We start from the raw sequence: 230,686 nt of genomic DNA on the forward strand, positions 1-230,686 counted from the left end.
TCCTTATACACAAGGAATTTCTTCATCAAAATTAAACGAGAAGGTTAAGTCTATTGGAACTACTCCGGAAATTAGAATGAAGCGTCTTCGTCGACTAATTCAAGCAAAACCGATTGTTCGTATTCTTGAATCGCATAGTGGTTTGACTGGATTAATTGCAGAAAATGCAAAGGTGAGTGTAAATGGTTTAAATCAGGAATTTGATGGAATGTGGTCAAGTAGTTTGACTGATTCTACTTCAAAGGGAAAACCAGATATTGAAGCGGTTGATATTACAACACGTATGCATGGTTTAAATGATACTTTAGAGTGTACAACGAAGCCTATTATTTACGATGGCGATACAGGAGGGAAATTAGAACATTTTGTATTTACGGTTAGAACTTTGGAACGTCATGGTGTTTCTGCAGTTATCATCGAAGATAAAACAGGATTAAAAAAGAACTCTTTATTTGGAACATCTGTTGCTCAAACTCAGGATACAATAGAAGATTTTTCGGCAAAAATTAAAGCTGGAAAATTAGCTCAGGTTACAGAGGATTTCATGATTATTGCTCGTGTTGAGTCTTTAATTCTTGGGAAATCAGTGGATGAAGCATTAGAGAGAGCACATGCCTATGTTCTTGCAGGTGCCGATGGTGTGATGATTCATAGCAAAGAGAAAACAGGAGATGATATTAAAGAATTCTGTGAGCGATTCAGAGCTGATAATATGAATACACCAATTGTTGTTGTACCATCAACCTTCAATCACATTACAGAAGAAGAGTTTAGTAAGATGGGTGTAAATGTTGTGATTTATGCAAATCACATGTTACGTGCTTCTTATCCTGCCATGATGGATGTTGCAAAATCAATTTTAGCTAATGGACGCTCGTCTGATGCGAATGATAAATGCATGCCTATAAAGGAAATCCTAGAACTAATCCCTGGTACTAAATAAGATTAGAATGATAGAATTAAAATCATTTTTTAAAAATTTGGAGAGTAACAAAGTGAACTTCTATACTGGAGTTCCTGATTCTCTTTTGGCTTCTCTTTCAGCCTACATGTTTGATAATTATCCTGCAAATAAGCACATCATCGCTTCAAACGAAGGAGCTTCTGTAGGCCTGGCAAGCGGTTATCATTTGGCAACAGGATTAGTTCCTGTTGTGTACATGCAAAATTCAGGAATTGGTAATGCTGTAAATCCTCTACTGTCATTGGCAGATGAGGATGTTTACAAAATCCCAATGATTCTTTTTGTAGGATGGCGCGGCGAACCTGGCGTGAAAGATGAACCACAACACGTGAAGCAAGGAAAAGTATCTAAAGATCTTTTCGATGCCATGCAGATACCTAGTGAGGTGTTGAGTGCAGATACCATAGAAGCAAATGAGCAAGTGAAAAAAGCGCTTGTAGCTTGTAAAGAAAATTCAAGTCCTTATGTGTTTTTAGTTAAAAAGGGAACTTTTGAAACTTATAAACTAGTAGCTAAGGATGCTGAAAATACTTATCCTGAAAGGGAAGAAGCCATTGAAAAAGTGGTTGAGATGATAGAACAAGATTCTGTTGTTGTTTCTACTACAGGTAAGATTTCCAGAGAACTTTTTGAGATTAGAGAGAAGCACAATACCGGACACGAGAAAGATTTTCTTACTGTTGGTTCAATGGGACATGCTTCGCAAATTGCAATGGGTGTTGCCATGCATTCTTCAAAGAATGTGTATTGTTTTGATGGCGATGGAGCGATCATTATGCATACAGGTTCTTTTGGAATAATTGCTGCTGCTGATTGTAAGAATCTAAAACACATTGTATTCAATAATGGATCTCACGATTCAGTAGGAGGACAGCCAACTGTTGGATTTGATATTGACTTTGGTCAAATCGCTAAAGGTTTTGGCTACAAGGAATCTTTCTTTGCCGATTCAATTGAATCTTTAGAGTCTGTTCTACCAAGCTTATTGGCTAGCGATGGACCTTCAATTTTGGAGATTCGAGTGAAAAAAGGAGCTAGAAATGATTTGGGACGACCAACGACTACACCTGTTGAGAATAAGGAAAATTTGATGGATTTTTTAAAATAATGATTGAGAACATTTACATAGGTAAGGACAGTATCTCTAATTTATCAGAGATATTAAAATTACACTCGGGCAAAAAGGTATTTCTGGTAACAGGTAAATCCTCTTATGAGAAATCCGGAGCTCAGGAAATTATGGAGTCGCTGTTACAAGGGACTCCATATTTTAGGTTTTCAGATTTTGAAGAAAATCCTAAGTTGGAAGATGTTGAGAAGGGTATTGCGCTTTTTAATAAGGAAAGGTGTGAATTAACCATTGCTATAGGTGGCGGAAGTGCTATTGATATTGCCAAGTTAATTAACAGTTTATCTAAGGGGCAGGGGAATCTGGAAGAAACCATTAGAGCAAACCGATTAGATGAAAAACCATTTCCATTTGTCGCTATTCCAACTACTGCAGGAACAGGAAGTGAGGCGACTCATTTTGCTGTGATGTATATTAATGGAGAAAAATACTCTTTTGCGCATAAGTACATTCTTCCTGGATATGTGATCGTAGATTCTCAGTTTACTTATTCCACTCCTGCTTATCTTACAGCTTGTACGGGTGCCGATGCCTTTTGTCAGGCCGTAGAATCGATGTGGGCAACAGGAGGAAATAAGGAATCTAAAGAATATGCAGAGAAAGCAATTCGATTGGTTTGGAATAATTTAGAGGAAGCAGTTGTAAATAATGATCACACTTCAAAAGATGCTGTTATTGAGGGAGCTTATTGGGCTGGAAAAGCAATTAACATATCCAAGACAACGGCAAGCCATGCGTTATCGTACAAAATGACATCTTTGTTTAATGTGCCTCACGGACATGCCGTTGCACTTACCTTGGTTCATGTGATGAAGGCAAATTATGAATATGCCAAAGAAGATATTCAGAGGATTTTAAGATTGATTAGTGCAGATGATTTATCTGATGGAGTGGCAAAAATTGAAATGCTTTGGTCTCAAATAGGTTTATGCATGAAATTGAGTCAGTTGGGAATTGAAGAAAATCAGATTTCAAAATTATCGAATTGTAATTTGGAAAGATTGAAGAATAATCCTGCATTGCTTACCAAAGAATACATTAAGAATCTTTTTAGGAGTATTAAATAATTTCGGGTTAGAATTAAAGTGTTTTCATTGTAATTATAATAATTAATGGGAAAAATATTAAAATATTTTATTTATACGCTGTTTATTCCATTTTGGTGGTTACAGTTACTTTTGCCAAGAAATAAGAATTTATGGGTTTTTGGAGCGTGGTTTGGTGAGAAATACTCTGATAATGCAAAAGTGCTTTTTGAGTATGTGAAAACTAACAGACCAGAGATTAAGGTTCTTTGGCTAACAAGGGATAAAAAGACACAAGAAAAAATAGAGAATTGTATTTCTATTAATAGCCTTGCTGGAATCTATTATTCTTTAAGAGCGGGTAAAGTAATTTATAGTTCTGGAAAGTCTGATATAAATCGGTTTTTTATAAAGGGAGCAAAGGTTATTCAGACATGGCATGGAGCTCCAATGAAAAAAATAGGATTAGACGATAAGCTTGTCTATAACTCAAAAAGAAATTTCATATTTAAGATTTTCTATCCTTTTATTTATGGATATAATCAGGATGCTGTTGTTTCTACAGCCGAAATATTTAATGATAAGCTATGTTCTGCATTTGATGTTAAACCAAGCCAAATACTCCTAACCGGATATCCCAGAAATGATGTTTTTTTCAACGGAAATAAGCACCAGTTAATTAAGCTATGGGATAAGCAATTTGGAAATCCCCGAAAGATAATTTATTTACCAACATTTAGAGGTCATAAAAAAGAATTTAGTCCATTTGAAGAATTTAATTTTATAGAAGAAGATTGGGAAAGATATCTTGAGTGTACAAATAGTATATTAATTTCAAAAGGACATTTTGTAGGGAAAAGTGTATGCAATACTAAAATGAATAGCGAGCGTGTAATTCACCTGTCAGACAGCATGATAGATGATTTAAATCCTTTATTAAAAGATCTAGATTTACTTATTACCGATTATTCAGGAGCTTATTTTGATTTTCTATTGACAGGAAAGCCTATTATTCTGGCACCATTTGATTTTGAAGAATATTTATCTGAATCAAGGGAATTATATTTTGATTATTACCGTGAGATAGTTGGTGCAAAGTGTGATGATTGGAGTGAGATTTTATCCACCTTGAAAAATGGTAACCTACATATGAGTGATAATCAAAGCGTACGACAATTTAATAGTTTTATCGATGGTGATAGTTCTAAACGATTAGTAGAGGAAATTTTAAAACTTTAAATGTTTATGCTTAAAAAAAAGGGCAAAGTTTTTAATGATGTTATCATTATGAACTTAGGATCAATAATAACAAGAATATTCCAGTTTGTATTTATTATTGCAATAAGCCGATATTTTGGAGCTGAACTTTTCGGTTATTACGGTACTGCTAATACAACGTCTATTCTTTTTATGACTTTTTTTGGCTTTGGTTCAGGCTTTTATTTGACTAGAGAAGTCGCATTTAATAAAAATCTATCAGGAGAATTGTTTAATGGAATATTAAAAATCCGGATTCTCTTATTGATTGTTGGAGGATTGATTTTTTTACCTGTTGTTAGATTTTTACCATATACTTATGAACTGAAATTATTGTTAGTAATGTTCTTTTTTATTGGCGCATTTAAAGGGGTAATACAACAATTTAGTCAATTGTATCAGGCTTATAGATATTTTAAGATACAGGTGTTATTTGAATTTGGAATTTATTTTGGATTATTTTGTATTGGGTTGATGTGTTACATATTACAATTGGGTATAGTAATACTAGGTCTTGTCCTTCTCGTTTATTATTTGCTGTGGTTTTTAATAGAGATGTTGTTTGTCCAACGTAAAATGCTTAAGATAGATTTGTTGATCTGGAACAAAGAACAATTATTAAGCATATTTAAAAGTGCACTACCTTTTTTAATGGCAAGTCTAATTGGTGTTATATATCATCGTATCGATATATTTATGTTGGGTTTTTTTCGAGATCAATCTGAGGTAGGACTTTATGTTGCTCCTTATAACATGTATGAAGCATTTTTATTTATCCCAGCAGCTTTTGGAAATGTGATCTTCCCCCGCATAGTTCCATTGTTGAAGCTTAATCATTTTTCCTACGTTAAAAAGCATCTTGGCGGATTTATGTATATTTTAATGTTGGTTATGTTGCCAATAATGATTTTGCTAATGGTTTTTGCTACACCTTTAATAGAGTTAACATTTGGATCCGCATTTTTAAACGGATCAATTGTATTGGTTATTATTTCTGGTGGTCTTGTATTTCATTCGTTTAATAATATTTTAGGACGAATCCTTTATGCTGTTAATCAGGAAAAATATCAGCTAAAGATATCTGTTGTTGCCATGCTTGCAAATGTTCTATTGAATTTAATTTTAATACCTAAGTATTCCATAATTGGAGCATCAATAAGTACAATAATTAGTTTTGCTATAAGCTTTTTGTTTCATTATTTAAAAGTACGAAAGGAAATTGGACTAAGGATGATATTAAATTCCTCTCAACGATTAAAAATAGTGTTGATTTCTGTAGGATTGGCTTCATTGGCATATTTGATTCTAATCAATTTTAATTGTAGCGTTATTTTCAAAATTGTATTAAGTTTTAGCGGATACCTTATCTTCTTAGTTCTTATTGAATATAAGAATGTAATGCTATTACTTAATAAGAGAAGATTTCTTAATGTCAATTAATTCAGGTTATGAGTAATCATACAATGTGACAGCTTGTGAATTCTAAAATTAATCTTCAAATAAATATTTACTTTACTTTTTAATTTCATAAATGACTAAAATTGCATATATCGTCTTAAATTATTGCTCTTTTGAGGATACTCTTCAATTAGTTAGATCTATTAGAACCTTTGATTCTAGTAGCCCAATTATTGTGGTTGATAATTGTTCTCCAGATAATTCGAGAGATATTTTTAAAAAAAATAAAGAGAAGTTAGATTACGACTTTATCGTTTCAGAAACAAATTCAGGTTATGCACAAGGGAATAATTTAGGTCTGGAATATTTGAATAATAAATTTAAAATAGATTTCGTATTTGTTTGTAATCCAGATATAACAGTTAAAGAAGAACAGATATCTCAACTATTATTTCTTTTGGAAAATGATGATAATGCTTGTTTAGCTGGTCTTCAGATGTTTGACGAACACGAAAAAACTCATGTTTCAGCATGGAAATTACCATCTGTATGGGATGATATTGTTATAAGTTCAACTTTATTACGACGGATATTTGGTAATCCACTGACATATAAAGAAATAAAAACAGTACAATATGTTGACGTGATACAAGGTGCTTTTTTTATTGCTCGATTTAAAGATTTCAAGAAGATTGGTTTTTTTGATCCGTCAACTTTTCTTTATGGAGAGGAGCGGATTATAGCATCTAAATTTAAATCATTGGGAAGAAAAATAATTTTTGATCCTAATCATTCTTTTATTCATACTGTTGGTGCGTCAATAAGTCTAATGTATCCAACAAAAAGGAAAAATTTTAAATTGCTTTTGTCAAGTAGGAAGATTTACCATAGAAAATATAATAAGGGGTATGGTAATTGGTTGTTGTATAGTGTTGTGGCTTATGTGTTATTAGTTGAAAAGTGGTTGATTGATTTATTTATTAAGCTTAGAAAAGTATGAAACATTTATCTTTTATCTTATTGTATCTTGTTTCAGTACCATTGCGTTTATTGATTAAAATTGATAATAATTTACTGCTTTTTAGTGCTCGAGGTGGAATTGGCTATGAGGGTAATGCTAAATATCTTTTTTTGTATGCTAATCGAAATACAGATTTTGATTGCGTATGGGTTAGTAAATCCAGAAAAATTGTATCTGACCTTACAAATGAAGGGTATATTGTGTATTACTATTTTTCATGGAAAGCCATTAAGTTAGCACTCAGCGCTAAAGCTGTGTTCATAACGCATTCATTGTCCGATGTTATGCCGGTCTTTTATAATAAAAAAACCTTAGTAATTGATTTATGGCATGGAGTCCCAATTAAGAGAATTTCGTTTTTAGATAAAAATTTGAGATTCAGGTCTCGATTAATGGATACCTTAAAATCAAGACGTGTTGATTTTATGATATCTAACTCTGTAGAATTTGCAAAAATTTACAGTAAAAGTTTTAAAATTTCAGAAGAAAAGATTAAGAGTTTCGGACAACCAAAAATTGAATTTCTACAAAACTCAAAACTGTTTATTTCTAATCTCGAGAACTATTTTCCAGAAGGGAAAGAAATAATATTGTATGCACCAACTTTTAGAGATTATGAGTTTTCAAACCCTCTTTTTAGCGATGAGTATCTTACGTGGCTAAATAAGGAAATGGAAAAATTGAATAGTTTATTTTACATTAAAGTTCATCCCTCTGAAAAATCACCAGATATAAAGTGTTTTGATAATGTTAAAATAGTAGATTCACAATCTGATATATATAATTTATATCCCTTTATTTCTCATGTAATAAGTGACTATTCTTCTACATTCTTAGATTTCTTTTCTGGACTTCCGGATAGAAAAGTGTCCTTGTTTGTTCCTGATTTTAAGGAGTATAAGTTGAATCGAAATTTTAATTTTGATTTTACAGAGAAGTTTGGTGGTTTAATTTGCTCTGATCCGAAACTGTTTTTTAAATCACCTCATAAGGCAGATGATAATTTAATTAATTTCATCAATCCTAAAAGTAATTCATGCGAAAAAATTTTAAGAATAGTAGGACATTTTAATATAGTTTAAGTTAATTAAAGTTTATGTTCAGAATATCACAAATTAAGATTTATTCATATTTATTCTTTTTGTTAGGTTTTTTTTCAATCCTAGAGGCGTTCAAGTATTCAATAGGTGGAATAAAAGTATATCCTATGGATATATTTTTCTATTTAACTATCGCTTGTCTTTCATTATCTCTAATATCAGGAGGGGGAAATGGAAAAATACGTTTAAGTGTAAAAGGAAAAAGTTCTTTTATTATTATCTGTTTAACGTTTCTATTGGCATTAAATTTCTTTGTCCCTTTGATTGATAACGCAGAGAGTGCTTATCTGTTGAGGAGTATAAGATATTCTGTGAAATTTGTACTGTTATTTCTATTTTTTTTACTCATAAATGCACAATCATTAATTGTACAACGCAAATATGTTGAATTTTTATTAAAAGGATTCTTAACAGCTATTGTTATACATGCTGTTTATTCGTGGTTTATTATGTATGGTTGGTATGTAATGGGTTTTGATTATCATACTGTTTTTCTAAATTCTTTTGGTGTTACGGAAGAGAGCGTGGGACATGTTTTGTTAAATTTTATTTTCCGACCTATTATAAGACCTTCTGGTTTGCATTGGGATCCTGCTTATTTTGGACTTTGGGGTGTTGCTTTTCTTCTTTGTGTATATTTGGGTAAATTTTCTTTTAAAAAGAAAATGATATATTTTTTTATCATTGGTATCCCGTGGATATTGGCGTTATCTCGAACAGCGATATTTTCTGGTGGAATGTCTTTGATAACTATTGTGTTATTAATATATCCAAGTAGAATAGTTCTAAGAAAAATAATTTTAGGATTCACTATAATAGTAATGTTAGGCTTAGCTTTTTTATGGGTGAAAAGTTATGATGCAAAAGAGATAGATTTAAATAAAATTGTTGAAAGTCGTACTGACGTAAAGTCAAATGGCACTAAGCGACATATTTATTATCCTTTTTATGTTATGGAGACTCTGTGCCACGATCCGTTTCACTTTACCTTTGGTTATGGAAATCGAAATAGTGGTAGAGCATTTAGATATGCTGATGTTGACTTGCCCGGTTGGGATGTAAAAACTAAACCACCATTTGATATTGAAAGTGATTGGTTTAAGACCATGGCAAATCAAGGAATTTTAGGATTAATACTATATGTTCTATTGTATTATTACCTTATTAAAGGCCTCAAGATTAAAGTAAGTAATTTTACTGAATTAGATAATTACACCTTGTTTTTACTACTTATACTGTTAAATCTATTTTGGGGTGGATTTTTCTATATTTTTAATGATTCAAAATGGGTTTGGTTTGTAATATTTGCAACTTTTATAAAATTAAATGATACCGAGAAAAATGGTTTATATTAATGGTAAGTTTTTAAGACAGGAAATGACTGGTGTTCAGAGATTTGCTCTCGAGATTTCAAAATCATTAATCCGGAATTTTGATAACTATAAGATTATAGTACCTGAAGGAACAAAAGTTAACCCAATGGATTATCCTCAGGACAAAATTGTATATCATGGCAAGGGGAATTTAAATCTTTGGGAACAGTTTCATTTATTAGGTTTTCTTAAAGGCATGAACAACCCATTGCTGTTAACTTTCACAGGTTTAGGTCCCTTGTTTTATAAAAATAAGATTACCACGGTTCATGATTTGTCATTTTTGGAGCATCCTGAATGGTTCAGTAGAAAATATGCACTTGCATATAAATTATTAACACCAATAAGTTTAAGGAATAGCTTGAAAACAATTACAGTAAGTGAATATTCAAAGAGTATTATAATTAAAAATCTAAAAAAACAAGAAGCTGAGATAGAAGTTATTCCAAATGCTGTAAATACTTGCACTTGTGAGCAAAATATAAATAAACAAAAAATAATCTTAGCAGTTGGCTCATTAGATCCAAGGAAAAATTTGGAACGTTTAATTTCCGCATTTAGCAGATGGGATAATGACGAATATCAGCTAGTTATTGTAGGTGGTCAACAAAAATCATTTTCTAAAATGAATTTCGCAACCAATAATAGGGTGAAATTTATGGGCTATGTATCAGAGCAAGATTTGCATAATTATTACAGTAAGTCAGAAATATTTATTTACCCATCATTATATGAGGGCTTTGGTATACCTCCATTAGAAGCGATGGCTCATGGTACGCCTGTTATAGTCTCAAGGTGTACCAGTCTGCCTGACGTTTGTAGGGATGCAGCCTTCTATATAGATCCTTATTCTGAAGAAAGTATATTGGAAGGTTTGGAATCCTTAGTAAATTCTCAGTCGCTGAGGGATGATTTGATAAAGAAAGGGTACAAAAATATTAAACGTTTTTCGTGGCGTTTGTCTGCGCAAAAACTTAACGAAATTGTTTCAAAAATTTAATGATGAAAGTATTACATATTGGTAAGTTTTATCCTCCTTACTTTGGTGGGATTGAGAAGGTTAATTTCGATTTGGTTGAGGGACTTAACAGTTCTAACTTTAGTGTGGATGTACTTTGCTCTAATCATGATACTAACGGGAATCATTTTACTGAGGAAATGTATTCTATATATAGGGTGAAGACAATCGGTGTCGTAGCTTCCACTCCTATTAGTGTTGGTTTTTCGTCATTATTAAAGAAAATTCAAAATGAATATGATTTGATCCATATACATTTACCAAACCCATTAGCTAATTTAGCTGTGTTTTTGACAAGACCTAAGTGTAAAATAATAATTCATTGGCACAGTGATATAGTCAAGCAAAAGATATTATTAAAGTTATATTCACCACTTCAGAATTGGCTTTTAAATCGCGCCGATAAAATTGTGGCAACCTCACCAAATTATATCGATGGGTCTAAATATTTACAAAAATTTAAAAATAAAACGAACTACATACCATTGGGTATAGATATTCTTGAGTTGGAGGTTGATTATGCTGCCGTTACTCGGATTAGGAATGAATATAGAAATAAAAAAATCGTTTTTGGTTTAGGAAGATTAATCTATTATAAGGGGTTCGAGTATTTAATTGATGCAGCCAAAGACTTTGATGAAAATATTGTTGTATTAATAGGAGGTGTAGGAAAACTAGAAAGAGAATTGAAGCAAAGAATAAATGATAATAATCTACAAGATAAGGTTGTAATGCTTGGTAAAATTCCATTTAATGAATTAGGAGCTTATTATAAAGCCTGTGATTTATTCTGTATGCCATCTATTGAAAAATCTGAAGCTTTTGGGGTTGTACAAATTGAAGCAATGGCTTTTGGTAAGCCTATTGTTTCAACTAATATTCATGGATCAGGAGTCCCTTGGGTTAATAAAGATAATGTTTCTGGAAAAGTTGTAAGTCCAAAAGATTCAAAGAAGCTTGGTAATGCAATTAAATCAATTTTGTCTGATGATAAAATTTATGAAGAATACTCAAAAAACTGTTTTGTTAGATATCAAGAGCTTTTCACAAAAGAGAAAATGTTAGTAAACTTTACAAGTTTATATAAGGAAATATTGAAATAATATTTATAGTCTTAAAATCTTAATAAAAATATGAAAGGAATAATCTTAGCAGGAGGCAGCGGAACTCGTTTGTATCCAATTACCAAAGGCGTTTCGAAGCAGTTGTTACCTGTTTACGATAAACCTATGATATATTATCCATTGTCAGTCTTGATGTTGGCAGGGATACAAGAGATCTTAATTATCTCAACACCTGAAGACCTACCTAATTTTGAGAAATTATTAGGATCAGGTGAAGATTTAGGTTTAAAATTATCTTATAAAGAGCAGCCTAGTCCTGACGGTTTAGCACAAGCTTTTATCATTGGGGATGAATTTATTGGTGATGATGATGTTTGTCTGGTATTAGGAGATAATATTTTCTACGGTCATGGCTTAACAGAAATGCTGGCTAATGCACGTAAAAATGTTGAAGAAGAAGGTAAAGCAACTGTATTTGGTTATTATGTGAAAGATCCGGAACGTTACGGCGTTGCAGGTTTTGATGCTGATGGTACAGTTACTTCTATTGAAGAAAAACCAGAAAATCCAAAATCTAACTATGCAGTAGTTGGTTTGTATTTCTATTCCAATGATGTGATTCAGGTGGCAAAAAATGTAAAACCTTCACATCGTGGTGAACTTGAAATTACTACAGTTAACCAGGAATATCTACAACAGGAGCGCTTGAAAGTGGAATTGATGGGTAGAGGTTATGCCTGGTTGGATACCGGAACTCACGAATCTTTATTGGATGCTAGTCGTTTTATCGAAACTATTGAAACAAGACAAGGACTTAAGGTGGCTTGCTTGGAAGAGATAGCTTATAACATGGGCTATATAAATGCTGAACAGGTTCAGAAATTAGCAGAGCCTTTGAAGAAAAATGCTTACGGTCAATACTTACTACAGTTAATCCAAGAATAATGGAGTTTATCAAGACAGAAATTCCAGAGGTAGTCATCATCGAACCAAAAGTGTTTGGAGATGATAGGGGCTATTTCTTTGAGTCTTTCAATCATAGAGAATTTGAAGAAAATATAGGTCAAGTTGATTTTATTCAAGACAATGAATCGAAATCTTCTAGAGGCGTTTTACGTGGCTTACATTTTCAGAAGCCACCTTTTAACCAAGCGAAATTAGTTCGTTGTATCGAAGGTGAAGTTTTGGATGTAGCTGTAGATTTAAGAAAAGATTCCCCTACTTATAAAAAGTATGTTGCAGTGAAACTTAACGGGGAAAATAAGAGACAAATGTTTGTGCCGCGTGGTTTTGCTCATGGTTTTGTAGTCTTAAGTGAGAAAGCTACATTTGCTTATAAGGTGGACAATTGGTACGCGCCAGAACACGATTCGGGTATCGCCTGGAATGATGAAGAGATTGCTGTTGATTGGCAAATTGCTGCTGAAGAAGTACAATTGTCTGGGAAAGATCAAGAATTATTTCCATTGAGTGAAATTGATAATCCGTTTAGCTTAAAAAGGGAATTATGCGAATATTAGTATGTGGTTCAAACGGACAATTGGGTTCAGAAATAAATGGACTAGCTAGTTTATACTCAAATTTGGAATTTGTCTTTTCTGATTTGCCGGAATTGGATATTTGTAATAAAGAGAAACTGTCTCAGTTTATAAGCGAAAATCAAATTGATGGAATCATCAATTGTGCTGCTTATACTGCTGTGGATAAAGCGGAAGATGATTCTAAAACTGCAGAATTAGTGAACGCTACTGCTGTTGGCAATTTGGTGTCCGTAGCTGAAGAGCAGAATTTAAAATTGATTCACATCTCTACCGATTACGTTTTTGATGGAACTGCCCATTTCCCTTATACCGAGGATTTTGAAGTATCACCAATTGGGGTGTACGGAAAAACAAAACGCGAAGGAGAGGAGTATGTAATTAATTCTTCTTCGGAATCAATCGTAATTCGTACTTCTTGGTTGTATTCTTCTTTTGGGAACAATTTTGTTAAAACGATGTTGCGTTTGGGTTCTGAAAGAGAAAGCTTGGGTGTGATTTTCGATCAGGTTGGGACGCCAACCTTTGCAAGAGATTTGGCTCAAACTTGTTTGGAGATTCTTTCTAAATCGGAGCGTTTGGATGTCAAAGGAAAGGTTTATCACTTTTCTAATGAAGGAGTCGCTTCCTGGTACGATTTTGCCAAGGCCATTATGGATATGGGAGAGGTAAACTGCGAGGTTAATCCAATTGAATCTAAAGATTATCCTACTCCAGCAGCACGTCCTCACTATTCTGTATTGAACAAGTCAAAGATAAAAATGGACTTTGGAGTTAAGATTCCTTATTGGCGTGATTCGCTTAAAGAATGTATTCAAACATTAAAGGCTGAAAAAACTATACTGGTAACCGAAAACTAACAACAGTTTAAACATTAGCGTAATTGATTAAAAATTGCTCCGCTAGCTTTCAGATCTGAAAACTTGACTAAGTCAATTCGCATCATAAATTTTAAGTATGAAAAATATATTAGTAACTGGAGGTGCAGGATTTATTGGTTCTCATCTCGTTCGTTTATTGGTCAACAAATACCCTGAATACCGTATTATTAATATGGACGTTTTGACCTATGCAGGGAATCTTGCTAATTTGACTGATATTGAAGAAAAATCTAATTATGAATTTGTAAAATGTGATATCTGCGATTTCGAAAAAGTACAAAAGATTTTTGTTGATTATCAAATTGAAGGTGTGATTCATTTGGCTGCAGAATCTCATGTTGACCGCTCAATTAAAGATCCTTTCTCATTTGCACAGACCAATGTGATGGGAACCTTAAGTCTTTTGCAAGCTGCTAAGTTTGCCTGGGATGGCAAATTTGAGGATAAGCTATTCTATCATGTTTCTACTGATGAAGTATACGGTTCTCTGGGAGAGGAAGGCTTCTTTTTAGAAACCACAGCTTATGACCCTCATTCTCCTTATTCGGCTTCTAAAGCTTCTTCGGATCATTTCGTACGTGCTTTTCAAGATACTTTTGGTTTGCCAACTGTCATCTCCAATTGTTCGAATAACTACGGATCTTATCAGTTTCCTGAAAAATTGATTCCATTGTTCATCAACAATATTTGCAACAACAAGCCATTACCTGTTTACGGTAAGGGTGAGAATGTTCGTGATTGGTTGTATGTCGAGGATCATGCTCGTGCGATTGATGTTATTTTCCATAAGGGTAAACATGGGGATACCTACAATATTGGAGGATTCAACGAGTGGAAAAATATCGACTTGATTAAGGTGATGATCAAAACCGTTGATAAATTATTGGGTAGAGAAGAAGGCACTTCTGAAAAACTTATTACTTATGTGACCGATCGTGCTGGTCACGATGCACGTTATGCCATTGATTCTACGAAACTGAAGGAAGAGTTAGGATGGGAACCATCACTTCAGTTTGAGGAAGGTATTGAAAAAACCGTGAAATGGTATCTTGAAAATAAAGAATGGATGGAGAACATCACTAGTGGCGAATATGAAAAGTACTACGAAGAGATGTACAAATAAGAAAAAATAAAAACAATGAAGAAGTCAAATAAGTGAAAGTCTAACTTTTTTGACTTTTCTCATTCGCCCCTTGATCTATCGCATTGCACAAAACTACAAAATGAATAATAATAACTACATAGTCATCATGGCAGGTGGAGTCGGTTCTCGATTCTGGCCTATGAGTACCGAAGAAAAGCCCAAGCAATTTTTAGATGTCTTGGGAATTGGTAAAACGCTTTTACAGCAAACTGTAGCCCGTTTTAAAACGGTAGCTCCTCCTGAGAACATTCTGATAGTCACTTCTGCCAAATATAAAACACTAGTAGCAGAACAATGTCCTGAATTGTTGGGAAGCAATATCTTGTTAGAGCCTTGCATGCGTAATACAGCACCTTGTATCGCCTATGCGGCTTACAAAATACAAGGTTTAAACCCCAATGCCAATATTGTAGTGGCTCCATCGGATCATTTGATTACGAATGAAGCTGAATTTATTCGCATTATCGAGAATGGTTTGGATTTTACAGCGAATAATGAGACCCTTTTAACTTTGGGTATTCAACCTCACCGTCCTGAGACAGGTTATGGTTATATTCAAGCGGAGCTTGATAGTCAGCAGCCAACAGTCATTAGTAAAGTGGCAGCTTTTAAGGAAAAACCAGATTTGGATACAGCCAAGAAATATTTGGAATCTGGAGATTTTTTCTGGAATTCAGGTATTTTCTTGTGGTCGCTTAAGAGCATTATAAGTGCGTTTGAAAACGACTTGCCTGAAGTGGCAGCTTTGTTTACTAAGGGAGAATCTTTTTATAATACCGATAAGGAGCAAGCCTTTATCGATGAGATGTTTCCAACTTGTATGAATATCTCTATTGACTACGGCGTAATGGAGAAGGCGGATAATATCTACGTGCAACCAGCTGATTTCGGTTGGTCTGATTTGGGTACCTGGGGATCACTTTGGGAAAAACGAGAGCGCTGTGATCAAGGTAATACAGTAGTGGGAGATAAGGTTCATGTTTTTGAATCCAGCAACTGCATCGTCAATATGCCTAAGGATAAAAAAGTGGTCATTCAGGGCTTAGATGATTATATCGTTGTGGAAGATAATGAGACCCTTTTGATCTGCAAAAAAGAAGAGGAACAGCGCATTAAAGAATTCCGTGCTGCCGTTCTCAATTAATTCTTTAAAAGCAGAATAAAAAAAATATTTAACCACAGATTACGCAGATTTACACAAATTAAATCTGATAAATCTGTGGTTTCTTTGTTTCTCTCCTGTCCTGCTGGTCCGAGGATCGGAACTAATTAGTGATCATTAGTGTAAATTAGTGGTTTCCTTTTTTACCTTTAATCCGCCTGAGGCGTTCCGATAGCTATTGGAATCGTTTCACACTTCGACGAGCTCAGGGAACACTCAGCCTTAACAACTTTTTATCCTTTAACCTTTCTTTCCTTTAACCTTATTAAACTATATTTGTTGATACATAACAAATTATTAGATAACTTGTATCGATCAGTGAAGATTTGAACGAACAGTTATCATCTAATACTCTAAACATGAAGGGAATCATACTAGCAGGTGGATCTGGGACACGTTTATACCCCATTACTAAAGGGGTCTCGAAGCAACTTCTACCCATTTACGATAAACCGATGATCTATTACCCACTCTCGGTTTTGATGCTTGCAGGCATTCAGGAGATATTAATCATATCAACGCCTGAAGATTTGCCTAATTTTATCAAACTATTGGGTACTGGTGAAGATTTGGGCTTGAAACTTTCCTATAAGGAGCAACCCAGCCCAGATGGTTTGGCACAGGCTTTTATTTTAGGTGATGAATTTATTGGTAATGATGATGTTTGTTTAGTATTAGGAGATAATATTTTCTATGGTCATGGTTTGACAGAGATGCTAGCTAATGCGCGTAGAAATGTTGAAGAAGAAGATAAAGCAACTGTTTTTGGTTACTATGTGAGTGACCCAGAACGTTATGGTGTTGCTGGATTTGATGCTGATGGAACAGTTACATCAATTGAGGAAAAACCAGAAAATCCTGCTTCTAATTATGCTGTAGTCGGTTTGTATTTCTATTCAAATGATGTGATTCAGGTAGCTAAAAATGTAAAACCTTCTCATAGAGGAGAGTTGGGAATTACGACTGTTAATCAGGAATACTTAAATCAGGGGCGCTTAAAAGTTGAATTGATGGGCCGCGGTTATGCTTGGTTGGATACGGGTACTCACGAATCTTTATTGGATGCCAGTCGTTTTATCGAGACTATTGAAACTAGACAAGGACTAAAAGTAGCTTGTTTGGAAGAAATAGCTTACAATATGGGCTACATATCTGCGGAGGAAGTTCAGAAATTAGCAGAGCCATTAAAGAAGAATGGCTACGGACAGTATCTATTAAAGCTAAATAAAGAATAATGGAGTTTATCAAGACAGAAATACCCGAAGTAGTCATCATCGAACCTAATATTTTTGGAGATGACAGAGGCTACTTTTTTGAATCTTTCAATCAGAAAGAGTTCGAAGAAAACATTGGAAAAGTTGATTTTGTGCAGGATAACGAATCGAAGTCATCAAGAGGAGTACTAAGAGGTTTACATTTCCAGGAACCACCTTTTAATCAGGCGAAACTAGTTCGTTGCATCGAAGGTGAAGTTTTGGATATAGCTGTTGATCTTCGTAAAGATTCACCCAATTATAAAAAATACGTTGCAGTCAAACTAAACGGAGAAAACAAAAGACAAATGTTTGTGCCTCGTGGATTTGCACACGGTTTTGTGGTTTTAAGTGAAAAAGCAATTTTTGCTTATAAGGTTGACAATGGGTACGCACCTAATCATGATTCTGGTATTGCATGGAATGATGAAGAAATTGCTGTTGATTGGCAAATTTCCTTTGAGGAAGTGCAACTTTCAGGTAAGGATCAATTATTGAAACCATTGGCTGAAACTGAAAATCCTTTTTAATATGAACCACACATTTCACAGATTAACATAAATTATAAGCGAATGAAATTATTGATCGTAAGAGCAAATGGTCAACTGGGATCTGAGATTAAAGCATTGAGCGTATCCTTTCCTAACTTGGAGTGTGTTTTTTCAGATTTACCTTAACTTGATATATGTAATATTGAACTATTATCGAAGTTTATAGTAGATCATCAAGTTGAAGCAATTATCAATTGTGCAGCCTATACTGCGGTTGACAAGGCTGAGGAAGATACTCACCTTGCTAAATTAGTGAATGCTACGGCCGTTAGTAATTTGGTTATTATGGCTGAAGAGAAAAACTTAAAGCTGATTCATATTTCCACCGATTATGTCTTTGATGGTACTTCTCATATTCCATACACTGAAGATATGGCTGTATCTCCTTTGGGCGTTTATGGTAGAACGAAACGAGAAGGTGAAGAGTTTGTTATCAATTCAACTTCCGATTCTATTCTTATTCGTACCTCTTGGTTATATTCGACCTTTGGGAATAATTTTGTGAAAACCATGCTGCGTTTAGGTAATGAAAGAGAAGGTTTGGGTGTGATTTTCGATCAGGTTGGAACCCCAACTTACGCTAGAGACTTGGCTCAGACTTGTCTGGAGATTCTTTCTAAGTCTGAGCGATTGGATAGTAAAGGAAAGGTATATCATTTTTCCAATGAAGGAGTTACTTCCTGGTATGATTTTGCTAAAGCTATTATGAAAATGGGAAAGGTAGATTGTCAGGTTAATCCTATTGAAAGCAAAGATTACCCTACTCCAGCTGCACGTCCTCACTATTCTGTATTGAACAAGTCTAAAATTAAAGCAGACTTCGGCGTACAAATCCCTTATTGGCGCGATTCACTTAAAGAATGTATTCAAACATTAAAGGCAGATAAATCTATAATTGATAACAGAAAACTGACAACAGCTCACACTAATTAGTGTAACCGAGCTTGCGAGCTCAACGAAGTTAATTAGTCATCATTCGCGTCATCTATTAAAAATATTTAAACATGAAAAATATATTAGTAACCGGAGGTGCAGGATTTATTGGTTCTCACCTCGTTCGTTTATTGGTCAATAAATACCCTGAGTACCGTATTATCAATATGGATGTGTTGACCTATGCAGGAAATCTTGCTAATTTGACAGATATTGAAGGCAAAGAAAATTATGAATTCGTTAAGTGTGATATCTGCGATTTCGAAAAGGTTCAGAAGATCTTTGTTAACTATCAAATTGAAGGTGTGATTCATTTGGCTGCTGAGTCTCATGTTGACCGTTCAATCAAGGACCCTTTTTCCTTTGCACAAACTAATGTGATGGGAACATTGAGTCTTTTACAAGCTGCGAAGTTCGCCTGGGAAGGTCAATTTGAAGATAAACTGTTTTACCATGTTTCTACTGATGAAGTTTATGGTTCTTTAGGAGAAGAAGGTTTCTTTTTGGAAACAACGGCTTATGATCCACACTCACCCTATTCTGCCTCTAAAGCTTCTTCAGATCACTTCGTACGTGCTTTTCAGGATACTTTTGGTTTGCCAACAGTAATTTCTAACTGTTCGAACAACTACGGATCCTATCAGTTTCCAGAGAAGTTGATTCCATTGTTCATCAACAATATTTGCAACAACAAGCCATTACCTGTTTATGGGAAGGGTGAGAATGTTCGTGATTGGTTGTATGTCGAGGATCATGCCCGTGCGATTGATGTGATTTTTCATGAAGGAAAACATGGGGATACCTACAATATTGGAGGATTCAACGAGTGGAAAAATATCGATCTGATTAAGGTGATGATTAAAACGGTTGATGAATTATTGGGCAGAGAAGAAGGAACTTCTGAAAAACTAATCACCTATGTGACCGATCGTGCTGGTCACGATTTGCGTTATGCAATAGATTCGACTAAGCTTAAAAATGAATTAGGCTGGGAACCATCATTACAATTCGAGGAAGGCATTGAAAAAACCGTGAAATGGTACCTTGAAAATACAGAGTGGTTAGATAATGTGACTTCTGGAGAATATCAGAAGTATTATGAGGCAATGTATAAGTAGTTTCATAAATATATTAATTTACTTTCTGATATTGTAAATCTTTATTCCACACAGAAGAATTCAGAAATCATAGTTTAAGGGGTTCAGATCTGCATGACCTGAATCCCTTTTTGTTAATTATTATTTAAGATATAGTAATATTTAGAATAAATATTTTATGAATAAAAACAACTACATCGTCATTATGGCAGGAGGAGTCGGTTCTCGATTCTGGCCAATGAGTACCGAAGAAAAGCCAAAGCAATTTTTAGATGTTTTGGGTATTGGTAAAACGCTTTTGCAGCAAACTGTAGCACGTTTTAAAACTGTAGCCCCTTCAGAGAACATTCTGATTGTCACTTCGGCCAAATACAAAACGTTGGTAGCAGAGCAATGTCCTGAATTGTTGGAAAGCAATATTTTATTGGAGCCTTGTATGCGTAATACAGCACCTTGTATCGCTTATGCTGCTTATAAAATTAAGGGTTTAAATCCTGAAGCGAATATCGTAGTGGCTCCTTCAGATCATTTGATCACGAATGAGGCAGAATTTATTCGCATTATTGAGAATGGTTTAGATTTCACTGTTAATAATGACACTTTATTAACTTTGGGGATTCAACCTCACCGTCCGGAAACTGGATATGGCTATATTCAGGCTTCGCCTTCAATGACGAATAATGAATTAGGAATTACGAATAAAGAAAGTGTTTGTAAAGTAGCAGCCTTTAAAGAGAAACCAAACCTGGAAACGGCTAAGGCATATTTGGCATCGGGTGACTTCTTTTGGAACTCTGGCATCTTCTTATGGTCGCTTAAGAGCATACTGAAGGCTTTTGAAAATGATTTGCATGAAGTGGCTGCTTTGTTTGCCAAGGGAGAGACTTTCTATAATACAGATAAAGAACAAGCATTCATTGATGAGATGTTTCCAACTTGTATGAATATCTCTATTGATTACGGTGTAATGGAAAAGGCGGATAATATCTACGTGCAACCAGCAGATTTTGGTTGGTCTGATTTAGGTACCTGGGGATCACTTTGGGAAAAACGGGAACGTTGTGAGCAAGGTAATACCGTAGTAGGTGATAAGGTTCATGTCTTTGAATCGAGCAATTGTATTGTGAATATGCCTATAGATAAAAAAGTTGTGATTCAGGGTTTAGACGACTATATCGTCGTGGAAGATAATGAGACCCTTTTGATCTGCAAAAAAGAAGAAGAACAGCGTATTAAAGAATTTAGAGCAGCTGCACTTTCATAAATAATATTGAACCACAGATTATCACAGATTTTTAGATGTTTTCTAATTTGTGTAAATCAGTGTAATTTGTGGTTTCCTTTTTTAAGAATATCGGGCTTACGAGTTTGACAAAATCCATTAGTCCATCAGGACAAGAAGAGAGAGGTTTCTCACTTCAGTCTTGAAAAAATAATACTCTGTACTCTCCTTCGAAATCACTTTAGTTGCATTTGTTTCTTGAATCGAAGTGATTTTTAATAGTAATAATCTTGAAATTGCGCCTCATTTAGCCGGTATTGGAATCGATGAAGCCTATCTTACAGTAGGCAAAAACCTATATCAAGAGGTTGTTGATGCGAGTACACTTCAAAAGAAAGAAGATCAGGAGTAAGCTTTAGCATACGATGTTTATTTTGAAAACAAAGAAAATTGCGAGAAAGCTCATAAATGTAATTTAAATATTGTTAGGTTTGTCGTGCGTAGCGATAAAAATTGCAAAACAGATTGTTACTAAGCTATAGCTTGATCCATTGTCGTGTTACCGATTGGATTATTAGTACCATCGAGTTTTATGATCGTTTGGCAGTGGAAGCAGACTTCGTGGATAAATTTAAGGTGACAAAAATTACGCATGAAAAAATAGCTGCTGATCAACAAGCAATTCATAATTTGAATGAGCTAAGAAACGAAGCCATTGCAGAAAAAGGGGGGGCTCAGGAAACTACTCGTCAACGTAATAAAAAAATAGAAGCATTAGAAGATTTTTGTTACGAATTAAAGACGCTGGCTAAAATTGCCCTCGAAGATCAATCTCAATATTTCAATACCTTGAGATTCTTGGTATACTTGTTCGTTCCTAAAGGGAATAGAGTAGAAATAAAAGTGGGTGTCCAAAAAGATGTAAATCAGACATTGAACGTCATCCTGTAACATTGTCCGACGAAGCCCATTTATTTCAGGATTTCATAATCAATGTGTAAAGATTCTGTGTCGAGTTTACGAATTCACTGAATGTAAACAGATTCAGAATGATAAATGCATTTATTTCTGGACATCCTTTTTAATTTTTTAATAAAGAAAAGCCTAAAAGTTTCCACACAACTCTCAAGCTTTCTTATTGCCAATATAATTTTCTCAGCTCTTTTAAGCCTCCAATACTAGATCTGAAATTTTTGATGCATTTTCACTATCCCCTTGGTTGAGGATGCGTTCAGAAAGTTGAACAATTTGAGAAATTGCTGGATTATTTTCGATTTCCTGTGCAATTTATTGAGGTAGGTTTCCTAGTTCCATTTTATCTTTTCTTTATAATTTTTGTTTCTCTTTCGGCAATGATTGTGTCAAAGCTATTTATGGAAAGCTAATTTAGTTATTGATTGTTTAATAAATGCAAATGTAAAATAAAGAGGGGAGAGTTTGGCTTGTCAAATCTGTCAAGTTGCTTATAAAGTCTAAAAATCTAAAATGTCGATTCCAAAAGTGTTCGGGAGACTCAAATGTCGTTATAAACTATTGACCCATATCTATTTCGTTAAAATCAGTGTTCATTAGTATCAATTTATGACCTATGGTGAGGGCTTCGCAGTGCGCAAGTTCATTAAGATATTAGTGGTTTCATTATACTAAAACGAAATTTCATTTTTTTTTTTTGGGATTTTGGGATAACTTGTGTTATCAGTTGTAATAATTCGTACACATTAGGCCTTCAATAGATGAAAATATTAGTAAGGGGTTCCAAGGGCCAATTAGGCTCAGAAATAAAGGTATTAAGTTCCGAGTATCCAGCCTTGGATTTTGTATGTCCCAGTTCTTCAGAACTGGATATATGCAATCTTAATTCACAAAATGATTTTGTGAAAGAGAAGGGCTTTGAAGCCATTATCAATTGTGTCGGCTATACGGCTGTCGATAATGCAGAGAAAGATTCCGGAGTCGCCGAATTTGGTTAATGCAAAGTCTGTCTCAAATTTGTTATTTTTCGCCAAAAAAATGAACCTAAAGCTGCGTCACTTTTCAACAGATTACGTTATTGATGGGATGGGTAAGCGACCTTATACCGAAAAAATGCATGTAGCTCCTTTAGGGGTATATGGTTAAACTAAACGAGCGGTAGAATTGGAGATTGTTCATTCGACAACTAATTAAATTGTCATAAAAACTTCGTGGATGTATTCTTCATTTGGGAACAATTTTGTGAAACACATGCTCCGACTGGGAAAGGAAAAATCTAGCTGTGGTCTATGATCAGGTTGGTAGGTCAACTTATGCCAGAGATATGGCTAGTGTATCTCTGGATATACTTTCAAAATCCAAGAGATTGGATGTCAAGGGAAGTTTAACCTATTGTTTTTTAGTCAAAAAAAATAATAAAGGGCTTGATGTACTGCTAAAATATTTATCTGTAGCATAAGATAAAAAAACATGAAATTAACCATTGCTGGTAAATTTTGGAAGGACAGTGCGGAAAATACAATAATTTGATTTCTGAATATATGTGTACCACATTATAGATTCATTATTGATGAAGAAATTGTGGATTTCTTTAGTGAAAGTGATCTTGTTTTTTTTACAATACAAAAGGATATCTCAAAGCGCCGTGCTTATGTTGACTATGAGTTATGGTGTTCCAGTCCTCATTTCTAATTTGGAGGCTTTCGACAAGGTAATCGAATATAAGGAAAATGGATTTTTATTTAAAACTGAATACCATGTGGATTTAGCTAGGGAAATTCAATAAATAATTGAAAATCAATCTAATTTAGAACAAGTAGGTCAGAATGTACTGGGAATTCTAAAGAAAAATATGATTGGGAAGTAGTTGGTTTACAAACTTGTGAATATTATTTATTAATCTTAAAACAGACTAAATAGATGAAAAAAGCATTAATTACAGGAATTACGGGGCAGGATGGCGCTTATTTAACAAAGTTGCTTCTAGCTAAAGGGTATCAAGTTTTTGGATTATATAGAAGAACATCTTCGGTGAATTTTTGGAGGATGGAAGAGCTAAATGTTTTAGACCATCCAAATTTGAAATTAGTTGAGTTTGATTTAACTGATCAATCGATTTGTATTCGTCTTGTTTCTGAAATCATGCCCGACGAAATATATAATCTGGCAGCACAGAGTTTTGTTGGGGTTTCTTTTGATCAGCCAATAACAACTGCTAATATCACAGGTCTAGGTGCTGTACACTTGCTTGAAGCTATTCGAATAGTAAACACAAAAATTAAGTTTTATCAAGCCTCAACGTCTGAAATGTTTGGTAAAGTTCAAGAAATTCCTCAATCAGAAAAAACAATTTTTTACCCTCGAAGTCCATATGGAGTTGCTAAATTGTATGCTCATTGGATGACTATAAATTATAGAGAATCTTATGATATTTTTACTGCTTGCGGTATTCTTTTTAATCATGAATCTCCGTTGAGAGGTAAGGAGTTTGTTACAAGGAAGATAACTGATGCAGTAGCTAAGATTAAGCTAGGAATCCAGGATACACTTGAATTAGGGAATTTGAATGCTAAACGAGATTGGGGTTTTGCAGAGGAATATGTTGAAGCTATGTATTTGATGTTGCAAGCTGAAACCCCTGATACTTTCGTTGTTTCTACAAATCGTACAGTTACTGTTCGTGATTTTGTTACGATGGCTTTTAAAGCTATTGATATTGTTATCGCCTGGAAAGGTGAAAATGAAAATGAAATTGGAATACATGCTATAACAGGAGAAACAATAGTAAAAGTAAATCCAGTATTTTATAGACCAACAGAAGTAGAGTTATTAATAGGAGATGCTAGTAAGGCTAAAGAGATTTTAGGTTGGGAGGCAACTACTACTCTTGAACAATTATGTGAAATGATGGTTAATGAAGATATACGACGAAATGAAACAGGAATCAAAGCAGGACTTAAAGCAGGAATCAGTTTCTAAAGTTCTCATTACCGGAATTGATGGGTTTACGGGTGTTTATTTGGAGAAATTATTCTTAAATGAGGGGCTTCAAGTTTATGGGACAGTTAATCAAATATCACAGAATAAAAATCATTTTTTCTGTGATATTCGAGATAAAGTATCGCTGGGTAAAATTGTGAAAGAGATTTCTCCAAATTACGTTGTTCATTTGGCAGCAATTTCATTCGTAGGCGAGGAAGATAAATTGTTGATGTACGATGTTAATATTATCGGAACACAAAATTTACTAGATTCACTCGTTGAGAATAATTTAAAGCCTAAAAAAGTAATATTAGCAAGTAGCGCTGCTGTTTATGGAAACCAGGGTGCTTCGGTTCTTGATGAATCAATGGTTCCAAAACCGATTAACCATTATGGTTATACTAAACTTGTGATGGAGCATTTGGCTTCTACTTACTTTTCAAAGCTTAATATCGTTATTGTAAGACCTTTTAATTACACTGGAGTGTTTCAGTCTTCTACTTTTTTAATACCAAAAATTGTTAAACATTTCGCTGAGCGAAAGGAATATATTGAGTTGGGTAATATTGATGTTGCTCGTGAATTTAATCATGTGGAAGATATTGCTCAAATATATTTCAAGTTATTGTCAATTAAGGAAGATAGTCTAACTGTTAACATTTGTTCAAGTCATTCAATTTATGTTCAGGATATCATAAGCTATCTAAATCAAATAGCAGGTTATGAGATCAAGGTGACTCAAAATCCTCTTTTTGTTCGGAAAAATGAGATTAAAGAACTGAAAGGGTCTTCTGATCAATTGTTTACTTTATTAAAATGTGATTTTAAGAGAGATGTTTTTTATACTTTAAAAGAAATGTATAATTCATATACCTAATTATAATTTTAAGATAATTAATATGAAAATAGGTATTGTGGGAACTCGTGGTGTCTCACAAAAGATGTTGGTTTTGAGATATTTGCTCAAGATGTATCACCCTTAATTGTTAAGTTGGGCATTGATGTTACAGTTTATTGTGATAGATCTGAGGGTGAAAATCCACCCGAGAGTTTCAATTGAGTACCACCAAAATATTTAAATTTAACAAAAACTTCAAACCCTCTAGGATTTTACTATAAGGGGGTAAAGCTTGCATTAAGCGAAGTTGATGTTGTTTTAGTTACTGGAAAAGCAGGATCTCTTTTTTACTTTTTGAATTTTTTTAAAAGGAAAGTAATCATTACTAACACTGATGGTGTTGAGCCTAGAAGAGTTAAGTGGTCTTTTTTTTAAGGTTAATTATAAAGATAACAGAGAATCTCGCTGTTCGTTTTTCATCTACTTTGATTACGGATTCGAAAATACCGAATGGTTAGAGAATATGACCTCTAGAGACTATCAAAAGTATTATGAGGCGATGTATAAGTAGATAAGGTCATAAAGTCGAAAGGTCCAAAAGTATAAAAGTTACACAACCGATAAATGGAAGCTCTTTGATTCATTTCCTTTAAATTAGTGTTCATTAGCGTAAATTAGTGGTTAAATATTTTTTTGATCTGTATTCATTAGTTTAATTTATTATCTGCGGTGAGGGCTTCGCCGTACGTAAGCTCATTAACATGTTAGTTGTCGATGTTTTGTTAAGCTCGTACAAATATCCTTGCGATCTGTTTATTTTGGGCAATAGTTATGGGGTATATCCGTTCTATATTTTAATCTGTATAATTTGTATCCTTTACTTTATCCTTTTTTTGTACTTTAACCTTTTCTCGATAGCTATCGGGACTTTTAACCTTTATCCTTGATTTATGAAAATACTCATCACTGGCTCTACTGGCCAATTGGGATCCGAAATAATAGCACTCAATTCTGTCTATCCGGGATTGGAATTGGTTTGCCCCAATTCTAAAGAACTTGATATCTGTAATCAGGCCTTATTAAACGATTTTGTCAAAGATCAAGGCTTTATGGGCATCATTAATTGTGCAGGCTATACGGCTGTCGATAAGGCAGAACAAAATGCAGGGATAGCTGGTCTGGTTAATGCCAAGGCGGTTGGGCATTTGGTTGCAGTTAGCCAACGGTATCAACTCAAACTGATTCATATTTCTACGGACTATGTCTTTGATGGAACATCCAATCGTCCTTACACTGAAAGAATGCCGGTTTGTCCGCTAGGTGCCTATGGGAAAACAAAGCGTGCTGGCGAAATGGAGATCATGCATTCTCCTGCAAATGCGATTATTGTCAGAACATCCTGGTTGTATTCTTCTTTTGGGAACAATTTTGTGAAGACCATGCTGCGTTTGGGAGAGGAGAAAGATTCTTTATCTGTTGTTTACGATCAAATTGGAACACCGACCTATGCGAGAGATTTGGCTCAAGTCTGTTTGGATATTATAAGTCAACCAGGCCGTATAGACACAAAAGGGAAGTTGTATCATTACTCCAATGAAGGAGTAACTTCCTGGTACGATTTTGCACAGGCTATTATGGAGATGGCTGATATAGATTGTAAGTTAAATCCCATTGAATCGAAAGATTACCCAACAGCCGCAAAAAGACCAGCCTATTCAGTTCTGAATAAAGCCAAGATTAAAGCTGATTTTGGTATCGAAATTCCGCATTGGCGAAACTCTCTTAAAGCGTGCCTATCAGTAATTAAAAATATTTAAAACCACAGATTGTACAAATTTTATTGTTTAAATTGAAACAAATTAAGAACCACTAATTAACACTGATTTCCACTAATTATTTTATTATGAATAGTGATAATAAGTTTAAGCAGGAGTGCTACGATATTGTTGGTTTATGTATGCATGTACACTCTGAATTGGGTGCCGGATTCTTGGAAGGTGTATATCAGAAGCCCTAGAGATAGAATTGATTAAAGCGGATATTGATCACATAAGGGAATGCCAAATCGAAATAAACTATAAAGCTGTTATTCTGAACAAAAAGTATTATGCTGATTTCTTGTGTTTAAATGAGATAATAGTTGAATTAAAAACTGTTAAATATTTAGATGATAATCATATGGCACAACTCATGAATTACATGAAAGCCACAAACAAAACAGTTGGCTTACTTGTTAATTTTGGTGCTAAGAGTCTCGAATATAAAAGAGTTGTATATTAGCGAAAAAATTTATGTTCATTAGTGACAATTAGTGGTTAATCTATTTTTTAAGTTTTGAAATCTGTGTAAACCGATCTTGTGAGCTCAACTTTTGATTGATCGTAAAATGAGATATGAGATCAATATTTAATTAGTGTACATTAGTGCTAATTAGTGGTTTAATTTAAGATTTTTGGCTGTCTAACTTTTAAGGCTAAAAAAAAAGCTCTACTGTTATTAAAACATTAGAGCTTTTTTTGTATTCTAGTTAAGTCGATTATGCTTCTACAGCAACTTTCTCTACTTCAACAATTTTCTCATCTGAATGCCAAAGACCGTGCTTTGTACAAAAAGCAGCAGCAGTCAACTTCATTTTTTTACCAGGAACGATATAGAAATCTACCTCAGCTTGATTTGGAGTGCTACCAAGTGCACCAGCAGTGAAGTTAGTTTGAGCTAACATGTTCTCACCATCCCAAAGTTGAACCCAAGCAATATAATGATCGAAATCATCTGGATGTGGATATGCATCACCAACTTTTACTTTTACAGTAAATTTTTCACCAGCCTTAGCTGAATCTTCGCAATGTAAAAATGCTGAGTGACGGTCGATATAATCTTTTTTTCCTTCTCCTGCGATTGTTGTAATATCTTGGTATCTGTTAATCTTCATAATTTTGTCTTTTTGTACTTAGAGATACGATCTTATTGATTCTGAGAAAAACTGTCTGATAATTAAAGAATCTAATAGAAACGTATCTCTTAAAATGTTTTTTTGATTGGATTTTATTTCTTGACGATTCTATGAATCGATCTATTCCTTTGTAAAGCTAATGGAATTCTTTACTTACTTAAGTATTCCGATACACTTTCTTGTGTTGCTTCCATTGCTTTTTCACCCTTAATCCAGTTTGCAGGACAAACTTCACCATTCTCTTCGAAATGCTGTAAAGCGTCAACCATACGAATGGCTTCATCAACACTTCTACCTAGTGGTAAATCGTTGATTACTGAGTGACGAACGATTCCTTTTTTGTCGATAAGGAATAAGCCACGGTAAGCTACAGGAGCACCCGTTGAAGTTGCATTTCCTTCTTCATCGTAATCGTAGTCCGAAGCTAAAACACCAAAGTTCTCAGCAATAGTTTTAGAAAGGTCAGCTACCAATGGGTAAGTCACACCTTTAATACCACCTTTGTTTCTCTCAGTGTTTAACCATGCAAAGTGAGAGAATTCTGAGTCTACAGAACAACCTACAACAGCAACATTACGTTTTTCGAATTCCTCAAGTTTATCCTGGAAAGCAATTAGCTCTGTTGGACAAACGAATGTGAAATCAAGTGGGTAGAAGAAGAAAACAACTTCTTTTTCACCAACAAATTGTTCCAATGAGAATCCTTCTGTAATTTGATTCCCTTTTATTACTGCGTTAGCCACAAATGCTGGGGCTTTTCTTCCGATTAATGATTGCATTGTATTTAGATTTTAAGATTTGTTACTCTGTTATTGTTTATGATTACAAATGTATATAGAGAGACTCTAATAGCCAAATTATATCAATCAATAATCTTTATGTCTATATCGATAAATATAATGCTTCATTTCGAAATAAGTGATAATGAGAATATCTGAATAAGCAAGTCCTTAAGTTAGTGAAATCATTGCAAAAAGAAAAGCCTCATTTCCCAATTTATGCCTATTTTTGCAAAATCTTTAAGGGGCTTATATTTTCAGATTGTCTTTAGACATAAAGGTGATGTATACTGAATACTAATTGACTTTAAAGATATTTTCCAAACTTAAAATCGCCCATCTATTGGGCAAAAACAACACACAAAACAGTTATGTCAAAACAAAAGTCAACTGACGCATTAAATTATCATTCAGAAGGACGCCCGGGGAAAATTGAGGTTATCCCTACAAAACCTTACAGAACTCAGCGTGATTTATCTTTGGCTTATAGCCCGGGAGTAGCGGAACCCTGTCTGGAAATTGAGAAGAATCCTGAAGACGCCTATCGTTATACAGGAAAAGGAAACTTGGTTGCCGTTATCTCAAACGGAACAGCCGTTCTAGGTCTAGGAAACATTGGCGCTTTAGCTGGTAAGCCAGTTATGGAGGGTAAAGGTTTATTATTTAAAATATTCTCTGATATCGATGTGTTCGATATTGAGGTAGACGAGACAGACGTCGAAAAATTTATTCAAACAGTTAAAGCGATCGCCCCAACCTTTGGTGGAATCAACCTGGAGGATATCAAAGCACCTGAGTGTTTTGAGATTGAGGAGAGATTGAAAGCAGAATTGGATATTCCAGTGATGCATGATGACCAGCATGGTACAGCTATTATTTCAGCTGCAGGTTTATTGAATGCACTTGAGCTGGGTAATAAGAAAATTGAAGATGTAAAGGTTGTTGTAAATGGTGCTGGAGCAGCTGCCGTTTCTTGTACGAAACTGTATATTTCTTTAGGAGTGAAGCCTGAAAACGTCGTTATGTGTGATAGCCGTGGTGTTATCAACGCGAAGCGTACCGGCTTAAATAAGCAGAAAAAACAGTTCATCACTCAAAGAGATTTATCAACTTTAGCTGAGGCTGTAGTTGGATGTGATGTCTTTTTAGGTCTTTCAGTTGGAGGTGCTATGTCAAAAGAGATGGTTGCTTCTATGGCGCCAAACCCTGTTGTGTTCGCTTTAGCTAATCCTGATCCTGAAATTGGATACGATGATGCTATGTCTGTTCGCGATGATGTTGTCGTTGCTACAGGACGATCAGACTATCCTAATCAGATTAATAATGTATTGGGATTCCCTTATATTTTCCGTGGAGCGCTTGATGTTAGAGCGACTGCTATTAATGAGGAAATGAAAATTGCTTCGGTGCATGCTATTGCTGAATTAGCTAAAGAGCCCGTTCCGGAGTCAGTACATGCTGCTTACGACGAGGCTAATATCACTTTTGGTAATCATTACATCATTCCTAAGGCAATGGATCCTCGTTTGGTATCTCGTGTTGCTGTAGCCGTAGCAAAGGCAGCTGTCGATTCAGGTGTTGCTCGTAAAACAGACATGGATTGGGACGCTTACACTGAGGAGTTGAAGATGCGATTGGGTACAGAGAATGAATTGCTTCGTACCATCTTTAATAAAGCCAAGAAGGCACCTAAGCGTGTTGTATTCCCTGAGGCAAACAACTTTAATATTCTTAAGGCTGCTCAAATTGCACTACACGATGGAATCGCAAAGCCAATTTTGTTAGGTAATGTCGAGAATATAAAGCGTTTGGTTGAAGAAAATGATCTTGATTTAGAAGGTGCTGAGATTATCGATATTCGTTCAGATGAGGAGCGCGAGAGAAGAACGCGTTATGCTGATATTCTTTGTGCGAAACTTGGACGTAAAGGTCTTGTTCATAAAGAGGCTGTTGAGAAGATGTTTGATCGTAACTACTTTGGTGCTACCATGGTTGAAGCTGGTGATGCTGATGCCTTTATCTCTGGTTATGCGACTCGTTATTTCGAGACACTTGATATTGCTGAAAAAATAATTGGTAAGGAAGAAGGTATGAAAACCCTAGTGGGGATGAATATCGTGATGACTAAGAAAGGGCCATTATTCTTTGCAGACACTACTGTGAACTCTGAGCCAACTGAAGAATCATTGATCTATACTACATTGAGTACTGCTCGTGCTGTTAAGAAATTTGGTCAAGATCCAGCCATGGCGATGTTGTCATACTCAAATTTTGGCGCTGTGAAAAAGGGTAGTCCTCAGAAAGTTCACAATGCCATCGAATTCTTACACGAGAATCATCCTGAATTGGCTGTTGATGGTGAGATGCTATTGAATTTTGCGATGGATAAAAACTTACGCGATGCTAATTTCCCATTCAACAAGCTTAAGGGAAAAGATGTGAATACGCTTATTTTCCCTAACTTAAGTTCTGGAAATATTGCCTATAAGCTGATGCAAGATCTAGGTGATTCTGAAAATATCGGACCAATCATCCTAGGAACAGCTAAACCTTTTCACGTTGTACCAATGGGTTGTACAGTTCGTGAGTTGATCAATATGACTGCTATTGCAGTTGTTGATGCTCAAGAAGAGAAGTAATATGATGATTAATGAATGATTAACAATTAGTGATAATGGACATACTATATTCTGACCTTTGGTATGAATTTGTCTCTATCAGTTTTATAAACAGATCTTGTAGTTGATTTTTTATTACCTAGAGGTTTTCTAATCACTAATTTTTCATTGTTAATTGCTTATAATAGAAACATACAAAGAGCCTCCTAATTCAATTGGGAGGCTCATTTTTAAATAATTTATCCTAAACTGGAGTCTATGTCTGTAATTTACGCCCTTGATTTGATAGGAACTTTTGTTTTCGCAATCTCAGGAACTCTTTCAGCTGCCAATAAAAAACTTGATTTGTTTGGCGCTTTCTTTACAGGTTTTATAACCGCCATTGGCGGAGGGACACTACGTGATTTGATATTGGGGAACTTCCCAGTGGCATGGATTTCTGATTTAAATTATTTGCTAGTTATAACACTTGGAGTTATTGCAACCTTTTTGTTTAAAGGAATGATTATGCAATTGAAACGAACCCTGTTTCTTTTTGATACCATTGGGATTGGTGTTTTTACAATCATTGGCATAGAGAAAGCTATTTCTTTGTCTATTCATCCCGCATTAGCCGTAATTATGGGCTTGATATCAGCCGTAATGGGTGGGGTTATACGTGATACTTTGTGTAACGATATTCCTCTAATATTCAGAAAGGAAATATATGCTGTAGCCTGTATTGTGGGTGGTTTATTATTCTTATTCTTAAAGTATCTGCATGTGGATCCGACGGTTAATCTTTTTGTAACAGTCATTTGCATTATTGTTTTCAGGTTGGTATGTATTCGGTACAAGTTAAGCTTGCCCGTTTTGAAATATTAAGAATAAAAAAAACGAATCCTTGAGGATTCGTTTTTTTTTGTGCTTAACTCATCGAGATGAGGTTGTCCAAATCTAGATATTTACCAGCATCCTTTCCAAAGGCTTCAACATCTTTATCTGTAATTCGATACGTGCATTTTTCCCCATAAGTTCCAGAGAATAGAATTTGCATTTCCTTATCCTCTTCATCTTGCATGATGATTCCATAAAGATTATCATGAACCTTCTGTTTTCTAAGATTTTCATTGCATGATGGGCAGAACATATTTATTAATTCTCCTTTTTCAATATTAAACGATGGGTGTTTTAATACGGTATAGTCACCAAGTTCTATACTCAAAAGAAGAATTCCTTTTTCTTTACTACTGTTTTTTGCAGCAATAATGATTTTATCGCCAACATTTAAAAAGCTTCGACAGTGTGGACAAATGTAATTTGCTTTCATAAGGCTCATTTTTAAGTTTTATATCAATAGGTTGCTGCTATTTTTTATAATTATGAATTCTATAAAAAAGATAAGGCGAAAAAAGCAGAAAGTCAATAATTAATAGCCTTCAATGTCTTAACAGACTTTATAATTGCTGCAATTATTATTTATAAGCAGGTATATTTTTAGAATAAGCCTTGTTTAAATTTTCAAAACTTTAATTATTCATCTATATTTGAAACTATCATTAACGATCCTAATGCAAATAAATGCTTAAACTAATCCCCTCAATCATTCGTTGGCTTGCTCGATTCCTAGGGGTGTTTCTATTCCTGTTTTTTGCTTGGTTTGCTATAGAATTTGGTATTGATGATCCTTCTCATATGAATCCTCAATTGCTGAAGCTTTTTTATACGCATATGCTTATGATGTTTGCTTTGCTTATTGTTTGGCGATTCGAATTACTCGGGAGTATTCTTTTAATTATAGCATATTCTTATTTTTCATTAATAAACCACACATTCTGGACTAATCCCATATATCCGATATTCTTTTTTATCGGTTTGCTTCATCTTTTTTCGTGGGTTTTCCGCTATGGTGTCAAGCTTATAAGGGGAGGATTTCTTGCTCGATATTTATTTCGATAGTTTCTATTACAATTTTCTTAAGAGAATTGAGTTGAGAATTAATTCAGGATGAATGATATAATCAATCTTTACATTTTTTGATAAAATGTAAAATTAATATGTAGGCTTATCTTTTTTTTCTAATTTTGATAGCTGAAATACGACAACTAATATTAATATCGACGCATGTTAAATATAGCATTATTCGGCCCTCCGGGTGCTGGTAAGGGAACTCAATCAAAAATGCTGGTTGAGAAATACAATTTAGCTTACATCTCTACAGGTGATATTTTGCGAGCAGAAATTGCTGAAGGTAGCGAACTAGGTCTTCAAGCTAAGGATATCATTAAAAAAGGGGGACTTGTCTCTGATGAAATTATCGTTCAGATTATAGAGGAAAAAATTACTTCGAATAAAGAAGTGAATGGTTTCCTTTTCGATGGATTTCCACGTACAACTGTTCAAGCCTATATCCTTGAAGGATTATTGCTTAAATTGAATACCAAGCTTGACTGTATGTTGAGTTTGGAGGTTCCTAACGAGAACTTAAAAAGACGTCTTTTAAAGCGTGCGGAAACAGAAAATCGTTCTGACGATGCGGAAGATGTTATTAATGTTCGACTAGAGGAGTACGAAAATAAAACAACTCCAGTAGCAGAATTCTATAAGGAAAAAGAAATTTATCACCCAATTGATGGAATTGGTGATATTGAAGAGATTTTTCAACGATTAACTTCTGTTGTTGATCAGACGCTTGAGCGTTCATGGATTAATATGGTTCTCTTAGGCCCTCCAGGTTCAGGAAAGGGGACTCAAGGACGTATGTTGGCTAAGAAATTCAACTTGGTTTATATTTCTACGGGTCACTTGATGCGTCAGGAGATCAAGAAGGGAACTGAAATGGGTATTAGTGCCAAGGAATATATTGAAAAAGGAGACATTGTACCAGATGAGATTGCTATTAAGCTGATTGAGCGTCAGATTAAAACGCATCCGGATGCCAATGGATTTATTTTTAAAGGCTTCCCGCGTACCATTGTTCAGGCCTACATTCTTGACGGTTTGTTAAGAAAAATGCAATCGACAATTACAACTGCTTTGGAACTTGAGGTATCAACCTTAGAATCTATTAAGCGTTTGGCTGCTCGTGGTAAGACATTTAGCCGTAGAGCTTATGATGCGGATACCGATATTATTATTCACCGACTAGAGCAGTACGAAATGCGTAGTTCTAAAGTAAGTGAATATTACACCAAGGAAAATAAAATTAGAGTTGTAAATGGTGTTGGAAACGAAGAAGAAATTTTTGAAAACCTTTCTCGATCAGTAAGTGAAGCATTAAAGACCATTCGATAAGTCTCGACTGTCATCAAAATATAAAATCCTGATTCTTATGAGTCAGGATTTTTCTTTTTAAATTCGATAAGTTCTATGGGAGCACCATTGTGCTTAATCATGGCGACTCTTACGTCATCCATTGGTGAATTGGGTTCTGCTAATAGTTCGAAGCTATGTTTTTCCAGCTCATGATCTAAATTGTCAACTTCAAAAGCCAGATGTGGTACTGTTTTAATAAGTTCATGCATGGGACTATCAGCGTTAAATCGCATCCATTCTATGCCAAAAGGGCTCTCAGTAAACCCGGAAATATAAAATTTGAATTGAGGTAAATAACGTTCATTGGGCATTTTTATTACAGTGGGGATACCCAAATGATGATACTTCCATCCCCAATCTTCCGTTACTTTGGGTAATTCATGTTCTTTTCTTGTCATACTGAAATTGCTTGTTTGCAGTTCACGATCAGTCAATTTTTCTAATTCTAATCTGATCGATAAGTACAGCTGTATTCTTAATATTCAGATTCTCATTGAATCTTTCACGTTTCAAACTCAAATTGTTGCTGCCTTTTTTTAAGTTGATTTTAATTGTATTAGAAAATCCCCAGTTTTCCCAATCATCCTCACCTCGCTGTGGAAATACGACAGTTCCTAAATAGTCATGTGAAACCCATAAACTACGTGTTGCACATTGATTATTACTGGTAATAGATCCATTTCCATTGGCGTACTTGAAATCGAGATAATAGGATCCAGCCTCTTTCACTCTTAACTTGAAAATGAAGTTAGGCTGTTTCTTAGGATTAAGCTCTATATAGGATTTCTTCTGATTGGTGAACCACTCTGCCTCTATAATCTGAAATTCTTCCTTAGGGTAAATATAAATTGGCTCACTTAAAAAAGATTTGTATCTATTCTTATCTAAACTTTCTACTTGATATTCACAATTGATTATTGGTTTTGTGATTTGAAAAACTGTATCATGTGTTTCATGAATCATTTTGCCATTACAGTAAATTCGATATTTCCTTTCATCTTCATTTTGATGCCAAACCAAACTCGAATCGATTAACTTCACTTGAGGGGTCTTAGGTGAGAAGGCATTTTGCCTTAGTTTAATTTTCGATCGGTACGACATGCTATTGGTCATCTCAATAACGATTTTATGGTGTCCTTTCAGTAGGCCAGATACTTCATTTTCATTTAAGGGAAAGCTATCAATCTTGAATGAATTGATTTGATTTCCAAAACCTAAAATCTTAATATCCAATGTGGAATTTCGATATTTGAGATTTGTAATATTCATTTCGCCTTTAAATTCTCTAGGAATAAAAGGGCTGATTTGAAGATGATCTTCCTTAAAATTTAAGCCAAACAGAACTCTGTAAATGCTGGATAAGGAACCCGCGACACTCCAAAGTTGTCTGTCAGAATTAATTGCCGTTCCCTTAAAATCGCCAGTCTCAGCCACCATGTTTTCCTTATTGCTTAGAAATAAGGCTGATGATCTGATTAAAGAGGCTAAGCCATGTTTTACGGATTCATCATTTTTAGTTTTTGTAGATGCCCAATTCCAATAGGCTTGAACAAAAGGCCAAATACTATTGTTGTGGTAGGGCGAAATGTTTGGAATTTGAGGGTAGAAGCAAGGTATTCCATATGGCAATTGAACTGTATTGTTAATGATTTGCTTCTTTTTTTTATCATCTGCAATATCGAAAAGGATACAAAGGCTTTGGCCTAGATTTTCAGTTTTAGACGAAAGTAATGGGGAGTATGAATTGTATTTAAATTGAGCATAGACTTTTTTGTCTTTTAGCCAGAGTTTATCATTAATACTTTTCTTTAAGGCTTCTGATATATGCTGGTATTTTTGAGTATCATGATTAAGTATTTTACCCATTTTAGATAAAACAACTAAGTTTTGATAATGCACAGCTTGAGTACTTAATGAAAATGCACTGTAAATATCTTTGGCATCCATCCAGTTGGGATAGCTTTGTTCTCGCCAATCCAGAAATGAAGATTCTCCTTTAAAAAGATGTTCATTATAATCCCAAACTACATTTAGATCGGTTTCTGTTGATTTCTTTATGATAAAATATGCTTTTTTAAGCCAACCTTTATCGCCTGTACTGAGATAAATCTCCCAAGCAGCTGTAGACCAAATCATCCTATCTGAACTGATGGGCCAGGATCCACCTGTACCTGTATCTTGAATGATCGTCCCATTTTTAACCTTATGCATTAGGCTCTTTTTCGATATCTCAGGATTTGTGATGGCTAATGCTAAAATGACACTATAACTAATGTCTCGCGTCCAAACACCTTTCCACTTTTCTCCGGTATCAAATAAACTATCCTGATTAATATTTAGTTCTAATTCCTCTAATGACATATTATAGAGAGCATTTAGAATTTGAAAGTGAGAATCGAATTTTGGGTACTTAGAAATATCTTTTGTGAGACGCCAATGAAGCGTATCATTTTTAGTTTTTGTACTATCAGAAGGATAATTAGATATTAGATGAGTTGAACTTAAAGCTTTTGCATAAAAATCGCCTTGTTTCACAGCATCAGGAAATATCTTATATTCTGGAGAATGATGTAAATTGGTTTGATTAAAATCACAGCTAGTAATCAAAACAGAACAAATAAGTAAACTAAAGTATAGTATGAATGAGTAGATATGCTTCATAGTTTGGATTTAGTATCTGTTTAAAGATAGTTGAAAATGGTGAGCAAAAAAACTGTTTAAAAGCTTGAAGACATAGCGGTCTTCTGATTTTTAAGAAGAAAAATTAGGCCTTATTGAAATCAATTTAAAAAGCATTAAATTAGAGTACTCTAATTTGAAATATGTCGATGAAAGAAAATATATGGTGTTTAGAGGATGTGAATTTGTATCATATTTTATGTCCTCATAAGTTGAAAGAATTTGAAAAGGATCATTTCCAGAACTACAAAAATGGTGACTTTATCTACTTCCCGGGAGATAAATCAAAAAATATATTCATGATTAGTAAGGGGAAGGTGAAGATTGTTTCCTACAATGAAAATGGTGATGAGCTTGTGAAAGCAATTTTAGGGAAAGGAGAAATCTTTGGTGAGAAGGCTATTCTAGGTGCTGACGAGAGAGCTGATTACGCTATGGCTTGTACTGAACCGACTCTTTTGTGTCCTATGGATATACCTAGCATGTATGAGTTGATGCGAAATAATGAGAAGTTCGGTTTATCTATTTACAAACTTATTGGTTGGAGAATAAAGAAAATGGAGCGTCGTTTTGAATCGCTTCTTTTCAATGATGTTAGAACGCGATTGTGTAATTTTTTAAAAGATTTAGCTGAGGAAAATGGTGTGAAGAATGGTGATTCATTAATTATCAGTCACTTTTACACCCAGAAGGATTTTGCTGATTTAATAGGGACAAAACGAGAAACAGTTACCCGCTTATTTAATGAATTGAAACAAGAAGGAGTAATTGACTATTCAAGAAAAGAGATTCAAATACTCTGTCCAGATAAACTATAAGTTATTTTTTATGTGAGTAGGGGTTTGTCCTGAAAGTTAAGCTGCAATTGAAAGATTGCAGCTTTTTTTATATAAGAAACATACAAATGTGATGCAGCTTACATTTTAAGGTAAGGCGATATTATACTTTTGAAATACCAACCTTATTGATCGATGATAAGGCAAAAAAAATAATTGAAACTCGTAAAATATTAAAACTATGAAAAATTTAATTTATGCCTCGATTGCTAGCATGTTTTTATTTACAGCATGTTTAGATGACGATGATGACAGAATGGAAATTCCCGTTGAAAAGGGAACATTTACAGTTAAGATTGAAAATATTCAAACGGGAAAAGCCTATTTCAATTCTGGCACAACAGATGGCATTGGTCCAGGAGGAAGCTACACTTTTAGTTTTAATGCTGGAAAAGGAGCAAAACTTTCTTTAGCAACTATGTTAGCACAAACCAATGATTTATTTTATGGATTCGGAGATGAGGGACTTTCTCTTTACACCGCAGGGGGAGATGCTGTTGTTGGGGATGTTAGTTCAGAATTAATGCTTTGGGATGCCGGTACAGAGGTGAATCAGATGCCTGGGACAGGATCTGATCAGGCGCCACGGCAAACTGCATCAAATACAGGTGCAACCGAGAATGGAACCGTTAAATTGATAGCTGATGTGAACGATGGATACATCTATCCAGCACTTTCAGAAGTGATAAAAGCAGAATTAGCTCATGATGGAGGTACAGAGTTTACAGTAACAATAACAAATGTATCGGATATGTACGCTTTTCAATCACCTTTAGCACCTGGTGTTTGGGTTGTACACAACAGTGGTATGCCAATATTTACCGAGAATGAAGCTTCAGCCAATGGTTTGGAAGGTCTTGCTGAAGATGGAATGAATTCTGATTTGTCAACTTATTTGGATGATATGAGTGGTTATGTATCTCCTTTTGCTCCAGGTGTATTTGCCATTAGCAATCAGGGGTATCCTCTATTTGAAGATGGTATGCTAGATATGGCTGCAGGATTAGAAGCATTAGCCGAAGATGGTAGCCCAGGTACTTTAGATGCAAGTCTTGATGGTAAAGCTTATGTCTTGTCTCATGGCGTATTTTCTATACCCAATGGAATGAGTGCGGGAGCACCTATATTTCCAGGTGAGTATTACGAATTCAGTTTTGAAGCTCAGGAAGGTGACTATTTAAACCTAGCAACAATGTTAGTACAATCTAATGATTTGTTTGTTGCCTTTGATGATATGGGATTAGCTCTGTTTAATAATGGTATTGCAAAAACAGGTGATGTTACAAGTATGCTTATGGTTTGGGATGCTGGTACTGAAGTCAATGAATATCCTGGTGCTGGTAATAATCAAGCACCTCGTCAGGCTGCTGCTAACACCGGTACATCCGAATCTAAAACAGTTATGGTAGTCGATGATGAGTTTGTTTTGCCATCGGTAGAACAATTAGTAAGAGTAACGATTAGTTTCAATTAGAATGGTGTCAATTTGTTTACTCTGAATCACAGGGGGCTTTCATAGGGCTCCCTTTTTTTATATCTAAAATGCTTGTATATTTATTGTTTATAGTGCGATTGCTTGTGATTATCGAAAGAATAGTGATTTTTAACAAATATTAACATTTAATTGCTTGTTGACATTCACCCATAATATACTTTTGAGGGTCTTAAGGAATAGAACGCATTAATTGTGTTCACATTCATAAATGATAGATTGAATAGACTGCTATAAATGAAGAAGCTATTTCGAAATACAATCTCAATTCTCCTGTTGGTTTTTTACCTGACAGGATTTTGTGGTTTGAATTTGTTGAAGCATTCTTGTTATGCATGTCATCAAGATGATTTTCATCTGATTTATGATTTAAATAATTGCGGTGATGAAGTGCACGATTGTGTAGCAGATTCTCATCCGCATGTTATTCACTTTCATGGGAATTCTTCTCATGCTCACATCATTGGGGAAGCTTGTTGTTCTTTGGAATTAATTTATCTTAAGAATAATCCCAAGACCTTAGTAAAACAAGTTGTGAAATCACCTTTGGTTTCTAACCTTGATTTATTTTTATGTGCTAATTTACAATTGCATAATTTTATCGATGTCAGCATAGAACAAAGAGCTGATTATTTGCAAAAGATAATTGATCCCCCCGAAATAACACAAGAATTATTGTGTTGCTACCGTTGTTGATACCCACCTATTAGTTATACGAATAGCTTAAATTTTGCGCTCTAAATGAGAGCTGGCGAAGCTATAATTAATCTAATCTCACACAAGTAATTGCATGTTTGGATTTATACCACCTTGGGTATGGTCTATCATGAAGCGTAAAAAATATTGTATATGAAAAGGATATTATTTTTATTCCTTTCTCTACTTCCATTGTTTTCAGTTGCTGAAACTTTTGAAGGAAGAATTGTTGAAAAATTATCAAATAAAAAAGAAGCTCCATTACCAGGTGCATCTGTATTTTGGAAAAATACAACGACAGGTACAGCTACAGATGTTGATGGTCATTTTACTATTAATAAATCTAATAAATCAGATATTCTGGTTGTTCAATTTGTTGGTTATGAAACTCGAGAAATTGAAGTAAATAAATTGGATGGTAAAAAGTTGGTGATTGAATTATTACCTAATATTGAATTAAATGAAGTTGTTGTTTCAAAACGTAGAGCAGGAACAGTTCTCGATAGAGAAAATCCAATCCAATCACAGAGTATAACTGGTGCTGAGCTTTGTAAGGCTGCTTGTTGTAATCTGGCTGAGAGTTTTGAAACTAATGCTTCTGTTGATGTTTCTTATGCCGATGCTGCAACTGGTGCAAAGTCAATCAAATTATTAGGGCTAACTGGTAAGTATATTGAAATGATGACTGAAAAGAATCCAAATTTTAAAGGATTGGCTTCAGTTTATGGTATGGCATATGTTCCTGGCCCATGGATGGAATCTATTCAGGTTTCAAAAGGAGTTGGTTCTGTTGTAAATGGTTTCGAATCTATTACTGGTCAAATTAATATAGAGTATCAGAAACCTCAAAATGCTCCAAAGCTATATCTAAATGGTTTTGCCAATAGTATGGGAATGTCAGAGGGGAATTTGATGTCAGGAGTAAAGCTTTCTGACAACTTATCGACATCGATTTTGGCTCACGGGCAGGATAATAGAAGAGAAATTGATCACAATAATGACAATTTTCTTGATGACCCAATGGTTCGTCAGTATAATATTATTAATAGATGGCATTGGAAGCCAAACAAAAATTGGATTACTCAGTTTGGTGTTAAGTTTATCGATGAATTAAGAATTGGTGGGCAGAAAGCTTATGATGAGAGTAAAACAAATGATATCAATAATGCTTATCGTATCAATATTGATACACGTCGTTATGAGGCTTTTGCTAAAATTGGTTACGTTTTCCCAAAGAATGATGAAAGAAGTATCGCATTGATTACTAATTTCTCATCTCACGAGCAAAAATCATTTTATGGTTTAAGAAACTATGATGCAAAACAAAAGTATCTATATGCTAACTTACTTTTTCAATCTTATATTGGGAATCTGAATCATAAATATACGGCTGGATTATCTTTTATATACGATGATTTCAATGATAAGTTGATTGGGAATACGGTTTTAGGAACGGATAGATCTGAAAAGATTGCTGGAGCTTATGCAGAGTATACTTGGTTGCCATCAGATGAAATTACGTTGCAAGCAGGTTTGAGATACGATCACAATTCAGTTTATGGTGGTTTTATAACGCCTCGTTTGCACTTTAGATATAAGTTTGCTGAGAAATCAACACTTCGTTTAGCGGCAGGTAGTGGAAGACGTACATCTAATCCTATTGCAGAGAACAGTTTCTTGTTAGCTTCCAATAGAAGCTTCAATATTGCTTCTGATTTGGAACAAGAAAAGGCTTGGAATTATGGTTTAAGTGTAACTCAATACTTCGATTTATTTGGACAGAACTTTACTGCATCAGCCGATTTCTATCGCACCGAATTTCAGAATCAAGTAATCGTCGATGTTGATCAGAACGTTAATCAAGTTAATTTCTACAATCTGGATGGGCAGTCATATGCCAACAATTATCAAGTTGAATTGAAATTCGAACCCGTAGATCGTTTGGATGTGACAACTGCAATACGTTTTTCTGATGTAAAAGCGGATATCAATAACGAATTACAGACTGTACCTTATGTGAACAGATATAAAGGCTTGGTTAATCTATCATATTCAACCAATATGAATATCTGGCAGTTCGATTTCACAACACAGATCAATGGAGATATGCGTATTCCATCTGCTCCTGAAGAATTTAATCGACGTGAAAAATCACCTGCTTATGCCATGTTAAATGCACAAGTTACTAAGCGTTTCAAAATTTGGGAAGTTTATTTTGGTGCTGAGAACTTAGGTAATTACACACAGAAACACCCTATAATTGATGCAGGTGATCCTTTTGGAGGAAACTTTGACGCATCTATGATTTGGGGGCCTATTCAGGAACGTAAATTCTATTTAGGTGTACGTTTTACTTTAGATAGAGATGAATAAGGATGATTCAAATTTTTGAACACAAATATATTATTGACTAACTGCTAAAGACTGAATGTCTGAAGCTCAAAACAAATAAACATGAAAAATATAATCCAGAATTTAAAGAAGGCCACTATGGCCATTGCAATCATTTTGTTTACAACAGCTGCTTTTGCTCAAAAACAAGAGATGAAAAAAATCGAAACAGTTGTTTTTAATGTAGAGATGGATTGCCAAGGATGTGTTAAGAAAATTGAAAAAAGTATGCCTTTCGAAAAAGGGGTTAAGAATCTACAGATTGATTTCGAAAATCAAAAAGTGACCTTAACTTATAAAACTAAGTCTACGACTAAAGAAACTCTTAAAAAAGCAATTGAAAAACTGCATTTCAAAGTGACTGAGGTTAAACTATAATTTAGCAACAACATTATTTGAAAGCGGTTTCTCTTTAAAGAAAAACCGCTTTTTTTATTAGATTGATATACCTCACAAAAAAGGCGCCATAAATGACGCCTTTAGATGAATTTTAATAAAGTAATAAGCCTTATTAGTTTACAAAGCTTTCTCTTGGTCCACCTGTGCTGAAGATAGATCTAATTCTATCATTCTGACCATTAGTAAACATATACATACATTGATCATTTACGTAATCCATGTAATTCATAGTCATATCGTTAGAGCGACAGTTTACAGTTGGGTAAGAAGGACAACCATAGTTAGGCGAATCAGAACTTGGAGTATCTGTAACAAAGTCATCTTGCTTGCATCTACCATCACCCCAAATGTGGCGTAAGTTTAACCAGTGACCTACTTCGTGAGTTGCAGTTCTACCATGGCCATACTCAGCACCTCTAGTATTTTCTCCAAAGAAATCACTACCAATAACAACACCATCAGTTGCTAATTCGCCACCTGGGAATTGAGCGTAACCTAAGATTCCGCCACCAATTTCACAAATCCAGAAATTTAGTTTATTTGCAGGATCTGTTGCATCCATACCACCTTGGCTTGAAAGTTTCATTGCGTCATTGGTTCCCCATGATGTTTTTGTAGATGTTTTCCTATTTACACCAGCCAATACAAATGTAATATCAACATTAGCCACGTCGTTATTAAATTCATTTGGTACACCACCAGTTAATGGATTTAGGTCATTAAAGTCCTCATTCAAAATATCGATTTGAGAAGTAATATGAGCCTGAGTAATAGGGTGGCTGGCATCCTCTAGAATATTTACAATAACAGGAATTGTAATGCTTCCTTGGTATGGTGTTGGCGCTGGATCTCCTCCACCTGGCTTTCCACCTGGTTTACCTTTTAAATTGTTTGCTTTACCAGTAATGAGTTTTCTCGTATGTTTTTCGATATTATACATACGACTCTCTAAGCTAGGATTTTCTTTCAGTTTTCGGTTTAATACTTTCATACTACCACACTGAGGACCATGTATGTGTCCCGATTTTACTGTGGCTTCTTCAGCAGTGTAAACATAGAAATCACTCATGTCTACAGCAATTTCTTGTTGGTCGGGTTTAATTTCATTAGCCTTGTTTTGGCAAGATCCTAAAACTAGGGCTAAACATGCTATTGAAAGAAAAATTCTTTTCATAATAAATTTGTTTTGGGGTTAAAATTTAGATTAGATTTATTAAAATTCGATTGAAGATAAGTATAGTTTTTTATATAAAACAAATTAAGATGTTCATTTCTTATTTGTAAAACATGATATTTCTCATGTAATAATTCTGTATTGCACTGTTTATAATGAATGCGGGGATTCATTATTTTTCATTATTTTTTTCAAATGTTAAAAAAGATTAAAATGGATTTGCCGAAATTATGTTTTTTGTGTGTGCAATCAGTTGATGTTAATTATGAGTTGGTTTGGTTTTTAGTTTATTAGTTATGTAAATAGTTGTTTATTGTTTATGAATCGATTTTTATTATTGATTAATCATGCATCTTTATTATGTGAAATTAAGATGAGTATTTAAGTGTAATTTGTTTAATTGACAATATGTTTAACAATATGTATTGATGTATTTTGTTATTGAATACATGTTTGGTTTGAATTATATCTTTCTAAATAAATATTTCCATTTGTAGAGTTTCTTGTTTTTGTTTTGAAATATATGTTTGGAAAGTTTATTTTGAGTGTACTATTAAACTAGCTAATATTAGCTATTTATCTATTTAACATTTGCCTAGCTTTAAGTGTTGTTTGTAAAGTGGGTTTAAAAACATCTAAATTCGTTCATACTTTTTTTTGAGTATACCAATTCAATGTTTTTTTAAGATTGATTTGTTACAAAATATTAACAATAGAATCCAATAGTAAATTTGATGGAGTTTTTTGAATTGTATACATTTATAGAACTCTCGCTTATTATGTGGTTTTTTATTTGAAACTAATAGATATTGAATCATGAAAAATGAAGACATATTAGGACTAAGAACAGTTGTTTATAAGGTTGCTGATTTAGATAATGCTAAAGATTGGTATTCAAATGCATTTGGAATTCAAGCTTATTTTGATGAACCATTCTATGTGGGATTTAATATAGGTGGCTATGAGTTAGGTCTTTTACCAGATGACAGACCCAAGATTGAAAAGGGTGAAGGTGTTGTAGCATACTGGGGTGTAGAGGATATTGATTCTGTATTTAAAGAGATGATTGATCTTGGTGCAGAAGTGCATGAGAAACCGACAAATGTTGGGGGAGAACTTATGGTCGCTAGTCTTATAGATCCTTGGGGTAATATTATTGGTCTAATCTATAACCCAGCTTTTAAGTTGAGTGAATGAGAATAATTCGCTTATTTTTATTTAGTTTGATTCCAAATACGAATAATTAAGAATATCTTGTGATCGATTAAAACACAAGATTTTTAATTTTCTTTAGAATTAGACATAAATGACTTCATATATATTAAAGAACAAGCCTAAGGCTTTTTCTATACCAAATATCAAAGGACTATCTTCTCCCATTACCATACTTTATGGTGGGAAATCAGGTAATTCAGCTTTTATAGCTGAACAAATGAAATGCCAATTCCAAACATATGAATTGGAGCCAGCTGTGTATAACATGGCTGAATACGATGTGAATAATTTAGAGAATGAAAAGTTTCTTTTTATTATTGTTAGTACTCGTGGAGAAGGAGATCCACCTGCCCAAGCCCAGCAGTTTTGTAAATACATTTTGGGATCAAAAGCTCCAAAATTACCCAACCTAAACTTTTCAGTTTGCGCCCTTGGCGATTCAAGCTATCAGCATTTTTGTCAAACTGGAAAAGATATCGATATGAAGCTAAAAGCATTGGGAGCAAATCGATATTCAGAACTAGTGACATGTGATTTGGCTTTTAATTTAAAAGCTGAAGTATGGGCATCTAATTTGATTAATAAATTTCAGAATAGATTTAATGGTCATGCCCTTGCATTAAAATTTGGAAATAATTCTGTTGGACCAATCTTTAAGGTTAGGGTCAAGGATAAATACCGAATCACGGGTGAGCAATCTGCTAGTGAAATTCATCATCTTGTTTTGCAAACGGACCATCCCGATTTTACCTATCAACCTGGTGATTCCATTTCTATAAAACCCAAGAATCCTTATTCATTAGTGGTGAGAATCATGATAAAACTCGATTTCTCTCCCGAAACTGTGGTTGTTTACAAGGATAAGAAAAAGAGTATTGAAGAGTTATTGGTAGTGAAATTGGAACTGACAAAGTTAAGTGAAGAGATATTGAGAGCCTACCAAATAGAAACAAGTGATGAAAATTTAAAAAAACTTTTAGAAAATAGAGTTGACTTGCACAACTACCTTAAGCTAGCTGATGTATACGATATGATTTGTGATTTCCCATATGCTATTGATGCTAATAATTTCTGTCAGATTCTTTGTCAGATTCAACGTCGGGAATACTCCATTTCGTCCAGTGTGAAATTTTCTCCTAATCAGGTACATCTAACAGTGAAGCAATATGATTATTCCGTTTATGGCAGAGATAGAATAGGAGCGTGCTCTTCATATATAAATAAAGGTTTGCAAGTTGATTCCAGCCTAAAAATTCAAATTGTTCCCAATGACGAGTTCCGCCTTCCAGACGATGAATTACCCATTATCATGATTGGTTCTGGTACCGGAATAGCGCCTTATATCTCTTTTATAAAAGAGAGGAAGGCAAAAGGTGCAAGAGGTGCTAATTGGTTGATCTTTGGTGAGAAACAAAAGAAGTGTGATTTTCTCTATCAGAACGAAATTGAGTCTTTTAAGGATGAGGGCTTATTAACACGTTTGGATCTGGTATTTTCTCGTGATCAGACTGAAAAAATCTATGTGCAAGATCGACTCAAAGAAATGGGGAAAGAGGTTTTTGAATGGCTTGAAAAGGGGGCGCATCTCTATATTTGTGGTTCTATTGCTATGGGGAGAGATGTCAAGCGGAACCTGATTGAATTGCTGCAAAATGAAGGTGAGATGGATGAATCACAAGCTTTCTCCCATCTTGATAAACTAGTACAAAACTCACGTTACCAGGAAGATGTTTATTAGCTGGAATTGTATTTTTTTAAATCAATTTATTATAATTATAAACTGCCTAATTATAACGATTTCTTATTTGTAATTAAAGTTTATGTTTCATATCGTATGGTTCTGCTGCAGTTTGAAGTACTTGATGGATACTAATTAATTTGCATTCTTTAACTTTTCTTATACATTTGTCCCTACACTTTTTTTTTGCCACAAAGTATAATTGAATGATCGAGCCTGTAGGGAAGATAGATATTCGCAAAAATGATTTCAGGAGTATTTTTAATAAATACTTTCCTTCCTTATGTGTATTTGCCAATAAATTTGTGAGTGATGAGGATTTGTCAAAAGATATGGTGCAAGAAGTCTTTCTTAAAGTTTGGAATTCAGCAACAGAATTTGAGTCAGAAAAATCCCTAAAAGTTTATCTTTATTTAGCAACTAAGAATACGTGTTTCGATTACATAAAGAAAGAAAAAAGGAAGAAACAAAGCGGCAATTTAAATGCCGATCAATTGGGTGATGATGTTTTCTTTAATGATGATAGTGTTATTCTTGATATTATTAGAGAGGAAACTTACCGTCAGCTTGAAGATGCCATTGAATTATTGCCAGAAAAGGCAAAGGAAGTGGTACGTCTCAATTTAAAGTCTTTAACGAATCAGGAAATTGCTGATGAATTAGATATTTCAATAAATACGGTGAAAACACATAAATTGAGTGCCTTTAAGAAACTTCGTGAACTTTTAGGTCATCAGTTTGTCGTATTTCTTCTGGTCGATTTTTATCAATTCTTCGAATAAGGGACATTCCAGTCATTTTTCTGTAGTCCTAAAGCCCTTAAGTCTAGTTGTTGCAACATGAATGCTTTAACCATTTTATTACAATCTGTGAAGATTCCTTTCACTGATTAATTTTCTATTAAGATTTACTCAATCCCTTTGTAAGTTCAATTCAGACTTTAGTAGAGTTTGAATTATTAGGTTAGTTGTATTCAAGTTAGGGGTTGATTTGTGATTTTTTTTAATAAAAGCAATCTTGATGTTTGATTCTGATATGCAGGGTGTTGTGTGTGATTAAGGTCGGGTTTTATAAAAAAAAAAGAAAAAATGATTAAGGTGACCCACCCGAACTTTAAATTTTGTCGTCTGTAGTATACAAGTAAAGAATAGAATTACTTGAAATTGATATTTAGTATGAAGAAAAAAATATCTGAAAAGATAGAAATAAGTGATTTGCTTTCCCGGTTTCTGGGAATAGGGCTTGATGCCAATGAGAAGATTCAACTTGATATTTGGTTGAAGGAAGACGTGGCACATCAAAGTCTGTTGGATGATTTAATAAATACAGAGGAGAGAGAAAAGCGTTTTGAACTTATTGAACGTATTAATCTTGACTATGAGTGGAAGCGTTTCCAAAAGAATAGTACTCCAAAAACAATTTCGATGCCTAATAGGTTGCTTGAAGTAGTTCGATATGCTGCTGTTATTGCTCTTCCTATGTTAATAGCTGGTTATTTACTTTTTCAAAATTACAATACCAATCAGGTAGCAGTAAATTTACCTATGATTGAACCAGGTACTCAAACTGCACATTTGGTGTTAAGTAATGGAAAAAAAGTTTCGCTGGATGATATGGCATTGCATATGAAAGAAGCGAATAATGAGGTGATAATTGAAAATAAAGAAAGAACGCTAAATTATACTTCAGTAAATAATAAAACAGAAAATCAATCATTAATCTTCAATGAATTGTTGATTGGTAAAGGAGAGGAGTATCAATTGGTTTTATCTGATGGTACACGTGTTTGGTTGAATTCAGAAACCCGTTTGAAATTTCCTGTTAAGTTTTCTAAGAATAGGAGAGAGGTTATTCTCGAAGGTGAAGCCTTTTTTGAAGTGACCAAGAATGCCCACGCACCTTTTATCGTTAAAACCGGTCCGATGGATATTGAAGTTTTGGGAACATCATTTAATGTTTCAGCTTATAAAGATGAGGCCAGTATTCAAACCACACTTGTTGAAGGAAAAGTGAAGGTGTCATCTAATATTGGACAGTCATTGGAACAGATTCTGAAACCCAATGAGCAAGCTGTTTTTTCGAAATCTAATAACCAGTTTGAAATTATTGAAGTGAATGCCGTTTTATATGCTAGTTGGCGCGAGGGCATTTTCGTTTTCAATGAAGAAAATTTAGAAGATATTTTACGGAAGTTATCTAGATGGTATGATATCAACGTGTTTTTTCAATCCGAAGAAGTACGAGCCTATCAATTTTCCGGAAAATTACCTCGATTTAAAAATTGCAATGAATTATTGGAAATGATTGAGAAGACAACGGATGTCCATTTTACAATGAAAGAAAACAGAACAGTAATCGTAAATAAAAAATAAAAAAAATACCGAGATATATTACCAGTATATCTCGGCTATTTAGAGATAAGCATCCATAATGGATGATATGTGAACCCTAAACCTTACAAATCTATGAAAAAAATGCTTCTTTTGCGAATTCCCATTTTTGGTGGAATTCGGAAGAAATGGCTCTTTGCTATGAAAAACTTTATTATTCTATTTTTTGTGTTCAGTTTAAACCTGAACGCCAATATTATGTCGCAGGCTCGTATTAGTCTGGATTTAACCGATGTTAGTATTAAAACCCTAATCAATGAGATCGAATCTCAGACGGAATTAGGCTTTTTATATAACCTCAATGAAATTAAGGGTGTTAACCATATTTCAGTTGAGGCTAATGAGGAAACCGTAAAAGATATTCTTGATCGTGTATTGGAGAACACGAGTTTGACTTATGAATTGGATAGGAATGTTATTGTAATTAAGCCTAATCCTTTACCTGTAAATAGTCAACAAGAAGGCAAACGGAAACTTATTGGTACAATTACCGACGATACAAAGGTAACTTTACCTGGGGTTTCAATCGTGGAGAAAGGAACTAGTAATGGTGTTTCTACTGATTTTGATGGAAATTTCTCGTTGGAAATACCAGAGAATGGTAATGTAACGCTTCTTGTTTCTTTTATAGGGATGGAATCACAAGAAATTGCAGTGACTAATCAAGAGCGATTAGATATTGTGATGTCAAGTTCTTCAGAGCAATTAAACGAAATTGTAGTAACAACCGGTTATCAAAAAATTGATCGTAAACTTTTTACAGGATCAGCACAGAAACTAACTGGCGAAGAAGTTAAAGTTGAAGGATCTCCTGATATCACTTCATCATTGCAAGGAAAAGCAACTGGTGTACAGGTAAGTAATGTGTCATCTACTTTTGGCTCAGCTCCTGTAATTACTATTCGTGGTAATTCATCTATCAATGGTAATAATAAGCCACTTTGGGTGGTCGATGGTGTTGAGCTTGAGGATTTAGTAGAAGTAAGTGCCGACGATTTAACTTCGGGTAACCTTTCAACCTTATTAAGTTCGGGTGTTGCAGGTTTAAATCCAGAAGATATTGAAAGTTTTCAGATTTTGAAGGATGTATCTGCTACAGCTCTCTATGGTGCAAAAGCAATGAATGGTGTAATTGTTATCACTACAAAACAAGGTAAAAAAGGGCGCATGACCGTTAATTATTCGGGAAGTGTTGCTATTAAAAATAAACCTAAGTACAGTGATTTTGATATTATGGATTCAGGTTCGGAAATGTCTATTTATAGAAAATTGGCCGACGAAGGATGGATTGATATGACAACTGTTGCTAGAGCTGAAAATTATGGTGTATTAGGTAAAATGTACGATGGTATTCTTGACGGATCAGTTGCTTGGGGCCCTAATGGTGGGCTAAACGAAGATTTCTTAGAGACTTATGGTAAAGCCAATACCGATTGGTTCGATTTGCTTTTCAAGAATAGTGTAACTCAGCAACACGCTTTTAGCTTGTCGGGAGGTACCGAGAAAAGTTCATATTTCGCGTCTATATCTTACTATAATGATGCTGGTTATACTATAGCTGATAAGGTGGATAAATACACTGCGACATTAAGAACTAGATTTAAGCCTACCGATAAATTAAGTATCGGTATTAAATTAACTGCCAATGTTCGTGACCAGCAAGTTCCTGGTACAAAAAATCGCTCTTTCGATATAATGACTGGTCAATATACACGAGATTTCGATATCAATCCTTTTTCGTATGCTTTAAATACCAGTAGAAGTATGAGAGCTTACGATGAGAAAGGTGATCTAGAATATTTCCGTCGTGGTTATGCTCCTTTTAATATTGTGCATGAGCTGAATAATAACTTTGTTAATATAGAGGTTAAAGATCTTTCGTTTCAAACGGATTTAGAGTATGCTTTAACTAAACAGATTAATGTTCGTTCAACATTCCAAATGCGTCGTGCTACTACTATGCGTCAGCATAAAATTCACGAAACCTCTAATCAAGCTGAAGCGTATCGTGCAGTGGGAACACAAGCAATTATCGATGGTAATAAATTATTATTTAAAGACCCTTCGAATCCTAATGCTAATGCATACTCTATTTTACCTGAAGGTGGTTTTCTAAATGTTAGCAATGACAGATTATCGCATTATTATCTTAGGAATACTATCGATTGGAGTCCTAGATTAGGCGAAGATCATATAGCTAATTTCTTTTTGGGTAATGAAGTAAATATTACTGATCGTGAAAGTTTCGATGATAATATTTGGGGTATTTCGTACGATAAAGGTGGTGTGGTTTCTACTCATGATAATTTACAGAAGTATTTAAATGCACTTGGCCAAGCAAGCTTTCCTACAGGGATGAGAAAAGATCGAAGAGCTTCGGTTTTTGCAACGGGTGCTTATACTTATCAAGGAAGATATATCGTTAATGGATCGTTCCGTTACGATGGATCTAATCAATTAGGAGAAAGTAATTCTGCTCGTTTTTTACCGTCATGGACAGCTTCGGGAGCATGGAATTTACATGCAGAAAAGTTTATGGAGAATGTTGAGTCTGTAGATCATTTAAAACTTAAGGCTTCTTATGGTTTTAATGGTATTATGGGACCAAATACATCAGCTGCATTGGCTATGTTCTCTGCGAAAACACTTCGTCCTACTGATAATGAAACTTATTATTACATAGCAGCTTTGGATAATGAGGATTTAACTTGGGAGAAAATGTACGAGTTAAACTTGGGTATTGATTTTGCCTTGTTTAATAATAAAATAACTGGTGAAGTTGGATATTACAATAGAAAATCAATCGACTTGATCGATGTTGTGAGTACATCGGGCGTAGGTGGTCATCAGCTTAAATATGGTAATGTTGGCGATATGTCATCGCATGGTTGGGAGTTCATGTTGAATACAAGCAATATTAATTCGGGTGATTTTAAATGGAACACAAGTTTTAACCTGAATTATCATACTAGTGAGATTACTAAGTTAATGAATACATCAACTGTATCCGAAGCTGTTTCGAATATTGGTGTACCATTAAAAGGTTATTCGCACCGTTCATTGTTTTCAGTCCGTTTTGCTGGTTTAGATAGCAAAGGTCTACCAACATTTTATGGCAAAAACGATGAGATTGTTTACGATATTAATCTGCAAAACAGAGACGATATTACTAAGATTCTTAAGCACGAAGGTTCTGTCTCCCCTAAGTACTATGGTGGTTTAACTAACAACTTTAAGTATAAGAATTTTGGTTTGAATTTTGGTCTAGTGTTTAAATATGGTAGTGTGATTCGTTTAGATGATGCATTTAAGCCATATTATACCGACTACGATTCGTTCTCGAAAGAAATTGGTAACCGATGGATGGTACCTGGTGATGAGGAGAGAACTAATATTCCTGCAATTCTTGATGAAAGAGCTTACGATGTTTTAGGTGGTGATAATGCTTATGATTTATATAACAAGAGTACTGAACGTGTAGCTAAAGGTGATTTTGTTAGATTAAAAGATGTGAGATTAAGCTATAAGTTTAATAAAGATTTACTTAAGAAGATTAATTTAAGTAATGGATCTATTTCTTTTCAAGCAACAAATCTGTGGTTGTTGTACTCCGATGATAAATTAAATGGTATCGACCCTGAATTCTATTCTTCGGGTGGTGTTTCTATGCCAGTATCGAGAACTTACACATTTACCTTAAACCTTGGATTTTAATACTGTAAGCTATGATAAATAATATAAAAATATTAATTCTTGTTTTGTGCGTATTCTCTTTATCGAGTTGCGATGATTTCTTCGATACTGTGCCCGATAGTAGAATCGAATTGGATGATTTAAATGATATTGCTGAGGTGTTAACCAATGCATATCCAGCTGGAAGCTATTTGTTTCTTGAAGGAATGACTGATAATGTTGGAGCAGTACCAAGTAATATGCAGTTAACGCAAATGGAAGAGGCATTTAATTGGGAAACTATAAGTATAGAAGGTCAAGATACACCTACATACTATTGGTCTAACGCATATAATGCCATTGCACATGCCAATCAGGCTTTAAAATCTTTAGAGACTATTGAAGGTGACGAAAATCATAAAAATGCAATAAAAGGCGAGGCTTTATTGTGTCGTGCTTATGCTCATTTTATGTTGGTAAATATTTTTGCTAAGCATTATGATGAAACAACTGCAGGTAGCGATTTGGGAGTTCCTTATATCAAGGACCCTGAAATGATTCTTTTAGTTGATTATAAGCGAGAAACAGTTGATATGACCTATCAGTATATCGAAGAAGATATGTTAGAAGGTATGGCTTTAGTTTCTAACGAGTACTATAAAAATTCGGGCAAGTATCATTTTACCAGGGAAGCTGCTATAGCTTTTGCATCGCGCCTTTATTTGTATAAAGCAGATTATTCGCAATGTTTACATTATAGCCGACAGTTGTTAGGTGATACTTATAATGCAAGCTATATTAAAAATTATCAGGAAGTTTTAGCTGGGCAAGGACCCAAAGGTAGAGCACAGGTATTTTCTTCACCTGATGATCAGAGTAATTTAATGATTATTCGTAAGAAATTAGGATACCAGTTGTATTTCATGTTTGGTTACAGAATGACTCAAGGTATTTCGGGATCTTTATATATTGGCGATGCACGTTCGAATAATATGTGGGCTGCAGGATCCGATCAATCTGCTGTTTATCAGTCTAAATTCGAACCTTTGGTTAAAAGAGCTTCTTTAACATCAAGCTCGGGATTACCTTATACTGTTCAGCCTGTGTTTCGTGGCGAAGAGGTTTTCTTTAATCAATTAGAATCTAGATTTGCACTTGCATCGAGAGAGACGAGTAGAGCAGAGCAAATTGCTATGGATTACGATATAAAGGTGGCTCTTAATCTGTTTTTATTAAACCGTTACAATCGTCCTGCTGATAATGCTGCTATTACAAGCGATGATACAAATTTCACTGATGTTGTTATCAATTATTATCGACAGACATACACCACTGCATTTCCTGACTTTACAAGAGATACTAGGTACAAAGAAACGCTAAGCAATGGTAATCCAAATCCTAGTTACGATGCGGTAGTGGCTGCTGAGATAGATGAGAAAATATATGAGCAGAATAGAATTTTACTTTATGTGGTATTTGCTGACGAACGCAGAAGAGAATTTGCTGAGGAAGGTTTAAGATGGTTCGACATTAAGAGATTAAAACTTGAAGTTGCACACACTAATTTAGCTGGCGATAAAAAGATTTTGACAGCTGACGATGCTCGTAAAGTAATCCAAATTCCACAAGCAGCTATTGCTAACGGAATTGAGGAGAATGAAATTGATGTGCCAACAGAAGTAGAAGCAAAGTTAATTAGAATTAAATCTCAACTGTAATGAAACTATATAGAAAAATAATATTTCTTCTCGTAGCTAGCCTTGGATTGTTTGCAGCTTGTGACAACGACGATGAGTTGAATTATGAGAAGGTGGTAGTAGAAGATTCTACTGACGAAATTGATGTGTATTTAAAGGAACATTTTCTTGATAAATACAATTGCGCTATTCGTTGGAGATGGGACGATAAATTTATTTCGGTTGATTATTATGTATCACCTCCCTTAAGAGATGTGGTGATTTCAGCAGCTAAAATGATCGAACATTTTTGGGTAGAACCATTTGTTGAATCTTCGGCTGGAGGAAAAGCATTTATCGAAAATAATTTTCCACCTGAGATTGTACTTATTGGATCGGAAATATTGAATGAGAATGGTACTGAGACATTAGGTTTTGCCGAAGCTGGTGTTCGTATCACTTTGACAGAAATGAATCAGTATGACTTGACCAATAAAACTTGGTTAACAACTCAGTTGCACACGATGCATCATGAGTTTACTCATATTGTTCATCAAACTTATAAGTTGCCCGAAGGATTCGAAACTTATTCAGGATCGAAATATACAGGTAACTCATGGACTACTATTACCGAAGATAATGCAATCAGTAGAGGAGTAACAACGCCATACGGAACAACTAATGAGTTTGAAGATTTTGCTGAATTAGTTTCTAATTTTATTATTCTTGATAAGGAGATTTTTGATGAGAAATATGCAGTGAAATCAGAAGCTGAAATTAGCGATGAAGTAAATAAATTGTACGATTATATTATGACTGAGGTGCATCAGACAGTAATTGATACAAGAGCTGCTGCAGAAACTGAAGCTCGTGATGCAGGGAAAACTGAAGCAGAAATTAAAACTGCAGGAGATATAGCTGTGCGTAATTTAGCTGTTCGATCAATTTCCGGTGCTCGTAAAACATTGGAAGATCTTAACGTAGGTAAAGAGTTAATAAAAGAGAAACTTAATATTACCAAAGACTATTATACTAATAAGTTTGATGTGAATTTGGAAAAATTAAGAGACTTAGTACAGGAAAGAATTACTAATGCACAAAAGAAGGAGGACTAAAAATGAAGAATATAATTTCTATTACAATATTATCCTTTGTTGTTTTCTTTTCAGCTTGTTCGGATAAAGATTTTGAGAATACGTTTGAGAAATCGGCTGAGGAAAGAGTGGCTGAAGTAAATAAAAACAATGTTGATATTTTGGCTGGTTCGGAGTTTGGCTGGATTGGTTATTATAGCTCTGATGAGAAAATCGGTGCTTGGCCGGTATTAATGAATTTTACCGACGATGGTTGGGTGAGAATTAAATCGGATAGTATTGAGTTACTACCATTAGAGAGTTTTACTACTGAGTTAAGTTACAATGTAAACACATCTCAAACTACAAACTTGGTTTTCGAATCGTCGTGTATTTTTAATATTTGGCATTCATTAAAGAAAGAAGTACCTAATGGTTCTGGTGGAACTTATCAAGTGCCTTTGGGTGGTGGTGAGTTTCAGTTTGTTATTAAATCGGCAACTCCAGATCGTGTCGTTTTAGAAAGTTTAACTGATAAAGCTGATTTTAAAACACCTCTTGTGCTTACAAAAGCAAGTGAGGCTGATTGGACTTTCGATAAAGATGCTACTAAAGAAATGAAGCGTGTATTGGCTGATGGTGCAACATCAACTAAATATTTTCGACAAGTTAAAATTGATGCTTTAAATTACTCTGGGCAATTCCGAGTTAACGAAACTTATCGTATAGTAACTTTCGACTATGTTGAAAATGATGAGATTAAGCAGTCGCAGCACAGGATGGCAATTACTAAAACGGGTTTTGTTTTGATCGATTCCTTAAAAATTGATGACAATACAAAAATTGCAAACTTTGTTTATAATGCATCTACTGATACATACAGTTCAAGCGATGGTGCTGTGGATACAAAAATAGAATATTCTAATATTCCTGGTATTATCTATTTCCCTTTTGTTAACGAGTGGGGAACCAAAGAGGGGAAGCCTGTTGATTGTACTTTAGATTATTCAGTAATGAATAATTATGCAGGTGTTGTGACTCCAGAGTTTTACGACTTGTGTAAAGGAGTACGTGTTGCTGATGGCTTAAAGAGTATTGATTTTTACATGAATAATGAAAAAAATCCTAGTGGATGGCCTACTACAATTTCTTTAAGATATTGGAAGAATGTAAATCCTCCTTTTGGCTATTCTAATATTATTGTTGATATACCTGTTGATGTTGAGCGAGTAGAAAATGAGAAAGTCATTTTTAAATTGCGTGATGATTACCGTAAAGCTTACAGAGATGAAATTGAGCATATCGATATGATATCATCTGATAGTGCCGAGGAATTAATCAAACTTTTAACTAACGAAGAAGGTTTTTATTTGATTTCTCAGACATTTTATACTCGTTACGATAACATACCTTATTCGGTAGTGATAATGATAAGCGTAGCTAATCCTAATTATCGATTTGTTACTGAATACCTAGAGTTTACAAAACCCTCTTAATCAGAAAATTACCTTAGGGTAATTAGAAGTAAAATAAATTAAATGGTGTAGCAGTAAGTACATTGTATTGTAGCTGCTATGCCTAATTACTAACCCGAAAAATAACCACTGAGATGAAAAAATTGTTTAAACTATCCCTGTTTTTAACCAGTATCTTTTTGCTGAGTTTATTCTCATGCGAAGAAGACGATGCTAAGAATTTAGAACCTTCTATTCCAACTGTTTTATTACCTATCGATAAGGCGGTAAATATTGATAAACAAATTACACTTAGCTGGAAAACGAGTATCGATCCTGAAAAGACAATGGTGAAATATACTCTTTATCTTGGAATTACAGAGAAACTGACAAAGGATGATATTAAAGTTAAAGATCAGTCAGAGACTGAATTTGATGTTGATTTAGCTGGACATGCAACTTATTACTGGAAAGTTGTAGCGACCGATGCTGTAGGCTTAGTTGCTGAAACTCCTGTAGCATCTTTTACAACTTCGAATAGTGCACCAACTAAATCGGTAGGATCTGCTCCTGCTCATGAAGCTATTGATGTTGCAAAAATTATGACTTTTAAATGGTCTGCTTCAATCGATGGTGATGCTGATGTTATTAAATACGATTTTTATTTAGGAACTTCTGCTACTTTAAGCGACTCGGATAAAAAAGCAAGTGATTTAGAAACAACAGAGTTTGAGGTTGTCGATATGAAAGCCAAAACTCAATACTTTTGGAAAGTATCTGCTATTGATGCTGAAGGTGATACTGTTGATTCTGATGTGTTTAGTTTTACTACTACCAATAGCAAACAGTCGAAACCAACTGCAGTATCTCCTGTTGATGCTGCCGATAATATTACAAGAGATATTACAATTGAGTGGACTGCTTCTGTTGATGAAGATGATGACAAAATTGTGTACGATCTGTTTTTAGCAAATAAAAAAGATTATGACACAAATTCTATGGCTTTTGTCGCAGCAGATTTAAAATCAGCAGATTTAGAAGTTACGACGTTTGATGTAACGGAATTAAATGCTCCTGATACTTATTATTGGAAAGTAGTTGCAAAGGATACTGAAGGTGTGGGCGTTGAAAGTGATGTATTCTCTTTTACTACTTTGAATTCTGCTCCAACAAAATCAATTCTTACATTTCCTGCTGATAAAGCTATCGAAGTTGAGAAGGGAATTACTTTTACTTGGGCAGAATCTACTGATGCTGAAGATCAGGCTATAGTGTATCATTTGTTTTACGGAACAGATATAAATAAATTTGAGCCAGAACACCCTACAGTGAATAATTTAGACAAGAATGAGTTTGCTGCAACAAGTTTGAAAGGACACACTGAATATTTTTGGCAGATTGAAAGTGAAGATTCAGCAGGTGCTAAAACAAAAAGTGAAGTATTTAGTTTTACAACTTTAAATGAAGCACCATCGAAAGTGGTTGACACCAAAATTGTAAATATTATCGAAGATGAAAATATAGTTGGTAAAAAAATAACTTGGACTTCGGCTATCGATAAAGATGGTGATGCTATTAAATATGATTTTTATTTAGCAAAATCGAATGAATTTACTGCCGCTCATATTGTTGGTGAAGATTTAGAAAAGACAGAATATGATGCATTAAATTTGGATGGAAGTTCTGATTACTTCTGGAAAATTGTAGCTAAGGATACTCAAGGCGCAATATCGGAGAGTGATGTTGCAAGTTTTACAACAAATAATAATGTGCCATCGAAGGCTAGTTTAACTGCTCCTTTAGATGCTGCTACAGGTATTTCTGGTTCGGTAACTCTAACTTGGGATGCTGCAACTGATGCCGAAGGGGATGCTATTACATATTCCGTATTTTTAACTAGAAGCGATGTATTTGGATCATTCCCATTAAAAACTGGTCTTACCGCTACTGAGTTAGTATATAGTAATTTAAAAGGTAACGCTACATATAAGTGGAAAGTTGTTGCTAAGGATGCTCAAGGTGGTGAAAATACGAGTGAAGTATTTAGTTTTATTACTGATAACTCTTTACCAACTGCAGCTGTATTAAATTCTTCGGTTTCTGAAGTAATTAATAACGATGCTTTAGATGTTACAATCTCATGGGCTGCTTCAACCGATGCTGATGATGAAGCTTTAGTTTACGATGTTTATTTAAGCGAAGATGCTACTTTCGATGCTTCGGATCTTAAAAAAGAAGATTTTGATGCAACAGAATTTACATTTGTTGGCTTGAATTTTACTAAAGCGTATAAAGTAAAAGTAATTACTAAAGATGAGCACGGGGCGAAAATAGAGAGTAATATAATTGATTTTACAAGCATGGAAAATCAAACTGCTGAAGTTGGTACTTGGACAGACACCAGAGATGGTAAAGTTTACAAAACTGTAACTGTTGATGGACAAACTTGGTTAGCAGAGAATTTTGGATTTATACCTGCTAATATGGTTGATGGTGATAAGCAGTGTTCAGTATATGGAGTTAATAATTCTACAGGAAGAGATGCTGCAATTGCTCATGAGAATTATTCGAAATATGGCGTGATGTATACAGCACATATGCTTGCTGATATTGCACCTGCTGGATGGCATGTAGCTACTGATGAAAACTGGCAAGCTTTAGAAAAATATAGTGGAGTACCTGAAGCTGATTTAGATTATTCGGGTTCTACATATAGAGGAACAACTGTACATAAATTTCAAGCAACCGACGGTGGCTGGAGTAATACTACAGCTCCTACAAATGAATTAGAATTCGGTGCACTTACTGGAGGTTATCTTTCCTTTTCACCATTTTCTCAGACAGATAAAGGTATGGGATCATATACTTATTTTTGGACAAATACGGGACAGAAGGATTTTAGAGGAAATATGGCTTATTTTTATAGAGCTATGTCTGGTACTAAAACAGGAATTAGTAGACGAAATAATAAAGCTTCTAATTGTAGAATGTATGTTCGTTTAGTAAAAGATTAGTTAAGTGTGTTTGACTTTTGTTCTCTATTGATTAAATAATGTAGTTTTTATTGAGTTAATAAAATGTTGTCCTTTGATTATATCAAATCACACGTAAGAGAACATTAAATAGTCAGTTTAGTTGTAATATTAAAATTCCCAGCCTTTATAGGCTGGGAATTTTGTTTTTATAATAAATTGAGTTTAGTATTCATTGTTTAAGTCGCAGTTAATTAGTCCATTGGCTTTGTTGATCGATGTTTTATATGTTTATTTAACTAATTTGTATAAATTATTAATGACATATTGATATTCTAAGTTTGTTTTTACTATTTTCGAAAAATAATTCAGAGGCTATTTTTTAGGTCTTTCAATTAGACACAAAATACTTTAACTTACAGATTTACTTATAATACGACAATGGCTAAAATGAAGGCTCTAGTAAAATCCAAAGCAGAAAAAGGCTTGTGGATGGAAGAAGTTGATGTTCCTAAAATAGGGGTTAACGATGTTCTAGTAAAAATTAGAAAAACTGCTATTTGCGGTACCGATCTACACATTTACAAATGGGATGAATGGGCTCAGAATACCATTAAACCAGGAATGATTATTGGGCATGAGTATGTCGGTGAGGTGGCTGAAATGGGAGCTGGTGTAACTGGCTTTAAAATTGGCGATCGTGTAACAGGTGAAGGCCATATTGCATGTGGACACTGTAGAAACTGTCGCAGAGGTCGTAAGCATGTGTGTGAAAACACAGTTGGTATTGGTGTTAATATCGATGGTATTTTTGCTGAGTACGCTGCTATCCCTTCAAAGAATCTGATGAAAATGAGCGATCAGATTGAGGACGAATTATTGGCAATCATGGATCCTTTTGGAAATGCAACTCATACAGCACTTTCTTTTTCAGTGATAGGTGAAGATGTACTTGTAACTGGTGCTGGTCTTATTGGTTCTATGGCTGTTGCAATTGCAAAATTTGCGGGTGCACGTTACGTTGTGGCTACTGAAACAAATCCTTACAGAATTGAATTGGCTAAGAAAATGGGGGCAACTCGAGTTGTGAACCCAATGGAAGAGAGTCTTGATGATGTAATTAAGGAGCTTGGAATGATTGGTTTTGATATAGGTTTGGAATGTTCAGGTGCGCCTGCTGCTTTCAACGATATGATTGCTCATATGTATAATTCAGGTAAGATCTCTTTATTGGGAATTCTACCATCGGAAACTAAGGTAAACTGGAGCGATATCATTTTCAAAGGTCTTCAGTTGAAAGGTATTTACGGTCGTGAAATGTACGAAACATGGTATCAAATGGAGCAAATGTTGATGAGTGGATTGGATCTTTCTCCAATGATTTCACATCGATTTGATGCTGTTGATTTCCAGAAAGGTTTTGATATTATGGAAGAAGGTAACTGTGGAAAAGTAATTTTGAATTGGGAATAAGCTCAATCTAAATATATGATTTTAAAAGCTCAGCTATTTGCTGAGCTTTTTTTATACCAGAGTATTTTTATAAATCATTTTAGTCCTTTTTTAGCGATCTAATTTTTGAAAATAAGGTTCATATTCCATTTATAAACTACCTTTGTTAGATGTACGCTTTGGTCGATTGTAATAACTTTTATGCCTCATGTGAGCGGGTTTTCAAGCCTTCTTTAATAGGGAAACCTATTGTTGTTTTGTCAAACAACGATGGATGTGTTATTGCACGTAGTCAAGAAGCCAAAGATGCTGGGATTCCAATGGGTGCACCTGCTTTTAAGTTCAAAAAGTTATTTGAGGAGAAAAATATTCATGTATTTTCTTCTAACTATGCTCTATACGGCGATATGAGTAATCGAGTTATGAATATTATATCGAGCTTTGCAGCTGATGTTGAGATTTATAGCATCGATGAGGCTTTTCTTGATTTTCATTCTTACGATTATCTTGATTTGGAAGTCTGTGCCCGAGAGATAAAAGCTAAGGTCGAAAAATGGACAGGAATACCTGTTTGTGTTGGTGTAGCGCCAACAAAATCTCTTGCAAAACTTGCCAATCGAATAGCTAAAAAGTATAATGATCGTACGGATGGCGTCTATTTGATTGATAGTGATGAGAAAAGAGAAAAGGCACTGAAATGGGTTCCTGTAGATGATATTTGGGGCATAGGTCGGCAGTATGCAAAAAAGCTTCGAAGCTATGATGTAAAAACAGGATTAGACTTTGTTCAACGTCCCGATCATTGGGTGAGAAAGGAATTATCTGTTGTTGGCTTGCGTTTGAAACATGATTTGATTGGTATACCCTCCATACAAATGGAAGAGTGTAAAGCTAAAAAATCGATTTCAACAACACGAACTTTTGAGTCGACTACTGATGACTATGAAGAGATAAGGGAACGTGTTGCAACATTTACTGTGAGTTGTGCTGAAAAATTAAGAAAACAAGCTTCATCTTGCTCAGCTTTAATGGTATTTATTCAAACTAGTAGTCATCAAAAGCATTTACCTCAGTATCAGAATTCCGTAGTCATTAAATTACCTTATCCAACCAATTCGAGTATCGATTTGGTGAAGTTTGCAATTCAAGCTTTAAAAAAGATTTATCGGAAATCTTATGCCTACAAGAAGGCTGGCGTTGTTGTTTTAGATCTTGTGGATGAATCGCAAAAGCAACTATCCCTTTTCTCAGGCGAAAATCCTAAACATGCACCATTACTTAAGGTTATGGATGCTTTAAATTCAAGGTATAAGGATAATACGATAAAACTGGCTTGCCAAGATCCTAAAAGAACTTGGAAAATGAAACAAGAGAAATTATCGCCTTCGTACACGACGAACTTGGCTGATATCTTAAAAATAAAATTGAATGACTAAAGAAAGTAAACTCCTATTTTTTATTCCCTCCAGTAAAGAGAAACTATTAGTTCCTTTCGTTAGTGCTAAAATTAAGGCTGGCTTTCCAAGCCCTGCAGCTGATTTTATTCAAACCAAAATAAGCCTTGATAGAGAACTTATAAGGAATAAAGATGCGACATTTTATGCTCGGGTAGAGGGCTCAAGTATGATTGGAGCCAATATTCACGATGGTGATTTGCTTGTGATTGATAGAAGCTTAGAGCCCCAAAACAATAAGGTTGCTGTTTGTTTTGTCGATGGTGAGTTTACGGTGAAGCGTTTAAAAATTGAAAAAGATCATGTTTTATTAATGCCTGAAAACGAGGAGTTTGATCCAATAAAGGTCACTCAAGAAAATGATTTTACGATTTGGGGTATTGTAACTTATATAATAAAAGCGGTTTAATGTCACAGGAAATCTATTTAATTAGTGCTTGTCTACTAGGTGTTAATTGTAGATACAATGGAACAAGTAGCCGAATCTTAGAATTTGATACTTTACTTGATTCTGGTCGTTTAATACCTGTTTGTCCAGAAGTTTTGGGTGGATTATCAACACCCCGCCAGGCTTGTGAAATTATCACTCAGAATGATGGGAGTAGAAAGGTGATGACTCAGAGAGGTCTTGATTATACTTCTGAATTCCTAACAGTTGCAAGACGAATTTTGGATATTAGCCAAACTTGTGGCGTCAAAAAAGTTATTCTGAAGGCTAATAGTCCCTCTTGCGGTTGTGGAAATATCTACGATGGTACATTCTCTGGTAAACTGATTGAAGGTAATGGTTTAAGCTCTCAACTTCTTCTTGCAAATGGTATAGAGGTTTATAACGAGAATAATTGGGATGAGGGCAGATTTGTTTAAGCTCTTTTTCGATCATAAGTCTAAAATACATTCATGGAGTTATTAAATTCCATGGTCTTTTCATCTACCTTCGCAGCCCATAAGATTATTGCATCTTTATTTGTGCAGTAGTCTTTTCTATCCAATTTTTCAGATAATGACTAGTAAAGCAATCCATTCATATTTCACATCATATCAAGATCATTATAAAGGCTTAATTAAACTTGGAGTCCCAGTTATCTTAGCTCAATTAGGGCAAGTTACAGTTGGGGTTATAGATAATATGATGATTGGTCATGTTGGAACTCATGAGTTAGCTGCAGCTTCTTTCGCAAATACGATTTTCTGGTTAGTAATTGTTTTTGGAATGGGCTTTTCATATGCCATAACGCCATTGGTAGGTAAGGCAAGAGGTCATTTTGATATGAATAGTGTGGGAGCTTGGTTTAAAGCTTCAATGTGGGCAGTATTAAGCATGGGTATCTTTCTGAGTATTGTGATATTTATACTGAGCCTGTTCATGGATAATATGGGACAGTCGGCTGATGTTATTATTCCTGGCAGAGAGTATTTGTGGATAATTAGCTTCTCAATAATACCCATGATGGTTTTCATGGGTTATAAGCAGTTTTGTGAGGGATTAGCAAATACAAAAGTTGCTATGAATATCGTCTTGATTGCTAATCTTGTCAATATCATATTTAATTATATTTTAATTAATGGAAAGCTTGGCCTACCTGCAATGGGTTTAAATGGTGCAGGATATGGAACTTTGATATCAAGAATTTTTATGGCAGTCAGTTTCTTTTTAGTTTTTAAAAAGGGGAAAAGCTTTAAAGCTTATGGGCAAATCATAGAAAAAGCTCAGTTTGCAATCAAGGATTTCTTTAAAATATGGAAAATAGGTGTACCGATTGGAGCTCAATTGGTAATGGAAGCTTCAGCCTTTATGCTGAGCACAATTATGATGGGATGGATTAGTGTCGCAGGATTAGCTGCTCATCAAATTGTTCTAAGTATCTCTACCATTAGTTTTATGGTTTATTTAGGTATCGCTTCAAGTACAACAATCCGAGTTTCTTCTCTTTTCGGTGAAAACAAAATTGAGGAAATGCGAAAAGCTGGTTGGGCATCGGTTCATCTTGTTATATTGATGGTTATAATTATTGGACTGATTTTTCTTTTTCTTAGAAACCAATTACCAACTTTATTTTCAGATGATCCGCTTGTAATAGCTTTGGCTGCACAGTTTATTGTTGTAATGCTTATTTATCAATTGTTTGATGGCTTGCAGATTGTATTCGGGAGTATTTTACGAGGCATGTCTGATGTTAATGTTCCAACCCTATATACTTTTATTGCTTACTTTATCGTATCCTTACCTATGGGATATTTATGTGCCTTTACTTTCGGATTAAATGAAGTTGGTATCTGGTGGGGATTACCAGCAGGTTTAGGAACAGCTTCAATTCTATTTATGTTTCGATTCATAAAACTATCGAAACTAAAACAACTTGAACAAAACTTTAGAACCAATACCCAAGATTAATAAAACCTCTTACTTTAGTTTCGACATCTGATAATCCAAAAGTTACTTCCATAGGACCAACTAATGAATTATAAGAGTATGTTAATCCAATTCCCTTAATCCATCGTCCCTTTGTTAGAGCACTATTAATATCTTCAACGACCTTACCTATATTAGGTTTAAGAATCAAGTAATTATTTTTGAATAACTCAAATTGAATATCCGTCCTGAAAATAAACGAATTGGAGGAGGCTAACTCCATGCGTCTCAGACCAACAAAAGGAACCTGAATATCAAAATAATTGGTTTGATCGAGCCCTCCTGTATAAGTATTAAATACATTGGGAATTGCCTTACCCCATACAACACGACCAAAGAATTTAGGATATAGAGTTAAACGATTATTTATAGATATTGCCTTTTGCATTTTCATATACGCAATAGAAGCAGGACGTCCGTTACCATCTAGAGCTACACCATCATTTGTGATAAGCTTGTATTCTCCATATAAACTAAAGCCATACTTAGGGTAATAACCCTTATCGTGAGAATCCATATTGATAAAAGCATAGTATGTGAAGTAATAATCTTCATCAGTTACATCAAGCTCAGGTGTCTTAATATTTGATGAAGCTCTATATAACTCCATTTTTCCGCCAAAACCTATTGAATATGATTCTCGAAAAGTGGAGTGTATATTTGCATCTAATTTTAAGTATTTTAAATCGAAACTACCAACTTTCTCACCATCTTCAAAAGAAAATACCTCAGAGTCGTTTATATCAAGTTTAAATTGGTAGCCAGGTTTTAAACCATTATCAAAATTATAAGTGGCCGTAAATCGTGGATTCTCGGATAGCTTTAAATCTAGAGATAGACTAGTGCCGTCTTGAATTTTATTTTGGAAAGTTGTATTCAGAAGAACAGATGCTTTATTATCATCATCGTAATGCATACCCACATTAAATCGATTCGAACGACGTTCAGTTACGTTAATAACGAGTGTTTTTTCGATATCGCCTTTCAGTTGAAAAACGACTTTATCGAAATATCTACTTCCATAAGCTCTATTAATACCTTTTTGAATTTTCTTAATGCTTGTCCAGGTTCTTGTTTCAATGTCCAGTTTTCCAAGTATTGTAGCTTTTCTAACATGTTTAAGGCCGTTGATCTTAATATCGTTAATAAAAAACTCAGATGAATCAGTTGTGATAGGGTAATTCTGACTCTGAGTTTTTATTAGTTGATATTTGCTTATAATTTGTTTCAATTCTGATATTTGTTCAGGCTGAACCTGTTCTCCACGAAGTATTAGAGAGTCAGCTTGGTCAAAATCTGCAACCGTATACCCAGTGATATCTGGTTTAATGTATATGTCGCATAATTTTCTATTTTTAACAAATTCTCTTTTTGCCATGAGGCTGACAGTCTGATTGATAATGTCTTCTATTGATTTTAATTGATCTTTGCTTTTAGGACCTGTCTGCACATCAACACCTATGACAATATCAGCTCCCATTTTTACGACTTCTTCTACAGGAAAATTGTTAACCATACCTCCATCTGCTAATAAAAGGCCGTCTATTTCGATTGGAGTGAATACTGTAGGAATAGCCATGCTGGCTCTAAGAGCTTCAGAGATATTTCCTTTATCAAGTACTACAGCTTCGCCAGTTTCAAGGTCGGTGGCGATACATACAAATGGAATAGGGAATTTTCTGAAATCAGTTTTATCATGATATTCAATCGTATAACGTTCAAAAAGATTGATGATGTTTTGTCCTTTCACGATACCTGCTGGAATTTGAATACCCTTTGGTTTTATAGGGAAGGAGATGACGTATCGGTCAAGGTTTACTTTATCTTTAACATGAATGAATTTTCTTGATATTTCATCTTTCAATAATGATTCCCAATCCTGACTTAAAACTATTTTTTCAATTTCTGTTGCAGAATACCCCATCGCATAAAATGCACCAATAATACTTCCCATGCTTGTACCAGAGATGTAATCAATGGGCATGTTCATTTCTTCAAGTACTTTTAATACACCAATATGTGCAAATCCTTTAGCACCTCCACCACTTAATACTAGTCCAATTTTTGGGCGTGAACTTTGAATTAAGCTATCCTTTGGATTTTGAGCTGAAAGATTAAAACCAAGGAGTAAAATTAAAAGTGAGAGGATTATTCTAGGCATGAAGACAAATTATTGAGAATGAGTTGTTCTTTAATTGTGTTAGTGATTATCCATTTAGACCAATTTCCTGAGCTAATTCTGTGATGTTTTCCTCATTGTTTTTCCCATCTTTTATTGTGACACGTAATGCACGTAAACCATATACCCCTTGTAAATCATCTAAAACTAGATTCTCGATTTTATCCTCGAAATAGTCTTTAGCTATAAGGTATTCTAAATAACGTTGGTATTCAAACATGTCATTACCCTGTGAAAAGATAATGGATAGTTTTCCTGGTTGAGTTAAGCGTTCATTGGTCCCTTTAATAACAGATTTATCAATTCGTTTTTTTACTATTTCATAACGAATATTGTATGCACCATCTACATCAAATTTCTTTTCATCCTGACGGAATTGAATTGAAAGTGTCTGAGAGTGAACCAATATAAGGGCTGTTGTATCTAATGGAATTGGTAATGACGATTTTAACTCTGCTGTTTTACGACTCATCTCACATGAAATGATGAGTTGCCATAATCGTAAATTTTTTAAATACATGGGATTATAATCCTGATTCTGAGTGATAGCTTCACCTAGATATATGTTGTGTTCAACACCATCAGTTCTGTATTTTTCAAAATAATGGGGGTACATCAGTTGCGCTTTTTCCTGTTCTTTATCTAAATATTTAATGATGCAACTATTAATCATTGCAAGTGAGTCTTCAAAATCTTTTCGGCGCTTGTAAACCATTTTCAAGACAGGGTCGAGACTATTTTTATATTGCGTAATTGCAGTCTTAAATTGCTCATCTTTGAAATTGAAATGAGAAAATAAGGGCTCAACATGCTCTTGAATAAAGTTTAGAATATTTGATTCATCACCAGATGATAACCCTTTTTTAATGCCTCTACTGTATTCTTCAATTTTATAGATAACCTGATCGTATATAGGCATCTTTTTAATGCGATATGCTTCTTGAAACACTTTCTTAGCTAAACCTAATTGTTCCAATAGATCACATTGTATACTAATATTTCTTTCATGGGAAGAGTTTCGAATGTCGATTGCACCATAGAGAGGATGTACATGTTCGAAAACGATCTCTTCCATTTTAGTGCTTTCGTCTTCTTCACGCTTTTGTAAAAGATTGTGAGCAGCTTCCTCAAAACGCCATTCTACACATGGATGAATAGCCGTACATTCTTCCTTTATGGTTGCTTGTACTTTGGTTTGAAGTTCCTCGCTTGTTCTTAATAAAGCAATTGAAAAAACGGGTACAAGGTCTTTTATTGTTCTCAGTTTGGTGAAATTGATATCATATGCGTTGGGTGATCCCAGTTCAAGAATTCCTACTAACTGATCTTCTAGAATTAGCGGTGTTAGTATGATATTATTAATTCCTTTCCCCAGAATTGCTTTTTCAACACGACCTATTCTTTCATGTTTAGATAAATCATTGATAATAATTGGCATTTTAGTTCTTAAGGTTTGCTCGTAGATTGATTCTTCGTAATCGCAGCACTCGAAACCCGAATCTCCCAATAAACCATGCCAAAAGTTGGTGCGATTCTGAACATTTCCTTGCTTAATATTTAAAGCCATTATTCCCAGTCTTAGCTGAGAATTGCCGAATAGTGAGCGAATATTCTGTTCTAAGTTTGTGAAATTAGTAGGGTTGATGATGCTGGACTTTTCAAGTAAATCTGTTTTTAGAGATGAAATGACTTCAAGGTGAGTGACATCGGTAAATTTGTATTTCATGAAACCTGAAAATTCAAACTGATTCAGAGGTAACATTTCAAGCCATAAATCCATGTCTAACGGATTATTTATGAGTTTTTTAATGTCATCGTCAGAAAGTTCAACCAATTCGTCCTTGTATTTTACATCGATATAAGTTGAATCAAAATCGAACTTGAAATAATTGACTAAACCATTTAGCTTATTATCTAATCGATATCGTATGAAATGATCCATACTGATATCTGAATTATAAAATTTCTTAAGGATGATAGAATAGGCATACATTAGCTTCGTAAATAGAAGCATGCATTTATCGTCGCTAAGGTCATCAATCATCGTAAGATCCAATGTTTGATCATCCTCGATGTTTTTGAGTAGATTGGATTCAAAGATAGGTTCATCTTTAAAAGGTTCACCTACACCACTCATCGTACTCTTTAGTTCAAGAGGAGAATAAACATATGACATCAAGATCTGAATTTGCTGATGAAATTCAGAAAGTTCTACTGGATTAATATTTTTTTTAAAGAAAATAGGATAAGCTTCTATTTGAGATAAAATGAAGTTTGCTTGAATAGCATAAGTGCTTTCATTATCGATATCTGATTTTAGAGCATTTATAAGCGGTAAAAAGCTTAAATTACTTTTAAATGGGACTTCTGATATGTTTAGTTTGAAATTTGGCTTCATAGTGCTTCTTATCTATTGACTTAACTCCTATAAGTTAATCAAATCTATTTTGTGAGGATATCCAATATAAAGTGAAAAAGATATCAATATTGCTTTGTCTTATTTGAAAGGTAAAAATACGAATAGCAATCTAAATATAGAACAAACTTTTATTATAATCGGTAAAGCCTTTGTATTAGTAAGGGAACGAGTGTTTGTATGGGTATTAAAGGCTGAAGGTAGCATAAAAGAAAGCTCCAAGTTTTACAACTCAGAGCTCTATTATAAGGGTATCAAGCAGGAAATTGTTTATTTCTGTTGCTTCTTTTGTTTCTTCTTAATTTTTTTAGCTTTAGCTTTTTTATTCTCCAACTGAAAGTCATCTGCTTCTTGCATTAGTTCCTTTAAACTTTTTGAATAATCCTCAGAGAAATCTATCGTTGTGGTATAATCATCTTTAGAGATTTCCATTTCAGTAATTTTTTTACCTAAATATTCTTCTATCTCATTTAGCATCAACTTTTCTTCTTCGCTGCAGAAGGAAATCGCCACACCTTTTTGAACTCCACGACCTGTACGTCCTACACGGTGTACATAGTTTTCATCCACATCAGGAAGGTCGTAATTTACAACGTAATCTACATTTGGAATATCGATTCCACGTGCACTAACATCTGTTGCAATCAAGACTTTAACTTTACCCGTTTTGAAATCATTAAGAGCTGTTAAACGATCTTTTTGTTCTTTATCACCGTGTATGGTTTGGGTTTCAACTTCAACCCTTTGCATGGCTTTTAAGACTCTTTCTGCACGGACTTTTGTTCTCACAAAAACAAGAATTTTACTTTCCGAGTTGTCTTTGATAAATCGTTCAAGGAAGAAACGTTTGTCATCCATCTTGATAAAGCCCACGGAATGATCTACATTTTTAGCAACCGGATCTTTTGGTGAGATTTGGATACGAATAGCCTTTGTCACCAAAGAATAAGCTAATTTCTTAATTCTAGGACTGATGGTTGCCGAAAAGAAAAGGGTTTGTCTATTCTTAGGTAAATACTTTATAAGATCTTCGATATCCTTGATAAATCCAAGGTCAAGCATATGATCAGCCTCGTCAAGAATCAATGTTTCAACATCACGAAGATAAATATGGCCTTGATGTACAAGATCGAACATTCGGCCTGGAGTTGTTATAAGAATATCGATTCCTTCTTGCAATTTGGCAATCTGTGGTCCTTGTTCTACACCACCAAACACACAAAAACTAGACACCTTCGTCTTTTTGCCAATTTCTTGAAAAACTTCTGTAATTTGAATGGCAAGTTCACGAGTAGGAACCATTACAACAGCTTTGATCCCTTCTGAGGTTTTATTTTTCTTCTTTCGATGAAGTTTGTCGATTATAGGAATTGCAAAAGCAGCTGTTTTACCTGTACCTGTTTGTGCAATAGCCAAAACATCTTCACCTTTCATAATAGGAGGAATTGCCTTGAACTGAATATCTGTAGGGCGTTTAAATCCTAAGCCTTCTAGGTTGTCTTTTACCTCTGGACTAAAACTATATTGATTGAATCTCATTGATGTGTTTCTGAATTTTTCTTATAAATAGCGTGACTTGCTATCTGAATTTTGATGGGACAAAGATACAAGAATCTTTTGATGTATAATGGCTTCTCTTTTTTGATTAAGCATGTGGATCATTTTTTGTGAATCAAATCGTAGGCTTCTTTAATCCAGATCTTAATCTGATGGTCGAATTCTGAGAGTTCACCTATTGCAATTCGGTGCAAAACACGGTTTTTAGATACTCTTTTACAAAGATAAATAGGAAAGAAATTGTCTTCCCTGTCTAATTGGAATTCAAGCACTAAATGGTCTTGTTTGGTGACGATGGATAGAAATGTAGAATTGGTATTAATTTGAACACAGGTCTTAAGGAAGATAATATCAATTGCTTCAAAGTCCTTTAAATGCGAGAGTAGGGCCTCGAAAACAATTTGAACTTTCTCATTCATTTTCCTTGTATGATATGCCTTATCCATGATATAGCAAGAATGATATTGATTCTTGCTTTTAAATTTTCGCTTGCAAGTCGGACAGGACCACATTGGCATAGAGCTCGATTATTAATCTTCTTTTTTTGCTACTTGTAGCATATTGGCATTAATTCTTTTTAAAGCTTGTTGTATGCTCTCTTCGGGCTCAATATAATTTTGACTTCCCCAAAAATCTGAATCATAAGGTAATCTAGATTTAGACATCACGGTGTTTGGTCGTAAGCGCTCTTTGTATTTGAACCGTTCAATATTAGTGGTGTCAACTTGAGTGATTGCCATTTCAAAGCAAGTTTCAAAAGTTTTGGCAAAGAGTTTACGTTTATGTCGCACTTTAAATTTGAGGTTACCTTTAGTGTGATTCAGGTAATATTTACCATTGATATTTTTATAGGATACAATGTATTCAATTTTGAGTGGACGTACTTTTGTTTTTGACGACTTATGCGCCACAAACTGATGTTTTGTTTCGCTTACACGAGTTAAAGGGTACGAAAATTCAGCTCTAATTAGGGCTAAACTTCGTGTATCTATATATAAATCACCTTGCATTAAGGGATAGTTCAGATTGGTTTTGGGTTGGAAATGAATAATATAAACAGGGTGGTTGTTGTAAGAACTAATATCATCCAAATGGAAGTCATAAGAATCCAAGTTCTCAGGATCCAGAAAGTCAATCCTGTTTTTTACGATATCAAGTTGCAAACAGCCTTCAACACCACCTTTTAAACGTAGTGATACAGTATCTAATCGATTAGAATCGTAAATTTTTCTTGACTGAAATACCTTAGCCATATCAACTCGATTGGTAGATTGATAGGATGATTTGTAGATATCAAGAATGGATTCCAGGTAAATCATATAATTCCTATTCTTACTAACTGATTCTCTATAGAATGCTGTTAATAGACTTGGGTTCTTAGGATAATTTTGATTAAAGTTATTGATAGCTGACTTGATTAAAGCCAAGGGATCCGTATTTCTAATAACGACCTCTTGTAAAGAAATATGACTCTCTATGAGCTCAATTGTGATTTCGTCGCTTGCAATTTGATTGATGGGGATTTCTGTATTATTAAATCCGATGAAAGAGAATGTAAGTGTATCGTTAAAATGCTGAGTCTGTATATTTAATAAAAATTCACCGTCAATATTGCTAATTGTACCAATAGATTTACCCCGTATACCAATACTTGCATAGGCTAATGCATGTCTGTTTTTCTTGTTTAGAATGCGACCTTTAATTTTTTTGAAACGCAATTGAGGTCTTAGAATTTTCTGAGCTAGGTTCTCCTTTTGTTTTGCTGGGAATATGATGATTTGTTTGTTAATCAATTGAAAATCTAAAGTCGAATCAGGAATAATTTGTCTTAATACATCGTATAAGATCTCTTTATTAGCAACAAGATTAACCTGTGGCTTATTTAGTAATATAGTCGCATCATAAGTAAAATAAGTATTTGTGTTTTTAGCTATTGAATCCAATGCCTTTTCTAAGCTTATTTCTTTTAAACTGATTGTTATTTTTTGATTGAGACCATTTTTCTGTGCTAAGCCTAGCATGCTCATCGTAATTAGACAAAAGAAAAGAAAGATACCTTTTGTCTGTATTTTGTTGAGTGTATGAATAAGAGGCCTAGGCATATTTAGTTGTAATTAGAGTGTAAGTAGAGGCATGATTTTTATTAGCAAATCATGTCATTATACTTTATGCTTAAGAAATAAAGGCAATTTTAATTTGCTCTCTTAATCAGAATCTGATTGCCTTTTTTCTCGTAAACCAAGTTGAATGGAATACACATGTAGTTTAAAATATCTTCCAAGGGATCATGATCGAATGTTGTGGTCAGAGGTAAATCATTAAGTTCCTCTTCCTGAAAATGAATTTGTACTTGATAGGTTCTGTTTAACACCTTAGCTACTTCTTGTAATTTTGTATCTCTAAAAATCATTTGTCGAGTTTTCCACGATAAGTAATTATCATCTCGAGTTATTGTTTTTTCAAGTATAGATTCTTGCAGACTAGCAAAGTCACCAGGGGTTAAAATAAGCTTATTGCTAGGTTTGTTGATAGATGAAAACTGAACTTTCCCTGTTTTCACAAGGACTTCAACCTTGTTTGTGGCAGCATTAATATTAAATGATGTTCCCAAAACTTTTACTTCTGCATCTTTAGCGTTAATAATAAAAGCTTTGTTTGGATTTTTTGCGATATCAAAAAATGCTTCCCCAATTAATTCCACACGACGTTCATTTTCACTAAACGTTCTAGGATAGATCAGCTTAGAATTTGAATTTAGTGTTATTACCGATCCATCATCGAGAGTTATGCTTTTGTTTGCTTCGTTTATCTCACAAACATAGGTTTTGTTAGGATACAGATGCGTGTAAGTTGTTTGAGCCAAAAGCCCAATTCCGAATAATATTATAATTGAAGCAGCAAGCCTAAAAAAGGTTTTAAAAGGAGAGGGCCTTGAAATAGAAAGATGTGAGTTGGTATCTTTCTTACTTACAATTCTCTTTTTTACATTCGACCAAGCATCCTCAGAGTCAAATGCCTCCTTAGCGAGATATAAATCAGCATGGGTTAAATCTTTTCCAGAAGCTTTTATCGCTTCAGCATAGTTAGGATTTACTTCCATCTCCGCTTCGAAAACCTCTAGTTCCGATTCTGTCATTTCTCCACTTAAATATTTCGAAATGATCTCCCAATCCAGTGTATGTGAAAATTCTTTTGTCATTCTGTTTGTTTTTGGCAGTTACGTTAAAAATTAACTGCAGCAATAGTCTTTATTAATAGTTCTCTTTGATATAATGCTTGGCTTAAAACAAGCACATATAATCTTTTAAACTGTGTCGAAATGCTTTGAGAGCTTTCCCCATATTAGCTTCAACTGTTTTTATGGAAATTGAAAGCTTTTGAGCTATTTCCTGATACTTTAAACCTTCAAATCTACTCATTTTGAAAATGGTACCACAGCGTTGTGGGAGTGAGGAGAGGGTTTGCTGTACAATTTTGTTTATTTCTTTTTCTTCAAGTTTATTAGATGAAGAATCATTGTCATTAAAGTGGTGTTTAATATATTCTTTGTACTTGTTATGACTGCCCATTTTTCTTAATATTTGCAGGGCATTGTGATAGGTTGATCGGTATAGATATGCTTTTATTGATGTGTGAATATTTAGTTCTTTCCTATTTTCCCAAATCTGGCAAAAGAGATTCTGAACAATTTCTTCTGATAGATCTTTCGTTTTGACAAAGCGAAGAGCGTAAAGACATAATTGTGGATAAAATTCCTTGAAAATTCTTTCAAATTCCTTTAGGTTGCCTTCTCGTATTTGCTTTGTAATATTTTGAGTATCCTCTAACATTCGTGATTACTGCTTTGTTTATTTTTAATATCTAATTAAAAATAGGACTTTTTTTTAAGTCTACTTATAAGCTTTGAAGTTTAGTTCTGAAAATATCCTGGAGAGGGAACTCCAGGATGAAATTACTGACTTCGTAGGTTAATCTTATTTACCTTTTCTTTTTAATTTCTTAATTGCAGCTTCGATCGATTGATCTGGCTCAATTGTGTTAGAAGCTCCCCAAAAGTTCTTATCACTAAAGCTTCCAATTTCATCTGCCATAACCTGATGTGATTTAAATCGTTCTTTTCCTTTGAATCTTACAGCTTCATCATCAGTTCTATCTGTAATAGCCATCTCTGTCATTACTGAAAATTTAGAATTGAAAAGTTTGCGTTTCCAGTTACATTTGAATTTAATTTCTCCACGGGCATATGTGAAATACCACTTGCCTTCTTTTTCTTGATAGTTGACAATATAGTCGGCTGATAAAGGTGTTACTTTTACGCCAGATGGTTTTTTGCGAATAAACATTCTTCTAACTTCTGACTCGTTTTCCATATTTAAGCTAAACTTAGCGCTACTCAAGGCTAGGTTGTTTGCGTCAATATAAAACAGACCATAGTATAAAGGTAAGTCGATACCTTCTTTTTGTCTAAACTCAATCACATAGTGAATCTTGTCATTAAGTTTGGTGATGTTTTTGAAAGTATAATCGTAGTTTTCAATAAAATCACCTGAAAGTAAGTTATATGGGTTTTTAATGATGTCAAGTAAAAGTGTTGTGTTTGGTCCACCCTGTAATTTAAATAATAAGGTATCCATTTTTTTAACATCCTGACTTTTACGTCCTTTGAATATTTGAACCTGATCGTCGCGCATTTGTCTGTAACCAGATTTGTTGATGTTGACTACAGCTTCTGATAAAGCGACATAAGTCCTGTTTTTCTTAATCGTTTCGCGATAAAAACCTTTCATCATGCTAGGATCAAGTGTGTAGTTTTCTGCAACTTTCTTTAGAATGCTACGAACTAAAAATAATGGGTCGTGAGGATAAATATTAATTTGATCCAGTGGAATGATAGCTGATTCTAATTCAAGAATATTCTTTTTAGGTTTTAATGAAGCAATCGTGAATTCTTGGTTCTTAAATCCAATATGAGAAACAGTAAGTGTTTTTACATCTAGATTTTTAGCAATTTTTAAAAGGAATTCTCCATCACTGTTTGATACAGTTGCTACATTAGAACCATCAACTGATATATTAGCGAAAATAAGCATCTCACCACTTGCTTTGTTTTTAATTTTTCCTTTGTACACATTATACTTAAGCGTGTCGATGACTTGCTGAGTTTTAACCTTCTTCTTCTTTCTGAAGTTGATGTTTTCAGCTCCCATAAGCTGGCTACAAGAAAGGACCAGTATAAATGAAAGCAATATCGAAACTTGTTTTCTGAAATTTGTTTTCATGATAGTATATTTTAAATGTTTAAAATTGTTAGACTATTATTTTGAGAAGGATTGGCCTGATCTTTCTGTCTTTCTACTACTATGATGCTTAATCAGGATTTTACCCTATCAGAAAACATTAAAATATACGAATTATTTACTCAATCATTGCTTAAGTGGTGGGATATTAGTCATTTGCATGTGTGTTTTTTTGATTAAAATAAATGGAGCTTGATGTAAATAGAAAGGCTCCATTACCTTTAAAAGTAATGAAGCCTTCGAATATTTAAAATGTATGAGATGTCGAATAGATTCGTATAATTATTCTGAAGCTTGCTCAATAATATGGAAAGCTTCGTGTAACCAAGCTTTTCGGTCTTCACTCACGGTAGAGATTGCATTTTTTAGTTTAGCCATTTCATGTTCCTTTGATTTTGCATCAAGCGTCTCTTCCATATTTTCAATTACGGTTAATGCCTCAAATGCAATTTCGAAATCGCCATTAATCAGTAGATCCACAAAGAGACTAATATGCTTAGCAAACTTTAAGCTCGATTGCCAACACATTTCAATCAGTTTTTTCTGAATAGACTGATATTTAGCATTCTGTATAGCAGTAATGATAGGTTCAGCGGCTTTAGCATCTTTAATATCGAAAAGAAAATTGTATAAGGCTTTTTCAACCTCAGTATTGCTAGGGACAGTTAAATAGTCAAGAATAGCAGGTAAATCATTAATATTACCTTTTGCACGTAGCTTTTCTATATTTTCAATAACGACTTTATTGTCCTTTAAATTTAAATCTATCATATTATGGTACTTTTATTTACTTTGTTGAAAACGAATATCCTTAGGGATAGATGTTTATAGTTTTTCTTTTAAATATTCTCCTGTGTAGGAATCTGATTTTTGTATGATATCTTCTGGTAAGCCTTCAAAGCAAAGCTCACCTCCATTAATTCCTCCTTCAGGTCCTAGATCAATAATCCAATCGGCACACTTAATAACCTCCATGTTGTGCTCAATTACGATTAAACTGTGTCCTCTAGCAATTAGAGCATTAAAGGCATCCATTAGTTTGTTAATGTCGTGGAAATGGAGCCCTGTTGTAGGTTCATCAAAGATGAAAAGGCAAGGTTCAGCTTTTTCTTTAGCTAAAAACGAAGCTAGTTTTACTCTCTGACTTTCACCACCACTTAAAGTACTTGAGGCCTGTCCAAGTTTCACATAGCCTAATCCGACATCAACCAAGGGCTTCAATCTTTGAGCAATCTTCTTTTCAATTTTACCTGTTGATGCCATAAAGAATTCTGTGGCTTCGTTCACTGTCATTTGAAGAATATCGTGAATGTTTTTTTCGCGATATCTAACATCGAGTATATCATCTTTGAAACGACGTCCCTTACAACTTTCACATTGTAAATAAACATCAGCCATAAATTGCATTTCAACCTTAATGATCCCTTCGCCTTGGCATTCATCACATCGACCACCATCGATATTGAATGAAAAGTGTGCCGATTTATAACCACTGTATTTTGAAGCTTGTTGCTCGGCATATAGTTTTCTAATCTCATCGTAAGCCTTTAAGTAGGTTACAGGATTAGATCGTGATGATTTTCCGATAGGGTTCTGATCAACAAATTCAACATTGCTAATCATGTGCAAGTCTCCTTTCAGCGCATCAAAATGACCACTTTTGTCAGAATAGCCACCGTAATGTTTCTTGAGAGCAGGGTATAGGATGGTCTTAATCAAAGACGATTTTCCAGAACCACTAACTCCAGTTACTAAGGTCATTGTATTTAGAGGAAACTTGATATCCAGCGATTTCAGGTTGTTTTCTCTTGCACCGAGGATTTCAATATAGTTATTCCATTTTCGCCTTGATGTAGGTGTTGGAATACATAGTGATTTTGAAATATATTGGGAAGTTAGGCTGGCATCAGAATTCTTTAGCTCTTCCACAGTTCCTTGAAACACCAATTCGCCACCTAATCGTCCAGCATAAGGTCCAATATCAATAACCTGATCAGCCGCCATAATGATGTCTTCATCGTGCTCAACAACGACAACTGTGTTGCCAAGGTCGCGTAGCTGGCGAAGCACTTTAATTAGAAGTTCCGTATCTTTCGAATGTAAACCAATACTAGGTTCATCAAGTATGTATAGAGATCCAACTAAACTACTTCCAAGTGATGTCGCTAGATTAATTCGTTGCGATTCACCACCTGATAAACTGCTTGATAATCGGTTTAAGGTCAGGTAGCCCAGTCCAACATCTGAGAGGAATTGCAGGCGATTCTGAATTTCAATTAGAATTCGTTTCGCAACCTTTTCATCACTTCCTTCTAATTTTAAATTATTAAAGAATTCGTTCAGATCAGAAATAGGCAGTAAAACTAAATCTTGTATATTCTTGTCAGTGATTTTAATATAGCCTGCTTCTTTCTTTAAGCGTGTACCACGGCAATCGGGACAAGTTGTTTTTCCACGATATCTCGATAACATGACGCGGTACTGAATCTTGTATTGTTTGGATTCGATGTATGCGAAGAAAGCATGTAAACCTTTGAAATGCTTATTTCCTGTCCAAAGCAATTGTTTTTGTTCTTCGCTAAGTTCAAAGAAAGGTTTATGAATTGGAAAATCGAATTTTTCAGCAGCAAATACGAGCTCATCTTTCCATTTGCTCATTTTTTCACCTTTCCAGCATACTACAGCATCTTCATATATGCTTCTGGTCTTGTTGGGGATCACTAAGTCTTCATCGATACCAATAACTTTGCCGAATCCTTCACATTTAGGGCAGGCACCAACAGGATTGTTGAAACTAAAAGTATGTGTATGTGGATCTTCAAATGTAATGCCATCAGCTTCAAAACGATTTGAAAAGCTATGGTAATTTAGATCTTTGGAATCAGAAATAGATATCAAACATTCACCTTTACCTTCATAAAAGGCTGTTTGAATAGAATCAGCCAAGCGATTACGGGTATCTTCTTCCTTATCAATTCTAATGCGATCTACAATAATATGGATGTTATCTTTTTTTGATAATAAATCATTGTCTTCTAAAACATCAAATATTTTGTGAGCTTTCCCTTCAATCTCTATTCGAGAAAAACCTTGTTGTGATAGAACTTCAAGCTGTTCTTTTCTTGAGCGCTCACCGTTGGGGTGAAGTGCTGCCATAATCATGACTGTGGCATCTGCTTCTTGTTCTAAGGCAAAATTGACCACATTGCCTACACTATGTCTTTTTACTATAGTATTCGAAATAGGAGAGTAGGTTTTTCCTACTCGGGCAAAAAGCAGCTTTAAGTAGTCATATATTTCAGTTGATGTTCCTACCGTTGAACGTGGGTTGCGGGTATTTACCTTTTGTTCTATGGCAATTGCTGGTGGAATACCTTTAATATAATCAACCTCAGGTTTGTTTATTCGCCCAAGGAACTGACGAGCGTATGATGATAAACTCTCCACATAACGTCTTTGCCCTTCAGCGTAAAGCGTATCGAAAGCCAAGGATGATTTTCCCGAACCGGAGAGTCCTGTGACCACTATAAATTTATTGCGAGGGATTTTTAAGTCGATATTCTTAAGATTATGGACCTTTGCTCCCTTTATGGTGATGAATTTATCTTGATGAATCATGTTTATTCCTTGAAGTTATGAGCGACATATAAAATCTTACAAATTTATTTAAGTTCTTTCGATTTGCAAAACTCTTTATTATTTATAATCTTGCAAGTGATATAATAATTGACACACTAAAACCTACTTTGCTTATAGATCAATCTCTACACAATATTACCTAAAATATAGAATGTGAAATTGGAGAATTTTGATTTAAAAAGCGATCAATATTATATTGAGCGATTTATTTCCGGCGACCAGTCTGGAATAGAAATGCTCATAACTCGCCATAAAGATAGGTTGTATACCTACATTTATCTAATTGTTAAAAATAAAGATCTAACCGATGATATCTTTCAAGATGTTTTCATTAAGGTTATTCAATCTTTACGAGCTGGAAAATATCGTGATAACGGTAAGTTTTTAGCTTGGGTGTTTCGTATTGCCCATAATTTGATTATCGATCATTTTAGGCAGGAGAAAATGAAAAAAGTTTATTCGAATGATGATTTTGAACTAGATCTTTTCAATTCAGATAAATTTAGCGACGACAATTGTGAGGATATCATGATTCGCTCTCAGGTGCATTATGAAGTGAAAGAATTGGTGGATCGCCTCCCTGCAGATCAGAAAGAGGTGATTGTCTTACGTCATTATAAAGGCTTGAGCTTTAAAGAAATTGCGGATGATACTGATGTGAGTATCAATACAGCATTAGGACGTATGCGTTATGCTTTGATAAATCTGAGGAAAATGATAGAGGAAAATAAACTCAATCTCTTGATTTCATAGTGAGTGAAATGCTTTGGTAAATATTTTTATACTAAAATAAAAATGTTCGCGTTATAGATGGTATAAACCAAAAAATATGCGAATGAATTCAATTTTTACACTTGTAGGTTGGGCATCAACAAGGAATCATGATGATTTTCTTACTGAACTTGAAAGCATCTCTATTGATGACTTGATGGGATCGGGGGATTTAATCAATTATTTAGATGATTCACTGCTTGAAGCACCAGCTAGTTTGATTAAGAGAGTTATGCGTTACTCTGAAGCTCATAGTCATTTAAAGACGCAGTATGACGGTCTTAACGATCTTATCTTAAACTAAAAAAAAGCCAGATTTAAAATCTGGCTTTTTTGTGACTATATGATTTGTACTATTTCTTTTTCTTTCCCTTGTCTTTGCGTCCAAATACAGAGAGCTGAACATAGCGTTTAGGATGGGCTTTTAGATCAACCAACAACTCATCTAAGTGTTTAGATGCGGATTCCATATGGTGGTAAAGGCTATCATTTTTAAGGAAAGCTCCCATACTACCTTTACCTGAATTTATTTGCTGGAAGATTTCGTTTACCTGAGCTAAAGCAGCATTGGCATTATTCACAGTTGAAGCAATTTCTGCTTGTTTTAAGGAATCAGAAATACTTGAGAAGTTACTTAGAATGTTATTAATATTTTTACCGTTAGATTCAAGATTACCCGTTATAGATTCGACATTAGCTAATATCTTTTCCATATTAGACCTTTGTCCTGTAACCAAGGTGTCAAGGCTACCTGATGTATGCTCAAGCTTGTTTATTGTGTTTTTAATACTTGTTAAACTCTGTGATATATTATCACGAGCATCTGCATTAAAGATGTATTGTATAACGGTTAGCACCGAATCGACACTTGACATTAGTTTCTCAGCTTTATTCTTAAGAGGCAGCATTTGCATACTGACTTGTTCTTTTAAGTCACCTTCAATACTTCCTTTAATGGTGTCACCAGCTAGTAATACCGTTTTAGAGTTCCCAGTAATAATCTGAATTTCCTTTGTTCCCATAATATCTGAACTAACAATTCTAGCTGTCGTATTATTAGGAAGCTTGAACCCGTCACCCACCGAGAATGATACAATTAAATCATTGATATTTGATTCACTGAATTTGATAGATTGAATTTGGCCAACTTTAAAGCCCCTTAGAGTTACTGGACTCGATTTTTTTAAGCCATCAACTCGTTGATATTTTGCATAAAATAGTTGATCTGTTGAGAATATACTGTTTCCCTTAAGGAAATTTATTCCCCAAATAAAAATCGTAATGGCAGCTACAACCAATAATCCAATAGTAGCTTCTTTTGATATTTTCATTTAGTAATATTGTGTGATTACTTCATCCTTTCTTAATCAAAGGTAGAGAATAATTATTATGATTTTTGAATCTTTTTGGCTTCTTTAATAGAAATTGGCTTCCCCTTGTGGTAAGCAACTATAAAACAGTCATGAATTATTTTTTTTATTTGCTTTTTCTCATTGATAACTGTTTTCAAGTTTGAGTCTTGTGCAACAGAGTATTTATAAATGCCATTTACATGCTTTTCTACGACATTATCAAGTCCTTCAAATACCTTGGCATTCAATGCAATTTTCTTTGATGAGGATTTTATTTGTACACAATAATAAACCTCTGTTGATGATTCAGGCATAATGGGTTTTTCTTTCACCTCAAGAGTTCGAGAACTGTGTCGTTCAATTTCTTCTTTATACGATCTGAAAGCTCTGAAAATAGCAGAAGCCATATAATCTTGTCCTTTTTTAGATCTTAGAAAACGTTCTTCAGTAGGGTTCGAAATAAAACCAACTTCTATCAAAACGGAGGGCATACTTGCTTTTCTGAGGACCCATAGCTCTGCAGCTTTTACACCTCTAGATCGCCTACCTACTCTGTTTTTAAATTGATGTTCGGTATGTTGAGCCATTGATGTGCTATTGTCAATATGAAGACTATGCATCAAATTAAATATAATATATGAAGCTGGATCTTTTGGGTTGAAGCCTTCATAATTATTGCTGTAGTCGTCTTCGTAAAGCATGACTGAATTTTCTTTCATCGCAACAGCCAAATTGTCTTTCGATTTGTGAAGACCTAAAATAAAGGTTTCCGTGCCATATGTCCTTGTATTATTCTCAAGGCTATTGGCATGAATGGATAGGAAAAGATCTGCTTTATTTTTATTGGCAATCTCAGGTCTTTTTTTTAGCGGAATGAAAACATCTGTCTCTCTTGTATAAACAATCTTTATGTTGGGGAAATGCTCTTTAATATATTGTCCCGCTTTGAGTGAAATGCTCAGTGCGATATCTTTTTCGTAGCAATGTTTCCCAACAGCACCTGGATCTTTCCCTCCATGACCTGCATCAATAACAATGGTGTTAATTTTATATTCGGATTTTTGTCCGGAACAGAAAAAGCTGCTAGAACTTAGAACAAAAAACATTAAAAAAACTGATACTCTATTCATTATATATTGTGAAATTTTATTCGAAAAAAAAATCAGACAAGAAATCTTCATAAAAGAACTTAAAAAATGATTCTGAACTGTGTTCAGATGAGGGAATATAGTAGTTTTATTTGTAATTTTGGCGACCTGAGACCTTTCTGTTTGTGATTGATGATAATCATATTTTGAAACAAAATAGTCTTATGGGCTTAAACCTTAGTGTACTACATCTGATTTTTAAGTTTATTAGTCGATCTCATTCTTGTACAAAAATAACGATAAAAATTGCAATTGAAATTACAACAAAAGCTTTTTATACTTTTCATTCTTAGCTTAATTCCGTTAAACATATTTGCGGATGTTAATCTAATGGGTAATGAGAGTCCTGTATGTGAGAATTTTAATTATTCTCCTTTGGTGGTTAATGGGTATGCTGAATTCTTACAGCAAGTTGATTCTTTAGATTTAAAATCAGGAAAAAAGGGAGGTGTTGAAAATGATTCAATAGCAGCTGATTCAACAGCAAAGAAACCTTTTCTTCAGACGGCTATAGAATACAATGCTGACGATAGTGTTACTTTCTCGCTAACTGGTCAGAAAGTGTTTTTGACTAATAATGCTTTTGTGAAATATGGTGCTACTGAACTAAGAGCCTATTATATTGAGCTTGATATAGCAAATAAAGAAGCCTTTGCTTACGGAATTAAGGATAGTATTGGTGATCTTATACATACACCAGAGTTTAAGGATGGAGCCGAGGAATTCACGTGTAAGGAATTGAAATATAACTTTGAGACTGGCAAAGGTTTGGTCAATGAGGTAATTACTGAGCAAGAAAGTGGTTATGTCCATAGTGAGATTACAAAAAGGATGGATGAAAATACCTTCTTTCTTAAAAATGGTAAGTATACGACCTGCGATCATGAGCATCCTCATTTTTATGTGCGAATGACAAAGGCTAAAATGATTAAGGATGATAAAATCGTCTCAGGCCCTCTGCATATTGTTTTAGAAGATGTACCTCTTCCAATCGGACTTCCATTTGGATTTTTCCCATTTAGCAGCAAATATTCATCAGGTATTCTTTTGCCAAGTTATGGTGAGGAACAACGAAGGGGATTTAACCTTCGAGGAGGTGGATATTATTGGGCAATTAACGATTATATGGATTTAACTTTTCGAGGAGATATTTTTGCTAATGGTTCATGGGGAACTTATCTGCAATCGAAGTATAAAAAGCGCTATAGATATAGTGGTAATTTGTCAACAGAATATCACAAGAATAAATATGGTGATAAAGGTTTAGATGACTATTCTGAAGTGACTGACTTTGCTATTCGATGGACGCATACTCAGGATTCTAAGGCAAACCCATATCGTACATTTTCTGCATCGGTCAACTTTTCTACTTCAGAGAATGACAGGAATAACTCTCAGAATATCAATAAGATTGTGAATAATCAGAAGCAATCTAGTATTTCGTATAGTAAAAAGTGGCCTGGGAAACCTTTCAGTTTAAACGGATCATTACGCCACTCTCAGAATAGCAGGGATACAACTATTTCGTTAACACTACCAAGTTTATCATTGAATATGACTCAAATATATCCTTTCAGAACCAAGGGGAAAAGTTCTGATTTGAAGTGGTATGATAAAATTGGTGTAAGTTATTCTTCGAAATTGGAGAATAGAGTAAATATCAAAGAAGATAAATTGATGTCCTCTTCTCTAACAAAAGACTGGAAAAATGGTTATCAGCATAGTATTCCTCTTACAACGAATTTTAAGTTAGCTCGTGACTTAACCTTATCACCAACTCTTAATTATAAAGGTGTTTTGTATTCTCGATCAATTCGTAGGCATTGGGATGAAACATTGAATGAGAATAAGGGAGGTACAGTTGATGATACGATTCAGGGAATGCAGTACGCTCATAATTATTCAACTTCAGCATCATTATCTTTAAGTCCAAAGATATATGGGATGTACACTTTTAAGAAGACTTCGAAGATTGAAGCGATTCGTCATGTCATGACACCATCGATTAGTGTGAGCTATACGCCAGAGATTGGAATTCCCAGAGAGAAATACTACAAAACCTATAAGAATGGAGATGGTAAAGACGTTGAGTATTCTATTTTTGATGGAAGTTTATACGGAACTCCTACTGGTGCTAAGGAATCTGGAAGTATTAATTTGAGTCTGGATAATAATGTTGAGGCGAAAATTAAAACAGCTAACGACACAACTGGGAATGAAGATTTCAAAAAGGTAAAACTTCTGGAGAGCCTTAAGTTTTCTACGAGTTATAATATGTTTGCTGATTCGTTAAACTGGTCGAATATCAGAATAAATGGTCGAACAAAAATTTTCAAGAACAAGTTGGATCTGAGTTTTAACTCAACAGTTGACCCATATGCATTAAATGGCAATGATATTAAGATTGATAAATTTGGTCCGCGGTTAACCAATGCTTCTATTGATTTAGGATTCAGGTTATCATCTAGTGATTTTAAGGGTGAAGCTGAAGAGGGTGGTGAAGAAAGTGGGGAGACGAAGACTCCAGATGAAATGCGATTTGTTCAGTTTGATGTGCCTTGGTCATTTTCATTAGATTATGGATGGACATACTCCAAGCCAACTAGAAAGACAACTGTTAATCAGAATATTGGTCTTCGAGGTGATTTTAGTTTGACTCCTAAGTGGAAAATTAATTTTTCCACAGGTTATGATTTTGCTAATAAGTCAATTACGGCTACTCAATTTTCTTTAACTCGTGATTTGCACTGTTGGCAAATGACCTTTAATACCATTCCATTTGGAACCTACCAATCTTATAATTTTAAGCTTAGTGTAAAATCTTCTGTTCTTCAGGATTTGAAATACGAGAAGAAAAAAGTTTGGCAGGATAACTAGTTTAGCTAGTTCTTTATATTGAATAGATAAGCTTTAGGATTCAATCCAGTTTCTTAGAATCTCAGTTCCATGTTCCGTCATTATAGATTCTGGATGGAACTGAAGGCCACAAATATCGAGTTCTTTATGACGAATTGCCATAATAAGATCGTCAGGGTCAGTAGCCGTAATACTTAAGCAATCGGGGAGTTTTGTTTTGTTTAAGGCCCATGAGTGGTATCTTCCAGAATTGAATTTCTGAGGTATATTATGGAATAAATATTCTGACTTATCCGTAACTAAGGTTGTTTTTGGAACTCCATGTGTAATATCTTCAATATTAAAGATGGCTCCTCCAAAATAAACGCAGATATATTGCATACCTAAACACACACCTAAAATAGGTTTTATCGTTTTATATTGATCTAGAATTTCACCCATTACTCTCACGTTCTCCGGTAAACCAGGACCAGGTGAAAAAATAATTTTATCACAAGCTTTAATAGCCTCCCAATTTATTTCATTATTTCTCATGACAATAACTTGATCTGAGAATTGTTCTACAGTATGTGCTAAGTTGTAGGTAAATGAATCGAAATTATCTATGATGACTATTTTCACAATTGTTTAATTAGGAGAGCTATGAAAGCTTTTATTTTATAATTCTACGCTTAAGACTTGCAAGTGCAGTTGGTGTGCTATTAAAACGGTATTTTGCATAGATAAGGTAAAATACCATAATTATATTAAACAGGTAATTGAAATACAGTGGTATGTGATATATTTGATTTAAGATATCATCAACAATAATATACCAGAATGTCAACACTTCACCCAAAAACCAGAGCCAAATGAAGAGTTCATTAAGATCATCTACTTTTTGTGTTTTGATGGTATGTATTACTTGAGGTATTCCACAAATAGCAAAAAGGATGCTGCCCATCCAGCCAATAATTTCGTTTGGAGTCATAATTTCTAATTTTTGACAAATGAACAAAATTAATAGCGAACTGAGAAAGCTAATGCCTAATTTTTTTGAACAAGTAGAAGGGTTCTGTCATCATCAAACTTAGAAATATTTAATGAATGGATTAATTGATGCTCAACATCAGAAAGTTTAATGCTTGCTTTTCCCATAGCCTGATGTAAGTTTTCAAGGAAAACTTCATCCCCAATCATATTGCCTGTTCGATCATTCACAGCTTCAATATACCCATCTGTATAAAGTAAAATTTTGTCTCCTTGATTAAAATCTTGTATTAGACTTAAATAATGAGCATCAGGAATTACGCCCAAGAGTGTGCCAACAATATTGAGTTGTGCAAATTTGTTTTCTTTTGCATTATAGAAGAGAGGTTGAAGTGCACCTGCAGATGCTATGCTGACCTTAGAGGTTTGTGAACAAACTGTTATGATGCTAAGTGTTGTGAAAACCTCACTGAGTTTTAGATCTTTAAATATGGATTGGTTGATTATTTCTAGAAACTTCCCAGGAGATTTAATGAAATCGAACTCTTCGCGACTTAAGAAAAAATTGATTGTACTTCGTATATAGGCAATATAAGCGGGCACAAAAAACCAAGCATCCCACTTTTTTCCCATTACATCGCCTACAACAATAATTTTCTTGTGATTGTCAACACTGAATGTTTCATAAAAATCGCCACCAGCAAGTTTGTTATAGGCTTGATGTACAATCTGAATGTTGAAATCTAAAATGTCTTCGTTGTATTGATTCTCAAAGCGTATTGGTGATTGCTTAGCTGCCGTATTAAGGGCATTGAAATATTTATTTTTAAGATTTAATTCTTGTTGAATTGATGAGTTGATTTGGTGAATAATCAACCTTTCATCCAGTTGTTTATATAAAAATGAATCGATATGATTTGTTAGGAAATAATCAAATTTTTCAGTGTCCTTGGAATCTGAAATTAAAATGTCAATAGGAATTAACCCTTCGATAGTTTTGCTAATCTTATCTAAAATAGAAATTGCCCAAATTGCATTGTCGTCGATAATAATACGCCAAACTTGTTCTTCTTTTAGGTGAGTAAATAATTCTTGATCAGATTGAACGTCCTTGACAGGCGTTTTGATATACTGCTGAGGAAGTTTGAATTTATTCTCTCTAGGTGTGCAATACACAATATTGCCTTTATCAAAATTGAGCTTGATTTTCAAGGATGAATCAGTAATCTCTTTTCTGATTTGTGTCTTTTTAATATGGGCTTTAATTTTTGATATGAAAACCTCTTGCTTGAAAGGCTTTGTGATAAAATCATCAGCTCCATCATTTAAATTTTGAATCCAAGTCTCTTCTTCATCATTATCCGAAAGAAAGATAAATGGCGTGAGCCTATATTCAGGAGTTTTGCGAATGTGTCTCACAAGATCATTTCCACTCATCAGGGGGAGGTCGAGATCAGAAATGATGAGATCGAAATGTTGATTTTTAGCTTTTTCTATCGCTTCAACACCATTTTTTGCGAGTGTTGATTTATACCCGATACCAGTAAGGGTAAATTCTATATACTTTAGTGTTGCATTGTTACTATCTACAACTAATATGTGAGGTGTATTTTTTGTCATATTAAAGCTCTAATATAGCTTTTCTCAATTCTGTTATTGCTATAGGACTTTGGTTCAGAAATTTGCTGACAAGTGTAGGTATGAATTTCAAGTCGATATCATTAACTTCCTCATTACGAACGTTGTTCCATATTCTTAAATCATCATCATTAAGCTTATGTCTATTTTCAATTTTCTGTTGAAGTTCAACTTTTTGATTGCCTTTAGAATAATGTTCAATTTTTTCTAAGCAATCTCCTAACTCATCCATTCCCATGATTCTCACAGAAGATTTTGCTTTGTGAGCAACAGCACCAAGCTCTGTCCATTGTTTATTTTCAAAGTAGCTTGAAATCCCTTCAGTAAATTCAGGGTTTTGTTCAATAAAGATTTCAACCATTTCAACCATGATATCTTTATTGTTACCAGACATTTCTCTTAAGTATGATAAATCAATGATTTTAGTGTTTGAGTTCATTTCCGCTTATGAATTGATTAATGAAACTAAATCCGTTAGTTTTAGATGATGATTTGAATTAAACTACCTTATTTGAGCTATCCGTTTAAAATATGATTGTTAATAGATCAATATAAACTAAAATTTAAAAAGATGCAAAAATGTTTATATCGCATCCCACTTATTATACAATATTAATAATTTATTTTAAAATAGGCTACTATAATTTCTTATTGTAGTAGGTTGTGGGATTTTAGTAAGTCAATCTGTTGAACATACTTACTTAACTCAATGTTTTTATGCTAATTTTAAAAAAAATGATTGTTCTTCATTTGTCCTTTAAAATTCTTAATTTAGTTATTTCTTATTGATCTAAATATATTACCATGCAATTATTACGAATACTGTTATTTTTCTTATTTTTTTCTGCAGGGAATGCATATGCTCAGGGTTTTATGAGGATTGATCCTGCTGAATTCGTTGGAGATAACATTGAAGGAAAGACGCTCTTGAAAAATATAAGTAAGGCTAAGAGACTTTTTAAAAAAGGAGAATCATCATTTACAGAATGTCTCAATTTTCTATTAGAATGTAATAAGTTCAATAGTAATAATGCTGAATTGAATTATAATATTGGTCAGTCTTATTTAAAGTACGGTAAGAAAGATTTAGCAAAATCATATTTTGAACAAGTTAAGGTTTTGAAACCCAATATAAATGCTGAACTTTATTTGTTTTTAGGACAAGCATGCCAATTTTCTAATGATTTTTCAAACGCTATTTTAAACTATAAAACTTATGTTGAAATTCTTCAGCATGAAGGCGCAAGGCGAAATACAGAAAAACTATCTTCTGTTTTTAGATATATAGATGAATGCAAAAGTGGACAAATTTTGTCCGAACAATCCGCAGATTTTAATGTTGAAAAATTGCCATCACCAATAAATTCTGAAGCCAACGATATACTTGCAATAAAAGATGGCTCAAAATTATTTTTCAACTCGGATAGAATAATTGTTGGTGATAAGAAAAAGAATAAAGATGAATCATCCTTAAGAGGTTTTAGTGTTGCTCTAATTAATGGTGAATGGGCGAATTTTAGTATCTTAAATGATGAAAAGAAATCGCGTTATTTACCCATGATGGTTGCTAAGGTAGATGATAATCAATATTTATTCTACGATAAATATGCTGGGTTTGGAGATTTAATCTTTATGCAAAAAAGTGATAAGTACTGGATCAAAGAGATGGATGTATTCTTTATGAATAAATTGAAATCTGATGAATCGTCAGCATCTTTCACTGCTGATGGTAATACTGTTGTATTTGTAAGTGATAGAGACGAAAATCAAACTGATATTTTTTATTCTCAGAAAGATAATGATGGTGAATGGAGTGACCCCATAAAGCTTGGTGATCAAATTAACTCGAAATATGATGAGAGAGATGTTTTTCTTTCGAATGATGGAAAGGTGATGTATTTTAGTTCTAAAGGAAGAAATACAATTGGGGGATACGATATTTTTAAATCTGAGAAAGATGAAGGTGGTAGCTGGATGCAAGCTAAGAATATGGGGGTCCCAATTAATTCTGCCTACGATGATCGTCATTTCTTTCCTTATGAAGGTGATTCGTTTTTATTCGATTCTGATAGAGGTGAAAATGGAAAATTCGATATTTACAGTAAGAAACTTATTGTAGAGACAGTGGTTGAAGATGAGCTTGTTGAGCCAATAAAGATTCTTGAGAAAATTGAACCCGTTATACCTGTTGAAAAAATAGATATTCTTCCTGAGGTAATTCCAGTTTCGATTCCAGTTGTTGAGAAAGTGAAAATTCTAATGACGACTTATAAAATTCAAATTGCAGCTTCAAAAATAGCAATGAAGACTGTTGAGTTGAAAAAAATATACCGAGGTAAACATGAGGTTGTTAGTTCCTATGATGGTGAATGGTATCGATACACGATTGGGAATTTTGACAATATAGAAGATGCGATCTATTTTAAAGATAGATTAGATGTTGGTAAAGCCTTTGTCGTTAGTTTTGAGAATGAAACAAGAAAAAAAATAATAACGAATTATAGTTTATTTAGGAAGTAGTTTAAATTCATAATGATAGAATATCCGGATGATCTTAAAAATATGCTTTATAATACAATGTATATTTTGAAGTTTAATCGGTATTTTTTTGCCTAGAATTTGGATTCTTTTACATTTGCAAAACAAAATAGAATGAAAATTCAATAAGTACAATTATGAGGAGTATCGATATTTTTATATTCTTTGTATTTGAGTGAGTTATATAAACAATACTTAAAATAAGAATTGAAATGTTTTTCTGGCTTTTATTGGAGAACACATTGAAATCTTAAAATTCAAACAACAAACAGATGAAAAGAACTGCATTCACTAGTTTTCATGAAGAATTAGGCGCTAAAATGGCAGAATTTGCTGGTTATAATATGCCTATTGAGTTTACTGGTATTAAGGATGAACACATGTGTGTTCGTGAAAAGCTAGGTGTATTTGATGTATCTCACATGGGTGAGTTTTGGGTAAAAGGACCTAAGGCTTTTAGCTTTGTTCAGAAATTAACCACTAATGATGTGGCTGCCTTAACTGATGGAAAAATTCAGTACTCATGTTTTCCAAACGGAAAAGGTGGTATTGTTGATGACTTATTGGTTTACTGTATCGATTCTGAAACTTATTTATTAGTTGTGAATGCAGCTAATATTGATAAGGACTGGGCATGGTGTGTTAAGAATGCTGAAGAAATGGGCTTAGAAGTAGGAACAGAACTTTATAATGCTTCAGATGAAATTTGTCAGTTAGCAGTTCAAGGTCCTTTGGCTCTTAAAGCAATGCAGAAGCTTATTGATGTTCCTGTTGAAGATATGGAATATTACACATTCCAGAAAGTAAATATGGCTGGTATTGAGAATGTAATTTTCTCAACTACAGGTTATACTGGTTCTGGTGGATGTGAGATTTATGTAGCTAACGAAGATGGCGAAAAATTAATGAATGCTGTTATGGAAGCCGGTAAAGAATTCGGTATTCAGCCAATCGGTTTAGCTGCTCGTGATACACTTCGTCTTGAAGTTGGATTCTGTTTATATGGAAACGATATTGATGATGATCACACACCAATTGAAGCAGGTCTAGGTTGGATAACTAAATTTGTTGAGGGTAATGATTTTATCGATAGAGAATTTTTCGAGAAGCAGAAAGCTGATAAGCCTAAGCGTCGTTTGAAAGGTTTCGAGATGATCGACCGTGGTATTCCTCGTCATGGCTATAAAATTGAGGATGCTGAAGGTAATGAAATTGGTGAAGTTACTTCAGGAACCAGTGCTCCAGCTCTTGGGAAATCAATTGGTCTGGGTTACGTAAAAGAAGGTTTCTACAAAGTGGATACTGAAATTTACATCCGTGTAAGAAAGAAAGCACTTAAAGCAAAAATTGTAAAAATTCCTTTTTATAAAAGCTAGTATCTTAAATGATAGATTGAGATTGATTTGCCAATTTTAATCTGCATATATATATTAAACGCCTGCTTGTGATACATCACAAGCAAGCGTTTTTTTTGTTGCATTAGGTATCATAGATGAAAACGATTTCGAATGTTGATTGATTTGTTATTTAACTGTTAGATATTCAATTGTATATAGCGATATGGGGAGCTGTGCTTTTTTTTGTTGAAAAACATATAAAAAAAGAATTTTGACAAGTAAATTCTTCATTTTTATTTGCAAATTTGCGGATGAATATGCAAACGTTCACATTTTAAAAAATATTGAAGATGAAAGTACATAATTTTTCTGCAGGACCCTCAATCCTTCCAGACGTAACAGTAGAAAATACTGCTGCAGCTATTAAGAATTTTGCCGGAACAACTCTTTCTTTAATGGAAGTATCTCACCGTAGCAAAGAATTTGTTGCCGTGATGGACGAAGCTACCTCTTTGTTTAAAGAATTATTGGATATTCCAGCAGGATATTCAGTTGTATTCTTAGGTGGTGGTGCATCGACTCAGTTCTGCATGATTCCTTACAATTTGATGGCTAAGAAATCAGCTTACCTTAACACAGGTGCTTGGGCAAACAAAGCTCAAAAAGAAGCGAAATTATTTGGTGAAGTTGTTGAAGTTGCTTCTTCTAAAGAAACAGTTTACAATTTCATTCCAAAAGGATACGAAATTCCTGCTGATGCAGATTATTTCCATATCACTACAAACAATACCATTTATGGTACTGAGATCAAGTACGACATGGACGTGAATGTACCTCTTGTTGCTGATATGTCTTCTGATATTTTCTCTCGCCCTGTTGATGTATCTAAGTATGCATTGATTTATGGTGGAGCTCAAAAGAATTTAGCACCAGCTGGTGTTACTTTTGTAATCGTTAAAGATGAATTACTAGGTAAAATGGATCGTCAGATTCCTACAATGTTAGATTATACAACTCATATTAAAGGTGAGTCTATGTTTAACACACCTCCAGTAGTTCCTGTATTTGCTGCTCTTCAAACTTTGAGATGGATCAAAGAACAAGGTGGTGTTTCTGCAATGCAGAAAATGAACGAAGATAAAGCTGCGGTTCTTTACAATGAGATTGACCGTAACCCAATGTTCAAAGGTACTGTTATCAACAAAGAAGATCGTTCATTAATGAATATCTGTTTTGTAATGACTGACGAGTACAAAGAATTAGAAAAAGAATTTTACGATTTCGCTACTTCTAAAGGTATGTCTGGAATTAAAGGTCACCGTTCAGTTGGTGGTTTCCGTGCTTCTACTTACAATGCTTTACCAAAAGCAAGTGTACAGGCATTAGCAGACTGCATGACAGAATTCGAAACAATGCATGTAAAGTAATTACCTGATTATATGGATTTGAGTATGGCAACATACTCAAATCTTTATTTTGAGTCATTAAAGCATGAGGAACGACTAAAGGGATCCGATATGGATAACTTCGATTTGGCTGGCAATGACATTTTATTTTTAACGTTTTAAAATAATAAAATGACTAAAGTTTTAATTGCAACCGATAAACCTTTTGCTCCTGCTGCTGTAAACGCGATTCGCGAAGTAGTTGAAGGTGCAGGATATGAACTAGCTTTGCTAGAGTCATACACAGATAAGGCTGAATTAATAGCAGCTGTTGCTGATGTTGATGGAATGATTATTCGTTCTGACAAAGCAACTCGCGAGGTGCTTGAAGCAGCTAAAAACCTAAAGGTAATTGTACGTGCCGGTGCAGGATACGATAATATCGATCTTGAAGCTTGTACTGAAAAAGGTATTGTGGCCATGAATACACCTGGTCAAAACTCGAACGCTGTAGCTGAGCTAGCATTAGGAATGATGGTTTTCCTTGCTCGTAAAGGTTATAACGGAAAAGCTGGTGTTGAGTTAAGAGGTAAGAATATCGGTATTCATGCTTATGGTAACGTAGGAAGACATGTTGCTAATATTGCTAAAGGTTTCGGAATGACAGTTTATGCATTCGATCCTTTTGTTGCAAAAGAAGCTATTGAAGCTGATGGAGTTAAGGCAGTAGACACCGTGGAAGAGCTTTATAGCACTTGTCACTATGTTTCGTTGCATATTCCTGCCAACGACAAGACTAAGAAATCAATTAATTACGATTTGTTGAACAAGATGCCTGAGGGTGGTATCCTTGTTAACACAGCTCGTAAAGAAGTGATTGACGAAGAAGGTATGTTGAAACTTATGGAAGATCGTAAAGATTTTGCTTATATCTCAGACATCGCACCTGACTGTAAAGATGAATTTGCTGCTAAATATGAAGGCCGCTTTTTCTTTACTCCTAAGAAAATGGGAGCACAAACTGCTGAAGCAAACATTAACGCTGGTATTGCCGGAGCTAATCAGATTGTGAACCTTATTGAAAAAGGAGACGAAACATTTAGAGTGAATAAGTAGTCGATTAAATTCGATTACAAGGTTCCTTAAATTTTACAGAAAATAAAATACCAAACATACAAAATACCTAATCATGGCAATTGTAAAACCATTTAGAGGCTTACGCCCAACAAAAGATATCGCTAAAGATTTAGCATGTTTACCATATGACGTAATGAACTCGGAAGAAGCTGCACAGATGGCTGAAGGTAAAGATTGTTCTTTACTTCATATCACTCGTGCTGAGATCGACTGTCCTGCTGGAACAGACGTTCACTCTAACGAAGTTTACGAAAAATCAGTATCTAACCTTAAGCTATGGCAAGAAAAAGGTTGGTTAAAGCAAGATTCAGAAGCTAAATTCTATATCTATGCTCAAACTATGGACGGACGTACTCAGTACGGTATCGTTGCAAATGCTGCTTGTGAAGACTACAAAACTGGTGTGATCAAGAAGCATGAGCTTACTCGTCCAGACAAAGAGGAAGATCGTATGATCTTAACTCGTTATACAGAGGCTAACCTTGAGCCAGTATTCTTTTCATACAAAGCTGTTCCAGAGATTGACGCTATCGTAGCTAATATCGTAAAGAACGAAGAAGCTGAGTACGATTTTGTTGCTGAAGACGGATTCGGTCACCATTTCTGGCCTGTAAACGATGCAGCTATTAACAAAGAGTTGGAAGAGTTGTTCGCAGCTAAAGTTCCTTCTACTTACGTAGCTGATGGTCATCATAGAACAGCTGCTGCTGCTCGTATTGGTGATGAGTTTGCTGCTAAGAACCCTAATCATACAGGTGATGAAGAGTATAACTTCTTTATGGCTGTTCACTTCCCAGATGATCAATTGGCAATTATCGATTACAATCGTGTAGCTAAAGATCTTAACGGAATGACTGAAGTTGAATTCCTAGCTAAATTGGAAGAGACTTTCGCAGTTGAGTGCATGGGTGAGGAAATTTACAAGCCAGCTAAACTTCATGAGTTCTCTATGTATTTAGATAACAAATGGTACAAGCTAAATGCTAAAGAAGGTACTTATGATGATAAGGATCCTATTGGTGTATTGGACGTAACAATCCTTTCAAGCCATGTATTGGATAACCTATTAGATGTTAAAGATCTTCGTACAACGACTCGTGTTGAGTTCGTAGGTGGTATTCGTGGATTAGGAGAGTTGAAGAAACGTGTTGACAATGGTAGCATGAAAGTTGCTTTTGCTTTATACGCAGTTTCTATGCAGCAGTTAATTGATATTGCTGATACAGGTAACATCATGCCTCCTAAGACAACTTGGTTTGAGCCTAAACTACGTTCAGGATTATTGATTCATAAATTGGACTAATTCCAATTTTATCATATTTTTTTAAAGGGAATGCCAATTGGCATTCCCTTTTTTTATACTAGATCTCGATCTAAACTATGATCCTTATGTTTTTTCAATTAAAAGAGAATTTGAAATGGAATATTTATTGAAAATAGCGTAAATTATAAGTTTGAAATCAATAAGCTAAAACTATGTCAGAATTTATAAATAATACCCAAGCTAGAATAGACTCCCTTTACGATTTTTGCTATCGATTAACGATTGGAGAGAAAGGGGGAGAGCTAATTAAAAAACATCAGGCTGCGATTGATGATTTAACAGCCAATGATATCATTCTTGTAGTTCATCGACTGGTAGAATCTGATTTACCAATGGGGGATTTAAAAATTGGAATTAATAAGGCCCTCAATGTTTTTCACAAACAAATACTATCTCAAGAACCAGTCTCATTACCCGAAGATCATTTTTTGACTTATCTGAAAAAAGAAAACCGAGAGCTTGAAAGACGGTTGCAAAATTTGAAATCCTGGGTCAAAGATTTTAATAATGAGAATCTTGATGTTGCGAAAGTATCTGAACATCTAAGAATAGGGGTTGAAGATCTGATGCAAATGGAAAAGCATTATATCAGAAAAGAGAATATACTTTTTCCATATTTCGAAAAAGAGTATCCTCAATACAAATGCCTTGGGGTTATGTGGTCTATTCATGATGATATCAGAAATAGGCAGAAGGCCTTATTAATGGCTCTTTTGGAAGTTAACTTGGATAAAAAGCATATTAATAAGCTTTTGGGCGATCTGTTTTTTGATATGTACACTATTATCTTCAGAGAAGAATATCTATTGTTTCCTATTGCTCTCAACGCTGTAAACCAAGATGCTTGGGAAGACATGTTACAGCAAAGTGAAGAATTGGGTTATGCTTATATTCAGGTTCCTAAGCTTAAGAAAGAGAAGCCGTTGAAAGCTGATAAATCATTTGAATCTGATTTTTTAAGTGATAATAAATTGGAAAACACGCTTCTTAATTTCGATACAGGTTTGATGACCTTAAAACAAGCCATTTTATTATTGAATAATCTGCCTGTTGATATTACGATGATTGATGAGAATGATAAGGTTTGCTTCTTTTCAAACCCTAAAGAACGATTCTTTCCGCGATCAAAGGCAATAATAGGACGTACTGTTCAGAATTGTCATCCTCCAGAGAGTGTTCATATTGTTGATGAGTTGGTACGAGCTTTTAGAGATGGAAGTAAGGATAGTGAGCCTTTTTGGATAGAAATGAAGGGACGTTTTATTCTGATCCAATACTTTGCTCTTAGAGATGAGAAAGGTGCTTATAAAGGCTGTATCGAGGTTAGTCAAGATTTGACAGATATACGTAAACTGACAGGTGAAAAACGTTTAATGTAGTTTGAAACATTGGTGTGAGATAAGCTGGGAATTATTTGTTTCAGCTTATTTCATTATATTTACTTTCCAAATTAAAAGACTTAGCTCATGAAGTTTGATTACTGTAAAGATGATATGATTCTAAAGGTTTATCCAACGGTGAGCGCCTGTTTCGAAGAAGCTTTTTCGTTGATGAAAAAGCATTTTTGGATGCTGATTTTGATCATCTTTGTAGGTGCGGCTATAGAGACTCCAATGTGGCTGATGCAGCAAACTCAACCAAGTGCTGATGGCTTTGATTTTACATTCAGTATTTTACAGTTAATTCAGGTAGTTTATTATTTTGCTATCGCATCGATTTACTCTTATGGTGTGATTCATGTTTTCACAAAAGTTGCCAGAAAGAAAGACTTTGTATTTGAGGAAACATTCTTAGGTTTTAGAACTTTTTCTAGGGCTATTCTGAGTCGATTATTAGTTGTGTTGGTAGTTGGTCTCGGACTTGTTCTTTTATTGATTCCTGGTATATTTCTTGCCTGTCGTCTGGTTTTTGTTCCCTACTTAATTATGGATAAAAAGCATAAGGTTGTTGAATCTCTTAAACTGAGTTTTTATATGACCAAAGGATATTTTTTGACCATTCTAGGGATGGGTATTCTTTCATTTATAATCATCATGCTTGGTTTGGTTCTATTAGGCTTTGGTATTTTAATCTCAATAGTGTGGATAAATACAGCTTTTGCAGTATTCTACAATGCAGCTGAGGATCTTCACTATGTTGATTCTTGTAAAGAAGTAGGTATCATACCTGAAGAGAAAGATGAAGCTTAACCTATCGGGTTAGGAGGGAGTGCTTTCACAGTTATTGGTAAGGAGATTGTAATATTACTGCCTTTTCCAACTTCACTTTCAACATGTATCGTTCCCTTATTTTTCTCAACAAGTTCTTTTACTAATATCAAACCTAAACCTGTTCCTTTTTCATTTTCGGTTCCAGCTGTACTTGAATTTTCATTGATATTGAAAAGTTTATTAATTTTATCGTTTGTCATACCAATTCCCGAATCTTGTACGGATATAAGAACATTTTGCTGTTCTAATTTTGATGTAATTTGAATAGAACCATTTTGTGGTGTGAATTTTATAGAATTACTAATAAGATTGCACAAACAAATTTGGAGTATATCTTTATCAGATATAAGTTTAAGTTCGTTTTGAATAAATGATTCTAGTTGTATCGATTTTATTTTTGCATTACCAGTTTGAACAGCAATACAATCTGAAACTAAATCTTGAACTAAAAACTCCTGAGGGTTTACTTTAATCTGACCTCTTTGAGAGCGAGACCAGTTTAGTAGATTCTCGAGTAAAGAAAATGTGTTAATCGAAGTGTTATGCAGATCGTTTATAAGTTCTTTTTTTTCTTCATTTGAAAATGAATCAAAGTCCGCATCAAGAATTCGTGTTAGGCTAATGATGACATGAAAAGGATTGATTAAATCGTGAGCTATAATAGAGAAAAATTTATCTTTTGTGGCATTTAACTCTTGTAGAACGATTTTTGTTTTTTCTAATTCTTCATATTGTTGGGATATTTTATCATTTTTTTCTTTAAGAATTTTATTTCTTTTTCTATTACGACGTAAATTGAAACCAACGTACCCAATGAATATAAGGATGATTAGCGAAAGTATTTGAAAGAATGTTGTGATATTAGATTGACGCTTAATTTCAATTTCTTGAATAATATTCTGAGATTTTAGATATTTATTTTCCTTGTTTTTAGTTTTCAAGTTATAAACAGTATTCATTCGTGCTATTTGCGAATTATACTTATTTCCTACTATGGAATCTTTTGCTGTTGAATATTTTTTGAGAAAATCAGAGGCGAGTTTGTATTTTCCTAAATCGTAGTAAATTTCAGATAAATATTTTGAGACATCCTTTATGCCTTCAATATTGTTTATCTTATGAGTAATGCTATCAGCTTGCATGAAATGATCGATGGCTCGTTTTTTATCACCCATTTCAGAATAGAGTTTCCCAATTTGGATCAAACTTGAAACCATCTTATCATATTCAGAATTTGCTCGTCTAATTTCAAGAGCTTTTTCAAAATTATCAAGTGCGCTCTCGTAGTCTCTTATTTTTAAATCTATGTACCCCAGGTTGTTGAAGTAGTTAGAAAAACTTGAATGTTTTTCGTCTTTAATTATAGGTTTTGATTTGTGGTAATAATAACGAGCACTATCATAATTGCACTTCATCGTATGTACTGATGCGATATTATTGAGTAGTGGTTTTGAATATTCTTTAAAGTTATTTGAGTTTGCCAGATGAATTGATTTGTAAAAAAAATCTAAAGCTAAATCGTAATTATCCATACTATAATAAACTATCCCCAAATTCAGGTGAGTTTTCAAATAGAGCTCAGAATCTGTATTATTTGCGATTATTTCTAGAGATTTGTATAGGTATTGAAGAGCTTCTTGGTATTGATTTTGAGATTTCAGACTTAAAGCTAAATTATTTAATGTTTTCACGTAACCGATAGTATCCTTAGATAAGAGATAATAATCTATAGCTTGTAAATTATGCTCTTTGGCTTCTTGATATAAGCCCATCCTATTATGATTAATAGCCATATTATAATTAGCTCTTGCAGTATAATGATTGTTTTGTGCCATTTTACTCTCTATAATTGTCAAAGAGTAATATTTCATGATACTATCAATATTATTTTCTTCTAAATAATAAATGAAAATATCATTACATGTTTCGAGTCTATTTATTCCTTCTGCTTTTTCAAATTTAATCTTCAAACTGTCTATATTAGCTTGAGAGATTTGTATGGAAAGTAAAATTATGAGAATAGTAAATATCGATTTCATAGATGAATTATTTACGTGTTGATAATTATCTAATATACAATAAAATATTTAGGATTTGTTGTTCATAATTGTGGGGATAATATTGAAGTTAAAAGAAAATAAGGGCATCCCAAAATCTGTAAACAGATTTCAAAATACCCTTTATCACCGACTAACTAATAATTAAATGTTGTTTGTTATTTGCTCTCGTCGCTAAGCAGCATCAGATAGTGTGCGGCTGACCACGAGAAATGATTTGCATTCAGTCCTTTTCCGCTGATGGGATGATAATTTTCTCTAATTGGTGCATCTTTAAGTAGACCTTCAGCATTTTGTATTAGCTTTTGACTTAATTGATCAGCTTCTTTTTGGTAACCATACTGTTCCAAAGCTTTTATACCGAAGTAAGCCTGATCCAACCAAACCGGACCTCTCCAATACCCTTTTAAAGGGTTGAACTTCTTATGGTCTGCAACTAAGGTAGGGAAGGGAACTTTTGTTGCAAACTTCGTCGAATCCATAAGGATGGAAACGACTCTTTTCACCTGCTCTTTACTAGCAATACCCGTATAAAGTGGAATCCAACCTTCAGGTCCTTGTTGAACCGTTAATAGCTTACCTGTTACAATTTCTCTATCGTAGAAAAAACCAGTTGCTTCGTCCCAAAAATCAGCAGCTATTCTTTTCTTTAGCGATGAGGCTTCAAGCTTGTAGCTTTTGGCTTCTTCTGCATGACCAATAATTTTAGCCAATTCAGCTAAATCTTCTTTCTCAGCCTGTAAGTAAGCATTCAAGTCTACCGATTCCTGATTCATCGACCAGCCATTTTCATTATTTTTTAGCATTTTAGAATCATCAAAACGAACGGCATTGTCCATTCCAGATTCCCATTTGGCAGCGATGAGTGTTCCATCAGTTGAGCCATATTCACATAATCCGTTCTTATCGTTGTCGCGGTACTGGTACCACCACTTATGATACTTCACCAACTTAGGGTACATTTCATTCACAAATTCAAGATCGGATGTCTCTTTGTAGATTTTTAAAACCGCCCAACTGGCTAATGGTGCTTTGGTATCACGCCAATTATTTTCCTTAGGATCGAAATACACACAATCGGCTACCATACCCATCTCATCCTGATACTGGAACATGGAGTGCAGGTTGCTTTTTGCCAGTTCCGGATTGAAACGCACAAGGGCAACGGCTTGTTTCCAAGAGTCCCAGGACCAAAAGCCATAGAATCCCTGATATGCTGCAGATGGAAAGACACCCGAGTGCTGTAAATCGCCGGCTGCCGATCGCCAGTTAGTCTGTAGGGTTTGCACACACTTTACTGCTAGTTTGCGATTCTCCTCCTTGTCTAGTAATGGATTCTTGCTGTCTAGAGCTTTGTTTAAATAAGCATTCCATCTGCTTTTATTGTCAGCAAATAACTGATCAGTTTCAGATAGCCAATTGTTATATTGACTGGCTTCCTTAGCAGCTTCTTCCTCGTTAAAATAGTAGGAGTGAAGTAAGTTTACATTTAGTGTCTCACCTGAAGTAATCTCTTGCTTATCCTTTAAAAACATTTGGTAGGAATGCTTATCAGGAGAGATTTGAATCGACTTGTCTGAATCGTTATGCATCAGAAGGAATTCATCTCCGTTGGCAAAATCGATTTGCAAACCCTTTTCCGATTCGCTAAGCGCGATATCCTTAGGGAATAACTCACCTTTCCAGCCCACAAAGAGGCTTTGGTTTTTATTGCTTTTGTTTGTGATATCGGTTTTGATAAGAGCCGTTCTATCACTAATAAAAATTAAACTAAGTTTTAGACTTAGATGTTCTAATTCTAGAGTTTGCTCCAATTTACCAGGCTTGTAATTGAGCTCAGCTTTTGCTTTGCTCAAATCGATGGTAGTCATGCTGCTAGCATCAGTCAATTCCAGTTGGCAGAGGTTTTTACTCACCCATTGTCCCCACATTTTCATGCAAAGTGGTCCTGAGAACCCGCCGTAATAGTTCGTACTATCCATATCGGGAAGGGCATACCCATGCCAAGCTCCCATATCGGAAAATCCGAAAGGGTCCAGTTTGTACTGTCCCTGAGGAATGCCCTGAATGTTGAGCACATTGGCCATTTCCTCCTGAAGATTTGTTACTTTATCAGCCTTCGGCTGACAACCACTCCAAACCAGAATAGAGAAAAGTAATATGTATAGGTTTTTATTTTTCATGATGGATAAAATATAAGCTAAAAGTGCGCAAAGATTTACGCTAAGCATGCGATTTAGTGATAGGGTAAAAGTAATACGTTTATGTGTAATAATATTGAAGGGCTAAAGCCCATTTTAACGGGTTAATTAACACCAGCCTAAAGGCTGGTGTTATTGATTTTCTTCCACAAAGTGTCAGGCTTGGCAAATGATACAACTGTATTATACATGTTTTTTTCTTAGCGTCCATTGCGTATACTTAGCGTTCTTTGCGGTTAAAACGATCTTTTATTTAAATCTTAATTTACTCAATTCATTCAAATCCTTTTCACCATTAATAGGGCGTAGAATAAACTCGTAGCTGTAATCTTGTGCAGGAATCGAATATTCCGAGTGCACTGGTGCACCCCATGATGTATCGCCACCAACACCCATTTGCTTGTAATCAATCTGCCAGCTTATGACCTCACCAGTTTTAATTTCAGCTCCATGTTTCTGAGTATTTCCCTTGCCTGAGTGATAGAGTTCTTTATAGTCGAAAGGGAGTGCCGATCCGGCTAATTCAGACTTAGAAAGCACCATGAAACCTAAAGATTGCTCATTGGTAAGAGCCATCCATCTCAAGTTGGTTTTGTTACCGGTTTCCTGTGGGCGTACGTAAGGGTGGTATTGTTCTGCAACGCTACTTTTGTAATGTCCTACCGGATAGCCTGTTTTTCTATCGCTCATGCTCTCCTGAGGGCCACGACCAAACCATTCAATTTGGTTGAAAGACTTAGGCAATTGCATTTGCATCCCAAGGCGTGGTAGCATCGGAATATTATTCGCTTCAGGATGGTAGGTGTTTTTCACTTTAATATCACCATTCCCATAAATCAGATATTGCGTTTCATACTTACTTGAAACAGTTGGGAGATCAAGTGAGATGATCACTTCCACCACCTGATTGCTCAGTTTTTTGCTCTCGAATGAAAGAACTTGAGCTTTTTCACCAGCTTCTTTCCAAGCCTGGCACTTTGCTGGTAGGCCATTACCCAAATCGTTATCGGTAACTGCTCTCCAGAAGAATGGTTTTAAATCCTGAGCCATCAGTTCCTTACCATCGATTTGGTATGAACTTAAACTTCCGGTTTGTTTTGAGAATCGAATCTGAATGTCACCGGCAATTAGGCTTAGCTCGTCTTTGTTCTCTTTTAGTTTTACTTTCCCAAGTGTGCTTGCCGCTTTCACAGACATTACTTTTGATACAGGTAATTGGAACTGTTCCCAGGCAACCAAGTGTCCCTGAGGAACAAGAGGCATCTCATTTTTGCTATGGGCCTGAAGTTCTATGAAGTATTCTTTCCCGGCTTTAGGATCTATAACAGGATATGGAATGCTTATTGTTTTCTCTTCATGTGCCTTTAACGCAATGCCATTCAGTTGTCCTGATGCAATTTCAGTAGCATCTTCGTTTAATGTCCAGCTAAAGTCAAAAGCAGTCATATCTATAAAATCGTGAAGGTTGATGATTTTAAACTGATTGGAAGCGTGATCGATCTTCTCGAATGCGATAGGTTGGTAAACCTTTTTCACTTCCCAAATATGAGGGTGAATTTTTCTGTCACCTGTTATCAATCCATTTGCACAAAAGTTAGAATCATTCTGGATCTTATAAATACCCATATCGCCACCATAGGCAAAAATGGTATCGCCTTTCTCGGTTTCTTTTCTAAAGGTTTGGTCTACCCAATCCCAAATGAAACCGCCTTGAAGCTGTCTTTGTTTGTGAATCAAATCCCAGTAATCTTTCAGATTCCCAACACTATTTCCCATGGCATGAGCGTACTCACACTGAATCAGTGGACGGGTTTGTACCTTCTCGGCATATTTCATCATCTCCCATATGCGGTCGTACATGGGACAGAAGATATCAGTGTTTGATTCCAGACCAGAATCCTCAGACTGAACAGGACGGGAACTGTCTTGCTTCTTTAGCCAGTCATAAGTGGCGTGGAAGTTCTGACCTCTTCCAGTTTCGTTACCCAAAGACCAGATGATAACAGCTGCATGGTTTTTACTGCGCTGAAACATCGACTGGGTTCTGTCCAGAAATGCTTTCTTCCAGTTTGGCTTATTGGCCAATGTTTTCTCCTTATTGTAAGGATCGCAACCGTGAGCTTCGATATTAGCTTCGTCCACCAGGTACAAGCCATACTCATCGCAGAGCTCGTACCAGCGTTCGCGGTTAGGGTAATGTGAATTTCTCACCGCATTAATATTGAATTGTTTCATCAACTCAATGTCTTTAATCATTGATTCTTCTGTAATCACACGACCATTGTCAGCATCGTGCTCGTGACGGTTAACCCCTCTGATCACAATAGGAACTCCATTGATTTGAAGTAGTCCATTCTTGATTTCACTTGTACGGAAACCAATCTTTCGGCGAATGACCTCAATGTTTTTCTTATTCGAAGTTTTCAGGCTAATCTGTAGGTCATATAGTTCAGGTGTTTCTGCAGACCATTTGCGTACATTAGGAATTTCTCCTGTAAAACTCACTTGATTATCACCTTGTTTTAAGCTGGTTTTAATGTCCTGATTAATGACGATTCTATCCCCATCAAAAACCTGAATATTTACGGTTTTACTCTCAGCTTTTGAATCGATCTTATTAAGCTCAACTTCAAGTTTGAACTGACCATGTGTGTAGGTTTCATCCAAGTCGGCATGTGCAAAGAAGTCACGAATATGTGTTTTTGGGCGGGCATACAGATAGACATCTCTCTCGAAACCACTCACTTTCCAATAGTCCTGATCTTCGAGATAAGAACCATCGCTGAAGCGATAAATTTCTACGGCAAGCTGGTTTATACCAGTTTTTACATAGTCAGTAAGATTAAACTCAGCTGGGGTTTTACTCCCCTGACTATAGCCAACCTTTTTGCCATTTACCCACAAATACATGGCTGAGCGCACCCCGCCAAACTGGATGTATATTTCTTCACCATTCCAGTCCGCTGGGATATTAAAATCTCTCTTATAAGATCCAACGGGATTATAATCATGAGGAATAAAAGGTTCGTTGTTTGGGAAAGGGTAGGAGACGTCGGTATAAATAGGCACTCCGTAGCCCTGAAGTTCCCAATGCCCCGGAACCTTAATGTCTTTCCAGTCTGAGATATCGTAATTGGTTTTGTGAAAATCAACAGGACGGTCAGCTGGTTTGCGAACCCAGTTGAATCTCCATGTTCCGTTTAGATTGATGTAGTATTCGGAATTCTCTTTGGTATTCTTAAGCGCATTGTTTAAGTTGCGATAGGCAAAATAACTTGCTCTCGGTTTTTCTTTGTTAATGCCAATGACTTGAGGGTTTTCCCAATCGTTGGCACTTGCTTTCTCTTGAGCAAAAATGCCCTGGTAGAAGAGAATAAGCAATAGCGTTAAAGTTGTTTTCATTTTATGGTTGGTTGTTGATTGTCAATTTATTATCATATTTTAATTCCTTAGTTATTTTAAAACTGTGTTGACTGAGGAATTTTATAATATTAGTACATACTTTTTAGCCCAGAATGGGCGATATTTGAATAACCGTCCATGAAATGGACGGTAGATATAGGTCTTGAATTTTCCCCGAAGGGGGTAAACTATTTTAAGAAATATCTTTCATCAATTTCAATACCTTCTTCTTCTTCGAGCAATCTTCTAAATTCATTTGAAAAGGATTCAGTTTTATGATGATCTTGCTGATTTTTAATATATTTAACCACTCTAGTTTTATCTTTAAAAGACACGGTTAATGCGGCATAACCATCTGACCATCCTTTAAATTCACGATACTCAGTTTGTTGCTTAAGCCATACCGAAGAGGATGTTTTTATTTCTCTCATCAAATCTGCTAGAGCAACACTCGGATGTAAATCAGTTATAATGTGTAGGTGATCTTGCATTCCATTTATTCTATATAAATGACAATCTTTCTTTTTAATTATCCCCATGATATAAGCGTATAATTTATCATTATGCTCTAAAGGGAGTGTTTTAAGGCTATTTTTTGTTCTAAAAACAATATGATAAAGAATTTGTCTATAACTGCCCATAGCGAGATTGTTTGTTCACCCCTTTCAGGGATGATGTTCATTTTTCATTGTACCGTCCACTTCATGGACGGTTATTCAAATTTAGCCACTTCGTGGCATTATGAGTTTTTTTATAAAGTAAATCTAAGAAACGAGCATGTGTAAATTACCACACACAGGTAGATTATTGTTCAAGAAACTTCCATATGGCAATTTAAAAACAAATTATAAACATCTAAAAAGGCTAATCCCTAATTGTTTAGCTTCCTTGTTTATTATTGGTGTATTTGGTAATTAGAATGTTCCTGATTTGAGTATACAAATCGACCACACCTTGCATATTTTCATTGCTTTTCTGAGTTAGGAATGCCTTAGCCTTTTTAGGGCTTTTATTATAAAGAGCTGTTGCTTTTTTGTCGTTAACTTCTAAGTTGTCGAATAAACTTTGCTGAAACGGATCACGATACAGTTGCATATCCTTAACGGCATCTTGCCAACGCAAATACATCAGGTTATCTACAAAATCGATGGCCCAACGTGCCGACTCCGGATTGAATTGATTCGGGTCGTAGTTTTTATATGACTGATGAATCTCCTGTGTACCGGCATAAATAGGCACATAGGGAGAAGTGAACTGATTGTCCTGGAATACCCAGTAAACCCCGCCAATGGCATCGGGTAACCACGATCTCAACTGACAAATCATGCCATAATTGCCTTTGGATACATTTCTGCGATTGGTTATGTCCAGCAATTCACGCATAGCTGTTGTTGGGAAAGGAGTCGTTAAGGGACTCTTCTCTAGTTTTCCATCTTGTGTTGGTACATACCAATCCGGGTCGGATGTTTTATCGTAAATGGTTCCTTCGAATGTCGATCGCTGAAAAGCCATGATATCCTGAACTGAGATTTTCTTTTCAGGCTTAACTGAGAAAGGGTAGCTCGAAACATCCTCAACAAATTGGTGGTAGGCATCCTGTCCCTTGTAAGGGTTATTTAGGCTACGATCAGGCCAATCCTTGAAATTGGGCGCAAAACTGCTGTAGAATAACCAAAAACGACTACTGGCCCATTCACGAAAGCAAGGACTGTAAGCTTCCTGCCATATGAAAGGTTTGCCCGAATCTTCTTTGTACCATCCATGATCGATGGCTACCTGCTTGTAATTATCTGATGCCATAAACCATTCTGGTTTTTCAAGATCGATCTCTTTAATGATGCTCCAGTTAGGTACAATAGCGATGTGATCGTCTGGCACACGTTGTGCAGCCCAAATAGCACCCGGTTTTCCTGACTCAGGTGTCCAATCCTTACCAACAGCCACAATTTCAAGTACCCAAACCTCATTGGGATCAGCTATGCATAGGGCTTCTGATTCAGGTCCACATGAAGGTAGAAAACCGTATTGGTTCATCAGTGAAGTGATTAGCTTTATGGCCTCGCGAGCTGTTTTGCAACGCTGTAGGGCGAAAATCATGGCTTGTTCTACAGTCATAATTTGTTTGCCACTTTCTCTGTCAACCTGTAATTCTGGTTTTTGACTCATGGTACTTTCGGCAATAGCCAGTTGGTACTCATTCATATGCGAATAGGCTGAATGAAAGTAGGTGTAGGTTTGCTCCACTTGAGGAATTTGACCTATAATCTCACCGTAATTATCCAATGCACCATTTATTTCTTGCAAGCCATAATAAACAGGCGTCATGCTTCCAGCTGGGAATTTCTGCCCATGTACGACACGAATTCGGGTATCGTTTCCCCCGTAGGTGTGTGAGGTGATTACTGAACCGTCTACAGTTGCCTTTTTACCAGCTACAATGTCGGTACAGGCATTGGCTTGTTGCCATATAAGCAAAAACGTTAGTAAGGGTATGATTAGTAGTTTTTTCATGGTTTTTATTTTTATAGAGGCGCACGGCCGTCTTTACGGATGTGTGTCTATACGTTTGTGCATCTGTTGTTTATTGTCGGAAAACTGATAATCGAAAACAATTTTATTAACTCTTTCACCCTTTTACTTTTTCACTTTTCAACTTTTGTTCGTCAATCTCCATTTCCAACCAGACCTCCAGTGTTCTCACAATCTCTTTTTGCATCTGGGTAGGGAAGCTTTTGATTCGGGTTCTGTGAGCACCAGCTGGATTAATGAATTTCTGACACTTATCGTTACCCTTTAGCTCCACCTGAGTGGCTGACCATGTATCATATTCACCATAGATGAATAGCATTTTTTCAGCATCGGCTTGTAACCATTGATTTACGGCTATCATCGATTCCGGATTGAAAGTCCCATCAACACCTTCGGGTAGGGTGAAGTCGAAAGTTAGATCTTTATCGTATTTGATGTATTTACTAAAAGGAGAAACTTCGTATGAGTACATGCCAATCTCAGTTAATGCCTGATAGAAGAAAGGCTGTTGAGTAATAATATCTTTGGCTTCAAAGAAAGAGAATGGTGAAGTTTTAGTTAGATGTTTGAATAAGTCTTCGGCATTGGCATCTGAGTTTGGAATTTCATTAAGGCTAGTATTTCCCCATTGCCAAAAAGCAAAGGAATATTCTAAAATATTCAAATCTAAAGCACCTTCTATTCCCATAGAAAACTCCCATTTCTTTTTAGTTGTTAATTCTTCAAGAAGCCTTAGTAGTTTATCTTTCTTTTCGAAACAAGCTATCTGAAAATCGTTAACCTTTTTTCTAGCATCTTCACTTCCTACTGTTGCCAGATGTTGATGAATTCTTTTGTCCTCACGACTCAGATTCATAGGAGCCACATAAGGTACAGATACATCGACATCATTGGGGTAAAAGTAACGGTGGTAAATGGTCGTTTGTCCACCTTTACTAATACCTGTAGAGATCCACTTGTTCTTGTAGATCTTTCTCAAAGCCTGAATAATGGCATGTTGATCTGCAGCAGCTTGTTTAATGGTGAGTTTGTCCCATTGCAGACTATCTGGTCTCGATTGTTTAAAATAGCGATGTTCGATGGTCAATTGATTGGCATCGATTAGTTTGCTGAGTTCTCCGGCTTTTTGGGTCCATATATTATAGCCTTGAATCTCTACAACCATTGGTTTTGATAGATCATGATGACCCAAAAGAACTCTTTGCTTAAAACTACCGAGTTCGGGTTTTTCATGATCGATAGGCTGTGTGAACCACATTTCGAAGTAATCGGTGAATGTGGTATCGCCTACAATCTTTTCGACACTAACATTGGGTAGTTCTTTGAGTTGAGTGAGTAGATCTTTGGTTTGGGTCTGGCAGGCAGCTGATATCCAAATAAAAGCGATGATTAATAAATAGTTGAATTTTTGACGTTGCATATGCTTATAATTTCATGTTTGAGTGTTCATAGTAAAAAGAAAACCTGATAGCCAAAGTCTAAGGCTTATTGCAAATAAGGTGAATCTTATATAATTCTTTCGACTCAGCTTACAGGTTTTCTATCTTCATGGTTGTTGTTGCTTCTTTTTTTATCTAAAAATAAACCCATCCTTTAGAGGATCATTCGGGTCAAAATAAAATTCGTTTTGTCCTGTAATCGATGCAGTGCCACTCACTTCGGGAATTACAGATTGATACTCGTCATATTCAGAAGGCTCGACAACTTTCACAGTCATCGTGCTGCCCAAAATACTTTCGATTGTGATTTCTTCATTTAATTTCAATTCACCTTTTGCGTAATGAATGGCTGCTCTGGCACTCACACCCGATCCTGTTGGAGAACGATCGACTTCGCCTTCAGCAAAAATGCAGACATTGCGAGAGTGATGCTTAGGATCTTCTGCTTTCCCAATGAAGATTGTGCCATATAAAAAGCTCAAATCGTCTTCGAAAGGATGTTTCACCTCGAATTGATCCATAACTGCATATTTTATTTTACGGCCATAGTCTATCAACTTATTATAGTCTGATTCATCAAGACTTAAACCCAGATCGTTAGCTTGTACATAGGCATAAAAGGCTCCGCCATAAGCAAGATCGAATTGAACTTTGCCCAATTCCGGCACATCAACCACCTGATTTTTTAGGGACATAAATGAAGGGACATTCTTAAAAGATACACGCTCAACTTTCCCGCTTTTCCTGAATGCCTGACAGGTAATTTGTCCCGGAGGGGCATCAATTCGGATGATAGGATTGTCTTCATCACGAACCATCATTCCTGTATCCAATACCAGAGTAATCAGTGCAATCATAGCATGTCCACACATGGTACTATAGCCTTCGTTGTGCAAAAAGAAGGTGCCAAAATCTCCATCTTCGCTTGTGGCCTCGGTAATTATAGCGCCATACATATCGGCATGTCCACGAGGTTCCCACATGGTTCCGGTACGGATGTAGTCGTAATTGTCTCGGAAATAACGGCGCTTTTCAAGAATGGTATTGCCTTTAATCTCGGGTAAACCGTGGGTGAATACACGTAGAGGTTCGCCTCCGGTATGCAAATCAATGGTTTTTATTTTTAACCAGTCTTTGGGTGCTTCCCATTTCCAATTGTCAAGTATATTCATCGTTCAAGGATAAAGTAAAAAGGCTTAAGGATAAAGTGAGAAAAACTGATAACATTTATATCTCTATTTTGGTTCCTATATTTAATTCCAGTGCGCGAGTGTATATTTTTTGCGCCATTACCACATCAAATAGGGCCATACCTACAGATTTAAACAGGCTGGTATTTTCATTTGTAGGTTTACCTAAAGTCACAAGTTTACTGATAGGTGTGACTTGTGATTCATCAATTAAAGACTCTTTTAGAGCAGTAGCCACATCTCCCGTTTCTTCTTTGGCAAAAGGTGTATCCACATACAATTTATCCAGAAGAGGGTAGAGTTGTGCAGGAAATTCATGCATATCGGGTATATAGGAACCAATACCAATAAAATGTTTGCCTTTCAATAATTCTGCATCATCAGGTATAACAGCTTGTTTCGAGGTCGTTGTTGTAATTATAATTTGACTCTTTTCTACCAGTTCCCGATTGCTAATGCAGCTTTCAAATTGGACATTAGGTAATTCTACCTGCAGCCTATCTATAAATTCATTTGCTTTTTTTTGCTGTGTGTCGAATACATAGAGCTTTTTGATGGGGCGTACTTTACAGGCAAATAAAGCCTGAGTATAGCCTTGAACTCCTGTGCCAATTATGCCTACTGAATCAGTATTTTTGGGAGTGGTGTATTTGATTCCAATTCCACCTACTGCTCCTGTACGGAAAGCTGTTAAAGCTGCACCGTTCATTAGAGCTAATGCTTCGCCACTTTTACCATCGTTTAAAATCATACTGCCGTAAATGGAAGGTAGGTTTCTTTTTTGATTTTCCGGGTTAACACTAACGAGTTTGGTCCCAAAAAACTGATCGGTAAAACAAGGCATCAAAAGAAGGGTGTTGTCTCCATGGTGTGCGTGCATGCGATCAGGCATATGAAAATCCCCTGCCTCAAAAAGCTGAAAGGCTTCTTCCATAGCAGTAAGCGCCTCCTCGAAGGAAAGTGCAGACCAGATTTCTTTTTGATTTAATATGAGCATGAGGTTAAGGGTAAAGTAATAAGTGAAAAGGTTAAAATGTAAAGTATCAGCTATCTATTATTGGTTGTGTTTACCGACAACGGATAGCTGACAACTTAAACTCAATTTATCTTTGTGCTTCGACGTCAGCAATGGTTTTAGGAATTGGTTTTCCTAGTAAACGAGCGCCATCCTTAGTAATTAAGAAGTCTTCCTCATTTCGGCAACCACCAAAGTCTTTGTATTGTTCCACTTTCTCGTAGTTGATGAATTCAGAGAAGCGGTTTTCAGCTTTCCACATATCAATCAGCTCAGGTATAAAGTAGATGCCAGGCTCAATGGTCAGAACAAAATTTTCTTCCAACTCACGTCCTAAACGCAAGGATTTAAGTCCGAATTGTGTGCTTTTAGCTTCACCGTCATAACCAACATAAACTTCACCAAGGTTTTCCATATCATGAACGTCCATACCCATCATATGACCCAATCCACATTGGAAGAATAGCGCATGAGCACCTTGTTGTACCGCAGCGTCCAAATCACCTTTCATAAAGCCCATTTCCTTCATACCTTCAGCAATAGTACGCCCAGCTTTTAAATGAATATCTTTAAATTTAACTCCTGGAGCAAGCATATCGATAGCAGCTTCGTGAGCATTAAGTGCTATCTGATAAATTTCCCTTTGACGTGTTGTGAATGTTTTGTCTACAGGGAATGTACTTGACATGTCGCCTGCATAGTGCATACTGTTCTCAGCACCACAGTCGAGAAGTAACATATCGCCACTTTTCAGAGTGTTACCATGATAATGGTTGTGTAGGGTTTGCCCATTGATGGTTGCGATAACCGGAAAGGATAGTTGTCCCCCAGCGGCAATAGCAATTTGCTGAACGGCAGCAGCAACCTCGGATTCCTTCATGCCTGCGCGAGCCATTCTCATTGCTGCTAAATGCATATCGGCAGTAATATTCACCGCGTCCTCAATTAATACAATCTCTTCCTGGCTCTTATAATTTCGTTGGTTAACCACAGCTTTTACAAAATCGATAGATTGCCCTGCATTAGCTTGTGATGGAATCACATTTAAAAGATCAAATAATTTAATTTGGTGCTCTGGACGATAGGGTGGTAAATAATGGATTTGTCTTCCTTTTGCCATTGCAGATTGGAGGTAATCCTTGAGTTTAGAGGCAGGTGCTGTTTCATTGATACCTACATGTTCAGATTTTTCCTTTATGGTAGGTTGAGTTCCCATCCATACAATATGATCGATTGTTAGTTCGTCACCAAAAATGATCTCACGGTTTTCATCGATATCGATAATGGCATTTAAGCCTGCATAGTCAGAACCAAAGAAATATAAAAAGGTGCTATCCTGACGGAAATGGTAGGTGTTATCAGCATAATTCATACCTGATTCATCATTTCCCAGGAATAAAAGGATACCAGATTTAACATCAGATTTTAGCTTATTGCGTCTGTTGATATAAGTTTCTTTTGAAAACATACGATAGGATTTTGGGTTTGTTTAGTTTTGTGCTATAGCTTCTTAAGGTAAGAATGATCGAGCTTATTGTTGTTCTTTTTGTTCAATTAATAGAATATAGTAATCCCATGTAAAGAGTATAATCTATTAAATTGGATGAACGAAATAAGTTAGGGGTGAGGGGAGATGCTAACAAATCCAGCATTCGTACAAACCTTTGTACGAACAATTGTAGAGAAGTATGAATTCGTTAAAGCAAATCATTCAATTGGCTGTTAATTGAGAAGTAAATTTAGAAAAAATAAATTGTTTTTAGCTTTTATCTCCTTTAAAATGAGTTTAAACTGCTTGTCGTTTATGCTTGTTCTTATTCAGGCAGGTATTGAACTATTTTTATAAGAATTGGAGAATTAGAGGAACGATAACAGGAACTAAAATTGTTAATACAATACCACTAAAAACAGCAATAATTGCATATTCTTTACCTGAGTATTGTACAATGATTGGCATGGTGGTATCCATAGCTGTTGCACCACCCGAAGCGATACCTGCTAATTTACCAAAATACTTTACAAATAGTGGTGTTGCCAAAAGGGTTAGTACCTCTCTAATAATATTCGATAGGAGAGCAATGACTCCTAAAGTTTCAGAGTGAAATTCTGTAATGATAACTGAAGAAAGACTATAATACCCAAAACCAGCGCCTACGGCCATAGCTTCGCCAATATTGATGCTTGATAATAATACTGATACGGCAGATACACCAATTAATGAACCCACGATCACAGAAAGGGGTACGAGTATGATTTTGATATTGACTTCTCGAATCACTTTCCAAGAATCACGATCGGTACCTATACCAATTCCCACTAAAAACATAAGTAGGTAAAGTGCATATATGCTGAAATCTCCTTCTAAAAGGGAAGTAGGTAAAAAGCGAGTTAGTCCGAGGATTAAACCTAAAACAAAAAAACTGAGAATGATTAAACTGCCTTTCATATTATAATGAGGTGTGAGATTGTAGAATTGAGGTTTGAGAAAATAGGACAAAAACTATTTCTGTTGAAAGAAAAATTTGTAGGTCGCCCACGCACAAATCAGGGAACCTAATATAGCTCCAAGTGTAAGCACTAATGCCTGCAAACCTATTGAATGGAGGTTGTTGATTATTTTATCATTGGTACCGACGCCTATTCCCAAAAGAAACAACAAAAGGAAGATTGAGAATGAGGTTAGAATTCCCACTACTTTTATGATTTTTGGTCGATTCCCAATAAATAGGCCAATACCCATTCCTAAAACCATAATGGCTAATACAATGATGATGTCGAGTAGCATAGGTGAGTCAGTGTTTATGTTTTATCTTGAAATAATAATTCTACCGGCAAAGTAAATAAATAAAGAGCCAGTTATGTATTATGAAGTGAAATATTTGTCTTGAAATATATTGAGCGAAGTTAATTAAAACTCCGCCCAATAAACTAACTACTTACTTATGAAAAATTGCTTGAAAATTATATCTCAGAATTATTCTTTTGTTCCTTTTCAGGAATAGGAAAGAAGAAATCTTCGGATGTTAGAGTTCTTCCATGAGTTCCCATTGTTTCAATTAGTTTATTCCATCTTCTTAAGTCATGAAAACGCGATCCTTCCATTGCTAGTTCGCAGATTCTTTCATGCTCAATTTGATTCATGATTTCCGCTTTTGTTGTAGCAGTGGTAGCTGGCATGTTTGCACGAGCTCTTACAGTATTGATGAAGGGAATTGCAGCTGACGTTTCATCTAAATTGTTTAATGTTTCAGCATACATCAATAATAAATCCGCATAACGCATTAATGGTATATTGATACTACTTTGGCTTGAGTTTAAATCATCTTCGCTTTTAGGTAGATACTTTCTGAAACCGGTTTTATCATGAGCAACTCCATTGTAATCCCACCAATCGTTGAAGGTATAACCATAAACTCTTGGATTAGCTGGATCGTTAAAGTATTCATCATCGAAGAAAAGTGTGCTGTACAGGCGATCATCATAACGAGTGTCTGTTGCAGTTTTACCTTCCTTCTTGAATTCCTCTAAAAGGAAATCACTACCAGCAATTTCGTCCCATCCACCTAAACCAGCAGGTTTCAACCATCGGTGAGAAGGGAATTTGTAATAAGCTCCATTAGCTGTATTACCTGAAAGTTGAAGTTCAAATATCGACTCAGTAGAGTTCTGATTTGTACCATCAAATAAAGAAATATATGAGTTTACTAGTTCATAATTTCCGTTATCAACCACAGCTTTAAAAGCTTCTTTGGCTGATAGGTAATAAGCAGGAGCATTTTCAGCCTCTTCGCCAGCTCTAAATAAATAGGCTTTTCCTAAATAACCCAAAGCAGCCCATTTTGTAGCTCTACCTGTGTTGTTAGCATCGAAAGATTCTGGTAATAGTTTTGATGCTGCTTCGAAATCTGCGATAATAAAATCCCATGATTCGAGTCTAGTACTAAGCGCTTTTGATGTTTCTGAATCTCCTTTAGGATAAGTCTCTCTAATGATAATCTTTTCCCAAGACATTAATAGTTTAAGGTGATAATATGCTCTTAAGAATTTAGCTTCTGCTACAATTTTATCACGCTCAGCAATAGCGATTTTTTCTTCAGCCATTAAACCTACATTTTCGATCACTTGGTTGGCATAGTTAATACCTCTGTAGTGAATCTCCCAATAAGCCGATGTTTGAGTATTACCGGGAGTCATGTCGAAATTGTAGATGGTGAACCAATCTTCGTAATTATAAGCGTCACCACCTAAATTTACCAAGTCGGAGGTGTATAGCTCAACAGGAAATTTAATTTCGGCGAAAGCCCAATAATCGGTAGCACATTCCAATTGAGAATAAGCAGATGAAAGCCCTGCTTCAGCATCGCTTTGGTTGCGCCAAAAATTATTGATGGCTAAATTATCTGGATCTTCCTGAGTCAGGAAATCCTTTTCGCAGCTAGTGTGAACTAGCCCCAGGCCTATGAAGGCAAGTAGATATAATAATTTGTTCATTGTGTTTAAATTTATTTCTTGATGATATCAGAGAAATCTTTATCAATTTCTCTGATGAATCTCAATAAATGATGTGAATTAGAAACTTAACTGAATACCACCGTAATATGATTTGGTAAGAGGATAGAAACTTCTATCAATGCCTATGTTTTTCACATCGGCTCTACCTAATTCAGGATCGGTACCACTGTAGTCAGTAATTGTAAATACATTCTGAGCATTTACGTAGATTCTCAGTTTTGAAACACCTAGTTTCGTTAATATGTTTTTTGGTAGGGTGTAACCCAACTCTACATTCTTTAATCTTAAGAATGATGCATTTTCCAGGAATCGGTCAGATTCACGGTTATTTAAGTTCGGATCTCCCAATACAGCTCTTGGCATATTGGTGTTTTTATTATTTGCAGTCCAGGCATTGGCTGTTGAAGCAAGGAAGTTCTGACCTGCTGACATATTTTCCAGATAGTAACGGTTACCATTGTAAAGTTTGTTACCACTAACACCATAGAACATACATGAGAAATCGAATCCTTCGTATGCTGCATTTAAACTTAAACTGTAGCTAAAATCTGGAATTCCTGAACCAGAATAGACCTTATCTGCTTCGTCAATATTTCCATCATTGTTAGTATCAATAAATCTGATATCACCTGCTTTAGCATTTTCTTGAAGTAAATCACCATCGCTATTTTTGTGTGCCGCTACTTCATTATTCGATTGGAAAAGACCATCGGTTTTGTATAGGAAGAATGATCCAATTTCGTATCCCTGACGAGTTTGAGTAGGGAAGTGAGCATCACCATATTTTAGACCTTCTCCAAAAATGGATTGATCCTTATTAGCTAATTTTGTTACCTCATTTTGGGTTGTTGAAAACGTGGCATTAATGCTATACTTGAATTTTTTACTGTGGTTATTATAACCAAGTTCGAATTCAATACCTTTATTTTCAACTTCCCCAACATTAGCAATCATCTCATTATCACCACTTGAGGTTGCAAGTGTCTTAGGGATTAGTAGATCTTTGGTGGTATTGATGTAGTAGTTGATGGAGCCACTAAAACGATTATTCATCAAAGTGTAATCAAGACCTAAGTTTCTAGATGTTGTGGTTTCCCATCGTAAATCGGCATTAGGGATTTCTGTTGCGATACTACCTGGCCATGGATTGGCTCCTGATCCTTTTACACTTCCTAACGTGTAGTCGTTAGCTGTGTAGATTAATGATTGGTATTGATAGTTATTAAGAAGTCCATCATTACCTAACTTACCCCAACTTGCTCTTAGTTTCAGGTTGTCGATAAATGAGAAATTACTCATGAATGATTCTTCAGAAAATCTCCAACCTAGAGCAACAGAAGGGAAAGTCCCATATCTGTATTCTGATCCGAATTTAGATGAACCGTCTCTACGGAAAGTGAATTGGAATAGATACTTGCTTTCGAAAGAATAGTTTACACGTCCAAGAATAGATGTTCTCGTGTATTTACTCATACTACCCGAAGCAGCATAAGTTCCACCTTCACCTGCAGAAAGTGTAATCCAAGATGGATCTAAGAATCCTGCAGGATTATCTTTAGTCACCAAGCTACCATCTTCTACTGAATATTCAGTGTTTTTACCGATAACTGAAGCCTTCATCCAATCTTGGGTCGTTTCTTCAGCAGTGAAACCAGCTACCGCAGATACAGAATGCTTACCAAATGTTTTATTGAAGTTGATCAAGTGTTCAACCATGTTCTTTCTCCAGTTCATTTGATACTTTTCAAAAGACACATAATCTTCCTTGTCTTTATGGTCTCTTTCGTAAGCATTTTTATGGTGCCAATTGTGCTCGTTTGAGTTGATGAAACCCAAGTTAACTTGATACGAAAGCCAATCGGTAAATTTGAATTTACCCGTAATATTTCCAGAGAAATACTGAGTTTTGTTTTCACCACTTTCATTCATATGTGAAGCGAAAGGGTTGGCGTTGGACGGTAAATCACCAAAAGTAAGAGCTGCTGTTCCATCCTCGTTTAAGGTTGGGATAGTAGGCGTTATTTTGTAAATCTCTCTTAATGAGAATTTTATTTTTTCTTCTTCAGTTTCGGCATATGAAATATTGGCATCAATAGAGAAACGTCCTCTAGTTGTTCCTAATTTTGCTCTTAGGGTTTTCTTTAGATATTCACTCCCCATAGCAGTACCTTCTTCATCGTTCCAGCTACCAGAAACACCGTAGTAAGAATTCTCATTACCTCCGTTAATGTTTATATTGTAGTTTTGGTGCACTGCATTACGAAAAACCTCTTTTTGCCAATCAGTACTGTGTGAGATAGGTGTTGTGATATAGCCAGGTAAATCGATAGGGTCACTGCTGTACTGATTGTAGTTATCGTACATCATTTTATGTACTGCAATATAACCTTCTGAATCTAAAAGATCTAAAGAGCTAATGCTTTGCTTAACTCCGGTGTACATATTGAAATCGATGGTTGTTTTTCCTGATTTTCCTCTTTTCGTAGAAATAAGAACAACACCATTTGCAGCTCTCGAACCGTAAATGGCTGCAGCAGCTCCATCTTTAAGGATCTCGATAGATGCAATATCGTCAGGATTCACCAGTGACATATCGCCAGGCAAACCATCGATAATGTAAAGCGGTGTATTGCTACCGATGGTACCAACGCCTCTAATTACAATATTTGAACCTGCACCTGGAGCACCACCAAATTTTGAAATGCTGACACCTGCAACCTTACCTTGAAGTCCATCAACAGGGTTGGAGCTAGGTGTTTTTTGTAAGTCAGATGCTTTAATAGAGGCTACTGATCCCGTTAAGTCACTCTTCTTTTGAGTTCCATAACCGATAACCACAATTTCGTCTAGTCCTAAATTTTCTGATTCAAGTACGATGTTTAAAGTATTACCATTAACAACAACTTCTTGTGTTTTCATACCTACGAATGAGAAAACAAGGGTTTGGCCTTCTTCAACTTGGATTGTAAATTTGCCGTCGAAATCGGTACTTGTACCATTAGATGTTCCTTTTACGACAACGGATACACCAGGGATAGATAGTCCATCATCAGCAGATGTGATAATACCTGTTACGGTATTCTGATTTTGCTCAATATTGCCGAAGTTTGATGTTTGTGAAGCTTTCACCAAGGTAGGCGAAAATAGAATTACGACAATGCATAGTTTCATAAGCCATGAAACACAGCGTTTTTGCGCATGGTGGAAGTGCGCAAAAGGGTTTGCATTTTTTTTCATAAATTTAGGTTCGTTAAAGTTAATGCCAGTTATCTTCTTTTTTGCGATGGAAACAACTGAGCGTATTTAATGTTAGGCAGAGATTGTTGGTAGCTTTCTCTGTCTTTTTTATACAATTGTGTTTGGTATTGAGTTGATATGATTATTATCCATTCTCAATGGCTGTAGGTTCTTAATTGGTGTTCTTATCCTGAATTTAGGATTTAGAAGGGTATCTCTTGCGTGGTGAATGTATAGAGATACGAAAGTTCAGAGTCTAGTAAATCCAACATTCATACAATCCTTTGTACGATCTGTTGTGATGTCGGGTAGATTTAGTTTGTTTAATCATAATTACCAAAACTAGATGTGTAAGTAGTAGCTATCTTTAATTTGTTTTATACAAATATATAAAAATACCTACCAGTTCCTACCAGTACGGAAGATAAAAATGATAGTTTAGAATGAATTTTATTGTCTTGTAGCCTGTAATACTTGTCTTTATGCAGGTTTGGAGTCTGTCTGTCTGTCTGTGTAATGAATTATTCTTCTACTATATCATGCGATTCGAGAAAAGAAGTACCGTCTTCCGAGTTTGCAAGTTGTTTAAATTGCTTAGGCGTGTAATTATATTCCTTTTTAAAGCATCTTGAGAAATATTTTGGATCATTAAAACCGACATTAAATGCAATTTCAGAAATAGTGTAATTGTGTTTTACCAAAATGAAAGCTGCTTTTTTTAATCTTAAACATCGCATAAAGTCAACAAGGGTTTTGTTGGTTATAGACTGGAACCTACGATAGATATTTGAGTAACTCATGCTCAATGCTTCAGATAAATCCTCCAGTTTAAAATCGGGATTAACTAAATTCTTCTCAAGTTCTATTAATACAGACTCAATAAATTTTTCATCAGGTGATTCAACCTGAGGGGCCTCAGTTTGAGTCAATAATTCAGTTCTGTATTTTAGAATAAGATTTTTGTGAGATTCTAGAATGTTATTGATTTTAAATATCAATTCTTTAACGTTGAAAGGTTTGTTAATATATTCTATGGCGCCATATTTCAAGCCCTCGAGTTTAGATTGAGTCGTATTACGAGCTGTTAATAGGATGATTGGTATGTGGCGCATTGTTTTCGTATTCTTCAACTCCTTACAAAGAGAGATACCATCCATTATGGGCATCATGATATCACTAATGATAAGATCCGGCGTTGTTTCGTGTAAAATAGATAGGGCTTCTTTTCCATTTTCAGCAGTAAATACATTATATAAGGGACTAAATGTATCTTTAAGAAGAAGCAACATCTCGTAATTATCCTCAACAATTAAAATTTTTATTTTACTGTTGAGATTAATAGTGGGCTTATAAAGGTCTTCCTTATTGGAATTCTCAGTTTGAACCAATTCATTAATTACGGGTTTATCGATGATTTCATCTACACTCAGATGTTTACAGTCCAAAGGAAGCTTTAAACTAAATTCAGTTCCACTATTTATAGCTGACACAACATTTATTTCGCCTTTGTGTAAAGTGATTAGTTCTTTAGTAAGAGCAAGGCCTATTCCAGTTCCGCCAACAGCTTTACCTTCCTTTGATTGGTAGAATAAATCGAAAATGTGTTGTAGATTTTCTTCATCTATCCCAATTCCCGAATCAGATATGTTCAGAAAGAAATGCTCATAGTTACTCTTGATTTTAAATTGAATCTGACCTTCGCGCGGGGTAAATTTAAAGGCATTTGCTAAAAGGTTATAAATGACATGTTCAAGTTTTTCTTTATCATACCATAGCATGATATCATTTTGTTTTGATTCAAAAACAAAGTCGATATGCTTAAATCGTGCTTGTTCGGTAAAGGAGAGAGCTATGGTTTCACAATGTTTAGAAATATTATTCTCGCTTGCACGTAACTGTAGTTTCCCCATTTCACGATTTCTTACAGTCATCAATTCCAGAGCGATACGCGATAAACGTTTAGCGTTGTTATGAATAACATTCAAGCGTTGTTTTAATAAGAGATTTCCTTCTGCTCGCTCAATCATGCTCTCGATGGGAGCCATTATAAGAGTAAGGGGCGTTTGAATTTCATGCGACATTTTTGCGAAGAAATTCATTTTCATAGCATATAGTTCATTGATTTTCTCATTCTGCCACTCTTCAATGATGAGTTTTTTCTTTAGTCGGGCCCACATAATGGAATAGCGAATGATGAAAAAGAACGCAATAATCAGAACCAGACTATAGAATGTGTATGCCCACCATCTTTGCCATAGAGGAGACAAAACAGTCATTTGTATTGCTCGAGGTTCTATGTCCCAAAGATTTCTTTTGGTTCCAGCTTTTACTTCGAAAGTGTAATCCCCGTATGGGATATTGGTATAGGTTGCAATTCGATTGTTTTCTGTCGTTATCCAGTTTGTATTAAAGCCCTTTAATCGATACGCATAAAAGTAATTGGGATCGAGATGATCGTTAATGACCGAAAATTGAAAGGAAAATGAGGTCTGTTTGTGGTTGAGTTCTATTTTTTTCACCTGTTCTATGCCTTCATGTATCTGATCTGGAATAATCTCATTGGCATCTCTATTCACAATATCTAATTGATTGATCCTTAGTTGAAATTCTTTTTTGCTGGTTTTCATTTGTTTCGGATCAAAAAAATTGACCCCTCCAACACCACCAAAATAGAGCAGACCATTTTGATCTATACCAGCACTTCCAGATAGAAATCTGTCTTTTAAAGTTCCATTTTTCCAGGTGTAATAATAAGCTTGTTTTGTATTTAAATTTAAATGAGAAATACCATTTGTCTTTGAGATCCATAAATCTGAGCTATCGGCTAGCACAATGGCAATACCTCCATGTAATTCTTCATTACCGAAGCCCTTTAGTGGTTCTGATAATTTGGTCTTAAGATTGAATTTTATCAACTTGGAGTAGGAGTTGAGTAGATATAGGTGACCATGGAGATCAGCAGTGCCATGCATAACACTGTTTTCCATTTGATTATTAGACTTTGATAATTTGTAGGTTGCGAAGTTTGATTTCTCAAAAAAATCATTCTCATTGAATAGGCAGACTCCGCCCTGATACATACCAATCCATAATTGATCGCTTTCATCTTCCATGAAAACTTCAGCAATACTACCACTTAGTCCATTTCTATTGTTTGGGAAAAATGCAATTTGTTTATCGGAATTTGAAAACACAAAGATCCCTAGATTAGTACCTACCCAGGTGCGATTTCTTTTGTCTATATATAGGGATCTAACATCAGTTGCAACTTGTCCCTTTTTGTCCTTTATCTGTATCGATTTGAATTGATCTGTTTTAGAATTATAATGACACAATCCATTTAAGTAGGTTCCTATCCATTTGTTTTTAGATTGATCTTCAACAATGGATTGAATGTAATTTCCATTAAGGCCATTGTTCAATGTTGAATTGGTAATAAACTGCTTGATGGCTATACCTTGCTTATTAATCACACTTATACCTTCTCCATCAGTACCCAGCCAAAGACTTCCATCTTTACAATTTAATATGGATAAAACACGTGTTGGTGTACCAGAGAGGCTTCCACTATAATAGCCAACAGTTGATGATTCGTGAGGTAAGATGTTGATATTGCCATAATTTGTGAAAATCCAAATGTCGTTATTCCTTGTTTCACCAAAACCAATTACTGAATTACTTTGAAGGGAGAATTTATTGGTTTTAGAATGCTTGTATATTTTTACCTTTTTTGTTTTGGGATTAACCTGGCAAAGTCCTCCACCGTCTGTACCTGCCCAAATTAGACCTTTGCTATCACGAAAAATTCGAATTATCATATTCGTAGGGACGAAATGTGAAATTTGTGCTTTTTTGTGGAACTGTTCGTATGTTTGAGATGTTGTATTGTAAAAGAAAAGACCATTAAGTTCGGTTCCTATCCATAAATTCCCATCTGAATCTGTTGTTAAAATAGTCGTATTTGACGATTGATTGAAAGGAACAGGGAGCTCCTCAATTGTCATTGTTGTGGTATTTCCTTTGAATACGCGACCAGTGCCCGTGCTAAACCAGATGCTATTGTTTTTGCCCTCTGAAATAGATGTTATCCTTTCGTTGGGAGAGTTGATGTCAAACTTTATATGTGTCGAATCTGATAAAGATTGACCAACAAGTGTCCCAAAATTACTTCCCAGCCAAAGTCGTGATTCACCAATAGCTAGTGATTCAATGTTTTGATGTTCTTCCAAATTCTGGATTCTCGAATGATGGGGGGTGAATTTTCCTGATGGTAAAAGTTCCGAAATATTTCCTTTTTTAGATACACACCAAATTCTATTGTTTTTGTCTTTGATAATGTTTAGAATAGATGAGGTCCTTGCATTAATTCCCATTACATCAGTAAATGAATAGGCTTTATAATCGTAACCATCGAAACGAAGAATGCCTTTATCAGAATTGAACCATAAGTAGCCTAAAGAATCTTCAACTACAGTACTAACATTGGTTTGTTGTCTGTCTACTTCAGCACTAAGGTGTATGAAATTTGTTGACTCATCAGCAAATGAGAAAAAATAAGAGTTACAAATCACAAAAAGTAAAATGAGCTTGGTTAGATAGGTATTCATTTTTAGCATGCTGAGTTAATTACTGGGTTTTGGGATAAAACAAAAATAGATATCTATAGTAATCCTACCAAGCAAAAATCAAACAAATATCAAGTTGTAATCAGCTGTATTGTACTATTTAATTGGCTTGTGGGAAAATGTCTACCTATTAGCCTAAAATGTCCACTTTTTTATAAATGTGATTCTCCAATTTTGAAACTCTCATCGTTGAGCAAGTCGCCTAAATGAAATCTTGTGAGATAGATGTGGAAATGAAACTAACCTAATTAAAACAAAAACCTCTATGAAAAACATTTTGTTGACTATCTGTTTATGTGTGTTGGGGCTTGCCTCGTATGCTCAGGACGGTGTCGTAAAAGGAAAAATTTTGGATGGTAGTGGACTACCACTTCCGGGTGTAAATATCCTAGTTAAGGGAACTACCAATGGAACCTCTACTGATTTTGAAGGGAATTATGAATTGAAATGTGCCATGGGAAATGACTTGATCATTTCTTTTATGGGATTTAAATCACAAACGATTACAGTTGCATCCTGGACTATTAATTTTACGCTAGAGGATGATACAGAATTGCTGGATGAGTTAATTGTTGTTGGTTATGGTGTTCAGAAAAAGTCAAATATGACGGGATCGGTTACAAATATTAAGGCGGATGACTTAAAGTCAGTAACGACACCAAATATTGCCAATATGCTGCAAGGTAAAGCAGCTGGTGTCTATGTTAGTGCAAATTCAGGTCGTCCAGGAGCAGCTCCTCGTATCAGAATACGTGGTAAGTCTACTTTGAGTGGTAGTGTTAGTCCTTTGTGGGTTGTTGATGGTGTGATTCAATCTGAAGCGCCAGATCTTAATGCTCAGGATATTGAATCGACAACTATTTTAAAAGACGCATCGGCAACAGCTCTATATGGTTCTCGAGCTGCTAATGGTGTTGTACTTGTAACAACAAGGAGTGCTAAGGCAGGTGAATCAAAAATTAGCGTTTCAGTTAAAACAGGTATAAGCCAATTGTCTACAGGTGATTTCTCTATGATGAATGCTAGTGAAATGACAGACTATATCAAATCATTTGGGAATGGCCATGCTGATCTAGATTGGTTTACAGAAGAAGCTCAGGCAATAGATACTGATTGGTTTGATGAAGGAACTAAATTGGGCGTTGTTCAGGATTATGGTATTTCATTTAGTGGTGGAAACGACAAAATGAAAACTTTTATTTCTGGTAATGTATACGATGAGTCAGGTGCTGTTAAGGGGTATGATTATACACGTTATTCAGGAAGAATGAATGTGGATTATAAAATTAAGGATTACTTGACCTTACATCCTAAAATGAATTTCACCTACAAAGATATTGATAATAGACAGCAAGGTGTTAGTGAAATGTTTTTGAATATGCCATATGATCGTCCAAAAGATGATAATGGTAATATTATCAACCCTAAGGACGAAAGTGTAGGATGGATTGGTCGCGATAGAAGCAATTCTATTTATGATTTACAGTGGAATTATTCAGAGTCAACAACCTTAAAATTGTCTCCATCTTTAGGATTTGATGTGAATATTGCTCCAGGTTTAACTTTCGTATCGTCTAATAGTTTCGATTATCAGCATCATAATTCAATGTCGTATACCGACCCTATGTCTAACTCAGGTAAGAACGACAAAGGATCAATTTCTAACTACCATTTGAAAAGTATGAATCGATTCTCTAATCAGTTATTACGATTCACAAAATCGATTGATGAGCATTTCTTTACAGTGTTGGCAGCTTATGAGTACAATGACTATAAGTGGTCAACAACATCAGCTCAAAAAAATGGTATTGTTTCTGGTACAAGCATTTTGAATGCAGGGGCTGAAATGAAAAGTATTTCAGGATCTAAGGATAACTATGCTTTTAAATCCTATTTATTTAATGCTAACTATTCGTATGCTTCTCGTTATATGGGGCAATTCTCTTTCCGTAGAGATGGTTCTTCTAAGTTTGGTAAGGATTCTCAGTTTGGTAATTTTTATTCGATTAGTGGTGGTTGGAATATTCACAATGAAGATTTCTTCGATTTTGATGAGATTAATGTGTTGAAATTCCGTGCTAGTTATGGTGTTTTAGGAAATACTCCTGGTAGTTATCATCCAAGTAAGGAGCTTTATTCTATTACAAACCAATACAACAAATACCCTGTTATTTCTGCTGACCAGTTAGGTAATGACGATTTAACATGGGAGAAAACTTATAGTACCAACTTTGCTCTTGATATCCGTTTCCTAGATCGTTTCGATATCAATATGGAATATTACATTAAGGATACTAAGGACCTTCTTTACTATGTTTCTCTTCCAGCAACAGCGGGATTTAAAGGTTATTGGGAAAATATTGGAGCAGTTAAAAACCAGGGTTTAGAATTTATGATTGGTGCCGATATCTTCAAAGGAAAGGACAATGGTTTTGCATGGCACGTTGATGCAAACATCGGTATTAATACCAATGAGGTTCAAGAATTGTACGAGAATAAAGACTATACATCAGGTAATAAAATCCGTCGCGAAGGTGAAGATATAGACACTTGGTATATGCGTAAGTGGTCTGGTGTAAATTCAGAAGATGGCAAGCCTCAGTGGGAGATTGTTGACGAAGATGGAGCAAAAACTGTAACTAGTGATTGGAATGATGCTACTGTTCAGATGGTCGGTTCAGCAACTCCGGACTATTTTGGTGGTTTATCTTCAGTCATGTCTTATAAGAACTTCACTTTAAGTATGAATATGGATTTTGTACAAGGAATCGATATTTATAACTCAAGTAGAGAGTTGTATGATAATGATGGAGCTTATGCTAGTTTTAATTCAATGTCATTAAAATCAGGTTGGAGCCGTTGGACAAAAGCTGGTGATATAGCAACTCACCCACAAGCGATGAATGGTGGTAACAGTCTTTCTAATAAGACATCATCAAGATATATTGAAGATGGTAGCTACATCAAGTTACGTAATGTGACTTTGAATTATTCATTCGCTGGTTTAAAAACAAAGACTTTCTTGAATAATTTAAGCATTTATGCATCTGCTGAAAACTTGTTTACCATTACAGATTTTTCAGGTGTTGATCCTGAGGTTGGTAACGAAGATAATGAAGGTGAAACTTCTCAGTATGGCGATTACGCTATTCCAAGACGATTCATGTTTGGAGTAAACTTCTCTTTCTAAGAGTTGATAGTTTTTGCTTTTATATTTCAAAATATAAATTGATGAAATATCTTGAACTAAACTGATAGATAAAGCGAATGGTTTTTATAAACCATTTAAAATTTCAAAGTTTATTCGGATACAAAATTTTAAACAAATGAGAAAAATATATAAATATTTTGCTGTTTCACTATTCGCATTAGGTTTAAGTTCTTGTGAGCTAGATATGGAGCCGTATTCAGCAATTGAAAAGGACGATGTGTATTCATCGGAAAATGCTATTGAAGCATTAACATTAGGAAATTATGCTATTCTTAAAGGATCGGGAATTGCTGATGGTAATTCATGGGTAAACAATTATTTCCGTTTTGGGGAATATTCAGGAGATAATGTGGCCTTAAGTGGATCAACAACTGACCCTTTGTATTATACATATAACTACAAGCGTCAGGTTAAAGGATACAGAAAACAATCTGTATGGACAGCTGCTTATAAAGCAATTGTAGGTTGTAATATTGTGATCGATAGAGCTGTAGAAGGAGAAAGTGCTGAGATGGATAATATTATCGGTCAGAACTATTACTTAAGAGGGATGCAATATTTCTATCTAACTTCATTATTTGGCCGTCCTTACAACCAAAGTCCTGAATCTAATCTTGGTGTACCTATTAAGCTTTCAACTGATGTTGATGATCAGCCTTTACGCTCAAGCGTAAAAGAATGTTACGAGCAAGTGATTTTAGATTTGAAGAAAGCTGAATCTCTAATGCAATCTGAAAAGACAGCTTCTTATGCAACTAAAGAAGCTGCACAGGCTTTATTATCTCGTGTTTACTTATATATGGGTGATAATGACAATGCGATTACTTATTCTGATTTAGTTATTAATTCGGGTCGTTATTCATTATTATCGAAGGATGATTTTAAAGTTTATCCAACCTTTACACCAGATGAAAATCAGGAAACAATTTTTGCTTTAAGATTTGTTGATGGAGCTGATAACTCAGGACAATGGGATGATTGGTACGCCTTCTCGGGAATGTACGCAGCAGTCGATTCTGAAGGTAAAGCTTCTCTTGATGGTTCTGGATGGGGTGAGTTATACGCTTCAGTTACATACAGAGATATTGTAGAAGAATGGCCAGATGATGCTCGTGGCGCTTTTGTTACCTCTATGGTTTTAGATAAGAATTCTGAAGATTTATGGGGTGTTTGGTATGGTTTAAACTCTTATAAAGGTACTGATTCTGATGAGCAGAAGAAGTTGAATGGGCTTTTGTTTCATCAGGATTCGGTGAGTGCAGATCGTACAATCTTGTATCAAGAGTTAGCTTCGGATCAAGGAACTAAAAGTATGGAAGCACCTATTACTGCTGTTGTAGATGCAAAAACTGGCGTGACCAATTATTGGGTAACACCTTATCAGGTTAACAAAGAAACAGGAGCAACACAATTATTACCTACAGCTGTGAAGTTACGTATCAATCAGAAATTAGCGACACGTCAAACTTATCCTAAGTACTTTATTACAAAATGTTCTGGACAAGAGAATAAAGGTCATTTATGGTCACCAATTATCTCTCGTTTAGCTGAAATTTATTTGAACAAGGCAGAGGCTTACGCTCATAAAGGCGATATAGGAAATGCACTTGCAAATGTAAATATCGTTAGAACAAGAGCAATTGGTTCAGAGGCAGCCTACACAGGAGCAGATATAACAGCTGATGTTAGCCTTTTGGATTTAGTGTTGAAAGAGCGTCGTTTAGAGCTTGCTTATGAAGGACATCGTAAGTTTGATATTTTCAGAAATAGTAGAAATTTGGACAGAGAATATCCAGGAACTCACCTTCGTGGTAACGATCCATTCTTTGAGGTGACTTATGATTCTAATGTTATTATAGAATATATCCCTGAGGGGGAAATTTTAGCTCAACCAGATTTACAACAAAACCCGTAAATTGCTAATTTAAGGAGAAGCTTTAAGCTTCTCCTGATCTATGATTTTTTAAGTGCTGAAGTTTGAATTGTGAGATTTAAATATTTACAAAACGACATAATGAAGATTAAAATATATTCAGTTTTGGTATTACTATTTGCCATGCAAATTGTATTGGCATGCTCCTCATGTTCCAAGTCAGAGAGTGACGGAGAAGATATAAACAAAGCGCTTTTGAATGAGCTTAAAATCAATATCCCACTGAAGGGAAATGCTTGGCTTGTTAATGATCTATCTTTAAACGAAAGTATGATCACGGATCAAGGCTTAAAAAACTGGTCGAAACAATCATCTCTAATTCGAACTTTTGTCAGGTTAAATTCTACAGGACAGTTGTGTTTGGGATTAAAAGCTAAATCTCTAAAAGGTAGTTCTGTCGTTCGAATTTCAATAGGAGATGTTTCCAAAGAAATTACAATAGATAATCACGAATTTCAGGTGATTCCAGTCGGTTCTTTTGATATTCCTGAGGAAGGCTATATTCAGGTTGATATGCAAGGTATTTCAAAAACGGATCAATATTTTGCAGAGGTTTCTCAGCTTGTTATCGGTGGAGATGCAACATCAACAGGTACTGATTTTGTAAAAGAAGATTTTTACTGGGGACGACGTGGACCATCAGTTCATCTTGCATACACAGTGCCAGAAGGTACAGGGGATATTCGTTGGTTTTACAACGAAATAGAAGTGCCTGAAGGAAACGATGTGATCGGTTCTTATTATATGGCCAATGGTTTTGGTGAAGGTTATTTCGGTATTCAAGTGAACTCGGAAACGGAACGAAGAATTCTATTTTCGGTTTGGAGTCCATATGTGACAGACAATCCCAATGATATTCCTGAAGATGAGAAAATTAAATTATTGAAAAAAGGTCCTGATGTTAAATCGGGAGAATTTGGTGATGAAGGATCTGGAGGACAAAGCTACAGGGTATATAATTGGAAAGCCGGACATAAATACCGCTTTCTTTTAGGTGCAAAACCAGGTGTTGATAATTCAACAGATTACACGGCTTATTTTTATGCACCAGAAATTGGGAAGTGGGAGCTTATCGCTAGTTTTAGACGTCCCAAAACCTCAACTTACATCACTCGTCCTCATTCATTTCTTGAGAACTTTATGACCGAAATGGGACAGTTTACCCGTAAGGCTACCTACCAAAATCAATGGCTTAGAAATACAGATGGAAAATGGTTTGAGATTACTGAAGCGAAGTTTACTGCAGATGCTACAGCTCGTAAAAATTCACGATTGGATTATGCCGGAGGTTCAGAAGGATCACATTTTTATCTGAAAAATTGTGGGTTTTTCAGCGATAGAACAACGATAGACTCATTTTTTAAAAGAAATGAATTGGGGATAGAACCCGTTATTGACTTTGAAAAACTCCCATAGATATTTGAGTAGTTAGAATAAATATAGTTAGTAAATAGAGGAGATTAAATCGGAGAATAGGTTTGGTAGCTTTTTGTAATTGGCTTTAGGTTGAGTCTCCTCTTTTTTTACTTTTATAAAGAAGATAAGTGGTAAAAGCTGACTTTTAGAGTCAGCTTTACGCCATTAAATGAAATCGTAATAAGCACTAGAAGCGGTGAGTTTTAAAAGTAAGATAAAAGGTTTAATAGTAGTTGTTGTAGTTCTTGTTTTGGTCTATCGTTCAATTGAAAAATTGGATGTCTATACCTCAAGGGACTCCTATTGTATAAGCTGCCATATACATACTGATGCAGATCATTCTTGGGTTTTATCCTCACATTATAAGACGGAATCGGGCGAACAAATCCATTGTATTGATTGTCATCTCCCTCCTAAAGAAAGTTTGGACTTCTGGCCTAAGAAAATTAAAGCAGGGAGTAAAGATCTATTTGCCTATTATTTTAAAGATCATGATAAATTCAATTGGGCAGAGAAAGCTGAAATTGAAAATGCTATTCGTTTCACACCAAAATCATCTTGCATCAATTGTCATCAAAATTTATTCCCTTTTAGCCTGTCTGAAAATGGGGAGAAAGCACATTTATATTACCGACGAAATGAAGATGAATTACATTGTATCAATTGCCATAAAGGGGTAGGACACGGTGATCACAAAACCATGTATGAAGAAAATACGTCATTTTTAAAACGTGAGGACATCATTAATGAGATCATTCATGCAAAGTCTACAAAAGTTGAAGATTTTGCAGACTATGTTGAAACCATTCCAGGTTCATCTGTTTCTTTCGATATGATTGCTATTCCATCAGGATCTTTCGAAATGAAAATTTATGCTGATAATAATTTTAGAAAGAAGCCTATTAGTAGCAAGCAAGTCAAGCTTTCATCCTTTTTTATGGCTAAAGTTGAATTGACTTGGGATGCTTACCGAGCTTTTTTAACGGATGTGGAATCTGAAGGAAGAAGTCAAAAGATTGAATCAGATAAGTTTGATGCTATATCTGGAGCAACACCACCATGGGGCGATCCTTCTCAGGGTTGGGGAATGGAACAGCGACCTGCCATTAGTATGACTTGGCAAGCAGCCAATATGTATTGCAAATGGCTTTCAAAGAAAACAGGAAAAAGGTACCGCTTACCTACCGAAGCAGAATGGGAATATGCATACCGAGCCAACTCGAAGGAGGATATCAATTTTTCCGATGAGGAAATGGATTCTGGGATCATTTATAGAGACAACTCTGGGGGGAAAACACATTTGCCCGAAGGAATGAAAGCTAATGATTTTGGTCTGGTTAATATGCTGGGCAATGTGAAAGAATTTTGTTCTGATTGGTATGCTGATAATCCTTTTGAAAATGAAAAAGACACCCTTTTATTCAATCAAGAAGGACCAACCAAAGGGAAGGAGAGAGTCATAAAAGGAGGCTCGTATCGATCTAAGAAAAGATATCTGCTGCCGGATTACAGAGAAAGTACAGAGCATGATAAATGGTTGAGAACCGATCCGCAAATGCCTAAAAGCATCTGGTGGTATTCCGATTGTAGAGATGTGGGGTTTAGGCTTGTTTGTGAATGGGATGGTGAGTAATAATAATAATAATAATAATAATAATAATTGAATTGTGGATTTTTTTGAGCTATGGAAACAAAGAAAAGTGAGAGACGAGAATTCTTGAAAAATGCCGGCACGGTAGGCCTGTTTTGTGCCCTGGGAGCCACTGGTTTAATACAATGCGAGTCTAATAAAGTAAGAGATTATGACTATCCACCTTTACTCAAACAAGCCCCCGATGGTCCCGTCTTAAAAGCAGGTCTTATCGGTTGTGGATATCGAGGTACAGGAGCCGCACTTAATTTTCTGAATGCTGGACCCAACTTGGAGATCACTGCTCTAGCGGATGTTTTTATCGATAAAGTTGAGCTCTGCAATAAATTGTTGAAGGAGAAAAAAGGCATCGAAGTACCTAAGGAGAATTGTTTTGTAGGTTTCGATGCTTTTGAAAAGCTAATTGATAGTGGGGTTGATGTGGTGATTCTTGCCACGCCACCTAATTTCAGACCAGAGCACCTGGAGGCCTGTGTAAAAGCTGGCAAGCATGTATTTATGGAAAAACCCATTGCGGTAGATCCAGTTGGTGTACGATCGGTGATGATATCGGGTGAAAGAGCCCAAGCTATGGGTTTGTCTATTGTAACGGGTACTATTAAACGTCATCAGAAAGATTATCTAGAAACCTTTCGTCAGGTGGCTAAAGGGGAAATTGGTGATATTGTCTCGGCCAACTCTTATTACAATGTTGGCAAGCTATGGCATAAAAGCCCACGAGCCGAGTGGAGCGAAATGGAGGCCATGATTCGTGATTGGGTGAACTGGTGTTGGCTATCAGGCGACCATATCGTAGAGCAAAATGTGCATAATCTCGATACAGTGAATTGGTTTGTGGGTCAACACCCCATAAAAGCCATGGGATTTGGTTCTCGCCAACGCCGCCTGACAGGCAATCAGTACGATATGTTTAGTGTTGATTTCCTTTATGAAGACGATGTGCATTACCACAACATGTGTAGACAAATCAATGGCTGTGAGAATAATGTATCGGATTTGATTAGAGGAACTCAGGGGTATACGAATTGTCAAAATACCATCTACAATCAAAATTCAAGTATTAAGTGGCAATTTGATTATGGGAATGAGGATAACAAGCTGGAAGTAAGTCCCTACGATCAGGAACATATCGATTGGGTGACTGCCATTAGAACAGGCAAGCCCGTAAACGAAACCCAAGCCATCGCCGAGTCGACCATGACGGGTATTATGGGAAGAATATCGGCTTATACAGGCAAAGAAACGACTTGGGAAGAGATGATGAATTCTGACTTATACCTTTCACCTAAGCATTATAGCTTTGGAAAAGTTGATGTGGATAAATCCGTTCCTGTGCCTGGCATAGGTAGATGATAACTTGTTTGAAAATAAGGTCATATTCATTTAGGTCAAGAGCAGGGGTGAGGTGTATTGTGTCCCGCATAATGCGCTGATAATCACAGAAAGATGATGTCACCGCCGTCATGCTCTGACTTTTAAATTTCCCCTCCTTACTTTTAAGGAGGAGAAAACATTTGCAGGTAATGGTGTTTGTGTTTTCATATTTCTGTAAATTGAGAGATGAATTGAAATGTTTATTATGAAGAAGATTCACAACCACACTAATCTATTTGGGTACAGAAAGAAACTCCGAAGACGTTCTACGGCTGCTGAATCGACATTGTGGAAGCATATAAAAAATCGACAAGTAGAAGATTTGAAATTTAGAAGACAACATTCACTTTCAAATTATATTGTTGATTTTTATTGTCCTGAAATCAGATTGATCATAGAATTGGATGGGTGCTGCACACGATAATTATTTATCTGAAGAAAGAGACGAAAAACGTGATAGAATCTTGCAAGAATTAAGCTGCACAATTCTGAGGTTTGAGAACAGGTATGTTTATTAGTTTTTAAGTGAGATTATAGAAGCCATTAAAACTCAGAAAGAACATTTTTATAACAATCAACTCTAATATCCCAAGTTTAAAATTTCCCCTCCTTACTTTTAAGGAGGGGTGTCAAGCTCTGCTTGATGGGGTGGTTTTCAAATCAATTTTGATCTCAATATTTTGTGAAAAAAGAACGGTCCAAAACCACAGGTTAAAATGAGACGGGGTGGTTTTTAATAATATTTCCAGTTTAATATTTTGTGGAAAAAAGAACGGTCCAAAACCACCTCCCCCTGCGGGTACTCCTCCTTAAAAGCAAGGAGGAGAAAGCTTGGAGTTCTGCTTGACGGGGTGGTTTTTTGTTACAAGATTTAATCTTTTCTCTGTCTGAGAGTTGAGTGTTTTTGTGTGCTTGTTGTGAACAGTAGGTTTTGGCTGTTTTGTTTTGTGTGTATTTATTTTATGATATTCAGTTTTTGTGAGGAATGCCGACAGCTTTAGCTAATAAGTCCTCTTCGTCATCGAATAGTGGTACTGCTTTAAGCCCTTGCCTTGCTGCTTTATAAGCTATGACTCCTGCTTTGCCACTAGCCATTGCGACCTTGCAATCTTCCACCTCTTCGTTGCTTTGTTCCACCCATGCGTTGAAGTATTCCTGCATCTCGTTGCCATTGGGCAGCAGAACGTTAATATTTTTTATCACTTCGTTGCAATCCTCCACCAATTCGTTGAGGTTTTCCACTACTTCGTTAAAGATTGCCATAGCTTCGTTGAAGCATTCTACTACTTCGTTGAGGTGTTCCGTCGCTAGAGCATCGCTTTTATTTTATTTGGCAAAACAAAACAGCAAAGCCCAAGCTTAAGGCGGAGATGTTGACTAACAAAATAATTCTCCCACAAATAAAAATGGGAAGACAAATAAGCAATATAGAAACAAGACAAAACAGAACACGAAGCTGATAGGCTAAATAATGGGCAGAGCTTTGTGAAGACCTTAAGGTTTTGGATTGATGAGAATACGTAGATGGTAGGCTTGGAGTGCTGTAAAATAATATAAGAGTTAAAACTCTTTAATATGCTCAATAGCCTCTTAACGCTAGGATGTTTGTGATTATTTGTTGTGTGTTAATATCTTAATCATAACTAATTGGTGGTGATGGATGCTTTTTACTGAATTCTGCTTAATTTCAGATCATCATAATACGTGTTGTTACCCACCCTATGGGCGTGCTGACAATACCTTTTAAAAAGATAAAAGAGAAATAACAACACTAGTGTTGTTACAGACTTGTTATGGTTTATGTAAAAAAGAAATACCATGGAAATAACAACATTAATAATATCAATTTTTGCAATTCTGATTTCGGCTTTTAGTTTTTGGTATGGATTTCTAAGGCAATCTGACCCGATTTTTAGCATTAGTAGGTGGACTGCTTTTGGAATTACTAATAATGGAAAAAATGGTTCGACTTTTATCATCAAAATAAGTATAAATAATCCTAGTACAAGACCTACCACAATTAAGGATTTCGCTATAATAGCCAAGACAGAAAAAGGTAAAAAGATTATCTATGAACCAATAATGTTATGGGATTTAACTTATTACATAGAATCAATGGGTGTTCCAAAGAAAATTGTTGAATTTCAGAAAGGACAAATTCCACTTCCGATAAGTATTCCAGCGAAAGAATCATATCAATTCGACTTTGAAATTCTTTTTATGCCACAAGACAAAAAGACATCAATTATAAATAATGAAGATGGTTCTTTTGAGCTTGAAGTTCATGCTTTAACTGACAAATGGAAAGATTACAAATTGGTATCTAAACAGGAGATAAAGGAAGATGACATTAAAAATCTCCAGAATGGAAATTTTTCTGGTGTTTTATCGACAACTTCAATTGAGAATAGGAAAAAGCTTGATAATAAATAAAATCAAACACAAACCATAACAATTTATAAAGCTAATGCTGCAAATTAGTAACTCGAAAGTGGCTGCAAATAGTAATCACCGCAAATTAATTCTTCACAGAAGAATTAAAATTACTAAATTGTGTTCAGAATTAATTAGCTCTGTGCCAACCGAAAGTGAGTACTTTCAAATACGCACATAGCCTTATAATAACGTTGATAACAGAATATTTCAGAAGCCAAACCAAAGCGAAGCCAATTCCCAATGACAAGAGAAGAACGAATGAAATTTTGTAGCCAGTGCGATAATTCCAAGTTTGATACCAAACAAGGCATTGTGTGTGGTTTGACTCATGCCAAGGCTGATTTTGAAGAGGAGTGTCCAGATTTTACGGGTCATGCTGAGGAGGTCTATGTTTATCAGGCTCCCAAAGAAAAACGAGGATGGCTTGCAGAGAAAACACTAGAACTTTTTTCTGTATTTACACCCCGAGAGGGCTTTTTTATGAGTCCTATTATCATCATCTTTTGTGTTTTAGTGTATGTATCAATGGTCGCATCGGGTGTTCATTTTATGGAACCTACGGTTGAGAGTCTTGTGGCTTGGGGAGCCAATTTTACAACTTTAACTTATAATGGTGAGTATTGGCGACTCATTAGCAATTGCTTTTTGCACATAGGGCTGATTCACCTTTTATTTAATATGTATGCCCTCTTGTATATTGGTTTGTTGTTGGAGCCTATTATTGGAAAATGGAAATTGGGTTTTGCTTTTATCATTACGGGTATAGGCGGTAGTCTTGTCAGTTTGGCCTGGCACGATATGATTGTTAGTGCGGGAGCATCTGGGGCTATATTTGGATTGTATGGCCTGTATATTGCTCTGCTTATTACCAATTTGATTGACAAGGAAAGCAAGAAAGGCATTCTGGTGAGTATCTTAATCTTTGTTGGCTACAATCTGCTTTTTGGTTTAAGAGGAGGGATTGATAATGCGGCTCATATTGGTGGTTTACTCAGTGGTTTGCTTTTAGGTTTTGCATTCCATCCTATTTTGTCGAATCCAAAAGCAAGGGTGAAAGGCATTTTGATTCCTGCGGTGCTGCTTGTCTTTATTATAGCATGTGGCGGTATAGTTTTAAAATCACCTAAAATATTAGTTCAATATGAAATTCGTTTGGCAGAGTTTGTTGAATTGGAACAGAAAGCTTTGAGTGTTTATCCACAATATATAACAGAAACAAACCGGGATGCCATTAGAGAAGATGGGATTCCCAATTGGGAGAAATGCCGTGATATTATTATCGAACTTGATGAAATGTCTGGTTTTTCAGAAGAAATATATCAAAGAAACACCTTACTGATAAGATATTGTGATTATAGAATTGCCTCTTATGAATTGATTGTAAAAGCAACAGAAGAACAGACACGAAGTTTAGATCGGAAGATAAATGCATACAATAAAACCATTAGCTTTATTGTGAGAAAGCTACAAGGTGAGGTGATTGCCGATAATTTATTGAGATACAAAGTACCTGCAGAGCCCAAACCTGTACAGAGGTATCAATATCGACCTCAAGTCAAACAGGAGTCGCCTATGTATATTATCAATGGTGTAGTCGAGATCGATATGTTGAAAATTAACCCCAAGGACATTAAGGAAGTGAATGTAATGAAAGGAGCAGCTGCCGAAGCTGTATATGGCGATAAGGGAAAGAATGGTGTGGTGATTATTACAACGGAATAGTTAAAATATTAAGGCATACATGCCCTATTCGAATATTGCCATCGAGATTAAGATTTTAGAATTGGACTCAGAGCAAGCTTTAAAAATTCTTAAGTTGATTTTTTAAAATTAAGATACATATAACAAGGGTGCAGCTGATTGTTGTACCCTTTTTTATTGAGAAAGTTTAACTTGCAATAAATTACATAATGCAAACGTTAACGTTTCTATCCCTTTAAAATTGGGACGTTCGAAGGGGGTTATATTAAAAGGATTTCAGTATCTTTATTTTCGACTAGCATCCCAAAAGTTTAAATCATAAAAAAAAAGCGAATGATAGAAGAAGTTGTAAGAGTACATGATAAGTTTTCTGTGGAGATTAAAATGGGTTACGAAGCTCGTAAGGATCGTAAGGTGAATGAGTTTTCGGTTAAGACTTGGTTGTTTATACCAAGCAAACTGGATATAAGTTCGTCCACCTATAAGAAAGAGGACTTTTACAACGATTTCAACTCCAACATTCGTTTGATTACACCACCTTATGCCTTAAGAGAAATTGCTCAAGGCGATCATTCCGTTTTCTCATACTTAGAGGAAGCTTTTCAGAAGGTGGCCAACCATCCCAGCTCGAAGAATGAGGCGAATTACGAGTATCATATTCGTATGTTTCATTCCATCCTGAAATCGGCACTTCGCAGAGAAATTCAGCATATTCTGAGAAATGAAATGACGGATGATAGGCGCTTCCTGATTGAGGCTTATATCTCAGATATTAAGAAAATTGCTCAGCAATATCGCGATTTACGTCGTATTGTGAATGTGTCCACAATTCAAAAGGAAATGTTCGATTACTTTTTGTTTGGCGATGAATTTATGAGCAATCAGTTTGAACAGAATAGCTATTATTTGCACCGTGGCTTACGAAAGATGCATCCTGAGGATTTCGATCGAAGCAAGGATGATATTCTAAACTTGATTAGGGATGAGATTGCTTACAAGCGATCTAAAGGCTATTTGGTTGTTGAAAAGGATTCGCAAGATCGTAATCGCTGGTTGGTTCATCGCAAAAGTGTGTTTAATAAATATTTCGAAGGTCAGCTATTGCTTTCTTCCCGTACGAAAAAGGAAGGCGTTTTTATGATGCAATTGCTATACAGCGTGGCAGCAGGAATGGCTATGATTATTGGTGCGGCACTCACCTTTTTCTTTCAGAAAAGCTTGGGTGGTTTCACCATTCCCTTATACGTTGCTTTGGTGATTATCTATATGTTAAAGGATAGAATTAAGGATTTAAGTCGCCTCTATCTGGTAGGGAAGATCAATAAACGTTTTTTCGATCATAAAACAGTGATTCGAGTAAAAGGTGATGAGAAGATTGGCTGGTGTAAGGAGAGTTTCGACTTTGTAAGAGAAGACTCGGTGCCATTGCGAGTTCTGAAGCACCGTAACCGTTCTCGTATTATTGATATTGAGAGTCGGGGTGTGGGTGAGAAAATCATTTTCTATCGCAAGCTGCTTCGATTAGATCAAAAGGCCTTGGATAATTCATACGGGAATTATAATATTACGGGTGTGGTTGATATTATCCGTTTTAATGTCTCGAACTTTATCCAGAAAATGGATAATCCTGAGATTCCCCTTTATTACCTAAATGATGACGAGTTTCAGAAGTTGTCAGGCGAGAAAGTTTATTTTGTAAATATGGTTCTCCGTTTTAAACTCGATGATGAAACAAGCTACCGTCGTTACCGTATCATTTTCAACCGTAGAGGTATTAAGAAGGTGGAGAAGGTGTAAGAAAATCTATATTACAATAATAATCTATTTTAAACGGCTACTCAAACACTGGGGGCCGTTTTTTTAGGAGTTAAAATCTGTTGAGTTTTTAGTATCTGCCTACAGTTTAAAGTCTAATAATGATTATCTTTCACAGGGATTTTAAACCCCTTTTATTTGATCAATAAACTAACTAAGAATTAATTATAAGTGAAAATGAATCGATTGTTCAATTTAAGTCAAGTGCTCTTGCTTGCAGTTATACTTGTCTCTTGTAAAACACCAACACCCAAAGATTTATCAAAGGAAAGTCTGATTCCTAAACCCACAAGCCTTATTGCAACGGGGAGTTCATTTGAATGGACTGATAAAACTAAAATATATGTGTCAGATGATCAGGAAGATATTCAAATTATTGCAAAATACCTGGCTGATTTTATTGTACCAGCAACTGGTTTTAAGACCAAAGTTGAAGTTCTTAATACACCTGCGTCGAAAAAAGGAATCGCTATACTTTTAAATCAAGATTTGACTGCGTTGGGTGATGAAGGTTATAAATTGAATATTACGGATAAACGACTCGTCTTGGAGGCTTTTCAGCCTGCAGGTTTGTTCAGAGGCGTGCAGACTATCAGACAATTATTCCCAGCCAGAATTGAATCGAAAGATTTACAAGTTGGCCCATGGGAATTGGCAAGTGGTACTATTGAAGATAAACCTGAATATGGATATAGAGGTGCCATGCTCGATGTGGTTCGTCATTTCTTCGATGTGGATGATGTGAAACGATTCATTGATTTAATTGCCGCTTATAAGATGAATGTTTTGCACTTGCACCTAACCGATGATCAGGGTTGGCGTATTGAAATTAAATCGTGGCCAAACTTAACGAAGCATGGTGGCAGCACTCAGGTAAATGGAGGTAAAGGTGGGTTTTATACTCAGGACCAATATACCGAGATTGTGAAGTATGCTCAAGAGCGTTTCATAACTGTCATTCCTGAGATTGATATGCCAGGACACACCAATGCCGCTTTGGCATCTTATGCTGAATTGAATGCTGATGGTAAAGCCAGAGATTTGTATACAGGAACCAATGTGGGATTTAGTACTCTTGATGCAGATAAGGAAATTACCTACAAATTTATTGATGATGTGATTGGTGAGTTGGCAGCGATTACTCCTGGTGAATACATTCATATTGGAGGAGATGAGTCGAATGCAACCAAGAAAAAAGATTACATCAAGTTTGTAAACAGAGCTCAGGATATTGTGAATGCTCATGGTAAGAAGATGATGGGATGGGCTGATGTTTCTGCTGCCAATCTCAATGAGAATAGTATCGCACAATTTTGGCATACCAGAACAAAAACAGCTTTGGATGCGGTGAATCAGAATGTGAAGATTATCATGTCGCCAGCCAAGAGAGCGTATATGGATATTCAATACGATTCCATTTGTCCTTTAGGCTTACATTGGGCCGGTTATACCGAAGTTGACGATGCTTACGATTGGACTTTGGAAAGCAATGTGGAAGGTATTAGTAAAAAGCATATTATCGGAATAGAAGCTCCGCTTTGGACCGAAACAGTTGAAACGATTGATGATATTGAATATCTGGTTTTTCCTCGTTTGCCCGGTTACGCAGAACTCGGTTGGTCGAATCATTCTGACAAATCGTGGGATGAATACAAAGTACGATTAGGAAAACAAAAGTCTCGATTTGAACATATGGGAATTAATTATTATCCTTCGCCTCTAGTTCCTTGGGAAGATGAAGTTGTAATTAAAATTATGAAATAGATTGATCTATATTTAAAATCTATTTCACGCAAAGGATGCTAAGTTAAACGAAGGCCACAAAGAGATTGAGATCTCTTTGCGGCCTTTGCGTTTATTATCCTTTGTGCTCTTTGCGTGAACCTTTTATAAACTATGGATCACGAACATATTCATGTTTTAATATCTATTATAGAATCGTTTCAATTCATTGGTGAGTTGCGTGTAAATCGGTTTGGTGAATTCTATAAATAAATCTTGTCGTGCAGGAGGAAGAATAGGTTCGCTTTCGCAGATTTCCAGTTCTTCTTTAGTTAATGCTCTTTCGTCACCATTAAAGTGACCCCATTCGCTGAACCAAACATACTCGCCACCCAATTGTTTATTATTGATGATTCGTTTGTTGTCGAACTCTTCAATATGCAAGGAAAGTAGGCCTTTAGAAATAACCTCACGTTTGTGAATATGTAGTTTGGCTTTTACTTTATTATATACTTTAATGCTTGTACCATCCTTAAGTTTAGTGGTTCCGACTTCGACACTATCGGCACTGATGACTTGCTTCTCAATATCTGTATCGTGTGTTTCACCCACAACAAAATCTTCGAAACGCATGGCAATCACATGATCAGGGTATTCTAATTTCTCCATCTCAGCTTGTTTAGGCGTGTAGAAACGTACAAACTTACGTCTGATATTATTCGTAATATATTGCGTAACCTGATCTTGAAAGAATTCGGCACTAAAGCTATATTTTGCAGAGTTTACAGGGATATGCTCAATAATAACTTTTAGAGTTGCCATATATTCAGCTTCTTGCATTTTTGCTATAGCATCCTTGTAATTAGGAACAAACTGATTGGCTTTTGCGAAATTTGCATAAGCCGATTTTGCAGCATTACGCGTTCCTTTAGCCAGTTCTCTTAAGCCTAAATTATAACATTCAGGAGCTGCAAGTTGTCTAGCCATATCTTCCTCAGCTCTGAATGATTGCACATTTGAAAGTAAACGCAAGGCAGCTGGGCATCGGTTTATTTCATTGTACATTCTATTCAAAATCTGATACTGTCCAATTGATTTTGTGTTTTTTAAAGGATCAGATGAATTCAATAGAGAAACAATTTCCCTCTTCGACGAGTTTACAGCTAAAGGGTAACTCTCCAATAAAGCTTGTTGTGCTTTGCTTTTATCAGGATTCGATCTTAGTCTATCAACCGATTTTAATACGGCCGTGTAGTAGTCCCCATTTTGCAGGGCTTTCTCTCCTGAGCTACATGCAGCACTGATAACTGACAGTAGTATTAATGAGAAGTAGATAATTTTTTTCATAGATATTGGATTAGTTGTGTATGCAAATTTAAATTTTTATCTGAGAATAGGGCAATCTCAGAAATGAGTTTCCACTATTTACTTGTTCTTATCTTAGCATAATAGCTGAAATGCAAATATTGAACCAAACTTGTTTGTAGGATTGAGTTTCTCTGGAATTGAATTTTTCATCTTTATTTAAAATGAAGTGTAATTTTAAAATACACTTAGTTGTCTTTTGTTTATGTATATGGTTTTCATAAATTTGGATTGGCTCAGACTTGTGATCTGACTTTAATCAAGAATAATCATATTAGAATGAGTTAACAACTAAAAACCTTAAATGAAAGCCTTAATTATTTTTAATCGGGAACCCTATGATAATACCGATGTCACATGGAATGGTCTAAGACTAGCTGAAACTTTGAGAAGTAAAGGCGTAGAAGTTAGAGTTTTCTTAATGAATGATGCTGTTGATATGGCAAGGGATGCTTGTAAACCACCACAAGAATACGATCAAGATTTATCTCAAATGCTTAAAAAGCTGATTGCTAGAAATGTAGCAGTGAAAGTTTGTGGAACTTGTAACGCTCGATGTGGTATCTATAAGAACCAGCCATACTTTGAAGGAGCGAACAAATCGACAATGGAGGAGTTGGCTGATTGGGTTGTTGATAGCGATAAAGTCTTAACATTTTAATACTTTCACAATTAAAACTATCGTTTTTGCATATCAATTGATTCTCGGTAAGAGGATATCAGGATTAAAACCGACATCTTTATGAATATAAATTGAACAAAGAGAATGAAGTTAAAATTAAGCCTAAGTCTATTATTAATATTTTTAGTAACGAACTTAATAGCACAAAATCATACACATACAGACAATGATCATCACCACAAACATCCTGAAAATGAAATTGGAATAGTAAATGCACCTGTTTATTTAGTCAAAGAAAAAGCGATGGCTTACAGTGTTCATCTTCATTATCTACGTATGATTGAAGATTCGAAATTTGGCTTTGGTATAGGGTATGAACGCTTATTTAGTGAGCATGAGCATAATACCTTTGGGATAGTGGGGAGTTACAGACCTATTGATAAATTAAGTTTAAGTTTTTCTCCTGGAATTACCTTTGAGGATGAAGAACCTTCAGAGCTAAATCTGGCCTTACACCTTGAGGCTGTTTATGAATTTCAGTTTAACCATTTTCACATTGGGCCTACTGTAGGTTTCGCTTACGACCCAGAAGATTACCATATAAGTATAGGTATTCACTTTGCATATGGCTTTTAATATTTAGATATTAATATAAAGCAAAAGAGAAGATATGATTGCGAAAACACCAAAACCACCTTATTACGCTGTAATCTTCACATCTATCAGAACAGAAGGAGATAAAGGCTATTCTGAAATGGCAGATCTAATGCTTGAACTTGCAGAACAACAAGACGGTTTTCGTGGTGTAGAGAGTGCTAGAGAGGATGTCGGAATTACTGTTTCGTATTGGAGAGACTTAGCGGCTATTAAGAATTGGAAAGAAAATACAGATCATTCCCTTGCTCGTGAAAAAGGACGTAAGGAGTGGTACAAAAGCTTTAAGACTCGAATTGCTAAAGTAGAAAGGGATTATGGGTTTGAATAAAAGTTGATGTAAAAGCTTGAAGAAACGATCTTAAGTATTTTAAAACGTTTGCACTCTATAGGAGCTCAATTCCATCAAACTTATGTTGGAAAGAATTCAATTTTATTAAGAAAATATTAGAGAAAAATTGTTTCTTTGATCTACTGTTTTAAGGGTCTATTGTGTGGTGAAAATAAATAGAACTGGAATTAAACACTATCATTAGAAACAAGTCAAAAAAAAACATTAGACATGAGTAAACAAATTCTTGTTACCGGTGGAACGGGTTTTATTGGATCACATACAGTTGTTGAACTACAGAAGAACGGTTACGATGTGGTAATTGTGGACAATCTTTCTAACTCGAAGATTGAAGTATTGGAACAGATCAAAGAAATTTCAGGTGTACAACCTAAGTTTGAGGAATTTGATTTGACAGACAAGCAAAAGGTCAACGATTTCTTTAAGAAATATACCAATTTAGAAGCCATCATACATTTTGCAGCATCAAAGGCAGTAGGAGAGTCCGTTGAGAAGCCTTTAATGTATTACAATAATAATCTAAATTCATTAATGAATATCATGGGCTGCATGATTGAGAATAAGGTTCCGAATCTTGTGTTCTCATCATCGTGTACAGTTTATGGTCAACCAGATAAGCTGCCTGTAACCGAGAAAACACCTCGTAAAGAAGCAGAATCTCCTTATGGTAATACTAAGACTATTTGTGAAGATATCATTCGTGATACTATAAATGCTTATCCTGAATTGAAAGGAATTGCCTTAAGATATTTTAATCCAATTGGGGCTCATGCTACTGCTAAAATTGGTGAATTACCTCTTGGGGTTCCTAATAACCTTATTCCATTCTTAACGCAAACTGTAGCTGGTATTCGCCCTGAATTGAGCGTTTTTGGTGATGATTACAACACACCTGATGGATCTGCAATTCGTGATTATATTCACGTTGTAGATTTGGCAAAGGCACATGTTGTGGCAATTGAGCGCTTATTGAAAAATAAGAATAAAGAGAACTGTGAATATTTTAATGTAGGTACTGGAAATGGAGTTTCTGTATTAGAAATCATTGAGTCCTTTGAAAGAGCAACGGGAGAGAAAGTTCCTCACAAAATTGTGGCTCGTCGTGCAGGTGATATCGAGCAAATATATGCAGATACCACTTTTGCTAACGAAGAATTGGGTTGGAAAGCTCAAAGCTCTTTGGACGAAACATTGCTTTCAGCTTGGAAATGGCAGAAGCATATTGGAGAGTAATAATTTTCTTCACGCATAAATTCAACGCCTGTCATTCATTTGATAGGCGTTTTTTTATACTATTGTTATGCTTAGTATGAAAATATATTTATTAGATTTATGTAAATTTAATACGATGAATATGTTTGTTTACTTACCTGTATTAGCCTTGCATCTTTATGTGATTATTGATGCTTTTTCGCATATGAAAGAAAGGCAAGGCGTTTTTAGGCTGATATTGGCATTTATACCTCCTGTGATTGGTCCAATAATTTATCTATTAACCAAACCAAAACCTGATCGCTTACGTCGTAGAAGATCTTACATGCAAGGGAAAAGAAGATTTACCTAATCATTTATATAAAGGATAATTATTAAATAGTAATAAGAGAATGGAAGAAAAAACAGCTATTGAAGAATTACAAGAGTTTGCTAAGAAAACCAAACGCGAGATTGACTTTGATGATAAAACGTATGTTGCAAGCGGGGTGAATCCTCGTTATCTAGTTAAGCAACACGTTATTATATCAAGCTTAACAAAGGATGAGCCCTATTTTGTAAATTATTGTGATATGGTTGCGATAGGTGACAATGCGATGTACAGTGGATTCTTCTTTCCAGTTGATTTTCCATCATCTACTATTATTAAGATTCGCCAGAAGAATATTCTGGATAAAGTGAATCCATTTTTAAAAAAGAGTGAGTTTACTACACAGTCGAAGAATTTCGACTCTAAAATTCTTATTGAAGAAAACGATGCGAGATCATCAGGGAAACTTTTAAATAGTCAGGGTACTCAATCTTTAATTTTAGATATTTTTAAATTAGATCCTAGGTTAAAGTTTTGTGTGAATCATATCGATGTTGGGATTGTTTCTGAAATGAAGAATAAGTCTACTTTAGGAATATATATTACTGAACAATGGTTGCTAGATGAAGCTATAATTAAGAAATTATATGTCTTGGTAGGAAAATTGAAAATGAAAATCCAAATTGGTCATATTGTTCATTCTTGAAATAGAACAATAGATTATAAAGGCATTCGGTTTATTATAGAATAAGCAAAGAAGAATTCAATAAAAATGAGATTCAGAAGTAAGAATATAGCTCTATACCTATTACTTTTGCACGCTTAAATACATTATTAGAAAGGTAGCATGAAAAATTACAAAGAGCTTAGTACTAAAGAAGCCATAGCAAACAGACGTAGTATTCGAAAATTCAAAACTGATCCTATCTCTGATGAGGTTCTAATGGAATTGTTAGAATCAGCAAGGTTAGCACCCTCTGGATGTAATTCTCAGCCTTGGCGATTTAAGATTGTGAAAGATGAGGCTACAAAAAAGCAATTACAAAAATTCTCATTCGATCAGAAGTTTGTAAGTGAAGCTCCCCTTGTACTTGTTGTATGTGCTGATGTACAAGGATATTTAGATGGTCGTGTTTCAGGCGTTCAGGATCTTGGTGAGATAGGTGTTTTTGACGATGGGATTTGCGAAATCCTTCATAAGACGACTAAAGCTAAATCTCAACTAAAAATTGAGGATCTCCAAAAATCAGTCGCTTTTAATATTGCCATTGCAATCGAACATATTGCGCTTAGAGCATTAGATTTCGGTTTAGGTACTTGCTGGATGAGGCTTATTGATGAGAAAGCTATACGTGAATACTTCGGATGGGATAAGAATCTTTATCCTGTAGCAGTTCTACCAATTGGTTATCCAGATGAAAATCCATCTCCAAGAAAAAGACTTCCTATAGAAGATTTGATAATTGACTAGTATTCGAATTAAGTTTCAATGTAGATATGTAAGGATGCGGTCGTGTGATTGCATCTTTTTTTTTGTTTGCAGGTTTGAGTTTCATAAATTTGATAGACTACGCGTTTATTTCTAATCAAAGTCATCTGAAAGCTAAATTATGAAAACCTTACTCCATCTTTTATTTATTCTATCCATAAGCTCATCACTTTTCGCTCAAGATTGTTATACTGAAGCTACCCAGAAAAATATAAAGTCAGATTATTGCCAACTATGGAATGAAAGAACTTTTCAGGGCACAATTGGAGATGATAATCAAAGAATAGATATACGTTTTATTGAGATATCTAAAGATTCTAAATCTCATTTTAAATATCATGTGAAAGGGAAATCGAGAGTGAAAAATAATGTTTGCGACTTTCAGGGTACGATGACTATTGATCAAATCATGTTGCTCGATGAAGCAAGAAGTGGTTGTGACGAGCCGACTCTATCTGCTGGCATTATTTATGGTACATATGTCTTGAATGAGAACCCAAATCAAAGTCATGTTGGTCGATTTACGGGCGATTTTAAAAGCATGTTTGATATATCGCCTCATGGCTTTAATTTGAATAATGCCTGGTTTGGTCAGGACGGTTTTAATTCTTTTATAGGAACGTGGGAGAGTTACAACAATGAGGAGCCTAGATTTTGTGCTTGGGGACTTCAATTACCTCCTTCAATGCATGATGATTTATTTAAGCACTACGATAAAGCGTTTTATTTATTTAATTCCAAGTATCTAGATAGGGGTTGGAAAACTTATGTTCTTTCAAATCTGATTTCATTTATAAAAGTACCCAAAAATTTTGAGACTAATGGATTGAGGTTAGTTGACGATTTTATTGAATATCCGATCGAGGAAATTGAGCAGGCGACTAGAGAAGAAAATAAAAAGTGGTGGGAGTGATATTGGCTATCTATGTATCAATTAAACTGATATTGATTTCAAGCTAAGAACTGAGTCTTTTAGAAGTGTTTTTCTATCTTTAAGCAAGAGTCGTTACAAAGACTATGAGATTAATCTATAAAATACTTTCATGACAAAGAAAATAATATCCCTTGGAGCAAGCAATAGTTCAAAATCCATCAATAGAGTTTTAGCGCATTATGCATCTAAAGAGCTGAAAAATATAGACTTTGAACTTTTAGATTTGAATGATTTTGAGATGCCGATTTATTCTGCAGATAGGGAAGCTGAATCTGGAATTCCTGAATTAGCACATCAGTTTAAAGCCTTGATTGAAAACTCTAATGGGATTCTTATTTCATTCGCAGAGCACAATGGTGCGTATTCTGTCGCCTATAAAAATATATATGATTGGGTATCTCGAATCGAATCGAATGTTTGGGGAAACCGTCCTATGTTTTTGATGGCGACGTCACCAGGAGGACATGGCGGGAAATCTGTATTGGCTATGGCGAAAGCAAGATATGAGCGTGCTAATGAGAAACCGATCCTAAACTTTTCCTTACCTTCTTTTTATGAGAATTTCTCTAATGAAGTGGGCATAAAAGAAACGAGCTTGCGAGAAGATTTTTTCTCCCAACTAAAGCAATTTCAAGAAGCATTATAATGAAGTATTTATCTGAAAAAAAGTGTGAGCCTTGTAAAGGAGGAATACCTAAACTGACAGGTGATGAAGCAACAGTTTATTTAACTGATATCAGTAATTGGTCACTTATTGAAGATCATCATATTGAAAAAACATTTCTATTCCCTGATTTTAAGCATGCTCTTCAATTTGTAAATCAAGTTGGAGATATAGCAGAAGATGAAAATCATCATCCAGAAATGATATTGTCTTGGGGGAAGGTTCTCGTTTCAATTTGGACACATAAAATAGATGGATTACATGAAAATGATTTTATATTAGCTGCTAAAATAGATGAGCTTTAGCAGCCAGATTTAAACCAACAAACGAATAAGATTGAGAATAAAAATGGTAAAACTATTTTCATACGGAACACTTCAATTTGAGAGAGTACAGTTAGATACATTTGAACGAATTTTAACAGGTGAAAAAGATGCTTTAAGAAAATATACGCTTTCGAACATTAAAATTACTGATCCGAATGTTATAAAATCGAGTGGAACGGATATGCATCCTATCCTTGTATATACAGGGGCTGAGATGGACTTTGTAGAAGGAATGATATTCGAACTCACAGATAAAGAGTTGCTGATGGCTGATACTTATGAAGTTGATGACTATAAAAGAAGTGAACTAACATTTGCATCAGGTGAATCCGCCTATGCCTATTTAAAGAAATAAGAACCTCTCCTTAATATATGTTATAATGAAATTGGACCTATATCAAATTGATGCTTTTACAGATAAAGTTTTTGGAGGGAACCCAGCCTGTGTAATACCCTTAAAAGAATGGTTAGAAGATGATTTACTTTTTGAAATTGCAAAGGAGAATGCCGTCCCCGAAACGGCTTTTTTTATTGTGAATGAAGAAAAGGTGCATCTAAGATGGTTTACTCCCGATGTTGAAATGGATTTATGTGGACATGCAACTTTGGCTAGTGCTTATGTTCTGAAAGAATTTTTGAATTATCCCAAAGAGAGAATCGTTTTTGAGAGTTTAAGTGGTGATTTGAATGTCAGTGTTAAGGATGGTTTGTATACATTAGATTTTCCTTCGAGAATGCCAGTTCAGGCTGAATTACCTCAACAAATTAAGGATGCCTTAAACATTCAACCTAAGCAAGTTCTTAAATCAAGGGATTATGTTTTGGTCTATGATTCTGAGGCTGATATTCGAAATATAAAAATTGATAGGCAAGTTTTCGATCAGATTAATCTGGATCCAGGTGGTGTAATTGTTACTGCTGTGGGTGATAATTGTGATTTTGTTTCACGATTCTTTACACCTCAGGCTTCGATTCTGGAAGATCCTGTTACAGGATCAGCACACTGTTCCTTAATTCCCTACTGGGCAGATGTTTTAAACAAGCAGGAGATGAGAGCCATGCAAATTTCGGAACGTGTTGGGAAATTACAATGCGAGAATTGTGGCGATAGAGTTTTAATTAGCGGAAGAGCTAGAACTTATTCTGTTGGATCCCTGTGGACTTCTTAGTAGTAGTTTTATTGATGAACGCTTTTTCTTGAAAATGCATAACCCCTTACTGGGATTGTCGCCACCTTCGGGGCTTTTAGGTTTGTATCGATTTACTACTCATCTTAGTGTGGAGTGAATACATCAAAATAATTTCTGGGTATTATTTCATGAATTGTAACTTGGTATTTTTCATGGTATTAATGAGTGCGTTTATTTTATTTTGATTAATTATTAACTTTTATTGTGTGCCACGAAGTGGCTAAATCTGAATAACCACCCATGTAATGGGTGGTATTAGGCAAATTTACACATCATCCCTGAAAGGGGTGAATAACATGTGCAAATAGGGTGCTTATTGTACTTCTTTTACCAAGGCCCAAAAGTAAAGAGAAGCAACTGTGTTGTATGGCGAAAATCGCTTTCTGTAAACTTCAAATTCCTTTTTCGATAAGCTATCTAAGTCATACAATTTCATTATTCCATTACGTATTGCCAGGTCACCATAACTTATGATATCTGGACGTCTTAAAGAAAAGATCATTAGCATTTCGGCAGTCCAAACGCCAATGCCATTTAAGGCAGTTAGCTTCACTATTATTTCCTCATTACTGAGTTCATGTAGCTTGTCGAACTTAATCGTGCCAGCCTGTTCAGCCTCGGCAATCCCCCTTATATAAGTTACTTTTCTATTGCTCATGCCACAGGATTGAATGGATTCATGACTGGCATTAAGAATATTTTCAGCACTTATGTTCCCAATCAGTTTGTTTAATCTTTCTTTAACTGTTTTTGCCGCTTTGGTAGATATTTGCTGGCTAATAATACTTGAAATAAGAGCTTGAAAAGGATGAGGTAGAATTGGACGTTCAATCATGCCAATGCGATTAATTGCTTCATTCATTTTTTCACATTTGCTTTTCAGGTAATTCACTTCCTTTTCTCCGTATTTATAGTATTCCATCATGCTAAATAATTTGATTGTATCAAAGATATAAAAATTGAATACATCTATATAAGATGTGTTATGATAGGAATTCGTTTTTACTGAGTGTATTTATTCTTATTCTAGCTCAATGTATTCATATTGGTATGATATTCTTGGAATATATGGTAATTTTGAATCATGAATTCCAAGCAAGAGTATCTGACATATAAAGAAGAGAAATCATTTGAGATCAATCGTTACGATCTTAATTCGACTTGTCCCCACATTAAATTCCATTTACACAACGATTATGAGATCGTTTTTGTAAAGAATGGAAAGGGGAGAATAAGTGTGGATAATTGTGTACATGATTATGAAAATGGGGCTTTGGTATTTCTTGGACCTCATTTGCCTCACCTCGGATTTATCAACCGTGAATTTGAAGATAACTTCGAATTGGTGATCCATTTTAATGAAGCTTTCGTTTTGAATAGACTTCAGGTTTTCCCGGAGATGAAAGCTGTTTTAAGTTTGATTCAATCATCCAACAGAGTTTTGATTTTCAATAATGAGCTTAAGAATAAATTGGCATACATCTTTGAATCTATACATGATCAAAATCCGACTGAACAGCTTTTGTCTGTCTTGAGGATATTTTTAGAGATGTGTGAGATAGATAATCATACCAAACTCTTACTTGAGAAATACCGTATGGATTATCAGCATTCTGAACGATTCAAAAGCATATTGGATTACATCAATGAGAATTATGAAAGAAAAATTAGTACAAATGATATCGCTTCACATTTAAATTTGACTCCAAATTCTTTTTGCCGAGTATTCAAACAAATCAGCAACAAGGGCTTTATGGATTATTTAAATGAGTTTAGGATTAATAATGCAACTTATCTATTGGAATGGGGAAGTCTGACCGTTTCAGAAATCATGTTTAAGAGTGGTTTTACAAACCCTTCCTATTTTACAAAGCAATTTAGAAAGTACAAAAATTTATCCCCATCTGATTATCGAAAAAGATTAAGGGAAGAACAGATTAAAAAGAATTAGAATGAAGATAAAGAATATTGTATTCGATTTTGGAGGCGTGTTGGTTGATTGGAACCCGATATACTTGTTTAAAGATGAGTTTTCCGATCCATCAGAAATGAATTATTTTCTTACTCATGTTTGTAATAACACATGGAATGTGGAGCAGGATAGAGGAAGATCATTTGCTGAGGGCATAAAGCTCTTGCAAGAAAAGCATCCCAAATATTCTAGCTACATCCAAACTTTTTTCGATAAATGGGGAGTGATGATGGGAAGTGATATTCCCGAAAATGTTGTGGCCTTGTATAAAGTGAAGAAATTATATCGAGTTTTTGGTCTGACAAATTGGTCAGCTGAAACTTTACCACTGGCTTATAAACGGTTTCCCTTTTTCAAGGAATTCGAAGGTGTAGTTGTTTCGGGAGAGGAAAAGCTAGTGAAACCAGATCAAAAATTGTTTCAAATCTTATTGGATAGATATGAGCTAATTCCAGAGGAATCTCTTTTTATCGATGATAATCTAGATAATATTAAGGCAGCTAATAGAATGGGATTTGAAACGATTCATATTCAGCCTGAAATGAATTTGATTGTGGAATTAAAGAAGATGGAACTTATATAGTAAATCTTACAAAATCACTATAAACTGTATTAAATGAGAATAGATCATATTGCCATTTGGGTTCAAGATTTAGAACGAATGAAGGACTTCTATCAAACTTACTTTTCTATGGCTTGCAATGACAAATACGTAAATGCAAAGAAAGGCTTTTCGTCTTATTTTTTATCTTTTGAGAACGGTGCGAGAATTGAAATTATGCACCGATCAGATATTTCAGATCGACTGGGAGAAAGAGATGGAATGTATGGCTTGACGCATCTTGCTATTTCAGTAGGGAGTAAGATGAAGGTCGATGAATTGACTGAAAGAATACGACGTGATGGCTTTAAAATTGAAGGAGAAGCCAGAGTAACTGGTGATGCTTATTATGAAAGTGTTATTCAAGATCCGGAAGGAAATTCGATTGAAATTACCGATTAAAAAAGAGCCTCAAAGAACAAATGTCTTTGAGGCTTTTTTATGAATTCAATCTGACTTATTTTAATAATACCTTATCTGTACTTTCATTTAAGTGATAGAATTTACCATCTTCAATCAGTAAGGCTTGATTCGGTATTGAATCATCTGCTAAAGGAATATTCACGTCAATAATTTTCCCATTATAACTTGAGCTTAGTATTTCGTTTTCGGTATGACCAACAACAATATGCGATACCTTGAGTTTCTCAAGTATTTCATCTAGCTCTTGTTCCTTGATTTGCTTGTATTGTGATCTATCCATAAAATAACCTCGGTACCAAAAAGGGCCAAATGATTTCAATATTTGTGCATAGTCTTCTGCATTTCCAGGATTTGATCCTGCTACCAAATATTGTCTCATGAGCTGATTAACTTGATCTGGGCTAATGCCTGAATCAACTTGTTTTTGAGAGATTCCGCCGTGTACAAAAAGGATGTCATTTATTTTTGTCATTGAATTCTTAGAACGCAACCATTCTCCCAATACAGAATTTGGATGAAAAAGAGCATCGTAGTCTAAGCCCAGATTATTACAAAGACTTTTATAGTCACGAGCGATATATCTGTTGTCTTTATTGAGTACCATTAATTCATGATTACCAAACGTAATATGAACTTGCCCGCCAGCTTTCTCAGCTTCTTGCTCCAAACGATAAATGAACCAAAGCGTTTCAGTTACCTTATTTCCTCTATCAAAAATATCACCTACAAATACTAAATGGCCTTTTCCCCAATTCCATTTCAGTTGTTTATCTATTACACTATGACTTTGTAGGTTATTTATCATTCTATCAAATTGCCCATGAATGTCACCTAAAACGAAAATGGGTTCCTTAGTTTTCACTTGCCAGTTTGGAGTTTGACTTTCTCTTAGGGAGTAAGAACATGTATCGCCTGCCCAACCTTTGAATGCGTTTATTTTTTTATCCAAGAATTTCCCAGTGAGATAGGTTTTACTTGTAAGAGAATCGTGCTTTAAATAGTAAGCATAAAGCCCATCTTCAGTTCTATCAACAAAAGGGCCATCGCTCAAGTTTGATAATCCATTCTTATAAACAACCGCTCCAGCCTTACGTAGTAAATCTGTTGCTTCTGCATTATTGGCTCTGATTGCATAGTTTAGTGCTGTATAACCCTCTTTGTCTAAGCTGTTGATATCACAATCATTTTGCAAAAGAGCATCTGTAACTTTAGGTAAAGCTCTTTTTGCTGCCCAATGAATAGGAGTGAGACCTAAAGTATCTCGTGCATCCAATCCCACGCCTTTTTCGATTAAGTCAAGTGCCGCTTCTGTTTGTCTATTACTGATTGCCTGAATGAGTTCTATACTGTCCTTGTTTGGCGTACAAGATATCACTGCCAATAGGCAGGTAAAGAGAAATCCTTTGATAAAGGTTTTAAGCATGTGTCGTGTTTTTAGTCGTTTGAGCTTGAGTCGCTTTAGCATATTAAATTGAAGATGTTTAGTCTGTATGTCAATTTTTAATAAGCGATATGCAAGGATAATAAATCTATTTCATTTGGACTATTCATCTTAATTATTTGTTGCAATATGTATGACAGAATTCGACTTGTTTTAGCGAAAATATTCATAAAATATGATGTTGCTTATTTATTATTCGCGTTCATATTGTTGGTAATGTGTTTGTTAGGTGCGTGTCTAAAATTGTTTAATCATTATGCTTATAAATCTCTTTTTTATCTATATTTGCACTGCATTTGGTATTTCAGTCCTCATAATTCAGGATTGAAATGAAAAGGGAATTCGGTGTGAATCCGAGACTATACCCGTAGCTGTAAGTTCTATAAATGCTTTTTGAACGACTTATGCCACTGTTCGCCTCAGGCGGATGGGAAGGCTTCAAAAAGTAGAACAAGTCAGAAGACCTGCCTTTGCAATCAATTACAAGTCATTGCTTTCGGGAAAAAGAGCAAGTGAACGAAAATAATATCAACTCAGATAAGTAAGGATTGATCTGCCATAACTGGTCCTTTGTGTCATGTTGTAATATTTTCTTTTAGCTCCCTGTTTGCATTGCATTAGTTAAAATGTTTTTCATTTATTAAAATCAAACATGAAAAGAACTTTTTTAACGGCTTTTGCATTGCTTTCATTTATGAATTTTGCATCTCAAGCTGATGATAAACCTGTGGTAGATTCCACTTCCGTTCGTCATTTGAATCTAAACGAAGTACAAATCAACGCTTCACGCGTTAAATCTAAAGTTAAGGATCTACCTCAAAAGGTAGATGTGATTACTCAGCGTGTGATTAAAGCATCACCAGCCAATAATGTGGCTGGCTTACTTAAACGTTCATCTTCGGTTGATATTCTTCAATATCCAGGTGTTTCAGCCGTTGTTAGTATGCGTGGGTTTACACCTTCGCCATCCGTTAAGTATACACTTATATTAATAGACGGAAAACCTTCAGGAACAGATAATATTGCTAGTATCGACCTACAAAATGTTGAAAGAGTAGAAGTGTTGAAAGGACCTTTTTCAGCTCAGTATGGATCAGCAGCTATGTCTGGGGTTATTAATGTGGTAACGAAAAAGAATAGTGGTGAATTAGCAGGCCAGTTTGGGATTGAATATGGAAGTTTTAAAACGTCTAAAACAAACCTCTCTATGGGAGGCGCTTTATCAGATAAAACGAATTTTGATATTTCTTTGGCTCATAACAGACAAGCAAAGGATTATAAAATTGGTAATCGTAATCTTTACGATGAAGAATATGCCAAATCTATTTTAGATCCTTCTACCTATGGCGAACGAATGGAGAATTCTCAGTTCGAAACCTATAGTGTGAGTTCTAGAATTGGTTTTATTCTTTCAAAGAATTGGGAAATAAACTTTAATGGGGGATACTACAAAGCTGATGATGTTGAGACACCCGGTAACTTTTGGCATACTGAAGGTATGGATTCCAAAGATATTGAACGTTATTCATTCGGGTTTGATTTAATGGGAAATCTAGATGGCCATCAAATTAAATTTTCGCCATATTATTCTGATGAGGATAACAAAACTTATGATGTAGGTTCAGATGGCTATGGTGACTTTGTAAGTTCTTTTAAAACATATGGATTTCAATTGCATGATACTTATCAAATTGGAGACCACACTTTAGCTCTTGGATTAGATAATAAAACTGAAAGTTACAAGAGTAAGAACTATAAACCCTCTGGTGAGATAGAAGCTCCTTATCAACCTAATCATAAAAATATATCAACAGGAATTTTTGCACAATCTCAGTTTAAATTGCCGAATGAAAAATTGAATCTGTTAATTGGGGTTCGTGGTGATAATGTTAAGTTTGAATTGGAAGCTGATAAGCTTTTAGCAAACCTAAAAAGTAGTGAGAACTATTGGGTGTTTACTAAAAATATTGGTTTGAAATTTGAACTACTTGATGGTCTTTCTGCTCATACAAGTTGGGGAGATGCTTTTTTAGCACCAAAAGCTTATCAGGTTGCTGGTGAGTATACAAGAGGATCTTCAGTAACAGTTGGTAATCCTGGCCTTGATCCGGAAAGATCAAACACCGTAGATTTTGGTTTCACTTACAATAAGTTTAAGCAAGGGATTAATTTTGATTTAACTTATTTCAGCACACATCATAAGGATAAGATCATAAGATCAAATTTACCAGATTATAGTACAACATATATAAATGCACAAAAAGCTAAAATGAAGGGGTTAGAATTGATTGCTTCTTATGACTTTGGTGCTTTAAGTGATTATGATTATTCGTTACGAGCGTACTTAAATTACACTCATATTATTGATGCAGATTTGAAATACAAGGATGCTCAGGGCCATAATCAAAAAGGAGCTATGAGGTATGTCCGCGATAATACCGCATCATTTGGTTTGGAATTCGATAATTTGAAAGGATTCACAACACGTTTGAATGGACGATATATCGGTCATCGTTATGAGAATAACTATATATATATGGCTGATTATTCAAATTGGCCAAATATTACAAAGGAACCAATTATTTTCAATGGTAAGGAAGTACGTTCTGATCTGATTAACGAAGAGTTGTTACGTCATCCGGTATCTTACGTTTTCGATTACTCTGTTTCTTATACTTTCAAAGAAAAATATACTTTAGGTTTGACAGTATCCAATCTATTGGATGAAAATTACACTGAAAAAGATGCTTACAATATGCCAGGAAGATCGATAATGGCTAAGTTCAATTGTCGATTCTAAAATCTATTAATTCACTCAAAAAGGGATGTTCCAATTGTGGAACATCCTTTTTTTATGATAGGTGGTTTGTTAGCTGTTGATTTATAGTGTGTTTAGGAATATGTTCCAAATAAGAGATTAGGTCGTCTGATTTTGTTTTTTTTTATACATTTGCAGCGTAATTGGTTCTCGTGAATCTGACTTTTGTCAGATGGAGATGAAAAGGGAATCCGGTGTGAGTCCGGAGCTGTTCCCGTAGCTGTAAGCTCAGAAAAAAGCTTTTTCACTGCAATGCCACTGTTCGCCTTAGGCGGATGGGAAGGCCGAAAAAGTTGAGTAAGTCAGAAGACCTGCCAATGCAAACTTATTTTTCAAAACATTCGGAGAAGATGTTTGGAAGACGATCGAATGCGATATTTCTATTGTTCTATCCTTGTGTTTTCTTCTTTATCAATTATAAGATGAAGTTGAAATTATTACTTGTGCTGTTAGTAAGCTTTATAAGCTTAAATAGTTGGAGTCAAACTGTTGGAGTCGATACGATTCAGATTAATACCATTGATATTTTAGCACCTAGATTGAAGCATTTTTCAGAAGCTGAAAAGCATCAGGAAATTGATTCATTAACCCTTGTGCGATATGGAAGTCAGGATTTGGCCACACTATTGCAAAAGGTTTCACTGGTTAATATGTCATCGAATGGTTCTTTAGGAGCTTTATCAACTGTAGGTATTCGAGGGGCATCTGCTACTCACACATCGGTTAATTGGAATGGGATTCCAGTAAATTCAGTGACTACAGGTTCAGCCGATCTTTCCTTAATTAGCGCTGGAGCCTTTGACGATATAGAGGTTGTTTTTGGAGCTCCAGGATCCTTATATGGAAGTGGTACATATGGTGGTGCTATCAATTTATCCAATATACCTACTTGGAAAAAACATTCACGTTTAAATTTCATTTCTGAATACGGTAGTTTTTCAAATTCAAAACAGAGTTTAGTTGGAGCTTACTCTAACAAATATATTTCGTATTCAGGTCAAGTGTTTTACAGATATGGTAAAAATGATTTCGAGTATGACGATATTTATGATTTTGGTTCGCCCACAGAAAAGCTAAATCATAATGAAAATAAGGATTATGGCATAATTCAGGATCTTCATTTTAACTTGAATGAGCATTTTATTGATTTAGGCATTTGGTATCAGGTTAAGAATAAAAACATAGCAGGTTTGATGGGGATTGGAAAGCCTCATAGCCTTCAGAAACAAAGAGATTCTTCTATAAAAGCTTTTGTGGGATGGAAACATCTTTTCAACAAATTTCGTGTAGAAGCCAAAATTGCATACTTGTCGGATAATTTAAAATATACCGATAAAGAGACGGTAGGAGGCCCTTATAAGATCTATTCTAAAATTTCATCTCAACGTTTGATTAATGAAATGAATGTCCGTTGGTATGCGACTTCAAAGTTGAGTTTCGATGCCAATTTAAAGTATAATTATCTGGAAGCTGATGCATCGGCTTATGGGAATACGATTACGGAAAATGAAACGAAATTTGGGATTGTAGCCAATTATGCACCGCGAATTGGAAAATTCGTTTTATCATGGACTCAAGATAAAAGTAGCGAGGTTGATCCGCCATCGATGTTTGCAGCCAGTTCATTGGTTCATGTTTTACCAAATATTTTCGACTTTCGATTTAAAGTTGGAAGCCATTACCGCAGACCTACATTTAACGAAAGGTATTGGATCCCTGGAGGGAATCTCAATCTTAAATCGGAAGAAGGTTGGAATTATGAGCTAGGCTTGATTATGCTGGAAAGAAAATTAGCCGATGGTTTAATGGGGATTGATTTGAATTATTATAGGGCTGATAATACGAATGCCATTTCATGGCAACCCGATGGAAGTTATTGGAGTCCTAAGAATACTGGTAAAGTTCTTTCTCAAGGAGTTGAATTGGAAGCCAATTATAATAAGGATATATATCATGATTATAAGTTCAATTTCACAATGAAGTATGCTTATAATGATACTTATTATAATGATAAAATGGCTACGAATTATAAAAAGGAATTAGCGTATCGTCCTCATCATATTGTGAAATTGGGGAGTGATTTGATTCACGAAAAATGGAGTGTTGGACTTTTAGCCTCACATCGTTCAGATACAAAAACGAATGATGGAGATAATTTAGAAGGAAATATTTTGTTGGATATTAATGGAGCGTATAAGCTAAAACTAGCTGGAACAGATGTTAGTTTTAATGGACGAGTTGAAAATATATTTAATAAGTCATACGAACTTGTTAAATTTTACCCTATGCCTGGGAGAGCCTTTTATTTGGGGCTTAATATTAAGTTGAAATAAAGTTGTTTATACAATTAAATTTAAAATAAGATGAAAAAAGTATTGAATCTTGCGATGTATCTTGTAGTAGCAAGTCTTTTATTTGTGTCATGTTCTGATGATGATAATGATTCAATCCCCAATGTGAGTGTTGATGGAATTTATGTGTTAAATGAAGGAAGCACTAACGGGAGTATCACTTTTATCGATAAGGTTTCAGGTGAGCCTACTCTAAACTATTTTGAGTCTGTTAATGGTTTGCCATTAGGAAAATTTCCTCAGTCTATGACTTTTTCAGATGAATATGCTCTTATTACAGCGACTACAACGACTGGGGCAGGTTATGTTGAGATTGTTGATAAAGTTACGTTTAAGCATGTAGAGTCAATTACAGATTTAAGCTATCCACGTGATATTACCGTGGTTGGTGATATAGCGTATGTGTCTAATGGTAGTGGAGCTAACGCAGGTGATAAAAATGAAGTTTTAGTTATTAATCTAACTACCTTAAAAATTGTAAAAAGAATTGAAGTGGGTGCTGGTCCAGAGAAAATGGTTTTATCAGGTGATAAGCTTTATGTGGCAAACTCTGGTGGATGGTCTAATAGCGATAAAACAGTATCTGTTATCGATATTAACTCTAACACTGTGGTAACTACTCTTGAGGTTAAAAACTGTCCTAAGGATATGGTTGTTGATGCAAATGGAGATGTATGGGTGTATTGCGGAGGTAAGCCAAGTTACGATAGCAATTGGGCTTTAATTGGACTTGCTGAACCAGGTGTATCAAAAATTAGTGTCGCAAATAATGAAGTGACTTCTTACGAGTTGACAGATATTTCTACACCAGGTTTGAAAAATATTTGTATCTCTAAAGATAAAAAGACAATTTATTTTATGTCAGATGCAGTATATGCAATGGATTATAAAGCTACTGTTTTACCAACAGAGAAGTTTCTTGATAAAACATTCTATGGTATTGATGTAAACCCTGAGAATGGAAATATCTGGTGTTGTAATGCAACTTTCGGTCAGGCAGGTGAAGTTGTTGTTTATGATGAAGAGGCTCAGGAAATGAAATCATTTGCTGTTGGTGTTATGCCAAACTCGTCAAATTTTAAGTACTAGAACAAGCATAACAGATGAGTCATTAGGCTCTTCTTTTCAAGATATTAAGGGAACTTCTTCATGGAGTTCCCTTTTTTCACATCCTTTAATGGCTTACTTCTTCATTTTTTTTAATAAATAAGAAAGCTTCTATTTTACTCTTGTTCTCTGTCTTTATCTCCACTTGAGCTTTGTTTATTTGAGTCCTTTTAATAATTTCGGAAGGTTTGACTGATGAATATCAATTGAACTGAACCTAAACCCCCGAATAACTTAACTCAATCATAAACCTATGCACAAAACATTTTTATTTTTCTTAATCGTATTTATTCAAGCCAGTACCATCTTTGATGTTTCTGCTTGTACAAATTTTATTGTTACTAAAGGCGCCTCAAAGGACGGTTCTGTTATGGTTGTTTACACCTGCGATGGCGAATTTCATCCTCGTTTAAGGGTGGTAGAAGCAGCAGACTATAAGCCTGGAGAAATGCTTGAAATAAAGGATTGGAGTGGCAATGTTTTAGGTGCTATAAAACAAGTATTACACACTTATGCCATTGTTGGACCACATATGAATGAGCATCAGGTATCAATAGGAGAAACAACTTTTGGAGGAAGAGCCGAATTGGTTAATTCATCAAATCTTCTTCATTATTGGACTCTGATGCAACTCGCTCTTAAACGATCGAAAACTGCATTAGAAGCGGTAAAAGTAATGACAGAGTTAGCTGAGGAATATGGTTTTAATTGCGAAGGAGAATCCTTTTCTATTGCCGATGCCAATGAAGTTTGGATTCTGGAAATGGCTGGAACTGGAGAAGATGGGAAAGGCGCAGTTTGGGTAGCAAGAAAAGTGCCTGATGGTTACATTTCAGCACATGCCAACAAGTCTAGAATCGGAGAATTTCCCTTAGATGATCCTGAGAATTGTCTTTATTCTAAGAATGTAATTTCATTAGCCATCGAGAAAGGCTATTATAAGCCTGAATCTGGTGAGCCATTCCGATTTAATGAAGCCTATGATCCATCCAATCCTTCAAATTTGAGATATTGTGAATCAAGAGTGTGGAGCATGTTTAACCGATGTGCACCCTCATTAGAATTGTCAACAGATTATCACCGTGGTGTTGTTGGTGCAGAACGATACCCTTTATGGATAAAACCAGATTCTAAATTGGATGTAAAAGCGGTTTCATATTTGATAAGAGATCATTACGAAGGAACTGCATTTGATATGACAAAAGGAATAGAAGCTGGTCCATTCGGAAGTCCTAACCGTTGTCGTCCTCTAGTTCTCGAATCAGATGGGAAAACTGCTGTTTGGGAGAGACCTATTTCCACAAGAAACACCGCATTTTCTTTTATTGCTCAATCACGATCGTGGTTGCCTAACGAAATCGGAGGGGTGCTATGGTATGGCTATGATGACACCTATTACACTTGCTACACGCCTGTTTATTCTTGTACAAAAGAAATATCGAAGATATGGGGACAAGGAACACTTCAGAAATTTTCTTGGGATTCAGCTTGGTGGAGATTTAATTTTGTATCTAATTATTCTGATTTAAGGTATTCGGATATGATTAAGGATATCCAAAAAGTACAAAGAGAATTGGAAGATAAATTCTATGCATATATCCCTGCTATCGATAAAGCTGCAGGAGAACTATACAAAATAGATCCAAAATTAGCAGCAGGTTTTCTTTCAGATTTTTCTAATGACCAACTTGATTTAGTCGCAGAAAGATGGCTTGAACTAGCTGAGCATCTGATTACGAAATACAATGATGGTTATATAAAAGATGAAAAGGGCAGAGCTGAAACAGTAGGCTATTCTCAAGAATGGATTAATAAAGTAATTCAAGATAACTCAAGCCATTTACTACCTGTTTGGAAAAAAGGAAAAGCTATAGAACCTATTCACTATTAAACTTTTGGTTATGTAACGCTATATCAGAACTAGATAGTTATGTGTTTAAAAGGGAGCTCCTTACGAGGAAACTCCCTTTTTTTTAGATTGAACTTTCGCTATTTAATAAGCGTGATTGAACCTTCTCTATGATACTTGCCATGTATTTTCATGCCTTGCCATGTGGCACCATTTTTAAATACGGCTCTGATTTTCCAGATATATATTCCCTGAGGGAGAGATTTTCCTTCAAGGGTTCCATCCCATCCTTCAGCAGGCCTACCATCTTTTATCTGATTGGAAAACCAAACCACTTTTCCCCAATGATCAAGAATTTCAATATCATAACTATAAAGTCCTATTCCTTTGGGAAGGAATAATGCAACTTGCGGATTTGGATTCCCTGGATTAAAAGCATTGGGAACAAATAGGCTGCTCATCAGATCAACTTCAACGGGTTCCGAAATTATATTTTGACAAGAATAAGCTGAAAGGGCAGTTAATTTGACATGGAAAGTCCCATTGTTTTCGTATTTGTGCAGTGGATCTATTTCCTGACATAGCTGGAAGTCATCAAAATCCCAATGATATGTATATTTATTGTCTTTAATCCAGTCTTTGTTCACGACTTCAGTTAGATTCGTAAATTGGATTAAACCATTATTCGGAGGAGATATACCTTCTGGTATATCTATACCATCAGGTGGGGTATTTATATTCTCCCACGTAAAATTAACATCGGGTTTAGGATAGACAAAAATGGCATTTTTAGCAAACAAACTATCTGCACAATTACCATCACCAACAACTTTGAGTGTTAAATCATACCTGCCGTAATCTTTAAAGATATGGCTTGCATTTTTACCTTCACAGCTGGCTCCATCACTGAAAGTCCAATAGCAATATTTGCTATCTGTTGACATATCGGCAAATTCAATCAGTTCATCCTGACAACTTGTTTTCGATACGGTTTTATATTTGGGTACAGGAGCTTTGTAGACATTTAATTCTTGGGTGAAGGTATCGGTACAATGAAATTGATTTTCGGCAATCAATTTAATATTGTATTTCCCTTCACTTACAAAAGTTTCTTCAATAGCTTGTTTATCTGTTTGTATTGTCCCATTGTCAAAATCCCATACATAACCGTTAAATTCTTTATCAGTACTGGTGTTTTGAACTTTTAAGCTTACAGGTATGATACAGGATCTGTTAATGTCCATTTCGAATTGAGCAATAGGTTTTGGACGGGATAATATATCTGCGCTTAGTGTATCCAGACAGCCCTCATTTGATTCTGTAATTAGAGAAACGGTGTAATTACCCTGTGAAAAATTATGCCTTGGATTCTTTGCGGAACTTTTACTACTGTCATTAAAATCCCATTGATAGTAATCTGTAAAACTAGATTTATTAATAAAGCTGACTTGAAATGGTTCACAGCCTTCATTCGAGGATAAACTATAGTCTGCTATGGGTTTTTGATGAATTACAAGTTCCTTGGTTTGTGTTTTCGGGCAACTGTTCTCTTTTGAAATCGCGCTTAATTTAATTAGGTAGTTTCCTGCTTTATTAAAACGGTGGCTGATGTTTGATCCTTCAATAATGGTTCCATCACCAAAATTCCATGTGAAATTTGTAAATTGATTGATGATATTTTCTGGAATACTCAGTTGTACTTCTTCGAACATACAAAATTTGCGTGCTTTCATTTCAAAATCGATGGCTATGGCATCGTTCACAATTATTTCCCGTGTTGTTAAATCTGTAGCACAGGTATCGTGCACACTTAATTGAACCTGATAAATTCCTGCTTTTTCAAAGGTGTGATAAACAGTTTTTCCTTCATAATCGCGTACTGTCATTTCTCCATCTTCAAATATCCAGTCCGATTCAAGATAATCACCTGTTCCGGTTGATAGATTTTGAAATTCAACAGTAAAAGGGGCACAACCTTCAGCATCTTCAACTTTCATAACTGCTACTGCAGTATTGGGATAAACTGTCATGTTTTTAGTTATGGAACGTGAGCCACATTCGTTTGTTGCACGCAAGGTAATAGGATATATTGTTTTTTCTTCCCCAGTAACATACGTGTGTTCAAATGGACGTTCCACTTTTTTAGCCTTATAGGTATAAGTCGTGCCATCTCCAAAATCGAATTCGTAATCTGTCGATAATCCTGTTGAATGATTAAAGAGTTCACGAACAACAGGAGAGCAGCCGTAGGCCGAAGGCAAAATTTCAAATAGTGGGATGGGGTGGGGTTTAACGATAACCTTATCCTTAAATATTGAAATTCCGGCCTTATTTTCTAAAGTTAGACTGACAAAGTAAGTGGTGTCGCTAAGAACACCTTGTTCATAAATTACAGGATTTGGCTTGGCTTCGGTCGATTGTGTTCCATTGCCAAAATCCCATAAATAGTTCATGAATTTTCCTGTTGATAAATTGGTGAATTCTATACTTAAAGGACCACAGCCATCAGCTGTTTTACTAAAGCGAGCTTCAGGTTTTCCAATAACTTCAATTTCCGATGTTAGAGTGTTAAAGCAGCCATCCTTAGATTTAGCAGTTAACTCTATTGTGTAAAAGCCCTTGTTTGTATAAGTGTGTTTTGGAGCAAAATTGGTAGATGTATTACCATCTCCAAAATCCCAAGAGTATGAAATGGCATTAAGACTGTTATTTTTAAACTCGACAGGGATATGAATAGCTGCAATGCTTTCGTGGGTGAAATCCATTTCAGGCAAAGGATTCATAGGGATCATTTTTTCGATAAGTTCAGTACAACCTTCACTATTAGTAACGACCAGCGATATTTTATAGTCTTTCGCCTCACTAAATTGATGAATTGGATTTTGCAATTCTGATGTAGTACCACCTTCAAATGTCCATAACCAGGATGTGATATTGTAGATTCCTGCCGTACTTAGATCCTCGAATTGAACTGGATTGCCTACACAAGAGTTTCCTGTTGTGAAATCAGCTACTGGTGTAGGTACAATGGTTAATAGCATCTCGTCTTCTATCAGATCGCAATTGGAATTTCCATTAGCTCTTAAGCTTAGATGGATAATTCCTGTTTCATCCGGATTTGCGATATATGTAGGTTCAATGGTATTGCTGTTTTGTATCGAACCTTTCCCTGTTGTTTCCCATATGATTGAACTGTAATTGTCAGCTTGGGAACCCAAAGGGTAAGCTGTTGATTTTTGCTTGATTGTATAGCTGCCTGTTTTTTGACAGATTTGAGCATTTTCTCCTGCATTGACAGTAGGGGCTGGTGTAAAACTTAGCAACATTTCATCTTCTGCACTAAGGGTACAAGGATTAAGTCCCCCAACACTAATTTTTAAAAGAACCGAACCTAAAATATAATCCTCCTCGCTTGGAATATATATGGCTTTCAATTTTGAATCGTCATTAAAGCTACCTGTTCCCGAACTGGTCCAAAGAATTGTAGAAAAAGAGGTGGCTTCTGTTGCTATTAAATCATAGTTTTTTCCAAAACAAATGCTTGCGTCATCACCAGTACTAACATGTGGAATGGGGATAATATTTAAAGATATAACATCAGAGCTACTGGAACAAGAGCCTTGACCGCTCCCGATGAGTTCCAGTTTTACAATCCCTGTTTTTCCATCCGCCGGAGTATAGATAGGGTACAGAATAGTCTCGTCAGAGAAACTACCTTCATCATTTGTTTTCCACAATAAACTGGAGGTGTTTTCTTCTTGTGCACTTAATAACGTGTAAGCCTGACCTTGACAAACTTCATCATTAGCTCCAGCTTTAACTATTGGAGCAGGCGTGATTGTCAGCATCATATCATCTTCTGCAAATTCATTGCAAGGATTGATAGAGTTAGCCTTAATCGTTATTTTAACCTGGCCTGCAAGCTTGTCATTATCACCCAGAATGTAGTTGGCGTTTAATCCTTCTTCACTCTTAAAGAAACCATCGCCAGATGTTGCATATTCTATGGTAGACCATGAGTTAGCCATTAGCTGCCCAGCTTCATCACCAATATTCATTTGGTAAACTTGATTGGTGCAAACTTCTCCATCGTCGCCAGCCTCAACTGTTGGATGTGGAACAATTGTGATGTTTGTGCAGGCTGTTTTATCATCACATAAGCCATTACCCTCTACGCTTAAGCAGAAATTGATATCACCTATTTCACCTATTTTGGCGGTGTAAGTAGGTTTCAGACCATCTCCATTTGTAATCGTTCCTAATCCAGTTGTAGACCAAACGTAACCAGGAGTAAAATCTATCACTGTTTCTGTTGCTAAATATATTCCATCCTCACATATATCAGCTTTATCCAATAGACTTACCACTGGTGCAGGTGTCATGTTTAATATCATATCATCCTGAACAGAAGAACAGAAACCTTTCCCATAAACGAATAGGCTTAGTGTTGTTTCTCCCATATCGACTGAACCCGGATGGTAGATAGGAGTGAGAGTTTCTCCGTTTTCGAAATACCCATCGGGAGATGATGTTTTCCATTCAAGCCTTGAACTATTTTCTGCTGTTGCAGTCGTAACTTCATACAATCCACCTTGGCAAATTGTTTCATCTTTTCCTGCATAAGCAATGGCTAAGGGCGTAATTGTAAGCGTCATTTCATCACTGTGGGGATCGGCACAATGTTTATTGGAATTTGCTGTTAGCTGAAGAATCACACTTCCATTTGTGATATCTTCAACTCCTGGTGTATAAATCGCATTTAAGGAGTTAGGTGTATCGAAGCTACCATCACCTAAGCTTAACCAAGATACTGATTGCGCTGAGTAAACCGATGCTCGATTACTCCCATCTGTTAAATTATAGCTTCCATCAGCACAAATCTCATTATCGACTCCTGCATTTGCAACTGGCTTGGCTATTAGCGTTAATTCCAAATTATCGCTTATAGCACTACAGGCGCCTATTGGCTGTGCTGTAAGGCTTAGGGTGATGATACCCGTTTCATTTGGATCTGCTATGTATTTTGCATCCAATTTCGTGGCATCGTCAAAATTTCCCTCCCCGTTACTGGTCCACAATATGGATGAGGTATATTGTGCAGCCCCATTTAAGTTTGTAATACTGCCCTGACAATTTGTAATATCAACTCCTGCATCTACCTCCGGGGGGTCTGTAAATGTTAAGGTCATTTTATCAGTCACAGCCTCTAAGCAACTTCCTTCTGGTTTGGCTTCAATACTTAATTCTACTTTTCCATCTGTTAAATCTTTTTCTGATGGGGTGTAAGTGGCATTGAGGGCAGTTGGGTATGTAAAGCTACCTGTACCCGAACTGGACCATAAGAGATTTAGATAATTGCTTGCTTGTGCCATGTCTGGGGCACTTCCTGTTTGAATCATGTAATTTGTAACTGTTTTACACATACTCGCATCAGCGCCAGCATTCACATTTGGTTTTTTAGAAATATAAACTCTTTTTATATCATGCGCTTTACAGGGTGCATCGCCTAAAGCGTTTAATCCTAAAATTACAGCACCATACTCGATGTCTTTAATCCCAGGAATATATGTACCATTTAAAGAATTCTCATCTGAAAAAACACCATCACCTGAGCTATCCCATTTATTAATAGAGCTACTTGAAGTACCAGATAAGTTAACTTCTTCTCCTTCGCATATTCTGGCATTATCCTTGGCATCTACAGTTGGCTGTTTTACAACCTCCAGCTTAAATGTTTTTTGTGCTACAGGACAATTCCCCTTACCATATGCTGTTAGCGTTAGGGTGATTGTTCCTGAAAATTCAGAAGTAGGAGTAAAGCTTGTATGGGTTGAGGTTTTATTTGAGAATGAACCTGCTTCACTAGCTGTCCATTCAAGTGATTTAGCATTGTCAACTACTACACCTTCAATATCACAGGTAGAATATTGACAGATTTTATCAGTGGTTTTGTCAAAGCTTATAATAGGTGCAGGGGTAATATAGATTGTTTTATGGTCAATTTCTTCGCCACAAGTTCCATTTCCTTCTGCAGTTAAGGTTAGTTCTATTGTTGATTTAGCATGATCCTCAGCGCCTAAATTGTAAGTAGGACTAAGGTTTTTGTCATCTGAGAAAGTTCCATCTCCGGTCGAGGTCCATGTAAAAGAAAGATAGTCCTCTAAACTTGCATCAGTAATTTCAAAAGAAGTATCGTTGTTACAAATTGACATATTGGCACCAGCATTAACTGTTGGTTTGGCAATAATCGTAGTTCGTTTTTCAACGGAATTAGTACATCCATCATTTGAGACTACTGTTAAGCGATCGGTAAAAGCACCTGCTGTCATAAAAGTATTTGTGGCATTCTGACCATTTACTGTGTTGCCATTACCAAAAAGCCAGGTGTAGGTCTTCATGGCTTCCGGAAATGCATTATAGACAATCTCTTCGTCTTCGCACGAGGGGTCTAAGCGTGTGAACGAAATCTCTGGAATGGCAAAGATGTTAAATTCGATTTGATGCACATCAGACCAACCGCATTGTGAATTTCGTGCTTTAAAACGAATACTTGACGCTCCGATTTTTGAGAATGTAACGGGATCAGGATCGCGTAAACTCGATGACGAAATGATTCCATTGTTATCGAAAGTCCACAGGTATTCTACCATTTCATTACTTACAATACCAAAACTCACTTTCCCATTGTCAGTATATGTGGCACTGGGCGTAAATGTAAAAGCCCCGCAGTGCCCTCCATTTATTATTTCTGTTGGCGTATTTATTAGAACTACAGGTTTGTCCGAAACTTCTACCACATATTCGTATTCTTCTGTACCGCAAAGAGATTCTTTCTGCAGATGTACGGTGTGTTTTCCAGCCTTGTTAAATTTTATTTTAGGATTTTGACTAATTGAACTGGTACCATCAACAAACTCGTAGGCTCCTAATGTAGAAGTCCAAAGGTATGTGGTCTTTTGTATGGCTTCAATCTCAGGAACTTCAGTTGTTGTGAGACTCACGATTTCTTCATCGGCTAGACAAAAATTATGAGGAGTGTAAGTTGTTGTGTTTTCATTTTCGTAAATGGAAATTTCTCCGGTAGTTTCTACAGAAGTGCTACAGGCGTTTGCCAAGTAAAAAGTTATTTTGTAGGCTCCTGTTTTTAAAAATTTTATCGAAATGTTTCCTTTCGAATCTGCACTTCCTGATACAAAGTAATAATCAGTTCCCAATTCTCCATTTCCAACTTCTATTCCATCTTCATATTTTGTTACAGTCCATTCATGATTATTTGTAGCTTCACAAAAAGCATCATCTAAACCATAATTTGAATTGTTTTGAAATTTAAAAATTGTGTTATTTGAGCAGCCTGTGTGGTTATCTGTTATAATTTTACGTTCTTCATCTTTAAAGAATTCTATATTTAAGTTGATGTTTTTGGAAATAGTTATGTCATTTACACTTACTCCAAATCCTTTTAGGTTATTTCTATCAATTCTTATTCTTGGGCTTACAGTTGTTGCGAAATGATCTTCATCACCTTCAAAGTCACAAGAGGTGTTTTTATAAACATGGCTCATAATTGCAGAGTTGTCAATGATACTGTCGTAATTCCAAATTATTGGAATTGTATCATCTCCAAAAGTCCATCGATATGTTGTTGAGCGAGGATTATTTTCGTAATTTTTTAATTTGAAAATGAATTTTTGTCCGAGACATCCGTTATCTCCTTCAATCTTTTCAATTTCTGCATCGGGTACCGTATTGTATACAATATAATCGTAAGAGTATTCTTCTCCTAAATAGATGATTGTAATAACCAAATCAAACTGATCTTGGGTGTCATAGGTGTGTTTGAGAGGGAACTTTTTATTCTTAACACCATTTATATTAGAGCCATCACCCCAATTAATTTTATATTCTGAGATGTTATCGGTAATTGTTTCATCGGTAAGATTTTCCAATACGAAATCGAACTCCAGATTCTCAGCACTAAAATCCCAGTGGTAGAAATAACCATTTGTATCGTTGAAATTACAAGCGGGCTTTTGTGCTTGTAGAGCATAAGCGTTTATGAAAAGTAAAACGAAGCTAATCAGTTTTGGTAAGCTTTTTATTATTGTGGTTTGGGATCTATTCATGATTATCGGACTTTGATCCAACAAATGTTTTTAAAAGTGTAATAAATTTAATTACCTTAAAATAAGCATTTTGTAGAATTTGTGTTTGATCTGTTTTTTTTGATTTTTATTTTAAAATAAATCTTTAATGTGTTTTGTTAAACTTATTCAAGAGTTTGTTAATGTGGTCAGTGTTGTTTTTTTTATGATTAAATATATAAAAACACGGATGAATGTCGTAAATGTAGGTTAATTATGTTTAAATTTAATGAAAAGTATGTAATATTGAAGGCATATCATTAAAAAGGATTATCTCTTGAAAAATTTATCTATTGTTATCTATTTAAATCTTTTTGCATCATTATTATGTTTGTCTATAAGAGCGAATGCCCAGGATGTTACTTTTTCTCTTTTTGATCAAAACAAGACACATTATAACCCCGCGTTAACCGGTCTGCATTCTGGATTAATTCATACCAATTTTGTTTATCGAAAGCAGTGGCTTAATTTTCCAGGTGAGTTTAGTACCACGAATTTCAATCTGGATTATAAAGAATATGGTTCATGCGGATTTGGCTTATTTGTTATTTCAGATATCGAAGGAGAATCTTTGTTGACCACCAATTCGTTTGGAGCAAATTTCTCATGGCGAGGTGAAATTAGTGAGTACTCAGGTGCTTTTTTTCAACTTGGTGTTAAAGCCAGTTATAATGTCAAAGAGATTGATTTGAGTCGTCTTACTTTTAGTGACGAGCTGGACGAAATATATGGACCTATTTATGGATCGACATATATTGCTGATCGTAACCGGTCTGACTATATCGATTTTTCAGTTGGGGGAATGGTCAGTTTTAACGCCTATAATCTGTTCACAAATATTATTGGAGTTGCCATCCATCATTTTACCCGTCCCAATATCTCTTTTCAGGGAGGAGCAGATAAAATTCCCATCAAATTAACTCTTCATGCCCAAACTGAATACAATACTCAGGTTTATAGTTTAAACCGCCGTGATAAAATGCGTATAGGTCCTTCACTTGTTTATGAGATGCAAGGCAGTCATATAGGAAGTAGCCAATCAGCTAACAGTCTAATGTGTGGTTTTGATATTGACTCTGATCCTTTGAGTGGTGGAATTTGGTATCGGACACAGTTTTCAAATAATTCGGATAGAAATTACAGGGCCTTGATTTTTAAACTAGGGCTTCGTATTTATTCTCAAAATAATAAGGTGGTATATAATTTGTTTTATGCCTACGATCTGGCGACTAAAAATTACACTAAATACACCCGTGACTCTCACGAAATAGGACTTTCTATGTCGTTTTCCTTTAGAAGGAGATTCAAGTGTCACAATAAGTTTTAAATACTTCCTTAAGAATAGATAATTTGCTGATATACAAATAGAATTAGTATTGAAGAGGGGACCTTCCATCGGGAGTTCCCTTTTTTGTGCCTAAACGTTTAAAACTATACTTTTCACCAAGGTTTATAGAGTACCTATATGTAGTGATTTTTAAAAATGATGAGATAAAAACTAAGAATTTCGACTTGAATTCAAGTTTTATATTTAGTTTTAATGTAGAATAAGTCTAAATAATAAGTATGCTTTATCTATTCATAAAAAAGATAAGATGTTCTCTTTTTATAAGTTGTTTGATGAAAAGTTCTTATTAGTAATTTTAAATGTGCCTATTATAAGTTATATTTATTGGGCAATGCTTTATTAATGAAGCTATTCTACTGTGATAATATCAATCGAAATTAACTATAAACAAAGCCTATGATTTTAGGATTATTGAAGGAGCAAGGCGCTGAGCAGCGAGTGGCTCTTTTACCAGAAATAGTCTCCAAGCTGGTTCAAGCAAAGGTGGAGGTATGCGTAGAGACAGGTGCAGGAAGGAAAGCTTTCCAAAACGACGAGGCATATAGCGATGCTGGCGCAAAAATAATTAAGCGAGAGGACCTTTTAAAGAAAGCCGATTTATTTGTTCAAATTGGTGAACCGAGTAAGGCTCTAATCCAAAGCTTGAATGATAAACAAGTTTGGTTGAGTCAGTATAACCCACTTTGGAATACTGATTTGGTGAAAGCTTTCCAGTCGAGTGGGATAACGAGTTTTAGCATGGATTCTATTCCACGTACTACAAGAGCACAGGCTATGGATGTTTTGTCGTCTATGGCTACAGTTTCGGGCTATAAAGCAGTACTTCAAGCTGCCAATGAACTTCCAAACTTCTTCCCCATGTTTATGACGGCCGCTGGGACTATTCGTCCGGCTACTGTTCTTATATTGGGTGCTGGTGTGGCAGGTTTGCAGTCAATTGCTATTGCACGTAAGTTAGGTGCACAAGTTGAAGCTTTCGACGTTAGAGCAGCTGTTAAGGAAGAGGTGAACAGCCTTGGGGCTAAATTCGTTGAAGTTGAAGGTGCCATTGATGATTCAGCTGCTGGAGGTTATGCTGTAGAGCAAACAGAGGATTTCAAGAAGAAACAGCAAGAAGCAATTAACGATCATGCGGCTAAAGCAGATGTGATAATTTGTACGGCTCAAATTCCAGGTAGAAAAGCGCCTCTTTTAATTCCAACAGTAGCTGTTGAACGGATGCGACCAGGTTCGGTTATTATCGATTTGGCAGCATCAAGTGGAGGAAATTGCGAATTGACTAAAAATAACGAGACACTTATTCACAATGAAGTCAAAATTATTGGTCAGTCGGAATACCCATCTCTAATGCCAATTGATGCCAGTAAAATGTTTGGTAAGAATGTGCTTAATTTTCTTCAATTAATGATAGCCGATGATGGCTCATTGAATCTGAATTTCGATGATGATATTGTGAAAGGTACTTGTATCACTCATTCGGGCGAAATCTATAACGAACGTGTTAAATCAGTTGTTGAATCCTAAATCACATACAAATGGAACAAATACTCGTCTATTTTTTTACATATAAAGAGGCCATTTTTGTAATAGCCTTATCCATATTCTTGGGAATTGAAGTCATATCCAATGTTCCCTCAGTTCTTCACACACCTCTCATGTCGGGAGCCAATGCCATTAGTGGTGTTATTATTATCGGAGGAATCATTTTAGTAGGTCATGCCGATACATCAACACTTTCTTTGGAGTTAGTACTTGGTTTTTTCGCTGTTATATTCGGAACACTCAATGTTGTGGGTGGTTTTGTCGTGACAGATCGCATGTTAGAGATGTTTAAAAAGAAGAAAAAATAAGAAGATATGGAACAAATAATCGGAAATATAAATGGGATTGATTTCACCTTAGGTGATACAATTCTCGAACTAAGTTATTTAATTGCAGCTCTCTTTTTTGTTGTTGGATTGAAATTACTAAGTCATCCGGAATCGGCACGACGTGGTAACTTCTTTGCTGGAGGCGGTATGGTATTAGCTATGTTTACAACTCTTATTCTTCATAAAGATGCAGGAGGGAATAGTATCCAATTGACTAATGTTTGGATTATTCTATTCGCACTGACAATAGGATCAGTTATTGGATGGATTGTGGCTCGTCGTATTAAAATGACTGCTATGCCTCAATTGGTATCTCTTTTTAATGCAACTGGTGGTGCAGCTTCAGCTTTGGTAGCTTTACTAGAATTTCCCAATGCAGATATGAATAATTTAGGATCAGTTTTGGTTACGGTTCTTGGTTTATTTATTGGAGCGGTTGCTTTTAGTGGTTCTATGATAGCTTACGGTAAGCTAGATGGAAAGGTGAAAGATATATTTTCAGGTGTGATGAAATATGTCAACTTACTACTTTTAGTGGCTGTTGTCGCTATTTCGGTATTTATCATGATTTCTGGGCAAACTCCAGAGCAATTGAATTGGGCAATCTACCTATTATTGGGCGTTTCTCTTCTATATGGTATCATGTTCGTAATGCCAATTGGTGGAGCCGATATGCCAGTCGTTATTTCTTTACTGAACAGTTTTACAGGTATTGCAGCTGCAATGGCAGGTTTCATCTACAACAACCAAGCAATGATCTTGGGTGGTATTTTAGTAGGTGCTGCCGGAACAATTCTAACCTTAATTATGTGTAAGGCAATGAATCGTTCTTTACTGAATGTGATTATTGGTTCCTTTGGAGGCGGTGGCACTTCAGCTGCTAATCAGGAAGGTGGCGATATGAAGGAAATCAGTTTGAGTGACGCATCTATCTTGTTGTCTTATTCAAAGTCAGTAGTGATTGTTCCTGGTTATGGTTTAGCTGTAGCCCAAGCACAGCATGTTTGTCATGAATTGGAAGAAATTTTAAGCGGCAAAGGTGTAAATGTTCGATTTGCTATACATCCTGTTGCTGGTCGTATGCCAGGACATATGAATGTGTTATTGGCTGAGGCTGATGTGCCATACAACCAGTTGATAGAGATGGAGAATATTAATCCAGATATGCCTAACACGGATGTGGTGATGGTTATTGGAGCTAACGATGTCGTCAATCCTGCAGCACTTAACGACCCAGGAAGTCCGATTGCTGGTATGCCAATTATTAATGCGCACCTTGCAAAAAATGTCATTGTAATGAAACGTGGACGAGGTAAAGGTTATGCAGGAATTGAAAATGAGTTGTTTTTCGGAGAGAAGACTCGCATGCTCTTTGGAAATGCAAAAGACAGCTTGCAGAACCTTGTCAATGAAATAAAGAGTTTGTAAAAGCAAGATAATCAATTGTATCATTAAGATTTAAAAAGATGAGACAGAAATTTATATTGACCGTATTGATGAGTATACTCTTTTCAATACCCATGCTGAAAGCTTCGGAAGTGAATATTAAAAATGATGAAGTGAAAAATAAAACTGAAATGAGCGAAGCAGAGAAGTTAGTCGTCGTTTGGACGAGTGGAGATAAGGAAGTTGCCATGAAGATGGTATTTATGTATACGTATAATGCCAAGAAACAAGCCTGGTGGGATGATGTAACACTCTTGGTTTGGGGTCCTTCTTCAAAACTTCTTTCTCAAGATAAAGATTTGCAAGACTATGTGAAGAAAATGATGGAATCAGGTGTGCATGTTATGGCATGTAAAGCTTGTGCCGATCAATATGGTGTTGCCGATCAGTTGAAAGAACTTGGCATCACCGTCAAATATGCAGGTGAAGATTTGACAAAGTTCATTAAGGAACGAAAAGTTGTTACTTTCTAAAAGAAAGAAAAATAAAAAGCTCCTGAAATTCTATATTTTAGGAGCTTTTTGCATTTCAGTAAATTGATTATGTATTATAATGTCTGAATTTTATTGATTAATAAATATTATTGTTGTAATTTCAAGAGTCAACTATTTATTCATCAATAAATTAGAAAAAATGAGAATCAGTACAACGTATTTGTGTATCCCTGTGTTGGCTATTTTTATCTTTGCCTGCACAGCTAAAGAAACGAAAGTGGAAAAGCCTCCAAAAATTGCTCTCGAAGATTTTTTCAAAAATCCATTAAAGACTTCTTATCGTATTTCACCAGAAGGAACCAAGTTTTCGTACCGAGCTCCTTTTGAAGATCGTATGAATATCTTTATTCAGGAAATTGGAAGTCAGGAAGCCGTTCAGATAACTTTTGAAAAGGATAGAGATATTTCAGGCTATTTTTGGGCTAACGATAATCGTATTCTCTATTTGAAGGATAGTGGTGGTGATGAAAACTTTAAATTATATGGTGTTGATATAGACGGAAAGAATCAAGTTTGTTTTACTGATTTCGATAAGGTTACCACAAATATAATTGATCGTTTGGATGCTATTCCTAATGAGATTATTATTTCAATGAATAAAAGAGATCCTAGAGCTTTTGATCCTTATCGTTTGAATATTGTAACAGGTGAGCTAACGATGCTTTATGAAAACCCTGGAAATATTACAGGTTGGATGACGGATCATGAAGGTAAATTACGTATTGCCACAGCAGTTACTGATATGGTAAATGCAACTGTACTTTATCGCGAGACGGAAAAAGATGAGTTTAAGCCAATTATTACGACTAGTTTTAAAGAGAACATGTCGCCTCAGTTTTTCACCTTTGATAATAAGAAATTGTACGCCAGCTCTAATCTTGGCAGAGATAAAGCTGAGATTGTTATTTTCGATCCTGCTACAGGTAAAGAGACTGAAACCTTATTTGCTAATGATATGGTTGATGTAGAAGGCTTGTCATATTCAAGGAAGCGAAAAGTTTTGACTAAGGCTACCTATACAACAGACATGGTTAAGTTTAAATTTTTCGATAAGGAAAGTGAGGACATGTATAATCGTGTGAAAAAGGAACTGTCTGCATATGATTGTTACTTCACCAGCTCCAATAGGAATGAAGATAAGTTTTTAGTTCGTACTTACAGCGATAGATCCCTCGGAGCTTATTATATCTATGATAAAAACACAGATGAATTAAAATTGATTTCCGAAGTGAGTCCATGGATGAATGAGTTACATATGGCAGCTATGAAGCCAATTAAATACACCAGCAGAGACGGAAAGACCATTCATGGTTATTTGACTCTTCCTGTAGGTGTTGATGCTAAAAATCTTCCTATGGTTGTTAACCCTCATGGAGGACCATGGGCGAGAGATCGTTGGGGATTTAATCCAGAGATTCAATTCCTGGCCAATCGTGGCTATGCTGTACTTCAGATGAACTTCAGAGGATCTACTGGCTATGGCCGTGATTTTTGGGAATGTTCATTTAAGAAGTGGGGACTGGAGATGCAGGATGATATCACTGATGCTGTACAGTGGGCAATTGCTGAAGGCTATGCCGATAAAGATCGTGTTGCTATTTATGGTGGAAGTTATGGTGGTTATGCCACTTTAGCTGGTTTGGCATTTACGCCTGACCTGTACAAATGTGGTGTTGATTATGTCGGTGTGAGTAATATGTTTACTTTCATGAATAGTCTGCCTCCATATTGGGAGCCATACCGCCAGATGCTTTATGAAATGGCTGGCGATCCAGTTAAAGACAGTCTAATGCTTGCTAAAGTGTCTCCTGCTCTTCATGCGGATAAAATTAAGGCACCTTTGTTTGTTGCACAGGGAGCTAACGATCCACGTGTTAATTTGGCCGAATCTGATCAAATGGTTGCAGCCATGAAAGCTCGCGGAATAAATGTGGAGTATATGGTAAAGGACAATGAAGGTCACGGTTTTAGAAATCTAGAAAATCGTTATGATTTTTATAGAACGATGGAGAAATTCTTAGATGCTAATATGATGCCTAAAGAATAAGATAAGTAGGCTAAAATATAAATGCCCAAACTTTTAAGTTTGGGCATTTTTATATCATACAATTTTAACAGATGTCTATTTTCCTAATAATACAGAAAACGTTTGATTTTATGGGTAGCCGTTTTCTGAAAGGGATCTACCTGAGCAACTACCAGTTGAAGCTGTGAAAATTTGTTAACTCTGGTGTTAACGTAAACTTGTAATTCTTCCAATAATTCATCCACTTGTAGATCAACGTAATCTTCGACTTCTCGCTTAAGGTGCTTGTATTGTTGCTCTAATTCCTCATAATTAAAATAAACCATTGCGACTAGCTTGCCTTTTTTCTCTACCACAACAGATTCAACCACATGTTTAAAATTGTTGATAAGTGATTCAATTGCTTCTGGATAGATGTTTTCACCACCGGCACCAACAATAATGTTTTTTAGACGACTTTTGAAATAGAGGTAATTGTTCTGATCCATCTTTGCCAAATCACCTGTTTTAAACCAACCATCTTCGGTAAGCACTTCTTTTGTCTTCTCGGGATCTTTGTAATAGCCCATCATCACATTGTCACCTTTTGCCCATACCTCTCCAATTTGAGTAATAGGATCCGGATTATTGATTTTCAATTGAACACCCTGTAAGGCGGATCCTGTAGATTTTAATTTTGAGAGTGAAGGTCCGACACCAGCCAATAGGGGCGCTGTTTCGGTTAGTCCATAACCAATGGCATAAGGGAATTTAGCTTCGTGTAAAAATAATTCCACATGGTCGTTCAGTTTCGCACCTCCAATACCAAAGAAAGTCAGTTCCCCTCCAAAGGTTTCCATCAGTTTCTTTCCTGCAATGGCATTCAGTTTTTTGCGGAAAAATGGAATTTTGTACAGAAACCTAGTGATGGCTTTACTATTAATAGAAGGCAAAATCTTACTTTTGTAAATTTTTTCAATAATTAGTGGAACCGAAAACATGATAGTTGGTTTCACCTCTTTTAATGCAGCTATCAATAAGGAAGGCACTGGTGCTTTTCCTAAATAGTAAACGCATGACCCGCAGATCATAGGGATTACAAAACCCAAAGTGTTTTCGTAGGTATGCGACAAGGGTAAGATGGATAGAAAACGATCGGTTTCATCGATAGGATGTATCATCCGTGCACGGGTGGCATTGGAACAAATGTTCTTATGCGAAAGCATCACACCTTTGGAGCTACCTGTTGTTCCCGAAGTGTAAATAATGGCAGCCATATCATCCTCATGTACTTTATATGATTTTTCAGCTTGAGAAGATAAATCAAATTGTGCAGAGATCTTAGTCTGATTGACTATTTCAAAACTTTCAATTCCAATAGTGAATTGTAAGGTGTCAATATTGATCGTGTCTAATTTAGACGCTAAGCCTTTTGAAACAAAAATAGCTTTAGCCTCGGAATGCTGTAAAATATTTTCAATCTCGAATACCGTAAAATCAGGTAGAATAGGAACAACAACTGCTCCGATAAAAGTCGTTGCGTAATAAGCAATACCCCAATTTGGCATATTGGTACTTAAAATTGCAACTTTATCACCAGCTTGAATGCCTAGCTTCTCGTAGAATGCTATTAGAGCTTTGATATTGGCATCAAGTTCATTGTATGTAATAGGTGCTTGACCAACAAGAGCCATCGCATTTGAAGATCCAAATTTCGCTACAGTTTCCGAAAAAATTGAAGGAAATGTTAAGTTTTTATAATGTGTCATCATTGTCAGTTTAAGGCGTGTTTGTATAGCTATTTAGGCCATGAAATCACAAACACAAAGTGCAATTTACTTAAAATCTGAGACTCATCCTTATTTTACTTTAAATGCTTTGGAGTTGCTATGCTTCTAAGTCCAAATATTTAGAATGTAAAATTCCCTAATATCTTATACGATATGACTTTCCAAACGTTTCATGAAATTGAGTTTAGTCATAATTTGATTATGGAAATAAATCAATAAATCGATCTTATTTTAATATATTTATTGACTTCTTGTAAAATTAGATTCATTAGATATATGATTGTTAATTCAGTATTTCATTTTAAAACTTGTTTTTTATTAAATTTCAAATCCTATGAAACGTCGACATTTTCTTTCATTAACAGCTCTGGGAACAAGTTTGGTCTCCGGTTTAGGCTTGCATACATGCCTAGCAAATCCTATTGATGAAAAATTAGTCACTCAAGACTTCTTTTCTGAATTCCTTTATAATGAAATGAGTCTGCTTGAATTGCAGGAGATGATGCAGACGGGTAAACTAAGCTCTGAAGAATTACTTGGGGCTTATCTCAATAGAATTGATCATATTGATAAAAAAGGACCCGCTATTAATTCTGTTATAGAGATTAATAAGGAGGCTTTACAATTAGCCCGTTTGTTAGATGAAGAACGAAAGGCAGGTCTAGTGCGAGGTCCTCTTCATGGTATACCTATTATGCTAAAGGATAATATTGATACCGCTGATAAGATGATGACATGCGCTGGCTCTCTGGCTTTGGAAGGTAATTTTGCTGAAGAAGACGCTTTTGTGGTACAGCAGTTAAGAAATGCAGGGGCTATTATACTGGGGAAAACGAATTTAAGTGAGTGGGCCAATTTCCGAAGCACACGTTCTTCAAGTGGTTGGAGTGGGCGAGGAGGACAGACCCATAATCCTTATGTTTTAGATCGCTCTCCCTGTGGATCGAGCTCAGGTTCTGCTGTAGCTGTTGCAGCTAATTTATGTGTGGCAGCCTTGGGAACTGAAACGGACGGATCGGTTGTTTGTCCTTCGGGAATAAATGGAGTTGTTGGGATTAAGCCGAGCCTGGGTTTGGTGAGTCGAACAGGTATCATTCCCATTGCTCATTCACAGGATACGGCTGGCCCCATAGCTAAGACAGTAGAGGATGCAGCAATATTACTAACAGTTATGCTGGGACAAGATGAGAATGACTCAATTACAATGAATCTTAATAATAATCCTATTGATTATGCAGAAGGACTGCATGCTGATGCACTTAAAGGTGCCAGAATTGGCGTCGTTAGAGAATTCTTTGGATTCCATACTGAGGTTGATAATGTGATGGAGAAAGCGCTTGAGGATTTAAAAGAAGCTGGAGCTGAATTGATAGATGTTCAACTGGAAAATATCAATCGATATGGAGATGAGGAATATGAGGTTCTTCTTTATGAATTTAAAGATGGTTTGAATAAGTATTTAGCTAAATGTAAAGGTTTAAAAGTAAATTCTTTAGAAGATGTTATTAAGTTTAATCAAGAAAATAAGGAGCTTGAGATGCCTTGGTTCGATCAAGAGATCATGCATATGGCACAGCAGAAAGGGGACTTGAATGATAAGGCATATATAAGTGCATTAAAGAAATGTAAAGAGCTAGCAGGGAAAAAGGGAATTGATGCAACGCTCAAAAAGTATAAGCTGGATGTCTTAGTTGCTCCTACCAACGGTCCAGCCTGGAATATCGATTTGGTAAATGGAGATCATTTTGGCGGAGGAAGTTCTGCTCCTGCTGCTGTATCAGGTTATCCTAATATCACCGTGCCTGCAGGTTATATTCACGCTTTACCTGTCGGTTTATCCTTCTTTGCAGAAGCTTTTTCTGAGCAGAAAATTATTCGTTACGCTTATGCATATGAACAGTTAAGTAAGCATAGAAAAGCACCTGAGTTTTATACTTCACCTAGCTTATAAAGATGAATCATTAGTTTAAACGTAAGCAGTTTCAAGTATTTACTCCGGTTGAAGCCTCTGTTGGATTGAATTAAGACGCTATTTTTTTATATTAGAGAGTGGGGTCACCTTAATTGATCACACCTTCTTTTATTCCGAAATCTTTCTCTATTCTTTTCTGGTAATTGGTGCTCGAAATAATCAGTATATAGTCATTCAATTCTATTTTAACACCTTGTGAAGGGTTTTTTAGTAGGACGCGTTGATTGTTCACCATCTTTGTGACGCCTATTAGTACGGTATCATAATCTTTTTTTAAGCCTATGAATGCATCCATATAGTCCATATTCAGGAATGGATTGCTTACAGTGACTTTATATTCATTCATGTCAAAATCATCCTCATTTACCGAGGTTTCTATCAAATCTTCAGTAAAAGCGGCAACATCAGGCTCAAAAATGTAGCTGGCTACCATCTTTGATGTGATATCATTTTTTGAAATGACATGATTGACCCCTACCGATTGAAAGGTTTCTTTTAATTCTGATGTTTGCAGGGCAACAACTGTATTAACATCATGATACTTTTTAAGATTGATTAGATATATCAGGGATTTTGTATCGTCAGGAAAGTTTACAAATACCGAATTGGATTCAGTAATATTAACCTTTGCAAGAGCTTCTGTATTTTGATAATCCGCAAGAAGAGCAAAAACCTGGTTCTCAGAATAGAGATCCTTAACCAGCTCCAAATCACTCATGTTATTTGTTACAACTGCAACTTTGGAATGGGCATTTACAATTTGATCGGTTACATTCTTGGCAAAATCATCCCAGCCGATAATCACAAAGTGGTTGGTGAAATCCGTTCCGAAAAATCCTCTTTTTTTCTTTTCCATACGATTCTGTATAACAGTTGTAAAATTACCAATTAATAAACCCAGTACACCCAGGCTGCTGAAAATAACGACCAAACCCATTATTTTACCTATAGCCGTTACGGGATAGAAATCACCATAGCCAACAGTGGTCAAAGTAACGACAGAATACCACAGGCCATCCGCAAAGCTCTTGATATTGGCATTCGGATCTCCTTTTTCAACCTGAACCAGCCCAATGATTAAAATGAGGTATAATACGGTGAATAACCAGTAAGATCTGCCTGTGGAAAATTTAAAGTTCATCTGCTTAAACTATTGTTTTGTATTTAACTTGCAATTTATGCTATTTCTGATGCTTTACCATTCTTTAATGTTGCGAAAGCGATCAGGATTCCAGCGATCGCCCCAAACAAATGTCCTTCCCATGAAATCCCAAAGCGTCCGGGGAATACGCCCCAAACAAGACTGCCATAAAAGACGATAACTAGTACGCTTATTAGGAGTGACTTAATATCTTTTTTTAGGATGCCTGCTGTGATAAGGAAAGCAGCCAGACTATATATTAAACCACTGATTCCTATATGCGACGCACTTCTGCCAAAAATCCAGACCAGAAGACCGCCAATTATTACGGATCCTATAATCACCCCAAATGCCTGCTTGTTATAAAAAGTAAATAAGACAAGTAGGAGGATGAATAAGGGAACTGTATTCGATATCAAATGATAATAATTGCCATGTATCAATGGAGCCAAGCCAATTCCGATAAGTCCACTAAAGGTTCGTGGAATAATACCAAACTGCCCCAAGTCAAGTGGTAACAAGGTATCCATGACTTTTACCAGCCATAAAAACAGTATAAATATGAGAATATTCGTAATCCTTTTCTGCATGAGTTTCTTTTTTCAATTAGGAGATTCGATGTCAGTGCTCCGTTGCGATACTAATTAAGCAATCATGTCTTTTTCAAATTTTTCTTTAAATGCCTTTCTAAACTTTTCATTCATTTCTTTGTTGCAACCTGTTAATTCGATATAGGTTTTTTTATCGCTAATGAATGTGTGTATGGCCAAATGGCTTTCGGACAGTAACCATAGACATGTGTAGCCTCCGTTTGGGAAAACATACTCCATGAAATTAAGAACGTGATAGCCCGAAAAAGTAAGAAGCTCGTTAAATTCTTTTTTCAATTCGTCAGGATCCGTAATGGAGATCCATTGCTGAAAATTATAGACGACGGCTTTTACCTCTTTATTTTCCACTCTTATATTATCTGGTTCTTTCATTTAAATATCTGTTTTACGATTCATTAAACAGTCAGGAATTTAATACATTTCCCAAGTCCCATTTAAATAATATTTGTACAATACCGGATTGTGAATTTCATTGACTTCAACTTCCGAACTTTTATTTTTGAAAAAGTCTTTTCCGAAGGAGGTTATTAAACTCATGGCTTCGTGGTTGATCCATTTTGTTTCTATTGAGTCAAATTTAAGACTTTGAAGTTCAGCTTTTAGATTTTTCGGTGATATATTTTTGGCACCCAGCACCCATCCCCATTCTCCAAGTGTGACGACTTGATTATGCATAGGTGTAGTTGAAAATCCTGCTTTTTTCAATGTTTTGTTAATGCAATTATAGGCATTCGAAGCAAAGTATGGACTTCCGGCTTGTGTGACGATTACCCCGTATTTTTTTAAATGTTTGTAGCATTTGCTATAAAATTCATAGGAGTAGAGTCTGCTCAGTTCAATGGTTTTAGGATCAGGTAAATCGATGATAATCACATCGTACATTTCACGAGTATTCTCTATAAAATGATAACCATCCGTATTAATTGTACTGACTTTATCGTTATCAAATGCATTTTGATTAATCTTAGTCATAATAGCATTATTCTTACCCAGATTAGTCATGGCTGGATCCAAATCGACCAGTGTGATTTTTTGTACTTCTGGGTATTTGAGTATTTCGCGAACAGCACATCCATCACCACCACCAAGAATAAGAATGTTGTGAGGTGTTTTTGTTAAACTCAATGCAGGATGAACTAAGGGTTCATGATACATTTCCTCATCAAAAGAACTTAACTGTTGGTTACCATTAATAAATAACCAATAATCATTTTTCCATTGAGTAATTACAATTTTTTGATACTTGCTTTGTTCGGTATAAACCACTTTATCCTTATACTTTTTTTGCTCTCCATATTTAATAATGGGTTGTGCCACAAAAAAAGCAGATAATAAGACCACACATAAAACTGAGGCGATTGAGGTGATGCGAATTTTCAGTTTGACTTCAATTCGTTTCCATAGAACAAAGAGCAAACCAATGGCTACTGAAAAATTAACCAAGCCCAGAACAATAGGCGTATAGGTTAAGCCTAGATAGGGGAGACCTACAAAAGCAAAAAAGATACCACCCATCAGACTGCCATAATAGTCGTTTTCTAAAACTGATGATATATTTACTCTCAAGACCTGAAATTCATTATTGAGACGCATCACAAGAGGAATTTCCATGCCTATCATGAGACCAATAAGAATGCTTAAGCCATAAATTGCCACACCTGTGTAAACGGACCATGCCGAGATGGTATAGGCAGCCAGTGAAGAAAAACAGACGAGAAAGGAGAGTGCAAATTCAATGAAAATAAATTTCTCCAACAAGTTAGTTTTAAAACTCCTGCTGATTCGGCTACCAAGCCCCATTGCGAAAAGCATGATGGACATGATCATAGTCCATTGCATAACAGAATCGCCTAAAAAATAGGTGGCAAGTGTTGACAGAATATATTCTGCCACAATTCCTGATAAACCGGTGGCAAAAATGGCTATCCTTAAAATATTGGATTTGATATTCATTTGGCTTGATACTTGTAGGATTTCATTAAACCCAAAATAATCTAATTGGAATTCTGACCGACTTAAATTATTCTTATAATGAAAATAGAACCTTATTCTTTAGTTGTTAAGAAGAATAAGGTTCAGACTATATTATATGTTTTGATTTTGTTTTAGATACACCAGGTGATCAGTACTGAGCCCCCTATGTATGCAAAAGCCTCGATAAGGGCAACGCCCACATTTGGCTTTTCTTGATTGACAAGTTCATCTGTTATCTTTCTACCAGGTAGTAAAACCTTGTCTGCTAAAAAGCGAACAACTGGAAGTAAAAGCAAGCCAATGACCAAATCAAAACCGATATTGGTAAATGATTCACTCCAACTTATAAAATCGCCTGAAACTGCAAATCGCACTAAATTGGCAATGGCAATTAGTATTCCTGAAAAGGCAACACCCACAGCTACATTATCCTTTTCAATCTCATCGGATACATTATACGATAATGTGAGGTTATAGATAATTGAAGTTGCAATTAATACTAGCTGACCTACTGCCCAGAAAACGACAGCAGTTAAAATGCCATGCTCAATACTAGTACTTTCACCAGAGACTGCACCAAATATAATTAAACCTGAAGCAATTGAAACAGCAGCTTCTACAGCTCCTGTACCTTCGTTGCGATCCTCAATAATTTCTTTATAAACGGAAAATCGACGAAGAATAACCTTATCGCATATGATAATTGATAGGTTTAATAAAACAATGGATATACCACCATAAATCCCCATATCAATAAAATCAGCCACAATACCATTAGATGGACCTACAATTGAACTACCGATGGCAAACAATAAACCGATCAGGTAACCCGTGTGTGCTATAGAGAATGCAAAATTATCCTTCTCAACTAGTTCTGATTTAACATCAATCTTCTTATGAATAAGGTCGTAAACGAGTTTCCCAATATAAAACATGACAAAAGCACCGAATACGTAACTGACTGATTCAGAAATAGCAATAATCATGTTGTTTTCTAATAAATCTTTCATCTTAAATTTTATTAAATAATTAATAGATTATTTACCAAATCCTCCACCACGAGAGCGGCTACTTGATTTGCTGTATCGTGAACTACTTCTGGTACGTTTTGTAGAGGTGCTTCTTGTTACACGACTTTTACTAGCTGTGGCACTTTTGCTCACCTTACTTCTGACGCGGGATTTAAAATCAGTAGGCTTACTGTTCCATGACGATTTTGTATTGGCTTTTGAATAGTTACTATTTGTTCCATACATGTTTCTACCATTGGAGCTTGGACCATAATACGACCTGCCTCTACCATAGTAATTCGAATGGTAATTGTTCCAATACGAATAGCGTATAGGGAACATGGTCATGCGAAACATACTCGACATAAAAGCATATTTACCATAGTATTCCCAGAAACGATTCCCATCACGTTCTTTCCATTGACCGTATTTTTCATTGCCAACGAAATTTGTATAGCCTGCAGGGGCAACAGCCTTCTTAACAATACCATCCTTTTTTGAGGCAATTTCCATCCCCATATTTTCGGTATTGGCATCAAAAAAGATATTGCTAACAGCAATCCAATCTGTTTTTTTTGTGTAGACAGAATCGGGTCTTTCAATCAGAATCTGATACTGATGTTTGTACTTGTCGCTGCCTTCTTCATAATCCATATCAAAAAGAATTACTGAGAAGTTTTTCTCGGCAGATAGATCTCTGATCAGGATATCAACAGGTGATTTTTCGTACTTTGCTTTTTGTGCTCTGCTCGTACTTTGCTGATTTTGATTCGACTTGTCATCGCATCCTTTAAATGTGATATAAAGGAAAATAAAAGCTACAACCAGGATAAGTATTGTTTTTCCGTTTTGCATAAGGCTATTCTTGTTTATGTGGGAATATATTTGATATTTCGTATTCCTTAATTATCTTTCCGTAAGAGGCATCAAACTTTCTTTCGCCCCATTGTTCTATACTCAAGACAAACTCTCCACTTTTATCGATATAATCCCAGGAGATGAATTCAACCCAATTGTCTTTGTCTTCAGACCAGTCATTAAAAAAACCTGGGTTCTCTTCTTCCATCATGAATGTCTTTCCTTGAAATTCAATTTTGCTGGGAGGGGTTTCATGTTTTACGATATAGTCTGGCAAGTCTTCACCAATATTCACAAGTCGTTCTTTCTGGCTTATCGTAATAACAAGTTCATCATCGCGATCAATATTAAGGAATAAAGCTTCCTTATCGTTCTCAATTTTGAATTCCTTGGTGAAATAGTTATCACCCCAGTCATATTCATATACCCCTTTTACAATCCAGGTAGAAAGATCGTAATCGAATATAAAGTTTTTGTTTAAATCATACACCCGAATATCAGTTGCATCATATTCCGGTTTCTTTTTCCTAAATCTATCAAAAATGCCCATATGGCTTTATGAATTGTTAATTATATGATTAAATGAATAACAAAAATAAAGAAAGAAACCTGCAATAAAAATATTTACAGGCTCTTTCAATAATTTATTTATTGATATTCATTTTTCTTTTCATTTCTTCCAATGCATTCGAAGATTTCACATCCGATTCATTAAGAACTGAATCCAATTCGTCGTCAAGTGACTTGTTTGCGTTCGCCATTTCGCCATAAGCTTCAGCAAGTTCCTCGTCGCGAGCTACTTTGTCTTTCATTTTTTCCAACATCGAAATTGTGCTACCACTATCAATTCCCGACATCGACTTGTTGATTTTCTTAGTTGCTTCGCTTACTTTCGCCCTAGCCTTGAGCGTTTTAAGCTCATTTTCGTAATGCGTAATTTTGGACTTAAGCCCCTGGATATTGCTGTCAAGTTGCTTAATACTACCTTCCAGTTTTTGAAGATCACCTTTTGTTCTTTCAGCATTGCTGTCAGAATCAGTTTTACGTGAAAGAGCTTCACCTGCAAGTCTGTCAGCTTCAGAAGCATCAAGTCCGCCATCCTGAGCTTTTTTCAAAATTAGCATGGCTTTTTGCTCGTAATTTTGCGACTGGTTTACATAGTCATTGATTTCGCGTTTTGAGCGAATGGCTAAGGCTTTAACTTCTGCAAAAGCTTGAAGGCTTTCATCCAAATTCTTTTTTAAATCTCTAATGCCTTGTTCGGTAAGCTTTATTGGATCTTCCAATTTATCTACTACGCTGTGAGCTTCTGCTTGTCCTATTTTGAATAATCTGTTAAAAATTCCCATTTTATTTTAGTTTTAAAATTTTGATACAATTAGTTTTTTGAAATTGAGATGAGTTCATTGGCATTCTCACTTAAGAAAGCCTCAAACGAATTTAATGTTCCTTGAAGTTCATTTAAATCCAAATTCTCAAGTTGTAGAGTGTCTCTTAAGATCACTTTTTTGCCCGTTTCATCAATTGAAATAGCACCATGGATAATCTCACGGTTCATTTGAAGAAATCTTCTGAATGTCTCTTCATTTCCATTCAGCAAATCAAATAAGTGAAGCTCAATTATAAGAATAGGAGCTTCGCAATCCACAATTAGGTTTGAGATGCCTGCATCCTGATTTTCGATGACGATTAATTCTTCGCTAGTGTTTTCCGAAATGATACTGTATTCCAGATCCAGTAGATAGTTTTTTACTTTGTTAAAATTGTTTTCCATTTTATTGATAATTTAATAGAGTGTTGTTTATTTTAATCAGATTCTGATATTCGATTGTACAAGTCATTTATTAACAGTTCCATCTTTCTTATTCTTTCCGATTCTGTCTGATTGATGACCGGACTGTTGGATATGTGTTTTACTACAGGTAATAAATAATCAAGTTCTTTTTCAGCTATTGCTACAGGAGCTTTATCCGATGAAACAAGCAAGAACTCGTTCTCCTTAATTCGTTTTATTTCACCAATGCCAAGTGTGTTTTTAGTCTTTACAAAAAATAATCTGCCTGGCACGTTTAATTCGTTGTTCAGTTCAAATTCTGTTTGAACAATAATAATGTCATTTAAACCAATATATTTCGGCAAATGTCCAAAGACATTCTTTTCTACATTAATTGCAATCTGTTTATCATTTAAACCAGGTAGGTTTATCTGACATTCAGACCTAGATGTTGCATGTTCCAATGTTTTTAGCAATATGTCATTGGATGAGATAAGTGATATCTCTTTTGTGAGCTGTTTTTTACCCTTTATCTTTTTAATACCTTTATTATTGTCAATAATCTCGTCTGGTAAATGGAAGTTATAGAGTTCATTAACAGTTATTTCTCTATTTACCAGACTGTCAACAGAAATGTTAAAATACTTAGCTATTTTAATAATGATTTCAAGCTTGGGCTCAGCGCGCTCTTCTTCGTAAGAGCCAATGCTTGAGCGTTTAAGTCCAAACATTTCTGCGAAAGCCACCTGACTCAGCTTTTTAATTGATCTTATTTTTTTTATGTTTTTACCGAAGTGCATAGTCTGTTTGCTAATTATATTAGCAAATTAATAAAACATTTCGCACAATTGCTAATAATATTGTCATTTATTCCAATTTTATTTTAATTTTGTCAATGAAGTATTGCATTTGTTTTGAGAATGACTACATGTTGAATACTTTTAATTAGTAGATTGATAGTCTAGTAGTTTGCGTTTTCTGGAGTTTTAGCGAGTGTTGTTAGCCCAATCCTCTGGTCTTTAAGCTCTTTCATTCTAAGAAGGATGAGTCATAAACAATAAATAATTTCAATTACTCTTTAGCAGAGCTTGCTTTTTTTTTATAATTTGCATTTAATTGAGCTGTGCCGTATTTTAGTAAAAACATATATAAATGAATAATTAGATGAAAAAAAACTTCCTTAAAGTTAAAAGCTACTTGTTGGATCTTAGCTGTAATATTGTGTTTGAGAATGAGAATGATGGGATATTTATTATTAATAATGAAGAGAATGGTATTTCAAATTTAGTTCTCGGCTGTGCTGATCCTCTTCTTATTATGGAACAATTTCTGTTCGAATTGAAGCATGATAATATGGATGTTTTTAAGAGTTTGCTGATTAAGAACAGGGATATTGTACACGGTGCTCTTGTACTTGATGAAAATGGATCCAAAGTAATTTTCAGGGATACACTTCAGATTGAAAACCTGGATCTTAACGAACTTGAAGGCTCTTTAAATGCACTTACACTATTATTAAGTGAATACACTGACGAGATTATTAAATTCTCTAAAATGTAATTTCAGTTTTTGGAAGAAGAGTAATATGACTTAACTGATTGGTGCTTTTTTCACGAATCTTAAATGTTTGTTTCTCAGATTATATAGAATAGATAAAATTGGAACTATGAAAGGCATACAAGATTATTACCCCGATCATTTTGGCCAATGTTATGGTTGTGGCCGATTGAATGAACATGGTTATCAATTGAAAACCGTTTGGGATGGAAATGAAACGCTTAGTCGATTCACACCTGCTGAATTTCATACGGCAATTCCTGGATCAGTTTATGGTGGGCTCTTGGCTTCACTTATTGATTGTCATGGGACAGGTTCTGCCGCTTTGGCTTTGGCTAAAGAAAAAGGTGTTGAACTGAAAGAATATAATGCACCTCGTTGTGTGACAGGATCACTTCAAGTCTCATACAAAAAACCGACACCTATAGATAGTGATCTTGAAATAAGAGGTGTGATTAAGGAAATAAAAGGGAAGAAAGTAACTGTGGATATTTGCTTACTTTCAAAAGGCGAAATTTGTGTGACGGGTGAGGTAATAGCCATTCAAGTTCCTGATGATTTTGGAAAATAAAAGATTGATATGAAAAGAGGCCTCACATGTTTGTGAGGCCTCTTTGTTTTTTATTAACAGTTGCGAATGTATCAAATATAACTAATCCGTTGGAGGAAGCATATCATCAGTTGCTTTTCGAATTGTTTTATATTTAGAGCTAATATGTGGAGTGATAAATATTCTGTCAATATTTTCCCACCAATTTAAATCTTTGGTAAACGGTATTGGGTCACCAAAACTGCTTAAAGCGCTCTTTACATCAAGTGTAGGAATTAGAGATGATACCACGTAATTAATTTTTTCAGATAAATGATCTTCTCTAATCCTGCCGAGTTGCCCCCATTCCACAATAAAATATTCGGTTTTCTCTGTAACAGCCACTCCTCTATCGAAATCGAGATAATATTTCATTGCAAATTCTTCAAAAATCATGGCAAAATCTTCACGATCTGTGGAGTAATTATAATCGTCATTAGAAAAATCATTTATAAATTCAGAAACGATATCGGCAGGTGATAATTTTTTTAATTTTTTAGTAATGGCTTTACCTTGATATCTAACATTTCCGACCTCTTTGAGTATTTCAGATTGCAAAGGAAAGTTTTTCGTCATTTTATTAGATAGTAAAGAGTGTTCATAGTCCCTAATATATCCCTCTTTAGGTACATCTGTTATATTTATTGCTGAAATATAATCATTTGCATGTGCCAACTCATGAGCGAGTAAATTAAAACCGATATTTCGCATTTCTTCTTTGGTTCTTTCTGAAGGATACAGATATTCTCCTTTACGGTAATATGTATATGGCATTACAAACTGAAAATCTTTCCCATAATCATTTCTGTAATCTTTTTTTGTTGGTATAGTAGCTCTCTCTTCGGCATTGATATAGAACCTATATGGATCAAGATATATAGCTGCCGTTGATGGCCAATAAAAGGAAGGTTTAAGATCTCTTGTTATTACAATGGCAGTAATCGGTTTAAAAAGTTGTAAAAAACTTGAAGGTATTGATTCTAATACATACCTAAAATTTGATGCCATCCAATCATCAGATACGATGAGTCTTTCCATAATATCATCTACTGTAATGACCTCATGAATTTGTCCCAATAGGGGTAATTCTTGAAGATTAGGGTAGGTTTCATCAAAAGGTGCACGATATAAGTTATAAAGAGATTCTGCATATGTGTTGTCGTCAACGGCTCCATAAACAGGTATTTCACCAGAATAATGTTTTGCTATAATTTCTTCTACAGATGGTTCAGGAGCAGGGTCACTGTTATCTTTTTGACAAGCCGTTAATGTGAGAACACCTAGTAGGAACAAAGACAAGTGTAGGTTTTTCATTTTTCAGAAATTTAGATTAGGGTTTAGAGCTGAGATAGAAGTACGATTTAAAGTCTGGGATTAATTTGAAATAAATACTTATGTTGTATTGTTGCATAATGCAAGAATGATGCCAGAGTTAATATTATGATGTTATTGCTTGAGGTAGTTGGTTTAGCAGCTGTCAACTAACAATTGAATAAAAAGCATGAAATGAGAAGAGGCCTTACAATTTGTAAGGCCTCTTCTCATTTATGCGTCAATAGTTTACTTTATTTTGGGTTTTGCTTTTCTGAATATATATTTCCCCGGTAATATAACGGTTAGCAGTCGCTTGCCAATTAGTCCTAAGATGACTGCCAATGCTAAACCTGCTAAGCTAATTAAAAGGAATATTGCTTTCTGACCTTCTATGTTCTTCATAAAGAAAAGTGCCACAGAAACTCCAATAATAAGCACACCAAAGATGAGTTTATTTCGAAGCAAGGGTGGCTTCAAGCTTTTAAATCGGGTTATACCATCAATTATACCGGTAATAAATGCCAATAGCATAGTAAGAGGAAGTAGGGCTATGCAAAAATGAATGACAATAGCGGATTCTTCATGGTAGAAGTTGGGGAAAACAATCTGCTTGAGTAAAAGAAGTGGAATTAGTGCCATAAAGGTTTGTGAGAGATGTATGGCAATTGGATGAAGATCTAAATTAAGTACGAATAATCGATTTAGAGAAACTTTTTCTCTGTAGGGTTCAAATACCTTATGCGGTAATCCGCAGGCTGGACAAACATCGCCAAGCTTATCTTTTTCCATTACGTATCCACAGGGACGACAACGAACTAGTTCTTTCATAATAAGTGATTTTTGTTTACAAGCTTAAGGTATAGTAATTTGTTTAATAATAGAAAGATAATAGGTAGTAAATGAGCATATAAGCTTTGTTTGTAGAGTAGTCGCTTGATTATGCTTAATTTTAAATATGATGGACATATTCTTGTTTTAAAGGTCAATTCTTTAAGTTTACGGTCTAACTATTAACCTATAACCCTATTAAGGAGTCGAATTATGTCTGAAAACAATGTGAATGCCATATTACTTTTTACCTGTGCAGACCAAGATGGTATTGTTGCTAAAATATCTCAGTTTATTTACAATGGAGGTGGGAATATTATCGATTTAGATGAACATGTGAATCAAAATCAGAAATTCTTTTCCATTAGAGTCGTTTGGAGTATGAAAAATTTTTCCATCCCTGCATCACAACTGCATGATGCTTTTGATGTCATAGGAAAAGAATTTAATGCCCATTGGCGAATTGAATTTTCAGAAAACAAACTACGATTAGCCATATTTGTTTCTAAATATGACCACTGTCTTCAAGAGATTCTTTGGCGTTATAAGATGAATGAGTATGATGTTGAAATTCCACTTATCATTTCGAATCATCCCGATTTACAAGAACTTGCTGAAGCTAATGGGATACCCTTTCATGTTTTTCCAATAACAAAAGAAAATAAGCAGGAACAAGAAGCCAGAGAAATTGCTCTGATGAAAGAGAATAATATTGATTTAATTGTACTGGCAAGATACATGCAAGTGCTAACACCTGAGTTTATTCAGGAATATCGGAATAAGATTATTAATATTCATCATTCTTTTTTGCCTGGCTTTGTTGGTGGGAATCCTTACAAACAGGCCTATGAACGTGGTGTTAAGATAATAGGCGCTACCAGCCATTATGTGACTGAAAAACTTGATGAGGGGCCTATTATAGAGCAAGATATTATGAGAATTACGCATAAGGATACCATTAAAGATCTGATTCGAAAAGGTCGTGATTTAGAAAGGACAGTGCTTGCTCGTGCGCTTCTTTATAAAGCAGAGCATCGTATTATTGTCGATGGTAAGAGAACGATTGTTTTCAACTAAAGGATTACAAACAGTATAGGGGGTATCGACCGACTGGAAGATTGTATCTCATATGAGTCTGTAATAGTAGATTAAGTAAGACCTGTGGCTTTGCTTGCTCATTTTTGTTAAATCAAGTTATAATCTTGATAAAAAAAATATCTTTCACCCTTATAAATCTTTAACTTTATAAGAACTAAGGATTTTTATAAGTCAACTCGTTTTAATTGAAATTTAGATGAAAAAAGCGATTATAATTGGTGCAACATCAGGTATTGGTAAGGAACTTGTCAAATTATTGATTAGTAACAATTATAAAGTTGGTTTAACAGGCTTACATACAAATGGCATTGAGAAATTAGGACTTAATAATCCAGAACATTTGGAACTCAGATATTTTGATTGCACTAAAGAAAGTAGTTCTGAAAAGATAACAGAATTAGTCGCCTCACTGGGTGGATTGGATTTATTAATTTTTAGTGCAGGCATTGGTCATTTGAATGATAATCCAGGCTTCGAAGTTGAAAACCAAGCAAATAAATTAAATGTATTGGCTTTTACTGAAATAGCTGAATGGTCTTATCGTTTTTTCGAAAATCAGGGTAAGGGGCATTTTGCGGCTATCAGTTCAATTGCTGGATTGCGTGGATATAGGGTTTCTCCAGCCTATCATGCTGCAAAATCCTATCAAATAAGTTATTTAGAAGCCTTAAAACAAAAAGCCTACCGATCAGGAAAACCCATTTATATTACGGATATACGTCCAGGCTTTGTTGAAACAGAAATGTCAGCAGGGAAAGAACAATTTTGGGTAACGAGTAAAGAAAAAGCGGCTAAGCAAATATTTATGCTCATAAAAAGGAGAAAGGGAATGGGCTATATTTCCAGGCGTTGGCAAATAATAGCCATTATAATGAAGTTATTACCTCGTTGGATTCACAGAAGGATGTGATTAATTCTATCATCTTCCATTCGCTTGAGACATCATGTTTAACTTTGGGGAGATTTGTATCTCCATAGGTTTTGCATATTTTCTATTGATAATAGAAGCAAAGTATAACTCTTACGTAAATTTTTAACAGCCTGACACTTGTTTATGGCTTGCAAATTTCATTTTATTGCACTGCCAACTTCCAATATCACATTTGTTTATTTCAGCATGCAAAACTACTTATTTATGTTTATATTCAAATATGTAAAATAAATTATGTATGTTAATTATTCTTTAGTGATTTGAATGAAATATTTAACTCAGTATTGAGTTGTATTTTCACAAATAAATCAATAACGTTCTATTTACAAGCTATTTGTGCGAAATTTTTTCATATGGCAGTAGTGTAAAAAACACATTTGAGCTTTTTTAATAATCTTAATGTTTGGTTATTTCTCTTTATATGTTAACTTAGCTACCGTTAAATAGATTAGTAATGTTAAGTAATGTTTTTTTCGTTCCGGAGCGAAAAAGAACTTTCAAAAAAACAATTATTCAAAAACAACAAAATGAAAAATCTAATTAAAATTTCTGCCATTGCAATCGCAATGTTTGGATTCGCAGCTAACTCTTTTGCAGACGGTGACGCAGTTGATAACAGAAAGGCTACAGTTAAAGCTAGTGCAACTATCGTAACACCACTTAGCATTACTGGTACTGCTATGTCATTTGGTAATATTGCTGTACAGTCAGATCTCGGTGGAACTGTTATATTGTCAACTGAAGGTGAGCGAACAACAGGAGAAAATGGTGGTGTATCATTACCTGCAACAATAGGTGATGTGAAAGCGTCTGTTTTTAATGTAATAGGGGAAGGTACTTACGTTTATACTATTACTATGCCAACCGCTGATTGTGTTCTTACTGGAGATGATGATAAAAAAAGTGAAATGACTATTAATCAGACCGACTTCACATGTAGCATTAAGCCTGCCGAAGGTAAATTAACAGCTGGTAAACAGGAATTCAAAGTTGGGGCTACTTTGAATGTTTCTGCAGCACAGCCTGCTGGGACTTATACAAGTGAAACAGGTTTCACGGTAACAGTGCATTATAACTAGTAAAACCATTCATCAGGTGAAAATGCAGCTATGTGCCGCGTTTTTCCCTGATGAGTTTTTAGAACAATAAAGTTTAGCTTGTTCCCACAATAAAATAATTATGAGAGTAGTAGGATACTTACAGACAGCAATAGCTTTCAAAAAGGCAATGCTTTTTTCTTTTTTTCTTTTTGGCTGCATGGCATTGTCTATCTTTTCTTCTGGAAAAGTGATGGCACAAGGCAATCTGCTGATTACTCCAAGAAGAGTGGTTTTTGAGGGAAAGAAAAGAATACAGGAATTGAACCTGGCCAATACGGGAAAGGATACCGCAACTTACAATATTTCCTTCAAGCAAATAAGGATGACGGAAGGTGGGCAATTTGAGGATATCACTGAGCCAGACCAAGGGCAGAATTTTGCCAGCCCATACCTTCGTTTTTTTCCACGTCGGGTGACTCTTGCTCCCAACGAGGCTCAGCTAGTGAAAATGCAGCTCACCAAGACCAGTCAATTACAGTCGGGGGAATACCGTTCTCATATTTATTTCAGGAGTGTGCCTCGAAAAAAACCACTTGGTGAGAAGCAAGCTAAGGCTACAGGGCTGTCTGTGAGTGTGAAGCCTATTTTTGGTATTACCATTCCAGTGATTATCCACAGAGGAGAATCTACTGCTCATGTGAACTGTTCAGATTTAAAACTTGAAAAAGGAAAGGATCTAGTTCCTAGCCTCAAACTAAAGTTAAACCGGACAGGGAATATGTCGGTTTATGGAGATATTCGAGTTGATTATATCTCGCAAGAAGGGAAGCGTAGCCAAGTTGGGCTTGTAAAAGGTCTTGCTGTTTATTCTCCGACTGCCTCCAGAACTTATTGCCTCAAACTTGAAACACGGGCTGGTGTAGATTATACCAAAGGGAAACTACATTTGGTATACAGCAGGCAAAAAGCCGATAAAGGAGGCATTCTTTGTGAAGAAGATTTGCAATTAGACTAATCAGTTATACTTGAGATGATTATTATGAATATCGGTTTTAAAATAAATGGGTGGTGTCGTCTTATTTGTCTGGGCATATTCTTCCTCTTTAATGCTTTGCCATTATCAGCTCAAAAGAACAAGGGAGATGGACATGATAAGATAAATCCAAACACAAACTCAAAAATAGTAGTTGAAAAAAAACGGGATATATGTTTTGGAACATTCTCTGTATGGGGTGATGGGGGAATAGTAAGTATTTCGCCAGATGGAGAGCCAGACTACCCTACTGGAATCACACAAATAAATAAGGGTGATGCTCCCCAACCTGCTGTTTTCGTGGTGAGCGCTAAAAGGCCTTTTAAAAAGAGCCTTCCAATTAGTATTTTGAGAGGGAAAAAAAGTAAATTGACAGGAAGTAATGATGGTTCCATTTCTGTTGGGGTAGGAGATTTATCTATAATTAGTAGGTCTACAAGTGGGAATGGGAAAGATAAGATATATGAAATAAAAGTTAGTGTTGGTGGATCTTTAATAGTTGAGGGTTCTAAGGCTAATCCTCCCGGAACATATATAGGCGAATTAGATTTTGTTTTCCAGAAGAATTAAGCAGACAAAGTTTTTATGGCAGTTAAAATATTTTTTGTCAGTTCTTTAATGTTAAGAGCTAGGCTGGCTTGTGCTTTAAGGATACTTATCGCTTGTTTTTTTATACTATCCACTTGTACTGTCTTTGGTCAGGCAGAACTTTTGTACGATGAGATCCCAGTTACATTTAATGTTCAAGAAATAGGTAGCATCGAGATGCCTGCTGCAATTTTAGGTCAACAAGCCTATCTCTCAATTACTGATGTTTTCGATTTCCTCAAGATTAAGAATACGCCTGCTGCTCAGTTTGAGTCAGTAAAAGGTTTTATTATAAATGAAGAGGCGGATTTTCTTGTGGATGCCAAAAATTACCAAATTCAATACCAGGGAAAACGCTTTGATCTGCAGCCCGGAGATTTGATTCGAACCGCAAGCAATTTGTATTTGAATATCGACTATTTCGGGAAGGTGTTTGCTTTAAACTGCAGATTTAGTTTTCGCAGCCTATCGGTAAAAATGACAACCGAGCTCGAACTGCCTGTCATTCGTCTACTCCGTACGGAAGCCATGCGTAAAAATAGAGCTAACCTGAAAGGTGAGCTTATCCCGGACACCATAATTAAGCGAGACTTCTCCTTATTTAAATTTGGAACGGCCGATTGGTCCATTGTTGCCAATCAGGAACTAAATGGTGAGAGTAGTGAAGACTTGCATCTGGCTCTGGGAGCTTTGATTGCGGGTGGTGAAGCCGATTTAAGCCTCAATTATAGCCCAAATTCAGATTTCTCTCTGGCTAATCAGTATTATCAATGGCGCTATGTTAATAATAAGTTTAAGCCTTTGAGGCAGATTAGAGCAGGGAAAATATCCAGTCAATCTATTTCTTCAATTTACTCATCCGTAGTAGGTGTGGATTTAACCAATACAGCCACAACGCAACGTCGATCTTTTGGTTCCTATACACTGAGTGATTTTACCGAAGCCAATTGGATTGTAGAACTCTATGTGAATAATAGAATGGTTGATTATGTGAAAGCCGATGCTTCAGGCTTTTATTCTTTCGACGTGCCCCTAATGTATGGGAATACCGAATTAAAACTACGTTTTTATGGTCCTTGGGGTGAAGAGCGAACCAAGGAGGAGAACATTAATATTCCTTTAAATTTTCTTCCAAAAAATGAATTTGAATACAGCCTACAAGCTGGAATCCTTGAAGGTGGTGAGCAGGGCCAGTTTACAAGGGCTAAATTTAATTATGGTATCAGTCGCTCTTTTACTTTGGGTGGGGGTGTGGAATATTTGTCAACTCAAGCTTCTGGAGTAAGTATCCCTTTTGTTAATCTATCCCTTAAGATTGCTTCAAGTTTATTGTTTTCGGGTGACTATAACCATGGGGTAAATTCTGTTTGCAGACTCAGTTATCAGGGGGCTTCTAATTTAGATTTGGTTTTGGATTATACGCGCTATGTCAAAGATCAGATTGCAATCAACACGAATACGATCGAGGAGCGAAGACTAAGCCTGTCGCTCCCTATCCAAACTCAGAATTTCTCAATCTACTCTCGCCTCTCATTAAATCAGATGATTTATCCCTCGGGTAAAAGCACCCGGGCTGATATGATGTTTTCAGGATATGTTTGGGGTGTCAACATGAATTTGAATACCAATGCCATGTTTTATGATGGTTCTAAGCTTAATGTTTCCAGTAATCTTTCAATGGCTTTCAGGTTGCCATCTGCTTATACTTTTTCACCCCGTCTGCAATATAATTATTCTCAGAACGAGTTGGTATCCGTGAGCACTACTCTTCAGAAAACCTTGTTTAAAAAAGCTTACCTGAATATTTCATATAATTATAATTTTCCAAGTCAGTCTAGCTCAGCACAAATTGGCTTGCGTTATGATTTTTCTTTTGGGAGTACCTCAGTTTCTGCTAGTCGTAGTAGTAATAATACAAGTTTTACTCAGTCGGCTCGGGGTAGTCTCATGTACGATCGTTCAACAAACTATTTAGGCACAAGTAAGCGCAGTACAGTCGGTAAGGGAGGCATCATCTTCCTGCCTTTTCTTGATTATAATTGCAATGGTCATCAGGATAAAGGTGAGCCAAAGGCCTGGGGATTAAAACTCAGGATTAGGGGCTGTTACCAGCTTAGTATGGATAGAGATACGATTATTCGTGCCGCTAATATGGAGCCTTATAAAAAACATACAGTTAAAATTGATCCCAACAGTTTCGATAATATTGGCTGGAAAATAAAAAAACAGATTTTAAGTGTTGAAGTCACGCCTAATCAGTTTAAACGGGTTGAGATTCCTGTTTCAGTTGTTGGGGAAGTGGCAGGAACTGTTTATCATCGCGAAGGTGATAAACAGAAAGGAATCGGACGTGTTATAGTCAACCTTTATAATAGCGACTCAAAGCGTATTGCTTACACCCTAAGCGAATTTGATGGTTATTTCAGCTATCTGGGATTGCCATCTGGTGAGTATACCGCTCGCATTGATAGTGCTCAATTACGAAAATTAGATCTGATGGCGATACCTGCTGCTTTGCCATTTACGATTAAACGTACCCAGGAAGGGGATTATGTCGATGGCCTTGAGTTGGTGCTACAAAGCCCTGCACGTGATACATCTTCGAGTATTGTAAGTCTTGAGGAAGAAAATGTGCTTGCCACCAAAAATACTGATGCCAAAGAAAAAGCAGCTTGTTTGATACAGGTGGGTGAGTTTGAGACTAAGGCTCGTGCTATTGCGACTCAAAAGAAACTTAAAGAAGCTTTAGACTGTTCAGCCGTGATCGTTTTTGAAGACGATAACTTTAAGCTTCTAATCGGTGGGTTTGAAAGCAGAAAGGAAGCCGGCTTATTGACTCCCCAATTGCTTGCTATGGGCTATTCTGATGCGATTATTGTTCTTAATGATGCGTATGGTGACATAAATAAATCAAGACTTACGAATAGAGGTGTGTTTGCTGTTCAGCTAGGTGCCTTTGCGAAGCAATCTAATGCTTTGGCTTTACAATCTCGTTTAGCTGCAATTTATAATAAGAAAGTAGTGGTTGATTATGAAAAGGGCTTGTATAAAGTCCGATTTAGCCCTTTTTATGGGCGTAAGGAAGCAAGACGTTTTATGTTGAAACTGTTGGATCAGGGATTCTCCGAATTGTTTATTGTACCTGTTGAGCATGAATTGTCCTTTTAGTTGGGGCCTTGTTAAGCTCAATAGTTAGGTGCGGTTTTTTTAATTTTTATAATGTGTTTGTTTTGAATTTGCGGTGTTTCTATCAATGTCCCGATTATAAGCAGTTTGTAAATTAGTCTCATGTCTTAAGTCTCATATCTCACGATCTATTGATAACTGTAATTATTTAATTAAGTTCTTTCTTTGTAAAATAAATGATTTAGTAGCTTTGAGGCTTATACTGTAAATATATAATCAGATTATATTCTAACACAAACACACAGAAGATAATGCAAAAAAAGAATCTTAAATTTGCTGCTTTTCTTCTCATTTTAATGGGAATGATTGGTAGTGTGAATGCACAAAAAGATGCGCGCTTGATGCGATATCCCGATGTGAATAAAAATCTAATTGCTTTTGTATATGCTGGCGATATTTGGTCGGTAGATGCAAAAGGGGGAGATGCAACTCGATTGACGTCTCATAAGGGCATGGAGCTATTTCCAAAAATTTCTCCTGATGGACAATGGATTGCTTTCTCAGCTGAATATTCAGGTAGCCGTCAGGTTTATGTGATGCCAGCCGCTGGAGGTACACCTCGTCAGTTGACCTATTACAATTCGGTTGGTCTAATGCCACCACGTGGAGGATTTGACAATGTGGTACTGGATTGGACGCCTGATAGTCAGTCAATTTTAGTTCGTATGAACCGTACGCCTTTTGGTGAAAGAAATGGAACCTATTATAAGGTGAGTTTAAAGGGTGGTTTAGAGCAGCCCTTGCAGATTACAGAAGGTGGAATGGGCGTTTTCTCTCCTGATGCTAAAAAAATGTGTTATGCTCCAATCAGTCGCGAATTCCGTACTTGGAAACGCTATAAAGGTGGGCGTGCCGCTGATCTTTGGATTTATGATCTAGAGAAAGATCAATCGGAGCGAATCACTAAATTTGTGGGATCAGATCAGATTCCTTCCTGGTATAAGGATGCTATTTACTTTGCTTCCGATCGCGATTTAAAGTTGAATATCTATAAGTATGATATTCCGACTAAAACCATTACTCAAATGACTCATCACAAGACTTTTGATGTGATGTGGCCTTCAGGAGAGAATGGACAGCTTGTTTATGAAAATGGAGGACAGCTCTTTAAGTTGAACCTTGAAACAGGTGAAGAAGAGCGTGTTGTCGTTAATATTCACTTTGACAATCCGAATATACTGCCTTATTACAAGAATGTAAAAGACTTTGTTCAAGGAGTTGCTGTATCTCCTTCGGGCAAACGTGCTTTGTTTGATGCTCGAGGTGATATCTTTTCAGTTCCTGCTAAAAATGGTCCAAGTATCAACTTAACTCAAACGCAAGGCGTACGCGAGACTGCACCGACTTGGTCACCAGATGGAAAGTACATTTCTTATTATTCTGATGCAACAGGTGAGTACGAGATCTATTTACTTGAAAATAAAAAAGGAGCTAAGGCTAAGCAAATAACCTCTGGCTCATCGGCTTGGATGTACGATTCTAAATGGTCTGACAACAGTAAATATTTACTCTTTTTTGATCGTAGCTTGAAACTGAAGTATCTTGATATTGAAAGTGGGAAAGTGAAAGTGGTGGATACGGCCAGTCATAACGAGATTACAGAATATAATTTTTCTCCAGACTCAGAGTGGATTACCTATTCAAAAGAAAGTCACAATAGCCAGTCGGCTATTTGGGTTTACAATTTAAAGAATGGTAAGAATTTCCAGTTGACTAATGATACATTTAGCGACTCGGAACCTGTCTTTTCTAAGGATGGAAATTTCATTTTCTTTTTATCAAATCGTAATTTCAATTTGAATTTTTCGAGCTTCGAATTCAACTATTTGTATAATAAAGCAACTCGTATCTATGCGATTTCCTTAAAGGAAAATGGACCGAAATTATTTGCTTTGAAAAACGATGTTGAAGAGGTAAAAGCTGATGAGGCGAATAAAGATAAGAAAGAGGAATCAAAGGCTGACTTGAAGATTGAGATAGATTTGGATGGTATTGCTGATCGTATTTCGGTATTCCCAATGTCATCAGGAAACTATGGTGACTTAACTGCTGTAGATGGTGGTATCCTTTATTCTACGAAAAGAGAATTGCACTCTTATAATATTGTAAAGGAAAAGGATGAGGTCATTCTAGATCGTATTTCGGATTATATGCTTTCTGGTAATGGAAAGAAAATCATGTACCGTTCGGGTTCTACCTTTGGGATTATTGATATTAATGCAGGGCAGAAAGTAGGCGCTGGTAAACTGAATCTGGATGATCTTGAAATGAAGATCGATCCTAAGAAAGAGTGGAAACAAATCTATACCGATGGTTGGAGAATTTTCCGTGATTATTATTACGTGGCCAATATGCATGGGATTGATTGGGCTCAAATTAAAACCAACTACAATCTGTTGATGCCTTATGTGAGTCATCGTGCCGACTTGGATTATATTCTTGGGGAGATTATTTCGGAAACCAATACAGGTCATGCCTATGTGAACTATGGCGATTTTGAAAAGGTGAAGCCATTGGAAACAGGATTGCTAGGAGCCAAGCTTAAAGCAGATGTTAAGGCAGGTAAATATATCATCTCTAAAATCTATCAGGGTGAAAACTGGACCCCTAATCGCAGATCTCCTTTAACAGAACAAGGGATGAAAGTGAAAGAAGGGGATTACCTTTTAAGTATCAATGGACATAACTTGAGTCTGGATATTAATCCATACTTGTACTTGGAGAATACCGTTGGTAAAATGATCGAAATTACGGTGAACTCTAAGCCAAGCTTAGAAGGAGCTAAATCTTATACCATTAAGCCTATCGCTTCAGAACATGAGCTAATGTATTTGAACTGGGTCAATGAGCGTCGTGCGATTGTGAACAAATTATCTGATGGTAAGATTGGTTATATTCATGTTCCTAATACAGCTGTAGAAGGGAATCGTGAGTTGCACCGAGGTATGTATGCTTATCACGACAAGCAAGCTTTGATTATTGATGACCGTTATAATGGAGGTGGATTTATTCCTGATCATATGGCCGACTTACTTGATCGTAATGTGCTTTCGTATTGGCACCGTAGAGGTTTGGAGCCACAACAAACACCAGGTATTGCTCATGATGGACCAAAAGCCATGTTGATTAATCATTACTCTTCATCAGGGGGAGATGCATTCCCATACTATTTCAGAAAGAAAGGATTAGGTAAACTTATTGGTACGCGTACCTGGGGTGGACTTGTTGGTATGTCGGGTAATGCTGGCTTGGTAGATGGTGGTTATATCGCCGTACCTCGTTTTGGTATTTTCGATGAAAATCAGAAATGGATTATCGAAGGTGTTGGCGTTTATCCTGATGTAGAAGTATACGACGAGCCTCATAAGGTGGCTAAAGGTATGGATCCTTCAATTGAGAAAGCAGTGGAAATGCTTTTGAAAGAGTTGAAAGAGAAGCCAAGTCAGAAAGTGAGTGCACCTAAAAATCCGAATCGTTCTAAATGGATTGAAGAGGATGTGAAGTAGTCATTTACTTTAGATCATATTTAAGGCTGTTTCAAGGTGAATCCATTTGGGTTTTCTTTGAAACAGCCTTTTTCTTTACCCTTATCTAGAAGAAGCGATCAAGCTTGACTTCTTCGTCGATTTCAGCTTGTGGGTTTTCTAATAATTCAAGCATTTGTTCCGAGAAATAAGGGGCCAGCATAACACCCTTGGTTCCAAGTCCATTGAATATGGCCAACCTATCGTTCTGTGGATGAATACCCAGAATTGGTCGTCTATCTTTTACAGTCGGTCTCACACCAGCCCAATGATTCAGAATGGTATAATCCGTATCAATAAGTTTATCTAGTTTTGTGAGAAGTTCTGATTTACCTTCTTCACTGGTTTCTTCATCAATAGTATCCCATTCGTAGGTTGCTCCAACTTTAAAACAATTTTTGCCTGTAGGTAAGACGAATAGGTTCTTGTTTAGGATGAAATCTTCACACAAAGCCTTAGCCTCAATTTCTATCAGCTCTCCTTTGGTAAGGTAAAAGCTTTCAGCAGGGAAGAGTGCATTCTTAGCATCTTTATAACCTCGGCAGAATATGATTTTCTCTGCTGAAAGATCTTTCCAATAGACAGCCTTATCTTCAAATGTAACATCTTCAATCTTGAGGTGATCTTTAATGAGATAATTATGCTGTTTAAAGAAATTACGCATGCCCTGAATCAATAGGCTTAAATTGCACGAGCCTGTCTGCATGAGTGCGCCGTAATGCTCAATTTCTTTAAAACCTTCTAGTTTTAGATCCTTATCGATTCGATCAATATAATGATTCATTTTGCCTTGATCGATTCTCTTTTGCCACATGGGAATGTCTTGTTCAGCTAAAGGTTTAATCATCTCTTTTTGTTCGATGAATTTTATTGAAAGCATTTTCTCCATCTCCGAGTAGGTCTCATACATTTTAGGAAATAAGCTGTCTACTATCCAACTTTTTGTGAGACGTTTAAAGACAAGAGGGTTGATGAGGCCTGCAGCAACTTCTGAAGCCGATTTTTGTGTTGGGTCGACAATGATTTTAAATGGAATTTTATTTTTATGCATTTGGTAGGCCAGAAGGGTACCTGCTAAGCCTTGTCCTACAATAATATATTTGGTCATTTTTTTAAGCTTGATTTATTCAAATATAAGGAATCTTGTTCCCTAAAAAGAGTTAATAGTCTGCTATAGGTTTATTTAGAATGGGGGATTGTATTGTTCTCCTAGTTTAGAGTAAATGTTTTTCTCAACTTAATTGCTTATTTTTTCACCCTTTTTGAAAAAAATGTTACCCCATGTTTAGAGAGATTGAGGATATCTTTGAGCATCAAGTTAGGACTTTGATGAAGTAATTGAAAAGCATGTAAGAGTGTTGTAAATCTACTTTTAACTTGAAGTCAATTATAAAGAAGAAAATTAGTAATATAGAGGTATTAAACAGTAGAATTTTTAGTTCAGCAGTTTTATAGAAAATACACTGAATGAAGGCTACTTTTTTTAAGCTCTGATAAAAATATTTTAAAGGATTAAACTATTAGAATTATGGCAAGCACCCGAAGATCATTCCTAGGTAATTTGGCTCTTGGAGCTGGAGTTCTTGCAGCAGCGCCCCTGGCAGCTTGCTCAAGCACAAAAGATGAAAGTAATTTGGCTCATATTAAAGCTGCGGCATCAAGAAACCCATCTATGAGTTTTAATATGTGTGGCTATGCGGCACCAAAACTCGATACGGTTCGTGTTGGATTCGTTGGTATCGGTGATCGTGGTTCAGGGGCTGTAAAGCGTATGACTTATATCGATGGTGTTGAAATTACAGCTCTTTGCGATATTAGACAGGCTGCTGTTGATGGTGGACAGAAGATTCTTTCTGATGCAGGTTTACCAAAGGCTAAAGAATTTGTTGGAGGAGATTTAGGATTCAAGGCTTTGTGTGAAAGTGGCTTGGTTGATCTTGTATATATTGCGACACCATGGGAATGGCACGTACCTGTAGCTATTGCGGCTATGGAGGCAGATAGTCATGCCGCTGTTGAGGTTTCAACAGCTAAGACGATGGATGAATGCTGGCAAATGGTCGAGACCTCTGAGCGTACTCGTAAACATTGCGTTATTCTTGAGAACTGTTGTTATGATTTCTTCGAGATGCTAACGATTAGTATGGCTCAACAAGGCGCTTTTGGTGATCTTATACATGGTGAAGGTGCTTATATTCATGATCTGGATTATTGGCATTTCAATAAACCAAAGGATAATAAAATGACAGATGGCGCCTATACAAAGATGTGGCGTTTGCACGAAAACAAGCGTAAAGCTAATGTGTATCCAACTCATGGTTTGGGACCAATTTGTCAGGCTATGAATATCAATCGTGGCGATAAAATGGATTACTTGACGTCTATGATGTCTGATGATTTCACGTTAAAGAATCGCATTGCAGAAATGGCTAAAAAAGATCCATTCTTTGAGCAATTCGCAGGATGGGACATGAGAGGAAATATGGATATGCAAATGATTCGTACCAATATGGGACGTACTATCATGATTCAGCACGATATCAGTTCTCCTAGACCTTATTCCAGAATTCATATGCTTAGTGGAACCAAGTGTTTTGCACAGAAATGGCCTAAGCAGCATATTGCCTTCGGACATAATGTGATTGATGATGCGAAGTTTAAAGAACTGGAAGATAAATACACCCCAGAGATTATCCGTAGAGTTGGTGAAATGGCCAAGCAAGTTGGTGGTCATGGTGGTATGGATTTCGTAATGGACTGGCGTTTGATTGATTGTTTACGTAATGGCTTACCAATGGATATGGATGTGTACGATGCTGCATCATGGAGTTGTATTACACCATTGAGTGAATGGTCTATTGCCAATAAATCGAATTCTATTGAGATTCCTGATTTCACTAGAGGTGCCTGGAAAACAAATAAGCCAATCGATTTGACTTTAAATGGTGGAGGTACAACAGGCGTACGTAATCTTAAAAAGGCTGATTCAAAAGGTCAACTGGAAGTGCATTAAACTCAACAAACATAGATTGTAATTTTGGCGGTAAGCCTTGCATCTTTAATCGGTAAGATTGATGATATAAGGTTTGTCGCCTTTCTTTTCTAGTGTACCTGTGGGATCCTTGTAAAGGATTGAAAACTTTAGCTGTTAAAAAGAAACTCCCGATGAATATCCCAATAATTCCCATTATGCTTCAAGAGAAATAGGCTCTTGCATAAAAAAAAGCCTTCAAATGTTTTATTCTTAAACTCATTCCAGGCTAAGTTGAAATTTTCGACACTTAAATCTCTAGTAGCAATGGTCATATGTGGATGGATTTTTGGGCTAAGCACTTTTTCACCAAGTTCCATTTTCTCACTTAAAAGACTTATCAGTTTTTCATGAACAGGTTTGACGGGATCATGATCAACTACTTTTACAAAAATGACTCTGGGTGAAAAACAGTCAAAGCCAGAAAGTTTAAGCTCAAATGCATACTGACCTGCTACGGTCTTCTGTAAGATATCAATTAAGATTGGTTCATTATTTTCATGAATTCTAAAGGGCATTTGAAGCGTAATGTGAGCAGGTGATTTTAAGGCATGTTTGGCATTAAAACGTTCCCTCATTTCCTCTTTTAAAGCTTCTACTTGCTCCCTAAGTTCCCTATGAGGAATAAGAGCAATGAAATAAAGATTTTGCTTATGATTTGTCATGCCGTTCTATGTTGATACTTTAAAATTGATGAACTTAAATATCGTGTTTTCTTTCCACATTTTAAAGGCGTGTTTCTATGCATTATGAATTTGCCTCTGAGATCTTCTATGAAGTAAGGAAGATTCTCAAGCATAGTTAATTAATGTATACGAACCTAGGGTTCTCAAGATAATTTACAAAAGTTGGGTCTAAGTGCACTAGGTATATTTTGGATTATATTTTAAACTTTTCGCTAGAGCCGCTGGGCTCTTACTTTTTTATTCACTCATTATAATACGGGTGTTCATGAACTCACTTCGCTCGTTTCTTAGATAAAAAGTAAGCAAAAAATCAAGTCAGCCTGATCCTTGTTTTCGCTTTGTTGAAGAAACTGTGACACGCCTCACGGCAGGCTGACAAAGCCCGCCCAAAACTTTTTGATAAAATATGATTAAGATTGTGAGACGGATTTTTATATCTGGCCTCGGCAGCGCAAGTGGGGCCCCATAGGTGAAAAAGGCGTTAAAAACAGAATGCTGTCTGAGTGAGGTACGAACGAGTTCAGTCTGTTTAGTCTTTGAACCGTGATGGGTCACTGAGTGCCGGAGCCATTGATTTTTGTTACTTTTCATCAAGGCATTGACAAATCATGAATTCCTTAATTTAAAATAACGATATGAATAAAAGTAAATAAAGAAAAAAAATGGTTTGTATTATGAATCTGATTTTGCTGTGAAACAAATTTCCCAAGAATTGATGAAAGTGATACTTTTCCTATTTCAACAAAGTAAGATTATTCATCTATACCCAGAAATCTCTCTTGATCCTCTTTGAAAGGAGTTGTAGATATTGAGTTTTTCTTATTGTGTTTAACAAAGATATTTGAGTAATTATAGAATTAGACGCAACTTTTACTGGTGATCCATGACTCCTCGTACCTCGTCGAGTACTTCGTAACGAACCCCTATGGGTTCTCATCCCAAAATCTAATGCAATAAAAAAGAGATCAATCAAATTAATGAAAGATCTCTTCTTAAAGTGAACATGGAGGGATGACTCCTCGTACCTCGTCGAGTACTTCGTAACGAACCCCAATGGGTTCTCATCCCAAAAATCTTGTATAAAAAAAAGAATCTCCCAAGTAATATGGAAGATTCTCATTTTCTATGTGAACATGGAGGGATGACTCTTCGCTCTGCTCATCGAGAACATGTTAATTCTTCGCTTCGCTCATCATGAATATATTACGAACCCCTAAATGGGTTCTCATCCCTTTTAGGGGTTTAAAGTTTGAGCATAAAAAAAACTCACCAGTTTCCTGATGAGTTTTGTGTGAACATGGAGGGATTCGAACCCCCAACCTCCTCGGCCGTAACGAGGTGCACTATCCAGTTATGCTACACGTCCGTTTTTGTCTCAAAGACCCTGCAAATATAGGCATTCTAAGATTTATATTACAAGCTTTTTTTGAAGTTTTTTTCATTTTTATATTTTCATTATTCAAAATGATGCTTAGTTAAAGATTAACAAGCGCTTAACAAATATGATTTTTTCATATTTAAGAATATCGGTATATTTAGATTTAGTTTAAATAAAAATATTATCAATTAATTCATATACTATGAAAACGAAAAGACTATTATTGGGAGTGGTGTTTGTAATGAGTGCTTTGTTCGTAAACACGACCGTAAGTGCTCAAACAACAATGGATTTAAATCTTGACAAAAGCAAGGTGGAATGGACGGGTAAAAAGGTGACTGGCCAACACAACGGAACTGTGATGTTGAAGTCGGGAAAACTCATGATGAAAGGGACTGAAATTGTAGGAGGTGAATTTGTTATGAATATGGGCAGCATTACAAATGCAGATATAACGAATGACAAATACCGTGGTAAACTTGAAAAACATTTAAAATCAGAGGACTTTTTTGGTGTGACAAAATTTCCAGAATCAAAGTTTGTAATAAAAGAGAGTAAGAATTTAAAGGATGGAAAACTACTTGTAAAAGGTGAGATTAGTATTAAAGGTATTACTAAGCCTTTGGAGTTTGAAGTTACTTCTCACAAGCATGGTGATTCATATCATATGAGTGGTTTGATGCTTATTGATCGTACTCAGTTTGGTATTAAGTATGGTTCAGGTTCATTCTTTGATAATTTAGGAGATAAAACAATTCATGACAAGTTTGAACTGAAGTTCGACTTGATGTTTTAAGGATTGAATTCTATCATAAAAAAAACGCCACAGTGAATGTGGCGTTTTTTATGGATTGAGAATTAACTTCTCAAATAAAATATCGATTAGAAAGAATAAGCAATTTCCAATTCAATCTGACTCATTTTAATTTCAATAGTTTGGTTTGGTACCATGTTACCTTGCATAGCTTGTGCCGCATCAAAATCCATTGGGTTAGCACCTTTAACTGAATTCTCAGGAGCGTAAACAAAAGCGAAATGTAATGCATTCCCTTTTTCGTTTAATACTTTAGAACAACCTAGAGTGATATGATCTTGCATAACACCAGGAGCTAAAATATTAAACATCACTTCTGATTTCTGAATTGGTTGATCACAATGTGAGTAACCCGCTCTTAAAGTCCAAGTATCAATACCTGAATATTCAGCACCTACTTTGTATACGTTGATATCTTCCCAGCCAAAACCAGAACCTTTATCTGTTCCAAGAGGAGAGAAGGCTGGATCCATAGGTGTATGCATCTTATTAGATACAGAAGCAATATTAGTATAATCTATACGCTTGAAGTCAGCTGCAAATACCCAGTTTTCATTAGCCTGATAAGCTAAACCAACAGTCCATGTTGAAGGGATATCGAAATCACCTTGCTCAGCGAAAAGACCAGAGTAATCTTCAAACTCACTCATATATACCATGGTTTGGTAACTTGCACCAACACTTAACTTTTCAGTTAATTGACCTAAATAACCTAATTTAAATCCCATACCAAAAGCACTATCGTGACCATTGTCTGATAATTTTGTTGGATCACTGGACATCATTCCTAATGAAGCAATACCTTTCGCTTCAAAATATTGGTAAGCAGCAATCGCCGTTACACCAAAACTATGTTTTTCGCTTACTTGGTATGCATAGCTTAAGTTTAAGAACATTTGTCCCAAATCAACACCTGTACTAGCATTAGGCATACCGAATGTACCATACTTATTCCCATCCATAGGATTAACTTGCGGAGCATAATCAGTATTCATACCACCATTACCATAAAGAGCTACAGAGAAACTGCTTTTCTCGTTTAATAGCCAGTTAGCACCAAAGGTTGGCATGAAAAATACTTTACTATCACTCTCTACAGTTCCAGGAGCTAGACCGAAAGTGTTAGGCATTCCTGAAGGATTACCTGTTACAGTGTATTCACGGTTTGGGTTAAACATGTTTACACCAAACTGGTATTGGTTTCCTAGTTTCACTAAAGAAGCAGGGTTACCATTAATTAGTGAGTTTTTGTACCATGCGATACCTGCACCAGCCATACCTTTGTTTTGTGTTCCATAGGCAAGGCTAAAATAGCCATCTGTTGCACTTGCCGTTTGGCTAGTCATAAGTCCAGCTAAAATAAGGGAGGCTGAAACTAATAATTTAGATCTCATCTTCATAGGTCAATATTATTTGATAGTTTAGTTTAATATCTATTTCAGCAACAAAATAGCAACTATAAACCTATGCAAATATGTTATATATCACATATGTAGATATGGAGACTAGTGTGGTGTGCTCTAAAATGTTGATTATTAGTATAAAACTAGGTGGTGTGTTTTTTTGAAAAAGGACTAATATTTATTTGGAACAAATAAGAGCGAAATTTTGAATTGAGAATTAAGCTCAATTTTTATGAATTATTTTTCTTCTGTAAGTCTTATGAGAGTAGCTTTACGTTGAATCTTGTTTGTTAAAGTGCGTTCAAACTTCGGAATGTAGAAAATGTTGCGAGGACCTTGAAATTTTTCTAAATAAGAGTCAATTTTAGCCTTAATCTGCTTTTTTTGCTCATCTGTAATATGATTTGATTCAATTAGGAGAATCATTTTCTCACCCAGATGTTCATCGGGAATACCAATTAGAAAAAAAGGGAGATTTATAAATGATGCAAGTTGCTCTTCGATTTGTTCAGGGAATAATTTTATGCCTCCCGAATTAATAACATGGTCGAATCTTCCAAGCCACTCAAATTCGTTATTCGAAACTAAATTAACAATATCGTTTGTTGTAATGGCTTGGTCCAGAAGTTTTGGTGCTGTTATTTTTAAACAGTCTCTATCGTCAGTTGAAAGGCTGATACCTCCTAGTGCTTTGTAGCGATTCGATTTGTCAGAACCATTTAAGCTCTTTATGGCTATATGCGAAAGAGTTTCTGTCATACCAAAGCTAGAGTAACAATGCGTATTTAAATATTGAAGTTGATCATCTAAATGTTTGTCGACAACACCGCCACCAATCAAGATGGTATTAATCCGATTGGTTTGATCAATATTATGTATGCTGTTTTGGACCTGGAGGGGAATCATTGCGGCAAAATCAATGTCCATATTTAGCTCAGAGAGTGGATGACCATCTGGCTTGACACATACTAAGTTCATTTGCCAAATAAGAGCTCGTACAATCATCATTTTACCAGCGATAAATTGAGGGGAGAGACAGAGTAGGGCTTTGTCTCCTTTTCTAAAATTGAAGAATTCCCCCGTCATTTTTGCAGACTGGATCATTTTTGCTTTTTCAAGCTGAATCGTTTTGGGTTTGCCTGTTGAGCCAGATGTTTTAGCCTCTACATGCGAATTATCATCTAACCATTCTAAGATAAAGGCATAGATATCCTTCTGCCATTGCTCAGTTGAGGTTTTAATCTCGTCTTGGCAAAAAGCAATAAGCTGATTCGTATTAAGTTGAGAGAAATTAAGCTCCAAGCTTTTCATCGACTGCCCATTTTTTAGATTTATCGTAGATTAAATAGCCCATAGATACTTCTAGAGGAGATTCTATATTGTTGGTAAAGAGTTGTCCGGTACCCAAACCTTGTGGCATCGGATTATTTAATGTGAAAGCCCACTGTGCAATAGCATTCAAACCGATATTCGATTCCAATGCAGATGTCATCCACCAAGGAATACCTTCTGCTTTTGCAATATCTATCCATTCTTGACTACCCTTGAAACCACCAACCAAACTTGGCTTTAAGATAATGTATTGAGGCTGGATTCGTTTAATCATCTTGATTTTATCTTCAAGCTTATAAATCCCAATTAATTCTTCATCGAGTGCAATGGGTAGGGGTGTATCTTTACAAAGCTTAGCCATAGCTTCCCAATTACCTGCTTTTATGGGTTGTTCTATTGAATGAATATCAAATACGCTTAAAGCCTTTAGTTTATCCATCGCTTCATCAGGATGAAAAGCACCATTGGCATCAACTCGAATCTCAATTTGGTCAGGATTAAATTTTGCTCGAATTGACTTTATAATTTCCAATTCTTCCTGGAAATTGATGGCTCCAATTTTTAATTTAATGCAATTAAACCCTGTATCAATTTTTTCTTGAACCTGCTCTTGCATATAGGCTTTATCGCCCATCCAAACTAAACCGTTAATAGGAATCTTCGCTTCATTTTCGGTGAAATCCGAATTAAAGAGAAGACGTTTTCCGCCATTTGCAAGATCCCTTAAAGCCATCTCGAAGCCAAAATAGATGGATGGCCATTCAATCAACTCATTATTGAGGTAGCTTTCAATTTGGTTGATATTATCGCAAACCTCCTGAATTTTGTCCTCGTAATTTTCTCGGTCATCGGGGCTTAATCCTCTTATTATTGAACATTCACCGATACCTTTAACTTCTGGATTTTTATTGTCCCAAACATGAACAAACCAGGCTTCTTTTTTTGTGAGAATACCACGTGACGTACCACTTGGCCGTTTAAAATCTAAAGGGGAGTAAGAAAATTTTGCTACTAACATGAATTAAATAGATGTAAGTTTTATAAAAGAGCACCTATACCAAAGGTAAGACTAAAAAAGAAACAGGACAGAGCTAACTTCTTTAATTCGGGATCTAAATCTGGAGGATTCTGATTGATAAATACAATGTAAATATTTCGTAAAATCAGAGGAAAACTCAATACGTATATAAACTGAAAAGCCGTGTTAAAATTGAAAATACTATAAGCAATAGCAAAAAGCATAGCTAATGCTAAAATAATAAGATGGTAATTCTTAGCCGCTTTTGAACCAATTTTAACGACTAAGGTTCTTTTACCTGTTTGAGCATCGTTTTCAATATCGCGCATATTATTCAGATTGAGAACACCGGCACTTAGAAGACCAACTGAACTTGCTGGTAGAAGTAGATCCCAATGCAAACTCCCGGTGTTTAAGAAGTAACTCCCCATGACACCAACCAAGCCAAAAAAGATGAAAACAAAAAGATCGCCAAAGCCCATATAACCGTATGGATTTTTACCTACCGTATAATTAATTGCGGCCAGAATTGCTAGAATACCAATGGCAAAAATTATGAGAGCTTCTTGTAAGCTTATGAGTTGTGCCGCATCATAAATTAATAATGAACCACTGATTAAGGATAGAATAATAAAGACATAGAGCATACCCTTCATCTCAGACTTACTGATGATACCACTTTGAACGGCTCTTTCCGGACCAACTCGATTTTCGTTATCGGCACCTGAAATGGAATCGCCCAAATCGTTTGCCAAATTTGAGAGAATCTGCAAAAAAAGCGTCGTGAGAATGGCTAATATAAAAATACGAGTGTTGAATGAATGATACGATGCTGCAAGCAGACTTCCAAGTAGGATACTGGATAAGGCGAGGGGAAGTGTTCTTAATCTAAAGGCATGTATCCATGCTTTTGTTTTACTCATAGTCAAGGTTTATTTTTTGAGACACAAATTTAACCAATTTAAAATAACGCCTTAAGTTTATTGATGTCAAAATTAACAAAAGTTCATAAACGTCTCATGTAAAAGCTCTTGTTCAATTATTTTTTATTTCGTAACTTTTAATCAGACAAACCATTTTGAAACTCAAGTCAATTTCTATTTAATTAACATACATGTGTTTAAATTTAATTTACAATGAAAATTTTTAGAAATTTTGAAGAGATCATTGACTTTGCTATTGAAAGTGAAATGGATGAAATTCAATTTTATTCAGAACTAGCTGAAACAATGGAACGTAAAAATGTCAAACAATTGTTTCGGTGTATTGCCCTTGAAAAAACAGCTAGAATGCTCCAGCTGGAAAGTATGAAAGAGATTGGAGTCTTACTTGATATTGAGAGCGTGCATGATTTGAAAATTGCAGGTTCTTTCTCTGAGATTGATTATACGAAAAAAAGTTTATCCTATCAGGAAGCTCTTATAATGGCTATGAATAAAGAAAAGGAGAAATTCATTCTTTATCAGGAATTAGCCGATTGTACTGCTGATAAGACATGCAAACAGACTTTTTTGAGTTTGGCTAATCAGGAAGCACGTCAAAAATTAAAGCTGGAAATTGAGTATGACGAGTTTGTTTTGTCTGACAATTAGGATTTTGTGCTGTGATTAGGGTTTGGATAGATGTCATTTTAGAACCATATTATGGAAAAATATAACAATATAGACGAGGTTTTGAATTTTGCTGTAGAGCAAGAGCAAAGTGAGGTGGATTTTTATAACGATTTGGCCGATAAGATGAGTAAACCCAAGGTTGAACAATTGTTTAGAGATATTGCCATCGAAAAGCAAAATCATATTCTGAAATTAGTAGCCATACGAATTAGTGGAACCTTTGATCACAATTCCTTTGATCAAATAAAAGAATTAAAAACAGAACATTATATTGCTGATGTCGATTATTCCAATGAAGATCCGAACTTTCATGATGCTTTAATAATGGCAATGGAGAAAGAAAAAGCCACTTTCATGTTTTATTGGGATTTGGCTGAACGGGTTTCTTCTCCTGATCTCCAGGATCTGTTTTATATGCTTGCTTTACACGAAGCTAAGCAAAAAGTTAAGATGGAAATTCAATATGATAGACACTGTGAAGAGCAATTCAAGCAAGAGTAAGATCCCTTGTCAAATATAAAAGTCTCACTTTAGGTGAGACTTTTTTTTCTATATGGTCTCAACTATCATCATAAAAATATTATTTTTACCATTCTATCTACAAAGATCCATATTTATGCGCTTAAAACTTATAAGCTTTTTTATCCCTGTGTTCTTTCTTTTTTCGGGCCTATCCTCATTTGCTCAAATTTCTCATGGTGGCTATCCTTATTTTAAAAAGACAGCAAGTCAGATGAAATTTGAAACGGTGTTGATGCCAGTTGAAAAAATGCTCAATATTAAATCAGAGAGAGCTCTTGAGACTAGATCAAGATTGAAACATGCAAAATATGCTCATGAATTCATTGTGGATAAGACAAGCGATAATTCAGGAACTTGGACGGTTTTATCAAATGGACAACGCGTGTGGAATCTTGCGATTACTTCACCGGGAGCTTATTCTCTTAGCGTCGTATTTGAGAAGTTCCGTTTGCCTATGGGAGGAAAGTTGTTTATTTATAACTATACTAATGATAGGGTATTGGGAGCTTATACAGAAAAAAATAATAAAAATTCAGGACGATTTGCAATTGAGCCCTTAGCAGGTGATGATCTTATTATTGAATATATTGAGCCCATTAATCCTGAGTTTAAAGCTGAGCTCAAACTAGGAAAAATCTATCATGATTATAAGAATATTTTTAGGATTTTTGACTCCAAGAGTTCATATGTAAAAAGTGAATCAGGTAGCTGTAATGTGAACATCAATTGTGAGCAAGGCTTAAATTGGCAGGTTGAGAAGCGGGCTGTTTGTCATATTACCTATGGCGGTTGGATTGCTTCGGGTACCTTGATAAACAATACCAGGAAAGATGGACGTCCCTATATTCTAACGGCTCACCATGTCATTAGTGAAGAATCACTTGCCCAACAAGCCATCTTTTATTTTAATTACGAAGCTGAAACTTGTGAAGGAACGACTGGTTCCAAGGGCCAATCCATATCTGGATCGAATTTAAGAGCGACAACGAATCATTTGGATTTTACTCTTTTAGAAATGAGCTCGATTCCTCCTTCCACTTATCAGCCTTATTATGCCGGTTGGGATCGTTCAGGGTCAATACCTAGTCAAACGGTTTGTATTCATCATCCTAATGGGGATGTGAAGAAAATATCCATGGATCAGAATCCTCCTGGAACCGAAACTTATATTGACTCAGATTATACTTTTGATACGAATACACACTGGCTTATATCGAGCTGGGAATTGGGAACCACTGAGGGTGGCTCATCAGGTTCTCCCTTGTTCAATTCACGGCATAGACTTATTGGTGATCTCACAGGTGGAGATGCCAATTGTACCAATTCAGTGAATGATTATTTTGCTAAGTTTTCTGCCAGTTGGGACACATACCCTGCCAACGAAAATCAACTTAAATATTGGTTAGATCCTGACAATACAGGTTTTCTCGTCTTGGATGGATATAACCCATCTATTATGACAGATAAGAATATTGCCTGCGTAGAGTCAGATGTAGAGGTGTTCTTTAATTTTGGAATGGATTACGATACTTATTTATGGGATTTTGGAGCCGATGCTAGTCCTGAAACAGCTACAACGAAAGGCCCTCACACTGTCAAATATTCAACATCAGGAGTTAAAGCTGTAAGTTTGGTTTATACCCTTGGAGAAGTGAGTGATAATGAATTCACTAGTTTAGTTGTTGTAGATGAAACAGAGCCTGATTTTACGTATTTGTTTAAGCAAAAAAGTTTTGATTTTAGAGATGCATCAAAAAATGCTGTGACTTATTTGTGGGAATTTGGTGATGGCGAAAAATCAGGACTTATGAGACCTAATCATGTGTATGAGAATTCGGGTCAGTATCTTGTGAACTTAACTGTAGGTAATATTTGTGGAGAAAAAAGCACCACAAAGACTATCAATACGAGTTATGATTCTGAACTTGTGATTTATCCCAACCCGAGTAAGAATGTGAAAACCCGAGTTGATTTAAATGCCGTTTTATTTAATCGTATTGATTGGTGGCTTTACGATACGCGTGGGGCAGAACGTTTAAGTGGCTTTGTTTCGCAATATAATTCCTTTATCGATTTGGATTTAAGACCATTTCCAGCTGGACTTTATATTCTGAAAATGGATATCGATGGTTCCATCGTGAATCGGAAAGTCATTGTATTGTAGTTATTGATAAGAAATAAATCAAAGGCAGATTCTCATAGATTGAGTTATCTGCCTTTTTGTGTTTTTAAAGATGATTCAAGAGTTCCGAAGCTTCACTGATAATGGCTTTGGCACCATTCGCATTCAATTCATCAGCTCCACGAAATCCCCATAAAACGCCGACACCAAACATGCTTGCATTTTTTGCTGTTTCCATATCAACACCAGAATCTCCAACAAACATGAGTTCACTTGCTGAGATTCCCATTTTCTCAGCTGCCATTAAAGCCCCTTGAGGATTTGGTTTTCTAGCGACATCACCACCAGCACCAATCACAAATGAAACATCCCATTTTGCCAAAAGAACTTTGACCACTTTTTGAGTCAGGTCGTTAGCCTTGTTTGAGAAAACAGCAATCTTAATTCCTTTTTCTTGAAGCTCATCCAACAGATCGGCTACACCTGGGTAAAGTTTAGTCTTGTTGATACAATTGGCACCATAAACCTCAAGCATTCTATTCAGATTCTTAGTGAAAAGTTCATCTGTTCTTAATTCCTCAGGTAATGATCTGTTAACCAATTTTCGAATGCCATTACCTACAAAAGTTTTATAAGTATCTATACTGTGAGTCGCTAAGTTTTGTTCTACTAAAACCTGATTCATTGATTCTGCAATATCCTCAATTGAATCGGCAAGTGTACCGTCTAAATCGAATACGATTCCTTTTATATTCATTTTATTTGTTTAGTGTGTTTAGAGCCTCGAATTATGTGAAAGCCTATGCAAATATCGTTATGAACACTTTACTAGCAAAAAGATTGTTGCCTAAATTTTAATCTGCTTATAAGTTTTGTTTTGGAATATCTACTTTTTTTGTCACAAAATGTAGAATAGGACTAAGGTCAAGCCCAATAAGGTCATAAGCAAATTCAAGTGTTTGCAAGATTTTTTTGTATATTGAATTTGGTAAGAATTAATGAAATGATAATTATTTTAGGTTTATTCTAAGATTTTGTAAATCAAGATATAGTATTTGCGAACGATTAAACTATTTGGATATTAAATTAGCTTTCTTACTTTTACGGCCGACATATGGAGAATCAAGAACAAAATATCTTAACTAGATTACAGAATAAGGATGAATCAGGACTCCGCCTTTTGTTTGATTCTTACTACTCTCCACTTTGTGTATTTGCCTATAAATATTTCGATTCTTTCGAAAAAGCAGAAGATTTGGTTCAGGAGGTTTTTATTAATATTTGGGAGAATGATAGATTCAAGAATTTCACAGGCTCTTTAAAAGCATACCTTTTTACAACCGTAAAAAACAATTCTTTAAAGCAGATTAAAAAAGACAACAGATATCGATTTGAAGAAATTGAGAATCTATCTTATAAAATTATCGAGGAAAAATTTGAATCTCAAGAACTTGAGGCACGTAAAGAAAGATTGTACAAGGAGATAGAGCTTTTGCCACTTCAATCTAAAAAGGTTTTTGAAGCAATAATATTTGAAAAACTTAAATATGCTGAAGTCGCTGAGGAATTGAATATCTCAGTTAACACAGTTAAGACTCATTATTCGAGAGCTCTAAAACAACTTCGTATTTCTATGGATATTCTTATCATGATCATGTTACCTTAAGGAAGGTTAAAAAGTCAAAAAGTCAAAAGGTCAAAAAAAGTCAAAGAGTTAAGAGATTGATTCTTCCATCAGAAAACTGAGAACCAACAACTGACAACCAATAACCGATAATTGACAACAAAACCTTAATAGCTTCAAGCAATTATTCCCTCACATTTACAATTTTCAATCTTTTCTTGCCTGTAATTCATTATCGTATAAAGAAATTTTAAAAATAGTTGATTTTTTTTGTCACCCATTTTAAGATTTTGAGATTATAGGTGTAAATGAATAGAAGAATGAAATTTTCGAAAGAACATATAATTGAATTAATAGCGAGCTATCGTGAGAAAACAATTTCTCAAGAAGGATTGAATGAACTGAACCAATGGTTGGATTCTGATTCAGATCACTCAAAGGAATTTGCCAACTACCTAGCCCTTTTAAGAGAGAGTGGAGCAATCAGCCATCTGAACCATATGAGTTCAGATGAAGCCTGGGCAAAAATAAATATCTCATTGACTAAATCAACAAAGCAAGTTAAGACAAGAAAGTTACACTTGTGGTTGCCTTATGCAGCAGCAGTAGCTGTCATATTTGTAGTGAGTTATTTTATGCTTTATCAAGTTACGAGCGATTACGACTTTAATAAAGATTACAATTTTGCAGAAGTTTCGACTGTGGGCTCAAAGAAAGCCATTTTAACACTAGATGGAGGGCAGAAGATGATGTTGTCAGAGAAAGATGCCAATTTATTTTCTGAAAAGGATGGAACCCTTATCGAGAAAGACTCTTCGAATACACTGAAATATGCTAGCAGCAGTAAGGAGCAGAGTCGTTTGATCTATAATCGCATCGATGTTCCTCGTGGAGGAGAATATTCATTGACCCTTGCTGATGGAACTAAAGTTTGGTTGAACTCAGAATCATCACTTAAATATCCCGTACAGTTTGTTGGTGATAGACGTCAGGTTGAATTGACAGGTGAAGCTTATTTTGAAGTGGCTCATAATGCTAGTAAGCCATTTTTTGTAAAAGCTGGCGATGCTGCGGTTAAGGTATTAGGAACAAAATTCAATATTTCCTCATATACCGATGATGAATATATCGCAACAACATTGGTTGAAGGTAGTGTACAGGTTAGAAACTTGGGAAGTAAAGAGCTTTTGAAGCCAGGCTATCAGGCTGTAGTGAAAAAAGGAGAGAAAGAATTTGAAGTTCGAAAAGTAGATACAGAACTGTATACCTCATGGGTGAATGGTGTATTCGAGTTTAAAAATAATTCTCTTGAGGAGATATGCCACCAATTGAGCCGTTGGTACGATGTAGAATTCTTTTTTACAGAAAAGCAGTACCGAGATTTAAGATTCACTGGAGCTGCAAAGAGAGAGAAATCTGTAGGCTTTGCCTTAGATATGATAGAGAAAATGGCAAATGTGAAGTTTGCGATTAAGGATGATAAAATTATTGTAGGGAGACCTACTGATTAAATGGAAATTTGTTAGCGGACACTAGCAAATAAAAAAAACAGGAAATGCGGACACATTCCCTGTTCAGTTTAATAACAAACCATTGAATAACAAGATCAATGGTAGTATAAATCTAGACCCTAAAGTTATGAAAAAAAACCTAAGATGGCGGTTGTTAACACCAGCCATTAGAAAAACATTGCTTATTATGAAGCTAAGTTTGATTTTATTTTTTGCATTTAGTCTGCAACTATCAGCATCTGTGCTATTAGGGCAGCAGGTAAGTATTCGTACAGGACAAGCTTCGCTCAAATCTGTTTTGGATAATTTGAAAGAGCAAACCGGAACCTATTTCATGTACAATGAAAAATATATGGATGATTCCATTCTTGTAGACTTGGATATGCAAAATGCGAGTTTGGAAGAAACTCTAGAGGAAATTTGCAAGCAAGCTTCTTTTACATACGAGATTATTGAAGATTTCGTCGTGTTTACTAAAAAAGCACCTGTAAAAGTAAAGGAAGAAATAAAGCAAGAGAAAAAAGAATTAAAAGGTACTGTCACTGATAAAGATGGGAATACCCTACCTGGTGTGTCAGTTGTAGTGAAAGGAACAATAATTGGTGTTGCTACAGATATTAATGGTAATTATACTATTGAATTAGATGGTGACAAGACAGTATTGTTATATTCGTTTGTAGGAATGAAATCTCAAGAAATTGCTTACAATGGACAATCAGTTTTAGATGTTACACTAACTGCTGATTCAGAACAGATGGATGAAATCGTGGTTACGGGTTATCAAAAAATAAAGAAAACTCGAATGACAGGATCTGTTGAGTCCGTAAGTGCAGCAAAAATAGCGAACAAAGGATTTACAACAGTAGCTGAAACTATGAAAGGACAGATGGCTGGTGTGTCAATGATTAGCACAAGTGGTCGTCCTGGAGCAGCAGCACAGATTCGAATTAGAGGTGTGAATACTTTAACTGGAGATGCAGAACCTATTTGGATTGTAGATGGAATGCCATTGCAAGGTGAAGCTCCTAAAGTTGGTGTAGGAGGAAGCGGTTTTACATCATCAGTTTTGAGTAATGGTATTGGTAATATATCTGTTGATGATATAGAATCTATTACTGTTTTAAAAGATGCAGCTGCATCGGCTATTTATGGATCAAGAGCAGCAAATGGTGTAATTGTAGTTACTACTAAAAGAGGTACTTCAGGGAAATCATATTTAAACTATAGATCTTCATACTCAATTAATTCAGCTCCGAAGAATAATCTTCAAATGATGAATACGGAGCAGAAAATGAGATATGAAGAATCTATCTATAATGATTTTTCTCATATGAATCTTGATGGTAGAGTTTTTAGAATTTTGAAGCACAGAGCAGCTGGATCGTTAAGTTATGATGAAGCTTCAAGAGAACTAGAAACTTTAAGAAATACCAAAACTAATTGGTATGATGAGATATTTCGTACTTCTTATTCACAGAATCACTCGTTTAGTTTACAAGGAGGTAGTGACAAGACACAATTTTATTCGTCTTTAAATTACCAAAATGAAACAGGTATTGTTCAGAATAATAAATACTCTAATTACGGTGTCACTTTAAAATTGACTCATAACTTCACAGATAAATTGAGAGTTAATTTTGATGTTAATAGTAATTACAAAGAAGATAGAACAACAGCATCTTCTGTAAATCCTTTACATTACGCGACTTTTGCGAATCCATATGAAAGACTTCGTGATGAAAACGGTGAAATTGCTTATGATAGATCGTATGAGTCTAGATTGAGTAAAAAGAACGTTGGGTATGTATATGATTTAAACATTTTAGAAGATATCAATAATAACACTATAAAGAGTAATTACTTGACATCGGGATTAAATTTGAAGATTGAATATGAATTATTAAAAGGTTTGATGTTTGCGACTCAAGCATCTTTTAGTTCTTCAAATACAACTTCAAAAAAAGTTTACGAGCCTGGTTCTTATACTTCTGAGAGAAACAGTTGGATTAAATCGGTATATCAAGGCGGTGAAATTCCAGATGATATGAATAATGGATCATTGAGGAATTCTTCATCTAGACATTTGAGTTATACTCTAAGAAACTCAATTTCATATAACACATACATCAAAAAAGATCATTTCATTAATATAATGGGTGGTCAGGAAATTTCATCAAGAAATACAGAGAGTTTTTCTGCCTTGAGTCCTGAGTATGATCCTAATTATGATCTAATAGGATTTCCGGAATTACAAGATCTTAAGGGTGAGAAATTGGACGTTAATGCTTTGAATACAATAAACTCTTCAGAGCATAAGACAGCTTCAGTATTTGCTACAGCAACATATTCATATAAAGACAAATATGTATTCAGTACTAGTGGCCGTATGGATGGTGTAGATATTATTGGAACAGATAATAGATTCACTCCTTTATGGAATACAAGTTTGAAGTATAACATGGCAAAAGAGAAATTCATGGAGGATATTTGGTGGTTAGATATTCTATCTTTTAGAGGTTCTTTTGGTTATACAGGTAGTATCGATTACAATGCGAAACCATTTGCTACTTTAAGTTATGCTTCGTCGTCAAGAAAGTCAAATGGTGAAGTATTGCCTTATGGTGTGTATTCTGCTAATCCTTCTATTAAGTGGCAAAAGAAAACAGATAGAAGTTTAGGTCTTGATGTATCAGTGTTCAAAAATAGAATTAACGCGACGGTTAACTACTACAATAATGTTACGAAAGATTTATTAGATACCAAGCAGCTTCCTATGTCTAATGGTAGAGCAACTGTTAAGGCTAATGTTGCAAGTTTGAAAAATCAGGGATTAGAATTTTCTATAAACACTAAGAATATAGATACTGAAGATTTTAGATGGAATACTAACTTCAATATAACGTTCAATAAGAATAGAATTATTGATACCTATTATAAATCTTTAGAAGATCTTCCTGCGATTGAAAGAAGAGCAGATTTGACCAAAGGTTACTTCATAAAGAACAGACCAACTCAATCATGGTATGGTTACAAATTTGCTGGAGTAAACACTGAGACTGGTCATATGATGGCCTACATAGACAAAAAAGATAGTGAAGGTAATCAGATGGGGCATAAACGTGAAGATGGCAGCTATGTAATTGATATGAACACTGAATTTACTAAAGATGCCGTTGCTTATTTGGGCAATTCATACCCTACATTCTCAGGAGGATTTGGAACTAGTCTATCGTATAAAAGATTCAATTTAAATGCGAACTTCACTTATATGGGAGGTCATAAAATTAGATCTTTCAGATCTAGTACATCGAATCCATTGTATTCATCAAAAACTAATACTTCAGTAAATGAGTATTACAGATGGAGAAAGAACGGAGATGTTACTAATATTCCTGTTTTAACTACAGATCAAAAAGATGCTTACAACAAATACTTCTTTGATTCTGAACTTGAAGATGGAGATTTCTTGAAATTTTCAAATGCAAGTCTTACCTATAATCTAACTAGTAAACTTTGTTCAAAATTAAAACTTACAAGACTAACACTTGGAGTCAGTGCAAGTAATATTTATACTTGGTCAAAATACAAGGGAGTTGATCCTGAGACAATGGGAGCTTTTGGATATCCTAACTCAAGACGTTATTCGTTTAACTTAAATATCGGAATCTAATATGAAAGATATAGCAATTTATATTTGTGCATTAATGATAGTATTACTATCGGGATGCACTGATTATCTAGATGTAAAACCTAAAAATATTGTTGTTTTAAAGACTACAAAAGACGTTCATAATTTAATGGAGTCTTATCTCTATGGTATTGAGCGTGTTGGTTCGTGGACTGATCAGGGTGTGAAAGTTGATGGTAGAACAATCAAATTTCCTTATACACCAGCAGTCACTGTTAATTTATCACTTTATGCTGATAACTTTAAAATGGATAAGCTCCCAGAGCATATTAATTATTGTATGCGTTACTACGGTGAAGAATACTATAGTTGTTCAAAATGGGAAAATATTGACTATACAGACGGTTTGTGGAGTTCATTTTACAGTAATATCGGATTTTTTAATATTGTGATTGATGCACTTAATAAAAATTCAGATAGAACTTCAGATAAATATAAAGAGACATTTTGTGAATCTAAAATGTTGAGGACATTGATGTTTTTCAATATTATGAAGAATTTTGCTCCCTATAGCAACGCTGAGTATGGTATTCCAATTAATACTGATCCTAACGGCCTTAATCCTACTGCAAGAAATACTCAAGAGGAAGTGTATGAATTTTTAATTTCAGAATTAAAATCTGTTCAAGATTTGGATTTTGAACCTAGAGATTTTAATGTTTTTTACTCTAGAAATACATTAGCTGCATTATTCGCTCAAATTTATTGGTTTAAGGCTGAATCCGCTGCTAAAGAAGCAACAGATTGGGATAACGCTGCTAAAAATGCTTGCGAGGCCATAGAAGGGAAACAGTTGAATGATACCGCATCCAAGTTGGAGGATCTATTTAAATGTGGCAATAGTGTAGGTGTGAATATAAATAACCCAAGTTGTCTTGTGATATTATCTAATGCAGCTCCAAATAAAAATAATCTATATGCATTTTGGGGAGGTAGTTCGGATCATTATCTTCCAGCTAGTGATGATTTAGTAAGTCTTTACGATGAGAACGATATTCGTAGAGAAGCATATTTTGATGAAGATATGAAAGTCACAAAATGGAAACCTAACTGGACTGTATCGAATAAAGTTCAGTTCTGGAGAGTTGCAGACTTACATTTAATTGCTGCTGAAGCTTACGCTAGAGCAGGGGAAAATGAACTCGCTGAAAACTATCTAAATACTTTTAAACAATCTAGAATACCTGATTACACTACTTATGAAGGTGGCGACGTACTAGGTGAGATATTAAACGAAAGAAGAAAAGAATTTTGCTTCGAGTTTGGGAGACGATGGACAGATCTTAAACGTTTCAATAAAGGATTTACTAGAAAAGCGATTATGGACCTTGACGAAGATGATAAGGATGGCAAACGCGAAGTAGAATATTCATTAAATGATGATGATTATCATTTCGCTTTTCCTATCCCACTTAAGACAGAATTAGGTGTCAATGGTAATATAGATCAAAATCCAGGTTGGTAAATAATTATTAACGAATTAAAATTTTTAAAGATGAAAATATTACAATTTTTAGTCTTGATTTTCATAGCATTTTCCTGTACTCCAGATCCTTATGAAAAGATGGAGAATTTTGCTCAAGAAAATGAAATTGAATTTATCAAGATCTGTGCATCAAGTGATAAAATTATACCTAATGGCGAAGGGGTTATTGAACTTACAACTATTGCCTATGGTGTAAAATCAGTTTCAGATCTTTATACTGAAATGATTGACGGTACTGAAATTTATAAAGATACAGTAAGAGTTGATACTTTCGTGATCCCTAGAGATCAATACCCATCAAATCTAATTAAGATCTTTAAGGGGAATGGTGAACTTTTCAAAGGTGATAAATTTAAAACGACTGATACTAATCTTGATGAAGTAGAATTTTTTGCTAAAATAAATGAAATAGAATCGGAACACATTGCTGTAAAAGTTCGACAAGTTGAACCTACAAATTACGATGAGTTAACTATTCCTATTATTTTTCACGTACTAAGTGGCCCTTCAAATTCAATAGTTGAAATGAAGGTCACAGAAGATTTTCTTCAGGAGAAATTGGATATCTTGAACAATGTTTTTAATAAAAAACGAACAACCAATCCAAATGGGGGCTCGGCCCATATCAACTTTAGGTTAGCTGAATACGATAATCACGGCAAGGTATTAGATGTGAAAGGTCTTAATAAAATAA

General features: G+C 35.4%; 180 protein-coding genes, 1 tRNA gene and 2 riboswitches (2 of these 183 running past the window's edge). Of the genes, 119 read left to right on the plus strand and 62 right to left on the minus strand.

The window, feature by feature from the left end; translation table 11 throughout:
• The 30 genes from aepX to ACXR6G_RS08805 form a co-directional block, all read left to right on the plus strand.
• Window positions 1-943 carry the 3' portion of a phosphoenolpyruvate mutase gene (aepX, locus tag ACXR6G_RS08660; RefSeq protein ID WP_458361021.1) on the plus strand. Its footprint begins 356 nt before the window's first position, so the window shows 943 of its 1,299 coding nt (coding positions 357-1,299); its start codon lies beyond the left edge, outside the window; its stop codon occupies window positions 941-943.
• Between the two features lie 7 nt (window positions 944-950).
• Window positions 951-2,072 carry a phosphonopyruvate decarboxylase gene (gene aepY, locus ACXR6G_RS08665; RefSeq protein WP_458361022.1) on the plus strand — a complete coding sequence of 374 codons (1,122 nt, stop codon included), beginning with the start codon at window positions 951-953 and terminating at the stop codon, window positions 2,070-2,072.
• Window positions 2,072-3,160, plus strand: coding sequence for a phosphonoacetaldehyde reductase (locus ACXR6G_RS08670; protein ID WP_458361023.1), 1,089 nt, complete (start codon window positions 2,072-2,074; stop codon window positions 3,158-3,160). Before aepY ends, ACXR6G_RS08670 begins: the two co-directional genes overlap by 1 nt.
• Window positions 3,161-3,205: 45 nt before the next feature.
• A complete protein-coding gene (locus ACXR6G_RS08675; RefSeq protein WP_458361024.1) occupies window positions 3,206-4,357 on the plus strand; it encodes a CDP-glycerol glycerophosphotransferase family protein in 1,152 nt (383 codons plus the stop codon).
• Window positions 4,358-4,363: 6 nt separating this feature from the next.
• Window positions 4,364-5,815, plus strand: coding sequence for a flippase (locus ACXR6G_RS08680; RefSeq protein WP_458361025.1), 1,452 nt, complete (start codon window positions 4,364-4,366; stop codon window positions 5,813-5,815).
• A gap of 91 nt (window positions 5,816-5,906) precedes the next feature.
• Window positions 5,907-6,773, plus strand: coding sequence for a glycosyltransferase (locus ACXR6G_RS08685; protein ID WP_458361026.1), 867 nt, complete (start codon window positions 5,907-5,909; stop codon window positions 6,771-6,773).
• Window positions 6,770-7,876 carry a CDP-glycerol glycerophosphotransferase family protein gene (locus ACXR6G_RS08690; protein WP_458361027.1) on the plus strand — a complete coding sequence of 369 codons (1,107 nt, stop codon included), beginning with the start codon at window positions 6,770-6,772 and terminating at the stop codon, window positions 7,874-7,876. Before ACXR6G_RS08685 ends, ACXR6G_RS08690 begins: the two co-directional genes overlap by 4 nt.
• Window positions 7,877-8,001: 125 nt before the next feature.
• The gene (locus ACXR6G_RS08695) at window positions 8,002-9,249 is read left to right on the plus strand and encodes an O-antigen ligase family protein (RefSeq protein WP_458361028.1); all 1,248 of its coding nucleotides are present in this window, start codon (window positions 8,002-8,004) and stop codon (window positions 9,247-9,249) included.
• Window positions 9,236-10,267: a glycosyltransferase family 4 protein gene (locus ACXR6G_RS08700; RefSeq protein ID WP_458361029.1), complete on the plus strand. Its 1,032-nt coding sequence runs from the start codon at window positions 9,236-9,238 to the stop codon at window positions 10,265-10,267. The genes ACXR6G_RS08695 and ACXR6G_RS08700 overlap by 14 nt, the downstream gene beginning before the upstream one ends.
• 2 nt (window positions 10,268-10,269) lie before the next feature.
• On the plus strand, window positions 10,270-11,388 hold the full coding sequence (locus ACXR6G_RS08705; RefSeq protein ID WP_458361030.1) for a glycosyltransferase: 1,119 nt from the start codon (window positions 10,270-10,272) through the stop codon (window positions 11,386-11,388).
• A gap of 30 nt (window positions 11,389-11,418) precedes the next feature.
• Window positions 11,419-12,294, plus strand: a complete 876-nt coding sequence (rfbA, locus tag ACXR6G_RS08710) for a glucose-1-phosphate thymidylyltransferase RfbA (RefSeq protein WP_458361031.1) — start codon at window positions 11,419-11,421, stop codon at window positions 12,292-12,294.
• Window positions 12,294-12,869 (plus strand): dTDP-4-dehydrorhamnose 3,5-epimerase, encoded by a 576-nt coding sequence (rfbC, locus tag ACXR6G_RS08715; protein ID WP_458361032.1) that lies wholly within the window; start codon window positions 12,294-12,296, stop codon window positions 12,867-12,869. Before rfbA (ACXR6G_RS08710) ends, rfbC (ACXR6G_RS08715) begins: the two co-directional genes overlap by 1 nt.
• On the plus strand, window positions 12,857-13,747 hold the full coding sequence (gene rfbD / locus ACXR6G_RS08720) for a dTDP-4-dehydrorhamnose reductase (RefSeq protein WP_458361033.1): 891 nt from the start codon (window positions 12,857-12,859) through the stop codon (window positions 13,745-13,747). The genes rfbC (ACXR6G_RS08715) and rfbD (ACXR6G_RS08720) overlap by 13 nt, the downstream gene beginning before the upstream one ends.
• 97 nt (window positions 13,748-13,844) lie before the next feature.
• Window positions 13,845-14,891: a dTDP-glucose 4,6-dehydratase gene (gene rfbB, locus ACXR6G_RS08725; RefSeq protein WP_458361034.1), complete on the plus strand. Its 1,047-nt coding sequence runs from the start codon at window positions 13,845-13,847 to the stop codon at window positions 14,889-14,891.
• A gap of 100 nt (window positions 14,892-14,991) precedes the next feature.
• Window positions 14,992-16,056, plus strand: a complete 1,065-nt coding sequence (locus tag ACXR6G_RS08730) for a mannose-1-phosphate guanylyltransferase (protein ID WP_458361035.1) — start codon at window positions 14,992-14,994, stop codon at window positions 16,054-16,056.
• A 377-nt stretch (window positions 16,057-16,433) separates the two neighbouring features.
• Entirely contained in the window at window positions 16,434-17,309 is an 876-nt protein-coding gene (gene rfbA, locus ACXR6G_RS08735) for a glucose-1-phosphate thymidylyltransferase RfbA (RefSeq protein ID WP_458361036.1), read from the plus strand.
• On the plus strand, window positions 17,309-17,857 hold the full coding sequence (rfbC, locus tag ACXR6G_RS08740; RefSeq protein WP_458361037.1) for a dTDP-4-dehydrorhamnose 3,5-epimerase: 549 nt from the start codon (window positions 17,309-17,311) through the stop codon (window positions 17,855-17,857). Before rfbA (ACXR6G_RS08735) ends, rfbC (ACXR6G_RS08740) begins: the two co-directional genes overlap by 1 nt.
• Before the next feature lie 153 nt (window positions 17,858-18,010).
• Window positions 18,011-18,811, plus strand: a complete 801-nt coding sequence (gene rfbD, locus ACXR6G_RS08745; protein WP_458361201.1) for a dTDP-4-dehydrorhamnose reductase — start codon at window positions 18,011-18,013, stop codon at window positions 18,809-18,811.
• A 71-nt stretch (window positions 18,812-18,882) separates the two neighbouring features.
• Window positions 18,883-19,929 (plus strand): dTDP-glucose 4,6-dehydratase, encoded by a 1,047-nt coding sequence (gene rfbB / locus ACXR6G_RS08750; RefSeq protein ID WP_458361038.1) that lies wholly within the window; start codon window positions 18,883-18,885, stop codon window positions 19,927-19,929.
• Between the two features lie 157 nt (window positions 19,930-20,086).
• Window positions 20,087-21,172 (plus strand): mannose-1-phosphate guanylyltransferase, encoded by a 1,086-nt coding sequence (locus tag ACXR6G_RS08755; protein ID WP_458361039.1) that lies wholly within the window; start codon window positions 20,087-20,089, stop codon window positions 21,170-21,172.
• A gap of 226 nt (window positions 21,173-21,398) precedes the next feature.
• A complete protein-coding gene (locus ACXR6G_RS08760; RefSeq protein WP_458361040.1) occupies window positions 21,399-21,542 on the plus strand; it encodes a hypothetical protein in 144 nt (47 codons plus the stop codon).
• A gap of 101 nt (window positions 21,543-21,643) precedes the next feature.
• Window positions 21,644-22,081 (plus strand): hypothetical protein, encoded by a 438-nt coding sequence (locus ACXR6G_RS08765; protein WP_458361041.1) that lies wholly within the window; start codon window positions 21,644-21,646, stop codon window positions 22,079-22,081.
• Between the two features lie 782 nt (window positions 22,082-22,863).
• Entirely contained in the window at window positions 22,864-23,100 is a 237-nt protein-coding gene (locus ACXR6G_RS08770) for a sugar nucleotide-binding protein (RefSeq protein WP_458361042.1), read from the plus strand.
• 40 nt (window positions 23,101-23,140) lie between these two features.
• Entirely contained in the window at window positions 23,141-23,248 is a 108-nt protein-coding gene (locus ACXR6G_RS08775; protein WP_458361043.1) for a sugar nucleotide-binding protein, read from the plus strand.
• 505 nt (window positions 23,249-23,753) lie between these two features.
• Window positions 23,754-23,888 (plus strand): hypothetical protein, encoded by a 135-nt coding sequence (locus tag ACXR6G_RS08780; protein WP_458361044.1) that lies wholly within the window; start codon window positions 23,754-23,756, stop codon window positions 23,886-23,888.
• 134 nt (window positions 23,889-24,022) lie between these two features.
• Window positions 24,023-25,081 (plus strand): GDP-mannose 4,6-dehydratase, encoded by a 1,059-nt coding sequence (gene gmd / locus ACXR6G_RS08785; RefSeq protein ID WP_458361045.1) that lies wholly within the window; start codon window positions 24,023-24,025, stop codon window positions 25,079-25,081.
• The gene (locus ACXR6G_RS08790) at window positions 25,017-25,961 is read left to right on the plus strand and encodes a GDP-mannose 4,6-dehydratase (protein ID WP_458361046.1); all 945 of its coding nucleotides are present in this window, start codon (window positions 25,017-25,019) and stop codon (window positions 25,959-25,961) included. Before gmd ends, ACXR6G_RS08790 begins: the two co-directional genes overlap by 65 nt.
• Before the next feature lie 911 nt (window positions 25,962-26,872).
• Window positions 26,873-27,739 carry a dTDP-4-dehydrorhamnose reductase gene (gene rfbD, locus ACXR6G_RS08795; RefSeq protein ID WP_458361047.1) on the plus strand — a complete coding sequence of 289 codons (867 nt, stop codon included), beginning with the start codon at window positions 26,873-26,875 and terminating at the stop codon, window positions 27,737-27,739.
• A gap of 86 nt (window positions 27,740-27,825) precedes the next feature.
• The gene (locus ACXR6G_RS08800) at window positions 27,826-27,939 is read left to right on the plus strand and encodes a GxxExxY protein (protein ID WP_458361048.1); all 114 of its coding nucleotides are present in this window, start codon (window positions 27,826-27,828) and stop codon (window positions 27,937-27,939) included.
• Entirely contained in the window at window positions 27,909-28,202 is a 294-nt protein-coding gene (locus ACXR6G_RS08805; protein WP_458361202.1) for a GxxExxY protein, read from the plus strand. The genes ACXR6G_RS08800 and ACXR6G_RS08805 overlap by 31 nt, the downstream gene beginning before the upstream one ends.
• Window positions 28,203-28,458: 256 nt before the next feature.
• Here ACXR6G_RS08805 and ACXR6G_RS08810 read toward each other — a convergent pair whose 3' ends face one another.
• Both ACXR6G_RS08810 and ACXR6G_RS08815 read right to left on the minus strand, forming a co-directional pair.
• A complete protein-coding gene (locus tag ACXR6G_RS08810) occupies window positions 28,459-28,854 on the minus strand; it encodes a desulfoferrodoxin family protein (protein WP_458361049.1) in 396 nt (131 codons plus the stop codon).
• A gap of 170 nt (window positions 28,855-29,024) precedes the next feature.
• On the minus strand, window positions 29,025-29,654 hold the full coding sequence (locus ACXR6G_RS08815; protein ID WP_458361050.1) for a redoxin domain-containing protein: 630 nt from the start codon (window positions 29,652-29,654) through the stop codon (window positions 29,025-29,027).
• 371 nt (window positions 29,655-30,025) lie between these two features.
• Here ACXR6G_RS08815 and ACXR6G_RS08820 point away from each other — a divergent pair, with 371 nt between their 5' ends.
• Window positions 30,026-32,293: an NADP-dependent malic enzyme gene (locus tag ACXR6G_RS08820; protein ID WP_458361051.1), complete on the plus strand. Its 2,268-nt coding sequence runs from the start codon at window positions 30,026-30,028 to the stop codon at window positions 32,291-32,293.
• Window positions 32,294-32,530: 237 nt separating this feature from the next.
• Window positions 32,531-33,136, plus strand: coding sequence for a trimeric intracellular cation channel family protein (locus ACXR6G_RS08825; protein ID WP_458361052.1), 606 nt, complete (start codon window positions 32,531-32,533; stop codon window positions 33,134-33,136).
• A 43-nt stretch (window positions 33,137-33,179) separates the two neighbouring features.
• On the opposite strand, the gene ACXR6G_RS08830 is transcribed toward ACXR6G_RS08825, so the two are convergent.
• A complete protein-coding gene (locus tag ACXR6G_RS08830; protein WP_458361053.1) occupies window positions 33,180-33,581 on the minus strand; it encodes a hypothetical protein in 402 nt (133 codons plus the stop codon).
• A 251-nt stretch (window positions 33,582-33,832) separates the two neighbouring features.
• On the opposite strand from ACXR6G_RS08830, the gene ACXR6G_RS08835 reads away from it, so the two are divergent.
• Both ACXR6G_RS08835 and ACXR6G_RS08840 read left to right on the plus strand, forming a co-directional pair.
• Window positions 33,833-34,210 (plus strand): DUF7670 domain-containing protein, encoded by a 378-nt coding sequence (locus tag ACXR6G_RS08835; RefSeq protein WP_458361054.1) that lies wholly within the window; start codon window positions 33,833-33,835, stop codon window positions 34,208-34,210.
• Between the two features lie 165 nt (window positions 34,211-34,375).
• Entirely contained in the window at window positions 34,376-35,545 is a 1,170-nt protein-coding gene (locus tag ACXR6G_RS08840; protein WP_458361055.1) for an adenylate kinase, read from the plus strand.
• Window positions 35,546-35,580: 35 nt separating this feature from the next.
• Here the strand turns inward: ACXR6G_RS08840 and ACXR6G_RS08845 are convergent, their stop codons facing one another.
• Complete coding sequence (locus ACXR6G_RS08845; protein ID WP_458361056.1) at window positions 35,581-35,964, minus strand: hypothetical protein; 384 nt, start codon at window positions 35,962-35,964, stop codon at window positions 35,581-35,583.
• Window positions 35,965-35,992: 28 nt separating this feature from the next.
• On the minus strand, window positions 35,993-38,227 hold the full coding sequence (locus ACXR6G_RS08850; RefSeq protein ID WP_458361057.1) for an alpha-L-rhamnosidase-related protein: 2,235 nt from the start codon (window positions 38,225-38,227) through the stop codon (window positions 35,993-35,995).
• A gap of 167 nt (window positions 38,228-38,394) precedes the next feature.
• Between ACXR6G_RS08850 and ACXR6G_RS08855 the strand changes: the two genes are divergently transcribed.
• The 5 genes from ACXR6G_RS08855 (at window position 38,395) to ACXR6G_RS08875 (ending at window position 44,038) form a co-directional block, all read left to right on the plus strand.
• Entirely contained in the window at window positions 38,395-39,063 is a 669-nt protein-coding gene (locus tag ACXR6G_RS08855; RefSeq protein ID WP_458361058.1) for a Crp/Fnr family transcriptional regulator, read from the plus strand.
• A 199-nt stretch (window positions 39,064-39,262) separates the two neighbouring features.
• Entirely contained in the window at window positions 39,263-40,555 is a 1,293-nt protein-coding gene (locus tag ACXR6G_RS08860) for a spondin domain-containing protein (protein ID WP_458361059.1), read from the plus strand.
• 255 nt (window positions 40,556-40,810) lie between these two features.
• Entirely contained in the window at window positions 40,811-41,269 is a 459-nt protein-coding gene (locus tag ACXR6G_RS08865; protein WP_458361060.1) for a hypothetical protein, read from the plus strand.
• Window positions 41,270-41,422: 153 nt separating this feature from the next.
• Complete coding sequence (locus ACXR6G_RS08870) at window positions 41,423-43,642, plus strand: TonB-dependent receptor (RefSeq protein WP_458361061.1); 2,220 nt, start codon at window positions 41,423-41,425, stop codon at window positions 43,640-43,642.
• A gap of 81 nt (window positions 43,643-43,723) precedes the next feature.
• Window positions 43,724-44,038 (plus strand): heavy-metal-associated domain-containing protein, encoded by a 315-nt coding sequence (locus tag ACXR6G_RS08875; protein ID WP_458361062.1) that lies wholly within the window; start codon window positions 43,724-43,726, stop codon window positions 44,036-44,038.
• Between the two features lie 133 nt (window positions 44,039-44,171).
• Here the strand turns inward: ACXR6G_RS08875 and ACXR6G_RS08880 are convergent, their stop codons facing one another.
• On the minus strand, window positions 44,172-45,233 hold the full coding sequence (locus ACXR6G_RS08880) for a zinc metalloprotease (protein ID WP_458361063.1): 1,062 nt from the start codon (window positions 45,231-45,233) through the stop codon (window positions 44,172-44,174).
• Between the two features lie 816 nt (window positions 45,234-46,049).
• On the opposite strand from ACXR6G_RS08880, the gene ACXR6G_RS08885 reads away from it, so the two are divergent.
• The 14 genes from ACXR6G_RS08885 to ACXR6G_RS08950 all read left to right on the plus strand — a co-directional run bounded on the left by ACXR6G_RS08885 (window position 46,050) and on the right by ACXR6G_RS08950 (window position 66,724).
• The gene (locus ACXR6G_RS08885) at window positions 46,050-46,430 is read left to right on the plus strand and encodes a VOC family protein (protein WP_458361064.1); all 381 of its coding nucleotides are present in this window, start codon (window positions 46,050-46,052) and stop codon (window positions 46,428-46,430) included.
• Window positions 46,431-46,539: 109 nt separating this feature from the next.
• Window positions 46,540-48,186, plus strand: a complete 1,647-nt coding sequence (locus tag ACXR6G_RS08890) for a diflavin oxidoreductase (protein ID WP_458361065.1) — start codon at window positions 46,540-46,542, stop codon at window positions 48,184-48,186.
• A 206-nt stretch (window positions 48,187-48,392) separates the two neighbouring features.
• Entirely contained in the window at window positions 48,393-48,968 is a 576-nt protein-coding gene (locus ACXR6G_RS08895; protein ID WP_458361066.1) for an RNA polymerase sigma factor, read from the plus strand.
• 393 nt (window positions 48,969-49,361) lie between these two features.
• Entirely contained in the window at window positions 49,362-50,558 is a 1,197-nt protein-coding gene (locus tag ACXR6G_RS08900; protein ID WP_458361067.1) for a FecR family protein, read from the plus strand.
• A gap of 93 nt (window positions 50,559-50,651) precedes the next feature.
• Window positions 50,652-54,290: a SusC/RagA family TonB-linked outer membrane protein gene (locus ACXR6G_RS08905; RefSeq protein ID WP_458361068.1), complete on the plus strand. Its 3,639-nt coding sequence runs from the start codon at window positions 50,652-50,654 to the stop codon at window positions 54,288-54,290.
• An 11-nt stretch (window positions 54,291-54,301) separates the two neighbouring features.
• Window positions 54,302-55,966 (plus strand): RagB/SusD family nutrient uptake outer membrane protein, encoded by a 1,665-nt coding sequence (locus ACXR6G_RS08910; protein WP_458361069.1) that lies wholly within the window; start codon window positions 54,302-54,304, stop codon window positions 55,964-55,966.
• Window positions 55,966-57,039 (plus strand): substrate import-associated zinc metallohydrolase lipoprotein, encoded by a 1,074-nt coding sequence (locus ACXR6G_RS08915; RefSeq protein ID WP_458361070.1) that lies wholly within the window; start codon window positions 55,966-55,968, stop codon window positions 57,037-57,039. The genes ACXR6G_RS08910 and ACXR6G_RS08915 overlap by 1 nt, the downstream gene beginning before the upstream one ends.
• Before the next feature lie 2 nt (window positions 57,040-57,041).
• Window positions 57,042-58,493, plus strand: a complete 1,452-nt coding sequence (locus ACXR6G_RS08920) for a DUF4302 domain-containing protein (RefSeq protein WP_458361071.1) — start codon at window positions 57,042-57,044, stop codon at window positions 58,491-58,493.
• A 113-nt stretch (window positions 58,494-58,606) separates the two neighbouring features.
• Entirely contained in the window at window positions 58,607-61,465 is a 2,859-nt protein-coding gene (locus tag ACXR6G_RS08925) for an FISUMP domain-containing protein (RefSeq protein ID WP_458361072.1), read from the plus strand.
• A gap of 399 nt (window positions 61,466-61,864) precedes the next feature.
• Entirely contained in the window at window positions 61,865-62,896 is a 1,032-nt protein-coding gene (gene tdh / locus ACXR6G_RS08930; protein ID WP_458361073.1) for an L-threonine 3-dehydrogenase, read from the plus strand.
• 149 nt (window positions 62,897-63,045) lie between these two features.
• Window positions 63,046-64,311: a Y-family DNA polymerase gene (locus ACXR6G_RS08935; RefSeq protein ID WP_458361074.1), complete on the plus strand. Its 1,266-nt coding sequence runs from the start codon at window positions 63,046-63,048 to the stop codon at window positions 64,309-64,311.
• On the plus strand, window positions 64,304-64,738 hold the full coding sequence (locus tag ACXR6G_RS08940; RefSeq protein WP_458361075.1) for a LexA family protein: 435 nt from the start codon (window positions 64,304-64,306) through the stop codon (window positions 64,736-64,738). Before ACXR6G_RS08935 ends, ACXR6G_RS08940 begins: the two co-directional genes overlap by 8 nt.
• Window positions 64,738-65,196 (plus strand): DUF523 domain-containing protein, encoded by a 459-nt coding sequence (locus ACXR6G_RS08945; protein ID WP_458361076.1) that lies wholly within the window; start codon window positions 64,738-64,740, stop codon window positions 65,194-65,196. The genes ACXR6G_RS08940 and ACXR6G_RS08945 overlap by 1 nt, the downstream gene beginning before the upstream one ends.
• Window positions 65,197-65,332: 136 nt before the next feature.
• Complete coding sequence (locus tag ACXR6G_RS08950) at window positions 65,333-66,724, plus strand: MATE family efflux transporter (RefSeq protein WP_458361077.1); 1,392 nt, start codon at window positions 65,333-65,335, stop codon at window positions 66,722-66,724.
• Here the strand turns inward: ACXR6G_RS08950 and ACXR6G_RS08955 are convergent.
• The 10 genes from ACXR6G_RS08955 to uvrA all read right to left on the minus strand — a co-directional run bounded on the left by ACXR6G_RS08955 (window position 66,702) and on the right by uvrA (window position 81,809).
• On the minus strand, window positions 66,702-68,903 hold the full coding sequence (locus ACXR6G_RS08955) for a patatin-like phospholipase family protein (RefSeq protein WP_458361078.1): 2,202 nt from the start codon (window positions 68,901-68,903) through the stop codon (window positions 66,702-66,704). The two genes, ACXR6G_RS08950 and ACXR6G_RS08955, sit on opposite strands and share 23 nt — an antisense overlap.
• 46 nt (window positions 68,904-68,949) lie before the next feature.
• Window positions 68,950-71,319, minus strand: coding sequence for a GAF domain-containing protein (locus ACXR6G_RS08960; protein ID WP_458361079.1), 2,370 nt, complete (start codon window positions 71,317-71,319; stop codon window positions 68,950-68,952).
• 288 nt (window positions 71,320-71,607) lie between these two features.
• Complete coding sequence (locus ACXR6G_RS08965) at window positions 71,608-72,876, minus strand: DEAD/DEAH box helicase (RefSeq protein ID WP_458361080.1); 1,269 nt, start codon at window positions 72,874-72,876, stop codon at window positions 71,608-71,610.
• 119 nt (window positions 72,877-72,995) lie between these two features.
• Window positions 72,996-73,340, minus strand: coding sequence for a DUF5655 domain-containing protein (locus tag ACXR6G_RS08970; protein WP_458361081.1), 345 nt, complete (start codon window positions 73,338-73,340; stop codon window positions 72,996-72,998).
• An 84-nt stretch (window positions 73,341-73,424) separates the two neighbouring features.
• Entirely contained in the window at window positions 73,425-74,915 is a 1,491-nt protein-coding gene (locus ACXR6G_RS08975; protein WP_458361082.1) for a carboxypeptidase-like regulatory domain-containing protein, read from the minus strand.
• A gap of 170 nt (window positions 74,916-75,085) precedes the next feature.
• A complete protein-coding gene (locus tag ACXR6G_RS08980; protein ID WP_458361083.1) occupies window positions 75,086-76,093 on the minus strand; it encodes a FecR family protein in 1,008 nt (335 codons plus the stop codon).
• A gap of 82 nt (window positions 76,094-76,175) precedes the next feature.
• Window positions 76,176-76,724 carry an RNA polymerase sigma-70 factor gene (locus ACXR6G_RS08985; protein ID WP_458361084.1) on the minus strand — a complete coding sequence of 183 codons (549 nt, stop codon included), beginning with the start codon at window positions 76,722-76,724 and terminating at the stop codon, window positions 76,176-76,178.
• A 144-nt stretch (window positions 76,725-76,868) separates the two neighbouring features.
• The gene (locus ACXR6G_RS08990; protein WP_458361085.1) at window positions 76,869-78,173 is read right to left on the minus strand and encodes a carboxypeptidase-like regulatory domain-containing protein; all 1,305 of its coding nucleotides are present in this window, start codon (window positions 78,171-78,173) and stop codon (window positions 76,869-76,871) included.
• A gap of 300 nt (window positions 78,174-78,473) precedes the next feature.
• The gene (locus ACXR6G_RS08995; RefSeq protein ID WP_458361086.1) at window positions 78,474-78,962 is read right to left on the minus strand and encodes a hypothetical protein; all 489 of its coding nucleotides are present in this window, start codon (window positions 78,960-78,962) and stop codon (window positions 78,474-78,476) included.
• 54 nt (window positions 78,963-79,016) lie between these two features.
• Window positions 79,017-81,809 carry an excinuclease ABC subunit UvrA gene (gene uvrA / locus ACXR6G_RS09000; protein WP_458361087.1) on the minus strand — a complete coding sequence of 931 codons (2,793 nt, stop codon included), beginning with the start codon at window positions 81,807-81,809 and terminating at the stop codon, window positions 79,017-79,019.
• A 174-nt stretch (window positions 81,810-81,983) separates the two neighbouring features.
• Between uvrA and ACXR6G_RS09005 the strand changes: the two genes are divergently transcribed.
• Window positions 81,984-82,583: an RNA polymerase sigma factor gene (locus ACXR6G_RS09005; protein WP_458361088.1), complete on the plus strand. Its 600-nt coding sequence runs from the start codon at window positions 81,984-81,986 to the stop codon at window positions 82,581-82,583.
• Window positions 82,584-82,665: 82 nt separating this feature from the next.
• Window positions 82,666-82,905, plus strand: coding sequence for a hypothetical protein (locus ACXR6G_RS09010; protein WP_458361089.1), 240 nt, complete (start codon window positions 82,666-82,668; stop codon window positions 82,903-82,905).
• Between the two features lie 49 nt (window positions 82,906-82,954).
• On the opposite strand, the gene ACXR6G_RS09015 is transcribed toward ACXR6G_RS09010, so the two are convergent.
• Together ACXR6G_RS09015 and ACXR6G_RS09020 are read right to left on the minus strand one after the other, a co-directional pair.
• Window positions 82,955-83,932, minus strand: a complete 978-nt coding sequence (locus ACXR6G_RS09015; RefSeq protein ID WP_458361090.1) for an MlaD family protein — start codon at window positions 83,930-83,932, stop codon at window positions 82,955-82,957.
• 56 nt (window positions 83,933-83,988) lie between these two features.
• Complete coding sequence (locus ACXR6G_RS09020; RefSeq protein WP_458361091.1) at window positions 83,989-85,083, minus strand: N-acetylmuramoyl-L-alanine amidase family protein; 1,095 nt, start codon at window positions 85,081-85,083, stop codon at window positions 83,989-83,991.
• 348 nt (window positions 85,084-85,431) lie between these two features.
• Between ACXR6G_RS09020 and ACXR6G_RS09025 the strand changes: the two genes are divergently transcribed.
• Window positions 85,432-87,978 (plus strand): putative LPS assembly protein LptD, encoded by a 2,547-nt coding sequence (locus ACXR6G_RS09025; RefSeq protein ID WP_458361092.1) that lies wholly within the window; start codon window positions 85,432-85,434, stop codon window positions 87,976-87,978.
• A gap of 33 nt (window positions 87,979-88,011) precedes the next feature.
• Here ACXR6G_RS09025 and ACXR6G_RS09030 read toward each other — a convergent pair whose 3' ends face one another.
• Genes ACXR6G_RS09030 through ACXR6G_RS09045 form a run of 4 tightly spaced genes read right to left on the minus strand, consistent with a single transcriptional unit; the run spans window position 88,012 to window position 91,003 of the window.
• A complete protein-coding gene (locus ACXR6G_RS09030; RefSeq protein WP_458361093.1) occupies window positions 88,012-88,578 on the minus strand; it encodes an anthranilate synthase component II in 567 nt (188 codons plus the stop codon).
• Between the two features lie 31 nt (window positions 88,579-88,609).
• Window positions 88,610-88,927 (minus strand): PQ-loop repeat-containing protein, encoded by a 318-nt coding sequence (locus ACXR6G_RS09035; protein ID WP_458361094.1) that lies wholly within the window; start codon window positions 88,925-88,927, stop codon window positions 88,610-88,612.
• 56 nt (window positions 88,928-88,983) lie between these two features.
• Window positions 88,984-90,546, minus strand: coding sequence for a SpoIIE family protein phosphatase (locus ACXR6G_RS09040; RefSeq protein WP_458361095.1), 1,563 nt, complete (start codon window positions 90,544-90,546; stop codon window positions 88,984-88,986).
• 1 nt (window position 90,547) lies between these two features.
• Window positions 90,548-91,003, minus strand: a complete 456-nt coding sequence (locus ACXR6G_RS09045; RefSeq protein ID WP_458361096.1) for an Hpt domain-containing protein — start codon at window positions 91,001-91,003, stop codon at window positions 90,548-90,550.
• 365 nt (window positions 91,004-91,368) lie between these two features.
• On the opposite strand from ACXR6G_RS09045, the gene ACXR6G_RS09050 reads away from it, so the two are divergent.
• The 7 genes from ACXR6G_RS09050 to ACXR6G_RS09080 all read left to right on the plus strand — a co-directional run bounded on the left by ACXR6G_RS09050 (window position 91,369) and on the right by ACXR6G_RS09080 (window position 100,474).
• Entirely contained in the window at window positions 91,369-93,084 is a 1,716-nt protein-coding gene (locus ACXR6G_RS09050; RefSeq protein ID WP_458361097.1) for a hypothetical protein, read from the plus strand.
• A gap of 290 nt (window positions 93,085-93,374) precedes the next feature.
• Window positions 93,375-94,478 (plus strand): glycine cleavage system aminomethyltransferase GcvT, encoded by a 1,104-nt coding sequence (gcvT, locus tag ACXR6G_RS09055; RefSeq protein WP_458361098.1) that lies wholly within the window; start codon window positions 93,375-93,377, stop codon window positions 94,476-94,478.
• Window positions 94,479-94,789: 311 nt separating this feature from the next.
• Window positions 94,790-95,866, plus strand: a complete 1,077-nt coding sequence (gene serC / locus ACXR6G_RS09060) for a 3-phosphoserine/phosphohydroxythreonine transaminase (RefSeq protein WP_458361099.1) — start codon at window positions 94,790-94,792, stop codon at window positions 95,864-95,866.
• A 150-nt stretch (window positions 95,867-96,016) separates the two neighbouring features.
• On the plus strand, window positions 96,017-96,940 hold the full coding sequence (locus ACXR6G_RS09065; RefSeq protein WP_458361100.1) for a 3-phosphoglycerate dehydrogenase: 924 nt from the start codon (window positions 96,017-96,019) through the stop codon (window positions 96,938-96,940).
• Between the two features lie 73 nt (window positions 96,941-97,013).
• Window positions 97,014-98,264: a DUF1015 domain-containing protein gene (locus ACXR6G_RS09070; protein ID WP_458361101.1), complete on the plus strand. Its 1,251-nt coding sequence runs from the start codon at window positions 97,014-97,016 to the stop codon at window positions 98,262-98,264.
• Between the two features lie 173 nt (window positions 98,265-98,437).
• On the plus strand, window positions 98,438-99,664 hold the full coding sequence (locus ACXR6G_RS09075; RefSeq protein ID WP_458361102.1) for a DUF438 domain-containing protein: 1,227 nt from the start codon (window positions 98,438-98,440) through the stop codon (window positions 99,662-99,664).
• An 87-nt stretch (window positions 99,665-99,751) separates the two neighbouring features.
• On the plus strand, window positions 99,752-100,474 hold the full coding sequence (locus tag ACXR6G_RS09080; protein ID WP_458361103.1) for a hypothetical protein: 723 nt from the start codon (window positions 99,752-99,754) through the stop codon (window positions 100,472-100,474).
• Here ACXR6G_RS09080 and ACXR6G_RS09085 read toward each other — a convergent pair.
• The 14 genes from ACXR6G_RS09085 to ACXR6G_RS09150 form a co-directional block, all read right to left on the minus strand.
• On the minus strand, window positions 100,471-102,534 hold the full coding sequence (locus ACXR6G_RS09085; protein ID WP_458361104.1) for a tetratricopeptide repeat-containing sensor histidine kinase: 2,064 nt from the start codon (window positions 102,532-102,534) through the stop codon (window positions 100,471-100,473). The genes ACXR6G_RS09080 and ACXR6G_RS09085 overlap by 4 nt on opposite strands.
• Window positions 102,535-102,710: 176 nt before the next feature.
• Complete coding sequence (locus ACXR6G_RS09090) at window positions 102,711-104,735, minus strand: MGH1-like glycoside hydrolase domain-containing protein (RefSeq protein ID WP_458361105.1); 2,025 nt, start codon at window positions 104,733-104,735, stop codon at window positions 102,711-102,713.
• Between the two features lie 267 nt (window positions 104,736-105,002).
• Window positions 105,003-108,155: a glycoside hydrolase family 2 TIM barrel-domain containing protein gene (locus ACXR6G_RS09095; protein ID WP_458361106.1), complete on the minus strand. Its 3,153-nt coding sequence runs from the start codon at window positions 108,153-108,155 to the stop codon at window positions 105,003-105,005.
• A 188-nt stretch (window positions 108,156-108,343) separates the two neighbouring features.
• Complete coding sequence (gene tnpA / locus ACXR6G_RS09100; protein ID WP_458361107.1) at window positions 108,344-108,796, minus strand: IS200/IS605 family transposase; 453 nt, start codon at window positions 108,794-108,796, stop codon at window positions 108,344-108,346.
• Between the two features lie 238 nt (window positions 108,797-109,034).
• A complete protein-coding gene (locus tag ACXR6G_RS09105) occupies window positions 109,035-110,666 on the minus strand; it encodes a dipeptidase (RefSeq protein WP_458361108.1) in 1,632 nt (543 codons plus the stop codon).
• 115 nt (window positions 110,667-110,781) lie between these two features.
• Window positions 110,782-112,104, minus strand: coding sequence for a S28 family serine protease (locus ACXR6G_RS09110; RefSeq protein WP_458361109.1), 1,323 nt, complete (start codon window positions 112,102-112,104; stop codon window positions 110,782-110,784).
• 150 nt (window positions 112,105-112,254) lie between these two features.
• On the minus strand, window positions 112,255-113,295 hold the full coding sequence (locus tag ACXR6G_RS09115) for a proline racemase family protein (RefSeq protein WP_458361110.1): 1,041 nt from the start codon (window positions 113,293-113,295) through the stop codon (window positions 112,255-112,257).
• A gap of 55 nt (window positions 113,296-113,350) precedes the next feature.
• Window positions 113,351-114,310 (minus strand): ornithine cyclodeaminase family protein, encoded by a 960-nt coding sequence (locus ACXR6G_RS09120; RefSeq protein ID WP_458361111.1) that lies wholly within the window; start codon window positions 114,308-114,310, stop codon window positions 113,351-113,353.
• A 106-nt stretch (window positions 114,311-114,416) separates the two neighbouring features.
• On the minus strand, window positions 114,417-115,796 hold the full coding sequence (locus tag ACXR6G_RS09125) for an aminopeptidase P family protein (RefSeq protein WP_458361112.1): 1,380 nt from the start codon (window positions 115,794-115,796) through the stop codon (window positions 114,417-114,419).
• Window positions 115,797-116,168: 372 nt separating this feature from the next.
• Window positions 116,169-116,774 carry a lysine exporter LysO family protein gene (locus ACXR6G_RS09130; protein WP_458361113.1) on the minus strand — a complete coding sequence of 202 codons (606 nt, stop codon included), beginning with the start codon at window positions 116,772-116,774 and terminating at the stop codon, window positions 116,169-116,171.
• Window positions 116,775-116,828: 54 nt separating this feature from the next.
• Window positions 116,829-117,113 carry a LysO family transporter gene (locus tag ACXR6G_RS09135; protein ID WP_458361114.1) on the minus strand — a complete coding sequence of 95 codons (285 nt, stop codon included), beginning with the start codon at window positions 117,111-117,113 and terminating at the stop codon, window positions 116,829-116,831.
• 176 nt (window positions 117,114-117,289) lie between these two features.
• Window positions 117,290-118,819, minus strand: a complete 1,530-nt coding sequence (locus ACXR6G_RS09140; protein ID WP_458361115.1) for a RagB/SusD family nutrient uptake outer membrane protein — start codon at window positions 118,817-118,819, stop codon at window positions 117,290-117,292.
• A gap of 78 nt (window positions 118,820-118,897) precedes the next feature.
• A complete protein-coding gene (locus ACXR6G_RS09145; protein ID WP_458361116.1) occupies window positions 118,898-122,077 on the minus strand; it encodes a SusC/RagA family TonB-linked outer membrane protein in 3,180 nt (1,059 codons plus the stop codon).
• A gap of 521 nt (window positions 122,078-122,598) precedes the next feature.
• Window positions 122,599-126,684 carry a hybrid sensor histidine kinase/response regulator transcription factor gene (locus tag ACXR6G_RS09150; RefSeq protein WP_458361117.1) on the minus strand — a complete coding sequence of 1,362 codons (4,086 nt, stop codon included), beginning with the start codon at window positions 126,682-126,684 and terminating at the stop codon, window positions 122,599-122,601.
• Between the two features lie 283 nt (window positions 126,685-126,967).
• Between ACXR6G_RS09150 and ACXR6G_RS09155 the strand changes: the two genes are divergently transcribed.
• The 7 genes from ACXR6G_RS09155 to ACXR6G_RS09185 all read left to right on the plus strand — a co-directional run bounded on the left by ACXR6G_RS09155 (window position 126,968) and on the right by ACXR6G_RS09185 (window position 136,805).
• Entirely contained in the window at window positions 126,968-129,892 is a 2,925-nt protein-coding gene (locus tag ACXR6G_RS09155) for a SusC/RagA family TonB-linked outer membrane protein (protein ID WP_458361118.1), read from the plus strand.
• A gap of 136 nt (window positions 129,893-130,028) precedes the next feature.
• Complete coding sequence (locus tag ACXR6G_RS09160; protein WP_458361119.1) at window positions 130,029-131,828, plus strand: RagB/SusD family nutrient uptake outer membrane protein; 1,800 nt, start codon at window positions 130,029-130,031, stop codon at window positions 131,826-131,828.
• Between the two features lie 99 nt (window positions 131,829-131,927).
• Window positions 131,928-133,262, plus strand: coding sequence for a DUF3472 domain-containing protein (locus ACXR6G_RS09165; RefSeq protein WP_458361120.1), 1,335 nt, complete (start codon window positions 131,928-131,930; stop codon window positions 133,260-133,262).
• Between the two features lie 196 nt (window positions 133,263-133,458).
• Window positions 133,459-134,895: an SUMF1/EgtB/PvdO family nonheme iron enzyme gene (locus ACXR6G_RS09170; protein WP_458361121.1), complete on the plus strand. Its 1,437-nt coding sequence runs from the start codon at window positions 133,459-133,461 to the stop codon at window positions 134,893-134,895.
• A gap of 51 nt (window positions 134,896-134,946) precedes the next feature.
• The gene (locus ACXR6G_RS09175; protein WP_458361122.1) at window positions 134,947-136,266 is read left to right on the plus strand and encodes a Gfo/Idh/MocA family protein; all 1,320 of its coding nucleotides are present in this window, start codon (window positions 134,947-134,949) and stop codon (window positions 136,264-136,266) included.
• A gap of 226 nt (window positions 136,267-136,492) precedes the next feature.
• Window positions 136,493-136,711, plus strand: a complete 219-nt coding sequence (locus tag ACXR6G_RS09180; RefSeq protein ID WP_458361123.1) for an endonuclease domain-containing protein — start codon at window positions 136,493-136,495, stop codon at window positions 136,709-136,711.
• Window positions 136,692-136,805: a DUF559 domain-containing protein gene (locus ACXR6G_RS09185; RefSeq protein WP_458361124.1), complete on the plus strand. Its 114-nt coding sequence runs from the start codon at window positions 136,692-136,694 to the stop codon at window positions 136,803-136,805. The genes ACXR6G_RS09180 and ACXR6G_RS09185 overlap by 20 nt, the downstream gene beginning before the upstream one ends.
• A 451-nt stretch (window positions 136,806-137,256) precedes the next feature.
• On the opposite strand, the gene ACXR6G_RS09190 is transcribed toward ACXR6G_RS09185, so the two are convergent.
• On the minus strand, window positions 137,257-137,550 hold the full coding sequence (locus ACXR6G_RS09190) for a hypothetical protein (protein ID WP_458361125.1): 294 nt from the start codon (window positions 137,548-137,550) through the stop codon (window positions 137,257-137,259).
• Window positions 137,551-138,105: 555 nt separating this feature from the next.
• Here ACXR6G_RS09190 and ACXR6G_RS09195 point away from each other — a divergent pair.
• The 4 genes from ACXR6G_RS09195 (at window position 138,106) to ACXR6G_RS09210 (ending at window position 144,003) form a co-directional block, all read left to right on the plus strand.
• Window positions 138,106-138,720, plus strand: coding sequence for a hypothetical protein (locus ACXR6G_RS09195; RefSeq protein WP_458361126.1), 615 nt, complete (start codon window positions 138,106-138,108; stop codon window positions 138,718-138,720).
• A gap of 243 nt (window positions 138,721-138,963) precedes the next feature.
• Window positions 138,964-140,445: a rhomboid family intramembrane serine protease gene (locus ACXR6G_RS09200; RefSeq protein WP_458361127.1), complete on the plus strand. Its 1,482-nt coding sequence runs from the start codon at window positions 138,964-138,966 to the stop codon at window positions 140,443-140,445.
• Window positions 140,446-140,757: 312 nt separating this feature from the next.
• On the plus strand, window positions 140,758-142,221 hold the full coding sequence (locus ACXR6G_RS09205) for a hypothetical protein (RefSeq protein ID WP_458361128.1): 1,464 nt from the start codon (window positions 140,758-140,760) through the stop codon (window positions 142,219-142,221).
• Window positions 142,222-142,416: 195 nt separating this feature from the next.
• Entirely contained in the window at window positions 142,417-144,003 is a 1,587-nt protein-coding gene (locus tag ACXR6G_RS09210; RefSeq protein ID WP_458361129.1) for a beta-N-acetylhexosaminidase, read from the plus strand.
• Window positions 144,004-144,159: 156 nt separating this feature from the next.
• Here ACXR6G_RS09210 and ACXR6G_RS09215 read toward each other — a convergent pair whose 3' ends face one another.
• Window positions 144,160-145,308, minus strand: a complete 1,149-nt coding sequence (locus ACXR6G_RS09215) for a hypothetical protein (protein WP_458361130.1) — start codon at window positions 145,306-145,308, stop codon at window positions 144,160-144,162.
• A 322-nt stretch (window positions 145,309-145,630) separates the two neighbouring features.
• On the opposite strand from ACXR6G_RS09215, the gene ACXR6G_RS09220 reads away from it, so the two are divergent.
• The 12 genes from ACXR6G_RS09220 to ACXR6G_RS09275 all read left to right on the plus strand — a co-directional run bounded on the left by ACXR6G_RS09220 (window position 145,631) and on the right by ACXR6G_RS09275 (window position 153,058).
• Window positions 145,631-145,987: a DsrE/DsrF/TusD sulfur relay family protein gene (locus ACXR6G_RS09220; protein WP_458361131.1), complete on the plus strand. Its 357-nt coding sequence runs from the start codon at window positions 145,631-145,633 to the stop codon at window positions 145,985-145,987.
• Window positions 145,988-146,092: 105 nt separating this feature from the next.
• A complete protein-coding gene (locus tag ACXR6G_RS09225) occupies window positions 146,093-146,584 on the plus strand; it encodes a hypothetical protein (RefSeq protein ID WP_458361132.1) in 492 nt (163 codons plus the stop codon).
• Between the two features lie 34 nt (window positions 146,585-146,618).
• Complete coding sequence (locus ACXR6G_RS09230; protein ID WP_458361133.1) at window positions 146,619-146,933, plus strand: antibiotic biosynthesis monooxygenase family protein; 315 nt, start codon at window positions 146,619-146,621, stop codon at window positions 146,931-146,933.
• Window positions 146,934-147,164: 231 nt separating this feature from the next.
• On the plus strand, window positions 147,165-148,187 hold the full coding sequence (galE, locus tag ACXR6G_RS09235; RefSeq protein WP_458361134.1) for a UDP-glucose 4-epimerase GalE: 1,023 nt from the start codon (window positions 147,165-147,167) through the stop codon (window positions 148,185-148,187).
• A 115-nt stretch (window positions 148,188-148,302) separates the two neighbouring features.
• A complete protein-coding gene (locus tag ACXR6G_RS09240; protein WP_458361135.1) occupies window positions 148,303-148,518 on the plus strand; it encodes a hypothetical protein in 216 nt (71 codons plus the stop codon).
• Window positions 148,519-148,558: 40 nt separating this feature from the next.
• Window positions 148,559-149,182: a hypothetical protein gene (locus tag ACXR6G_RS09245; protein WP_458361136.1), complete on the plus strand. Its 624-nt coding sequence runs from the start codon at window positions 148,559-148,561 to the stop codon at window positions 149,180-149,182.
• Window positions 149,183-149,323: 141 nt separating this feature from the next.
• Window positions 149,324-149,947 (plus strand): nitroreductase family protein, encoded by a 624-nt coding sequence (locus tag ACXR6G_RS09250; RefSeq protein WP_458361137.1) that lies wholly within the window; start codon window positions 149,324-149,326, stop codon window positions 149,945-149,947.
• A gap of 139 nt (window positions 149,948-150,086) precedes the next feature.
• The gene (locus ACXR6G_RS09255; RefSeq protein ID WP_458361138.1) at window positions 150,087-150,878 is read left to right on the plus strand and encodes a hypothetical protein; all 792 of its coding nucleotides are present in this window, start codon (window positions 150,087-150,089) and stop codon (window positions 150,876-150,878) included.
• A gap of 130 nt (window positions 150,879-151,008) precedes the next feature.
• Window positions 151,009-151,545, plus strand: coding sequence for an NADPH-dependent FMN reductase (locus ACXR6G_RS09260; RefSeq protein WP_458361139.1), 537 nt, complete (start codon window positions 151,009-151,011; stop codon window positions 151,543-151,545).
• The gene (locus ACXR6G_RS09265; protein ID WP_458361140.1) at window positions 151,545-151,868 is read left to right on the plus strand and encodes a 4a-hydroxytetrahydrobiopterin dehydratase; all 324 of its coding nucleotides are present in this window, start codon (window positions 151,545-151,547) and stop codon (window positions 151,866-151,868) included. The genes ACXR6G_RS09260 and ACXR6G_RS09265 overlap by 1 nt, the downstream gene beginning before the upstream one ends.
• Before the next feature lie 43 nt (window positions 151,869-151,911).
• A complete protein-coding gene (locus tag ACXR6G_RS09270; protein ID WP_458361141.1) occupies window positions 151,912-152,244 on the plus strand; it encodes a gamma-glutamylcyclotransferase family protein in 333 nt (110 codons plus the stop codon).
• A 25-nt stretch (window positions 152,245-152,269) separates the two neighbouring features.
• Window positions 152,270-153,058 (plus strand): PhzF family phenazine biosynthesis protein, encoded by a 789-nt coding sequence (locus tag ACXR6G_RS09275; protein ID WP_458361142.1) that lies wholly within the window; start codon window positions 152,270-152,272, stop codon window positions 153,056-153,058.
• Between the two features lie 334 nt (window positions 153,059-153,392).
• Here the strand turns inward: ACXR6G_RS09275 and ACXR6G_RS09280 are convergent, their stop codons facing one another.
• Window positions 153,393-154,004 carry a DNA-3-methyladenine glycosylase family protein gene (locus ACXR6G_RS09280; RefSeq protein WP_458361143.1) on the minus strand — a complete coding sequence of 204 codons (612 nt, stop codon included), beginning with the start codon at window positions 154,002-154,004 and terminating at the stop codon, window positions 153,393-153,395.
• A 159-nt stretch (window positions 154,005-154,163) separates the two neighbouring features.
• Here ACXR6G_RS09280 and ACXR6G_RS09285 point away from each other — a divergent pair, with 159 nt between their 5' ends.
• The 3 genes from ACXR6G_RS09285 to ACXR6G_RS09295 are packed head-to-tail and all read left to right on the plus strand — an operon-like array spanning window position 154,164 to window position 156,054.
• Window positions 154,164-155,030 (plus strand): helix-turn-helix domain-containing protein, encoded by an 867-nt coding sequence (locus tag ACXR6G_RS09285; RefSeq protein WP_458361144.1) that lies wholly within the window; start codon window positions 154,164-154,166, stop codon window positions 155,028-155,030.
• A 1-nt stretch (window position 155,031) separates the two neighbouring features.
• Window positions 155,032-155,634, plus strand: a complete 603-nt coding sequence (locus ACXR6G_RS09290; RefSeq protein ID WP_458361145.1) for an HAD family hydrolase — start codon at window positions 155,032-155,034, stop codon at window positions 155,632-155,634.
• A 33-nt stretch (window positions 155,635-155,667) separates the two neighbouring features.
• Window positions 155,668-156,054, plus strand: a complete 387-nt coding sequence (locus ACXR6G_RS09295) for a VOC family protein (protein WP_458361146.1) — start codon at window positions 155,668-155,670, stop codon at window positions 156,052-156,054.
• Between the two features lie 55 nt (window positions 156,055-156,109).
• Here the strand turns inward: ACXR6G_RS09295 and ACXR6G_RS09300 are convergent, their stop codons facing one another.
• A complete protein-coding gene (locus ACXR6G_RS09300; protein WP_458361147.1) occupies window positions 156,110-157,498 on the minus strand; it encodes a metallophosphoesterase in 1,389 nt (462 codons plus the stop codon).
• 297 nt (window positions 157,499-157,795) lie between these two features.
• A riboswitch (cobalamin riboswitch) is annotated at window positions 157,796-158,002 on the plus strand.
• Between the two features lie 166 nt (window positions 158,003-158,168).
• Between ACXR6G_RS09300 and ACXR6G_RS09305 the strand changes: the two genes are divergently transcribed.
• From ACXR6G_RS09305 to ACXR6G_RS09320, 4 genes are all read left to right on the plus strand, one after another.
• On the plus strand, window positions 158,169-160,316 hold the full coding sequence (locus ACXR6G_RS09305) for a TonB-dependent receptor plug domain-containing protein (RefSeq protein WP_458361148.1): 2,148 nt from the start codon (window positions 158,169-158,171) through the stop codon (window positions 160,314-160,316).
• A 145-nt stretch (window positions 160,317-160,461) separates the two neighbouring features.
• Window positions 160,462-160,668: riboswitch (cobalamin riboswitch) on the plus strand.
• A complete protein-coding gene (locus ACXR6G_RS09310; RefSeq protein ID WP_458361149.1) occupies window positions 160,652-162,667 on the plus strand; it encodes a TonB-dependent receptor plug domain-containing protein in 2,016 nt (671 codons plus the stop codon). It overlaps the preceding riboswitch by 17 nt.
• A 30-nt stretch (window positions 162,668-162,697) precedes the next feature.
• Window positions 162,698-163,774: a hypothetical protein gene (locus tag ACXR6G_RS09315; RefSeq protein WP_458361150.1), complete on the plus strand. Its 1,077-nt coding sequence runs from the start codon at window positions 162,698-162,700 to the stop codon at window positions 163,772-163,774.
• A gap of 271 nt (window positions 163,775-164,045) precedes the next feature.
• Entirely contained in the window at window positions 164,046-165,683 is a 1,638-nt protein-coding gene (locus tag ACXR6G_RS09320; protein WP_458361151.1) for a dipeptidase, read from the plus strand.
• Between the two features lie 98 nt (window positions 165,684-165,781).
• On the opposite strand, the gene ACXR6G_RS09325 is transcribed toward ACXR6G_RS09320, so the two are convergent.
• Window positions 165,782-173,764 (minus strand): PKD domain-containing protein, encoded by a 7,983-nt coding sequence (locus tag ACXR6G_RS09325; protein WP_458361152.1) that lies wholly within the window; start codon window positions 173,762-173,764, stop codon window positions 165,782-165,784.
• 295 nt (window positions 173,765-174,059) lie between these two features.
• Between ACXR6G_RS09325 and ACXR6G_RS09330 the strand changes: the two genes are divergently transcribed.
• The 6 genes from ACXR6G_RS09330 to ACXR6G_RS09355 all read left to right on the plus strand — a co-directional run bounded on the left by ACXR6G_RS09330 (window position 174,060) and on the right by ACXR6G_RS09355 (window position 180,988).
• Entirely contained in the window at window positions 174,060-175,109 is a 1,050-nt protein-coding gene (locus ACXR6G_RS09330; protein WP_458361153.1) for a PorP/SprF family type IX secretion system membrane protein, read from the plus strand.
• Window positions 175,110-175,526: 417 nt separating this feature from the next.
• Complete coding sequence (locus ACXR6G_RS09335) at window positions 175,527-176,654, plus strand: Re/Si-specific NAD(P)(+) transhydrogenase subunit alpha (RefSeq protein ID WP_458361154.1); 1,128 nt, start codon at window positions 175,527-175,529, stop codon at window positions 176,652-176,654.
• Window positions 176,655-176,665: 11 nt separating this feature from the next.
• Window positions 176,666-176,980 carry an NAD(P) transhydrogenase subunit alpha gene (locus tag ACXR6G_RS09340; protein ID WP_458361155.1) on the plus strand — a complete coding sequence of 105 codons (315 nt, stop codon included), beginning with the start codon at window positions 176,666-176,668 and terminating at the stop codon, window positions 176,978-176,980.
• 6 nt (window positions 176,981-176,986) lie between these two features.
• Entirely contained in the window at window positions 176,987-178,429 is a 1,443-nt protein-coding gene (locus ACXR6G_RS09345) for an NAD(P)(+) transhydrogenase (Re/Si-specific) subunit beta (protein WP_458361156.1), read from the plus strand.
• Window positions 178,430-178,467: 38 nt separating this feature from the next.
• Window positions 178,468-178,920, plus strand: coding sequence for a DsrE family protein (locus tag ACXR6G_RS09350; RefSeq protein ID WP_458361157.1), 453 nt, complete (start codon window positions 178,468-178,470; stop codon window positions 178,918-178,920).
• Window positions 178,921-179,080: 160 nt separating this feature from the next.
• Window positions 179,081-180,988: a prolyl oligopeptidase family serine peptidase gene (locus ACXR6G_RS09355; RefSeq protein WP_458361158.1), complete on the plus strand. Its 1,908-nt coding sequence runs from the start codon at window positions 179,081-179,083 to the stop codon at window positions 180,986-180,988.
• An 83-nt stretch (window positions 180,989-181,071) separates the two neighbouring features.
• Here the strand turns inward: ACXR6G_RS09355 and ACXR6G_RS09360 are convergent, their stop codons facing one another.
• The gene (locus ACXR6G_RS09360; protein ID WP_458361159.1) at window positions 181,072-182,715 is read right to left on the minus strand and encodes an AMP-binding protein; all 1,644 of its coding nucleotides are present in this window, start codon (window positions 182,713-182,715) and stop codon (window positions 181,072-181,074) included.
• 355 nt (window positions 182,716-183,070) lie between these two features.
• On the opposite strand from ACXR6G_RS09360, the gene ACXR6G_RS09365 reads away from it, so the two are divergent.
• Window positions 183,071-184,687: an amidase gene (locus tag ACXR6G_RS09365; RefSeq protein ID WP_458361160.1), complete on the plus strand. Its 1,617-nt coding sequence runs from the start codon at window positions 183,071-183,073 to the stop codon at window positions 184,685-184,687.
• Between the two features lie 109 nt (window positions 184,688-184,796).
• Here ACXR6G_RS09365 and ACXR6G_RS09370 read toward each other — a convergent pair whose 3' ends face one another.
• From ACXR6G_RS09370 to ACXR6G_RS09415, 10 genes are all read right to left on the minus strand, one after another.
• A complete protein-coding gene (locus ACXR6G_RS09370; RefSeq protein WP_458361161.1) occupies window positions 184,797-185,849 on the minus strand; it encodes a potassium channel family protein in 1,053 nt (350 codons plus the stop codon).
• Window positions 185,850-185,884: 35 nt separating this feature from the next.
• Window positions 185,885-186,439, minus strand: coding sequence for a rhomboid family intramembrane serine protease (locus tag ACXR6G_RS09375; RefSeq protein ID WP_458361162.1), 555 nt, complete (start codon window positions 186,437-186,439; stop codon window positions 185,885-185,887).
• 54 nt (window positions 186,440-186,493) lie between these two features.
• On the minus strand, window positions 186,494-186,832 hold the full coding sequence (locus ACXR6G_RS09380) for an S-adenosylmethionine decarboxylase (RefSeq protein WP_458361163.1): 339 nt from the start codon (window positions 186,830-186,832) through the stop codon (window positions 186,494-186,496).
• A gap of 39 nt (window positions 186,833-186,871) precedes the next feature.
• Complete coding sequence (locus ACXR6G_RS09385) at window positions 186,872-188,413, minus strand: polyamine aminopropyltransferase (protein ID WP_458361164.1); 1,542 nt, start codon at window positions 188,411-188,413, stop codon at window positions 186,872-186,874.
• Between the two features lie 152 nt (window positions 188,414-188,565).
• Window positions 188,566-189,444, minus strand: a complete 879-nt coding sequence (locus tag ACXR6G_RS09390) for a DUF350 domain-containing protein (RefSeq protein ID WP_458361165.1) — start codon at window positions 189,442-189,444, stop codon at window positions 188,566-188,568.
• Between the two features lie 27 nt (window positions 189,445-189,471).
• A complete protein-coding gene (locus ACXR6G_RS09395) occupies window positions 189,472-190,299 on the minus strand; it encodes a hypothetical protein (protein WP_458361166.1) in 828 nt (275 codons plus the stop codon).
• A 4-nt stretch (window positions 190,300-190,303) separates the two neighbouring features.
• Window positions 190,304-190,852 (minus strand): DUF4178 domain-containing protein, encoded by a 549-nt coding sequence (locus ACXR6G_RS09400; protein ID WP_458361167.1) that lies wholly within the window; start codon window positions 190,850-190,852, stop codon window positions 190,304-190,306.
• Window positions 190,853-190,946: 94 nt separating this feature from the next.
• On the minus strand, window positions 190,947-191,651 hold the full coding sequence (locus ACXR6G_RS09405) for a PspA/IM30 family protein (RefSeq protein ID WP_458361168.1): 705 nt from the start codon (window positions 191,649-191,651) through the stop codon (window positions 190,947-190,949).
• A gap of 29 nt (window positions 191,652-191,680) precedes the next feature.
• Window positions 191,681-192,076, minus strand: coding sequence for a hypothetical protein (locus ACXR6G_RS09410; protein ID WP_458361169.1), 396 nt, complete (start codon window positions 192,074-192,076; stop codon window positions 191,681-191,683).
• A 32-nt stretch (window positions 192,077-192,108) separates the two neighbouring features.
• Window positions 192,109-192,876 (minus strand): helix-turn-helix domain-containing protein, encoded by a 768-nt coding sequence (locus tag ACXR6G_RS09415; RefSeq protein WP_458361170.1) that lies wholly within the window; start codon window positions 192,874-192,876, stop codon window positions 192,109-192,111.
• 364 nt (window positions 192,877-193,240) lie between these two features.
• Between ACXR6G_RS09415 and ACXR6G_RS09420 the strand changes: the two genes are divergently transcribed.
• Window positions 193,241-193,636, plus strand: a complete 396-nt coding sequence (locus ACXR6G_RS09420; RefSeq protein WP_458361171.1) for a hypothetical protein — start codon at window positions 193,241-193,243, stop codon at window positions 193,634-193,636.
• A 106-nt stretch (window positions 193,637-193,742) separates the two neighbouring features.
• Window positions 193,743-194,204: a PaaI family thioesterase gene (locus ACXR6G_RS09425; RefSeq protein WP_458361172.1), complete on the plus strand. Its 462-nt coding sequence runs from the start codon at window positions 193,743-193,745 to the stop codon at window positions 194,202-194,204.
• An 81-nt stretch (window positions 194,205-194,285) separates the two neighbouring features.
• Here the strand turns inward: ACXR6G_RS09425 and ACXR6G_RS09430 are convergent, their stop codons facing one another.
• Together ACXR6G_RS09430 and ACXR6G_RS09435 are read right to left on the minus strand one after the other, a co-directional pair.
• Window positions 194,286-195,536, minus strand: a complete 1,251-nt coding sequence (locus ACXR6G_RS09430) for a hypothetical protein (RefSeq protein ID WP_458361173.1) — start codon at window positions 195,534-195,536, stop codon at window positions 194,286-194,288.
• 246 nt (window positions 195,537-195,782) lie between these two features.
• Window positions 195,783-196,364, minus strand: a complete 582-nt coding sequence (locus ACXR6G_RS09435) for a rubredoxin-like domain-containing protein (RefSeq protein ID WP_458361174.1) — start codon at window positions 196,362-196,364, stop codon at window positions 195,783-195,785.
• A 213-nt stretch (window positions 196,365-196,577) separates the two neighbouring features.
• On the opposite strand from ACXR6G_RS09435, the gene purU reads away from it, so the two are divergent.
• From purU to ACXR6G_RS09470, 7 genes are all read left to right on the plus strand, one after another.
• Complete coding sequence (purU, locus tag ACXR6G_RS09440) at window positions 196,578-197,441, plus strand: formyltetrahydrofolate deformylase (protein WP_458361175.1); 864 nt, start codon at window positions 196,578-196,580, stop codon at window positions 197,439-197,441.
• Window positions 197,442-197,658: 217 nt separating this feature from the next.
• The gene (locus ACXR6G_RS09445) at window positions 197,659-198,372 is read left to right on the plus strand and encodes an SDR family NAD(P)-dependent oxidoreductase (protein ID WP_458361176.1); all 714 of its coding nucleotides are present in this window, start codon (window positions 197,659-197,661) and stop codon (window positions 198,370-198,372) included.
• Between the two features lie 548 nt (window positions 198,373-198,920).
• Window positions 198,921-199,472 carry a DUF4402 domain-containing protein gene (locus tag ACXR6G_RS09450; protein ID WP_458361177.1) on the plus strand — a complete coding sequence of 184 codons (552 nt, stop codon included), beginning with the start codon at window positions 198,921-198,923 and terminating at the stop codon, window positions 199,470-199,472.
• Window positions 199,473-199,572: 100 nt separating this feature from the next.
• Window positions 199,573-200,448, plus strand: a complete 876-nt coding sequence (locus ACXR6G_RS09455; protein WP_458361178.1) for a fimbrial biogenesis chaperone — start codon at window positions 199,573-199,575, stop codon at window positions 200,446-200,448.
• A 24-nt stretch (window positions 200,449-200,472) separates the two neighbouring features.
• The gene (locus tag ACXR6G_RS09460) at window positions 200,473-201,036 is read left to right on the plus strand and encodes a DUF4402 domain-containing protein (RefSeq protein WP_458361179.1); all 564 of its coding nucleotides are present in this window, start codon (window positions 200,473-200,475) and stop codon (window positions 201,034-201,036) included.
• 15 nt (window positions 201,037-201,051) lie between these two features.
• Window positions 201,052-204,222 (plus strand): SPOR domain-containing protein, encoded by a 3,171-nt coding sequence (locus ACXR6G_RS09465; RefSeq protein WP_458361180.1) that lies wholly within the window; start codon window positions 201,052-201,054, stop codon window positions 204,220-204,222.
• A gap of 269 nt (window positions 204,223-204,491) precedes the next feature.
• Window positions 204,492-207,746 carry a S41 family peptidase gene (locus ACXR6G_RS09470; RefSeq protein WP_458361181.1) on the plus strand — a complete coding sequence of 1,085 codons (3,255 nt, stop codon included), beginning with the start codon at window positions 204,492-204,494 and terminating at the stop codon, window positions 207,744-207,746.
• A gap of 85 nt (window positions 207,747-207,831) precedes the next feature.
• Here the strand turns inward: ACXR6G_RS09470 and ACXR6G_RS09475 are convergent, their stop codons facing one another.
• On the minus strand, window positions 207,832-208,872 hold the full coding sequence (locus tag ACXR6G_RS09475; protein ID WP_458361182.1) for an NAD(P)/FAD-dependent oxidoreductase: 1,041 nt from the start codon (window positions 208,870-208,872) through the stop codon (window positions 207,832-207,834).
• Between the two features lie 420 nt (window positions 208,873-209,292).
• On the opposite strand from ACXR6G_RS09475, the gene ACXR6G_RS09480 reads away from it, so the two are divergent.
• Window positions 209,293-210,777, plus strand: a complete 1,485-nt coding sequence (locus ACXR6G_RS09480; protein WP_458361183.1) for a Gfo/Idh/MocA family protein — start codon at window positions 209,293-209,295, stop codon at window positions 210,775-210,777.
• A gap of 128 nt (window positions 210,778-210,905) precedes the next feature.
• Here ACXR6G_RS09480 and ACXR6G_RS09485 read toward each other — a convergent pair whose 3' ends face one another.
• Both ACXR6G_RS09485 and ACXR6G_RS09490 read right to left on the minus strand, forming a co-directional pair.
• Complete coding sequence (locus ACXR6G_RS09485) at window positions 210,906-211,460, minus strand: 2'-5' RNA ligase family protein (RefSeq protein ID WP_458361184.1); 555 nt, start codon at window positions 211,458-211,460, stop codon at window positions 210,906-210,908.
• Window positions 211,461-212,773: 1,313 nt separating this feature from the next.
• Window positions 212,774-212,847 (minus strand) — tRNA-Arg (locus ACXR6G_RS09490).
• Between the two features lie 214 nt (window positions 212,848-213,061).
• Here ACXR6G_RS09490 and ACXR6G_RS09495 point away from each other — a divergent pair.
• Window positions 213,062-213,655, plus strand: coding sequence for a YceI family protein (locus ACXR6G_RS09495; RefSeq protein WP_458361185.1), 594 nt, complete (start codon window positions 213,062-213,064; stop codon window positions 213,653-213,655).
• 86 nt (window positions 213,656-213,741) lie between these two features.
• Here ACXR6G_RS09495 and ACXR6G_RS09500 read toward each other — a convergent pair whose 3' ends face one another.
• From ACXR6G_RS09500 to ACXR6G_RS09515, 4 genes are all read right to left on the minus strand, one after another.
• Window positions 213,742-215,067, minus strand: a complete 1,326-nt coding sequence (locus tag ACXR6G_RS09500) for an OmpP1/FadL family transporter (RefSeq protein ID WP_458361186.1) — start codon at window positions 215,065-215,067, stop codon at window positions 213,742-213,744.
• 246 nt (window positions 215,068-215,313) lie between these two features.
• On the minus strand, window positions 215,314-216,387 hold the full coding sequence (locus tag ACXR6G_RS09505; protein WP_458361187.1) for an AMP-binding protein: 1,074 nt from the start codon (window positions 216,385-216,387) through the stop codon (window positions 215,314-215,316).
• Window positions 216,368-217,426 (minus strand): o-succinylbenzoate synthase, encoded by a 1,059-nt coding sequence (gene menC, locus ACXR6G_RS09510; RefSeq protein ID WP_458361188.1) that lies wholly within the window; start codon window positions 217,424-217,426, stop codon window positions 216,368-216,370. The genes ACXR6G_RS09505 and menC overlap by 20 nt, the downstream gene beginning before the upstream one ends.
• A 20-nt stretch (window positions 217,427-217,446) precedes the next feature.
• Window positions 217,447-218,349 carry a 1,4-dihydroxy-2-naphthoate polyprenyltransferase gene (locus ACXR6G_RS09515; RefSeq protein WP_458361189.1) on the minus strand — a complete coding sequence of 301 codons (903 nt, stop codon included), beginning with the start codon at window positions 218,347-218,349 and terminating at the stop codon, window positions 217,447-217,449.
• 213 nt (window positions 218,350-218,562) lie between these two features.
• On the opposite strand from ACXR6G_RS09515, the gene ACXR6G_RS09520 reads away from it, so the two are divergent.
• The 3 genes from ACXR6G_RS09520 (at window position 218,563) to ACXR6G_RS09530 (ending at window position 221,725) form a co-directional block, all read left to right on the plus strand.
• Window positions 218,563-219,018 carry a ferritin family protein gene (locus tag ACXR6G_RS09520; RefSeq protein WP_458361190.1) on the plus strand — a complete coding sequence of 152 codons (456 nt, stop codon included), beginning with the start codon at window positions 218,563-218,565 and terminating at the stop codon, window positions 219,016-219,018.
• A gap of 51 nt (window positions 219,019-219,069) precedes the next feature.
• Window positions 219,070-219,540: a ferritin family protein gene (locus ACXR6G_RS09525; protein ID WP_458361191.1), complete on the plus strand. Its 471-nt coding sequence runs from the start codon at window positions 219,070-219,072 to the stop codon at window positions 219,538-219,540.
• A gap of 115 nt (window positions 219,541-219,655) precedes the next feature.
• On the plus strand, window positions 219,656-221,725 hold the full coding sequence (locus ACXR6G_RS09530; RefSeq protein ID WP_458361192.1) for a PKD domain-containing protein: 2,070 nt from the start codon (window positions 219,656-219,658) through the stop codon (window positions 221,723-221,725).
• A gap of 64 nt (window positions 221,726-221,789) precedes the next feature.
• Here ACXR6G_RS09530 and ACXR6G_RS09535 read toward each other — a convergent pair whose 3' ends face one another.
• Window positions 221,790-222,440, minus strand: a complete 651-nt coding sequence (locus ACXR6G_RS09535; protein ID WP_458361193.1) for an HAD family hydrolase — start codon at window positions 222,438-222,440, stop codon at window positions 221,790-221,792.
• Between the two features lie 357 nt (window positions 222,441-222,797).
• Here ACXR6G_RS09535 and ACXR6G_RS09540 point away from each other — a divergent pair, with 357 nt between their 5' ends.
• The 5 genes from ACXR6G_RS09540 to ACXR6G_RS09560 all read left to right on the plus strand — a co-directional run.
• On the plus strand, window positions 222,798-223,349 hold the full coding sequence (locus tag ACXR6G_RS09540; RefSeq protein ID WP_458361194.1) for an RNA polymerase sigma-70 factor: 552 nt from the start codon (window positions 222,798-222,800) through the stop codon (window positions 223,347-223,349).
• Window positions 223,350-223,627: 278 nt separating this feature from the next.
• Window positions 223,628-224,818, plus strand: a complete 1,191-nt coding sequence (locus ACXR6G_RS09545) for a FecR family protein (RefSeq protein WP_458361195.1) — start codon at window positions 223,628-223,630, stop codon at window positions 224,816-224,818.
• A 127-nt stretch (window positions 224,819-224,945) separates the two neighbouring features.
• Window positions 224,946-228,488, plus strand: coding sequence for a SusC/RagA family TonB-linked outer membrane protein (locus ACXR6G_RS09550; RefSeq protein WP_458361196.1), 3,543 nt, complete (start codon window positions 224,946-224,948; stop codon window positions 228,486-228,488).
• 1 nt (window position 228,489) lies between these two features.
• Window positions 228,490-229,971 carry a RagB/SusD family nutrient uptake outer membrane protein gene (locus tag ACXR6G_RS09555; protein ID WP_458361197.1) on the plus strand — a complete coding sequence of 494 codons (1,482 nt, stop codon included), beginning with the start codon at window positions 228,490-228,492 and terminating at the stop codon, window positions 229,969-229,971.
• 30 nt (window positions 229,972-230,001) lie between these two features.
• Window positions 230,002-230,686 carry the 5' portion of a hypothetical protein gene (locus ACXR6G_RS09560; protein ID WP_458361198.1) on the plus strand. It continues 638 nt past the right edge of the window, so 685 of the gene's 1,323 nt are visible here — the first part of the coding sequence; it begins with the start codon at window positions 230,002-230,004; its stop codon lies off the right edge, out of view.

This window comes from Ancylomarina sp. YFZ004, assembly GCF_054254355.1.

Excerpts from the sequence above, each read along its gene's own strand:
- ACXR6G_RS09125 (WP_458361112.1), bottom strand. The coding sequence starts at position 115,796 with ATGTTTTCAAAAGAAACTTATATCAACAGACGCAATAAGCTAAAATCT.
- ACXR6G_RS08980 (WP_458361083.1), bottom strand. The coding sequence starts at position 76,093 with ATGACAAAAGAATTTTCACATACACTGGATTGGGAGATCATTTCGAAA.
- ACXR6G_RS08895 (WP_458361066.1), top strand. The coding sequence starts at position 48,393 with ATGATCGAGCCTGTAGGGAAGATAGATATTCGCAAAAATGATTTCAGG.
- ACXR6G_RS09525 (WP_458361191.1), top strand. The coding sequence starts at position 219,070 with ATGGAAAAATATAACAATATAGACGAGGTTTTGAATTTTGCTGTAGAG.
- ACXR6G_RS09180 (WP_458361123.1), top strand. The coding sequence starts at position 136,493 with ATGAAGAAGATTCACAACCACACTAATCTATTTGGGTACAGAAAGAAA.
- ACXR6G_RS09040 (WP_458361095.1), bottom strand. The coding sequence starts at position 90,546 with ATGACAAAAAATACACCTCACATATTAGTTGTAGATAGTAACAATGCA.
- ACXR6G_RS09505 (WP_458361187.1), bottom strand. The coding sequence starts at position 216,387 with ATGAAAAGCTTGGAGCTTAATTTCTCTCAACTTAATACGAATCAGCTT.
- ACXR6G_RS09460 (WP_458361179.1), top strand. The coding sequence starts at position 200,473 with ATGAATATCGGTTTTAAAATAAATGGGTGGTGTCGTCTTATTTGTCTG.
- ACXR6G_RS08730 (WP_458361035.1), top strand. The coding sequence starts at position 14,992 with ATGAATAATAATAACTACATAGTCATCATGGCAGGTGGAGTCGGTTCT.
- gmd (WP_458361045.1), top strand. The coding sequence starts at position 24,023 with ATGAAAAAAGCATTAATTACAGGAATTACGGGGCAGGATGGCGCTTAT.
- ACXR6G_RS09520 (WP_458361190.1), top strand. The coding sequence starts at position 218,563 with ATGAAAATTTTTAGAAATTTTGAAGAGATCATTGACTTTGCTATTGAA.
- ACXR6G_RS09130 (WP_458361113.1), bottom strand. The coding sequence starts at position 116,774 with ATGAAAGGCAGTTTAATCATTCTCAGTTTTTTTGTTTTAGGTTTAATC.
- ACXR6G_RS09200 (WP_458361127.1), top strand. The coding sequence starts at position 138,964 with ATGACAAGAGAAGAACGAATGAAATTTTGTAGCCAGTGCGATAATTCC.
- ACXR6G_RS08990 (WP_458361085.1), bottom strand. The coding sequence starts at position 78,173 with ATGAAAACAAATTTCAGAAAACAAGTTTCGATATTGCTTTCATTTATA.
- ACXR6G_RS09020 (WP_458361091.1), bottom strand. The coding sequence starts at position 85,083 with ATGAATAGAGTATCAGTTTTTTTAATGTTTTTTGTTCTAAGTTCTAGC.
- ACXR6G_RS09290 (WP_458361145.1), top strand. The coding sequence starts at position 155,032 with ATGAAGATAAAGAATATTGTATTCGATTTTGGAGGCGTGTTGGTTGAT.
- ACXR6G_RS09465 (WP_458361180.1), top strand. The coding sequence starts at position 201,052 with ATGGCAGTTAAAATATTTTTTGTCAGTTCTTTAATGTTAAGAGCTAGG.
- ACXR6G_RS09310 (WP_458361149.1), top strand. The coding sequence starts at position 160,652 with ATGCAAACTTATTTTTCAAAACATTCGGAGAAGATGTTTGGAAGACGA.
- ACXR6G_RS09260 (WP_458361139.1), top strand. The coding sequence starts at position 151,009 with ATGACAAAGAAAATAATATCCCTTGGAGCAAGCAATAGTTCAAAATCC.
- rfbC (WP_458361032.1), top strand. The coding sequence starts at position 12,294 with ATGGAGTTTATCAAGACAGAAATTCCAGAGGTAGTCATCATCGAACCA.
- ACXR6G_RS08680 (WP_458361025.1), top strand. The coding sequence starts at position 4,364 with ATGCTTAAAAAAAAGGGCAAAGTTTTTAATGATGTTATCATTATGAAC.
- gcvT (WP_458361098.1), top strand. The coding sequence starts at position 93,375 with ATGAAAAGAACTGCATTCACTAGTTTTCATGAAGAATTAGGCGCTAAA.
- ACXR6G_RS08940 (WP_458361075.1), top strand. The coding sequence starts at position 64,304 with ATGACTAAAGAAAGTAAACTCCTATTTTTTATTCCCTCCAGTAAAGAG.
- ACXR6G_RS09415 (WP_458361170.1), bottom strand. The coding sequence starts at position 192,876 with ATGCACTTCGGTAAAAACATAAAAAAAATAAGATCAATTAAAAAGCTG.
- ACXR6G_RS08835 (WP_458361054.1), top strand. The coding sequence starts at position 33,833 with ATGCTTAAACTAATCCCCTCAATCATTCGTTGGCTTGCTCGATTCCTA.
- ACXR6G_RS09110 (WP_458361109.1), bottom strand. The coding sequence starts at position 112,104 with ATGCAACGTCAAAAATTCAACTATTTATTAATCATCGCTTTTATTTGG.
- ACXR6G_RS09400 (WP_458361167.1), bottom strand. The coding sequence starts at position 190,852 with ATGGGCATTTTTGATAGATTTAGGAAAAAGAAACCGGAATATGATGCA.
- ACXR6G_RS09270 (WP_458361141.1), top strand. The coding sequence starts at position 151,912 with ATGGTAAAACTATTTTCATACGGAACACTTCAATTTGAGAGAGTACAG.
- rfbA (WP_458361036.1), top strand. The coding sequence starts at position 16,434 with ATGAAGGGAATCATACTAGCAGGTGGATCTGGGACACGTTTATACCCC.
- ACXR6G_RS09325 (WP_458361152.1), bottom strand. The coding sequence starts at position 173,764 with ATGAATAGATCCCAAACCACAATAATAAAAAGCTTACCAAAACTGATT.
- ACXR6G_RS09475 (WP_458361182.1), bottom strand. The coding sequence starts at position 208,872 with ATGACCAAATATATTATTGTAGGACAAGGCTTAGCAGGTACCCTTCTG.
- ACXR6G_RS09495 (WP_458361185.1), top strand. The coding sequence starts at position 213,062 with ATGAAAACGAAAAGACTATTATTGGGAGTGGTGTTTGTAATGAGTGCT.
- ACXR6G_RS09550 (WP_458361196.1), top strand. The coding sequence starts at position 224,946 with ATGAAAAAAAACCTAAGATGGCGGTTGTTAACACCAGCCATTAGAAAA.
- menC (WP_458361188.1), bottom strand. The coding sequence starts at position 217,426 with ATGTTAGTAGCAAAATTTTCTTACTCCCCTTTAGATTTTAAACGGCCA.
- ACXR6G_RS08915 (WP_458361070.1), top strand. The coding sequence starts at position 55,966 with ATGAAACTATATAGAAAAATAATATTTCTTCTCGTAGCTAGCCTTGGA.
- ACXR6G_RS09320 (WP_458361151.1), top strand. The coding sequence starts at position 164,046 with ATGCACAAAACATTTTTATTTTTCTTAATCGTATTTATTCAAGCCAGT.
- ACXR6G_RS08845 (WP_458361056.1), bottom strand. The coding sequence starts at position 35,964 with ATGACAAGAAAAGAACATGAATTACCCAAAGTAACGGAAGATTGGGGA.
- ACXR6G_RS09120 (WP_458361111.1), bottom strand. The coding sequence starts at position 114,310 with ATGCTCATATTAAATCAAAAAGAAATCTGGTCTGCACTTTCCTTCGAG.
- ACXR6G_RS09015 (WP_458361090.1), bottom strand. The coding sequence starts at position 83,932 with ATGAAAATATCAAAAGAAGCTACTATTGGATTATTGGTTGTAGCTGCC.
- ACXR6G_RS09275 (WP_458361142.1), top strand. The coding sequence starts at position 152,270 with ATGAAATTGGACCTATATCAAATTGATGCTTTTACAGATAAAGTTTTT.
- ACXR6G_RS08670 (WP_458361023.1), top strand. The coding sequence starts at position 2,072 with ATGATTGAGAACATTTACATAGGTAAGGACAGTATCTCTAATTTATCA.
- ACXR6G_RS09150 (WP_458361117.1), bottom strand. The coding sequence starts at position 126,684 with ATGAATACCTATCTAACCAAGCTCATTTTACTTTTTGTGATTTGTAAC.
- tnpA (WP_458361107.1), bottom strand. The coding sequence starts at position 108,796 with ATGGGCAGTTATAGACAAATTCTTTATCATATTGTTTTTAGAACAAAA.
- ACXR6G_RS09155 (WP_458361118.1), top strand. The coding sequence starts at position 126,968 with ATGAAAAACATTTTGTTGACTATCTGTTTATGTGTGTTGGGGCTTGCC.
- ACXR6G_RS09470 (WP_458361181.1), top strand. The coding sequence starts at position 204,492 with ATGCAAAAAAAGAATCTTAAATTTGCTGCTTTTCTTCTCATTTTAATG.
- uvrA (WP_458361087.1), bottom strand. The coding sequence starts at position 81,809 with ATGATTCATCAAGATAAATTCATCACCATAAAGGGAGCAAAGGTCCAT.
- ACXR6G_RS09195 (WP_458361126.1), top strand. The coding sequence starts at position 138,106 with ATGGAAATAACAACATTAATAATATCAATTTTTGCAATTCTGATTTCG.
- ACXR6G_RS08800 (WP_458361048.1), top strand. The coding sequence starts at position 27,826 with ATGAATAGTGATAATAAGTTTAAGCAGGAGTGCTACGATATTGTTGGT.
- ACXR6G_RS09220 (WP_458361131.1), top strand. The coding sequence starts at position 145,631 with ATGAAAGCCTTAATTATTTTTAATCGGGAACCCTATGATAATACCGAT.
- ACXR6G_RS08985 (WP_458361084.1), bottom strand. The coding sequence starts at position 76,724 with ATGTTAGAGGATACTCAAAATATTACAAAGCAAATACGAGAAGGCAAC.
- ACXR6G_RS09385 (WP_458361164.1), bottom strand. The coding sequence starts at position 188,413 with ATGAATATCAAATCCAATATTTTAAGGATAGCCATTTTTGCCACCGGT.
- ACXR6G_RS08900 (WP_458361067.1), top strand. The coding sequence starts at position 49,362 with ATGAAGAAAAAAATATCTGAAAAGATAGAAATAAGTGATTTGCTTTCC.
- ACXR6G_RS09090 (WP_458361105.1), bottom strand. The coding sequence starts at position 104,735 with ATGAAAAATAAAAACCTATACATATTACTTTTCTCTATTCTGGTTTGG.
- ACXR6G_RS09070 (WP_458361101.1), top strand. The coding sequence starts at position 97,014 with ATGGCAATTGTAAAACCATTTAGAGGCTTACGCCCAACAAAAGATATC.
- ACXR6G_RS08935 (WP_458361074.1), top strand. The coding sequence starts at position 63,046 with ATGTACGCTTTGGTCGATTGTAATAACTTTTATGCCTCATGTGAGCGG.
- ACXR6G_RS09265 (WP_458361140.1), top strand. The coding sequence starts at position 151,545 with ATGAAGTATTTATCTGAAAAAAAGTGTGAGCCTTGTAAAGGAGGAATA.
- ACXR6G_RS09430 (WP_458361173.1), bottom strand. The coding sequence starts at position 195,536 with ATGAAAAACCTACACTTGTCTTTGTTCCTACTAGGTGTTCTCACATTA.
- rfbA (WP_458361031.1), top strand. The coding sequence starts at position 11,419 with ATGAAAGGAATAATCTTAGCAGGAGGCAGCGGAACTCGTTTGTATCCA.
- ACXR6G_RS09295 (WP_458361146.1), top strand. The coding sequence starts at position 155,668 with ATGAGAATAGATCATATTGCCATTTGGGTTCAAGATTTAGAACGAATG.
- ACXR6G_RS09240 (WP_458361135.1), top strand. The coding sequence starts at position 148,303 with ATGAATATGTTTGTTTACTTACCTGTATTAGCCTTGCATCTTTATGTG.
- ACXR6G_RS08770 (WP_458361042.1), top strand. The coding sequence starts at position 22,864 with ATGAAAATATTAGTAAGGGGTTCCAAGGGCCAATTAGGCTCAGAAATA.
- ACXR6G_RS08920 (WP_458361071.1), top strand. The coding sequence starts at position 57,042 with ATGAAGAATATAATTTCTATTACAATATTATCCTTTGTTGTTTTCTTT.
- ACXR6G_RS09065 (WP_458361100.1), top strand. The coding sequence starts at position 96,017 with ATGACTAAAGTTTTAATTGCAACCGATAAACCTTTTGCTCCTGCTGCT.
- ACXR6G_RS08695 (WP_458361028.1), top strand. The coding sequence starts at position 8,002 with ATGGATATATTTTTCTATTTAACTATCGCTTGTCTTTCATTATCTCTA.
- ACXR6G_RS08970 (WP_458361081.1), bottom strand. The coding sequence starts at position 73,340 with ATGGATAAGGCATATCATACAAGGAAAATGAATGAGAAAGTTCAAATT.
- rfbC (WP_458361037.1), top strand. The coding sequence starts at position 17,309 with ATGGAGTTTATCAAGACAGAAATACCCGAAGTAGTCATCATCGAACCT.
- ACXR6G_RS09210 (WP_458361129.1), top strand. The coding sequence starts at position 142,417 with ATGAATCGATTGTTCAATTTAAGTCAAGTGCTCTTGCTTGCAGTTATA.
- ACXR6G_RS09080 (WP_458361103.1), top strand. The coding sequence starts at position 99,752 with ATGAAGTTTGATTACTGTAAAGATGATATGATTCTAAAGGTTTATCCA.
- ACXR6G_RS08790 (WP_458361046.1), top strand. The coding sequence starts at position 25,017 with ATGAAGATATACGACGAAATGAAACAGGAATCAAAGCAGGACTTAAAG.
- ACXR6G_RS09225 (WP_458361132.1), top strand. The coding sequence starts at position 146,093 with ATGAAGTTAAAATTAAGCCTAAGTCTATTATTAATATTTTTAGTAACG.
- ACXR6G_RS09455 (WP_458361178.1), top strand. The coding sequence starts at position 199,573 with ATGAGAGTAGTAGGATACTTACAGACAGCAATAGCTTTCAAAAAGGCA.
- ACXR6G_RS08755 (WP_458361039.1), top strand. The coding sequence starts at position 20,087 with ATGAATAAAAACAACTACATCGTCATTATGGCAGGAGGAGTCGGTTCT.
- ACXR6G_RS08855 (WP_458361058.1), top strand. The coding sequence starts at position 38,395 with ATGAAAGAAAATATATGGTGTTTAGAGGATGTGAATTTGTATCATATT.
- ACXR6G_RS09175 (WP_458361122.1), top strand. The coding sequence starts at position 134,947 with ATGGAAACAAAGAAAAGTGAGAGACGAGAATTCTTGAAAAATGCCGGC.
- ACXR6G_RS08850 (WP_458361057.1), bottom strand. The coding sequence starts at position 38,227 with ATGAAGCATATCTACTCATTCATACTATACTTTAGTTTACTTATTTGT.
- ACXR6G_RS09050 (WP_458361097.1), top strand. The coding sequence starts at position 91,369 with ATGCAATTATTACGAATACTGTTATTTTTCTTATTTTTTTCTGCAGGG.
- ACXR6G_RS08690 (WP_458361027.1), top strand. The coding sequence starts at position 6,770 with ATGAAACATTTATCTTTTATCTTATTGTATCTTGTTTCAGTACCATTG.
- ACXR6G_RS09140 (WP_458361115.1), bottom strand. The coding sequence starts at position 118,819 with ATGAACAAATTATTATATCTACTTGCCTTCATAGGCCTGGGGCTAGTT.
- ACXR6G_RS09045 (WP_458361096.1), bottom strand. The coding sequence starts at position 91,003 with ATGAACTCAAACACTAAAATCATTGATTTATCATACTTAAGAGAAATG.
- ACXR6G_RS09360 (WP_458361159.1), bottom strand. The coding sequence starts at position 182,715 with ATGACACATTATAAAAACTTAACATTTCCTTCAATTTTTTCGGAAACT.
- ACXR6G_RS08700 (WP_458361029.1), top strand. The coding sequence starts at position 9,236 with ATGGTTTATATTAATGGTAAGTTTTTAAGACAGGAAATGACTGGTGTT.
- ACXR6G_RS08890 (WP_458361065.1), top strand. The coding sequence starts at position 46,540 with ATGACTTCATATATATTAAAGAACAAGCCTAAGGCTTTTTCTATACCA.
- ACXR6G_RS08810 (WP_458361049.1), bottom strand. The coding sequence starts at position 28,854 with ATGAAGATTAACAGATACCAAGATATTACAACAATCGCAGGAGAAGGA.
- ACXR6G_RS09405 (WP_458361168.1), bottom strand. The coding sequence starts at position 191,651 with ATGGGAATTTTTAACAGATTATTCAAAATAGGACAAGCAGAAGCTCAC.
- ACXR6G_RS09515 (WP_458361189.1), bottom strand. The coding sequence starts at position 218,349 with ATGAGTAAAACAAAAGCATGGATACATGCCTTTAGATTAAGAACACTT.
- ACXR6G_RS08995 (WP_458361086.1), bottom strand. The coding sequence starts at position 78,962 with ATGATAGATTTAAATTTAAAGGACAATAAAGTCGTTATTGAAAATATA.
- ACXR6G_RS08870 (WP_458361061.1), top strand. The coding sequence starts at position 41,423 with ATGAAAAGGATATTATTTTTATTCCTTTCTCTACTTCCATTGTTTTCA.
- ACXR6G_RS09500 (WP_458361186.1), bottom strand. The coding sequence starts at position 215,067 with ATGAGATCTAAATTATTAGTTTCAGCCTCCCTTATTTTAGCTGGACTT.
- ACXR6G_RS09075 (WP_458361102.1), top strand. The coding sequence starts at position 98,438 with ATGTCAGAATTTATAAATAATACCCAAGCTAGAATAGACTCCCTTTAC.
- ACXR6G_RS08910 (WP_458361069.1), top strand. The coding sequence starts at position 54,302 with ATGATAAATAATATAAAAATATTAATTCTTGTTTTGTGCGTATTCTCT.
- ACXR6G_RS09390 (WP_458361165.1), bottom strand. The coding sequence starts at position 189,444 with ATGAAAGATTTATTAGAAAACAACATGATTATTGCTATTTCTGAATCA.
- ACXR6G_RS08820 (WP_458361051.1), top strand. The coding sequence starts at position 30,026 with ATGTCAAAACAAAAGTCAACTGACGCATTAAATTATCATTCAGAAGGA.
- ACXR6G_RS09215 (WP_458361130.1), bottom strand. The coding sequence starts at position 145,308 with ATGAAAAAAATTATCTACTTCTCATTAATACTACTGTCAGTTATCAGT.
- ACXR6G_RS09340 (WP_458361155.1), top strand. The coding sequence starts at position 176,666 with ATGGAACAAATACTCGTCTATTTTTTTACATATAAAGAGGCCATTTTT.
- ACXR6G_RS09555 (WP_458361197.1), top strand. The coding sequence starts at position 228,490 with ATGAAAGATATAGCAATTTATATTTGTGCATTAATGATAGTATTACTA.
- ACXR6G_RS08685 (WP_458361026.1), top strand. The coding sequence starts at position 5,907 with ATGACTAAAATTGCATATATCGTCTTAAATTATTGCTCTTTTGAGGAT.
- ACXR6G_RS09410 (WP_458361169.1), bottom strand. The coding sequence starts at position 192,076 with ATGGAAAACAATTTTAACAAAGTAAAAAACTATCTACTGGATCTGGAA.
- ACXR6G_RS09145 (WP_458361116.1), bottom strand. The coding sequence starts at position 122,077 with ATGAAAAAAAATGCAAACCCTTTTGCGCACTTCCACCATGCGCAAAAA.
- ACXR6G_RS09355 (WP_458361158.1), top strand. The coding sequence starts at position 179,081 with ATGAGAATCAGTACAACGTATTTGTGTATCCCTGTGTTGGCTATTTTT.
- ACXR6G_RS09425 (WP_458361172.1), top strand. The coding sequence starts at position 193,743 with ATGAAAGGCATACAAGATTATTACCCCGATCATTTTGGCCAATGTTAT.
- ACXR6G_RS09105 (WP_458361108.1), bottom strand. The coding sequence starts at position 110,666 with ATGAAAAAACTACTAATCATACCCTTACTAACGTTTTTGCTTATATGG.
- ACXR6G_RS08960 (WP_458361079.1), bottom strand. The coding sequence starts at position 71,319 with ATGAAGCCAAATTTCAAACTAAACATATCAGAAGTCCCATTTAAAAGT.
- ACXR6G_RS09185 (WP_458361124.1), top strand. The coding sequence starts at position 136,692 with ATGGGTGCTGCACACGATAATTATTTATCTGAAGAAAGAGACGAAAAA.
- ACXR6G_RS08885 (WP_458361064.1), top strand. The coding sequence starts at position 46,050 with ATGAAAAATGAAGACATATTAGGACTAAGAACAGTTGTTTATAAGGTT.
- ACXR6G_RS08965 (WP_458361080.1), bottom strand. The coding sequence starts at position 72,876 with ATGAGATTCAATCAATATAGTTTTAGTCCAGAGGTAAAAGACAACCTA.
- ACXR6G_RS08880 (WP_458361063.1), bottom strand. The coding sequence starts at position 45,233 with ATGAAAAGAATTTTTCTTTCAATAGCATGTTTAGCCCTAGTTTTAGGA.
- ACXR6G_RS09375 (WP_458361162.1), bottom strand. The coding sequence starts at position 186,439 with ATGCAGAAAAGGATTACGAATATTCTCATATTTATACTGTTTTTATGG.
- ACXR6G_RS09435 (WP_458361174.1), bottom strand. The coding sequence starts at position 196,364 with ATGAAAGAACTAGTTCGTTGTCGTCCCTGTGGATACGTAATGGAAAAA.
- ACXR6G_RS09135 (WP_458361114.1), bottom strand. The coding sequence starts at position 117,113 with ATGCTACTCGACATCATCATTGTATTAGCCATTATGGTTTTAGGAATG.
- ACXR6G_RS09445 (WP_458361176.1), top strand. The coding sequence starts at position 197,659 with ATGAAAAAAGCGATTATAATTGGTGCAACATCAGGTATTGGTAAGGAA.
- ACXR6G_RS08705 (WP_458361030.1), top strand. The coding sequence starts at position 10,270 with ATGAAAGTATTACATATTGGTAAGTTTTATCCTCCTTACTTTGGTGGG.
- ACXR6G_RS09545 (WP_458361195.1), top strand. The coding sequence starts at position 223,628 with ATGAAATTTTCGAAAGAACATATAATTGAATTAATAGCGAGCTATCGT.
- galE (WP_458361134.1), top strand. The coding sequence starts at position 147,165 with ATGAGTAAACAAATTCTTGTTACCGGTGGAACGGGTTTTATTGGATCA.
- ACXR6G_RS08825 (WP_458361052.1), top strand. The coding sequence starts at position 32,531 with ATGTCTGTAATTTACGCCCTTGATTTGATAGGAACTTTTGTTTTCGCA.
- ACXR6G_RS09345 (WP_458361156.1), top strand. The coding sequence starts at position 176,987 with ATGGAACAAATAATCGGAAATATAAATGGGATTGATTTCACCTTAGGT.
- ACXR6G_RS08865 (WP_458361060.1), top strand. The coding sequence starts at position 40,811 with ATGAAGAAGCTATTTCGAAATACAATCTCAATTCTCCTGTTGGTTTTT.
- ACXR6G_RS09245 (WP_458361136.1), top strand. The coding sequence starts at position 148,559 with ATGGAAGAAAAAACAGCTATTGAAGAATTACAAGAGTTTGCTAAGAAA.
- ACXR6G_RS08860 (WP_458361059.1), top strand. The coding sequence starts at position 39,263 with ATGAAAAATTTAATTTATGCCTCGATTGCTAGCATGTTTTTATTTACA.
- ACXR6G_RS09350 (WP_458361157.1), top strand. The coding sequence starts at position 178,468 with ATGAGACAGAAATTTATATTGACCGTATTGATGAGTATACTCTTTTCA.
- ACXR6G_RS09420 (WP_458361171.1), top strand. The coding sequence starts at position 193,241 with ATGAAAAAAAACTTCCTTAAAGTTAAAAGCTACTTGTTGGATCTTAGC.
- ACXR6G_RS08815 (WP_458361050.1), bottom strand. The coding sequence starts at position 29,654 with ATGCAATCATTAATCGGAAGAAAAGCCCCAGCATTTGTGGCTAACGCA.
- ACXR6G_RS09250 (WP_458361137.1), top strand. The coding sequence starts at position 149,324 with ATGAAAAATTACAAAGAGCTTAGTACTAAAGAAGCCATAGCAAACAGA.
- ACXR6G_RS09485 (WP_458361184.1), bottom strand. The coding sequence starts at position 211,460 with ATGACAAATCATAAGCAAAATCTTTATTTCATTGCTCTTATTCCTCAT.
- ACXR6G_RS09230 (WP_458361133.1), top strand. The coding sequence starts at position 146,619 with ATGATTGCGAAAACACCAAAACCACCTTATTACGCTGTAATCTTCACA.
- ACXR6G_RS08950 (WP_458361077.1), top strand. The coding sequence starts at position 65,333 with ATGACTAGTAAAGCAATCCATTCATATTTCACATCATATCAAGATCAT.
- ACXR6G_RS09160 (WP_458361119.1), top strand. The coding sequence starts at position 130,029 with ATGAGAAAAATATATAAATATTTTGCTGTTTCACTATTCGCATTAGGT.
- ACXR6G_RS09205 (WP_458361128.1), top strand. The coding sequence starts at position 140,758 with ATGATAGAAGAAGTTGTAAGAGTACATGATAAGTTTTCTGTGGAGATT.
- rfbD (WP_458361047.1), top strand. The coding sequence starts at position 26,873 with ATGAAAATACTCATCACTGGCTCTACTGGCCAATTGGGATCCGAAATA.
- ACXR6G_RS08775 (WP_458361043.1), top strand. The coding sequence starts at position 23,141 with ATGAACCTAAAGCTGCGTCACTTTTCAACAGATTACGTTATTGATGGG.
- ACXR6G_RS08945 (WP_458361076.1), top strand. The coding sequence starts at position 64,738 with ATGTCACAGGAAATCTATTTAATTAGTGCTTGTCTACTAGGTGTTAAT.
- ACXR6G_RS09300 (WP_458361147.1), bottom strand. The coding sequence starts at position 157,498 with ATGCTTAAAACCTTTATCAAAGGATTTCTCTTTACCTGCCTATTGGCA.
- ACXR6G_RS09450 (WP_458361177.1), top strand. The coding sequence starts at position 198,921 with ATGAAAAATCTAATTAAAATTTCTGCCATTGCAATCGCAATGTTTGGA.
- aepY (WP_458361022.1), top strand. The coding sequence starts at position 951 with ATGATAGAATTAAAATCATTTTTTAAAAATTTGGAGAGTAACAAAGTG.
- ACXR6G_RS09370 (WP_458361161.1), bottom strand. The coding sequence starts at position 185,849 with ATGAACTTTAAATTTTCCACAGGCAGATCTTACTGGTTATTCACCGTA.
- ACXR6G_RS09010 (WP_458361089.1), top strand. The coding sequence starts at position 82,666 with ATGAATTCAATTTTTACACTTGTAGGTTGGGCATCAACAAGGAATCAT.
- ACXR6G_RS09280 (WP_458361143.1), bottom strand. The coding sequence starts at position 154,004 with ATGATGGAATACTATAAATACGGAGAAAAGGAAGTGAATTACCTGAAA.
- ACXR6G_RS09165 (WP_458361120.1), top strand. The coding sequence starts at position 131,928 with ATGAAGATTAAAATATATTCAGTTTTGGTATTACTATTTGCCATGCAA.
- rfbD (WP_458361033.1), top strand. The coding sequence starts at position 12,857 with ATGCGAATATTAGTATGTGGTTCAAACGGACAATTGGGTTCAGAAATA.
- ACXR6G_RS08830 (WP_458361053.1), bottom strand. The coding sequence starts at position 33,581 with ATGAAAGCAAATTACATTTGTCCACACTGTCGAAGCTTTTTAAATGTT.
- ACXR6G_RS09305 (WP_458361148.1), top strand. The coding sequence starts at position 158,169 with ATGAAAAGAACTTTTTTAACGGCTTTTGCATTGCTTTCATTTATGAAT.
- ACXR6G_RS08840 (WP_458361055.1), top strand. The coding sequence starts at position 34,376 with ATGTTAAATATAGCATTATTCGGCCCTCCGGGTGCTGGTAAGGGAACT.
- ACXR6G_RS09115 (WP_458361110.1), bottom strand. The coding sequence starts at position 113,295 with ATGAATATACTTGACAATTGGAAATGGGAAGCACCCAAAGACTGGTTA.
- rfbB (WP_458361038.1), top strand. The coding sequence starts at position 18,883 with ATGAAAAATATATTAGTAACCGGAGGTGCAGGATTTATTGGTTCTCAC.
- ACXR6G_RS08905 (WP_458361068.1), top strand. The coding sequence starts at position 50,652 with ATGAAAAAAATGCTTCTTTTGCGAATTCCCATTTTTGGTGGAATTCGG.
- ACXR6G_RS09335 (WP_458361154.1), top strand. The coding sequence starts at position 175,527 with ATGATTTTAGGATTATTGAAGGAGCAAGGCGCTGAGCAGCGAGTGGCT.
- ACXR6G_RS09480 (WP_458361183.1), top strand. The coding sequence starts at position 209,293 with ATGGCAAGCACCCGAAGATCATTCCTAGGTAATTTGGCTCTTGGAGCT.
- ACXR6G_RS08780 (WP_458361044.1), top strand. The coding sequence starts at position 23,754 with ATGTTGACTATGAGTTATGGTGTTCCAGTCCTCATTTCTAATTTGGAG.
- ACXR6G_RS08925 (WP_458361072.1), top strand. The coding sequence starts at position 58,607 with ATGAAAAAATTGTTTAAACTATCCCTGTTTTTAACCAGTATCTTTTTG.
- ACXR6G_RS08675 (WP_458361024.1), top strand. The coding sequence starts at position 3,206 with ATGGGAAAAATATTAAAATATTTTATTTATACGCTGTTTATTCCATTT.
- ACXR6G_RS09190 (WP_458361125.1), bottom strand. The coding sequence starts at position 137,550 with ATGGCAATCTTTAACGAAGTAGTGGAAAACCTCAACGAATTGGTGGAG.
- ACXR6G_RS09285 (WP_458361144.1), top strand. The coding sequence starts at position 154,164 with ATGAATTCCAAGCAAGAGTATCTGACATATAAAGAAGAGAAATCATTT.
- serC (WP_458361099.1), top strand. The coding sequence starts at position 94,790 with ATGAAAGTACATAATTTTTCTGCAGGACCCTCAATCCTTCCAGACGTA.
- ACXR6G_RS09255 (WP_458361138.1), top strand. The coding sequence starts at position 150,087 with ATGAAAACCTTACTCCATCTTTTATTTATTCTATCCATAAGCTCATCA.
- ACXR6G_RS09540 (WP_458361194.1), top strand. The coding sequence starts at position 222,798 with ATGGAGAATCAAGAACAAAATATCTTAACTAGATTACAGAATAAGGAT.
- ACXR6G_RS09365 (WP_458361160.1), top strand. The coding sequence starts at position 183,071 with ATGAAACGTCGACATTTTCTTTCATTAACAGCTCTGGGAACAAGTTTG.
- ACXR6G_RS09035 (WP_458361094.1), bottom strand. The coding sequence starts at position 88,927 with ATGACTCCAAACGAAATTATTGGCTGGATGGGCAGCATCCTTTTTGCT.
- ACXR6G_RS08875 (WP_458361062.1), top strand. The coding sequence starts at position 43,724 with ATGAAAAATATAATCCAGAATTTAAAGAAGGCCACTATGGCCATTGCA.
- tdh (WP_458361073.1), top strand. The coding sequence starts at position 61,865 with ATGGCTAAAATGAAGGCTCTAGTAAAATCCAAAGCAGAAAAAGGCTTG.
- ACXR6G_RS09380 (WP_458361163.1), bottom strand. The coding sequence starts at position 186,832 with ATGAAAGAACCAGATAATATAAGAGTGGAAAATAAAGAGGTAAAAGCC.
- ACXR6G_RS09315 (WP_458361150.1), top strand. The coding sequence starts at position 162,698 with ATGAAAAAAGTATTGAATCTTGCGATGTATCTTGTAGTAGCAAGTCTT.
- ACXR6G_RS09025 (WP_458361092.1), top strand. The coding sequence starts at position 85,432 with ATGGGTAATGAGAGTCCTGTATGTGAGAATTTTAATTATTCTCCTTTG.
- ACXR6G_RS09085 (WP_458361104.1), bottom strand. The coding sequence starts at position 102,534 with ATGAAATCGATATTTACTATTCTCATAATTTTACTTTCCATACAAATC.
- ACXR6G_RS08955 (WP_458361078.1), bottom strand. The coding sequence starts at position 68,903 with ATGCCTAGAATAATCCTCTCACTTTTAATTTTACTCCTTGGTTTTAAT.
- ACXR6G_RS08975 (WP_458361082.1), bottom strand. The coding sequence starts at position 74,915 with ATGCTAGGCTTAGCACAGAAAAATGGTCTCAATCAAAAAATAACAATC.
- ACXR6G_RS09535 (WP_458361193.1), bottom strand. The coding sequence starts at position 222,440 with ATGAATATAAAAGGAATCGTATTCGATTTAGACGGTACACTTGCCGAT.
- ACXR6G_RS09530 (WP_458361192.1), top strand. The coding sequence starts at position 219,656 with ATGCGCTTAAAACTTATAAGCTTTTTTATCCCTGTGTTCTTTCTTTTT.
- rfbB (WP_458361034.1), top strand. The coding sequence starts at position 13,845 with ATGAAAAATATATTAGTAACTGGAGGTGCAGGATTTATTGGTTCTCAT.
- purU (WP_458361175.1), top strand. The coding sequence starts at position 196,578 with ATGTCTGAAAACAATGTGAATGCCATATTACTTTTTACCTGTGCAGAC.
- ACXR6G_RS09095 (WP_458361106.1), bottom strand. The coding sequence starts at position 108,155 with ATGAAAACAACTTTAACGCTATTGCTTATTCTCTTCTACCAGGGCATT.
- ACXR6G_RS09395 (WP_458361166.1), bottom strand. The coding sequence starts at position 190,299 with ATGCAAAACGGAAAAACAATACTTATCCTGGTTGTAGCTTTTATTTTC.